Source organism: Pedobacter sp. AC379 (assembly GCF_979258145.1).
Genome location: NZ_OZ409839.1, coordinates 3,229,606 through 3,460,291, shown reverse-complemented (window position 1 = coordinate 3,460,291; position 230,686 = coordinate 3,229,606). Strand labels below are relative to the sequence as shown.

The window sequence follows — 230,686 nt, the reverse complement described above, 5'->3', positions numbered from 1 at the left end:
TTTACTAAAAAGAGGTTCGTTAAGGGCTGATAAATTGAGAATTTCTGTTGGCCAATAATTCATTTCCAGATTTATATTGGTGGTATATTTACTCCCCCATGGTGGTGTTAAAAGATCATTCCAGATTCCTTGCAGGTTTGCGGCTTGTGTACCGGGCCTTGAGCTCGATATTAGCAAATACCGCCCATATTGCATGTACAAAGCAGCAAAAGCAGCATCGCTAGTTGTTCCAAACTTTGCTAATCTTTCGTCAGTTGGTAAACTTTCATTCTCCGAACGACCAAAATTAACGCTAAAGGTGTTGTAGTAGTTTTGGTATTCTTTAATATGGTTTTGCTTAATCAAAGAATAAGGTTTACCTTTTAAGCCGGTTAAGGCTTTAGTATTCGCAGTTGCGGGATTTCCGGAAACATTTTGAGCATTGATAAAGTTAGTTCCAGCAGTTAAATAAAGTGTTACTTCATCTGCCTGATTGATGCTTATTTTTCCATTTATGACTTTAACCGATCCATTTTTAATCACCACAGTCAATCTGCTTTCTCCCATTAAAGCACCATCTTTTACCTTAACCGATAGCGCAATTACATTATTCCCCAACGTTTTAACCGACGATTTTCGATGAACGCTGGAGAATTCTGCATCAAAACTGATGGCCGATTTTTTATCAGCAGTCAGGTGAATAACAATAGATTGATTTGGCTGACTCGCGAAATACTCCCGTTGGTAGTTTACACCATTTAAAGTATAAGTAGTTTTAGCCACAGCTGTACTGATATCCAATGACCGTTTATAATTTGTAACAATCGATTTTGTTTGTTTAAAGTATAAGTTTAAATCGCCAAAAGGCTGATAACTTCCCTGATATTGCGGTACAGCAGGTGGATTTTCATCCTGAATTAAATATTTCCATTCCTTTACAAGCGAAATACCCTGATCTATGCCAGTTCCTACAGGGTAAATCCCTATTTTTTTTGAGGTGTCTTTATAACCGACCAAACCACCTTTATCGAAATAATTTAAAACCTGGATAGCAATTGTATTTTTGCCTTTTTTAATCAGTTTTGCAGGAATGGTATATTTTCTTGGCTCTGTATTGTCTGTATTACCAACCAGTTCCCCATTGATGTAAGTAAAATCCTGATCGCGAATGCGGTTAAGGTCGAGTACGAGGTCTTTTCCAAGCCATGTTTCAGGTACATCAAATGTTGTTCTGAACCAAACTGCACCATCTAAATTGGCTAAACCTATAGTTTCCCAACCTTCATAAGCTGGTACTTTAATGTTTTTCCAAAGTTTGTCGTCGAAGTTTGCAAGTGAAGGATTTCCTTTGATGCCTTTCCTTGCTTTCATATCGTTTACCCAAACTTTTCGATCTCCCGAACTACTTTGCAAGCCCATAAAATGTTCCTGAGCTAAAGCTTCAGCGGCAGCCTGTTTTCCTTCAGCAAGTAGTTTTCTAATTTCCGGCAGGTATTGGTAGGCACCTTCTCGGTTATAATCTCTTGGCGCACCTGTCCACAATGTTTCTTCATTAAATTGAATGTGATCAACAGCAGTGCCGGCAAAAATCATCGCCCCTAACCTGCCATTGCCTATGGGTAAGGCATCCGTCCACTTTTCGGCAGTTCTATTGTACCATAGAGTATGGTTATTTTCTTGCCCATAGCTGCCAAAGTGAGCTGTTAATATTAAAAATGATGTACTTAATAAAAGTTTAAACCTCATATTATTGTCCTTTATCGCCTGAAATGATTTCGATGCTACCGTTTACTTCCTTCTCCTTTTTAACGGCCTCTTTCATTCGCCTAAAATTATTGTTTCCTAAGAAAATGTTTTTTGTCTCAGTGCCGCTTAATTTCAAATAAGTAACCGTTTCTTTCGTCGGGAAAGCATTGTACAGGAACAGATCAGACACATTTGTGAGATCAATTACAGCAGCATTGGCATTTGGTTTATTACTTTTTAAAGCGTCTACAATTAAATTATTCGTTTTTAGCACTTTTAACGATGCACCCAACTCCGTATTTACAGTTACATTATGAAACTCAATATTACTTGAATTTTGGATAGAAAAGCCAGTTTTGGCATCCATATTAATGTCGTTGAAAGTAATATTATCGATAGGCATTTCTTCTAAACCATTTAAATAAGCGGCTTGGTTCACCTCACCAGTAATGTTGCTAAAATGAATGTTCCTGAAAACCGGTGTACGCTCAGAAACAGCTTCGACATTTGTTTTGGCGTATTGCATATCGAGTACAATTGCCTGATCTTTAATGTTTTTCATAATAATATTGCTCACACGAATTTCTTCTACTACACCACCTCTTCCGCGAGCAGTTTTAATGCGGATACCACGATCAGTTCCATCGAAAATGCAGTTGGAAATCGCTATTTTGCGTACATCACCAGACATTTCGCTGCCGATAACCACACCGCCATGACCAGACAGCATAGTACAATTGGTAATTACATAATTTTCTGCCGGAACTGCCATTTTTCTTCCAGGTGCATCTTTGCCCGATTTAATGGTAATGCAGTCATCGCCAACACTGATGTGGCAATCTGAAATGTGTACATTTTTGCAAGATTCAGGGTTAATTCCATCTGTATTGGGCGAATGTGGGTTATTAATGGTAACTGCATGGACCTTAACATTTTCGCAAAACTCTGGATTTATAGTCCAGAAAGGCGAGTTGCGGATCGTAATGCCATCGATCAACACATTTTTGCAGAACATAGGTTGTATAAACGGCGGCCGAAGAAAGCCACGTTTCATCTGCTTAGGATCATCTGGCAAAATAATATCTTTATTCAAACCGTCAAAAGTAGTTTGCCATTTAGAACGTGCTTGTCCTTCTTTATAACCTTCTACAAAATCCCACCATTTTTTGCCATGCCCGTCAATAATTCCACGCCCGATAATGGAGATGTTTTCTACTTTATAGGCATAAAACAAAGGCGAAAAACTGGTAACATCTACGCCTTCATAACGGCTTTTTACCATAGGCAAATAATCGTTGAAATTATCGCTAAAATGCAATTCAGCACCGGCATCAATCAATATAGTTATGTTACTTTTTAAATGGATAGCGCCGGTCAGGTATTTTCCAGCAGGAAAATAAACTGTTCCACCACCAGCTTTTGATGCCGCTTCTATCGCATTTTTAATTGCAGTTGTGGCCAGTTTGCTACTGTCGTTTTTTGCACCGTATTTAATTACATTATAATAAGATTGGCCGCTGGCAGTTAAGCAAGTGCTCATTGCAATTAAAAAAAATGAGGTTTTGATTATATGGATGTAATGTTTCATTTGGTTATATTTTATCGCTTTTTCGTCATGTCCACCGTAGTGGAGAAATCTTTGAACGTTACTAAAAAAAGTTTAAAGATTTCTCCGTTTCGCTTCGCTCCAGTCGAAATGACGACCGATTTAATTCATTTTCACCATTCATCGTCCCCGTTTGTAACGAGGATGTTCGAAAACAGCGATTTTATCGCTTCTTACTCAATGGATATCCGGTATGTGAGGACACAGACCAAGGACTTTCCTTTTAATTCATCTGCACTTTTAAAGGCTTCAAATCTTTGCCTTTATAAATTTCTTTACCATCAATAAACACCAATAAGCCCTTACCCTTATTATATTTTTTTCCGGTTTTATCCCACAAAATAGTCAGGGTTTTATGGTGATACGAAACTTGATCTAACATAAACCAATCCCACTGGTTCTTAGGAATTAATGGTGAAATTTCAAGTACATTATCCTCACGTGGTTTTATGCCAATCAGGTCATTGATCATTAAATCATTAAAGGTGGAGTGATTGTAAAAACTGCTCCGCGGGTTATCGCCTTTTAACCATTCCCCGGTTTTTTCATCCTGGTACTCACCAATGTAAGGTTTACCATTTTTTACATGAGATGCAGCATACTGATGTAGTTCTTTATAAAAAACTTCGGCAGTCATTTTACCATGTTTTTTATAGTTGGTGAGCAGATTTGCCAAACCTTTTAGCGTTTGAGTGCTTGCAAAAGGCCAAAGTGCACCATCCCATTCGCAGCTATGCCCTGTACCTCTTGTTCTAAAAGTTGGGTTTCTTCTTTCAGCGGTGGTTAATCCCCATGGTGCTTTAAATCCAGCAGTATCAAGCAACTGATCCCAGGCTTTTGCATATTTAGACTGGTCATCAGGCAGGTTAAACTCCCAAGGGGTAAAACCGATGGCTTCTCGCACCTCTGATGAGCCACCTTTGGCTTTTCTGGTTTCAAAAAATGAGGCAGAAACATTCCACAAACTGTCCTGAACCAACTTTTTGAGCACCATTGCTTTATTTCTATATTTATTAGCCAAGGTTTCATCACCTAAAAGTTTGGCAATTTTAGCTAAAGCCATGGCATTACCGTACATGTAACTGTTTATAGTTGGCCGCTGGTTTTGATCTTTCCTCGATCCGCTGATTGATTCTTCCATGCCATCTTTAACATCATGCTGCCAGAATAAACCATTTTTAAGTTGCCTTTCGGCTTCCCATTTGCCGTAATCTTTATCCAATGCGGGCAAAATTTCCTTTAAAAAGCTTTGATCAGGTTGTACAAGGAAATTCTGAAAAACAGCATCATCCACCCAACTGCTAAATTGATGGAAACGCTGTTTGGTTTGACCAACATCGGCATGGTAGAGCCAGAATTTGATATAATCTTTTAAATAACTGTTGTCTTTTAACCACCTGCCCTCATAAATATGATGGCCTAATGCACAACTAATGGAATTGTATTTGCCGGCATGTTTAACCGGTTCGATAAACTCCGTAAAAATAAAACCCTCAGGCGTTTTAACAAGATGCTTGCGGTATGTCCACCAGCGGTAGTAATAATTTTGCTCCAATACCGTATCAGGGCATTCAAATAAAGGTGCCTGTTCAGCAATCCATGTAAAAGCTTCGGCATTGGGAATATAATTTTTTACAGCTTCTGTATCGATAGAATTGAAATAGGTAATATATTTCTTTAATTTATCAGTTCCCAGGATTGATTTCTGCTGTGCAAATCCCGCTATAGTCAATACCGACAATGAAGCTGTTGCAATAAAATTTCTTGTATTCATCATTATTCAAATAACCAGTCTATATCTTTTCCTCTACCATCCAAACCTGCATTAAAAATCCGCAATTCTTGTTTATCATCAATAAAACCCAAAACCAGACAAGTGCCTTTACCCAAATTTAAAGTATGTGTTCCTGGCGCGAAAGAATAAGCATGAACATTTACCGGCGGAAAACCATTGGCTACCAGTGCATTCGATATCTTAATTTCAGACTGACCATAATTATTGGCACTTGCATCAGTTTCCAGTTGTGGTGGAGCAAGAAATTGAGGATCTTTCTGGTTAAAAAAGCCAACTAACAATTTTACAGGTGTTTTTGTCGTAAATTTGATTTCGGTACCAATTTTAATTTGCTTTTCTTTAGAAAGTTTAATTCCTTTTAAACCCAGCAATTGTGCGGCAACTTCTTTAATTTTAATGGCTGTATCGGCAAAAAGCTGTGCATCTTTTGCAATCACATAGCTTTCAGTTTCATTTAAGATTTTAACATCAGCATTTTTATAAGGAACAATTGCTGTAACTGTGCCTTGTTTTATCGATTTAAGTGAATCGATGCTATGTTTAAAATGTTCGAGTTCTTTACTAAAAACAGGCAGCATTTCTTTCCAATGGATAAATGTTTTATCTACACCACGCATCGGGATTTTGCGTTGCTTGGTTTGCATACTGTTGGCATACAGGTAACTGTGTTCAGTTAATTTAACCAGTTTAGCATAGTGGTCTACACTTTTTTGTAAAAATGGTAATGCCTGTTCTAAATCGGCTACCTGATTGGAATTTTTATACCGCAGTATCCATAAAGCTGCCTTAACTTTTTCAGCATAAAAATTGGCCATTTCATCATAGCAATCAATATCGTTTTTAAGTCGCTTAAATTCCGCAGTATCTTTTGTTACAGTTGGTGCAGCTTCGTTAATAGATTCTATTGCTTTTTTGCCATGCGCTACCACTTCACGTGCTACCTGTACTGGTGTTTCGCCAATATGGCCTTGTTTCTTCCACTCCTTCTCAGCGTATTCAATAATCATTTCGCCTTCAGGCGCTTCCGATTCGTACATTAAAGTGAATAAACCATAACGGAAAGGGTTGATCAACTGAGTCATTAACATGCCAAGGGTTAACGTTTGGCGGTTTCCATCTGTAATGCCATATCTGCGCAAAAGCTTTGGCGATATTTCTCCAGATTCTTCGTAAGCATTCAGAATGGCTTTACCTGCGGTTAAATGAACACCATACTTATTGGCCAGTTCATTTCCCCAATAGTTAATTTCCTGACTACGGTCTCTTTGCGAATTCCACGAGTACCTTGCCCATTCCTTATACCAAATCCAATCGCGGTCTACCTCTAACAATCTTCCTTTTACATCATCTGCAGAATATGGCCAATCCCAATAACTCGCTTGCGGATATAAATGCAATCCTTTTGCGCCATAAATCTTATTCATTGCCTGAACTGATTTTTGGATAAAATCTGCAGAACCATAACGAAAAGGTTCCAAGTTTGCTAAAATATGCACGTTAGAAATGTTAACTGTACCAATAGCAGCTAATTTTCTATTTAAATCGGCCCAAGCTCCACGCGGTGTGTAAGTTGTTAAAGCTTCGCCGTTAAACTTATTTTCAGTGTACAGGTTTTTATATAAGGGAAGCGCGGCTTTCATTACACTTGGAGCATCGGTATCATGGGCGCGTAGTACAATCGGAGGCTCTTCCTTAATGCCTGCGGCTTTTAATCCATCTTTAACTCCTGGAATTATTGTTTTGGTAAACCAATCTATATCATCCTGGCCAACACCCTCCATTGCTTCGCCTAAGGCCACCATTAAACCCACATTCGGATATTTTTCTACAAAAGAAGCAATAGATTTTCGGGTATAATCGGCAATTAACGGTATAATCGGACGGTTTCGATCCTGCGTTTTTAAGCCATGTTTATCGGCAAATGGTTTTGGAATAATAATATTGTAAAACATCTGAATCACCCATATACCGCGTTTATCAGCTTCTGTGGTTAAGAAACTGAAAATTTCCTCATTCTTTTTTAAAGTGGCATCATCAACCTCCACTGCATATGGATAATCTTTTAACCTCAATAACGACGAAAAAGGATGTCCGTTCCACAAATAAAGCGAATTATACCGGTTTTCGACCATCATATCCAGGTACTTGATCCATAAAGCTTTATCATATAACCAGGGGAATGTTTCTGGCGTGTAAGGATATTCGTAAACATCATGGCCAGGTAGGTAATCGGGTTTTTGCAAGCCGATACATGTGCCTCTCAATACCATTTCAGGCTGGTCGGACAGGGATATCTGCGTTGGCAGTTTTCCAGTGCTGGCAATCTGGTCGGCCAATTCAATACAGCCATATAAAGCACCCGATGCATCGTTGCCAATTACATAAAGCACCCCATTTTTTCCATTATAAATATGAAATCCCTCTTTTTTAGTAACTGAGATTTTATTCTTAATCTCCAACGGAAGGTTACTGGCAAATAGTTTGTCGGAAAATACACCAACCGCAATAACGTTCTCCGTTTTGCCAAGCTTATCTCTTTGTTCAATTGTAAATGAATATTTTAATTTGGCTAATGCTTTTGATAGCTTTTCGGCACCAAAACGCACACGCACATGCTTTTCTGTAGAAATTACAATCGTTTTTTGTGTACGGCTTGAAGCATAAACAAATGATAGGGATAAAAAATAGCAGGAAATAAAAATTAGAAAATTTCTCATTCAATTGGCTCTGTAACAACACCTGTATCAGGCAAGTTGGTGCAATATCTGGTTAAATATTATCTTTAAATATAAAGACAATATTCAAATATAAGTAATTTTTGCGATTGCCTTTGTAAAATTTATGCAAGGTAAAGCGGTTTATATGTTCAAAACAGGTTATGACAATATCTGTTAATATTTAGGCAAGAAGATAAAATTTTTAATCAACATTATTTATTTTATTTGTATCCTATTCTAATCAATTATAATTTTATAAGCATATACATGTTTTCACTAAAAAACAAAAAAGCCGTTGTTACCGGTGGCGGCAGCGGCATTGGAAAAGCCATAGCAACCATTTTAGCCAAACAAGGTGCTGAGGTTCACATTATAGAGCTGGGTACTGAACATGCGCAGGCTACCATCGATGAAATTAAAACAAATGGTGGCGAAGGCTTTAGTTACGGTTGTGATGTTGCTGATCACAATGCTGTACATGAAGTTTTTAAACAAATTGGCCAGATTAATATCCTGATTAACAATGCAGGTATTGCGCATATTGGCAAGGCAGATACTACTGATGAAGCCGATTTTGACCGTGTAATGCGTGTTAATGTAAAAGGCGTTTACAATTGCCTGCATGCAGCCATTCCGCAGATCCGTTTAGCTGGTGGAGGTGTAATTATTAATATGGCATCAATCGCTGCGTTAATTGGCCTGCCGGATCGTTTTGTTTATAGTGCTGCAAAAGGTGCGGTAAAAGCAATTACGATGAGTGTGGCAAAAGATTATATTGGCGAAAACATCAGGTGTAACTCCATTTCACCAGCGCGGGTTCATACGCCTTTTGTGGATGGATTTTTACAGAAAAACTATCCGGATAATATCCCCGAAATGTTCGAAAAACTTTCTAAAACACAACCTATTGGCAGAATGGCAAAACCAGAAGAAGTTGGTGCCCTTGCTTTATACCTATGCAGCGATGAAGCCTCTTTTATTACTGGTTGCGATTACCCGATTGACGGTGGATTTACTACCTTAAACAATTAATAATATTTTCAAATACAATAAAGCATTTTATAATGAAATTAATACGATTTGGCGAAGCCGGAGCTGAAAAACCTGGAGTAATTATTAATGATAACTATTTTGATGTTTCTGCTTTGGTTAATGATTATAACGAAGAATTTTTTGGTGGTGATGGCTTGGAAAAATTAAAGACCGCTATTCAAACCGCTGATTTACCTCAGGTTGATAAAGGTGTGCGCCTTGGTCCGGCTTTGGCCCGTCCTTCAAAAATTATTTGTGTGGGCTTAAACTATAAAGATCACGCAGCAGAAACCAATGCTCCTATCCCATCAGAACCAATTTTGTTCTTTAAAGCTACTTCAGCTATTGTTGGGCCAAATGATGAATTAATTATCCCAAAAAATAGTAAAAAAACCGACTGGGAAGTAGAATTGGCAATTGTAATTGGCAAAAAAGCGAGTTATGTTGCTGAAGAAAATGCTTTAGATCATATTGCGGGTTATGTTTTGCATAATGATTATAGCGAGCGCGAGTTCCAGATTGAAAGGAACGGACAATGGGTTAAAGGAAAAAGCTGCGATACATTTGCTCCTATCGGACCATTTATTGCTACCCAGGATGAAATTGCCGACGTACACAATCTTCGCCTTTGGTTAACCGTAAATGGCAATACTTTGCAGGATGGCAATACCTCGAACCTGATTTTCAATGTGCCATTTATGATTTCTTACATCAGTCAGTTTATGACGCTTTTACCTGGCGATGTTATTACCACAGGAACACCGGCTGGTGTAGGTTTAGGTCAAAAACCCGAGCCATGGTATTTAAAAGCTGGTGATGTGGTTGAATTGGGTATAGACGGTTTAGGCTCTAGTAAGCAAAACGTTAAAGCTTATAGTGAAAACTAAAATGGAAAGATACTGCTTAACACTCGATCTTGTAAATGATGAAAAGCTTATAGAAGAGTATAAGCAGTATCATAAAGCGGTTTGGCCTGAAATTAAAGAAAGCATCAGCTCATCGGGGATTGAAAAATTAGAAATATATCTGCTTGGCAATCGGCTGTTTATGATTATGGAGGTGAATGAAAGCTTTTCTTTTGAACAGAAATCGAAAGCAGACTTGGCTAACCCAAAAGTGCAGGAATGGGAAAATTTAATGTGGAAATACCAGCAGGCATTACCTGGTTCGAAGCCTGGAGAAAAATGGATTTTAATGGATCAGATATTTAAACTTTAACCTCTTTATATATGATTGATACACACGTACATTTCTGGAATTTTGATCCCGTTAAAGACAGCTGGATAAGCGAGGAAATGATGGCCATCCGCAAAGATTTTTCTCCAAAAAACCTATTGAGGGCGTTTAACGAACTTCAAATTACTGGTTGTATTGCTGTGCAGGCCAATCAATCCGAAGAAGAAAATCAGTTTTTACTCCGACTGGCTGATCAAAATGAAATTATAAAGGGTATTGTGGGCTGGATAGATCTGCTTAATCCTGATTTGGAAGAACGTTTAACTTATTGGGGTAATTTTAAAACCATTAAAGGCTGGCGACATGTTCTGCAAGCTGAAAACAGTGATTTTATTCTGAACAAAAAGTTCATTGCAGGAATTAATTTGCTGAAAAAATACAATTACACCTACGATTTATTGTGTTACCACGATCAATTGACAGATATTATTAAAATGGTTGATCAAATTCCTGATCAGCCATTTGTACTGGATCACTGCGGTAAACCCGATGTTAAAAATCAGGATTTACAAGCCTGGTCGGCAAATATTAAAACCTTGGCTTCAAACCCAAATGTAAGCTGCAAAGTTTCTGGCTTACTGGCAGAAGCAGACTGGAAAAATTGGAAAGAAAAAGAACTTTTTAATTGTTTCGACTCAATTTTTGAGCATTTCGGTGTTGAAAGAGTAATGTATGGCAGCGATTGGCCGGTAATGTTAATCAGTCGCCCATATGAAGATTGGTTTAATTTAGTTACTAAATACGCAACGCAATTTTCTGCAGCTGAAAGGAAATTAATTTTCACTGATAATGCTAAAGCTTTTTATCAGGTTTAATACGCTATCGTATTTTACGGTTTGTAAGCACAATTATTCCAAGCGAGGGTAAGCAAATGATTAATGATAGCCAACATAAAACGATAATTGCAAAATAGCAGATAGAGCAGGATGGAAAACATAATATAAAACATTAGTTTTCGCTTTTTAAAATAGAATCTGACCAATACAATATTTAAATATGAGTAAAAAGATTACATTCCCTTACAATCCTCAGTTTCCTTCTGTAGCCGACTTAAGAAGCAAAGCAAAATCGAGAATTCCAAAATTTGCTTTTGATTACCTGGAGGGCGGTTGTAATGAGGGACTTAATTTATCGCGGAACGAGAGCGATTTCGACAATATTTACCTTAAACCGAATTACTTACGCGTTGGTGGAGATATTGATATGTCGGTCGAGTTGTTTGGCCGCCGTTACAGTGCTCCGTTTGGGATATCTCCTATCGGCTTGCAGGGTTTGATGTGGCCTAATGCACCCGAAATTTTAGCCAAAGCTGCTGCTAAAGCCGACGTTCCCTATACTTTAAGCACGGTATCTACCAGTAGTATCGAACGAATTGCCGAAGTATCCGAAGGGAAAGCATGGTTTCAGTTGTACCATCCTACTGAAAATAGTTTGAGAGATGATATTTTAAATCGCTTAAAAGCTGTTGAATGCCCTGTATTAGTTGTTCTGGTAGATGTACCTGCATTTGGTTTGCGGTATAAAGAAATTAAAAGTGGTTTATCTATTCCACCAAAAATGTCAATCAATAATATTTTGCAGGCTTTTGCCCGCCCGCTGTGGGGCATTAAAACCCTGCAACATGGAATTCCATCATTTGCAACCTTAAAGCCTTATATGGAAAAAGGCCTTGACATGTCGCAACTTGGGCAGTTTATGAACAAAACATTTACCGGCAAGGTTGATATTGAGAAAGTTGCAGCCATTCGTGATCTCTGGAAAGGGCCACTAGTACTGAAAGGAATCACAACTGACGAAGATATGCAGGCTGCTATCCAGATCGGTGCGGATGGTGTAATTGTTTCCAATCATGGTGGCAGGCAAATTGATGCAGGTGAATCTTCAATCAATTCACTGATTAAATTGGCAAACAATCCACTTTATAAATCAAAATTAAAGATCATGTTAGATGGTGGTATCCGTTCGGGTGTTGATTTAGCAAGAGCGCATGCCGTTGGATCTGAATTTAACTTTATGGGCCGGCCTTTTATGTATGGAGTTGGTGCGCTGGGTAACGAGGGTGGCGAGCATACCATTAATATGTTTAAAACTCACCTATACCAAATTATGCAACAATTAACCATTGAGAGAACTACTCAGTTTCCTGATCGGTTATTAACCCCTTAAAATTGAATTTTAAAACAAAAAAAGCAAGACCAAAAGTCTTGCTTTTTTTGTAGTAATACGGATATTCAACTTATTTAATTGATGCTTTAGAAAACTTATAAGTTGTACTTGTTTTATAAGTTTCGCCTGGTTTAAGCACTGTAGATGCAAAATTTGGATGATTTGGTGCATCAGGAAAATGCTGTGTTTCTAAACAGAAAGCTGAACGATGAGGATATGCTTTTTTACCTTTACCATCCTTATCTGCACCGGTTAAAAAGTTTCCGCTGTAAAACTGTAAACCCGGTTCTACCGTGTAAACCTCAAGGATAATACCCGTAACCGGGCTTTTTACGGTAGCTACAGGTGTTTTGCCATCGTGATGGGTTAATACAAAATTATGATCGTAGCCTTTGCCAAATTTTAACTGCTGATCATTTTCTTCGATGGATTTTCCGATCGTTTTAGCTTTGTTAAAATCAAATGCTGTTCCAGCTACAGGTGTTAATTTCCCGGTTGGGATTAAAGTAGAATCTACAGGTGTATAAGCATTGGCATCAATAGTTAATTCATGATCAAGGATTGTGCTGTTTCCTTCTCCATTTAGGTTAAAATATGCATGGTTGGTTAAATTTACAACGGTTGTTTTATCAGTTGTTGCTAAATAATCAATCTGCAAAGCATTATCATCAGTTAGGGTATAGGTTACCTTTACATCAAGTTTTCCAGGGTAACCCGCTTCGCCATCATTAGAAACGTAATTTAGTTCCAGTTTTTGACTATCCACCTGTTTGGCTTCCCAAACTTTCGAGAAAAAGCCATCAGTACCGCCATGTAAGGTATTTACTCCATCGTTGAGTTGCAAAGTATATTCTTTTCCTTCCAAAGTAAATTTGCCTTTGCCAATTCGGTTTCCATATCTCCCGATTAATGCACCAAAAAACGGCTCTCCTTTTTTGCGGTAAGCACCTATGCTATCGTACCCTAAAACAACATCAGTTAACTTATTATCTTTATCAGGCACTAAAAGTGATACTACCCTCCCACCATAATTGGTGATGGAAACGGAAGCCCCTTGTTTGTTTTTTAAGGTGTATAGCTTTACACTTTTTCCATCAACGGTTGTGCTGTATTTTAACGTATCGGTTTGCGCAGTGGTTTGTGCTTCCTTATCAGATTTAGGATTACAGGAAGAAAAAGCAATGGCTAAACATAATGTAGCGAAAGGCAAGGCCTTGAAGAATATTTTTTTCATGGATTAAAATTTGAGGAAGCAAACCTGAACCTGCATTCATTTACAGGGTACACGCGACTTCATATTGATTTATTTTTGGTTAAAGCTAAAGTAGCAAAAAATTATTAACGTCAAAGTAACGATTATAACTATTATTCTTATATTATTAATGATGATTCTAAACAGTAAAAAAAATCACATATTTTAGCAGTAATATGCATCATTTTAATTTTAAGCCTAAAGCCTTTCTTTTTGATTTAAATGGCACCATGATTAATGATATGGAGTACCATACTATGGCCTGGTACGGTATTATGACGGAAGATTTGGGTGCCAAGCTCGATTACGAAAGTGTAAAAAAAGAAATGTATGGTAAAAACCATGAGGTTTTGGAACGCGTTTTTGGGAAAAATAAATTTACCGCCGAAGAGATAGTACGGCTTTCTACCGATAAGGAAAAACGTTATCAGCAAGGTTATATGCCTCACCTGGCACTTATTAATGGCTTAGACCTGTTTCTGGAGCGTTCGAAAAATGCCAATATTAAGATGGCAATCGGCTCTGCGGCCATACCTTTTAACATCGATTTTGTAATAGATGGACTCAATATCCGCCACTATATGAATGCCATCGTAAGTGCGGATGATGTTGAAACCAGTAAACCTGACCCTGAAACATTTTTGAAGGCAGCGGCGGCTTTAAATATTGAACCCGCAGACTGTTTGGTGTTTGAAGATGCACCTAAGGGTGTAGAATCGGCCTTAAACGCAGGCATGCAATGCATTGTTTTAACAACTACGCACACCATCGAAGAATTTGATGGTTATCCAAATATCTTAGGTTACATTACAGATTATACTGACGCTAAATTAAATACGCTTTTTTAACATGGGAAAATATTTAAATCAAAAACCTGTTCTTGTTGCAGTAGACTGCATTATTTTTGGCTACGACGGTGAACAGCTGAAACTTTTGGTGATTAAAAGGGCCATTGAGCCAATTAAAGATCAATGGAGTTTAATGGGTGGTTTTATTGGCGAGCAGGAAGACCTCGACGGTGCTGCAAAAAGAATTTTATTGGAATTGACAGGTTTACATGATGTTTATCTGGAACAACTTCATGCCTATGGTCGCCCAGACCGTGACCCTATTGAACGTACGGTTTCAGTGGTTTATTTTGCCTTGATTGATATTAACAAATACAGCAAACAAATTAACGATCAATACCATGCGGAGTGGTTTAAGCTGAAAGAAGTTCCAGAATTAATTTTTGACCATAACATAATGGTGAAAGCGGCAATGGATAAAATCCGTTATCAGGCTGCCCTCCACCCTGTTTTATTCGAACTTTTACCTAAACGCTTCACAATACCACAACTTCAGGCTTTATATGAGCAGGTTTACGACTCACCAATAGATAACCGGAATTTTATACGCAAGATTACCGCAAGTGGATTATTGATTAAACAGACTGAAAAGGATAAATCAAGTTCGAGAAGAGGAGCCTTTTACTTTAAACTTGATAAGAATAAACACAAAGCTCAGTTTCAGTCTTTCCTTAATTTTATCCCTAAAGCTAGCAAATAGCGCTCATTTATATGAATTTTATAGGTTAAGAAAAAATATTTTAAAATTAATTAATGGCCTATAAATTTTAAAATCAGCAAGTTATAAGTAAGTATTTTAACCACAGCAAAAAACAGCTCAAACATTTTAAAAAATTATTTGCAAGAAAAAGATAAATATCTATATTTGCACCTCCTTAAACAAAGGGAAATGATTCCGTAGCTCAGCTGGTAGAGCATTACACTTTTAATGTAGTGGTCCTGGGTTCGAATCCCAGCGGGATCACCAGAACGAAACTAAGCCTCTGTAAGTCAATAACTTACAGAGGCTTTTATTTATTACAGTCAATATTACAGTCAATAATTTGTTGGTATCTTTTTTAACTGGTACTTTAGTAAATAATTTATTATTGACTCTCAACAAATGTTTTCTATCTCCCCTACAGATAAAAATTGGTTTTATTTTTTGAAAAGCCAAGAACTCAACTCCTTTATTAATTTTTGGACTCCCACGCCTTGGAATTTAAGAAAACCAAAGCAAGGGGAAAAATTTTACTTCTTACTTAAATCGCCTATAAGGCGAATTGGGGATCAAGCGGAAAAGTTGGGGGGAGTTAAACTTTAGGCATATATTTTCGATAATCTGAATAAGAAGAACTTAATATCCCTTACACCTCTCGATGTTGCTCTAAAGGCTTTGATCTTGGCATTGAAAGATTCTGCAGAAGCATTTGTAGCCCTGTTAATAAAGAAGTTAAGGATATACAGGTAATGCGATTGAATTGATCTGGCAACAGTCCTAAAGGAATCAATTCCGCATGCTTCGACCTCATTATACCAGATTGCCAATCTTTTAAAGGCCTGTTCCTTACTTTTGCACAATCTGAATATATCTCCCAATTTTTGGGCAATATTATATGCATTCTTTAATTTGGGATACCTTTCGAAAAGTAGCTCTGCTCTAAGTTCTTGATTCCGTGTCCATTTTGAGGGATGTTTAAACAAAAGATACCTGCTCCGCGCCAGCAATTGCTTTAAAGTATCTCCATTAGCCAACACTTCTGGATGGTAAGCAGTTTTGTTCTTTTTTGCCGTTGCGATGTCCTCATTTTCTGCATCGATAGCCTCCCAACGATACTTTATCCTAACTTCCTGAACTGCATCATAAGCCAATTTCTGAACATGGAAACGATCAATTACCCGATGCGCGTTTACAAAACATCGTTTTATGGCCAATTGCATGTTGGCAGCCATATCCATGGTTACTTCCCGCACCCGTTTTCTCAGTCTTTCCGGAATCTTTTTCAGTATAGATATAATGTTTTCGGCCACCGTACCCTTGATCATCGCTACAATAGCACCCTTTCTACCTTTGGCTTCCTTATTGGTTACAATAGTATAAAGCTCTCCATTGGATAAAGCTGTTTCATCAATACTGAGCCTGGGGCTCACATTCTTTACAAAAAGCATCCAATCATCCGCATGCCCTTTCTGATCCCAACTACTATAATCACTGATGTGCTCTTTATATTGCTCCTGGAGTTGTTTGCCGTCTATTTGGAAATAATGCCCTAAATGATAGCAGCTAATGGGGTGGTTATCCAAATATTCCTTTTAAAAAAAGACCGAATTCCGTAGTCATCCGAGTCCCTTTTCTTACTAAATCCCAATCTCTACCAATGATATCCCCAGTCTTTTTTACCGTCCATCTACGTCTCTTGATACGTAAGGCAACTTTTTGCCCACGAATAGGAAAATCCTGAATGGAAACTTCTGGAAGAAAGCCCTTTGATTCGAGCTCAGTTATCCCGTAACCAGAGGGAGCTATATTCTTCTCTTCAAGAAAGATCTGAAGCTCTTTCGACTCTTTTTCGACTTTGAGTATTTCGAAATAATCCAGAATGCCTTCTGGTAATAAAAAACTGATAAGGGTTTGTTCGGCTGGATTCAAGGGAATTTGTAATTACTATTAACTACAAAAGAAACAAATTATTCGATTACCCCCAACTTTTCCGCTTGATCCCGAATTGGTGGGTTCGCTGAATATCTGGAATATAAAAATTTGACAGCAGAGCAAGCATGGAATGAATATGGTATACGTAACGGAAGGAGTACAAAAGAGCTCTTCTTGAATAGCATAAAATCTTATTTAGATAAAAATAGCAAAAAATATAGAGGCAAAAACATTACTCCTGAAAACCACATCATTGGATGTATCATACTAAAAAATTGTATTTTTTTTGATGATGAAGGATTTCTAAATACCGAAGATTACGGCTTAAAATTCCCTACCCAAATAGTTAAAATTAAGTATGTCAATTCTGTAGATCCTTTTTTTTCAATTAACAACGATAAAAAATTATTTACTCCCATAAATGATGAAAAAATTAAAAACTATGTCCTGACAAACACTCGAATTGGTCAGGGACTTTTTAGCGGCATAATTAAAAAAGCATATAACAATCAATGCTGTGTTAGTGGCGAAAAAATTCCCGAACTTTTAAACGCTGCTCATATTCAAGCCTATATCAATAAAGATTCGCATCATGTACAAAATGGATTGTTGATGAGGGTTGATATACATGCGCTTTATGATGCGGGGCTAATTAGCATTGATGAAAATTACACTATTTTGGTTAGCCAACAATTGAACTTTACCGATTATTACAAATACAAGTCTAAAAAGATAACATTACCAGTAAAACGTTCTGATTTTCCATCAAAAGCCGCACTTAAACTTAAACTAAAAGGCTTCAGATTATAAAATGCCGAACATCAACGTCAAAAACTATTTTGCATCAAAAATAAATGAACCAAGCAACTAAAAAAACCTCTCTTAAAGAAACTGTCATGTCTGCAATAGGCGAATTTCTTTATGAAGAGAAATTCGCCAGCTCTGGAGAGCTCAAGGAGGGAGTTCTAGAATTGATAAATTCAATTTCTGATTATTATGAAGAGGGACAGCACCTTTTTCCAGAGGTGATAATTGTTAATGATATAGATTTTTTCAAAACAATTTCTGATCGAAAAATAATTATAAAAAAAGTTCCTCTGAAGAAAGCAGAGTTTTCAAATATCTTAAAACTTTGCGCACCCCTTGCAGTAGGTAGTTGGAATATTTTCATCGAAGTAAAAGACGAAATAACTTTTGGGCTTATTGATGCAGAAATTACAGAGACAAGTCCATCGTTATATGAGCAAGCAGTTGGCAAATTGGCTGTCAAACCTGATAATATTTCTGTTGCATATATCCAAAATATTGGCATCAAAACTGTTAAATTAATTGGCCTAGAAAGAAAGCTAATAGTTTCATTATCTTTAAACGATATTGAATATGATGAAGACAATGCCACATCTTCGATTTCAAAAGATATCACCGAAAATTGTCCCGAAGAGCATAAAATAAATATCACAACATTGTTAAATAAAACTATTAGTGAGGCTTTAAGGATTGGGCATGGTAATCTGATTGGGCTTATTGATGATTCGCCAGATTCAATTGAACAAATAAAAGCTGAGTTTTCCGACTGTATATATTTACAAGAATCAATAGACCTAGCCGAATTCGTTAGGTATGCTGAAAGTGAGAAATCTGGGGAAGCTTCGGTAAATTTAATTTCTTACACGAAAATATTAATATCCATGCTAAATCATGATGGAATAACAATTTTAACAACTACCGGAAAAATTATTGGCTATCATATGTTTATACCACCTATTGTTAGCGAAGACAATCCGGTAATAATTGGGGGAGCTCGAACACGGGCTTACCAATCAATGGTAAACTCGGGAAAATTTAGTTCTTGTTTTTATAAATCTCAAGATGGTAAAACACAATATTGGAAAAAACAATGACAGACTTACAACTTTGGAAAGGACCAGATGGAGCCCTTATCCCAACTGATATTAGTGAAGCTCAAGATTTAGTAAAGTATGCAGAAAGTTTAACTGATCGTCAAAGATTGCAAATTGTTGCAGCTTTCGAAATTAAGGCATACGATATGGCTGCTGAATTCACTTGGAAAAAAGCAATTGTAAAACTTAAAGAAACGTTAAGTACCCTTGGCATGAAATTCATAGGCGAAATGCTAAATCGTGAAGATATTGACGAATATGCAACGCTAGATCAAGTGCTTACTGATTACACTACGATTAATTTAGCAGAGCAGCTCGGCGTTGTGAGTAGTACCGCTGCTTTGAAGCTCAAACATGCTAACGAGCTAATTACTCACTATTTTTCTAATAAAGCATCTGAAGACTTAGATAAGGTTTCAGCAATACAAATTGTGAAATCAAGTGTTCAGTATGTTCTGGCAGAGTCAGATATATCAATTGCGATTGAATTTTCTCAATTTAGAAACAGGCTGTTAAGTGAGTATCTTTCTTTGACTGATATCGAACTAGACCAGCTGATTCACGCATCGCTGTTTTATTTGCGAACAGTTGTTACTATTCTAACTTCTGCAATTAAAAATGATACTGGGGCAAAACTAGAAAATGCTTTGGCTAATTTTAATTTAATTCTTCCGCACATTTGGTCTACTCTTGGCGAAAATGATAAATGGAATATAGGTACAGCATATAGGGATGTCACGGCATCGGGTAATGTAAGTGCATCTTCGGGTCTTAAAAATGCTCTATTAAAAGTTAGAGGATTCGATTATGTTCCCGAAAACTTGAGGTCAAATACATTTAAAAAAGCAGCGAGTAATTTACTGGAGGTTCATTTTGGACAAAACAACTTCTATAATGAACCAGCTGCAATTAAAAGATTAGCTAACTTGGGTTCTACTATTCCAAGTGCTGCTTTCTTGGAATGTTTACAAGCATACATAGCCATATACATCGGCAATTACTTTAATTATTCGTGGGCAGCCGCGGAAATTGCTGAGCGGAAATTGTCTGAGATTTCAAATGATAGATGGCGTTATTATTTCGAAAAAGGTATCAATACTGATGAGATAATTCTGTCAAAGTTAACTGACCTAAAACCTTTCTCAAGATTTAGAACAATTCTGCAAAGATTCAATTCTGAAGAATTTGATGATTTGCCAAAAGCTAACAGGGAATTACTAAAAGCAGTTCTGGCAAATAATTATACACGAACCAAAAATATTGCAGAAGCAATGTTAAGAGCTATAAAACCAAAGCAAGATTAATCTTTAATTAATTCTCGGGTAAATTTACCCGAGAATTATGATTTTATATAATAAAATGTTATTTTTGAGGGTAAATATACCCTAGATGCAAGATAAAAAAATAAACATAAACAGTCTTTTAAAAGCATCATTAGATTCTGACGAGCCGAAAATTGACCTTTATCAATTGTTCGAAGCTCGAACTACCCAGCTCGGAATCACTATGACCCAAGCAAGTGAACTGTTAAGTATAGAAAGAAAGTCATTATTAGCTTTATTGACTGGAGAATCTAAACAGCCAAACATGCTTAATGTTCTCAAAATTGCTGAATTTCTTGAAATTTCATTGAATAACGTATTAAAGTCAATCCTTTCGAAGCAAAGCCCCGAAAATATTGCCAGCCTTCAGTCTGCAAATAAAATGACATTTCTAGCAAAAAACTTCGATATTGATAAACTCTATAAAGAGAAATTTATCACAACCAAGAATGATACTGACAGTATAATAAATAGAGTCATTTCTTATTACGGGTTTCGTGAAATGCAAGAATATGAAGATTATGAGAAAAATTTAAGTGCGATACTCTTCAGTCAACCAAAGCGAAATTTTACCGATAGAATGAGAGACTTTGCGATCAAATCGGCTTATAGGCTTTTCGAGCTGATAGATAACCCTAACACATATAATAGAGAAATATTAAAGGATTTAATACCAAAAATAAAACCCTATTCACGGGATGTTGAGAATGGATTATATATAGTTTGCAAAGCTCTTTATAATCATGGAATTACGGTGATTTTCCAAAAACACTTGACCACTTCTCAATACAGGGGAGCTACGTTTATAGTTAATAACAAACCTTGCATTGTATTAACCGACTTAAATAAAAGCTATCCTACTGTGTGGTTTGCACTGCTTCATGAGCTATATCACGTCCTATTTGATTACGAAATAATTGCAACATGGGGTTATCATCTCACTGGTGAGCCAAGTTTGATTCTCATCAATGAAGAACAAGCAGATGATTTTGCGCAAAACTTTTTCTTCGGTATTGATATGTTCAATTATATCAAGCCGCATATAAATAATAAAATTATGGTTGATAGATATGCTAAACAAAATAGTATTGACCCATCCTTCGTTTATAGAGGTTTTCAATTTTTCTCTAAACTTTATGACAAGAAGGATTATTGGAAAGCTTTTCACCAATTCATGCCAGAACTAAGTAGTGCTACTAAAAAATTAAATCCAATGTCTTGGAAAGATGATGTTACACTGCCGAATATTGCAATACAATTAAAACAAATTTTCGAAATAAATTAATATGAAGGATAAAAATCAGAATTTATCAGAAGCAAACGTTGATGATAAGCACCACTTAGAAAAATTAGAAATTTTACAAAAGTCAAAGGAAATTGTAGGAAAGCAACTTTTTATTGATGGTTCAGACGGCTCTTTGAAAGTAGTTGATGAATTGAAGGAACTCGTAAATAGGCAAATCGAAGATCCATCGGAAAAATATGATCTATACTATAACAAAGTCAAGAATTTACTACGTCGGTATCTTCCTAAAGGCAAAGGGTTTGAAAGTGAGCGCAAAATAATTTATGAAGAGCAAAACATCTTTTTAACTAGAGGAAAAGCTAAAAATAAGTCTGGAAAAAGAGGTGCAGATAGCCGCATGAGCTATAATGATGATATGGGTGAAATGGCTGTTATTGTGACGGAATGGATTTTGACAAATATGGATCCAGTTGACCTCTATATTTCACTTTATCAATTGAACAAAAAATATGGTTACGGTCACCAGCAGTATGACGAAACTAGCATCTCTTTCCAAAATAGCATGGATGGGTTGTAGTATAAAGTTATTATCTAACTTGATTGATAGAAAATCATTATTTTTTGAACACGTTGGAATTCGCCTATAACATACTCCAACGTGTCCCAACTATGAGACTAACTTTACCAAATTCTACTTGCTTTGCTTTACTTCCTCTGTAAACTTCAATATGGCGTTTATATAAATTTGCACTTTCATTTTAAAGCGTTTTAAGCAACTTTACCATTTTAAACATGTTATTGGCGTTTAAATAGCAAATCGTTGCTCTAGCGATTTAATAAGCTTATTTAAAGAATATGATACCAAATCAATTATGCACTATCCTGTTCAGGCGCGCTTTACAACCAATAATGTTGCAATAGCACCAAGCAACACCACCATTTCGCAAGGCGATATTAATTATGTGAAAACGTATTATCCTGGAAGAGGATAAAAATATTGAAAAAAGATAGTTTACTTAAGAGATGCTAAATTTTATTTAGCATCTCTTTGCATATTGATCCAATAATAAATTGAGTAAAGAAACGTGAAAAATGCTTCGTGCCTAACAATGTAGACCGCTCCAACGTAGCCGAGAAATTAACATAATAGATCTCTCCATTTCACTGCGTTCCAGTCGAAATGACGACGCTTTTTATTAGAATCTGTCAATGGTAGCGTAGTCGAAGGCCCTTAGCCAAATCGTCATTCTAGAAGCCTTTTCAGCTTAGAAAGTTATCTCTAAAACAATGACTAGCATGAAAAATTGCTTCATCGTCCTCCTGGCAATGATAATCGCTCAATTTTACTTCACTTCCTCAAACTTCAGCACTACACTGGTCCTATCCGTGTTTAAAATTGGGTTAAAACCTACATTCATTAAGAAATCTCCTGTATAAGTTTTACTGCCATCAATTGGCGATTTCGTGCCCGGAAAAAGATTAATTTCATTAATCTGATATTTTTTATTGGCATCCAAACCGTTTAATTTAACCGGATACTTGCTGCTTTCACCATAACGGTAATTTACTTGGTAATTAAAAATTACACCTTCGGTTTTCTCTTCGTTAACATACAACATTGATGCTACACTCCCGGAACGTGGATCGGCTAAACGGTACTGATCGCCCTGCCAGATGATTGCTTTCACATCGTTGTAATTTTTAATGGCTTCCTGACAAAACTGAAGTTCTTTTTCGGGTAATTTACTCACCACAATATCGAAACCCAGCTTTCCCATCATGGCTACATCTGTTCGGAACTTGATAGATTGTTTGCCCCAATCGGTAACATGGTTTGAACTGCTCACGGCAGGATAGAAATAAGAATATTCCCATTGCATAAAAATCCTTTCTAAGGGATCGGTATTATCGCTCGGCCAAAATTCTGTAAAATACTGTAAAGCACCATAATCTACCCGGCCGCCACCACCAGAACACAACATCATTGGTACGGTTGGGTATTTTGCACGAATGCGTTGTAATACACTATATAATCCCCTTACATAATCGATATAAAAATGCGACTGGTTTTTTAAATGTGAAGAATAGGCATTATAAATTACCGCATTACAATCCCATTTTATATAAGCCAACTCAGGATTTTTGGTAAACAGACCATCAACCACGCTAAAAACAAAATCTTGTACTTTGGGGTTCGAAAGATCAAGTTCCAATTGGTTTCTGAAATAATGTTCTGGTCGGTTAGGTTGTTTTACTACCCAATCTGGATGCTTCTCATACAGTTCGCTTTTTGGGCTTACCATTTCAGGTTCAATCCAGATACCGAATTTAGTACCAACATTATCGGCTTCCTTTACCAGTGAAGAGATGCCGTTTGGCAATTTCTTTTTGTTTTCCTGCCAGTCGCCCAAAGCCGCATGGTCGTCGTTTCTTGGATATTTATTTCCAAACCATCCGTCGTCGAGCAAAAATAAATCAACACCTAATTTTTTAGTATTCTTTAATAAATCAGCGAGTTTCTGTTCGTTAAAGTCGAAATAAGTAGCTTCCCAATTGTTCAGGAGTGTTAATCTACTGCCATTACCCTCAAGTATTTTATAGTTACGTGCCCAGTTTTGTAATTTTCTACTGGCATCTCCTTTACCCTGGTTGGAAAAAGTGTATAAAAATGCTGGTGTAGTAAATAATTCACCAGGTTTTAAGCCATAAGGTGAAGCATAATTGTTCATTCCGGCAATAATGCGCAGGTTATTTTGATAATCAAGCTCCAGGTCGATTTTAAAATTTCCGCTCCATTCCAAAGCGCCATACAACACATTACCCTCATTTTCTTCTGCAGGTTTATCAAGCGAAATCATAAAAGCCGATGGCTGGAAAAGATTGGCCCTTGTACCAAGTTTACTATCCAATGTTTTAATGCCGTGTGTAAGTTCACTTTGTTCAGGCTGCATTTCCTTTGCCCAATCACCATGGTACTGGTTAAGCCAAAAATGTGGCGATTTAAGGTGCAAATTGGCTGATGCATACTTATTTAATGTCACTATGCCTTTTTCGCTGTGTTTAATTTCTGTCCACTGTTCAATTACATCCTGCTTGTAAAAAGATTTATAAAATAATGTTACCTCAAAATTATATGCAGGATCTTTCAACCTTATTTTTAACAGGCTTACGTTATCATCAATGGCAGTAACAGTATGATCAACGTAACTTAAATCGAGCGAATTGTTGCCATCGGCATGTGTAACACTTATGGCAGGCTCCACCAGGTTTCTCGATCCCGAAGGAGTGTAGGCAGCATTAAGTTGTTCACTATAATCGTCTGTCTGCTTATATTGACCGCTAACCTGGATATATTCTTCTTTATTGGCTAGTTTTTTACCAAAGAAAATAGTTTTAAGATCTTTTTTTGCATCTGCCTGTAAAACCAACGCATTATGAGCGGTTTCAATAGGAATTATGGTTTGCGCATTAACAGTTGCGAGGGTAAAAAGTGAAACGGCGATTGCCACTGCGCCATGCTTAAAATAACTGGTAAGTTGATGTAATCTGTTCATTTCTTTCAATAGTAATTCAATAATGTTTTATAGATATTTGGTTGATTTTAGGGCTTAAGTTTTATTTTAAAAATAACAGCATCTTTGGCTTTTAGGTTAATTACCTGGTTATTTTTAAGGGGATTAGTTTCTTTGATTAAAAGGTTTTCTGAAAGGTAAACTTCTGTTGCGTTTAAGCCTATTCTCGAAAAATCGATTTTGTAACCTTTCGCTTCATTTTCGTAATTAAAAATAGCGAGGTATTTTACACCGCTAATATCTTTTATAAAAAGTTGCGAAGCAGATTTACCGCTATTACCTTCAACGGGAACAAATGCCTTTCCATCTTTCAAAACATTTAAAATTTCGCTGTTGTTCAGCAAATGCTGTGCGGTGTTGGTCCATTTACCCTTGCGCGAAAAATCATCGCCGGTAATGCAGGTTCCGGTAACAATGGCCGATAAAAACCTTGCTGTATTTTCACCTTCAGATTGATCGCCAAAAACCACATGGTCGGCATCAATATAATCGTAAAGGTAAGTTTGCCACCAGCCGTTACTTACGCTATTTAGAGTATATTCGGTATCTTTTATTGATTTAAATGCATCACAGGCAATTCTGCGTACATGTACATAACGTCCTGAAGCCAAACTTGGCGATATGGCTGCGTACACCAGCATTTTACCATCCAGCTGTTTGAGCAGAAATTCCATACCTGCTTTGTAAGCCTGCATACCTGTTTTAATTTTGGGATCGTAAAAACGGTCTGATTCTATTGCTGCATGACCTAAAAAATCAATCTTGATCATTTCGAAACCACATTCCTTAAACTTATTAATTACGGTTTTAATGCGCTGTTGGGTACCAGGATGTGTGGGATCCAATGCCCGGGCACCATCAAGATCGTGGTATGCGCCGCCAACTTTTGTCCACATGCCCTCAAAAGTATAAAAACTGCCATCTGCTACACGTTTTCCACCCGCAGCAAAGCCCCAATCAACAAAAGGCGCCCAGTATATACCGGGTTTCAATCCTTTAGCCTTTGCATGGTCGGCAAAGGCTTTAAGTTTTGAGTAATCGCCATGTAAACCTCCATTTAAAAGATTGTCCCAATACGAATCCAGGTCGATATATGCCACATCACCAATTCTGAAGGCCTTCAAACTATCGGTAAAAAAATCTGTAACCTGGTTCGCCTTTTCTAGGGTTATCTTTTCTTGCATGGCACCCCAGCTGTTCCAGCCTACAGGTGTGGCCGCTTTCCATTTAAAAACAATTGGTGGTTCAGCTATACGGTTTGCTTTCGCATAAGTTTCCATTCCCTCGCGCCAGTCAACAAAAACACCAAAAAACACCTTTGGCGAACTAATGGCATCTCCTTTTAAATAACCATGTTCAATTTTATCGCGGGTAATTTTTTCATCGGTAAACCCGGAAATGGCTTGCAGACTTATATTTTTATCCTTATCCATAGCCGTAATGATGCCAGTTTTCCAATTCTGATGTTCTACTGAGCCAATTACAATACCTTTTCTAGATAAATCATGGTATAAAACTGTAACTTCTGCACTTTGGTTGGTTGTATTACTTTTCAGCGGGCTGGCATTGTACGAAATAAAGGTATCGTTATCAAAGGGAACAAATAAACTTGTGGGTGTATCCAAAGTGTCGTCATCAATCAGCGATCCACTTAAAGGTACCATGTGGTTACTCGATAAATCAGCTCCTTTTAATGTAATTTCGATCAAAAAATAATCAGCATTGCTATAAGTATAAAATATTTGAAGCATATCGGGTAAACCTTTCTGCTTTAAATGAAAACTATATTTAAAACCTTTTCCAAATCCATCTTTAATTGAAGATTTGGTATAGCTAATTTGTTTGTATTCTTTCGAGCTCACTATCTTTTGATTGATATTTGCCTGAGAAAAACCGTTTAGCAACAGGTTATTGCTTCCATTGTACACATTAAAAGTACCGGTTTGCAGGTTATAATCTATTTTTCCGGCTTTGCCATAATTTATAACCGTAGCAAAAGCCGGATTGATTAGAAAGAGCAATATGCTTGATATTAAAAGCGACTTATGCCTGAATAAAAATTTAAAAATCATGTTCAGTTTTAAAGTTTAACCGATGTGATGGTGGTCAGTTTTCCGTTTATTTTAACTTTTACCTTTTGGGGTAATGCCGAAGCTATTTTATAAGAAGTGATTTTACCATTTTTCCAGTTCATATCCACTGTAAAATTGCCTCTGGCTTTTAATCCCTTTATTTCGCCAAATGTTTTCCAAGCATCAGGAACGGCAGGTAGCAATTCGATAAAACCATCATGACTCTGGATCAGCATTTCGGCAATGGCCGCAGTGGCACCGAAGTTTCCGTCAATCTGAAATGGTGGTCCGGCTGATAACATGTTCGGATAAACACCGCCACCGGCTCCATAATTGATATCGGTGCGTAAAGTAGGTTTTAAAATCTCCCTAAAAAGTTTAAATGCACGGTTACCATCCTGTAATCTTGCCCAAAATATCTGTTTATAGGCAATAGACCAACTTGGGCCGTCATCTCCTCTTACTTCAAGTGTTTTTTTAGCGGCTTCGGCCAATTCCGGCGTTGATGTTGGTGTAATTAATCCGGCCGGATAAACGCCATATAAGTGTGAAATGTGGCGGTGCTGTGGATCGGTTTCCTTATAATCTTCCAACCACTCCTGTATACGGCCATCTTTACTAATTACCCCCACAGGTGGAATAGATTTTAGTTTTTCTTGTAACGATGCACTGAATGCTGCATCTACCTTAAGCAGTTTTGCTGCGGTAATAACGTTATTAAAAAGCTCCCTCACAATTTGGTTATCAATGGTTGGTCCCATTGAAATGCTTGCTGTTTTCCCGTTTGGTAAATAGAAGCTATTTTCGGGCGATACCGATGGAGAGGTAACCAACCAGCCCGTTTTCGGATCTTTAACCAATGCACTCTGGTAAAATGCTGCCGATCCTTTTAAAATTGGGTAAATGCTTTTCAGGTATTTTAAATCGCGACTGTAAGCAAAATGATCCCAAAGGTTGCTGCATAACCAACCCGAACCTGCATTTGAAGCACCCCATGATGCACTTTCTCCGGGCTCTGTAAATCCCCAAACATTTGTAATTACATGTGCAATCCACCCATCAGCATTGTAATAAGCTTTTGCTGTTTTTGCACCATTTGCAGTTAAATTTCGTACTAATTCTGCCAGTGGAAGATTAAGTTCAGAAAGATTAGCAGGCTCAATAGCGAAGTGGTTCATCTGTACGTTAACATCCAGGTGGTAATCTCCATTCCATGGTGTGTTGATCTGATTTGCCCATAAACCCTGAAGATTTGGAGGTAAAAGCCCAACCCGGGTGCTACTGATGCTTAAATACCGGCCAAACTGGAAAAATAATGCGCTAAGTGATACATCGTTTTTGTAATCTTTATAAAAGCGTTCTAACCTAACATCTGTAGGCAGTTTTGCTGCATCACCTTCACCCAAATTAATTTTTAAGCGGTTAAATAACTTACCGAAGTTTGCACGATGATTGGCCAGTTCAGTTGCAAAAGCTTTCTTCTTTGCTGCCTGAAGTATATTTTTTACGTTTGATTCGAAATCAGAATGAATAAAATCAGTTTCAGCGGCAACATAAATGATAACTTCGGTTGCATCTTTAATTTTAAGTATGTTGCCCTGGCTCGTAACCTCGCCATCTTTATGTGTTGTGCTCACCCGGCTCATGTACTTCATGCCTTTTCCATCGGTTCCGTTATCTAACTGACCGAACATCAACAATTCATTGCCCTGGCTGGCAAGTGTTGCCTTTTCGGGTCTGTTAATGGAAATGTTGCAATTTAGTTTTTTAGGCTGATCGGATGTTATGCGGATAATAGCAACATCATCATCAAAACTGCAAAAATATTCCCGCTTATATTTCACACCGTTGAGCGTAAATTCAGTAACAGCTACTGCCTGATCGAGTGATAAAGTCCTTTTATAGGCTTCGGGGTTTGTTTCCTTAACTCCAGGATATTCGTACTCAAGCTGTAAATTGCCCAAAGTTTGATATTTACCCCAGTTTCCCCCTCCTGAGCCCTGCCCTTTGCATACAAAATTGCTGTTAACCAATTCTTGCGCTTCATCATTTTTGCCTTCAAGAATGAGTTGTCTGATTTTTGGCAAACTCTTATAGGCTTCATAATTATTGGCATCCTGTTTTCCTCCACTCCACAAAGTAATGTTGTTAAGTACTATGTTTTCTTTATCGACGCCTCCATCAGGCGTCATACCGAGTTTACCGTTGCCTAAAGGAAGGGTTTCTTCCCATATTTTGGCAGGTTTATCGTACCAAAGCAATAGCGGCTTTTGTTGCGCCATTGCATAGTTAGCCGTTAAAAAGAAGAATAGTGAAGTAATGATCAGTAACTTTCGATGCATATTTGAATTTGTGTGTTATTGTAATTTGTAATGGATTTAAGTTAATAAAAATCCTCTTGCTGAATTCATTTCAGCATCTATTATATATCGTACACCCTTTAATAAATTCAAGGTAACGACAATTAATTAATCCCTTTCTACTAAGGCAATCGTCATTTCGACAGTAGTGAAACGAGGAAGAGAAATTTATTAAGACAGCTCTCTCCTATCTTAACATCCGGCTGCGTTACAGTCGAAATGACGACGCTTGTGTTGTTACTGTTTGTTCCAGAACCTGATTTCACTCATATTGCTATAATTTCCATCTCCAGTTGTTACATGTTTAATCCTAATGCGAATATAACGAATCGGTTTACCTGCATTATCTAACTCAGCAGTAAAAGCATTTTTCCCGTCATCCGTTCTGGTTACATCTTTTAATAAAGTCCATCCTTTGCTTATTGCTTGTGCAGGCCAGCCATTATCACTTGCCGATAATGTTGTGGTGGCGTTGCTTAAATCGGCTGTGCCCCAAACTTCGAAGCGATCGGGATTATTACAGCAATCTCTTCCGGTTTCTTCTATACGCGATAAATTAGTATAAATTTTACCTAAATCGAAGGTAATTACATGTGGCATACCGCTGTTACCTGCACTGTGAAAAATATTAGGATAACTCTGCGGACCAACACTTCCATCCCAAAGCTTGCTGATGCTTGTGCCAGACTCATAAGTTTGTGCATCGCCAGGCAAACGTACTTCTGCAAAAAGCGAACGGTCGCAAAGTACATAAGTAAAAATTTGAGGAAAGGTAGAAAAATCGCTTACGGCAAACACATCTAATGATCCCTTACCTGGAATATAAGATGATTTGTACAATATACTTGTTCCTGCTTTATAATCGGTTAGCGTAAGAGCTGTATCTGCGGGCAAAAGTGTTTTATCTATGGTAGCACCCGTGGTATTGGTATAGCGAACAATGGTATTTACATTAATGGTATCTGGCGTTTTAAAATTTAACTGTACAGATCCGTTTCCATTTAGAACATAGGGATTTGTTGCGTTATAAGGCCTGTTTAATAGTCCTGATTGATATAAAGGGCCATATACCCTAACGTTTCTGGCTTCAATCGGGATCGATTTATGGCCTTGTGCGTCGTAAGAATATACGGTAAAAGTATATGTATATTCTTTTAAGTTGGGAATGGTTACTTTAATGGTATCTAAAGGATTGTGGCTACCAGAATTCACCACTACTGAATCGACATTGTTGTTCCAGTAAACCACATATTTACTAATGCTTGGATCCGGACTTGGGTTCCACCATAAAGCTGTTCTTAAATTACCTGGTTTGGTTACAATATTGGCTACGCGACCAGGATAAACAATCTCACCATCTTTTAAATAGTCTTTAAAGGCAAGGTCATCTTTTGTGCAGCTGATGATTATTGTTATCAGTAACAATAGCAACCCACTAATTTTATATATATTTTTCATAACTGAAATTTATCTTTTGTATTCATTATTACCGTGGATCGCCATAAAATGCCATTTCCATTGCGTGAGCAAAAGTACCGTTAGACCATGTTGTGCTTACAGACAAACGGATATAACGCGCTTTAGGGGCGGTAAGCGGAAAATTGAAGCTTACACCTGCTTTTACAAAATCATTATCTGCGGTGGTGTGTGCTACAGGGGCTAAGCCCGAAGGTGGATTTGGAAAATTATAATTGCCCATGTTAACCCAATCTCCGATTACCGTACCAACTGGTGCTGATAATGGCAGTTGCGCATCTCGTGGGTTGGATAAATCAGATCCCCAAATTGAAAATACTTTTGGGTTTCCATGTCCGTAGGCATATTTATCTCCACCATCTGGTCGCTCCCATAAAATAAATCGGCTTAATTTTGCACTGATGCCTAAGCCAAAGGTGGCTATTGCAGGCATTGCACCACCTGGCGCGGTGTGCCATCCGTTCGAGTTGCCATCTGTTTTACCATCCCATAAATAAGGAAGATCCCAGCCATATGCAATCTCACCATCCGAAGGAAGTTTGTATTGAAAGAACCTATTCCGATCAAGTATGGTTTCAAAAAATGGTGTGATCGTTTTGTACGTTGTATCGGAGATATTTCCAAAATTATCAGTAACATAATAGCCGATTTTCTTTGGAATTGGTGCATAACCTCTTACTGAATAGGATATAGTATCGGTTTTACCATAGTGCTGATCAATCACATCAGATACATTGGCATCATTTACACCTAAAACAATAACACCTAGATTGTTTTTTAATGGATTAAAGCCGGTAATTTTTATCCCGCCAAAATCTGCCTCAGCGTTAATGGTTGGTTTGGCTAACAAATATGGTGGTGTATCAGGATTTACCTTTACCACTACAGGATCTGATTTAACCTCTGCCCTGCTTACCGCATACAAAGTAACCTCGTAACCTTGCTTTTTCGCGAAACCATCTACCATAATCGAATCAGAGTAATAACTCGATTTTGTTTCTCTGGTGGTTACGCCATTTATTTTGTAACTGGCCAGTACATACAATAGATTTTTTGAATTTGGCAATGCATAGGTAATGTATGCGCCACCGTTAAAATTTTCAACTTTAATATTGGATACTACACCTGGTTTCGTCATATCTGAAGAAGCAGGATCGTTATAGGTTTCCATCTTTTTGCAGGCAGCAATGCTCAATGCCATGGAAATTATAAGGACTAAGTAAATACTATTTTTAATATTCTTCATGTCTTTAAATATTTTAAACTACCAGTAAGGGTTTTGAACTAAATTTGGGTTAACCACCAAATCGTAGCTTTTAATTGGCCACAAATAATCTTTTAAGCCAAAAACCGGAATAAACTGCGTTGTTGGACGATAATAGTTAATTGCTTCGGCATTATTAATGCTCCAACCTTGGATAGGGTTGTTCAATACCGCCTGAAGCTCTTTCCATCTTCTTAAATCCCAGCCACTCTGGCCTTCAAAGCACAATTCAATCCGTCTTTCCTGGTGAATAATCTGCCTTAAACCATCTTTGGTGCTAAATTTATTGGGGTTTCTTGAAAAGTTGGTCCATGAGGCCTGTACACCTTGTAAACCAGCCCTTTGTCTAACCTTATCAATATAAGTGAATACTTCTGCTGTTGGTCCGTTTACTTCATTTAACGCTTCAGCGTAAAGGAGATATAATCCCGCTAATCTAATCAATGGCAAACGGAAGGCAGAAGGCTGAAAACCATCATCATAAACTGAAGCATAGCTTACCAATTTTTTAGGCCAGTAACCTGTAATGTTTAATCTGATGTTATCACTCGGTGCAGCAAAACCGTTACCTCTTGCTGATACATAGTATAAAGGATTTGAAGGATCATCCTGATTGTTTCGTCCGTTTCCGAACCAAATTCCACCATCGAAAGCAACATCTGCGTAAAAACGGGTTTCTCTTGCAAAATGACCTTTTATCGTTTCATATCCTTGTTGTATATAGTATCTACTGGCATTATCGCCAGCTTTTATAGTATTTCTACCTGCATAATCCCATGTTTTATCTTCAGTAATTGGCACACCATTTACGGTATAAAACAGCTCTTGCGTACTTATTGGAGCAGAAAATGTTGAAGGATTTGAAAAATTATTTACTGCTGATTTAGCAGTTAACCTCGGAGTTGCAAATCCCTGGTAATTAAACTCAGGGTTTGATGCCCAGATGATTTCTGAGTTTAACTCCCATCTTTCTGCTACAGCATTTTGTACATCAAGCTGTCTTTTTATTGAATCAGATAATTTGCCAACGGTTGATGGTGAAGTGAAAGTATATAACTTAATTCCCTGTGCTTCTGCTGCAGTAATGGCAACTTTGGCAGCATCAGCAGCTTTCTTCCATTTTTGTGCATCATAAGCGGACGGAAAAAGACTTATTCCTTCTTTATCTTTAAAGCTTATATAATCAGGATTACCGTTAAAAAGTGGACTAGCTGCTGTTGCCAACACATCTGCCTTTACCGAAAGTGCAATTACGCTGGTTACTCTCCCCAACTCTGTAGCCTGGCTGGTAATTACTGCTGGTAAATCAGGAATTGCTTCGTCTAAAAGCGATACGATATAATCAACCGATTCATCAACTGTAGCACGTTTGATTCTTACCTCGTCAGTAGCACTATTTATAGCTAAATTGTTTTTAATCAGCGGTATTGGGCCATACATTTTAAACAAAACATAATGATAATAGGCTTTTAAAAACTTAGTTTCGGCGGTCCAGCGCTTTTTTTCTGTTGCACCTAAATCAATTGGCTTGTCAATATTTTCCAGCATGATATTACAAATCCTGATGGAGCGCCAAAGGCTATAGCTTCCTTCTTCACCATCCCAAGTATTTAAACCTGGTTTTGCAGCTGTCTGAGTTCCGCGCAGCAAATTAAAGCCGGTTCTGTTAAATCCTTGGAAATTATCAAGAGTATTGGAATATATCAATTCTGAGGATGTAGTAAAACTTGGATTTGAAGCTACATCGTTCATCCTTTGTAAATAGGCATAACATGAGTAAAGGTAATTTTCTGCTTCATTTCTATTCCTAAAAGCATAGTCAAGCGTACCAATATCATCAGGGGTTACATCCAGGTATTTTTTACAGGATACAGTGCTGCAAAGGATTAAAACAATGCAGCTGTATTTGAAATATTTTTTTATCGTTTTCATTATAACGTTACGTTAAGACCAACATTGAATACCTTTTGTATCGGATAGGCAAAGCCGTTTCCACCTTGTTCGGGATCCCACATTTTAAACGGACTCCAGGTTAGGAGATTCAGTCCATTGAAGTAAATCCGGCAGGAATTAAGCTTAATTTTTGATGAAATTCGCTGAGGGAGGGTATAGCCAAACTCCACTGATTTTAACCTCATCAACCGCCCGTTTCTCATCCACCAAGTACTGGTTTGTGCATTGTTTTCTAAATCGGCACTGTTTACAGCCAATCTTGGATAAAGGGCATAAAGATTCTGGTTTTCTGGCGACCAGTGATTATCGGCAAAATCTTTAAGCAATTGGGTATTTCCTATAATGTATTGCTGGTTACTGGGAACAAATGGACTTACCCGTGTTGGATCGATAAAGAAAGTCATTCTATCCTGACCAGTAAAAAAGGCAGAAAGATCGAAACCTTTGTATGATGAACTAAATCCAAAACCATATACTACTTCCGGAGATTGAGGAAAACCTATATAAGCCTTATCCGCCTCGTCAATTCTACCATCATTATTTAAATCTCGGTATTTAATATCGCCGGCACGGGGAGCCTTACCATTTGCAGAAAAGATTTGTGTGGGTGAATTTTGTACTTCTTTATCATCAACAAACAAACGTTCGGCAATGTAACCATAGTTCCTGCTAATGGGCTGCCCTGTAGTATATCTATAAGATTCTGCCCATTGCGGTTCTTCATAATTAATGTACTTATTTTTAGCAAAAGTTAAGTTAGAGCGTACAGCAAACGAAAATGCATTTACATTAAACTTGTAATCTAATGATAAATCAATACCTCGCGATCTAGCCTCACCAACATTTGCTCCCACACTGGCTTCTAAACCAAGTGTAGTTGGCAGATTTGCACGGCTCATGTAAATATCATAACGATAGTTATTGTATACCTCTGCAATTAAATTCAGGTTTTTGAACAGTGTAGCTTCCAAAGCTAAATTGGTTTGTTGTGATGTTTCCCAGGTAACATCTTTATTTTCATAATTTTTAATAAATACCCCACTGCGGTTAGAGCCACCATTGAAACCAAACTGAGCATAATTTCCGCCACCGTTTAAATTCACATCAGAGATATAAAAGAAACGTTGTGCTCCAATAGCATCGTTACCCACAATACCATAACTACCTCTTAATTTTAAGCGATTAACTACATTGGAAATTCCACCCTTCCAGAATTCTTCATTAGAAAGCACCCATCCTGCACCAATGGTTGGAAAAAAACCAAACCGATGATCTTCCGAAAACCTTTCAGATCCGTTATAGCCAAAATTGGTTTCAACAAAATAACGGCTCTTGTACGAATAAGTTAAGCGTCCGGCTAAACCCAGGTTTCTGTAGGGAAGCGAATTTTGTAATGAACTTGCATTACTAAACACAGTTTGTTGTGCGGTACCGATTACTGTGCCACTTACATTATGGTTGCCAAAAGCCTTATCATAATTTAATGATGCCTGTGCATACAGGAAAGTATTGATATTGGTATTGCCGGGGTTATAAGACAGGTATTCTTGTGCAATATTGGGTGCACCATCAGTTACAGATGAATTAAGCCAATTTAAAACATAGGTATTGCTTTGTTTATCATAGGAACCAATATTATAGTAAAAAGGTGAATAGGCTCTTTGCGAATCAAAATAAGAATACCGGTTTGTGCTAAAAATAGATTTGAATGAAAGACCTTCTGTAAAAAAATCTAATTTTTGATTAACTTCAAACTGGGCAGACATGCGCGATTCGGATGAATTCTTGTGGCCGCGTAACATAGCAGCATAGGGATTATTATCCAGAATACTGTTAACTCCCGCTCCACCTCTATTTCCGAATAAAATATGCTGAGCATTCTGATTGGCCGCATCAGCTGGATAAAATGCAGGAAATGAAACTGGACTTGTATGTACAGCGATATTGTATAAATCGGTAGAAAATCCGCCATCTGTAGCCAAAGGCCCGTTATACTCACTGAAATTACCGGATAAACGCACCACCATTTCTGTTGTTTTGCTTAAATCTATATTAATGTTAGACCTAAGTTGATAATTGCGGAACTTCACATTATTATCGTTGTTATTCCGCTCATCTTCTTTAAGTATGCCATTATCAAGGTTATAAGAGCCTGCAATATAATAACGGGCTACGCCACCGCCTCCGCTAATACCAAGATTAGCCCTTTGCGTACTCGTGCGTTTTTTAAACAGCATATCAAGCCAATCAACCGCTGGGTAAACATATTCGTTATAACCAGGGCTTTTATTAATGGTAGCCTGGGTATTTATAATCTGGTTAGGCGTAAACATAGGATCCATTCCTCTTCCAATAGTGGCTTCATTAAAAAGCCTCATGTAAGTAATTGGATCTGCAAGTTGTAAACTCTGAACTGACTGAGATGCAGAATTCTCCAAACGGAAACTAATTTTCGCCTTCCCTTCTTTACCTGATTTAGTTGCAACCAAAATTACGCCGTTTGCTCCCCTTGCGCCATATAATGCTGTAGCACTTGCATCTTTAAGGATAGAAAAACTTTCAATATCATCTACCTGAAGCCTTGCAAGGTCAGAACTTGTTAGTTCAACGTTATCAATTAAAATTAGCGGATCTTGTTTATAACCAAAAGTAGTTACCCCGCGGATAAAGAACTGCGAATTATCTTGTCCCGGCTGTCCGCTACGCTGGTAACCGATTACACCTGCAATCTGTCCCGAAAGTGCATTGGTTAAATTACTTGAAGGGATTTTAAGGTTACCTACTTTTACTGTAGTAACCGAGCCTACTAAAGCTTCTTTGCGTTGCTTTTGGCCAAGGGCGGTAATAACAACCTCTTCAGAAAGCATGTTTTCTTCTGCCAATTTAATGTTTAGTACGTTAGCTGTACCAACAGTGGCTCTTTGTTCGCGATAACCCACGTATGAAAACCGAAGGATTTCTCCCGGAGCTACGTCGAGTACATATTTACCATTATTATCGGTTTGGGTACCCACATTAACCTTGTTCACTACTGCCACGGTTACACCCGGAAGCCCTACTCCCAAAGTATCCGTAACTTTACCTGTAATGGTTTTCTTTCCCACCTGGGAATAACCTTTTACAGGCATAAAAATCAGGAAAAATACAAGTACCGAACCTGCCGATACCAATGCATTTTTTAGCCTGCCAGACACCGAAAGGTGCCTAAAAAACAAAAATAATTGCTTCATTTGCCAATTAGCTTTTAAATGATGAATTAAAAAATTGTAGATAGATGTGAATAGACAGGAATTAATCTCTTTTAAGATTTTGTAACTCTGTTCGCCATCTTTTTGCAATCGAAGCAAAGGTTTGCATTGCTGCACATGTAGTAAAATTTCTCATAATTTTGGATTATTTGGTTAATAGAAAATATGCTCAGGATTGAAGAACAGTTACTTAAACATCTTATTTGCCCTATGCCCTTTTTTTAAGGAGAAACAAAATGGTTAAAGAAAGATCACAAATTGTAATTTTTGACCTATCCTATCCTATCCTATTATTTTCTGATACAATGATAAACAAAATAATTAATAATCCAAGTTTCTTAAATAAAACGTTTAAGAATAATCAATCAGCTTAGGCCAGTATGTAGCTTGAAAAAATGAAAAAGACGAGTGCCATGAGCGAAATTAATACTGCATGGTAATAATGCCTGCTGCGCCATGGAATTATTTCTATTTTATTATCCAATACCAATGTGTAAGGACTTTGATTGGGATGCATTTTGGAAATAATGAGCATTAATGCGATGGTGATTAAGAAAATAATGGCAAGTGTGTGCAGGTAATGAAGGTGAATGGTAAATACCCATTCGCTTAATACGTAACAGGTGATAAAGAAAATCATTCCGATTTTAGCCGCTATGGGGGGCATTTTTTTGGTAATAAAACCTAAAAAAATGATTGTAAAAATTGGCAGACTAAATATTGCGCTTATTTTTTGGAGGTACTCGTAAAAACCATGTTTAGAGAAAATTATAAATGGCGCAAAAACCATTGCAAAAAGTGAAACCGCAATTTGAAACAACCGCCCTGTACGCAATAAACTTTTATCTGAAAGGGTTTGGCCTTGTTTTTCTTTAAAGGGTTTGTATAAATTTAAAAGAAATAAAGTACTCGAACTGTTTAACCCGGCATTAAAAGTGGTAATGGCAGCACCGAAAAGCACACAGGCCGATAAACCGGTTAATACCGGAGGCAACACATCTTTAATCAGCAGCGGAAATACCTGGTTGGTATTGCTCAAAATGGGGTACAAGTGTACAGCGATTAAACCCGGTATATTAATCAGTAACGGACATAGCAATTTGGCAAAACAGGTTAACGCAATTCCTTTCTGCCCCTCTTCCAAACTTTTGGCCGCCAGCACCTGCTGAATAATGTACTGCTCCATCCCCCAGTAATATAGATTAACAATCAGCATTCCTGTAAACAAGGTCGAAAATGGTACGGCATCACTGCTATTCCCAATTGAGTTTAAGTGTTCTTTTTTACTAGAAAGTACGGTAGAAAGTCCGCCAAAGAAATCGCCATTTCCCAAATAACGCAATCCATAATAAGGCAGGGCTATAATTAAAATGAGCATACCGGCACTCAGCACAGTATCAGAAATGGTAATTGCTTTAAAACCACCTAAAATGGTATAAACCGAACCGATTAAACCCATTACCCATACAAATATCCATATACTTTCCCAATACGACAGGTGAAAACCCGAAAGGTTAATCAGGTTACTAAAAGCAACGGCCCCACCATAAAGTACCGATGGAAGCAGGTTTATGATGTAACTAAAGAGAAATACGACCGATACGAGCGTTTTTGTTTGCTTGTCGTAACGTTTCTCTAAAAAATCGGGAATGGTGCGGATGCCAGTTTTGAAATAAATAGTAATAAAAAATTCGGATACAATGATCATGGCCAGAATAGAAGAGATTCCCCACCCTATTACCGACATGTTATTGATGTAAACCGATTCGTTTTCGCCGATAAACTGATTGGCGCTGATGTTGCTAAAAAAAAGCGAAGCCCCAATAATAATAAAACCGTTTGTTCGGTTGGCGAAGAAAAAGCCAGTGATGGTGGTGCGCTGTGTTTTCCTTGTTTTAAAATAGGATATTGCTGCGGCAAGTACCGTAAACAAAATAAAGCTGATGATTGCTGTAGTACCCACGCGATGGTGTTAAAGAGAATTTCTTCTGATAAGTTTATTTTCCATTACATGTTTTATAGGCTTCAGGTTGAGCACAAATTCGGCTGCTAAACGGCCCATTTCGGCAAAATCAATCGAAAATGTGGTAATTCCATCAAAAATGATCTCTTTTACGTTATCATCGTTATGAGAGAGAATGCCTAAATCTTTGCCCACTTTCAATCCCTTCACCTTGGTATCTTTAAGCATTTCCCAAAGTTCGAGGTTGTGAATGGTAAAATAAACCTTTCCGCGCTCAATGCTGCCCGGTTCATAACTGTTTTTAATTACCCCGTTAATTTTAAATTCTTTCACAAAACGTTTAAAAGAAAGCAGTACTTCATTCGGTTCGGCCGATGATGGTTTAAAGAAGAAAACAAACTGAGAAAATTCTTTGATCCTGGAGGCAAGTTGTAAAAAAGCGTTGTATGATGCTTTCTTAAATTCTTGAACGATGTACGAATATTCGCCTTTAAGTGCTATGTACCGATCTACGATGAGCAACTTTTCTTTAGGTAACTGTTCCAATACCGCTTTGGCAGCCTCACTTTCTATCGGGGCTACAACATACAGGCCGTACTGCCCTTTATTGCTGTTAATGATCGATTCGAATACACTAAAATTGTTGTGGTGGAAATATACATCAACCTGGATGTTTTCGCCTAAATGATCACGAAAATTCTGGTAAAAAGTCTCCTGGAAAGTATCAAATGCATAAATTAACAAACAAACTTTAAGGTGTTGCTCGGTATCATCAGTAGCTACAAAATAACCCATCCTGTTTTTCGACTCCAAAATACCTCTGCTAATCAGCTCCTTATAGGCCTTACCGATGGTTTCTTTAGCGAAACCGGTTTCTCTCATCATTTCGTTTACCGAAGGCAAAATATCGCCCTTGGCAATTAACTTATGGTTTAAGCCATTAATGATTCCCTGTACAAGCTGTTCGTGCTTCGAGAAAGAATTTATGATGCTCAACTCTTTGATTTCATTGAACAGCTTTTCCTTATTCATGCAGCAATATTTGGTTTAATCGATTTATAAGAGGTTAATTAGGCCGAAATATATAAATTTAATCATGATAATGTATGTAATATTTATCATGCAAGCCGATCTTGCAAGGCTGATCTATTAAATGATCATTAATTTTTAAATAGTAATTTACTATTTAATGCTGCTATAACCAACGCCATGGTATTTGCCGATTATTTTAAATGTAGCCTAGATAGTGTTATGCTTATGGCTATTAATTGCTAATAAGATAAAACTTTGTAACAACTAGGCTTCAAAATCATCTAAAACTTTTAGTGATTTTGAAATGTTAATTATAAAAAAAAGAAAAGAACATGGGAATTTTAAAAACAGCAATTATTGGCGCTGCAGTATATGCAGGCGTTAAATATATCACCAAGAAAGATCCAATCACAGGACAATCAATCGTAGATGAATTATTGGATAAAGCACCGCAATGGGCTGATAAGGCAAAAGGATATACTGAAGACTTAAAAAACAGGGCAAGCAATGCTGCTGAAGATTTAGCGAGATGAATACCTCGAAAAAAAGAGGAATCTCCAGATGTGAGGTATCTCTTTCTTTGAAGATTAAATAAAAAAAAGCGTTCCGATTTAATTTTGGAACGCTTTTTTTATTGGAATTCTACTTTTACCTTTCATTGATAAAATCTATCCATCAATCGTTATTTTATCCAAAGCAAAGCGGAGAAATCTTATAACAAACCCTTCAACACTATATTATTAGCTGTTTGCAGTGGTAAAGCTATCGCCATTGCGAGGAGAAATTTAGAAGCAATCATAAAACGATCGCTACTAGCCAGCGCATTAAGATTGCTTCGCTCCTCGTAATGACGTAAACCTATCTGTTTAAGATATTCATGTTACTCACCATTTAATTAAAAAGCATCAAACCAAAGTTTGGTGGTTAATAAATCTGGTCCTTGGTTGCTCACTGCATTTTTATAATTCTGACCGTTTAACGATTGCTCGGTACCCGGATAAATAAAACGTACCGGAATTTTACCGTTCAACACCGTATTTACAGAAGCCGTTAACTGCGGATAATCCAATCTTCTTTGTTCTGCCCAGGCTTCTAAACCCTGACCAAATAAAGCAATCCATTTTTGCTCACCGATAGATTTTTTGTAGTTACCAGCATCGTATTGTACTGCTGCTTGGTTAAGGTAAGCATCTACAGGGCTTCCTGTTATGCCATACTGGTTAAACGAAGCTATAATGGCCTGTTTGTATAAGTCTGCTGCATTTTCTGAAGTAAAACCTCGTGCTGCTGCTTCTGCCCTATCGAAAAGCACTTCGGAATAACTTATGATTACTGCTGGCGCAAGTGGATTTAAAAAATAAGCTCCGGGTTTTGAAGAGTTTGCCAAACCAATCGCACTCGCTTCAGAGTTGGTAGAGCCATTCGGTATACCAACATATCCTTGTGGCGCATTTTCCGTTTTACTGGCATAAACTGGCAATCGTGGATCATTTAAAGCAATAAGTTTATCAACAATAGTTTTACTGATCCTGTAATCATTACGGGTTTCGAATGATGCAGCCACCGGATTTTGTTGTGGCGAAGCCTGGTAAACAAGTTTTGCATTAAAAACATTACTATTGATATAGCTTCCTCCTTCGGCATTAATCTCGTCGATAACTGCTTTGGATTTTGCAGGTTCCTTATCTGCAATACGCAGTGCAATTCGTAAACGCAATGAGTTGGCAAATTCTTTCCAGTGTGTAATGTTTCCACCGTAAAGGATATCTCCAGAAATTTTTGGTGCGCCTGAAGTAGCGTTTAATACACTTTGTGCAGATTTCAAATCATTTAAGATATTGAAGTACACATCCTTTTGTTTATCATAAACAGGCGTAACAAACTGTTTAATTTTGCCGGCCTGGGTATAAGGGATATCGCCATAAGCATCAGTAAGCAATAAAAATACCCACGATCTAAGCACAAGTGCCACACCTTTATAATTCGGGTTCGCCTGTGCATCGCCCAGCTCAATTACTTTATTTAAACCTGCTATACTCTGCGCATATCCGGTAGCCCATAAGGCGGTAAAACTGCTGTTCGAATAGATAAACCGATCTTCTTCTGTATATTGAACTTTAGCCCAATGTTGTACGAAAAGCAAACTCGAATTAAGATTATTGGTAGTTCCCCAATAAGTATCTGACGTGTTTTTGATGGCTCCCGTTAATAAATAATCTGGTGATGGAATTTCCGGAGCATTCGGGTTGATATTTACTTCATCAAGCTCCTTATTGCAAGATGCAAATGCAATAGCTAAAATGGCCAGTATATATAGTTTTTTATTTTTCATGATCGAAATATTTAAAATTTAACATTTAAGTTGATGCCGTAACTGCGTGTGCTGGGATTAGATAAACTCTCTAAACCCTGACCGTTACCAGTATTAAAAGCCACTTCAGGATCGATATCTACTGTATTGCGGTGGATGATCCACAGGTTACGGCCAACAAGCGATACAGAAACGCCTTGTAAACTTAACGGACGAAGCCATTTGGCGGGCAGGTTATAACTTAACTTCACCTCACGAAGTTTAACATAAGAAGCATCGAATATGCTTGATTCATCAATATTTCTGAATGATTTATAATATTGTTGAGCTGGCAATATCTTTTCGTTGCGCTTACCATCAGCTGTTACGCCATCAAAAATAACCCCATCATCATAAACAGTAACCCCCGCTGGTGCAGTTCCATTTACCCTAACTGTTCCATTCTCTTTTTTGTTATCCGGATAATAATAAGATATACCACCATATTCTGCCGCCCTGCCAGGCAATGTAGAAGCCAATACACCGGTATAGGTACCAGTTGAGTAAGTACCATTGTAGATAGAACCACCAATGCTTGCATCAACCAAAACACCTAAACTTAAACCTTTATAAGTAAAAGTATTGTATACTCCACCAATCCAATCTGGTGTATATTTTCCAAGCACTTGTTTATTAGGATTGGTAGCGGGTGCTCCTGTAGCATTAACAATAATGTTTCCGTTTCCATCTCTTAAAAAGGCTGTTCCGAAAAGCGAACCATAAGGCTGCCCAACAGTGGCAATTACCTGCGCTGTGCTTGATGCCACAACATAGTTGGTTAATAATTTTTCGGCATCCAATTCTATTACCCTGCTTCTGTTTGCTGCAAAGTTGAAATCAATATCCCAGGTAAAAGCTTTTTTTATTGGTGTAATACCCAACTGTGCTTCGATCCCTTTATTGTTAATTTTTCCGGCATTAAGTAGTTTTGAACTGAAACCTGTACTCTGGCTTACATCGGCCGCCAAAATTTGATTGTAACTATTTGTATTATAAGCACTTAAATCGAAACGTAACCTTTTGTTAAAAAACACAGCTTCAACACCCAGTTCGGTAGAAGTTGTAGTTTCTGGTTTTAAATTGGGATTTAAATCTATCGATCCAGGGCTTAACTGAGGGTTAGCACTTACAATATCAGGGTATAACTTAAGTAATTCGGGATCGATATTAAATGGCGCACCAAATGCATAAGTATTAATCAATCGGTAAGGATCTGCATCTTTACCCACTTTAGACCAGCCTCCACGGATTTTTAAATAATTAAGGGCTTCACTTTTAATATCAAAAGCTTCGGTAGCTACAAAACTTCCGTTAAACGATGGGTAAAAGTAAGATCTGTTCTGTGCAGGTAAAGTAGATGACCAATCGTTACGGGCGGTGATGTTGGCAAAAAGGTAATTTCTAAATCCTATCTGCCCGGATGCATAAACACTATACGATTTTAAGCGCGATAAATTATTTGAAGAAATTAAAGGATCACGTGAGTTCTTAAGCGTGTACAATCCGGCAATGGCCAATTTAGGCGCACTCTGATCGTTTTGTTCAATAGATTGTTTACGGATGTTACCACCACCCAACAATTCCAGACTAAAATCTTCATTTAGCTGTTTGTTGAAGTTTAATGTTGCATCGGTATTGTTTTCATTCACCGCAAACGCACTTTCTGTATAGGAGCCGAATGGCGTTCCATTGGTACCATAAGCAATTCTTACTTTACGTCTGTCGGTATAATAATCGGTACCCGACCGGAAATTAAAATCAAGGCCATCGATAATTTTATAATTCAGTGCCAAGCTTCCAATAATCCGGTTACGGTTTTGCGAAACAGTATTCTCATAAGCCACCCAATATGGATTGCTATAGTAACTGTTATTCCAGTTAAACGTTTTTCCATTTTCGTCTAAATAGTTTTTCAACTGGTTAATATCAACCTGCCTGCCAAACCACGTAAACTGCAACATCGTACTTGTTGATCGTGAACCACCTGTGCCAGGTAAATTATCTGAATTGAGTTTGCTATAATTGGCATTAGCCGTTAACGTAAGCTTTGGTGTTATTTTTAGAGATGTATTTAATACAAATGAATTTTTGCCCTGACCTGAGTTTGGCACTATGCCTACCTGTTTAAGGTTATTGTACGAAATCCGGTAATCGTATTTTTCTCCTGCATCAGCAACAGATACACCATTATTTAATGAATATCCGGTTTGAAAAAAGTCGCGTACATTATCCGGGTGTGCAACAAATGGAACAGCAACTCCTTTAGAAAAGAATTGAGGAATTAATCTTCCATCCAATTTTGGACCCCAACTTTCATCTACCCCATCGTTAATGCCTTTACCCGCACCATCTACATAGCTGAATTTACCTTCCGATCCCTGACCAAATGCATTTTGATAAACAGGTAGTGTTAATAAGGTTTCTAACACAGCGTTTGAGTTAATGGCAATCCCTAATCCTTTTTTTGATTTTCCGGTTTTGGTTTTAATTAAAATCACCCCTGCAGCAGCCCTGGAGCCATATAAAGCAGCCGCATTTGGGCCCTTTAAAACACTGATCGATTCTATATCTTCCGGGTTAATATCCGAGATGGTATTGGCATAATCTCTTGCCCCGGCAGAATTTAACTGCGAATTATCTACAGGAATCCCATCCACCACGAATAAAGGTTGGTTGTTACCTGCAATTGAAGTTTCACCTCTGATTACCACCCGCGAAGAACCCATACTGCCCTGACTGTTGGTTACCCTTACACCGGCAATTTTACCTGCCAATGCATTCACCAGGTTAGATTCTTTCGCTTCAGCCAAATCCTGTCCTTTAAGTTCCTGAACGGCATAACCTAGAGATTTCTTTTGTCGCGAAATACCCAACGCAGTTACCACTACCTCATCAAGTGCATTATCGCTCGATTGCAATACAACCCAAATCGGTCCATTTTTGCTGATTTGTATTTCCTGGGTTTTAAAACCAATGTAAGAGAATACTAAAGTACCTTTATCGGGTGCATTTATAGAAAAAGCGCCCTTACCATCAGTAATTGATGTTTGCTTGGTCTCCTTTATAAGAATGGAAACACCGGGAAGTGTTTCTCCATCTGCCGATTTTACCGTACCGGAAACCGTTGCATTTTGAGCGGATAGCTGCTGTGCTATAAAGAGCAGCAGAATAAACGCTGTTGATTTAATAAATTTAAACATGTGTGTAGTTAATAATTAGTAAAAGGGATAATAATTGGGCAAAACGATTCCACCACGATTAAACCGTGTTAATTTTCATATTACTAAAGGATTGGTTAGCCTAGAAAAAGCCTGTTAACCTGGAGCAGTGCTAACAGGGCTTACACATTCGGATATATGTGCAAGGATTTAAATGATTTAATTTTTGCTCGTCTGTTTCTTCCATTTGGATGATTTTATTTATAACATTTTTACTAATCAAGAATGCAGCAGAGCAAAAAAAGCACCTCTTAAATCAGAAGTGCCCCATATATTTTGATAAGGATATGCAAACAACTGACTTAACTATCCCAGATTTATCCGGGATGGATTTAGCACCATTTCTAACAAATAGCTGGTTGCTAAGGCTTCATAGGGCCATTCCCTCCGCCTTTCTTGATAAGTATTTTAAAATAACTGCAGCAAAGGTATAACTAATTCCATTTATCCTATAGTTTTTGTAGATTTTTATTGAAATATTTTTTCTTTGCTCAATATACCCGTATATTTGTCGACTAATTTAGTCGATTAAAACAGTCCTAATGAATTCGAAAATTATTTTATCAGCCTTATTGGCCATATCAACATCAATTACATACGCTCAGGAAAATACCGCTTTAGCAAATAGCCAAAAGCTAAAAACCAGCGCAAAAGCAACTAAAGCCTTTGTAGCATTGGGTAACTGGCGCGGAATAGCGAAAGTAAAGGAAGGATTAGAAATTCCATTCAACTTTGAGATTAATGAAAAAGGCGGTCAGCAGAAATTATATTTTCGCAATGCTGAAGAAAGTTTCGAAGGTGGCGTAGTAACGCAAACTACAGATTCTCTTTTTGTTAAACTTGATCAATTTGATAACGAACTGGCCTTTGCGATTGATGGTGACCAGCTAAATGGTACATTACGGAAACAGGATAAAACAGGTAAACCTTTAACAATTGTTGCTGAACGCAAAAACTTCCGCTTTAATTCCAATAATAAACCTGCCACAGCAGATTATTCTGGCAGTTACGATGTGGTTTTTAAATCGCCTAATGGCAAAGAAGAAAAAACTGTAGGGCTATTTAAGCAAACAGGCAATAAACTTACAGGTACTTTTCTTCGTGTAACCGGCGATTCGCGATTTCTTGAAGGCGTAGTAGAAGGAAATGAATTTCAGCTATCCAGCTTTATTGGTTCTTCACCAGCTTATTACAAAGGAACTTTCCAACCTGATGGTACTTTAACAGGCGAGATTCTAGGTGCAAGAGGAAGTCAGCCATTTACAGGAACTAAAAATAAGGATGCTGCCCTACCCGATCCTTATAAACTTACTTATCTCAAAAAGGGTTATAAAACACTCGATTTTAGTTTCCCTGATGTAAATGGTAAAAAGATTTCACTCAAGGATGAAAAATACAAAAATAAGGTTGTGGTATTAACTATTACAGGGAGCTGGTGCCCTAACTGTGTAGATGAAGCTACTTTTATTGCACCATGGTATAAAGAAAACAAGAAACGGGGTGTTGAAATTATTGCCTTGCATTACGAGCGCTCTACCGAGCCTGAATATGCTAAAAAAGTAATGAACCGCTTCCGCGAACGCTTTGGTATTGAGTACGATCAGGTACTTGCCGGTACTGCGGATAAACAGGTGGTATCTGAATCTTTGCCAGCCCTCGATTCTTTTCTCTCTTTCCCAACCACAATCATTATTGATAAACAAGGTAATGTAGCACAGATACATACCGGTTTTAATGGCCCTGCAACAGGGAAATTTTATGATGAGTTTGTGAAAGAATTTAATACGGAGATTGATACGCTGTTGAAGAAATAACATTAATAAATGGTCGGTGAGACACCGACCATTAGAGAAAGTTTTCTTCCTATGGTCGAATTGACGAGTAAACGAATATTTTATCCCGGTCCGTCATCCTCGCGCAGGCGGGGATCTTACAACAAAAGCATTATAGGCATTAAGATTCCGAATCAAGTCAGGAATGACGATTAATTTTCAATCGTCATTTCGAGCGAAGCACAGCGTAGCCGAGAAATCTTTGAACTATGTCTAAAGATTTCACCACCACGGTCAAAATGATCAATAAACGAGTATTTTATCCCGTTCCGTCATCCTCGCGCAGGCGGGGATCTTACAACAAAAGCATTATAGGGAATTAAGATTCCCAATCTAGTTGGAAATGACAATTAATTTTCAATCGTCATTTCGAGCGAAGCACCGCGTAGCCGAGAAATCTTTGAACTATGTCTAAAGATTTCACCACCACGGTCAAATGATCAATAAACGAGTATTTTATCCCGTTCCTTCATCCTCGCGCAGGCGGGGATCTTACAACACAAGCATTATAGAGGATTAAGATTCCCAATCAAGTCAGGACGATTAATTTTCAATCGTCATTTCGAGCGAAGCATAGCGTAGCCGAGAAATCTTTGAACTATGTCTAAAGATTTCACCACTACGGTCAAAATGATCAATAAACGAGTATTTTATCCTGTTCCGTCATCCTTGCGCAGGCGGGGATCTTACGACACGAGCATTATAGCACATTAAAATTCCCAATCAGGTTCTGCGATCCTTCACAAAATCCCTATTGAACAACCTTCGCAATAAAATCAACAATTGTCTTTTTAGGCACCACAACTGTGGTTGTTCTGCTAAACCTCGCGATATTGATTCCATAAAAATTACCTTGCCAATCGAAAACCGGAGAACCACACTGGTTCGGTTTAATGGCTGCATCATGAGTAAAAATAGCATTAAATCCATCTCTTCTCACAGATTTACCGCCTTCAAATTTTTCTGCCGGGTGATTGAAAACCGATTGGCCCCGGCCATCCATCTTAACCGTTTTATGCATTTTACCTGTATCATTTTTCCACTCAAAAGCAACTTCATCATCTGCCCAAAATTTAGACATTTCAGGTGCAAATTCCTTTGCGGTAGTTACAATGTTTCCGTTAATGCTGATCAGTTCATCTCCAACTTTTATACCTGCTTTTTCTGCCGGACTTCCCTCTTTAATTAATGAGAATTGAGCTGGACTAGAATTGTACACCACCATTGCACCTAAATACGGCTGACTATTTATTTTTGGTAAATTAAAAAGCGAACTACCTAAAATACTTTGCATCAGCTTGCCATCATAGTTAATGGTAAAAAGGAATTTACCCATTTCTATTTTAACAGAATCAGCCAAGTTTAATTCGATACCACCAGCCACTTTTTGTTCCATTTCCAGTAAAACGAGGTCATTTTCCTGATCTTTCTCAATTGTTTTTAGTATCACAGCAACTCCGTTTATAAAAAAAAGCGGATTTTCACCAATTAAAGTGTTTTTAGCTAAAACAAATTGCTTTTTGGTTCCAGCCTTAGTTTTAACATTCAATAATGTGCCCGCTCCTTCCTGTTCAATCCCTTTTAATTTACTTTTTATTAAAAACGTACTATTAGTGATTTTGGGTGAATCGAAATCCGGGTGCAACGCTTTCTGTTTGGTATCTTTTTGAAGCACCTTTGCTAAAGGATCAACGGCAACAGTATCTTTTTTATCCGGAAATGCAGTGTAAAATACCTCTTGGTTTAAGGCTGTCCAATAACGGCGATAAAGATCAACAGGGATTTCAAAATTCATATCTTCTGAAACATCAATGGCACTGTGCAAACCAATTACCCGGCCATAATAATCAAATAACGGTCCGCCAGAATCGCCGGGTTCCATTTTACAGGTTGAGCGGATAAAGCCATATTCGTTTTTTACTTCGGCAACTTCCCCTAACCTTAAAGTTGGCTTAGTTTGATCTAAACTTTCAGGATATGAAATGCTGATACAAGGTTCATTTTTGACCAAGCTTGCCGAGTAACCCATTTCTGCAAAGGGATAAACACCCTTATCTATTATTTTCATCATGCCTACATCAGGTATACCAGGCATATTTTTATTGTCGATTTTACCTAAAGCCAGCGCAATGCATTCACGTCCATCAGGGAAAAACACTTTATAGTTTTTTCCAGGTAAAATGGTGTGTGCGGCTGTTAAAATATAGCCATCGGCACTTACCACCACGCCACTAAACTGGCCGCTGGTTCTTTGGTTCTGTTGCACATCAAAACCCCACATCCTCACACTTGCCGGGTACGCTTTTTTTAGGGCTTCGGTTATGGTATGCTCAAATTGAGCAACTTGTTTCTTCTGAGCGCTGGCATTGAAAGTAATCAATAGCAATACGCTTAATGCGATTGCCCTTATGTTGTTTTTCATTTTACTTATGATTTTTAGCCAAGCTGATCCTTTCAGAAATTTCTTTAAGTGCAGCGGCATCTGTTCCGGTAAAGCCGGTAAGTTTAAATACAATATTCCCTTGGCCATTTATTACAAATTTTGCGGGAATGGCATTAACGCCATAAGCTTCAACAGCAGTATTATGCCCCAAACCATCTTTAAGATCCATTAGCACCTGAAATTTAAAACCAGACGTTTCTATATACTTTTTTACATCTTCAAGCGGAGTTTTGGTTGTTTCCCAGGTATGGATAAACAGAAACCTCACTGAGGGATCATTTTTATAGGCATTAACAGCCAATTGCATGGCTGGAAAAGATTTTTTGCAGGGCACGCACCATGTAGACCAAAAATCGAGTACAACTACCTTACCTTTCAAATCTTTTAGTGATACGGCATTTCCATCCAGGTCTTTTAAAGTGAAACCAGGTGCTGGCTCTGCAATCATTTCTGATAAAAGCTTATTGCGTAAGGAATCGGATTTATTTACCGGGCTTTGTGCCAATGCTGAAAAACATACAAACAGGCACAGCGGGGCTAAAAAGCAAAGCTTTAATGAAAATTTCATATTTTATTAAGGAATTTAAAAACGGCAAGGCCATTTTACCGGCCATGCCGAGCGCATAGGTAGATTAAATAATTATTTCCAATATTTTTTCTTTCGGTGGATAACACTTGGTCTCATCACATACCTGGTAATACAAACCACATTTAATTTTAGTACCGGCTTTTGCCTTGCTGTAATCCACCATAATCCTAAAGTCTGCCTTTCCTTCAAAAATAAACATACCTTCATTACCAGGGTATGGCACAGCTGCTGTTGTTTTCCATTCGTGATCGGCTACTGCACCTTCAGGAAGCTCGAGTCTGGTTTCGGTAACTACAAAAGGATTATCTTTTGCTACATAAGCATAGATATGCCAGCCTTTTAAAATTTTAGCCTCGATAAGCAAACTATCCTTTTTATCGCCATTACCTGGAATAAACTTTGCAGAAACAGCTACAGGATCAGCCGTTGTGGGTTCTGCACTCAATATTTCTTTTGGTAAGTGATAACTTTGCAGCTGGTTTTGAGTAACATTTTTGCCGAATGTGTTTACCATAAATTTAAAGCCACCTGCTTCGGTATAAAACAGATTATTCCGGTTTAGATCAAGCCATTTTCGCCAATCTCCTGCCTTATTAAATTTTTCTACAGTATAACGTTCCAAAAGGCGTTGGGCCATTGCAACATCTGTATTGGATTCGAGCAGGCTTACGCATTTATCCAAAAGGGCAACTTTTCGGTTGGAAATCCCCAACTTTTGTGCATCGCGATCCAATTGCAAGCTGTACACACCCGAAGGATAAAAATATTCATAATTTTGGCGGTAATACTTGTGGTATTGATTGATATTGGTACCATAAATGTTGAATAAACTATCGCCAGCAAATCCTTTTACATAATCTTCGAACGATTGCGTATCGTTGGTGATCGGCATTTTTAAAAACATTTCGTTGCCATGGCCAATGTCTTCACCTTTTGCCTTTTTATCTTTTAATTCCTGTTGCATTTTCAGCATCCGAAGATTACCTTCCTTTCGGGATACTATAGCCTGATTGTAAAGGTCTTTGTTCAGGCGGTATACCAATTCATCAATCCCACTCCTGGTTTCAATCTGCACTTTTTTAACAATAGCTGATAAATGATCGAACTTTTTAATGTAACAGATGCTGTTTACAAAAACATCCTTCGCTTCATCCGTCATATAATCAGGCGAACCTGCAAAACCCCACATAAAATAATTTCCCTGGCGACCCAATGCCACGGCTTCAGCATTTTTAAGGCAAACCCCTCCCGAAATCGATTCAGCATCAGGAGAATCGTTAAAGCCTTCGCCATGCGAAACCATCCCGATTAAATAAGGCTCTTTGGATGAAAAACCCTGCTTTACGACCTGCCACATATCCATTTGCTTTGGCGTTGTGGCAGCCTGGTGCCCATTAAAAAAAGAACCGGGAGTTGTTTTTTTTACTAAAGTTAACTTAACTGCGTTTGGCGTATTAAAAATAGGGTGACTGGTTTTAATGTTCAACGCTTCATTATCCAGACACTGGCAATACCAATCAAATTTTAAACCTAAGGGCAAACCTACATTCGGTGCCATGGCATGCATCAAAACCATCGGACGGTTAAAATTTGCAGGCAGCGCAACCGGACCAGCATCCATTAAGGTAACATCAACCTCATCAGACATTTCTACCTTATAATCAGCCACATCCACCACGCTTACTTCAGTAAACCGCTGCTCAAGAAAAGCTTTAAAATCTGCCATTCTTGTTTTGTAAACTTTATCTACTATACCTGGTGTGGTAGAATAGTAAACCACATTTTCGGGCATAGGTTTATCGGGATTATACCCAACGTACAAAACCCTTAAAGCAATTTTATCATGACGTTTTCCGCTGGCAAATGTGAGCAGCGAAATTAACATGAGGCATACCGTTAGTATCTTTTTCATCTTTACTTGTTTGGCCTTGATTTAATTAAATATTTCTGCCAGTTTCTTGTTTAAAGGTTCGCCACGTAGGCCATTGCCAATAATTTTACCCTGGGCATCAACCAAAAAACTTGCAGGAACTGCACGTACACCATATAAACGGCCCACTTCATTGTTCCAGCCTTTTAAATCTGATACGTGGATCCAGTCTAAACCATCCTTTTCAATGGCTTCAAGCCAACGTTCTTTTACATTATCAAGTGAAACTGAAATAATTTCGAAGCCTTTATCCTTATAAGTCTGATATTGCTTAACCAGATTTGGGTTTTCTGCCCTGCATGGACTGCACCAGCTTGCCCAAAACTCTACCAATACTACTTTACCTTTTAAACTGGCTAATGAAACTGGTTTGCCTACAACATTATTTTGTGTAAAAAGTGGTGCAGCATTTCCAATTGCCGTAATGCCACTTGCGGCAATGCGCTGCGCCAGTTCTTTTCCCATGTCAGTTTCGCGATATTCTTTATTTAAGGCATTAAACAGCGGCTGAACTTTAGCTACATCAACCTTAGTTCCGGCAGCTTCTGATAGCGCTACTAATGAGAAAAATGAAGTTGGGTGTTCTTTTGCAAACAAAAACTGCTTATCGGTTCTGTTCTGAATGTTTTTTCTATAGCGCATATCCACTGCTTTCATGTATGCGGTATCTTTTTGCTGTTCAGGTGTGCCACGGTTAAAATCGATGTTTACAGCTTTGGTAAGTGCCATAATGGTACCTCCAATTGCTTTGTTGTAAGCATCATATTCCTGGTAAACTTTTGAACCTGTAAATACGGCATTATCCAGCGAATCTTTAGAAGTAATGGTCACCTGTTCTTTACCAAAATAAAAATAAATCACATCGCCTGTATAAACAGCCTTTCCTTTGCCACCACCAGTATGATCTAACGCCATACGCGCATAGGCATTGCCAGTAATATGGCCCGAAAATTTAAAATTGCCATTAACCAGTGCTACAGAATCTTCATGGCTTACGCCATTATCCATGTAATCGATATAGGCTTTGGCAGGGGCACTCAAAGTGCCTATTTTGCCTGTTAAGCTAAAATTAGGTGTTTGCGCCCATAGCAAAACCGGGAACAATAACGCCAATAGTGATAATTTTATAGTTTTCATCTAAATGTTTTTATAAGTTGAGTAAATTCATGCCTAAGGGTTAAGGTACTCAGGCATGAAATAATTATTTTCTGATTATAATATCTACAGGGGCACCTGGAATTCCGGTAATGGTTTGTGTGATAATCCCGTTCTTGCCTACACTAACATCAAGGGTGTAAATTGAACCGGTTGTGCCAACTGTAAGGGTGTTATCATCATTACTGATTTTTAACATTGATACTTTTTTCCCGCCAAAATCAGCATCCAGTGCACGTAATTCTTCGTTAAGTGGGTTATAACGATATATTTTATCATTGGAGGTAAAGTAAAAGACATTTAAACTATTACGTTGCCATTTAGTATCTACTGTTACAAGTGAAGCCCCTTTAAATACGCGTTTATATTCTGCTTTGATTTTTCTATTAACGGAATCGAACTGATAGGTGAAGCTTAATTCATAGATTGTACCATCTGTTGCTTTGAAATATGCATAATATGTACCTGCTGGACCAGTTTTCATGTAAAGCAAATCCATACCAATATTTTTAGGATCGAAACTGGTTCCGGCAGGATCCACAACATAATCCTTACCAAGATAACTTCCATCACCGGCAAAAGTTACAAACCCTTTAGTTTTGATGTCAAAGGCAAAATAGAATGCGCCAGTGAAAGTAAAATATTTAGATAAATTATAATCACCCGCCTGTTCATTTGCAAATTTGCCATAATCTGGTGCAAAAGGTGCGGTAGAAACCACTCCCACATACATTTTGCCGTTTATTACACCTGTTGGCACAGTTCCCTGGTAAGATTCTATATGTCCGGGAAAGATGGTAGCCGGGGGGGTAAAAAACTGATCATTGAGATAGCTTTTACGTAACAAAGTACTTGCATCCAAGAAGGGGCTTTTCTTATTTTGATCATTACATAATACCCAAAACTGTTGCTGTGTAATTGGTTGGTAAGGAAGTGGATCGGCAAAATAGAGCTCTACAGGGTTTGATGGTAAAGTTTCTTTATGAAAGGCGTTATATATATCCGCAATAACAGTCTTGTTATCTGGTTTCACAAATGAAAGTTTGGTGGTTCCGTTATCATCACTCAACACAATTTTTCCTTTGGTAAACTCGGTACTTCCCATAATGTTAAAAGGAATAACATACTTTAACCCATTGCGTTTATCGGTAATAATCAATTTTGAAGAGCGCAAACCTGGACCAAGATTGTAAACCAATTTTAATGGAAAACCAGTATATACCGCTTCTCTTGCTTCTTCCTGAACATTGATTTTCCACTCATATGACAAATCAGTTGATGGATCGGCATCTGCCAATATGATTTTCGGATTTAAGATCAATGAATCACCCAAAAGGGCTGAAAAAGTAGAATCCTTAAATTTATTAAGGGTAGGTTCTGAGGGCGGATGGTAATCATAATTACCAAGATCCTTTTTACAGGCCGTGTATAAACCGGCCAATATGGCCAGTAAAAAAAACAATTTGAATTTCATCTTCATTTCTTTTTAGCTGTTAGATAATAATCTGTTTGCCGTTTTCATCAATAAAAAAATAACCATTTACCAATGAAAAATATTTTACGGTATAACGTTTGCTCGGCGAGGCCGTATTGTAGAAATCGTAATCTTTGCTCCCATCAGTTTTTGGTGTAAATACGAAACCTTTATCAGGATTTTTTAAAATCCAGGCAGCTGGGTCTTTCAAGAAAACTCGAAAATTTTCGATGTAGTAAAGTGTACGGGGAATTTCTAAATAAGCATTGGGTTTAGACATATCAACCAGATCGACAGTACCTGACGAAATTAAAAACAATTGATGCTTTAACCTTCCATACTCGCCAAGTTGAGACTCCCAGTAAATCCACCAGCTTGGTTTCTCTAAACGGTTAGAAAAAAGCACCTTTTTACTGCGTAAATACAAAGGAAGATTTGCCTGAAAGTCACCTCCACCAATAGTACTGAAGCCTAATCGAACTGATTTATTAGCCAAAGCTTCATCAGTATTTTTCAGTATAATAGGAATCTTAAGGGTACCTGAATCTGCAGGTAATGTATAAAATGGCTTTAATGGCTCATAATGTGTACCCTTTATTGCAGTGGTAACTGAATCTACGATAGACAGTGAAAACTGGCGGCTGTGAGAAACCCTTGGACCAGTAACAATAATTGGTACCCAAATGGTATCTTGAGCCAAACCTGGCCGATAGGCAAAAGAATAACTGAGTGTGGTGGTATCCTGATTGCCATCTTTATCTAGATAATGCAAATAAACGTTGTCATTAGAAATATAAGGCAACATTTCGTTCTTTTTGCAGGCAAAGAAAGTCATGCTCAAAAGCAAAATATAAATAATATTATTTTTCATCTTTGTGTCTGTTAAATTAATTTCTGTAAGCCTGTTCATCAATGGGAAGTGGAAAAACGAAAAGCTTATCCGAAGGAGCATATATCAATCCTGAAGTAGTAACAATATTAAGGTTTAAGCGCTTATGCATGTAAAAGTTCTGACTCTCACCATAAAACTCCTTGCGGTATTCTCCTTCAAGTTCCTTTACAAAATCTGTTTTAGAAATACCTGCTGATAATCCTGTTCCGATACCGCGGTGAACCCTAAGTGTATTAAAATAGTCTAATGCTTTTATAGCATCTGTATCAAAACTTGCTTCTGCAGCAATAAGGTACATTTCGCTCAAACGCAAAGCAGGTAACACCATAGGGTGCAGGTTTTCTATCGGAGAAGAATTAACCACATATTTCTGAAGATAGAACCGATCGGAAACATTCGCTGCTTTTATTAATCTAAACCATTGTTTATAACGCCAATCGTCTGCACCAACAGTGCCCAAATTATATATGGTATTAATCTGGTCTGTTGTGGCCGAATAATCGGGATTATCTTTTGCAAATAATCCGTTAGCCTGATCTATCGATGCTTTAGATGCAAACCAGCCAAACAAAATCTCATTGTAAAATATCCGGTCGCGTTTGGCAACATCAGCCGCAAAGAAATCCTCTTTAACCGTCCATGGAAACTTTAAAGACTCTATTACTTCTTTTGCATTGCTTAAACTATTTGTCTGATCTCCTTTATACAGGTACACCCTTGCTAATTCTCCGGCTACAGCATAATAATTAATATGGTGCCTCCTATTTTGTAGAAAAAGAGAGCTATTTTTAAGTTCAGTTGCCTTTTCGCCTTTAGGATAGCCCACCACATAAGAAGCTGGAATAATTGGATCGCTGGTTTTAAGCAAAGCTTTTGCTTGTTGCAAATCATTAATAACCCGATTAATAACTTCACTTACAGTAGAATATGGTGTGGTTTTGGTCGAAACTGTAGTAACATAAGGGATTGCCTTAAAAGTTGGGTTGTTCTTATAGGATGGCCCGAACATACGCAACAGATCGAAGTGCATGTATGCTCGTAATGCCAGTGCCTCACCCTTAATAATATTATAATTACCATCCCTAAAAATGCCTTTTCGCTCATCTATAACCTCCAGGATCTGATTTACGTTACCAATTCCTTTATAAGAATTGTTCCAAATGATGCTGATTTTGCTCATCCATGCAGGAACGGTATAATCAAATGCAGCTACTTTTTGCAAAATTGCATCGTTAAACTGATAATTCTGTGCAATTATATCCAAATTGCTCACGGTTAAGTTGCCTCCATATAAATTTGGACTAGCAAAACCAACGTAAGCTCCGTTTAAAGCCTCCTTAAAACCCTCTTCAGATGTAAATAATTCTTCTTTAGATACATCGGATTCCGGCTGAATATCCAAAAATTTCTTACACGATGTGCAGGCAATGATGGCAAAGATGATTAACAAATATTTTTTCATTTTCTTAGTGTTTAGAATGAGGCCAGCAATGAAACAGTTAAACTTCTGGCAAATGGATAACTCGTTCCCCGCTCCATTTCTATGCTGGAGGTTCTGAAAATATCGTTCATAGTCAGAGCAGTACGGAGATTTTGGAAGCCAAACTTTTTGATCATTTCCCTTTTAAAATCATACGAAAGATAAATGGAACGTAATTCCATCAGATTATCTTTTTGAACAAATCTTGAGGATACATTTGTAATGGACAAATCAGCTATATTTTTAAAAAAAGTCTGGTCTCCAGGTTTAATCCATCGTTCGTTTAATACCCTGCTATCCACATTAAAACGTGGATCTGCATTCTCAATCCGGTCTACCAATGTTTGATTGTAGGTATATCCTCCGAAACGATAATAAAAGCTTAAGCTTAGCATAAAACTCTTGTAACCAATATTTGCAGAAACATTACCCTCGGCTTTAGGTGCCCCATCTGCAACAGGCATAATGTCTTTTACGTCCCAGTCATAGGTAATTGACCCATCTTTTTTCACAAAAATTTCTTTTCCGGTTTGAGGATCAATACCTAACGATCTAACTGCATATATAGAAGTGAGGGATTGGCCTTCATTATAGCGCAATAAAGGTGTAGATTGTGCTTTTTTATCAGGGTTCGTCTGATATTGGTCAATTTTATCATTTAAAGTTTTTAACGAATTGGAAAGTTTTACTAAAGTATTTACGTTATGTGCTAAATTTCCAGTAATGTTGATATTGAAATCCTGTGATCGATAAGCATTAGCAGTTAAATAAAGTTCATAGCCTTCGTTTGCCATATCGCCGAGGTTTTCCTTATATGTAGTAAACCCAGTTGATGGAGAAAGATCAATATCTGTAATTAAACCTTTGGTCAACTTATAATAGTAACGTGGAGATATTACAAATCGGTCCTTAAACAGGCCTAAATCGATGCCAACATCATAAGTTTTTGTTTTTTGCCACTGCAGGTTGCTGTTGCCGTAACCTAATACTTGCGCACCCAAACCGGTAGAATACCAGTTTGATGGATCATATTGATAAATTGAGCGTGATAAATAGGCCGGAAATGATACCGAACCTACAATACCTGTACTGGCCTTTAATCTCAGCTGACTGATTACTTTAGAATCTGCAAGAAAAGCCTCACGATGCATATTCCAACCTATACCTGTTGACCAAAAAGGCGCAAAGCGTTTATTTGAGCCAAAGGCTGATGAACCTTCATAACGGAAGGAAGCATCTAAAAGATATTTATTTTTAAAGGAGTAATTGCCTGAAAAGAAAGCACCAGCCAATCGATTTTCTGAAACGTTGCCCCCTGGTGCCGAATTTTCCTTATAAATACGTGCGAAACCAATATTTGTAAAACGATCGTTAGAGAAACCTTGAGCTTCAACCAATTTATCATCACTTCTTGAGGTTACCACATTTGTACCCAAAACCAGATTGAAGTATTGATCTCCCACCTGTTTATTGTATCCCAAAGTAGCTTTCCCATCAACAGCCAAACGATCACTTTCTACAAGAGTATAAGATCCTTTATTATTCAATTTGTCTGCTGCATACTCGAAAAACACATTACTTAAGGGCGAAACAAATTTATCACCAGTGGTTTTGCTCTTATTTAAACTGATCTGACTTTTGAAGGTTAAACTAGGACTCAATTTCCAATCCACAGAAAAGGCATCAATAATTTCCAAATTTGATGATTTATCAAAGCTGGCTAAGTTACCTTCGTAAAGTGGATTAAATACGTATCTCGGTTTAATCTGTGGCCCGTTGTTACCGTCGTGTGTATCCACTTGCCAGGTGGCAAGTTCCTGAATCATATCTCCGTTTGCATTTGTTTTAGGATAGTAAGGATTCATACGTACATAGGTAGAAAAGTCGCCATATGGAGAGTTGTTACCATCTACCTGTGTAATGGTAACCTCGTTCCGGAAAAGCAACTTTGATGTTGGATTGTAAGTAAAGTTCATTCCTCCGCTATATCGGTTACGATCTGATTTCAACATTACTCCAGGAGTAGTTTCATAACGAAGATCTACCCCATATCTGAATTTCTGATCCCCCCCCTGTACATAAAGGGAATGTTTTTGCCGATAGGCATTCCTTAGTGCCTGCGATAACCAATAAGTATCTACCCCACTCGCTACATTTTTTAACCTGGCAAAATATTCTGCATCCAATTGATCTTGATTATAGCCCGCATTATTACTGGCATCATATAAGCCTGCTAATTTTTCGTAGTTAAGTTTATCGCTGGCGTTTAAAACATGATAGTCGGTTAAATCAGGAGCATTTACAGTAAGTTCATAGTTATAGGAAAGCTGTAATTTTCCGGCTACGGGTGCTTTAGTCGTAATAACGATTACTCCATTAGCGGCCCTAGATCCATAAACTGCCGTTGCGGCAGCATCTTTTAATAACGTTACCGATTCTATTCTATTAATATCAAGATCAGTTACCTTTTGCAGCGTAACTTCAAAACCATCCAACATAAAGGCCGGAAGATTGTAATTACTGGAAAGATTATTCCGATCTAGTATGTTTTCCGTATCCTCTATAGATGGAAGCGCAGTTGCACCCCTCACGTTAATTTTTGGCAAAGCATTTGGATCTGAACCAAATAAATTATTATCCAAAACCTTGAATGATGGATCAAAACTCTGGATACTTTTCAATAAATTTTGTGGATTGTTTTTCTTTAAGTCTTCGCCTTTGATTGTAATCGCATTACCGGTGTAATTATCTTTTTTAATGGTTTGATAACCCGTAACCACCACATCGTTCATCTGTGTTAATTTAGGGCTAAGCTTAATGTTAAACGTTTTACCGCTTATGGCTTTTTCTTCTAATACATCGTAACCTACATAACTGAAAACCAAAATACTGCCTTCATCAACATTAACCTTAAACTCACCCTTATCGTTTGTTAGGCCAACACTTGCTCCATTTTTAACAGAAACATTTACACCAGGAATTGTTTCGCCGGTGGCTTTATCAGTAACTACCCCCTTTACTTCAACTTTTACGGCTGCACGTACTGCAACAGCTGGTATATTTTCCTTGCCGCTAATTACGATGGTTTTGTTTACGATATTGTAACTTAGGTTTTGATCCTTTAAAGTGGTATTAAGTGCTTCCACTAACGAAGCCTTAATTAACTCAACAGTAACATCAGGTTTATCTTCCAAAACCTGGCCTTTGTAGAAAAAGAAATAACCCGTTTGCTTTTTAATCTCTTTGAAAACCTTTTTTAACGAAGTTTTTCTCCGGGATATGGTAACGGTTTGAGAAAAAGTGGCTGCCGACACATGTAAGGCACCAACAAGTAATAAGATTGTAGTCAATTTCATGACCAATAAAAATTTAATCTTTACCCTCCGCACTTCGCATGCAGGGTTGTAAAGGGTAGTTAATTTCATACCTTTGTAATGAATGAGGTTAAAAAATAGCAGCTGGGTTCGAAGCAAGCTGCTTGTCCAAATTTCTACCGGAAGCGTTGTCGCGCTTTCGGTTTGTATTAAAGGTATAATGCTAAATTTCTGGTAGTTTTTTCATCATAAAGTTTAGTTAGTTTGTAAATTGGTTGGTTGATTTTCTTGGCTGTTTATAGAAAAGCCCTTCTTATTTAATTTCCTGATACCGTAAGTACTTTGCCCTTTACTTCAATATGCACGTGGTTAAGCTCCAATATTTTAAAAACCTCGGCCAGGTTGCTATTCCTTGGTATCTCTCCCACATATTTTTCAGGCGCAATTTTGCCCTGGTAAACCACATCTACATCATACCAGCGTGAAATCTGACGCATAACACTCTGTAAATCATCATTATCGAACGAAAAAATATTATTTTTCCATGCCATTTCCTTATCTGTATCCACTTGCGCATTAAGCGTTAACTTTGCGCTGCTTGGAAAAAATTGCGATTGCTCTCCAGGATGTAAATTTACCATACCTGTAGCCGCACTCACTTTTACCGCACCTTCTAATAAGGTAGTTTTTATGGTCGATTCATCCCCATAAGCGTTAATATTGAAATGTGTACCTAAAACTTCTACCGTTTGTGCATCTGTTTTAACCCTGAAAGGACGTGTATGATCTTTTGAAACCTCGAAATATGCTTCACCACTTAACGATACCAACCTTTCGTTTTTAGCAAAGGCATAAGGATATGTAAGTTTTGTGGCAGCATTAAGCCATACCTTTGTACCATCAGGCAAGGTTACCTCGTATTGCCCGCCACGAGGTGTGCTAATTGTATTTACCCCCGCAGTGGATGCGTTAGGATTTTCTTTAATAATGTATTCGAGCTGACCATTTTTAGCCTTACGGATAATGATGCCATTCTGATTGGCAATCTGACCATTTTTGGCATCGTCCAGATCAACAACAGTACCATCTGCCAGTGTTAACATAGCTTTTTGACCGCCAGGCTGAATATCTTTCAGTTCCGTTTTGGCCACTAAAGGCGCATCCTTATGCTGAATGAAATAAAAAGTTCCAATGGCAAAGCATAAAACAATACTTGCTGCAATGGCAACATTTTTAAACGTAATTAATTTTACTGCCTTAGGCCGTGGATTTAAACTATTCCAAACTTCTGCTTTATTGTTTTCGATGGTTGTATGTGCCGGAGCAACAGCTTCATTAGGCAGTTGGAGATACCAATCTTCTACCACAGCAATTTCTTCTGCTGTACAGTTGCCCGCAAGATATTTATCTAAAAGCTTTTTTGCGTTTTTCTCCATTAAAAAAGAAATCTAGTTTGGTTGATTATTGTATATACGGCGAAGCCATTACGCTGGGGGTAGACGAAAATCACTTTTATTTATAAAGAATCTGACTTTACTCTTTTTTATTGAAAAAACAGCACTATAATAAGGAAGTATTATAGCTATCGGTATGTTTTAAATAATAAAGCAACGTAAACAACCAGTCCTAGCCTTGTTTTAAGAATTCTCAGTGCATTTTTAACCTGAGTTTTAACAGTTAACTCCGAAAGCCCTAACTGAATGGCAATTTCTTTATGCGATTTATTCTCTTTTCTACTTAAAATAAATATTTCGCGCATTTTTGGCGGTAAAGCATCAATTTCTTTCTCGATTAATAAAGCCATTTGTTTTTCGCGAACAAGATAATCCGTCAAAACATGGTCCTGATCGATATAATCCTGTAAAGAATCGACATATTTATTTTCTACCTTTTGATGGGCAAACACATCTAAAACCCTATTGCGGACGGCAGTATATAAATAGGCGGATAAATTACCGTCGGGTGCTACCTGCATGCGTTTTACCCAAAGCGACTCAAATAACTGATGGAGCACATCCTTTGCTTCTTCTTCGTCGTTTAACCGTTTGCTGGCATGAATAAAAAGAAGCCCATAAAAGCGGTTGTAGATTTCGGTAAATGCAAGTTCATCACCTTGAGTTAACAAGAATGCCAATTCGCTGTCAGAATATGAACTGTAAATACGCATAGGGATAACACAAAGATAATATAAATACAATCGGTTTCATTGCGTTATTTGGGGCTTATCTTACTTATATCTTGATATTTGCAAATTTCAATAAGAAATATGTAGAATATCCTATGAAATAATTAAGCTCTACAGTTATTAGTGCTTTTGTAATTGGAATAAGTCTATAAATAACTAAACACAACATTAGTATGATAAAATTACAGCCTCCGTGTTACGTAATTCGTATTCAAATTATCCAAAAAATCAGGAATTAAAACTTTTAATGAAAAATCAAAGATATTAATGCAAAAGAAATATCCTCAAATGTTAAAGCAGCGTTTATTCTTCATAAAACCATAATGAAGCCGAGCGGCAAATACTCAAAGAATGAACCATTGGCTTTTCAATTTTTGCCAATATCCATATCTAAAAGGAGAGCATCAATTTAGATAGGAAAGCACATTAATTAGGTATTGATAGGTAGATGTTGAGCGAGCATTATTTATGTTAAGCTTAGCCGAACAGAGGTTTCGGTTAGATTATTTTGTTTATCTGTAAAAACCGAAAGCGAATATCGCTTGCCAAGAACATTTTAAGAAATTGGTTACACAGATCGGTATATTTTCGTTATAAATCGGTTAAAATACCAGTTAGTAACTTAATTTAGCACCACAATATTGGTAGCCTGACAGCCAATATTACCTCTTTTAAGGTTAAAACGCACTTTTGTACCTACCAATAATGATGGTTTAAAAATTCCTTTCAGCTGTTGATTGTCGGCATAAACCATCTCTGCACCACTTTCAAGCTCTATAAACCCGAAGCCGCGTATGGGGTTATACCATTTAATAATTCCTGTATATTTCATAAGACATTTTTTTACATTAATTTAGCCAGGAAAATGAAATTTTGAAACTAATGAGGATAAAACGTACTATTTTCGTTATGAAAAGGTGTAATTTCGTTATGGATGCAAAAGAACGATTAGGAGATGATTAAGTGTATAGCCATTGATGACCAGTTAAGTTCTATAGCGGGACTTGAAAAATACATTGAAGAAACGCCAAATATGAGACTTGTAGGAAGCTATACAAATCCATTAACTGCATTAAGAGAATTGCAAAAAATAGAAACTGTTGATGTGATTTTTATGGATGTGCAGATGCCTCAAATTTCTGGTTTGGAGCTGGCAAAAGCAGTGAGATCAAAAACCCGGAAGCTGATATTTACAACTTCGCACCAGGAATATGCTTTTGAAGCATTTGAAGCTGAAGGAGATGCCTACCTGCTTAAGCCTTATGGTTATGCCAAGTTTGTTCTAACGCTCAACAGGCTTTTTGGCGAAGAAATGGAAAATGCTGAAGAGGATACCTTTTTCCTGGTAAAAAATAAAGCAGAAGACCATAAGGCGATATTGGTGCGTTATGCGGACATTATCGCTTTCGAAAGTTTTCATAACTACATCAAAATCCACACAAAAGATAAAGTAATTATAGCTTACCTGAGTTTAAAAGATGTAAAAGAACAGCTTAGCATTAAAAAGGGATTTATACAATTACACAGGGCCTATATTATTGCAATTGAACACATTACACATATAGATGGAACAAGAATAACATTATCAAACCAGACTACATTTTCTGTAGGGGATATTTATCACAACGATTTTCGTGATTTTATGTCAGAAAAACTCATTATCAGCAGCCGTAAAAAATAGCGGCTGCTGATAGTAATATTATTTGTAATGCTTTAGATTATAAATACCAGTTAGTGAAGTTGTGGAGGTACCTGTAGGATCAGATGTAGTGGGATCTGATTTGATATCGAAATAAACATTTTTTTTAAATACAAATAGTGTTCTTTTAACAATCTTCTTAGCTCTCATATCATTTTTTTTATGAAAACTAGAAGTGTAGAGGCGCTGTAACGTTATTGATTACATATATAGTAAAGAAGTCTTTATGGATAGTTTAAACGCGAGTAAAAGCTCATTAGTAAACTGGCTAAGTAAATATAAAATACACCTGATTGCATGGTGTGTATTTATATTTTGGGAAACAATTATGGTTTTTGCTTTTGCTGGAGCTGTAGGAACGTTTAGTAATTACGTTATACATTATTCATTTAATATCTTTCTATTTTACGCACATACATGGTTGTTAGAAAAGGTAACAGCTTTCCCCAACAGTTCCTTATGGAAAATCCTACCTATTGTTGCACTTGAAATATGCATTTATATTGGATTGATTTTTGGAATTGACCACTTACTATATGTATATACTAATATATTAACAGGGACTCTTCCAACACTTACGGTTAGAATCTTTAAACTCCTTTATAGAAGTACATATTTTATGCTCTTTTCAACTGGTTACTTCTTCATAAAACGTTACTTAAACGAAAGAGTTGAAAAAGAACGTGTTGAAAAACAGCGTTTTAAAATGCTTATTGATAAAGAAAGAACCGATAAAGAACTTTTAATGTCTAAAAATGCTTTTTTAAAAGCACAGATCAATCCCCACCTTTTGTTTAACACATTAGAATTTATTCATCAAAAAATAAGACAATATGATCCTGAGGATGCCCAGGTTATGGTTTATTTATCGGATATGATGCGTTTTGCCGCCAATACAGAGCATAATGATGGTTATATAAAATTAAGTGATGAGATAGCACAATGCCAAAACCTGATAAAGCTTCATCAGCTCACCCAAGGTCAGGTTTTTATAGAAATGGCTTCCTCACCTGATGTACTGGATATAAAATTTATTCCATTGGTATTGTTAACGCTTCTGGAAAACATGTTTAAACATGGTAATTTGTTTAATAGCGATAATAAAGCCACTATCGATCTGTATATGGATAACGATACCTTAAAAATTGAAAGCAGGAATTTGCCTGCATCAGTAAAAAGCAAAGTGGGTTTTGGATCAGGTTTAGATAATATCAGAACAAGATTGAATTATACCTATGGTAACCATGCAGAAATGAATGCTTATGTTGATGAAGATGGTTTTTATACTTTAACAATAGCGATTAAAGAAAAAGCTTTACAGGAAGCATTCCCTACCAATATGGAAGCATTAACTTATTAATTCCTTTTAAAAATAATTATACAAACCTGTCAATTGCAGGGGCTTTGGTTACCTCATAAAAACTGGAATTATTGAATGAAGATACTTTGAAAACAATCTCTTCTTCCCTTCTGGCCAGCGCATGTATTCCTGGAATAAACCGTTGCTTAAAGCGTTTAATGCAAATATTTTCCTTGCAAATAACTTCATAGTTGTTTTTGCTTATAACGGTTACTTCCAAAACGTAATCCAGCCATTGTTTTTTAACTAGGCCGGGTAACCAACTAAACTGCTGCTTGCTGATTAAGTTACCCATACCGTTTATTGCCGCTTCAGAAACTTCGTTGCCCGCTACCTGCACCCAACAATCATCTATCCTATCAATAATACCAAGTACATTACTGCCGGAGAGCACCAACCATGGATCTTCCATGCTGGCACGGATTAACTGATATAATATATCTGCTAAACCTTCTTGTTTAAATACGTAATTAAGTTCGATCATAAGTTTTTGTATCAGTTCGATATCGGGAGATTGTTGATGCGTACAAGTGTTTCGATAGTGCTGGCGAAACGTTTCATAGATATTGGTTTGCCAAGATAACATTCGAAGCTAGAATCGAGCATTCTAACCTCATGCTCTAAGTTTGATGAAGCATAAATCATAAAACGTGCCTTATCCCTTAAATGTTTTGATAATTCGGTACCTGCCATTCCGTCCATATCAATATCCAGAAAAAGAAAATCGATCATTTCTCCTTTCCCTATTGTATTTAAAGCATCTAGCGGGTTATTAAATATACTGGTGACCTTTAAAAAGTCGATCTCTTTGATATAATCGTTCAAAGCCTCAATTGCATGCTGCTCATCATCAACTATAGAACAGTTGTAATACATATTTGTAAATTAAAATAGACTCTGCAAATCTTGCTAAAATCTATATCAATTACAATAGCTATGAAAAGAAAAGGTAATATTACGGTAATGGATGTCTTATTAAACCCAATAAAGTATTTGTGCAGATTTACTTTACGTATTTATACTTAAAATTTACTTTAAAAAGGTTGCATTTATTGTCAATTGGCTTTAAGTATTAAAATCCACTAACAGATCCTTCAGTTAAACCTATAAATTCTAATATTGCAGGTAATAGCAATCCCAATTTAGCCTTACTAAAAAGTTTTTTCAGTTTAAATGTAACCACCGTACCAAACAGGAAAGAAATTAATTGTAAAATGCCAACCATTGCGGCTAACAGTTCATTGATGGAAATTCTGTTTTTATGGGTGTTTAAGCCTTCGGCAATGTGTTCAATAAAGGGAAAAAGATTTTTATCTGCGGTGAAATATCCTGTTGGTGCTTCACTATCTTCTATCATGGTGCCGCTAAACACATCATCAATGCTGATAGAATATGCTCCACCGGAGCTTGTAACATCTATAATTGAAATTTGATCGTTTTTTTTATTGTGGATTTCGAATGTAAAACTACTCATAGCATCGGGATCATATAAACGGTTTAAAATACAGGTATAAATAAGTTATCCGCGTTGTGTATTGCAGTTTATAAAAAACAGCTATTAGCGCTTGAATACGATAAACATTGTTTGTTCGCATTTTTGGTAATTAGGACGGGATAATAGACTTTATCAGGTTGACCTGATTGATGACAAAAATAGTTATTCTATCGGATTTGCAGAAATATTATCATTTTCGGAAACTTTAGCAAAAAAATTAGAATTTCAGAAAAAAAATACATTTTTTATTGGTTTACTGCTATCAGGAATTCATTCAAATTCAATATTTAACATAAAAAAGACGAATTTTAACGGTAAAGTGATTTTTAATGAACTATTATCGTAATTAAAGCAAAGGGGATCTAACAAATTTAAAGTAACAATTTTGTTATAAACCGACTGATTTTTAATTTATCACAAAATTCAGGTTAAAAGTGAACATAATTAAGCCAAAAAAATAGCACATAAACTTGGGTTAGAAAGATTACTTATGATATAACCATTTTAAAACTGGTGTATATAAGTTATTCTAATTCAATACAATGCTGTTCATCCCGTTCAGCTGAAAATAATTTAAACTTCTTTAAAGGAATACTGTTCCCTAATAAGATCTACATTATTCGCTGCTAAAATTGTCCAATAGTTATGAATCTTAATCCTATTTATGATGTACTTAGCTCGCTATGTGTTGATCTTGTTTTTATTTCTGCTCAGTCGAAATATAAACGCACAAATAAATTCATCAGCGCCATCGCTTCTAAACCAAAAATCTGTTCAGCTTAATGTAGGTACGCAAGGTATAGGTGCCGAGTTTGCTTATGGTATTTTACCTGAACTTGCCCTCCGTGGTGGATTTAATTTCATTCCTTTTAAAGCAAACGACGTTTTTAAAGTTTCGGGATTCAATTCTACTTCTAATTTATCTGCCGATTTTTATAATGTGCATGCACTGGCAGATTATGTTCCCATCAAGAAAGCAACCTGGTTTAGATTGGTCGGTGGTTTTGGTTATTTCTTTAAAGCAAAAGGCGACCTTCGGATAATCCCTTCTGATGATTACAAATACGGTGATCTGGTACTTACGGACGATCAGATTGGTTACGTTGATTTAAATGTGAACTGGAAAGGCCTCGCCCCCTACCTTGGGTTAGCGTTTGTACACGCTTTCCCACAGAATAGGTTTAATGTTAATTTCGATCTGGGCACATACTACCTCAGTAAACCTAAAGCCGATATTACGGGTACAGGCTTGCTGGAAGGTAATTCATCTCAAACTCCTCAGTTTCAATCAAATATTAAAGATTACCGGTGGCTGCCCATCGTTCAGGTCAATTTCAGTTATAAACTATAAATGCTAAGGATCATGTTTACAATCAAAAAACTGCAAATGGGGTTAATTATGTTAACATTAGCTGCCTGCACCAAGCCTACAGAAAACATTAAAATCGTTGTCGATACCGACGTAATAAAATATACCGCATTGATAAATGTTACCGATGGAGAAAATGGTAATCCTGCTCCTGCCAACGCTACAATTACACTTTCGGGTGCTGCTGCGCAAGACATTTACGAACTTTCGGGCAAAAAAGAAATTAAACTCAGCTCGGGAATCGTAACTATTGGCCTTCGTCCTACCATTGCCCCTACGGCCGATCAACCCATTAATGTTAACGTAGAAATTAATGCACCAGGTTATAATAAAGAAACGCGGCAGGTTATTTTTAAAGCAGAAAACAAACAGCAGCTGGTAAATATTCAGCTTACAAAAATTGGCTCAACCACGCCTCCGGTTGTAACGCCACCGCCACCAGTGTATAATAATGTAGCACTCACTTTCACAGGCAGATGCCCAAACCGTACAGATTTGGAAATCAGACCGAGTGTTTATGTATACTTTAAAAAATCGGGGAGCAATGCTGCTTTTCAATACCTGGGCTATATGGATAAAGGAAAAATTAGCACAAATTTACTCGAACAGAACGGAACATATGAATTTCAGATTGTATATGGTGCTGAAACTTATAGAGTAACGCAGAAGATTGACCAGACAAATTATAATTTAACGATTGATATGCCTGCAGCCTGTAACTTTTAATAAGTTAAATTGAAACTGCAAAAAAAAGCCGTTCAGATTCGAAATCTGAACGGCTCTTTATTTATATCTTCAATCTTACAATGCAGCATGCGCATCTCTTAATGCTTTAATTGCATCATGACTGGCATTAATTCCTTCTTGTTGTTTCAACAATACAGATCTAATTGCTTCGCCAAGTTCATTCTCCTGAAGTGCATCACGGTAGGCTTTTTTAATGGCATCTTCACCACGTTCACATTCAGCTAAAATACTGTGTCTGTCGTCGCCACCAAAGCTTGCCTTAATGTCGATCCATGCACGGTGTAAGCTACCTAAGATGGTGTTGCCTGTATCAGGGTTTTCACCGTTTCTTCCTACCAAACCGGCAAGTTCGGTTACATTAGCTCTACTATCAGATGAAAATTTATCAAAAGTTGCTTTTAAATCAATATTTACATCTTTTAAATCTGCACTTGCTTTATCAAAGCCATCTGCTCTATCATTGTTAATTTGAATCAGGTCGTTAAGTACCTCTACTGTTTTTTCTTGATTTTCCATAATATATATTGTAGATAATTTAAAGTAACAACAGCAAATTGAACAGATAGTTTAAGTTATTTTACAACCAAATTTATTTTAAATTATTGAATGGAAATTCGCGGAGACATCGCAAAAAAAAAACGTGTAAAAAGAGAAAGCCCCATATTACTATGAGGCTATATAATTATGTTTTATAAGCATCCACCGATAAAACTAACCAAACAAACTATATACTAAACGCAACTGGTTTTAAATTGTTTTAAAAAATCAGACAAAATTTTTTATTTATTATAAAGGCAGCTTTCCAAGGATAATGATTCAATGTAGAACAGATATATCGGCGAGGTTGTAAGAAATATATAAGGCGCGAAAAAATTATAAAATATTAATTATCAATTATTTACATAAATTAACAACTACTTTTGTTTAAAACACCATGTTTGTTGATAAATCATTTAAAACATTTGCCTGTGTTATCAGATTGTATAAAGCATTAAACTATCAATATGAAAAACACGAATACTCAAATTAGTACAGACTTAGAAAAGTTTATCGAAAAATTCGAGCCTAATAAATTTAAGTTATTGGCGCGTGGAATTGAAATAAGAGGCAATAATGATGTACACCGCAGTATCACTTTTGCTAAAGAACTGATTGAACGCATGAAATTAAAGTTAACGGTTCATCATTCTGCAGAAATGGCCATGTATGGAGGTTTTGAAGTGGTAAACAGCTAAACGAGATTTTTTACGAGAAGTTGAGCATCTGGATTTATTAATTTGATTTTCATATCCACTGGATAACAATTTAATGTTATTCAGTGGATATAGAATAATGTTTAACCTGTGGAGTTATTTTCGGGGCAATTAAACAACCAACTATTCGCCATTTGCATCACCACTCAGTACACTGCTCATGTAATCAAAAAATGGCCTCATATCTTTAAATCCCTTTCCCATTTGGTGCACAAAATCATCTTTTAATACCGTTTCGTCATCAAATCTTTTAATCAGTAAAAATTGCTTAAAGCGTAAAAGATCGATAGCTGGATGTTCGGCTTCGAAACCTTTTGGTGTTGTTTTTAATTGCTCACCTGCTAAATTGCCGAAGGCAGCCATAAAACTTTTACTATTTAAAATATCGCGCAGCGGCTGATTATCAAAAGCAATGTCATCCCTTATTAACTTTAAGTCAGCCGGAGATGGCCCCCAGAATCCGCCACCAATAAAACTGTTTCCTTTTTCAATATGGAAGTAATAACCTCCACGCCTACTTTTACCTGCACGTTTAAAACTTCCGCTCCAATGTGTTTTGTAAGGTGTTTTATCTAAAGAAAATCTGGTATCGCGGTAAATGCGATACAAACTCTTTTTGCCCGAAGGCGTTTCAATTACATCGTGCAGATTGAGTGCTGCTAGTAATGCTGAAGCAAAATTTTCGATGTGGGCCTGTTCTTCCTGATATTCGGATTTATGCGCATTAAACCAATCGCGGTTATTGTTGCTTTTCAGTTTCTCCAAAAAACCGATACTTGAGGGATATATTTTTATAGGCGTTGCAGGCATTGATTTATTGTTGGCTTTACAGGATATTGAATTTCAAAGATAAGGTTTTCCATTCCTCAATTATTCACATTCAATTATTCAAAATCAATAATTTTTCCCTCGTATAAATACCCTATTTAAGCTTATTCGATAAAAAAACCAGTTATGGGTAAACCAAATTTAACTTGTTTTGTTGCTCCTTCAAGTGATCATATTGGAGTTAAAGTACAGTACACAATAGATCTGGCATACCAAATTGATAGTTAAGGTCTTAAACATTAAAAAACAATGAATCAAAATGAATTCAGCTTAGCGGCAAATTCTCATGCAACAGCACTTCATTCGCATGCCATGCAGTTTACAAAAGATCCCGACGAGGCTAAAGATCTGGTACAGGATACGTTGCTAAAAGGCATCCGTTTCTGTCATAATTTCGATCAGGGTACAAATATTAAAGGCTGGCTTTATGTAATTATGCGCAATACTTTTATCAATAACTACCGTTCGAATAAAAAACGCAGTGAAACGGTTACTACGGAAGAAGAAATTTCCAGTGCGCATTTGCTAAAAAGTTCTACCCGGAATGCTGCCGAATCCGGTTTTGTGATCAACGATATTCAACGGGCACTTAATAGCATAGTACCCGCGCTTAGTATTCCATTTCAAAGATATTTTGAAGGCTATAAATACCATGAAATTGCCGAAGAACTTGATTTGCCGTTGGGGACAGTAAAAACACGCATTCACCAGGCCCGACTGGAACTTAAGAAATACTTGAAAAATTACCGTGGAAACTATCAGCTTTAAGCAAACGGGATAGTTCTTAAAATTATCCATTACAACCCGTTTTACATTTATAGATTTTACATTTCTAAAAAGCTTAACAACTAGCCTGCATTAATTAATGTGGGCTATTTAAGTAATCAACAAGAGCATAGATATTACTCTCGCAAGAATTTTGCCCTCCAATTCAGCTTAAAAGATGGATATTGCAATTCGAGTATTATACCATAGTTAATATTTCATTCATTTTCAATCGAAAATCATATTTTTAGTGTTCTAAACACTCTGTTATGATGAAAAACTGGTTAAGCAATAATGCTATACATTTCCTTATTGTATTTTTACTTTTTGTTGTTTGCTTTCTCTTTTTCAGTCCATCTTTTATGGGTAAAACCTTAGGACAAAATGATGTAACCAGGGCACAATCTACCCAAACCGAAATTAACCACTACAAAGAAAAAGGAGAAACCATTTTATGGACGAATCAAATTCATGCGGGTATGCCCACCTTTCAGATATGGGCACCCTACCCGGCAAACATTACCACTTGGGTTGTTAAAGTAATTAGCTATGCCATGCCTGCCCCGACCGGAATTTTTATGGTATTGCTGCTCGGCACCTACTTGCTTTTCTGTGTGCTAAAAGTCAATCCATGGTTATCTTTCGCCGGAGCGCTTGCATTTGGCTTTTCATCTTACAACATTATACTTATCGGTGCCGGCCACTCCAGCCAAATCTTCGCCATCGCATTTTTTGCCCCCGTTTTAGCAGGCGTTATTCTAATTTTTAAACGATCGTACTTTAAGGGAGCAATTTTATTGAGCACCTTTCTCGCTATGGAAATTAGGGCAAACCATATCCAAATGACTTATTATCTGATGATGGCAATATTGCTGTTCGTATTGGTTGAATGTTACAAGGCCTTTACCGATAAAACGATTCCATTATTCCTAAAATCAGTGGGATTTTCAGCCGCGGCTACCCTGTTGGCCATATTGGTAAATACATCTTCTTTATGGAGCACTTATGAGTATGGAAAAGAAACCATCAGGGGTACTTCGGAGCTGAGTAGTACAAGCACTAAAAAAACAACCGGATTGCCCAGAGATTATGCATATGAATGGAGCCAGGGTATTGGCGAATGCATTACTTTCTTAATTCCAAATGCGTATGGCGGAAGTTCCCGACCGAATACAAATCCGGAGTCTAACCTTATTAAATCACTCAAAACCTTAGGAGCTGATGACAATCAGGCATTAGGCATTGCCCAAAGTATGCCGGCACTTTATTGGGGCGAAAAACCTTTTACTGAAGGCTCTTTTTATTTTGGTGCAATCATTGTTTTCTTCTTTGTACTTGGCCTTTTCATTGTTAAATCCAGTATTAAATGGTGGCTGTTATCAGTTGTTATTTTTACCATGCTACTTTCTTTTGGCAAAAATTGGCCATTTTTATCCGATCTGTTTTTTTACCATGTACCTTTATACAACAAATTCAGGGCGGTAGAATCTATCCTTGCTGTGGCTGGCCTATGTTTCCCGATGCTGGCCATATTAAGCCTGCAAGAAGTAATGAATACCAGCGATAAAAAAATATTGCTGAAGAAAATATTTCCGGCTTTATACATAACAGCTGGTTTTACATTATTGATTGCCCTAGTGCCCACCCTCTTTTTATCATTTAAGAGTGCCAACCATAATGAAATGCTTAATCAGATTGCTACTGCATTTAAAATTGGGCCACCCGAAGCCAATACAATCGGAAATGCACTAGTTGAAGACCGTAAATGGCTAGCACAAAGCGATGCCATTAGATCATTGGCTTACATTATAGCGGCTTTTGCATTGCTCTGGTTATACCTAAAAGATAAAATAAATCCTGTATTTTTTCCAATTGCTATAGCATTAATTGTGTTAACTGACCTTTACACGGTTGATAAGCGGTACGTAAATAAGGAAAGTTTTGTGGCAAAATCCATTACCAATACCCCTGAGCCTAGAACTGTTGATTTAGAAATATGGAAAGATAGCGACTTGAATTATAAGGTTATCGATTTAACAAAAGACATTTTAAGTGATGCGACCACACCGTATTTTCACAAATCGATAGGTGGTTATTCTGCAGCAAGGCTAAAAAAATTCAATGAAATTGTAGAAATACAATTTAAAAAAGGTGTTAATCTCAATATCCTGGGCATGTTGAATACCAAGTATATAATTACAGCCGATTCTGCACAACAGCTTAAGGTAATGGCCAATCCAAAAGCCTGCGGCAACGCTTGGTTTGTGAACCATATTACTTTTGTAAAAAACGCTGATGCAGAAATGGATGCACTAAGTACGCTAGTGCCACAAACAGATGTAATTATCAATAAAAAATACAAAAGCCTCATCATCCAGGAAACCCCTAACAATGAGCTGCCTGCCGGACAGATTAAAATGACCAGTTATTCGCCTGATACACTTGTTTATGAAAGCAATGCACCAAAGGCCAATACCGCTGTTTTTTCGGAAGTATACTATAATAAAGGTTGGAAAATGTTTATAGATGGTGTTGAAAAGCCTTACTTTAGCGTAAACTATATTTTAAGAGGTGCACAGATTGCCGCCGGAAAGCATAAAATCGAATTCATTTTCCATCCAAACGCTTACTACGTTGGAGAAAAAATCTCATTCGCAGCATCTTTTATACTTGTGTTGTTAATTGGCACCGGAATTTATCTTAACTTCAAAAAGCGATCCACATTGAGCTAAATCATTGCAACCTATTAAAGTAAGGGATTGCCCATCAATGCATTGTAAAACAAAAATGATATCAACAAAAAGTAAATCACCGAAAACAGCACAGCTGATCGGGCTGTTTTAACTTTTGTAAACCATACAAACAGCGGAACAACCTGTAAAGCATGCAGTCCCATAAAATGGGCAATGCGTAAATCGCCGGCAACCTTACTCCAGTTGAGCAGTGGTATCCCCACTCCTCCATCTGCTGCCCCAACGGTATGAGCCAGGCGGGAAGCCATAATACCACCTTCCATAGCGAAAATGGTAGTCATAATAATGCCTAAACGGATGCTCCACAGTAAAGCCGGATTCATGGCAACAGCCTTTACTTTAAAAAACATCAGGCCAATTAATAAGGCGAAAAGCGTTTGCAAAACAATTACAATACCCATGGTACCAAACACTAGAGCATTGTAAGTACTTGTAATGTTATAATGAGATAACTCTCCTCTTGCAGCCTGGGTAGCAATGGCAATCATTTCGAAAGACATGGCAAACACTATAAAGTTAGCGAAGTATTTTTTTAACCGTTCAAAAGGAAAATATTGTAAAAAGAGTGGCCAGGTTAGGCAATATATGGCGATAGAAATTGCAAATTTAATGGGTTTAATCCAGAGATTGATGCCCATTAACTGCCTGTGATCAAATAAGGCAATAAGCAACATCAGCAGAAATAAAATTAAATGACCTAAACCGCAATAATATAAAGCAGGACTACCAATCTTGATCCGCGTGAAAAGATTTTTCATGTTATGATTTTGTTTTTTTAATAATTTGATAAAGCAGGTAACCGCAGGGGCCAAACATGAAAGTGAGGAGTAAACAAGGAATGACCAGCCAATGGGAAATTTTTCTATCATTTGCCGATTTTATAATGGAAAAACCAATCAAGAGGTCGAAAGCGAGGTAATGTACCCAGCCTGCCAGTAAAAGTTGATCATTTGCAAAAAGTGTACGTACTTCCTTTAGAGAGCCAAATCCGCCACCTTCAATGTTAAAGAAGCCTATAATATAAATGCCATAAATTATAGCGAGCACTAAAGGTATAACTGCAAAACGAACGAGCCATACCGTTACCTTCCATTTTGGAGCAACGATTAATAACAACCATTGCAAGGCAGCAAGCGCACTGGCAATAGAGAAAACCTGTGGTGTATCCATATTATTTAAAAAGATTCAGATGTTTTAATAGCACAAAGCTGCCGATAATCATTTGGGTTAAAAATGATATTGCGTTAATAAACACAACGAAATCGTTAACATAGGTGAAGATTAAACCGCAATAATGTTTTACAGCAAGAACATTAAGGTATTGATCTGTGGGAAGCGTTTAAAGGAGGTAGTATAGCTTTAATTAACCAAATAAGTATGCATTTAGAAACCATTAACCAACTTAAAACTACTTTTTGGTCAATTTCGCCCTAATCCTGCTCAGGCTTTGTGGTTGAATGCCCAAATACGAAGCAATTAAATGTTGGGGCAATCTATCTAAAATATGCGGGTTAGTATCAATAAGGTTAAGATAACGGTTTTCAGCAGATTGCGCCATGAGGTTACGTTTGCTCTTTGCGGTTTCAATAAATAAATTTTCGGCTATAATCCGTCCAAAACGCTCAAAGCGCTGACTATGCAAATAAAGTGACTGCATATCAGCAAAGCTTAAAGTAAATATTTCACAATCTTCCAAGGCCTCAATAAAAAAATCGGAAGGTGTTTGAAGTAAAAAACTTTCATAATCGCCAATCCATTCCCCCTCAAAGGCAAAACCTAAGGTTTGGTCGCCTTTTTCATTACGTGTAAAAACCCGCATGCCGCCTTTGTAAACAATTACCATGCTTTTGCAAACCTGACCATCTTTTAGGTAGAAGCTGTGCTTCTTTAAACTTAAAGGTTTAAGGCGTTGCATAAATAAAAAAAGCTCTTCTTCGGTAAAATCGACCAGTTTACTTAACGATTGCGTAATAATTTCGTACATGCTGAAATGGGTATCGAAGGGCAAATTTAGTACAATATTTTTAAGGTTTACTGCAATATATCATGCTATCCCACAATAGGTAAAACAAATGATTGACAGCTCGCTAAAAAAATCATAGCCATTATTTTTTTTAGAAAAGTATCTTACAATTATTCCAGTGGGTTTAATTTCTAGTTTGTTTATATCTCATAATAGGTTTAATCTTACCCCGATCCAATATTTCAGCCTTCCAACTTCTTTTATTAAATTTGCATCAATGATTTTATACAAAACCAACGAAGAAGTAGAACTGATGCAAATCAGTGCACTACTTGTGAGCGATACACTAGCAGAAATAGCCAAAATATTAAAACCAGGCATTACCACTTTGGCGATTGACAAACTGGCCAATGAATATATACTTGATCATGGTGCAGTACCTTCCTTTTTTAATTTTAATGGTTTTCCTTTTCACATCATTACTTCCGTAAACGATGTTGTGGTGCATGGATTTCCGACAAAAGATGAGTTGAAAGACGGTGATATTATTTCTGTTGATGTAGGTACAATCAAAAATGGTTTTCATGGCGACCACGCTTATACATTCATAATTGGTGAGGTTTCTAAAGAGGTTTTAAATCTTGTTAAAACCACTAAAGAATCTTTGTTTTTAGGCATTAAAGAAGCCGTAGTTGGGAAACGCATTGGCGATATCGGTGCGGCAATCCAAATGCATAACGAAAAACAAGGTTATGGCATTGTTCGCGATTTGGTTGGACATGGCTTGGGTAAGGATATGCATGAAGATCCACAAGTGCCAAACTACGGTCGCAAAGGCAACGGCTTGTTGCTAAGAGAAAATTTAGTTCTGGCCATAGAACCCATGATTAATATGGGTAAAAAAGATGTTTTTCTGGATGAAGATGGCTGGACCATCAGAACGGCTGATGGAAGCCCATCAGTACATTTCGAACATGATGTTTGCGTTAAAAAAGGTGAAGCACTTATTCTATCAGATTATGCACCAATTGAGGCCGCAGAAAAGCAGAACAGCAATTTGAATACTTCATACTATTAATTGGATATAGCCACAATGCAAATTGTGGCTTTTTTTTGTCCATTTAGCAATAATAACGGAATAATAAGCAGAAATTCAATTATAATAGATCTATACACTACGCTTTGCTTCAGTGATGACGATTTTTTTGAAATTTGTCAGTCTGAGCGGAGTCGAAGACCCATATTAACTTATTTTCTACATAATTTATAATGAATCGTCATTGCGAGAAGGCTTTTTCAGCCGACGAAGCAATCTTTCATGCTAAAATCCTCGCAATTAAGTCCGCTTTACTAAAGCCTGTCGATGATAGCGGAGTCGAAGACCAATGTTAACTTATTTTCTATATAATTTATAATGAATCGTCATTGCGAGAAGGCTCTTTCAGCCGACGAAGCAATCTTTCCCGAATAGATCAATAACATGAAAGATTGCTTCGTCGTTCCTCCTCGCAATGACGATCGTTTTAAGCAAAGTGGCTAACAAATCTGAAATCATGGCGATCGCATCGAGATTGCTTCGTGCCTTACAATTGCGAGAAGGCTTTTTCAGCCGACGAAGCAATCTTTCCTAAATAGATCACTAACATGAAAGATTGCTTCGTCGTTCCTCCTAGCAATGACGATCGTTTTAAGCAAAGTGGCTAACAAGTCTGAAATCATGGCTATCGCATCGAGGTTGCTTCGTGGCTTACAATTGCGAGAAGGCTTTTTCAGCCGACGAAGCAATCTTTCCTATATAGAACACTAACATGAAAGATTGCTTCGTCGTTCCTCCTCGCAATGACGATCGTTTTAAGCAAAGCGGCTAACAAGTCTGAAATCATGGCGATCGCATCGAGATTGCTTCGTGCCTTACAATTGCGAGAAGGCTTTTTCAGCCGACGAAGCAATCTTTCCTATATAGATCACTAACATGAAAGATTGCTTCGTCGTTCCTCCTCGCAATGACGATCGTTTTAAGCAAAGTGGCTAACAAGTCTGAAATCATGGCGATCGCATCAAGATTGCTTCGTACCTTACAATTTCGAGAAGGCTTTTTCAGCGTAAGCAATCTTTCATGCTAAAATCCTCGCAATTAAGTCCGCTTTACTGAAGCCTGTCAATGGTAGCGGAGTCGAAGCCCCATATTAATATATTTTCTACCTAATTTATAGTGAATCTCCTTAATTCAGCAACAGACGCAATTCATTTTGCTCTTCAGGTTCCAGTTCAATCAATCCATTAAACATTTCCAACAATTGGCTATGTTGCCCCGAGCGCAGCAGCAGATCAATCAACCGTACCAATGTCTTTTTTTGGTCGGTATTTAAGCTACTGAACAGCTTTGGTTCTATTTCATATAATGCCTTTATTAAATTAACCAATGGTGCCTTATGTTGGGCTGTTTCCGTTAGAGATGAATAAGCTGGAAATATGCCATCCTGATCATAACTTTCAATCAAACGGTTGGCGTATTCTTTTAAGAATGGCTTTCTTTTAAGCTTCAGGTATTCGGTAAGCTCTTTAATCAGGAACCGATACTCAGGAGAAGATTTTGCAGCACCAAATATGGCCACCTGACCTTCATTTTCGAAACTCTTAAAATCAAAATCACGAAAGAAATCACTATCAATATAAATGCTGTGGAAATAATCATCGCTCTTTTTGTTAAGCGTGGTATAATCTTTATAGATCTCCTCGCCTCCCGCTAAAAAATAGTATTTGGATAATTCTCTGTGCAGGTTTTCTTTCCAATGAACGTACTTCACCTTAAATGTAACTGCAGAATCGGGATAAAAAAGATTAAATTCTTCTAAAATTTTAACGTTGCTGCTAAAATCCAATGCCTCGCCATTTACAATAATTGCGTATTTTTTGTGTTTGTTAAGCTCAATAAACCAACAAAATTCGTTGATCAGAAATGGAAGCACGGTTTCTTCAACATCTTGCACACTGATTTTCAGGTTACTAAAAGCAACAGTTGTACCTGTTTCGCCAATAGCATGAGGTGTCTCGGTAAAATCATGACTGTAACTGTTCAATCCACCAGTACTGATTTTTATTTGGCCCTGCTGGTAGCCCTGCTCTGTTTTGTAAGAGGTTCGCCAAACGGCATCATGCGCGAAAGTAAAAAAGGTAAGCCGGCCAACGCCATTACGTCCATGCATTTTTGAAGTATGCTTAGGCGCAACAATTTGAATCGATTTCTCAGATTCAAAAAAAGGATCGAACTTTTGTTGCAAGCGTTCGAAGTTAATTCCATAACCATTATCAGCAACACTAAGGCTTTCTAAAAGGCCAAGCGGATTGGCAATGTAATCTATCCTGATGGTATCTGCATTGGCATCAAAGCCATTCCAGATGTATTCAGCGATAGCCTGTTTTTCATTGTAGTTTTTAAGTACCTTTTGAATTCCTTTGGATGTAATGTTAACCTTTACCGACATGATGCTAATTTAATTAGCAAATATATCATATTATTTTTATCCTAAAAGTTAGCGTAGGAATAAGTTTTAAACATCCTCAAAGTAGAATTTATTGTTATAAATACTTAATTAGGTTAATTAAAATGTTGGCATACAATCAAAAATCCTAAAGCAACTAAAATATTAACCAAAAAGATCACTGCTTAAGTAACGGTCACCACGATCGCAGGCAATAAATACTATAGTCCCTTTATCCAGTTCGCCTGCAAGTTTTAATGCAGCGGCACATGCCCCACCCGAACTCATGCCTGCAAACAAGCCTTCTTCTTTAGCCATTCTTCTCGACATTGAAGTGGCTTCTTCCTGTGCAATATCCATCACACGATCTACCCGCTCTGGCTCAAATATTTTAGGTAAATATTCAACAGGCCATCTCCTTATTCCCGGTATAGATGAACCTTCGGTAGGTTGGCAGCCAACAATCTGTATATCTTTATTTTTTTCTTTTAAAAAACGTGAGCAGCCCATAATGGTTCCTGTAGTACCCATCGAGCTTACAAAATGAGTAATCGCTCCGTTGGTATCTTTCCAGATTTCCGGTCCTGTTGTTTTGTAGTGTGCAAGGTAATTATCTGAATTTGCAAACTGGTTGAGCAAAAAATACCCCTCGCTGCTTCCTTTTTCTTCCGCATAATCTCTACAATCTTCAATGCTATCCAATAAAGTTACCTGGGCACCAAATGCCTCCATGGTTACCTTACGTTCGCGTGTAGAGTTGGCAGGCATTACCAGTTCAATATCCAAACGGTATAAACTTGCAATCATCGCCAGCGCAATACCTGTATTACCACTTGTTGCTTCAACCAGTTTTGTACCCGGTTTTATTTCGCCACGTTCTATTGCGCTCCTGATCATATTTAGCGATGCCCTGTCTTTAACGCTTCCTCCCGGGTTATTGCCTTCTAATTTAGCAAATACCCGCACTGCGGGATTAATGTTCAGCTTTTGCAGCTCAGCCATTGGCGTATTTCCGATCAGATCGATTATTCCTGCCATATTATAATATGTTAAATGGTTTCTTTATGGTTTCTTATGGTAATGATTGGCGAATGGTACGCTGTAGAAAACGCCGGAATACTTTCTGTAAGCCAAACATTCCCTCCTATGATACTATCATGCCCGATAACGGTTTCGCCTCCTAAAATGGTTGCCCCAGAGTAAATTACTACCCTATCCTCTACCGTTGGATGGCGTTTGCTGCCTGCCAATGTTTTTTTTACACTCAATGCCCCTAAGGTTACGCCCTGGTAAAGTTTCACATAGCGCCCAATTGTACTGGTTTCGCCGATTACAATCCCTGTTCCATGATCGATGTGGAAATATTCGCCGATACTGGCCGCAGGGTGGATATCAATACCTGTTTTAGAATGCGCATATTCAGTAAGGATTCTGGGTACCAGCGGAATGCCGAATTGGTAGAGCATATGGGCAATCCGATAGAAACAGATGGCATAAAAACCAGGATAAGTTCTAACCACCTCAAACCTGCTCTGTGCCGCCGGATCGCCCTCGTATATCGCAACAATATCGGTATTTAATACCCGATAAAGTTCGGGCAACACTCCGAAAAACTGACCGGCTGCATTTTTGCATTCTGCATTTTTAAGCTTACAGCTACTCGATATAATATCATAAAGCTCTAGCTCCAAAACCGAAATATAAGCCTTTACTTCTTCTACAGTTGCAAATACCTTAGCCGAGTTTTCTGGAAAAAGCACCTGAATGAGTCGTTCCGCCCAAAGGGAGATGACTTCATTTGGTGGGATATTTGGTTGCTCTTGAGGGTTTTTAAATATTTGTTCAAAAAAATGGTCTTCCATAATCGGTGGTCATACCTGGTCAATCTGCTCATCGACTAGGTATATAGATTTAATCGCTAAATGTAAGTTTTGTTTTTTTAAACCAAAACAAATACTGCTGTTTTATCTTAAAAATTGCGCACCAATAACAATGAAATAAATTTAAAGGTGCTATTCCTGATGGTGCTGAACCGAACCAGCAGTATGTTTTCGTAATATTTTATAAAGTACTTTTAAATCAAAAGGTTTACTGATGTAATCGTCGAATCCATATAGCTTATAGTTCAGGTGGATATCAATGTTACAACTTAGCGCAAGTACCGGGAGGTATGGATATTTATTTTTAATGGATTGGCAAATGCAGGTTGCATCTTTCCCGTTGAGGCGAAAATCCAAAATAACAGTGTGAGGTTTGAAATTATCTACCAGTTCCATAAAACCTGGTTTAAAACCGATGGTTCCAAGGGTGATAAATCCTTCTTCTTCCAATGCAATTTTGAGTACCTCTAAAATTGATCCGTCAGTTTCCTCAATTAATATCCGATGCATTATATTGTATTTATAACAATTTATATTAAGATAGGAATTTTGAAGCTAAAACCTTAAGGAATAACCCTGAAATAAAAAAAAACAGGTATAAATACAAAATACTACTACACATATGAGGTTTATACGTATACATTGTGCAATAATATAAATATTTCTAAAACACTGTTCTGAAACTAGTGTTCTCTCTATATGTTTATTACCGATAAAACAACGGCAAAGGAACTGGATCGGGTTTATATCGGTGAAGAAATTACCTTTGAAGAGAAATCTGGCCTGGTATACCGTATTGCAGTATTCAAGTCGATAAGCCTAAACAGCTACGTATTTCAACTTGTGGATGGAGAACTGATTATCATCCGTAGAAATTGGAATAAGAATAATCAGATTTAATAAAGTATTCCGATCGGCAAACCCGACCGGAATTACGCATATAAATTTATTTTTTCTGTTCAGATAAAAAAGTAACTAAAGAAGCTAGTTCTTCGTACGACAACGAATTGGCCAAACCTTCAGGCATCATGGAGTTTTCCATTTCCTTTCTGGTTAAAATATCGCCTGCCTTTATGGTAAATACTTCCCCGGCAATGTTGCGCAATACAACTTTGGCAGCTGTTTCTTCGGTGATAAATCCCATATAGGTATGATCACCTTTGGCAGTAATTAATACCGATGCAAAGCCTTGCGAAATAGAAGCACTAGGTTTTAATATCGATTCTGCAATCTGCTCACGGTTCATGATGGAGCCAATCTGCCCCATAAACGGACCTTTCATTTTTTCACTTTTACTTAAGCTATGGCAAGCAATACAACCCTGGTTATTGAAAATGTTTCTTCCTTTTAGCGGATTTCCCTGTAATTTATTAATGGCCAACAATACATCTTCAATAGAAGATTTGCCTACCTGGCCTTTTTGATTTTTAATTTTTTCCAAATCAATTTTAGGTTCTTCTGCAGCTGCTACTTTTTCCTCTTCAGCAAATTCAGGAATATCCATCCTCTGGCGCGCATTTAAATCTACATAAAACTGTTTGCCCTGGGCACCTGCTTTTGCAGCCTCTGCCTTTAAAAACTTCTCAATTGCAGGAGAGCCTTCCCATGAAACAGCTTTAAAGTATGGGCCATGCGAATCAGGACGTGTACCCCACCACCAACTTGCATCGTAAGCAATTTCCTTTTTATACAAACGGCCCAACGTAACCAAAATCTGTTGCTTTAAATTTTCATCTTTCGATTGATTGTAATTTTCAATCAAGCCATTAACAGCTTTTTCGGTATGGATATAACGTAATGCCCAAAGTGCAAGTGTTGCATTTTCGGTTTTAACAGCAGCAAGTAAAGCATCTACAGCATTAAGATCAACCAAAGCACGAACCGCTAAGTGAGGTAAAATAATTGCAGAGTTTGGCGTAGCATGCGGCCCTTCTGTACCTTTGGCAGGTGCAGTAAACGAAGCCGGAACCTTAGTTTGTAAAAGTACATTGGCTACTTCTGCTCGCCCTAAACGGTTTAAACCAATTATGGAAGTGGCCTGAACGCGTAAAGAAGAATCTTTTAGCCCTGCCAAAAATGGTTCTACAGGAACCTTATCAATGTAAGTTTTACGGTCGGCAAGTGCCTTTAAAGCAAATTCACTTAAGGTTTTATCTTTGGTAAATTCAACTAAAGTAGCAATACCATTTTCTTTGGTGAGTTGTGCATAAGTAAAAATACCTGCCACACGCACATCAAGTGCTAAACTTTGGTCGGAAGCAATTTTTAATGCCGCATTAATGGCCTGTTTATCATTGCGTAACACCAATTCTTGCGAAGCCGTAAGCCTTGCCACTGCGCTATTTGATTTTAGTAATTCTGTTAGTTTTTTAACAGAAGCTTCTTTAACATCTGGAAAAGCTTTATAAGTCCAGTTGTTTGGCACTGCACGAACAATGTATCCTTTATCCGGACTACCAGAATAACCTGCACCATCCCATGCTGAAAGGTAGAGCCTTCCTGAGCCATCAACATCTAAATCGGTAATTTGAGGCAATTTGATAAACTCTTCATCCTTTTGTGTAAAGGTTGGTCCATCGGTTGATACACGGTGGATGTAAAGCATGCTTCTGCCCCAGTCGGCCATCATTGGCACATGGTTATATTGTTCAGGCCAGTTGGGTTCATCCATAAATAATGCACCTGTACCCGATCCTCCACCTAAATCTGCCAGCGCAGGAATAATTTCATCTGTAAAATTCTGAAATAAAACCGGATAGCCATATTCACCTGATTGGATGTGGTGAGAGAAACGCACATTCCAGCCCCCACCATCGTTGGTATTTTCGCGGGTAAAAACATTCATATAAGGATCAATCGCTACATCGTACACATTGCGGGTACCATGCGTAAATATTTCCATTTCGGTTCCATCGGGGCGCACGCGCAATATTCCACCGCCTAGCATGGTTAACTTTTTGCCTGAGCGATCTACCGCATCGTGAAATCCAAAATCTCCAACCGAAATATAAATCCATCCATCAATTCCCATTCTTATGCCATTGGTGGCGTGGTCGGTACCACGTTCGCGGATGTATTTTGCATTGCTAATGTGCTCAATAAGTGGCTTTTCTGGTCCATCTGCCTTTCCATCGCCGTCTTTGTCTTCAAATACGACTAAATTCATACCGGTAGCCTGCTTTGTTTCTTTAGAAAAAGTGGTGTGCAAAACAAATACCTGGTCTCCCTGCACAATAATCCCCCTTGGGTTATCTACCTCTGCAAAATCTACATGCTGGTCCATTTTGCCATCATTATCCTTATCAATTAATTTCAGGATATGTCCTTTACCTGGATCTTTTCCTAAAGAACCGATCATATCAACACCAACATAAACTTCGCCTGTTGGGGCAACGGCTAAACAAGCCGGACTTGGGGTAACATCAGGGCCTGCAAAATTGGTAATGGTTAATTCGGGCGGTAAGGCCTGTGATGCTTTTGGTTCATTGAATAAGCTTTTTAGTCCAAAAAAAACTAATGTAAACGAAATTAAGCTTAAAGAAAATTTAATCATTTGTGTGTGTTATTATTTTCTGGTTAGTTGTCGGGTAAACATACAAAAAAATCTAAATTCTATTATGCCACAATTTTGTGCTGTTTTATGCACTTATTAACCAATCGCGTGTTATTAAATTCTTTTTTTTTGAGTTCAGTTACAGCAGCTGAAGAAAATTTAAATATCTCCTTTAAATTTTAAAGTAAATTAACGCTTCATGCGTCTACCTATTAAAGACTGAGGTAAATCCTTCACAATAGTTACTAAAAAAATTAATTCCAATAAAATAACCCTAAAGCTTGATTTATTATTGCAGTAATGCCTTAAAAAACAAACAAATAGATGAAAAACATAATAAAATTGGAACAATTAAACAGTTTAACACATTTTAACAAATTATTTTTAATAATAGTTGGTTCGAAAAAGATATTTTATTATATTTACTAAATCCAACATTCATTAAATCAGTACGTTATGAAAAATATTCTTTATTTCTTCCTGACTGCCCTGATTTCCTCCATTGCGCTGTTAATCACAAAGGATGCTTCTGACCCTGAATTGGTTTACAGTACAGTGGTGTTAATATGGATTCTGTACATCTGGTACCATATTTATGCTGCTAATAAGAGGAACTACAGTGAGTAGTCTGCATTAATTTTTTTTCTACTTACCCGCATAATATAGCCCGGGCTTTTTGGTAATGCAATAAGTTTTACAAAAGCATTTTCGCCCATCATATTTTTTGTATTCTTCAAATCCCTTTAATCAAAAGCGGAATCACGGTTAAAATGGTAACATAATTTAACATTTAGCTCAGGTACATCAACAACTAAAGTTATTATCTTCGTAGAAAACTAAAACGTAGCAGTTTACGTTTATAACTTAGCCTGGCAAAAATACCAGCATACATATAAAACTTAATGAACTTGGAGTATCGACCTCGTACATGGGGTAGATAAGCGCACAAGATCATGAAATCAAAAGCAAAATTCCCCTGTTTAACGGGAAAATCTTTTTACGCCGAAGTTCGCCGTAGGGTAAATAAAGATTTTAAGGAAAACAACAGAAGTACAAATGCCAATAAGTTAATGTGGTTTAAAGCCTGTTTTTTCTTAACCGTATTCCTGGTACTTTATTTGGTGATATTACTTTTACCCATTAGCACAGCATTACTTTTAGGCTTAACTGTTTTACTTGGCGCAACTTGTGCTTTTATTGGCTTTAACATTTGCCATGATGCTATTCATGGCTCTTTTTCAAACTCTAAACGGATCAATTCATTTTTCAGTTTCCTTTTTCATATGGTGGGTGCTAACCCTTATGTTTGGAACATTACGCACAATGTGGTGCACCATACTTATACCAATATCCCCGGGCATGATGAAGATATTGAAGTGGCTCCAGGTTTAATCCGCATTTGTAATGAGGATGAATTAAAGCCCCACCAACGTTTCCAGCAATGGTATGCTTTTCCTTTATACAGTTTGGCTTCACTCTCGTGGGTATTCCGCAAAGATTATAAAAAATTCTTCCAGAAAAGCGTAGGGGCCTGTCAGCATACACATCCAAAAATTGAATATTTTAACCTCTTTTTCTATAAATTCCTTTATTATTTTGTGTTTATCGGTTTGCCCATTTTGGTAATGCCGCTTAGTTGGTGGCAGGTTGCCATTGGTTTTGTGGTATTGCATATGGCTCAGGGATTAACCATGGGACTTGTTTTTCAGTTGGCCCATGTAGTAGAGGGAACAACTTTCCCTGTAACCAACGCCGATGGTAACATGGAAGAAGCCTGGGCAGAGCACCAAATGCGCACTACAGCAAATTTTGCCACTGAATGCCGCATTTCAGCATTTTTTCTTGGCGGATTAAACAGACAAATTGAACACCATCTTTTCCCAAAAATATGCCATGTGCATTATGGAAGAATTGCAGGTATTGTAAAGCAAACGGCTTTAGACTTTAACCTGCCTTACCATGAAAATGCAACTTTCCTTCTCGCTTTGCGCTCTCATTACCGCATATTAAAGAAAATGGGCAGGCCTGAGCTGGCTGATTAATTTTTCGTGCTAGAAGTATAATCTTGTACAAAGTTAAGTTGATGATCAGTTTAACCACTTAAAAAATTAACGGGTCAACTTTATCAGTTATTGGCATATGAATACTTTTCTATTCACAAAAACTTAACATAAATCCATTTCTTCAAAGGGCAGAACTTTTTATCTTAGCAATATGTACTGGTACGAAGAAGAGGTTAAACAATTGGAGAAAAGGCATCGAATGGATCGCGAGCATCCGGGAATTATTTTCTACGGGAGTTCATCAATCCGCTTATGGAAGAATTTGGAAGATGATTTTGATTTCACTAAAGTTACCAACCTGGGTTTCGGCGGTTCTACCCTAGCTGCTTGTGTTTGGTTTTTCGAACGGATCATGACCGATTATAAACCCAAATCGTTAGTGGTTTATGCTGGCGATAACGACCTTGGAGATGGCCGGAACCCTGAAGAGATCTTTATTTTTTTTCAACAGTTAATGGTTAAGGTAAATTTAAGGTTTGGCCCCCTGCCCTGTTATTTTATTTCTTTAAAGCCAAGTTTAAACCGTTGGCATATGGCCGATCAGTTTAGGTATACCAATAACCTGATTGAAAGTGAAATCATTAAAATTAATGGCAACTGGAGATTTATTGATGTATTTAAAAAAATGCTAAATAAAGCGGGCAATCCTGATCCTGCATTATACGATCATGATGGCTTACACCTAAGCGAAGAAGGTTATCGTTTATGGGCCGAAATTGTTAAAGATAAAATAGGTTAATCATTACCTATAATTAATATCCCGATAACATCGAAGCACTACTTTTCCATAAAGAATTTTAAGCAAATGAACAGGGAATACCATAAATGGTTCAGCCATAACCTTCAAAGGGATATGGAATTATTAGTTTTCGGACAAAGCGGGCGGGCAGTTATCTTTTTCCCTACGCGGATGGCCCGGTTTTATGATTACGAAAACTGGGGAATTATCGCCTCATTGAGCGATCAGATTGAAAACGGCGAACTCCAGGTTTTTTGCGTGGATAGTATTGATGGCGAAAGTTTTTATAATGATGAAGTATTTCCTTCAGTGCGCATTGAACGTCATCTCCAGTATGAAAAATACTTATTGGAGGAAGTAATGCCACTTATTGATCTAAAAAACGGTGGCGGTTATGTAGAAACTGCAGGCTGCAGCATGGGCGCTTACCACGCCATCAATCTGGCCATGAAATACCCATGGTTATTTAAAAAAGCTGTTGGCATAAGCGGCCGTTATGATCTTACGGATAATATTGGTGATTTTAGAGATTTATTAAATGGTTTTCATAATGAAAAAGTGTATTACAACATGCCAGCCCAATACATTGCCAATCTTAATGATGATAAATTACTTTCGGAAGTGCGAAGTTTGGAAATCATCCTGGCAGTTGGCGAAACTGACCCATTTTTAAGTGGAAACCAGCACCTGAGCAGTCTTTTATGGGAAAAAGGAATACCCAATCAGTTTCATACCTGGCAAAGCAATGCGCACCGTCCTCATTACTGGCGAAAAATGGCACCAATGTACATCTAAGTGCCATGTAAATGAATGATTATTGTACAGCAGGAAAATAATATTGTTTAACGTGCACCGTGTCGAAAGGTGTTGTGGTTCCTTCAACAGCCAAAACGACATTAGATTCTACCAACCACTTTTCACCTTGAATACCAGTTTTGGTTACCCTTATACCTTTTACTGTCCCGCTTAAAGCTTTTAAAGATATTGATAAACATGATGGGCAATCACTTACATATTTTACCCTTCCCTCAGCTACGTCCTTATCATTAAGAACAAAATTATCGCCCATCATCGGAGCCAGGAAATAAAATGACCTCGCGCCATAACCTATGTTTTTTGACCAGAAAACGCGGTATTGTCCGGTGGTTAAGGTAATCTGGCGATCAAGCATTGTGGCATTGTTTACATATTGATAATAACAGGTTGTACCCACCGGGCAACCGGTTAAATCTTTATCGTCTACAATGATTTCAATAGGGTCTGCGGTTTTCTTTTTACAGGCGAGCAAAGTGCTTAGCGCGATTAAAAGAATGGCTGTAGGCTTGAAAGCGTTTTTCATGTGGATTTAGTTTTTGTAATCAATACGGGATCAAATGAATTTGCGCTACACCTGATACATTAAGTTTATGTTAAATTATTTTCAGCATCAATTAAACCCGGAATATATTGAACCAGAAAATTCTAAAAACTTTATATTAACATTGATTGAACAAGAAAATATTAAGTTTGCATACAAACAAATTAAATCTCGAAAAACATGAAACAAGGATTATTAATAGATATGGATGGGGTGATTTATAGCGGCGAAGAATTGATATTTGGTGCTGATAAATTTATTAAAAAATTAATCGACGAAGATATTCCTTTCGCTTTTATGACCAATAATAGCCAACGAACCGGTTTGGAAGTTGTGCGCAAGCTTAAAGGCCTTGGCATTAAGGTTGACGAAAGTCACGTTTATACCAGTGCAATGGCTACAGGTAAATTTCTTTCCGATCAAAGTCCGAATGGTACCGCATACGTACTGGGCGAAGGTGGTTTATTAAGCAGTTTACACGATCACGGAATTACGCTGGTAAATACCGACCCAGAATTTGTAGTGCTTGGAGAAGGAAGAAACTTTACGCTAGAAATGGTTCAGAGAGCCGTAGATATGATTCTTGCGGGCGCAAAATTCATCACGACGAACAGAGATCCATCGCCTAAAAAACCAGGATGGAACAACCTTGGGATTGCCGCAACCACAGCCATGATTGAAGAAGCTACAGGCAGAAAAGCGTTTGTAACAGGCAAACCTAGTCCGGTGATGATGCGTTCGGCCCGTAAATTCCTCGGACTCGAAACCAGCGAAACTACTGTTATTGGCGATACCATGGAAACCGATATTCAAGGCGGCGTACAGATGGGTTATAAAACAATTTTAGTTCTGTCGGGTATATCAAGCAAAGATACTTTAGGTCATTATGCTTTTAAACCTGATATGATTGCCAGTTCGGTTGATGAGATAAAGTTTCCTTTAACCTGGTGGGAAGGGAGGTAGTTTTGAGTTGGGAGTTTTGAGTTTGGAGTTGATGGTTTATGGTCAATGGTTCATAGTCAATGGTTCATAGTCAATGGTTCATAGTCAATGATTTATAGTCAATGGCTCATAGTCAATGGTTCATAGTCTATAGTTCATAATTCAGGGATTGGCATTACGAGAGTGCCACGCTTCAGATGAATCTTTTAAAGGAATTTGAAAAAACAAATACAAAGATTTCTCCACTACGGTCGAAATGACGCTAAACAAGTATTTACTCCATATACCGTATAACGGCAAAAGATTATTTACGTCACACCCGTCATCCTCGCGCAGGCGGGGATCTTAATGCGGTGTTTATTTTAGTCTTAAATAGTCCTCGTTTGTAACGAGGATTTTTGAGGTACGCATTTGCAATGCGAAAATTATTCCTTTAAGGAGTGATAAAATCGCTTTACTCGTACATCCTCGTTACAAACGAGGACGATGTAGGTATTTACTCCATACCGCATGACGGCAAAAGAATATTTAATTCGTACCGTCATCCTCGCGCAGGTGGGGATCTTAATGCAGCGTTTATTTTAGTCTTAAATAGTCCTCGTTTGTAACGAGGATTTTTGAGGTACGCATTTGCAATGCAAAAATAATTTCTTTAAGGAGCGATAAAATCGCTTTACTCGTACATCCTCGTTACAAACGAGGACAATGTAGATTATTTACGCCACACCGTCATCCTCGCGCAGGCGGGGATCTTAATGCGGTGTTTATTTTAGTCTTAAATAGTCCTCGTTTGTAACGAGGACTATTTAAGGTACGCATTTGCAATGCGAAAATAATTCCTTTAAGGAGCGATAAAATCACTTTCCTCGTACATCCTCGTTACAAACGAGGACGATGTAGATGTTCATCTTTGAATTCTCCGTGCCTTCCATGTCTCCGTGGCAAAAACTGATCTCTGTGTAAGTCTGTGGTTAAAATAATTAACCCTCAGAAATAAGTTATGTTCTATTTATAATATAAAGTAAGATCACTTAACGCATAACTAACTAGGCCTTTACCAGAAAATGTTCAGGCATTTCGGCTGCTTTAAGCATAAAATTATGGAGTTCGTAGTTTTTAACAAAAGGTTTTAACAGTTCCGATCCGGGGCCGAACATTGTAAGCTCAACATAATCCCCAGTGTGGTTCATACCCGCCCATTGCACATCTGTGTATTTACTTAAAATCTTGCCGTATTCGTAAAATGGAAGGTTTGCTTCGTTATATAACTGGTTAGGAACAATATCTTTAAAATGTGCAAGTAGCGATTTTACGTCGTCGGCTTTCATTTCGATACCCTGATTTTCTTTAATCATTTCCATGATTTTTTGTTCGCTGAAAGATTGGTTCAGTTGGGCAAGCAACCAGGTATTGCTGTGTTTAAAGTTTTGTAAGCTATCAAATTTTTTATTGGCTTCATCTGCATAAAAGAGGCCAGGGTTTGCATTGCCATGGTCTGTAGTAATAATTACCAATGTTTCTCCATCTTTTTCAGCAAACTCAATTACTTTTCCTACCGCTTCATCGAAGGCCAATTGATCGAATATTAATCCACCTAAATCATTGGAATGCGCTGCCCAATCTACCTTTCCGCCTTCAACCTGCAATGCGAAACCATCTTTATGATCTTTCATCAAATCAATGGCCTTAACAGTCATTTCGGCCAATGTTGGCACCGTTTTTTGCAATTCAGCATCGTGCATACGGTCTACCTCGTAAGGGAGTCCATCTTCAGCAAACAATCCCAATACCGGCTTGGATTGATCCAGGGCCAACATTTCATTTCTATTTTCTGCAACTTTATATCCCTGGGATAAAAATTTAGGTAAAAGGTTTCCTCCTGCTCTTTTTTCGCCGAAATATTTACTTCCGCCACCCATCATTACATCGAATTTTAGGCCTAAATAAATTTCAGCGATAATATCCTGGCCACCACGGTTATCCAGGTTAACGCAAAAACCTGCAGGGGTGGCATGGGTAATGGGTACGGTGGTTACACAACCAACTTTTTTTCCTTTTTCTTTAAATTTCTGAAGAATGGGTTGAGGTTTCTCCCCTTTCATTCCAACATTGAGCGAACCATTTCTTACACGTAACCCACCACCCCATGATGAGCTTGCTGCTGCAGAATCGGTAACCATCGAACTGGCAGAAGCGGTATCCATTAATGCTCGAACAGCTTTATTATCACGATATAAACCTAACCATTTACTGCTTTTACCGAAAGTGCGGCTGGCATACAAATCTGCCATATTTAAAGTGCCTATGCTCATCCCATCGCTCACCATCATGATAATGTTTTTTGCTTTTTTTATTCCTCCAACCTGGGCGGCTAATACATCTTTAAACCCAACTAATGGCGCACTTAAGCCGGCTAATAATCCGCCTTTTAACAATGATCTTCTATTCATATTTTTTTAAGGGTGTTGCCCTTTAACTATTTCGTAAATAATGGTTTAGACTGAGCGTAACTGCTGGATGGAAAATTATGGCGAACTGATGTAGGATGATTTGAACGCAGCATTTTCTGGTGAGATAAAGAATCGGTATCAGTAACAGACTCCATTTCATTGGAAGGTAACTTAATGTGGTTACCAGCTGGCGATTTTAGAGGTTGTGGTTCTTTATTCATGGTAAGCAGCGCAACTGCCGGGATAACCATTAACATGCCTATACATGAAATCAATCTCATATCAATTAAATTATTTACACCACGGGGTATTTTGATGCTGATTTTATTTACAAAGATGTGTGCCAGCCATTACCAATGTGGTGATATAGCATTATGAAATTGTTAAAAGTTTAGCACAGTTTTAATTGAATATTAAGGGAATGGCTAAAACTTATATTTGGTTAGCGTCATTTCAAAACTACGGTATTCGACTTTAAAGCCGTTGATTATAGGCATGCAAAAGCAATAGCATGATACAAGCAATTAATAATAACCACAGATTAACAGAATGCACACAGCTATAAGAATCCGTGTTTATCTGTGTCCATCTGTGGTTAATAAATAGAACGTTGCACAAATTCTGTTAATCCAAATCATTTGGAAAGCAGGTTCCAAAACGTTATGTTACGCGTTTGTTCCGGCTTTTCGATGCGATCTTTTTAGCCTATACAAAGGCCTTGCTTCAAAAAGAGATCTCCTCTGCAATCCGGTTTAAAAAAATAGTTTTGTGGTACTATTCAAGGTTGCATAATGCCTGGCATAACACAAATAATTAATAAAACCACAGATCAACATGATGAACACAGCTATAAGAATCCGTATTTATCTGTGTCCATTTGTGGTTAAGAAACAAAATGCAAGGTTGAATAATGCAAATAACCACAGATTAACAGGATGCACACAGCTATAAAATCAGTGTTCATCTGTGTTCATCTGTGGTTAAGAAATAGAGCGTTGGATAAATTTTGTCAATCCAAATCATTTGAAAAGCAGGTTCCAAAACCTTCTGTTAAGCGTTTGTTCCGGCTTTTCGATGCGATCTTTTTAGCCAGTACAAAGACCCTGCTTCAAAAAAGGATCTCCTCTGCAATCCGGTTTAAAAAAATAATTTTGTGGTACTATTCAGGGTTGCATAATGCCTGGCATAACACAAATAATTAATAAAAACCACAGATTAACAGGATGCACACAGCTGTAAAAAATCTGTGTTTATCTGTGTCCATTTGCAAACGCTCCAAACGCTTAGGTTCACCACCACTCATTCTTTTCTCCAATTCTAAAAACTCCTCGGGGCTTTGCCAGCGTTTAATTTCGGGGTCGTAGATCCAATGTTTAGCGGCTTTTGCTTTTTCGTAAATGGTAAAATAAGTTACCGTTGGTTTAGGCGGTTCTTCGTACTTAAAATTCTCCCATTTTTGGTAACGCTCGCTTTTGGTGATTAGTTCTTTGGGTTTCATTTTACAGATGATAAAATATGGTATTCTACTTTTTCTTGCGTGTTTTTGGTTTATCCGTAATTTGGTTTAAAGTTTCTGCTTCTTTTAATAAATAGCGTTTAATCAGTTCTATTAATTCTTTCATCATCATTTAGTTTAATGCATTCCAGCCGTTGGTATCTTAACTCAACAGCGTTAAATTAATACAAAAATACTAAAAATATTAGTAATTACTATCCCAGTTATCAACACTCTTTTGAGTTGTACAACTAAATATTCTAATAATCTCCCCTACTTTTTATAATGATGCCCCCGCTTTTTATAATCCTTTTCTTATTCTCAGGCAAGGAGCGTTAGCCATAAACCACTATACTTCGTTCCTAAACCCGGTAGCAACGAAAATCCTTTTTATTGCTTTAAAAAGAATATCTATTATGGTTGCAGCTGGTAGCATAGTATCTGCAATAAAAAGATTAAAGTGCATAACGGGAATGCAGAACCAATGGAAAGCTAAACGTTCATTTTCAAGCATTACAGCAATTGTATTAAAATGAATAAAACAAAAATTGCGCACCTGATCATTATCGAAAACAAAACATTTTTTCTACAACGAGCTACCTTAAACAGCATTAAAGACCCAAGGTGTAATTTAGATTGAAGCGCATACCTGATGTTATGGTTTTTGCTTAATGCCCAGGCCCAGAAATATGGTGATGCATTGAAATTACGCCCATATTAATAAATTATAAACTTCAATGCTTTATTGCCTATCTTTCAGCACTAACCAAACTTCAGAATTACTTCAGAATTGGAACCTACCTTCGCCATTTATCTACAATGGGCAGCATGCTAGTTTCAGTTTCGATTAATCATTAATTATGAGCATCAAATCAACAACCAATACTTTATTACATAATAGATTTGGACCCGTTTTTTTAGCTACCCTGTTATTATGTGGAATATCGCTCCTCACCAGGCTTGCTTTACTGCTATTTAGTGCCGCATTGGTTGATTGGTCGATACTTAACCTGCTCAAAATATTTGTTATCGGTTTATTTTACGATCTGGCTGCTGCATCTTTTGCGGTAATTCCGATTGTACTATACCTGTGGCTTATGCCTGCAAAATGGTATGGCCGTAAGTTTAACAGGGTATTGCTGTTTATCTATTTTTTCATTGTTGTTTTTACACTCATTTTTAATGCTGTATCCGAATGGTTTTTCTGGGAGGAATTTTCGGTGCGTTATAATTTTATAGCCGTCGATTATTTGGTATACACTACAGAAGTTATCGGTAATATCCGCCAGTCGTACCCCATTAACAGCATTATGGTTGGCCTGGTAATTATTACTGCGGTTGTTATATATCTTTTACGCAAAAAAATTACCTGCTCTACCAACCACAAAACCAGTTTTGGCCAGCGCACAAAAGTTGCGTTGGTGCTATTATGCCTGCCTGTTTTTACCTATTTCTGTATCAGCCATAAATTAAAATACCTAAGTAAAAACCAATATGTAAATGAGCTCTCGGGCAATGGCATGTATGATTTTGGCTTTGCCTTTTGGAACAATCAACTCGATTACAATACTTTTTATAAAACGATTCCGATTAAAAATGCCGAAACAATTTTAAGTCATTTATTGCAGCAGGATACGCTTGCTAAAAACGGAACGTTTAAAAATACATCCAGAAACATTAGCAATGCAGGCACCGAAAACAAAATGAACGTGGTGCTGATTAGTGTAGAAAGTTTAAGTGCCGAGTTTTTGGGCACCTTCGGCAATACGCAGCACATTACGCCCCAACTGGATTCGCTTGCTAAAGAAGGACTGCTTTTTAATAACCTATATGCATCCGGAACCCGCACCGTGCGTGGTTTGGAAGCACTTTCGCTCTGTATCCCTCCTACACCAGGACAATCGATTGTGAAACGGCCTGATAATAAGAATCTGTTTACATTAGGAAGTATATTCCGTGCAAAAGGCTACAACAGCAGGTTTATTTATGGTGGTTATGGTTATTTCGATAACATGAACGAGTTTTTTCGAACAATGGTTACCAGGTTACCGACAGAAGTGCCTTACAGGATTCGGAAATTCATTATTCCAATATCTGGGGCGTAGCCGATGAAGATCTGTTTACGCTTTCATTACGCGAACTGGATAAAGATTATAAAAATAACAAACCGTTTTTTGCACAAATTATGACGGTTTCCAACCACCGCCCATATACCTATCCCGATGGCAGAATTGATATACCATCACACACAGGCAGAGAGGGAGCAGTTAAATACACCGATTATGCCATTGGCAGGTTTATCCGCGAGGCAAGGCAGAAACCATGGTTTGCAAACACCTTATTTGTTATCGTAGCCGATCATTGTGCATCCAGTGCAGGCAAAGTGCAGTTACCGGTTGATAAATACCACATCCCGATGATTTTTTATAGTCCTGCCCACATTGCACCAGGTACATTTGATAAGTTAACTGCCCAGATTGATATTGGGCCTACTATTTTAGGCTACCTTAATTTTAGTTACAACAGTAAATTTTTCGGTCAGGATGTTTTTAAAATGAAAAACAGTGATGAACGTGCTTTTATTAGTACTTACCAGAGTTTGGGTTACATTAAAAACAACAAACTGGTTATACTCGATCCGAATAAAAAGGCTGCCACTTACAAACCCGATTTTAAAACGGGCAGTTCTGTAGCCATACCTGCCGATCAACAGCTGATTAATGAAGCAATTTCCAATTATCAAATGGCCTCTTACCTCTATCAAAATGGTTTATATGGTTTTGAAGCTCAAAAGAAATAATTACGATAACCTACAAGCATGAGCATAAACATTGGATTGGTGATTTGGAAAGAGATGAAAGCAAAATCTTTCAGCAGAGAACAACTGGCCGAAGCTGCAGGCATTAGCAAACACCGGGTGGGCACTTTACTTAAATCGACTACGATTGATACAGGTATTTTAACCAGGATTTCGATAGCACTCGAGGTTAATTTTTTCGAATATTACCGCAAGGATGAAGACCTGGCCAGGTTTGAAACCAACCTGAACACCCAAAGTAATGATGGCGTAAGCTCACTTAAAAACCTGATCAAAGAGAAAAACCGATTGCTCGAACTTTATAGTGAAACCATTAAAAGTCAGAAAAAAATTATTGCCTCGCTAGAGCATATGAAAGAATTGTAAGCAAGTTTTTTATTTGCTGATTTGGAGCTGATGATGCCATTCTTTAAGCATTTCAGCGTGATTTAATATTTCATTCTCATTTAAATCTTCTTCCAGCTCGCTCAACTTAAAATCGATTGTATCGGTTATGGTGCTACTGATATTTAGTAAATGATCTATTTCTTGGTCGAGCAGGTATTCCAGCAGTTCGAATACGGCACATGCCGTATTTAAGGCATAAGTACCCAATGGATCAGTAAATTCTTCAGTATCTGGTAATACCGCTTCCAGTTCGGCTAAAAGTTGCTTTACTTCGTGTTCATCTACAACATTAGGAATGGCATTTTTAGCACATTGAATTGATCTTTTCAATATATCAGGATTCCCCCAGTTAAACTGCGCATGAAAATCAATATAATCAGGTAGCAGTCTATCGCAGATGTTTATGCCAAAAGTAATACGCTGCTTTTTGGGCAAAATGGATAACTGATCGCTCAGCTGTTCGTAAAATTGTGTAGCATTCATTTAATTGCAGGTTAATTGCCCAATCTCGGTAAAAGCAAGGCATTAAGTTTTGCAAAGATATGCGTAATTTTTACAGCTACAATTTAGCAGCCTATTCATATTTCAAAGCCTCAACCGGATTTGCTTTTGCTGCCTTATAGGCCTGAAAACCTACTGTTAAAAAAGCCACCACAGCAGTACCAATAATGGCTATTAAGATCATAGAAAATGAAATAGTTGTTCTAAATTCAAAACCGGAAAGCCATTTATTCATAAAGTAATAGGCCAAAGGCACACCGATAAATGCCGCCACCAATACCATTTTCAAAAAAGATACCGAAAGCAATTGCATAATGCTACTTACCGAAGCCCCCAATACGCGGCGTACGCCAAACTCTTTGGTGCGCTGCTCGGCACTGTAAGCCACTAAACCGTATAAACCAAGGCACGAAATCAGTATTGCAATACCTCCGAACAGATTAGCCAGAATACCGAGTATTTTTTCAGATTGCAGTTTCCTGGTGAACAGATCGTTTACAAATTTAATTTCTACAGGGTACTGTGGATTGATCTGCTTGGCAATTGCCGAAATCATCTCCACATTTTTGCTCAAACTATAGTTGGGATTTAAGCGAAAATTAATGTTGCCATTTTCATTTTTACTAAAATTAATCACCATGGGCTTGCCCGGGCGGTAGGGAGAATCCCATAAGAAATCTTTAAAAACAGCAATCACTTTTAATTTATTACCAAAAAGCTCAACAGTTTTACCCACCGGATTTTTTAACTGCATTACCTTAACTGCATTGCTGCTCAACATAATGGTGGCTGTATCTGAAGCAAAATCTTTTGAAAAATCGCGCCCGTCCAACAGTTGTATTCCAGTGGTTTTAACCAGATCGTATTGGGTTTGAAGCCGGTTAAACACAATCTCTTTCCCTTTCTCTTCCATATCTGGCCACTTAAGTCCGTAAAACCAGTTGCCTACATGTGTCATGCTCTGGCTGCTTTGATTAACTGCTATGGCTGCACCGCTTTTAAGTACTTGTGCTTTAAACAATTCAAACTTAGCCGATAAGTTACCATCCTGAGCCATCTCTGCAAGCAGATTGCTGTTATAGCCTATCGGCCTGTTTTTGATATACTGCATCTGCTTGTAAATTACCAATGTGGAGATGATGAGCATAATGGCAAAACAAAATTGGCCAACCACAAGCACCTGCCTTAAATTAATCGGTATTAACCTGGCCCTTGCCGCCTTATTTTTTAAAGTTTGGATGGGGTTAAACGATGAGAGAAAAAATGCCGGATACATGCCCGATAAAAGGCCGGTAAACATTGCTACCCCTAAAATACCTACCCAATAGCCTACATTGGTATAACCGATTGTGATATCGATATCCAATAAGTTATTGAAAATGGGCAATGTAACCTCTACAATTACAACGGCAAACAATACTGCCACTACCACCAGCACCATGGCTTCGGTTAAAAACTGAATGATTAAAGATCCTCTTGTTGCCCCGATTGTTTTTTTAATGCCCACCTCCTTTGCACGCCGTTCTGATTTAGCGGTGGCCATGTTCATAAAATTGATGCAGGCTACCAGCAAAATACCAAACGCAAGGGCAACAAAAAGATAAATTCGATCAATATCGCCACCTATGCTTTTACCATTTTTAAATTCGCCATATAAATGTAAATTGGACAATGGATACAGGAAATTCTGATTTTTTTGCTCTTTATAGTTTTCATTAAAGAGTAATTTAACTTTTGCGTTAATGGGCGCAATAATTTTAGGATTGTTAACTTTTGCAATCGTAAGAAAACTAAAATCGCCCCAGCCTGGATTTTTAACATATGGGTTGATGCTTTGAAAAAAAGCCCACGACATTAAATAATCGTACCTCAGCGTGGTATTGGCCGGCAAATCTTTCATCACCCCGGTTACTTTTAAGTTAAAAGCATCTTTATAGCGCACAGTCTTATTTAATACCTCAGTAGTACCAAACAAAAGTTTTGCCATGCTTTCTGTTAATACTATCCCATCTGGTGCATTTAATGCCGTATTCGGATCACCGGCAATAAACCCGTAACTAAACACTTTAAGTATTTCCGGGTCGGCAAAAAGATCGGTCTTTTTAAAGCTTTTTTCTCCATTGGCAATTAGCGAATTATCTCCCCCACCGATGCGGGTAATGGCATCAACCTCTGGTATTTTATTTTTAATGGCCATCGCAATCCCATTGCCGGGTACACCTCCGGTACTGGTGATTTTCCCTGATGCATCCTGAAAATTGGTCATTACCTGATAAATCTTATCGGCATCTTTAAAATGACGGTCGAAATTTACTTCATAATTTACATATAGCAGCAATAAAAGGCACGCAGATAAACCAACAGCCAAACCAATAATGTTGATTACAGAAGAAACCTTATTTCTCCAAAGGTTGCGTAAAGCAATTTTTAAATTGAGACTGAACATGGCATTACTGGTTGATCTGTTAAACAAATATAACTTTGCAATGCACAACCAAGTGCGTGCCAAGAGGAAAAAAATGCATTATACGACTTAAATGACGGTATTTATGATTCGACCAATCAAATAGCGTTCGTTATCGAACAGCAAGTGTACACCCGCGGACAGTAAAAAACATATTTATCAAATATGGATAAATGCAAAAAGCCTCACATTTCTGTAAGGCTTTTGATGTGATCCTGCTGGGATGCAAAAAAATTTAATAAGGGTACAGTGTACGTTCCAGCTTCTCTCCTTTTGCAACACTGGAGTAGCCATATCCATAGGTAAGGTTATAGGTTGTTAAATTGTAAACAATAAAACCAAAGCTAACATTTGAAGGAACTTTAATTGATACGAATCCATTTGCATCAGTTACGCCTTTTAATACAGCATCGTTAATAAAAGGTTTAAAGTTACTCGCGCTGGGTAGCCCTGCATTAATTGGATAAGCTACCACTCCTAAATTTTTCATTGGTGTTCTATAATCCACATTCGATAACAGGGTGAGATTTAGTAAACCTGAAAATTCGGAAACTTTAATATTTCTTTTTTTATCAGTTCCTGCTACAACCTGAACAATATCATCCGTAAGGTACTTCACTTTGTTAACCGTTACGGAATCAGTAATTACCACATAATTTTTAGCGCGTAAACCCTGAAAGTTAGCTATACCGTTCGCATCTGTAAACACTGTAGCAACCAATGAATTCTGGTTTTGCACGCCAGCAGTGTAATAAGGTTGGGTATCGTAAAGCGAAACCTTAACTCCAGGCAAACCTTTCCCTGCATCATCGCTATACTGGTAGCTAAGATTGCCTGTGCTTGGCGAATCAATTAACTTTACATTTGTAACCTTTTCACAGCCGCTTATAAAAATGGAAAGCGCTAGTAAAAGCATGATTTGATATTTCATATTCTTATAAAACATAAGTAATTTGTGATCAAACCGTTACTGAAACAAATTAATAGAGAAGTTATTCGTTGCATCTTTTTGTACCGATACAGTGTATGTATTGTTATAAGTGGCATTGGTTACCGTATTATAAAAGTATACGTAATACTGCTTAGATGAAGGAATTTTAAATGAAATTGAGCCTGCATCATTCGTAACTCCCGAGAAATCTGCTACTTTTAAATTAGTGGCTGTAGATGAAGAATAACTGTATTTATTATACGGGATCATAATCACACCTATATTTTTCAGGAGTTGATTATTGTTGTAAGATCTAACCGTTGCCGTGAATGTGCCAGAAAAGTCTGTCACTTTTGTTTCTTTGTTTTTAACTGCACCCGTAATTACCTGAACATATTCCTGAACAAGATAAGCTACATTATTTACTTTAGCAGAATCTGCAACCAAAAGGTAATTATCGGGATTAAGATCGCCAAAATCGGTTAAACCATTGGCATCTGTAACACGCGTATCCAAAAGAATGTTATTACTTTGATAATAATCCTGACGGTTAAAAAGCGATACTTTCACATTTGGCAATCCTTTACCAGTATTATCAGTCAATTTGTAAGTTAGTTTTCCACTGGTAGAAAGTTGAACATCAACATTAGTGGTTTTTTTGCATGACATAAAAACTGCCATAAGCAGTATTAAGAGCGTAAAATTTGATTTCATATTATTTATTTTTTTAAAATTTGCGCAAATATATCATAATGAATAAGAGTTATGATATATTTTTTCAGAAGTACATGTAAATTGACAGCGATAATGACTGCAATCGAGTAAGAAGCAGGGAATTAGTTTCCCTGCTGTCTCCTCACACCACCGTACGTACCGTTCGGTATACGGCGGTTTGTTAGAATAACTTCGTTTGGTGTGTCGTTTTCCAATAGTAATAATTGGTAAATCCATCAAGTCCATGCCTCAAAAAGAACTTCTTGTCAAGGGTTGTAAGTAATATCGGGCTGTTTGCAGTCCTACAGTACCCCTTACGGGTATTGGCCAATTGATAGGCCCTTGATTTTACCAACCCCATCTTCATTAAATTCCGCGCTCTACCCGTTATACTCTTCCATTGCTTCCAAAGAACAATCCGCAGTCTGGTCCTCATCAACTCGTCCAGTCTGGTCATATGACTCTTTGCTTCTGCAATAGAGAAATAATTAACCCAACCATGAATGATTTCCTTAAGCGTTAATATTCTTTCTTGGAATGGAACTGGTTGGCTACGTTTAGTTTGCTCCCGGATTTTCTCCTTGATCGCTCTTAGAGATTTGGATGAAATTCGCATCTTCCATCCCTCTTTGCTACCATAGAATGAAAACCCGAGCAGACTACTTTGGCTTGGCCTGCTAACCTTACTTTTCTCCCTGTTAACCTTCAGTTTCAGGCAGTCTTCCAGATATACTGAAATACTTCTCATTACCCGGTGTCCTGATTTCCTGCTTCTTAGATAGATACTGCAATCATCAGCATATCGCACGAACCTGTGCCCACGCTCTTCGAGCTTAACATCGAGTTCGTGAAGGATAACATTTGATAGTAACGGACTTAATGGACTGCCTTGTGGCGTTCCTTCTTTTCTTGGGCTGACCAATCCATTCTCCATGATCCCCACACTCAAATAAAGACGAATAAGCTTCAATGTCCGCTTATCCTTTATCTTTACTGACAGCAGATGCATAAGTTTATCATGGTTTACCCGGTCAAAAAATTTGTCCAGGTCAAGTTCCACAATCCAGGTGTAACCTGTGTTAAGATATTCCTGAGCCTTTAACACTGCCTGATGGGCATTGCGATCTGGCCGGAAACCATAACTATCAGAGGAAAAGTCGCCCTCGTACTTGGGGCTCAGCCATTGAGAGATGGCCTGCTGGATCAACCGGTCAATGACCGTTGGGATGCCAAGCATCCTCTTACCACCACTGCCTTTGGGTATCTCTACCTTTCTTACAGCGTTCGGTCGGTAATGGCCTGATAAAATATCACTCCGTAATGCCTGCCAGTTAGCATTCAGGTAGTCGCGAAGTTCATCGGTCTGCATACCATCAATACCACCAGCACCCTTATTGGCAGTAACCTGCCTAAAGGCTCTTTGTACATTTCGGATGTCTAATATTTCTTCAAGCATAATACTAAAAAAAAACTCCTTCCCAGGCATTGTGTACATTGGTTGCACGGCTCGGCTCAGCTCCTCTTATAATTTACTCTCGGATTCCGTCCTACCCTCATATAAGCAGTTCTCTAATGTGGTTCCGCTGTAAACGCTCTGCCATAAACTTCCTGTTTCCTTTGCCATCCTAACATTTGGTCCTTTCTGCATCCGAAAAATGCAGTACTACGACCGCTGCTGACTTATGATTGAGGCATTTAACATCTCTGCCAAATGTTTCTTCTCCTGTAATCGCGCTTACAATTGACAGAACTCATTCAGATCTCCCGGGGTAAGACAATCTACTTCCTATGGATGTGGCCTCTGTATCTGCGTAATAGTCCCCGTGCAGTATTGGGCTTCTGTTTGTTTCGCAACATCACCCGGACTAAATCCGCCTCGTATACAGTTTCTGTTCGTAAGCCCCCATATTTGCCGCGGACTTCCTTCAGATTCGCAGTCACCCACGACACCCTTGTCTCGAGCTAACACTTCCTACTGCTAAGCGTGTTCGGGACTTGAACCCTATAGTCGATTGCCATGCCCGGCGCACAAAAGAAGAAACCTCTGTAAGTTTCTGACTTACAGAGGTTTTATTTTACTTTGGTGATCCCGCTGGGATTTGCACCTAGTGCAAAAATCAACGTTTAAATAGTATTTAATGCGGTTTTCGATTTTGACTCACCTAATCGCTCACCATTTTTTTAATACGTTTTAGCTGCAAATGCTATTGCTAAATATACGAAACAATAGTGAATGACACTATAGAAATCGATACGATTTCAAATTAGGCTATTTGGTCTGCTCATCTAACCTAGTTTTGCACATTCTTTAGTGGTTTGCTATTCAGATAGAATATCTGGAAAACATATTAATACCCCAAAGTTTCCATGGAAGTAAAATATTTTATAAATAAAGTGATAGCTCAATAAACATGAGAAAATGAAAAAGCTGGTAAAAGGCTCTAAAAATCTATTTACAACTAAAACCAATAGGGGTGGTAATACCCAGAAAGGCCATTGGAGAATAGTGCATGACCCTATTCTAACAGCAGTACTTAAAATATATTCTTAAAGAGAGAAAGGTTACTACCTCGTAATGAAGTAGTAACCTTAAAATACTGTTAATATCTAATGAACCTCCATATGCCGAACGGCATGGGCAGTGTGAGGGGACAGGTAATCACATAATGATTACCTTCGTACTCTTTTTTTATATTCTAATATATTAAATTATCGATCAATTCTTTAATGGAGGTGCATCTTCTAGTTTCACATTGGTTTTAGGATCAATCATAACTCCATTTCTGTATTTCATCTTTCCAAAAAAAGTACGACCCGACCAACGATAGTCCAGCCTATGATCTTTAATGTCGGAATATCTGTCTAAGTCCCTTGGATTTTCTTTTAAATTTTTCAGATTGGTTATCGATGATTCCTGGTAAAATGATAATATGTAAGAGTCATACCTAATTTGATTTTTATTGCCCAAATTCAAAGCAAAGCTGTCTATCTGTGTCTGAGTTTTTTTATTCTCTGAATAATTTTTTACTATAAAAATTGCAGAATAATATAGTTTGTTGTTTTTAAGTTCGCCGCTAATTTTTGAGCTTTCCAACAGGATAATTTTAATAGGTTGATGGGATGCGCATGAGTTGAAGGTGAAGATTATGCAAAACGTCCAAACTGTTTTAAATATAAATTTTGTCATAGCGTAATTTTAAGTGTTTTGCGTGATACTATTTTAGTATGAAAGGGCTTAAATCCCCTATTATGTTGAAGGACCCACCAAGATTGAAAGCCATGGTGATAAAAATCCTTACTTAATGCATCGTGTTTGTCTAATCCGAAATGATCCATGATCGTTACTTCAACAACAAGAATTATATTATTTCCTGATTTGGAATAACTTTCAAGTCTAACAGTTGTTTGTTCAGTGTCATTAATTAAAATCGTCAATCCATTACGCATATTATCTAATCCGCCAAAAATAGGTCTCCGTCTTCTTAAATCTATAGGAGTAATACTATTAAAATCGCCGTTTGTTCTCCTGAGTTCAGTCCTTAGTAATGCACCAAAATCTTTAAGAAATGAAGCAAACTCTACACTAACCTGAACCCTTTCGTTTAGGGTGGCGTTTGTAATTTCAGTCTGTGTCGTTGTATTGTTTTTAAAAGCATTAATGAAATCATATCCAACTTGCCTCAAGGGAGAACTAGATGGGCTTCCCCATTCGATCAAATCTTTCATTGAAAGCCAAAGCTCATCATTAGTACGACTTAAAATATTTTGCCCAATACCTGTAGCATCATGATTTGTTCCATAGGTTAAATCTTCAACGTTATTTCTATTATTGTTAAATCCAATAGTGGGGTATTGACCAGTTGTTGGATTTAGTGGGGCATCTTCTATTTCAATGCCATTATTGGGGTCTACAACTGCGACCAAACCGTATTTAATTCCAAACTCTTCAAAGGTGATATCGTTAGATGGATCTGCTAAATATTTAGCTGCCCATATTACAAACTGATTGGCTTCAACAGTATGCGCATGCTGATCTAACCAGATGGAAAGGGCTATTTGAATATCTAAATTAGTATATAAAAAATCTTGTAGAGCAGGATCGGTAATACCAAGCGTTCCAATAATATAATCATTTGGGTCCAGTTCAATAAATTCGCGTGTAGGATGGTATGGTGTATAACCACCGCCGCTGCTGCCGCCTAAATTCTCACCATTGGAATACCCTGCCGCGTAGGCTGAATATATCATAAGGCCGGCGCCTTGGTAACCGTTTGATTGAGCATTATTCCGGTCACCAGCTCCACTAGCAAAAACTGCATGCCAATCTACCTCAACTCGCCATCCGTCTAGCACCGTATTTCTATAATCACCTGATATACCCAATAAGCTACCCACCCAACCAGCGCCATCTGCCAGTAAGTCTGTAAACCAGTCCCAAAATCCACTAATCTGTTTATCCTTTAAACCACTAATTGATTGTAGTTTGTTAGCTTTCAGGTTGGTCACGATATTATTGCTTGGGCTATTTCCATACTTTAATAAATAACCAATTTTTAATATGTTTTTTTCAATTTCCTGCACAGCAACAGTATCCCCATTTAAATTCCATTCGTATAACTTTCCCGTCCAGATTCCTTCCTGACCAAAGTCTTCGCTTTCATTTTTGGGTACGAAATTTAATAGGTATGTTTTTAAGGGGGCATTATCATTTTCCTGAATGAAAAAGAGTTCAGGTGGGTGTGAGGTAAAATAGTTGGCGTTGACCCCCCACTTTAGGACGTGCCCCGCTGCTTCCTGGTGGCAGATTACTGGAAGCCAGCATATTTGGTTTTAAAGAAGAGTTGTTTTTTAATAGAGATAGCTTGTCCACATTTAAGGTGGGTACCCTTACCACATTTTTGCCATTTACAACCGCCTGCATGGCTTTGTTCCAGTTTAAAGAGAGGAGTTTAGCGGAAGGATTTGCTTTGATCCATTTAAGAATAGTTTCTTCTTTAATGTTTTGTACTGGTAGCCCATCTTTTTGAGGTAAAAGGTAACCGCGGTCTTTACTACAGCTAGAGACAAGAAGAATACAGGTTAGGATTAGGCAAGCCATCGCTTTGCCTTTGTTGAGCATTAATTTATTCATCGTTAATTTAAATTTATACAATTGAGAGGATGCTTCAGCAAACATACATTAACTGAATTATTACTTAAAATGGTGTGCCTGAAATTTACATCAAACCAGATAGATCGGCCGCTCGTGCCTAATGGGGATATTTTTTATTCCAAAAATTACATGAAAGCTAATAATTGGTTGTGGTGGATGAAAAAAAATGAGGTGTTCCTGATCTAGTTCCCTTACATTGGTACAGGAATGTTAAAATTTGAAATACACTTTCAGTCAGCTGTTTATGAGCATTTTATTATCAACAAAGAACGCATTGAAGAATTTTACTAGCGTCATTTGGCGTATTATCAGAAACCCATCCAGATAGACGTGAAGAGGTATTATTTAAAAACCTTTTGGAACTATTAGGATTTACCGTAAAAAAATCCTTTCTGTAGGGTATGTTTCTGGTATTTGATCCCAATCCTGCTTTATAAAATTTTGACAAGACCAATAAATAAAAAAACCTTCAAATACAAGGCATGAAGGTTTTCGTGATCCGCTGGGATTTGCACCTAGTGCTAAAATCAGCGTTTAAATAGTATAATTGCGGTTTTCGATTTTGACTCACCTAATCGCTCACCAATTTTTTTGATACGTTTTAGCTGCAATTGCTATAGTGTAAATATAATCATTCTCTTTTAAAATTGGAAGTAATTTAAGTTACTAATCACTGCGCGATTCGACTCCGGTACTTAGTACAATCGTTTGTACTACCGAAAGGAAGTACAAACGATTTTTTTGTAGTCACCTCTACAAATTTTACTTTAAATTCACTCGATTGATATCAGTTGAAAAAACCAATATAGTGACCCCACTTCGTCAAACCAAGAATCAATTGACAAGCAAGATTTTATAGCAAATTTATTTTCGGCGAGAGGGAGTATAGTTCATTATGTTTTATCCTGCTGTAATTAGATTGGTTTTTTCAGAAATGCTTAATAAAATAGCTATTTAAATGCTGAAAAAGTAGCGTTCTAGAAACCCCAATATTGGCAATGTGCGAAATTTAATAATGTGGAGAAAAATTGTCGCATTTAAATCTAAAAAAGAGCTAAATTGTATTATTGTTTAATTTAAATAAATAAAATTATGGGTATTAAACCAGGACCGAAAAGGATAGCTGAATCTACTGGGCAGCCTGACAAGCGCCAAAGAGATAACAAGGCAACTCCAGGCAACACGCCTACACTGAAACCTCATGATCATAAAAAAGGAAAATAATATAAACTTTTTAATTTATGATCTATTCCTTAAATTCTGCGAGGAGAAATGATTTAATCTTTGCAGTATTTTTTGCCTAAGTCCACCGAGTTTCCTATATCATTGTTGCTTATCTAATACACTCAACTCTTTGCGAAGGTGATATTTCTAATGAAAATAAAAGCCTAGACTCAAAATCACATTATATAATATACCTATAATCATAAGTTACTCTTTCACGCTTAGATAACAATTTTCCGCTACGTGCAATTTTATTTAAAGCTATTTTCAGTTGCGGGAAGTTGACTGTAAAGATCAAACGAATTCCAATTCATTTTCGTTAGACCAAATATCTCATTCGCAATCATGTTAATATTACTTGAACCAAGCTGTTTGATAACCATTAACGGTACTAGAATATATCTGCCACCTAAGTAATATTCATTAAACCCGAAAAAAGGCGGATACTGTTCAGCCCTGTTAAAGAAAAAAATTCAGAGGACCCAGTTCGGAAATATTAAGGTTTCGCCCATACTCATCCGCGTATTCAACCCCCAGAGAAAATGCATTCCACTAAGCACTTTTAAGCAAGGTTAGTATCCGAAAGCTCTTCATCCCTTTTGATCACCAGATTATATCTTTTCAATTTAAAATATTGATAATCGGCGTAATTTCTTTAGTCGTAAAAAAGTTTGCCCCAATATTCATCAAAGCAGTTATTTATACATGCAAAATCATAGCATTCAATAGCTGATTTAAGTACAGTTGGATTAGCACCGCAGATCATTTTAGAGGATTGCTTGATAATCAGCGCATTTATCATACACGTATCAGAAGAATCAAAAGAACGGATACGTTCAACATTTCGCAAATAAATTTTTGATTTTGATATAGGAATGATCGCGGGAACCCTATTCAAAGAGTAATGATCATAAGGTGGGAATAAAAATAAAAATGGCATATCTCCGATACAGATCTGATCAGTTTCAAAAGCAATAAGGTTTCCTGTAGTAATTTCTTGTGCTTCCATTTCGAGCGCATCACGTAATGCAGACTGGGTAAGGCTTAATCTGGTGAGTTGCTTAAAGCCGGGAATCGTTTTCAGATATTCTGTGTGCTCTTTGGAAAGCACTTTAGTTTTATCGAGCTTGACTGTAATTTTATAGTTTGAATATATATCTTCAAAAAGCTGATCAGAGTTAATATTTCGCCAAAAAAGATCGATGATCAGAATATTAATATGCGCCATCAGCTCAAGAAATATATCCGGGCTAATAAGTTTGGGATCAGCTCGGAGTAACTTTACTGCGGTGGGTAATAAATTGTCAATCGTTCCGTATGCATCTTCAAATAGTGATACAGGCCTCGAAAGCCCAAAGTCCGCACTGTTACGTCCAAGTTCGTAAAACACCCCACCTGGACTTTTCCGATGCTTTTGAATTGCACCCCGCTGCTTGTCATAAACATCCATCTGCCTATCAGCCGCTAAAAACCCTTCAGTAAAATACTGTGGAATGTAATGATGTTTTGAAGACGAAAGCCGTGCCGCTTCTTCTACATCATAATCGGCCTTAGTTTGCTTGCTATCTTCATCTTCGGTTATTGCACTTTTGAGCTTTGCCTGAAGTTTTAAATATGCTTTTAATGGATCGTATATAGTTGTCATTTCCCCTGAAGATAAAAGATTGTGTTTACAGCTAGTCGGTATATGTCGATCTTAGTACAAATCATTCCATTGCAAACAAGATACGTTTAGAGTTTCAAGTGTTTCAAATATTGAAACAGTATCGCTTTTTTAAAAACCGCAACAATCCATGCAGTCCTGTGATCAACGCAAAGCCGTTCAAAATGGCTTCAGCAATCAAGTTAAGGGAATCAATAAAATACATATTTAAACCTAATGATAAATTGTTATAAATCCTACTAAACAAAAAAGCCCTGCTCTTGGGCAGTTATTTGGCTGATTTATCAGAGTAAGGGGTTGGGGTGGTTTGAGGCTGAAATGTGGGTAAGTTGTTTTGTTATCTAAAAAGATTGTTGGCATCTTAGTGCTTATTCATTTATTTAACTGCATCTCATGGGATTGGAAGTCGTTCTGGCTGCTATAGCTAATTTTTTGCCTGCATCTTTAGCGGGATATTTTTTCGAAAAAGGATTAGACCATTTAATTGGTACCGGGCCAGAACTTCAGGATGAGTTACAAGAAGTCATTCAACAGACAATCACTGAATATGCGGAAGGGGATAACCGCAATTACGGTAGAAATCTTCCTTTCTATCATTCTGTAAAAATTGTGGGTGAATTTTTGAAATTCCGGGTGATGTCTCCGGAAGATTTTAAGTATCAGGACCTGATGCAGGCACTAAGTGCCGAACCCGAAGTTACTCCACCAACAGAACAGGAATTAAACAGTTTTTTCTCACTTTTCATTTCGAAAATCAATGCGTCTGAAGCTCTAAAGCAATTAGAAATCAAAGAAACCTATAGCCAGGAAATTTTTAATATCTCCCGGAAGATCAAAGAGCTCAGTTCCAGAATTGATAATCTAGCGTTAGCAAACACTGCTGATTTGCAGCTACAGTGGAAAGACCGCGTAGATGCATATGTGAAAACCCTGCAGGCATTTAAGCCAGCTACTGCGCTCAATCTGTTGGAAAGCCTGGAAAAGAGTTTGGCTTCAAGCTCGACTAAACCAACGATTCCATTTATGGCATTTTTAGCCCATCAGAAAGGCCAGTGTTTGGGATTGATAGGTAGGCGAAATGAAGCCTATCGCGAGAACCTGAGGGCTTTGAGTTTAGATAAAACCAACATAATGTACGGGCAATCAGCGGCGATCAGCCTTCATAGGATGAATGATGCGGCAGAATTGGATAAATTATTAAACGAGCTTGTCCTTTTAGACCAATACAATCCGGTTTATTGGGCTTTGGAAGTCCTTCACGACTTAAATGCGGGTACCAGCTTCGATTCGGCACTAGATAGAGTGCCGCTGTTTGTTAAAAAAGACTTCACTTTCCTGCGGGTATTATATAATGAATCTGATGCCACCGTTCATCAACAGATGCGTGAGCACGGGATGACGCCTGATTGCTTGCAATATGTGGAGCATCCGGTAACCATTGATGGCTATAACAAAGCAATTTTTTGGATCAATTCCACCCTAGAAGAAGTTTTTCAAACATACTTTCTTGATTATTATGTAAACAACCAGGAGCACCGAGAACAGATGAAAGCATTGAATGCCATGTTGGGGCAGTTCCTTTCAGCCGTACGTGGTTCTGAGATCAGTGACAACTTTGAAAAACTTGAATTTTTACATACCTACACCGCGTTCAGCCTTTCTAGCGCCCAAAGAGATGCCCTGCAATTAGAGGCTATCTATTTGCGTATGGTGAACAAAGATACATTGTTTGCCATACAGGCCGCAAACGCACTTCAGTTAACAGATCTGAAATCCAGAGCTGTAGCTTTGTTGGAAAGCGTTAACCAACTAACCAGTGAAGGCCTGCTGTTATTATTGTTCTGTTATCAAAAAATGGATGACATGGATGGTTACCGCACCGCTTCCAAAAGGTTTGTCCAGTCAATCACTGCTTTTGAAGACCGCTTTTTATTGATGTTTTTAAACCTGATAATTGAACTTAAATTATTGGGACAGCTCCAGTTTTTTACCCCGGAAGATTTTCTGTCAGGAAAAACCTTTGCAGATCCAGATCAGGAACAACTCATCAGGGCAGTTGTTTCATTGCTTTTTGAGGGAGCAAACCAGCAGCAATTAGACTACGTTGCTGAATTTGCGAATGAAACAGAGGACACCAGGCTAGTGGACATTTTAGGTTCTGCCTTTTTTGCAGCGGAGCAATACCAGCATGCCTTGGAAATTTTGGGCAAGAATTTGGAAGGAAAACAGGACGGTAGGGAACTTTATCAATATATACATGCCCAAAACAAAACCGGGAATGATTATAAAGAACTTTTAAACCTACTGGAAAACTGGAGAAACACCTCGACCTTTAACCCACAGTTTTTGCGGCTGGAAGCACAGCTCAGACAGGAACTGGTCGATTGGCCTGCTGTAGTTGAAATTTGCGAAAAGTATCTGGAACAACTGGCAGACGATTCTGCCATGTTTGCCCTTTACGTTCAGGCCTTGCACAAGCTCAATACACCTGAAGCAATAGAAAAGATTAAAGGGATTCCCGAACTGGCAAAAAGTGTAGATTTTCATAGGCCAGTACACGTGGTACCTATCAGCCAGATTCTTTCACTCCACGGCATGAACAAGCAGGCATTTGAACTGATCTATCCATTTGCGGCCGATCCTAAAGCAATAGATGTGCGGACTGCCTATACCGGATTGGTTTTCCGAGAAATAGATCTTATTGATGTACTGGCCGAGTACGAAGTGGTTGAGCCCGGACATTACGTTAGTTACATGCGTGATGGGAAAGTATCTTACGTAGAAATGGATGAGCGGGCACAGATCCACGTTGTATACAAGCAGTTCATCGGAAAAGCCAAAGGTGACAAGGTGATTATTCCAAGGAGGATGTCCAACTTGAGTGATGAATACACCATTAGACGGATCATGAATAAATACCTCTCGCTTTTCGACGAAATTTTAAACCAGGCAAAGGATGATCCACACTCAGGCCTTCCATTCGAAACAATCGATATTGATCCTGAACATCCAGGGGGAATATTGGGGATGTTTGAGAAAATGTTTGGCAAAAGGCACCGGGTGGAGGAAAAAACCAAAGACGCAGATTTTAACGCTTATTATGCAGGAACGATGTCTTTTTCGGAACTGGTATCCGCGCAATATGGACAGAAATATATTCAGGGATATTATGGTTTGATAAGATACCGGAACGGTATCAATACGATCCGGCGGATATTTTTTGCCCAACATATTCTAAACGAAAACTCACAAATCGTTTTAGACTTTACGACCCTGGCTCTGTTTTATCAAATGTGGTTATTTCATGGGCATGAGTTTAGGCACAAGTTTATCGTTTCAAAGTACCTTGTGGAACTTTTCAATAACGAACTCAGTGATCTGCAATACCGGACAGACCCTTTTAGCAACACGATGGCAGATCTGGGAAAGGTTGCTATCGATGATTCCCATTTTGATTTTATAAAGGATCAAAAAACATATCTAAGCAGACTTTTGGAATGGATCGGAAACAATTGTGATGTAAAATTATCGGATAATACCATCGACATGATTAAAAAAGCAGGCATAAAAATGGGAGAAAATGCAGTTATCGACGCAGCAATGAGTACTTTGTTGCTGGTAACCGATGATGCTAACCGCATATTGGTAAGTGATGATACTTTTTCGCTTAAAATGCAATTACTGCCTTTAGAGAAAGTGATGAGCACAGAGCATTACCTAAAAATAACGACAGCCCTAGATAATCCAGTTTTCGATGAATTGGTAAGCAACCGCTATATTAAATATTCGCCTACTGCTAAACAACTGGACGAAGAATATCTAAAGAAAATATCTGGACAGTATTCCAATTACGACTTGCTAATTGAAAACCTTTCCTTGGTAAATGATAGGGTCAATATCGATAACGCAATACTGCATTTAAAAGACATCGCATTAAAGCCACTGCTCAGCAGGGAGCAGTTACTAAAAGATCTAACTACTGCTTTAATTTCGATTCTAAAATGCTGTACGCAAGCTGTAATCGAACTTTTTGGCAGGAAAATAATCTTGGAGTTTAGATTGTTAGGAACCCGTCAGGATGACATTCTCTTTGCCTTCAGCGATGCTAAGATAATCATCAGTGAGCTCCAGGAGAGTGCAAAGGAATAACACCAATGAAAAATGATTTTTTGTAGACTGATACAAAGATATGCAGTTTTTAATGCTAAATTTATAACTCATTCTTTGAAATCAAGATATTCAAGATAGCCCTAACTGGGTTAGGAGTGGCAACCTGCAGTGTTTTGTGGCCAATCGCTCTACTGGTATTAACTTTAATAATAATTCAGTATTTATTAATAAGACTTAGAAAGGGGAACACGATTATGGAGACAAGTAATTTGAAAACAAAAGCAACAATGGGATTACAAGCAATAGCGGAAACCGGGTGGGCGATTGGGACATCCATTGCAGGGACCCAGGTCCTTTAATTCATTTTTGGCTCTTTAAGAGTTTTGGCCATGTTCTTTGCTTTTCCTTGTCCGATGTGGAAAAAACCAATCAAGTTGACCCATTTCGCCAAAATAATAACCAATTGACAAGTATGGGTTTATAGCAGATTTATTTCTGATGGGACAGGATCAATCATTCCGGTTTATCCATTTAGGCATCGACCAAAAGTTTTTAAAAGTCGGTTCGATAGTACTCTGGTTGACTTATTTTAAATCTTCCTTGGGAAGTCCTAATCGAGATAAAATCTTTAAATCTTCAATAAATCAGTTCGTTAACACTCCGGTTGAGGGTACTTGGCCCTAGTTAGATCTAATTTTAGATTTAACTAGGGCCTTTTTATTTTGTAACTTGTTGTTTATTTGGTAGATAAGGTGGAATGCAAGATTCATCGAAGCGGTTCGATCTATCTCACCGTCAAAAACGAACTTTTTTGGAAAGATCGAACCAATGATAAATTGCTTACCTCCATATCCGCGTTTTTGTATAGTCCAGCGATATTTTTTAAGTTTTCTATCGCTTTATCTACGATCCCGAATACGTCGAGGTCGTATGCTATTTTTTCATTAAGGTCTTTCAGCTTCGCTTCTAAATTTCCAATTTGTTAATTTGTTAGATTTGATAATCCTGAAAAATCAGGTTTTCGTTGAATAGATTATTTCCTGGTTTATGGTATTAAGTTTCTCTATTAGGGTGTGCTCGGTGATATTATTACCAAATATTACAGATTTGTATTCTACACCCTTAGGGTTATATTGTTTAAATATAAGCCAGAGTACTGCCCGATTTTTCAGAAGACCGTGAATAGATTCTGAATTGATATTTTCTTTTCTGATAGGAATCGCCCTGCTCTTTTCATGGCTACTGAAAAGTTCCTCTATACCAATCACGATCAACAACTTGTAAGGTGATTCGCGATGCTGATCCAACTTTTTTGATATTTTCTCGAGTAGCCGCTTATTTGCTTCTTCAATTTCTTCCCGGATTTGCACATCTGTTTCGATGTGATAATGATTGTTTCCGAATTGCCAGGTCATCGCAAAACTCACATGGGCATTAAATCCTTCCAGAATAGAAGGGTATCTTTTGTAGTTATCTGAATATGTTGATTCGAGTTCAGACTCGAATTTAGGAGTAACCTTTTTTGCCGGGACGCTGATGATACCTTGCCCCACTCTGAAACTTTTGATCAACTTCCCCACTTTCGATTCAAACTCTGCCTTGTTTAATTTAATAGCGGTCGCGTCTCTGCTATGAAATGCAAAATAACCACTTAGCATCTCATGAGGCTGCACCCGATATTTATCTCCGATTTTCCTCAGGATTAGGATTACATTTTGACCAAGATCGACTAGGGCTTCTTTATACCCATCATAATACTTGGTTACTTCGACATTGTAAAAGACATCTTTTACTTTGATCACCATATCTATTTCCTTATTATGCCCGGATGTTGATACATAATGGCGTCCTATCTCCGGAAGTAGCCCCACAGTTGATAGCAGGTAATTTACATAGAGCTCGAAAAGTTTTTCTTGTAGTTCTTTGAAGTTGATTTCACCTTTGTTATTCTTTAGCCTATAGCTCTCTGATCCGTCGAGAGTTTTAAAATACCTGATCAGCTCGGCAATTTCGTTCGCCACGCAGATCGAATTCAACTGTTTATTCCCAAGAATGTGCAGTAGCCAGTTATTCGGGTCAATTTTACCATTGACATCGAAATTTTTGGTGTCGAAAAAATTAGTCAGTTCAGAAAAAATCTGATCCAGGCCGATAAAGTATTTATTGTTATGGTAGCCTTTCTCGAACTTCAATAACCGCATGTGATCATACCACTGCTCAATGTAGTTTTCCTTTTCCATCAGATCCTGGCATTTTGGTTCCTTTTATGTAGTAGCGTTTTAGCTCTTGTACAAACTCCTGCCGCCGGCGAAATTATCACATTCCAGAGCGTTAAATCCATTTAACAAAATTAAATAATTTCTAAAATTGGCGATAAGGTATGTTCTGCAATAGCTTTTAACCATTTTTCTCTGGCAGCTTCGAATGCCTTTTTATTGCCCTGATCTTTTAACCGCTCCATCTCGGCTGGCCCGTCGATAGCGAACTGATGTGTTTTTTTTAGATGATTATGCATTTTAACTTCATCCTTTGCAAAGGCGTAAATCGCCAGGTTGATGATATGCCCGTTATATCCGCTATATTTAAGTAGCAATTTTAAGATTAGGTTATGCAGCTTTAAAGAGATCTCATTCAGCTCAAAAACAAATTTAGCATCTAAAGGAGAGTTACCATGCAGATAAGTATTACGCTCGTTAATTGTTTTAATTTCCTCTTTGGTCAGCGTTATGCCATACAGATCAAACGTTTTAACCAGTTTATCACGGTTAGTCGGCGTATTCAGGTTAACGAGTTTTGCTTCGAGGATTTTCATCCCTTCTGAGCTGATATCTGCGCTAAAGCCAGCCAAGACTGTTTTCAGCTCATCGCTAAGTTTTTTAAATATCTTCTTATCTGGTACCGGGTTCAGTTTATCTTCATTGATTTTACTCAAAAGGCCAGTTATCGTTTCCAAAGCGACCGAATACATGGCTCCTTGCTGAACGGGATTTGGGTTATTCATTGCACTGATGACCAACTCAACGGTTCGCAGGATCTCATCTTCTTTCACCAGTTTAAGGCATAAATTTTCAAATATTTCAACAGGCATCGTACCTCTATAGGAACTGCCTTGAGGTAGCCCTGCTTCAATCTCTTTGCCATGCTGGTCGTAGATGACCATATCTACTATTCTTCTTGAAGAAATCACAGTTGCATCTTCAAAAACGTACCAGAGGCCATCTATGCTTTTAAAATCCTGATCAACGGAAGTTAAGTAGTAAGCTTCATCATCATAGTATTTACCAGATAGAACAGCTAAGCTTTTTCTGATTGCGTTTGAATGTATCCTAAATAGTTCATGATCCTGGATTTGCATGCTGTCAATTACCAAGCAGGAATTTTTTAGTTCGTAAATGTGGTACCGATAGCCTTCAATTTGCATATCTATGTAGGAGATTCCCATACGAAATCTAGGACCCATTGTCGACTCATGAGAATTAAATGCCTCCTTATCGCAGACCAACTGGGCTGAAGATCGAACAATCGCCGCAGGACTAATAAAGTCGGTATCATCTACGGAGACCATTATCCGCTGAAAGCTGTTGTTATAATCGGAAACGGTCAATTTCTTTAAGTTGCCGAAATTCCCTTTGAGTACCTGTGGCTGGTAAGGGTAGCGAGTGGTAAAATTATTTGCGGAATTTTCAGCTACCTCGATTGTTGCTGACCGATTTTTTAAAAGCAGTTGTCTATGCAGACCATAAGACTCTTTGAACCTTACGCCACCAACCTCAGGTATGGCATCCATGACAATGTTAAAGGAAAAGCCTTTCCCTTCGGCATGTTTGATATAGGCAGTGTAGCTGCTCGATTTAACTTCTCCTGCCCTTGAAAAATAAGTTAGGGTAACCTCAAATTTACTACCTGCATTAAAATCATTTATTGCCGCTAGTGAAGGGAGGGTATACTTCAAGATAGCCCCATCTAATAGCTTTCCAGCTGCTATGGGCTTTGCAAGGATTGCAGCTGTGCCGTCATCTTTTTTTAAATGTTTTAACACCTGTTTCTTCCAATTGCGAAGGATTGCTTTCGCATTTGCCGGAAACAACCACAGCGGCAAAAAAGATAGCTGATGTGCAATAGTTCTTTTTCTAACGCATTCTGATGGATGGTTGCTACTACCGTCACTGTTTTTTTTTGACCATACTGGCGTATGCAAGTGAACTTTTGAGCGCATCACGGCAAAAATCATTGTTGGAGCGAAGAAAGGCCCAACCCATTTGTTATCATCATTTAAGTAAAAGTATTTCCCCACTGTTTTGTCGTTTAGTTTAATATTAATCACAAAGGTACTTTAATTCAGTCTAAGGGGGCTGTGATTCTCGATATGGCTAAGTAGCTATTTAGCTACCAGTGGCTGTACTTAACTGCGTGCCGGAGGGTCTACAAAACCAAAATTACGAACTATCATTATATATTCATCGCTGCTATAAAAACTCCAAAAACGGTCTATTAAATTTCTTTTTAGGTTCAGATGGAAATATTCTTCGTTTTTAATATGAAATCCAGCTAGAAATTGATTAAGAACGGATACTGACATAAACATCGGCAACTCCATTTTGTCAAATTTTTGGATGAGTGGTTTGCATTTTTCTTCGCTTAAATAGAGGCTGTCATTGTGGAGGCAGATCTTCAAATTAAACCTACGCGATATCAGCTCTTTTACAAGGTACTGGTCTTCCATTTCAAGTTTTTTTGATCTGATCAATTCGTCAGCACGATTTAGTTGCATTATGGCTTTATTTAAGGCTGCGGTAGATTTATTTGATTTTGTACTGATCACATATTTCGATTCAAAAAGAATGTAAGTGTCCTCTAGCAGCAAAATGAAATCTGTAAATTCAGTACCATTCGCATTTTTTGGGCCGATAAACAGTTCCTTTCCTATCTCGAAATAGGTTCCCAAAATGTGCTTAACAGAAAGCTCCTGGTTGTACCCGTGTTTGCCATTTTCAGAATAGTCACTGAAGTTATAGCCTCTTAAAGATATCTTATCTGCATTAAAGCCTTCAGTGAGGTTAAAGTTAACGTTCAATTTTTCCTGTTTGGAATGGTCATGATTTGCAATGGGTATAGAGAACCCTTTATACAATTCCTGGGTAGTTAATCCTGGACTCGGTTTTAGGAAAAGTAGAGTCGTTGAATCGTTATAATACGCGGCTATCCATTGTTCCCATTTCAGCAGGTCAAATTCCAGAGGTACCACCGCAAAATAGATAGGGATTCGCAATTCATTGTATAGACCTATCCTAATTTGCTGTTTGCCTATCAGGTTTATTGCATCTGGCGAAAAGTCAACATGAACATGATCTTTAGAAGCGTCCTCGACTCCATCAATCCAGGAAGGATATTTTTTATTGTCATAAATTACCAGAGAAAGACAACTAACCGTAAGCCTTGGATTATTAATCAACAATTCCATTGCGCAACCCTTAATTATGCTGTCCAGTATAGCCGCATCAAATTTCATTAACAATACCGGCATAGCTTCATCGTCAAACTCTAAAATAAATCCTTGTGGCGCTTCTTCCAAATGGCGGGATGCTTTATCCCCTGGGAAATAGAATTCTGGCATGAGCTAATTAATTTTACCCATAAATTTACATCTTTTTATCATGTATATTGTGATGCTATAAGAAGGAACTCTACCTGATGATTGGGTATTTCGAGTATATGGCGGATTTTAAATTGACTTTGCACATGATTGTTTACTTATATATTTTCATATGATATTTGATAATAAGGAAAGGCATGATAACAGGCCGATGCGTTATACGGAGGATAGTTTTAGTTTCTATGATCGCTGTGCCTGGCCTGCGATTGAGAACGTGCGTTGTTTGATTAACCGCTGGGCCGAGGCATACCCTGAGACTGAACAAACGGATTTGCTAACTAGGTTACAAACTGATTTTGACTCAACTTTCTTTGAGTTGTTTACTTATAGCTTTTTCTCAGGGCTTGGGTTTGAGTTGTCTTCACATCCAAAACTGGCACACACTTCCAAGAAATGTGATTTTGAGGTACGTGGTACAGGACAGTTATTTTATTTGGAATGTATCAGTACAAGTGGACTTTCTGACGCCGAAAAAGCGAGGAAGAATACAGAGAATTATTTTTATGATTTTTTCAATGAACTGGATCTGCCGGGATTTTATATTAGAATCGCAGAACTGGAATTCAAAGACGCCAGCTATCCGGCATTTAAAAAAATCCGGAATTATTTAAGTACCCAAATTAATGCCATTGATCCTGACTCGATTGAATTTCCTGCAATAAGAGAGTTCAGTGACCTGCCGGCAATTGTGCATGATGATCCTAAGTTTTTGCTCAAAATTGAGTTACTGCCTAAGGACAAAATCGCCAGGGGCAAGAGTGGCCGTGCGATTGGTGTTTTTACTACCAAATTTCATGTTGGCGGCTTTGGACATGTGATTTCGGATGCTATAAAAAGAAAAGCCACACGGTATGGCGAATTGGCACATCCGTATATGGTAGCCATCGATGTTAAAACGGAACTTCCAATTGATGAGTATGATATTGAAGATGCGCTGTTTGGCGAGATAGGACAACACCGAATTCCACTAATCTTAAAGGGGGAGGCTGAGATTCCCTTAACTGTTGAAGCTTCTTTTTTTGCCTTAGGATATCCAATTCACACACGGGTCAGTGCGATTATGGTGACTAATGTAAACCCGACAAATCTCGCTCACGCAAAGTATTGGATCTATTATCATCCCCTCGCAGCAAGGGAATTGGCGTTGGACAAGCAAAATTTAAATGGCTACCGTATTAGTAAGGATGGTATTGTCGTTATCAAAGGTCGTGAAATTAAAGATATACTCTCGATCCCAGATGATTGGCCGGGTGAAAAAAAACTGCCGCCGAGATAGAAGTTAAAAACAGAAAAGTATATTTTTAATTACCCTTTTAGGAGTACTGTATTGCTGAGGATGCTTCCGGCGTAATAATGATGTAATTTGAGTTTAATTAATATGTTCATCCAGCAGCCTTTCCAGGTTTCGCTTTTGATTGTCTATGATTTCATCATAGGTCATAAGGTAGATATCAGAAAAACTATGGTCGTTCAACTTTTGGTAAAGCAAATCCTGATTTGCGTAGAGGTTGTCCCGTCGTCCAACGACTAATGTTACCTTCGGAAATTTAGGATGAAAATTCAATACCTTTTCAATACTAGACTTGTTGTTGTCATCTTTAAAAAAATTCTTATAATTTTTCACCTGCTCTAGGCATTTGAGAAATTTAGAAGTAAATGTTGGATGGAAATTTGTTTTCTGCATGAAGTCCTGGATAGGTAGTTTCAAGTCCATGATCTCCCAGTTTTTACTCAGTTCTCGGTGAAGTTCCGGCTCCATAATAAAATCCGGTTTATAGGACCTATTGCTATTGGGGATATCTATTTTAGGCTGTGACCAGTAGTTGGCGAAGTTGTTTTGAAAGAGAAATTTTGGGTTCCGGTTAAAAAAATCCTGAAGCCGATCTTCCCATCGGGTTGCATCTAATTCTTTCCGACTAAAGTTCAGGTAATCGTTAACCAGGCAATCCAGTTCGTCTATGGAGCTTTCCAATTCGAAAAAATCTTTTTTGAGCCATAGATATGGAAGCCCCTGTTGCTTGATCAGGAATCCATTTGATAGTATCTTGGTATCTGATGATTTGACACGTACGGCGTATCCCATATCTATTTTATCAAACCGGTAATCTAAACCAAGACCTAGTATTTCGAAGTCCTTATAAATTTCTTTTCTCCAGTTCATCACAGTATCTTTTGCAGTCTGAAGAAAGTTTCCGTCCCGTTTTTTCTCGTCCAGATCTGAAATTCGTTCCACGTCGAGCTCATAACCGTCCTGGTCAGCTGCATTGGCACCAGCGACGACCATCATGGGCAGAGCAGATAATTTAAAATTGTTCTGTGAATAGGTTCGGCCATCTTCACGGAAATAGACCAACAAATCATTTGTTTGCCAGTCACGAATTTCCTGGGCGATAATTAATAGATCTACATGCATTTGGGCTGGAATCACAGCATTGTTGAAAAAGTCAATGCATTCCTGCCCGAGGTCAAATATTTGCAGATCATTTTTACTGGATATCGGTTCCAGGATATCGCGGTACTTTTCTGCGTCCGCTTGCTGAAAGCCGGTTAGAATGATATTCATTGTTCGCGTTTTGACGAATATACCATTTAGTGCAAAATTTTTGTACAGTATTCTTTTTCTTGGACTTACATCACGTATTTTTCTGGTATAGGTGAGATTTTTAAATCTACTTGGTTACCACCGTTGCCTTTGATGATTAGTTTCTCTAAGTTTTTCAAAGCGTTCAGGTCATCTTCTAATGGGTGGGGCAGGAATACTACATATTTAAAGTCATGGCCGTTCAGATGGAAATCCAGGTTTACGTAAAGTGCGTGATATGCAGTTGGGGTGGATACCATTCCTATTGGCTGGGTGTCAACCGGTGAATGCTCGGCAAGGAAAGGTATAGGGAATTCTTCTGTCATTTCTTCCTAACGAAGAAATTCCACTAATACGCCGTAGGTGTTTTTACGATAACCTTTGTCTGAAAATAGCAGGTGATAACCGATTTTACCAAATGCACTCAGATAGGCGCATTTTAAAAGTGTGCGTTATCAATCTGTTTTTTAACCTGCCAGATCACATTGAAACTTGTGCCGTCCCATAATTCAAACAATTTTCGATTTTCCAGAGCCTTGATATTATTTTTGGATGTGACGAACTGAAATCTTGGCTTTCCATCTAAGTCAATGGACAGTTCTGAGGTAATCCCATGGAACTGAAGTTCCGTAGAGGAAATTTTAGCTGGGACTGTTCCCTGATGGTATTCAAAGATCAGGCCTTTAAAAATAAAAATCGCTATGGAAAACATATTAAGACTTTTTTATTGGAAAAATTGCTCTGCTCTTTGCAAAATACATCTAAACCCGATACTTTAATAGTGTCAAATAAATTGGTAAGTTGCCAAATATAAAGCTAACGACACAATAATGACGCTCTTAGAAAAATTGTTTGATAGGGACTTTTTAGACAAAGCCTGGTATTTACTCAACAGAGATAACATTGATTCCTATGGCTTTTCCAGGCAAACCATTTCGGATTTTGAAGGAAATCTTGAACAAAATCTAACTAAGATTAGTCAGGAGTTGAAAAGTGGAAGCTATAAATTTTCAAAACTGAGAGCGGCGGTTATACCGAAGCCGAATGGGACGTATAGACCATTACAAATTTCTGAAATCAGGGATCGGGTTGTTCTTAAAGGAATGGCTGTTATTGTTGAAGAGGAGTTCGCGGAATTACTTGCTAAAAACAAACCGGTCAGTTTTGCCTATCAGAAAGGGCGAGGTGTTAAAGAGGCGGTATTACAAATGAAAGCCTTATTTCACAAGAATAAAGCAAGCTACGTACTTAAGGTCGATATTGTCAATTTTTTTGAGGAGGTTAATAAGGAAGTTCTAATTATAGAGAAATTGCTACCTAACCTAAAAGATAATTCAATTGACAGTTTGCTTAATTCTGCACTTGACCAAAAATTAGGTGGCGTTAAATGGCTCAAAAAAGAACTTTGGGATTTATTTAAAAATGCTGGAAAAGGTATACCACAGGGCAATCCTCTTTCTCCATTACTTTCAAATATATATCTATCAGAATTTGATGAGTTTTGTCAAAATAATGGATTTCACCTGGTTAGATATGCTGATGACATGGTCTTAGTGTGTCAATCCGAAAAGGAGGCTAATGAAACTTTTGAGCTTATCAATGAGTTTCTTGTCAAAAAATACGCATTGAAAATTCATCCGTTAGGAATTAATGGAGACAAAACACAAATCATTGCTCCCGCAGTAGGTAACGAACTGAATTTTCTGGGTGTAGATTTCGATGGCGTAAATCTGCGGCCGGATCAGAAATGTTTAGGAGGGCTACTTGGATCAATAAAATCGATTATTAAGCTAAATGATAATCACCAATCAGCTAAAGAAGAGATAACAATACTGTTGAACAGGTGGATTTCCGTATCTTCATATGCTGACATTGACATTTACTTCGATAAAATTGATAGGTTTATTGTTAAGTACTTTCTGAAAAAATATAACAAGCATTATCCTAAGAGCGCTCAATGTAAAAGGATGGCATTCTTGGTTAGAAATCGCCAGAAAGCGAAGGATAAAAATAGCATTTGGAACAACTTGGAATTCAAATTCCTTTTACCTGTGGTGAAGTGGATTAAAAAATGGAAAGCACCGAAGGTAGCATAATTATTTGCCAAGATAATTGTCTTATTTTACAACTCTTAAGCCTAGCCTTCATCCATCAAGAGTTAGTCTTTCCCGTTCCGTTGCCAGCAATGATTCCCGTTACGTTCACGATGTTTGCATGGCCATCCTTGGGCTTTGAGTCATTGAAAAAGCCTCCAATAAAAAGGTGGTTTCTGGTAATCTTCAGTTTTTTCTCTGCAGGAAAATAGTGGAATAGGTATTGCCCTCCGAAATTCAAGTTTTGCGTCGAAATTCCCTGAAAATCCTTAAAGTAGAGATAGAGTAGCTCCATTATTATTTTTAGCATTTATTTAAGGGAGGTCAAGATAGTAAAATAGGTTTTCTGTTTCAAACCTCCTAAGTCTAAATTTGGCACCTTGCCAATCTTTATTATGGTTCGGCATCATTTATAGCATGTCCGTTTCAAAAATCTTTCTTTATCACGACCACCACCTTGCATTTCTGCACCATAAAATTAACGCATTTGATCTTGCAACTACCTAATCCTATTTTTAACCCTCTCTGACAAGATAGTCCATTTTATACTGTCGGTTATTACGATTATTTTTTCTGTACTTCAGATGTAATCAACTAGCCTAACAAATCCATAAAATATAATTTATATAACTTAGTATTTGAACAACCACCTCTAAATATGAATGGCTTAATTAAGTTTTTAACCAAAATACAAACTTTCAACCTCCTTATTGTTACCACAGCTGAACTGAAGATTCCCATCAAAGAAGATGGAAATAAGCCAGCTTATAGCCTTGCCCATGAAACACATTACTATGATTCTTTTACTTTTAAGAGCGAAATCAGGGTATTAAAAGATATGGCCTTAATTGATCTGCTCTCACTTAATGACACCAGTCTAAAAAGAGAATTTGAACAGTTCAAAAAACTAAAGGAAAGGTTCAAATTAATATGGACAAATTTCCACCAACATTACGGTGAGCTTAGAGCTGAATACCCCAGCAACTTCATATTTTCGATCCAACTCAATTACTTGTTTATCGTTAACAACCTGCAATCAGACTACAAGGATATTTATATTGGTGATGAGTTTGTGGAAAGCCTGCACGATACTTTAAGGATCAGGGATAAGTTTCTAAGCGAGTTGGTTAACGAAGTTGATGAAATTCTAAACCCCCGTGAAACGTTCGAGGAATGGATGGCCAAGCAGAAAAGCCCCAAACAAATTGAAGATGCTACGGCAGAGCTACCACCAAAAATTCCATATAATCCCGATGCGGGTCGACCAAAATTCAATCATCAATATATAGATGATTTCTTGCAACTGATAAGGACTTATTTTTCAGAGGAACATTTCAACCAACTTACCGCACTGATAAAATTGGACGAACAACCTGCAAGCCAGTTCATCTTCAACGGAAACAGCAATAAACTGGCCGATGCTTTTAAGCAGCTCTATGAAGCTAACCTGATTGTGGGATGCAATAAAGCAGAACTTGAAAAATGGATTCTAAAACACTTCTTATATAGCAATGGAGATAAAGTAAACGAATATTCGGAGGGCTGGCTAAGTGCGATAATATCTTCCGATACTAAGGTTTGCAAATCACCGATTTTAGAGGTAAAGATAAAAGACAAAGTTCCTTTTCTGGTTCCAACAGTCCGAAACAAAAAAAACAGTAAATATTAGTAGGGAAACGGTAAGGATGCAGTTTAACGTGTTGTAACCCTACAAAACAAGCTGCTAACATTGCGGTATCAAAACAAAAGATACCGCTTATGAAGTACACATTTGAAGAACTACCGCAGGCCATTAGCGTACTGCACGAAAAGGTAGATTGTATTAAAGACCTGTTGCTGGAAAACAGGTTGCAAAATTCCCAACGTCCCCGAGACGATTTATTGACCATCAAACAGGCTGCCGAATTTCTCAGCCTGTCCGTATCCACCCTTTACACCAAAGTGAGCCGGAAGGAAATCCCCGTGAACAAGCGGGGCAAAAGACTTTATTTCTCCACGGTGGAACTGTCAGAATGGGTAAGATCCGGAAGAAAGAAAACCTCGGAAGAAATAAATTCCCCAACTAACGGTGTCATACCACCAACATAACTATATATCCATATAGTCAACTAGATATATCTGCATATAACAACATACACATATATCTACATAAAAAAGGTTTATGTGTAACAATAACCACTGGCACAGCATGATAATTCGGGACAGCCCAAAGGGTTCTGGCGCTTTCAGAGTGCGGTTATTGGCGGTAGAAAGGCGGTTCAGGCAGTCAGCCCCTTTTCGGGGGCTGAGCAAGCGGAAGTTGGGCAGTGGCCCTACTTGCTTGCCCTGAGCTATCGCTACAGGGGTTTCAAGTATCCTCCGGGGATACTTGTTGGCCTTTCAGGCCGATAGAAACAGTAAACGGTATACTTTGAGGTATACCGAATATTTGAATGTAAAAATATATGTATATGTGCATTGATGCATATATCAAAATGAAAGGAGCTAATTATGAAGATGGACATCATTACAATGGATGATCTGCAGCAGTTCAAGACAGAAATGCTGAATGAAATGAAAAATATATTAAAAACTAATAGTGGTGTCTCAAATAAATCATGGTTAAGGAGTGCTGAGGTAAGGAAAATGTTAAATATTTCGCCTGGTACATTACAGAATTTGCGTATCAATGGCAACTTGCCATTTCGTAAGGTTGGGGGAACTATGTTTTACAGTAGGGAAAAAATTGAAAAGATGATGGAGGGGAAATGAAATGACGAAAGATGAAAACTTGTACCACGAAGGATTGCGTAGATACTTCGCGCATGCGTCACAACAGCCACATTTTTTCCCAACGCATTTAAGCATATTAATTGCATTGGTTCAATGTTGTAATTATCAGGATCCAACACTGCCATTTAATGTAAGTAGAAAAACGCTTATGCGGTTTTCAAGGATAAAGTCTGTTTCAACATACCACAAAAATATCAGGGAGTTGAAGGAAGGCGGTTTTATTAAATATAAACCCTCATGGCATCCAAAGCTGGGTAGTGAAGTGGAACTTAATATTGGATTGGAGAAGAACTTTTAAGGATTTGGTAATGGAAGATATCAATGTTAAGTCTGTGCGATACCCGAAATCAACAGATGAAAAACTGGAAAAAATCTCGTTGAAACTGGGGAGACCGAAAAAATTGGTGGTTATACAGATGGTGAATTATTTTTATGGTACAAAAAAAGATCCGATCGATTTCAATGACGAGCTACTTAAGAAAGAGCTGGTAAACGGAGTAAACAGGATAATATCATTTTTCAAAAAACAGGAAAAGGATTTTCTGTTACCCATGTTTACTGACAGTAACGGACTCACTGTCATAGCTAAAGAGCATACAGAATATTTCAAAATAATCTGGCAGCATCTACAGAAAGAGGAAAAGAAAAGTGACGGAATTTCTAACCGCATGGGGCAACTGGAAAAAGAAATTTCCAGAACTCACCAGTATCACAATGAAAAAAGTAAACTGAAGTCCAGTTTTAGAGAGATACTCAATTATTATATCAATCAGAGGGAATCTTTGGGATGGCCAGTATCAGCTGCCAAAAAGGAGGAATTGCAAAGCCATGTCAGAAAATCCCTTGAAAATATTTAGCCTATGTACATCAACATCACAGCATCTGAGACGGGAAATAACAAAGGCAGTAGCGGAGCTTTGGTCAATTATCTGGAAAAGGAGAATAATTCAAAAACTGGAAAAAACTTAGAACAGCATCATGAAAACTGGTTTAACGGTGTTAGAAACAACGTTAAAAGACAGGAAGTCCGTGTAAAAATCGATAATAATATTGCAAAGCTTGGCCGTGATGACAGTAAGTTTTTCCTGATTAATATCAGTCCAAGCCAAAAGGAGCTGGAACATCTTTTTAAACAATATGGAGAGAGTGGTGCAAAAGAGAAACTCAAAGAATTTGCGGTGAATGTTATGGACGAATACGCTAAGAATTTTAAAAGACCAGGTATCCATACCAATACCGATCTTTTATGGTTTGGCAAGGTTGAAAACTATCGTTACTACAGGTACACAGACAAAGAGGTAAAAAATGGAATAAAGCAAAAGGGCGATCGAAAAGAAGGACGACAAATGCACGTTCAAGTGATTGTGAGTCGTAAAGATTTAAGTAATAAAGTTAAACTTAGTCCTCAAAATGCCTCAAAAGGTAAGAATGAAAAACATTCTGCAAAACTAGGGCAATTTAACCGCAGTGCATTTAAACAGTCTGGTGAGGAGGTATTTGATAATTTATTCAAATTCGAGAGAGGGCTCAAGGATAAGTTTTTATATGCAAATGTTATGGAGAACGGAACTCTTGAACAGAAAACCCAGATGCAGATGATCTCCGAACTCTCGACTGACATTTCAAGAGATATCAGTATAGATAGTTTGACGAAAGGAATTTCAGATGGAGTTTTTGCCAATGTTATCGATATGATGACTATTGCAAAGGATGCTGGCATTGGGCTTTTGGAAATCTTGATGGAACCTACCTACGAGCCTCCACATACAGATTCCGCTGAGGAAGCTGAGAAACGGAGGCGTAAAAAGTTGCAACAGTCACAGGGACTTAGCAGGTAGGTTCGGCAAAACAGTAAAACTTATAATTTCAATGATAACCATTCTCACTATTCCACCGTTTTCTGAGAATATACAACCTTGTTCCTGGACATTTCTTCAGGTTTCTCTTTTTTGCAAGCTACAAGAGTCCGCTTGATGATGTATAAAAGTTATATCTTAGAGAAAATATACATAAAACTCCCACAAGCGACCCAATTAAAGAATGTTTTAGGGGGGGATTGCACATATAAATAAGTTATAGGTAAGGTTTAGAAAGATGAATGATTCAAGTTTATATCCGAAAATTAGAACTTTAAGAGGAGTTGGAATCTTTTCTTGTAAAGAATTAAAGTTCGAGGCAGATTTTGAAGCAATTCATTTCCCTCAAAATACTATCATTACAACTGAAATTGAAGTTAATCAAAGCAATTCCCTTTCTTTTATAAAAAGCAACGGATATTGGACATTGGAAGGTTTGACCGACGAAAATTTAAACATTTACGCGGAAAGTTTAATTTTCACACACTTATCTGGCAACAGGTTGACACTAAACTCTTTTAAAGATTTTTCTATTAATAAATCCAAAGTAAGTAGTTTCAGATCTGCTCAATTTCCACTCGTCGGACTTTATGAAGGGAAATTTAATACAAAAATTGAAAATTGGGAAATTAGTATATTAGAGGACAAAGAAAAAATTGAAAAGATTCAGCAAAAAAGTAAAAATTGGAATGTACAATTAGAAGGACTTTGTTTAAAATTGGTTAAGCCGAACTCTTCGAAAGACACATTCCTTTCAAAAGCGAAAAATATAACTTCTTTACTTTCTCTTGCATTGGGAAATGATATAGTTTTTAACAGACAATTATATTATCAAGAAGATGAACTATTCCAAGAAGATTGGAGAAGAATGGTTGACCATAACTTTGGAGCAGGAGCATCTATCCCAAATTTTGACTTAGATGTTTTCTTAAAGAAGACATTGCAGATTTATGAAAATTGGAACGACGAAAAAAAGACGATTTTTTATTCAACTGTTACTGGGATTAACTCTTCCAGCAGAGGATTTTTAGAGGACAGAATTTTAAGAATTTGCATTGCTTGGGAAGGATTAGCTGGAAGTTGGTCAAAAAACAAGAAAAAGTCAAACCCAGAACTAGAGCCACTAAAGAAATTATTATTGGAAACTGTAGAAGGAAGCAATTTACCTACAAACATTGATAAAGAGTTTATTAAAACTAGAATTTCAGGGTCTTTGGAATGGGAAAGACTAATCAACTATTTGAGCAATTTCTCAAATCAGTATCTTTTAAACACAGACAAACTTAAACTAGACTTTAAATCTTTAGTAAAAGTTCGAGATAACATTGCTCATTCAGGTTTTTATGAAAAAAAATATACGACCAACTTTATACTAGATTTAATTTACAATCACAAACTAGCGCTACAAGTGATTCTTTTGAAAGAGTTGGGATATGATGGACTAGTGGTAACAAGTGAGAATAACTGGACAACATATACAAAAATGGAAGAGTTAATAAAACCCAGCCTATAACAACAAATTTGCTAAAAAATGGCTGACAGTTGTTTAAAGTTAATTCATTAGTTATTTACTTAATTTTGTGCGGTGCGATAATATTTCTGCAAGCAATGCCATTTCTGCACAAATTTTCAAACTGTTATACTTAGCAAATTTTTAAGCACACACTTCGCCAAAAGAACCAATTTTTTTCGTCTCCAAGGACTATCATTATTCCCTCGTCTAATAATAATTTAAATTGGAGAATACAAAAAGAGAACCCAACCACATAAAAACCTAGTTGACCTTTTTTTAATTATCATAAACCCATTTCATTAATTAAACTCACTTTTAAGTTTTTGATGATGAGTTTTTGATAATGAAGAATGGCCATTATTGGGTTAAAAATTAATGTGGAGATTTGCATAGTCAATCAAAAGCATTTCAAAAAATGAAGGGATTTTGATAGTGCATCCTATTTAAACTTTGACGCATATCCACTTGCGTTTAGGAACTTTCTAAAGTCTCTTATGTGAAGGATATCTGATATAGCTTTTTTCTTATCGGATGCCTTATTATAATAGGCTTCTGTAATTTTATATCCAATCCAATAACCTAGATCAGGGGGATATCCATTTTTTGGTTTGTAATTATACATCCAATCATGGCTATCCTCCCGATCGTCCATGATTTTCTTGAACTCCAACCATAATTTAGCTTCATTAGCATTGCCATAACTATGTGTCTGTTTATTTGGGCCTCCGCCAGAAATAAGTTCTCCTATGAAATCAGCACTACCTTCATTAATACAAGCAGCAAGTAGATCAAGGCTTTTCTTCGGAATACTATCTTGCTGATAGTGGATAAGTTCATGAGCAACCATATAGGGAACTGTTTCTGATTTAATCATTTCGGCTCCTATGATCAAGCCTTTTGGACTGGAGTGCCCTCCAGAATTAAACCTACCAATCACAAAATAAACATTAGGGTAGACTGCTTTAGGATAAAGATATTTTAACGCCATGAATGCCGCCCGGCATTGCTTCTCATTGTCCAAGATTCTTAGGCTATTAAGCCTAGCTTTTTCATACTCATTTTTCCTCTCTCGAACTGTGTTAAGGAGAGAAGTTGCATTTTCTATTCTGCCTTTCGTAAATGCTTGCACACCAGCGGAGCCTGGTTTTAGATAAATATTTTCAAAAGGGTTGGTCTGCTGCTCTGTATTTAGCTTATCAAACGCTTTCCAAAAGTTATTTATATCCCTCGTTACAAATAATGCCCTCAACGGATCAGAAACAGATTGTGCATAGGAAAAATCGACAAGAATGATAATGGTCAAAAATGTTAATAAAGCATTTTTCATATTAAGTAATTAAATCTAATCTAAGACGATATAAACATAAATAGGTTGCAATAGATCAAAAAACATACTGATATCGATACAAAGCCCGATTATCATTAAACAGTTGTTTTTTAATAACGGGAGTATTAGTAGCGGAATGTCGTCTAAGAAATTCAATATCCATTATCGGACTTCATTTATAATGTAGCCAACGAAGTGAGAGCTCAATATTGAGTCGTTAATAAGAAGGGGAATGCGTTCAATTACAACTTTCTCAGAAGCTCATTTTTTTCTTTTTCGCTTGCCAACAAACGTTCATACAATTCAACTATTTTTTCGATCGGATTGAAATTATTCTGAATTGAATTGTCATGAAAATTGTTGATGTTGTTAAAAATTGTCTCTTCTGTAAAATGCTTAACGCCTTCAGCAGTTACACCTAAGGCCTTTGCCACTTTATCAAGAGTAGATTCTTCAATTTCCTCACTTTGTTCCAGTTTACTAATTGCCTGTTGGCTTATCCCAAGTTCAGCCGCAAGTGCTTCCTGTTTCATTCCACGCAGTTCACGGATACGGCTTATTTTTCTACCAAGATGCATTCTGTTCGTTTTTTCTGAGGTTTCCATGTCCAAATATATTTAAAAAATTCCGACAGTTAAAAACAACCTTGTGCTTGTATTTAACAACCATTGTTGGTTCGGTACGCGCCTTTTCCAATCGAAATTGGTCTTCATAATAACGATGAAGATATGAAAAAGAAATCATTAAAGCCAGTAGAGGGCCGGCAAGAGCCGTTCTCCAATTTTGTTAAAGAGCTTGCAGAGCGGTTCACGCCCTTGCATATTCTTAAGTTCGGTGAAATAAATTCTATAAAGAATTCTTGCACTTCCTTTTCACCACAACAGACGAGCAGCAATTTTCACTATTACTTATTAATGGTAATAGAGGGCACCACAAGAATCGAGCATGGCGTTCAAGATTATGTAAATACGCATTTCAACCATGGCAAGATCACGATTCTGGTTCATAGTAAAGAGAGCGTCGATACAGCTATTGCAGGTAACAATAGATTTTTTATAACAGTGTTTAATACCGGCGTTCAGCTATACAGTCATGATGGTACGCTGAACCTGTTTCCTGAATATATTCTTGATAAAAAGATATCTCTTGAAAAAGCCCGTAAGCACCTATACCATAGGATTCCAATGGCGCAGGGATTTTTGGACGGAGCAGGGGAATGCTACAGTAATGAAAAATATAATGTGTGCGTATTTATGCTTCACCAGGTTGTTGAGCAATCCTGCATCGCAATGATCAGGGTTTTCATGGCTTACAGGTCGGATATTCATCATTTGGGAAGACTACTGGACATCTGCGCATGTTTCTCGGAAAGGCCTAGAGAGCTTTTACTTGGAATACCAGAAAACAGAAGGCTTTTTGAGAAGCTCATGAACAGTTATAGCCATGCCAGGTATAAGGACAATTTCAATGTCGAGATGGGCGATGCTGATAAACTATATAGCCTGGTTCATAATTTTTTAATTCTCGCCAAAGATCTTTGTGATAAAAAGATCGATCTTCTAACTGCCGAATGTGAAGAGGCGGAAGCATCGAAAGGAGAAACTGAAAATGGGTGATGAAATGATACTTGCTGGAAAACCTAAATCCCAGTTCTATAAACTTCCGTTTGATAAGAGTACCCGTATATTGAGGTTAAATGTTTTGGAGTCACACACAGAACTTCGAGCTGGGAACCGACAATATTATATGGTTGAGAGAAAGCCACTTTCATTTAAGAAAGGCGTCTTGACAATGAGGGTTAAGCTTGAAAATGAGCCGCCTGTAAAAGTTTACCTGAAGGTCGAGTATGATCATTTATTGGTAAGCTGCAATATTGATACGGATGAAAATTATCTAGGAAGATATGTCTACCGTACTTTGAGGGCGATGTTATGGAATGAATTTCATGACTTTGAGGAATATTATTGGCCGGAATGCTTCAATGAAGCAACCGGAAAATCCAAATATCTTCAAGTAATCTGTGATAGATATGGAGTGGACATCAGGTTAAAAAAAGAATTTAAGGGTTTTTTCAGGCCGGATGATTATTTCCTGGACATATCCGAACGCAAGGTATTGGAGAGACAACATGTGACTGATGGTTTCGCAACTTTAAACAATGAGTACCTTATTGGTTATTGCCTTGCAAATACCGATCCTGTCAGGTTTCATTCCAACCATTATCCATTTTTGATACCGTACAAATTTTCCCTAAATGCGGATAATAACACAGTAAAATCTTTCACTGGTTTTCTTTTCGAAGAAGACGATAGTTTTGAACAATCTGAACTGTCCGCAAATCAAACTGAGCTGAACAGCATCTGCTACGAAATGAAGAAAATGGCAAGGATTCAGTTTAGGGAATATGGAGACAATAATGAACGTTCTGACGAAATAGACGATCTCAATTTCAGCAATAAGAGGAAGATTTTCGAACTATTCACTAAAGCACTCCCAATGCTATCCAGGGAGCCGTTTACACATTACCTGTTTACCTATGGGCTGAGAAATATTCAGAAGAAACCTATGAAAAAGGATATGCAGGTTGCCAGATTCTCAGGTGATGTACCGAGTTTAAATTTTTTACTTAGTGATAAGGGTGATTATTACGAGCTTAAATTGAGGTTCAAAGTAAAAGGAAAGATTTTTCTTTTTTGCGAAGATAGGATTGCTATGTTTTTCATCTGTTCGTCTTCAAACCTCACTGTTTGGTATCTACTGGAATGCGAAACGGATTCTAGGGTAGTTCTGTTTTTTAGTCGTAAAAATTTTAAGATTCAAATCCCTAAGGGTTATTATAAGGAGCGTTTCGAACCGTATGTAGATGAAATCAAAAAACAGTATGAGCTTGAAATCAAATAGAAATAGCGACATGGAAGAAATTAAAAAACGACTCGATTATCAACCTTCAGGGCTTTCTGATGAAGAAATTGAAAATGCGGATTCTGAAATGGAATACTTTTTCGTCAACTTCCCATTGCATGAGGCAAGGGCAAATTTATGGGAACTTTACAAGGGTTGGGTTCATTTAGAAGCTGAATCTCCGGAAGGTGAAGAAATGACTAACATGCTTTTCTTTTGTAACCAGATGATCAGCTTCATGAACTTTTCTTTTATAGTAACAAGGCAGAAACAAAATAGATGAATAAATAACAGAAAGCAAGAGCATTAGGTGGAGTTGCTTTCTGTTATCATTAAGTTTTTTTTAATCCGTTATTGCATGAGCCGGCCCTCCCGCATTTTCGGCCTGTGAAAACCCACTTCACCACCCCGGGGTTTTCACTATGGTATATACGGAAATGCAATTCCGCCTCTATGTACTACAGTTCATCCGGTCTGAACCCGATCCTATTTCGTTTGGGAATTGGCTTTTCCTTAAGCGATAATAGCTCATCAAGGTATTGAAAAACAATTTCCATGTTCTTATCTTGGTTTTCCAGCTTGTTTTTTATCTTTTCTATCTCCAGACGAATTTGGGTATTATCAGCTACCATATTCCTAAATCTGGCAAATATCCGGATGACTTGAATGTTGACATTAATGGCACGTTCACTATTAAGGATACTGGATAACATGGCTACACCCTGTTCAGTGAATACGAAAGGGGTCGCCGGACTGAATTTTGCCGACTTGGGGAGGTTATCACAAATTGTGATAACCTGCTGCCATTCCTCTTTTGTCAACTGGAACATGAAATCGTCTGGAAAACGCTGAATGTTGCGTTTGACTGCTTGTTTGAGTGCACGAGTCTCAACTTCGTAGAGTACAGCAAGGTCAAGATCTAGCATTACTTTTTGATCCCGGATATGATATATCTTTTCCAGAACAACCTGTTCCTGAATCAGAATATTTGTTATGGTCTTATTCATAATTTTTCGAATTTGCCAGCACCAAAACGTGCTGGCATAATGAGTTTATTAATTTATAGAGAATCGGTTTTGCAGGATCGCCATATCTGCGCCTACCTTTATATCAAGAACCTTTGCATAAATCTGGGTAGTCCTGATATTGGTATGCCCCAGCATTTTGGATACGCTTTCCATGGGAACGCCATTGAGTAGGGTTATGGTTGTTGCAAAGGTATGTCTGGCAATGTGCGAGCTTAAAGGTTTGTCAATTTCACAAACTGCGGCAATTTCCTTGAGGTATTCGTTTAGCTTTTGATTGCTCGAAACTGGTAATGCCCTGTCTTTTGTGATGCAATATGGATGGTCGCTATATCTTTCCAATATTGCGATTGCCGGTGGTAATAGGGGAATAGCAGATCGGGTTCCTGTTTTGGTTCTGTTTGTGAAAACCCATTTTTTGCCATCTACACCTGTTTTAATATTCGATAGGCTCAGTTTTTCTATGTCGGAATACGCAAGTCCGGTAAAACAGCAGAAAATAAAAACATCCCGTACCTGACTTAGCCGCTCGGTTAAGAACTGCTTTTCTGAAATTTTAGTTAATTCATCCTCTGTAAGAAATGAACGCTCTACATTTTTACTCTTTAGTTTGTATCCAAACATTGGATCGCTGTCAATCCATTTTAAGCTCAATGAAATGCGAAGAATTTTACCAAGGCTTTTCAGATACCTTACTGTGGTATTGTTGGCACAACCGTTTACTGACCTCAGGAAAAAATCAAAATCGCGTATAAACGCATGGTTAATATTTTTGATGTTGATGTCTGTTATCTTGTATTTTTCATTCATGAAAGCGACAAGATGCCTTTCCAAAACTTGAAAGCGCTTCAAGGTACCAATGGCATATTCCTTTCCTACCAAAGCCTCCATTTTTTCGTTATGAACTTTGATGCCTTCCATCAAGGTATGCGTCCGGACTTCCCGCCCGATAAATCTGCACTTAATGCCTTCGGCTGAAATAACTTCGCCGGCATCAAAAAGATCCCTGTAAACCTGGTTGATCATTGACTGGAGATTGTCCAGATGAGCATTAAAGCTTCTGACATCTTCCTTTTTTCCATCCTGTCTGCCTGATTTGGTATTCCACTTTTCAGGATCGCACTCAAGCCCGCTGGTCATTTCTGCCCTTTTTCCGCCAACAGTTATTCGTAAATAAACTGGCACATGGCCGCCACGATAGTTTTTCTGCTTTTTAAGATAAAAAAGCAGGCTAAAATTAGTTTTCATATAAACTGAATTAAGGTTAACAAAATTAGCCCTGCAGTCTGAAAACATCAAGATGTTCGATGGCCGAACGACTTGTTAAACAAGTGATTATAAATAATTCGGTGAGTTCTTTTAGTACCTAAATTACTCACCGAATTACACACTTTTAATATGAGAATCGGTGAGTATTTTAGATTTTTCACTAAAACAAAAAAGCTTGCAATCATTTGATTTGCAAGCTTTTACGTATTTTTGATACTATTTTCTGTGATCCCGCTGGGATTCGAACCCAGGACCACTACATTAAAAGTGTAATGCTCTACCAGCTGAGCTACGGAATCATTATGTCCCTTTCGGGGCTGCAAAGATAGAAAATAAATTGATTCACACAAAAGTTAAAGTAAATAAATTTAACAGAAGCTTAACAATAAATAAAAATTACACAGTTAAATATTTATGGATCACGTTGTTAATCGGAGAAAATAAATTACATTATAATCAGTTATTTTTGTCCCTATTCACCTCATACTATAGTAAACTGTAATTATGCAACCCAAATTATTATAATATGCTTAAACCAAATGATTGCCTACGGCATTGGTAAAAGGATTTACATTCTTAATAGTTGTAAAACCTGCATTAATTTTTTATTTTTCAGTTTTATTTTGATTTTTACATATACATTCGCTTTTCCCTAATGAATATTGAAAATATCTACGGTGAAGAGAAGTGGAAAGCCTTTGGTGGCTTCTCTCCTCTTATTGCTGTCTTTAAATCTTACCATCCGCTTAACCCCGAAATTGAAAACGTGATTAACGAATGGACCTTCCCTATCCATTTCGCAAAAAATAAACACATTGCATCGCCCTTAAAACGCAACCGTTACATTTACCTCATTTTAGAAGGTGCTGTACATGGTTACCTAAAAATGGGAAATAAAAAAATAACTACCTGGATTGCTGCCGAAAATGAATTGGCCGGCACCATCCGCAATTTATGGGAAAGTGAGGTTTCTGATGAATACATTGAAACCATCGACCCTGTATTTGCGATTGCGATTCCGCATGAAATGTCGAAACTACTTTATGAAAATTTCCCGATCGCCAATTATGTTGGTCGTAAAATGACGGAGATCTATTTTCAGGGGGCAACTGAGCGTGCATACATTAGCAGGCTCCCGTCGGCATTAAAACGCTACAAACGTTTCCTCGTTTCTTATCCATACCTAATTAACCGGGTTCCGCTCAAATACATTGCATCATTTATTGGCATGCGCCTTGAAACGCTCAGCAGGATTAGGAAACTTGCATCATTAGAAAAATAACAGCTCAATGCTGTAAATCAACCTGTATTAATTCCAACAGGGCAATCTCTTCATTCAGTTCTGAATGTGAAAATTTAGTTCCTGTAACAGGGTATAAATAGCAAAACGGCGCACTGCAATATGTTGGTGCCCCACCAAAGCGCCTATAAACAAAGCAAGCAGGTAAATCTCATTACCTAAAAAAGACGATTAAACAATGTTTTACCTCGCCATATCACTGCTTTACCCTGTACATACAACGCACAATAGAAAAAAAATTACAGGTTGCATCAGTCAATAATACAAAAGAGACTGTAAAACCATTACCTAAGGCTATCATCTCTTTTTAATTAATGCTAAATAAACATGACTACGGTTATTTAAACAATATAAATATGTAAAAGGTAAATTTTTGGATCAAGAGAGCGAAAATGATGAGAATGGAAAAAGATACACTTTGTAGCACACAGCTCATATCTGCAGCCTTCATCCTATTGTGGGTTTACACCGCCGGAAGTAAACTCGTTAATTTTGCCACCTATAAACTCGAAATGGAGCACCAGGTTTTTAGTCTGTTCTTTTCTCACCTGTTAATTATCCTTATTCCAGCCGCAGAATTATTCACAGCATTGCTCTTGTTATTTAGCAAAACCAATAAGCTGGGCTTAATCTTTTCCTTATTGCTGATCTTCAGTTTTACCGTTTATATCGCAATGATCCTGGTTAATTACTTCCCGAAAATACCTTGTAGTTGTGGTGGAGTGATCGGAACCCTTGGGTGGAAAGCACACCTGGTTTTGAACCTTATCTTTTAGCGGCAGCTATACTAGCCTTATTTAATAAACCAAAGCGGGAGGTATGTGACAAAGAGTGAGTAGATAAAAGGAGAATGGCCAGCTCACAAACAAAGAACCACATCGTTTGAAAGGCCAAAAGTAAAAACAAGATGGGCCAGTTGCCTGAGGCCCAACTATCAGGCAAAAAATTAAACTTAAAATATGTCAAAAAAAATTAATTTAGGCTTCGCAGCCCTTTTAGGAGGGTTCGGTCTTATCGCAACACAAAGTGCTTTTACTGCAAAAACACTTTCTTATTACCATTACAAAACAACATACCTTTCAGGCAAAGACAATCAGGCCGTTATGGATTCTCCAGAATTAATCTCTTCAAGAGAACAATAATCGAGTAAGAAGCAGGGAATTAGTTTCCCTGCTGTCTCCTCACACCACCGTACGTACCGTTCGGTATACGGCGGTTTGTTAGAATAACTTCGTTTGGTGTGTCGTTTTCCAATAGTAATAATTGGTAAATCCATCATGTCCATGCCTCAAAAAGAACTTCTTGTCAAGGGTTGTAAGTAATATCGGGCTGTTTGCAGTCCTACAGTACCCCTTACGGGTATTGGCCAATTGATAGGCCCTTGATTTTACCAACCCCATCTTCATTAAATTCCGCGCTCTACCCGTTATACTCTTCCATTGCTTCCAAAGAACAATCCGCAGTCTGGTCCTCATCAACTCGTCCAGTCTGGTCATATGACTCTTTGCTTCTGCAATAGAGAAATAATTAACCCAACCATGAATGATTTCCTTAAGCGTTAATATTCTTTCTTGGAATGGAACTGGTTGGCTACGTTTAGTTTGCTCCCGGATTTTCTCCTTGATCGCTCTTAGAGATTTGGATGAAATTCGCATCTTCCATCCCTCTTTGCTACCATAGAATGAAAACCCGAGCAGACTACTTTGGCTTGGCCTGCTAACCTTACTTTTCTCCCTGTTAACCTTCAGTTTCAGGCAGTCTTCCAGATATACTGAAATACTTCTCATTACCCGGTGTCCTGATTTCCTGCTTCTTAGATAGATACTGCAATCATCAGCATATCGCACGAACCTGTGCCCACGCTCTTCGAGCTTAACATCGAGTTCGTGAAGGATAACATTTGATAGTAACGGACTTAATGGACTGCCTTGTGGCGTTCCTTCTTTTCTTGGGCTGACCAATCCATTCTCCATGATCCCCACACTCAAATAAAGACGAATAAGCTTCAATGTCCGCTTATCCTTTATCTTTACTGACAGCAGATGCATAAGTTTATCATGGTTTACCCGGTCAAAAAATTTGTCCAGGTCAAGTTCCACAATCCAGGTGTAACCTGTGTTAAGATATTCCTGAGCCTTTAACACTGCCTGATGGGCATTGCGATCTGGCCGGAAACCATAACTATCAGAGGAAAAGTCGCCCTCGTACTTGGGGCTCAGCCATTGAGAGATGGCCTGCTGGATCAACCGGTCAATGACCGTTGGGATGCCAAGCATCCTCTTACCACCACTGCCTTTGGGAATCTCTACCTTTCTTACAGCGTTCGGTCGGTAATGGCCTGATAAAATATCACTCCGTAATGCCTGCCAGTTAGCATTCAGGTAGTCGCGAAGTTCATCGGTCTGCATACCATCAATACCACCAGCACCCTTATTGGCAGTAACCTGCCTAAAGGCTCTTTGTACATTTCGGATGTCTAATATTTCTTCAAGCATAATACTAAAAAAAAAACTCCTTCCCAGGCATTGTGTACATTGGTTGCACGGCTCGGCTCAGCTCCTCTTATAATTTACTCTCGGATTCCGTCCTACCCTCATATAAGCAGTTCTCTAATGTGGTTCCGCTGTAAACGCTCTGCCATAAACTTCCTGTTTCCTTTGCCATCCTAACATTTGGTCCTTTCTGCATCCGAAAAATGCAGTACTACGACCGCTGCTGACTTCTGATTGAGGCATTTAACATCTCTGCCAAATGTTTCTTCTCCTGTAATCGCGCTTACAATTGACAGAACTCATTCAGATCTCCCGGGGTAAGACAATCTACTTCCTATGGATGTGGCCTCTGTATCTGCGTAATAGTCCCCGTGCAGTATTGGGCTTCTGTTTGTTTCGCAACATCACCCGGACTAAATCCGCCTCGTATACAGTTTCTGTTCGTAAGCCCCCATATTTGCCGCGGACTTCCTTCAGATTCGCAGTCACCCACGACACCCTTGTCTCGAGCTAACACTTCCTACTGCTAAGCGTGTTCGGGACTTGAACCCTATAGTCGATTGCCATGCCCGGCGCACGAAAAACAATGGTGCAGAATAAATCTGCACCATTGAATTATGGATTTTGTGGTAGATTGGCCAACTCAACTACCCGCTCAGGGATGGGAAGCGTAAAACCTGTACTGTTGGCCAGGAGATTGTAAACTATACCTTTTGAAGTCCTTGTAAATGAAATGCCTGCACCCTCTTTATTTAGCCTTTTAACATCTATCCACCTTAGCCCACGCAAAAGCAATTCTTTCCTTCTTTCAAGCAGGATCTGTTCCAGCACCGCATTTCGATCATTTCCTGTTCTTTCGATAAATCATATATTATTAATACTGATTTTGTAAATGAGATCAGCGGGCATAAAATATCGTTGGGCAAATATGAAGTGCTGATGACTCCACAATACAAAACTGCATTCATGGAATATGTAAGTCGTGGCATCCTGGTATCCAAGCGGCTCCAGTAAATATAATCCTTTTAAACCTACTGTTAGCAGAATAATTTAGGAACAGTGGAATTAATTATTCCCGACAGATTTAGCGTCAAACCTATCTTCATTTAGAAACAAATGTGTGGTTACCGTAGTTACCGCCGTTATTGTTGTCGATGTTGGATCGCCTGTATTCATGATATCATTACGTTGTGAACGAAAAATAGATACCGTTTTCCTTCCTGTTTTTATATTGCTAATTCTTTTCATGGAAGAAAATTAGCTTTCCAAAATGCTTAATAACATCAACTTATGTAATGCAGCATTCTACCGTTGCCAAACCCTATTTTACCTTAATAAAAATGAATAACTGGTTACTTACCTATCGTTGGCACATCATCGCCTGGACTATTTTTATCTTATATGAATACCTTTTTGTTGTTTTGATTCTTCAGGTATGCAGTCCGATACTAACAAACATAATCCATTATGCAATTAATATCTGCTTATTTTATATTCATTCAGATCTTTTATTGGCTAGGAACCTGGAACGTAAAAAACCTGCATATTTAAAACTCATTGTCATTATTATTTTATAGCTGATCAGCTATACGTTTATCGCCCACCTGGCGGATGAGATAAGAATCCGAATTCCTTTAAAACGCAATTTCGAAAAGCGCAATGATTAATTGGAGATTTATATCTTCTACACTTTGGAGGGGAATTTATTTCATGTTATTTGCAACGGCGTATTATTTCTAAAAGCGTTATATGGCTAAAAAGCAACGAACAGCTAAATTGGAAAGGGAAGCTATAGAAAAAAAATTAAAACAAAAAAAGACGGATATTAAATTAGCCAATGCAAAAAATGCTTATCTAAAAGCGCAGATTAATCCGCATTTCCTCCTTAATACGCTTACCTATATATCTAACAATACCCATAAAACAGAGCCCAGAGAAGCTGAAGCGGTATGGTATCTATCGAAACTGATGCGCTATGCAATGGAATGTGAGCATGGCCCTGAAATTATGCCATTGGAAAAAGAGATCAGGCAGGTTGAAAACCTTATGCAATTAAGCCGAATCAGGCAACCTGCTATTTTTATCGAATTTAGTTACGACAGTGATATTGAACAAATACATACCATTCCTTTGCTGCTGCTCAGTCTTACCGAAAACATGATTAAACATGGAAACTTAAGTCAACCAAGCGATCCGGGGAGAATTTCGTTGAAACTAAAGCAGAATATATTGACCATGGAATCATCCAATTTGATTAACACCGGATTAAATGACACGGGTTTTCATACGGGATTGGCAAACATTAGGCAACGGTTACTGCATGCCTATGGAACACACGCCGAAATTATTACTGAAGTAAACGGGCAGTATTTTAAAGTTTTGATCAATATCTAAATGGAAAATATTTTAACTGAAATAAAATCAACTGATCACTAAAATTTAGACCCTTCGCATTAAAACTTTGGTTTATTTACACCACATTTTCACTATAAATTAAATCTACCTTTTTTCCCATCTTTTTCTGGATAACTTCAAAATGATCTAATTCATCAGGACTAACCAGCGAGATGGCTTCTCCAATTTGCTCTGCTCGTCCGGTTCTACCAATTCTGTGTAAATAATCTTTTGGCGATCGTGGCAATTCATAATTAATCACAAATGGAAGCCTATCGATATCAATCCCTCTTCCTATTAAATCAGTGGCAACCAAGATCTTAAGTTTACCCGATTTAAAAAGGTACAAAGCTTCAGTTCGGGCTCCCTGACTTTTTTTACTATGGATCGCTTTTGCATCGAAATTATTTTTACGGAGTTTATTAACCACCGCATCAGCCGCATGAACGGAGGAAGTAAATATCAACACTTGTTGCATTTCGCGACTACTGATCAATTTACGTAAAAAAGGCCCTTTATTTTCATTTGACACAATGTAAGCAACCTGCTGAATCTGCTCAATCGAATCTTCCTGCTCTTCGATTTTTATTACCAGCGGATCGTGTAATATTACCTGGTGAATCAGTTGAATATCTGCATTTAAGGTGGCTGAAAAAAATATATTCTGGCGTTTTTGCGGCAAAAGTGAAATGATTTTATCTACTTCTTCCTTAAAACCCAGGTTCAGCATTTTATCGGCTTCATCTAAAACAAGCGTTTCTATATCCGATAAAGATACTGCGTTGGAAGCCACCAATTCCAATAATCTTCCAGGAGTAGCAATAACTATGTTTGTTCCCTGAAGAGCCGTCATTTGAGGGTTGATGGAAACACCTCCATATACTGCAACTGCCTTTACAGGGACATTGAGCCCTTTGTTAAATATTTTGAAAACATCTTTCACTTGCTCGGCAAGTTCGCGTGTAGGTACCAACACCAATGCATTAACGTGCCTGTTTTTAAGCTTCGGTGCCTCTTTAAGATTCATTAAAAGTGGCAGTACATAGCTAACGGTTTTACCAGAACCTGTTTTAGCAATTCCAAAAACATCTTTTTTGTTCAATATTGCTGGTATAGCTGCTTGCTGGATCGGCGTAGCTAAAGTAAAATGCTGATCTGATAATACTTTTAATAAATCTGGAGACAAACCCAGAGACGTGAATGACATAAATTCGTTTTCGTCAAAATTAAACAAAAATAGCCATTAAATATTACCTCACAAAGTAGAACTGATGTTAATGCCAGCAACAATTTTATTAATAGTTTAAATTAAAAGATGCAAAGGTTGCATACGCAGCCTTTGCAAGATTTATTCATCCCAAAATAAATCCACAGATATTTGCTTTATGATTCAACGTGCATTAAAAAAAACAAATTAAAATTAGGTTTGATTGTATTCGTTTAATCAAATCCTAAAAAGCCAATCAATATTGCTCAGCTTAATAATTTAGGGTGTTTGTTCCCTTTTAGGTTTTTCATCATACTTACTGATGCCTGATAATACATAACCAATCATAGCACCTAGCAGCGTTGCTACAGTTTCGCTTTTGAGCATACATTCTAAAGATAAAATTATAATACATGGGAGAAAAAATGCACAGCAAAGAAACTGTACAGTTCTGGCTCCTATTGATTTGTCTTTAACTATTGCGCGGACAACAAGGCCGATAATGGTGATCAACATGATCAAAACCATTCCAAATTCTATTATTTCTTTAAAATCTTTGGTGTTGAACATAAGCGATTGGGGGTTAAGAAAGTGAAAAACCGATGAATAATATCTAAAGCAATAAGATTGGGTATCGATGGGAAAAACACATAATAATAAGCCCATTAGCGTATCTCAGATTCGCGAGTTCACGGCTTAATCAATTTAAAAATTCTTTCTGATAAAGCAAAAGCCGAATTCACCTGCTAAAACCACGGCAAGTGTTCCATAAAAATCTAAGCTGCACAAAGCATTAGGATTCTGAGGATCAAAGTTGTATTCTGTACCTAGCTTATAATAATACATATTGGCATCTGGCGTATGATCACATCCATTATTACATTTTATTTACATCTGTGAGCTTTATGAAACAGCCTCTACCCGTTGCCTGTAAACATTTAATATCTCTAAAAGTAGACTGGTTACCTGTTCTGCTTTAAAGCGGACCTCCTTTAAAAACACCAATATTTGAGTAAAAGATATTGAACCCGTCTGCTTCAAATGATTTACAGCCAGTTTCGGTTGAGGCTTCTGCAGTAAATACCATAAAAATGAAAGAGATTGCAGCAATGCAGCTTCTATATCCTTTCCACAACTTAGCCATCAGACAAAGGCTTAAGTTCCGCAACACTTTCATGAATAATAAATTAGATAGACAAACAGTGTTGAGTTTCTTCAGGAACGTGTTGATCTTTTTGAGCAGATTTATGCTTATCTGCAACAGGGTTATAGCGCAGAGAACCTTACATACATAAATCTTTTGCTTATGCAGTATCTTTCAACATTTATTTATGCTGAGCGGTTAAAAATTAAATCGCCACAAGATAGCCGCGATGAGATCGAAAAATCAATTCTTTTTATGCAGGAGCATTTAAACGAAACTTTATCTCATTCTAAACTAGCCTCATCTGTAAATTTATCAAATAGTCATTACTCCGCTATCTTCAAAAGAAAGACAGGCTTTCCGCCAATTGAATATTTCAATCACCTCAAAATCCAAAAAGCTTGTAGTTATTTGCAATTTACAAAATTAAGGATCAAGGAAATTGCTTTTAAGCTTGGAATTGATGATGCTTTTTATTTTTCGATGTTTTTTTGATCCCAATTTAAGGCTTGATCGGATCAACTTAGCAATTCCACCTTAAACAAGAAACCCCTTGAATGATTAATTCAAGGGATTTATAGGATTTAAATCCTTTTTTTGTCGGGATGGCGGGAAGCGAAACAATCTTATAACCACCTGTAATACAAATACTTAAAACACTCAATTTTATAATGGTTACGATTTGGGTAAGCTATTTTCTTACTGCTTTTCACACCAAATTTAACTACAAACATTGTAATCTAGAACTTGAAACTCTGTTTTTATTAATGCAATTTAATAAAAAAAGGGGAAATTCAGCCTTTTGCAATAACAAAACTATGTAAATTCCTCCATCTTGCCATCCTTGAGCCACCAGATATCGCAATAATCATATTTTATCCATTTTCCATCGCTTTCCTTTAATTCAATTTCCCTCACTGCAAGAACGAACTCATCCTCAGCAACCAGCCTTTACATTGAATTTCCATACCTAACGACAATAGGGGTAGGAACTTTATCTGAGTACACAATTACAATTGGTTTGTTTATTACTATTACTCCATCGAAAATACTTCCCAGCCGCTAATAGTTGCCCTGTTACATTTCATTACCGACTGTCCATCTTCAGAAGAAATATACTTGCCGTTATTCCCCTTAAATGAGACTTTTCCATTGGCGTTAACCACCCAATCAAACTTTTCCCAATCGCTGATCGTTGTCCGGTTGCAGGTTATCCCGGTTGTAGCCCCATTTTCGGATGATACAAATTTGTTCATGCTTCGCAAAGCAACTTTTCCTCCACCTGCGTCTATAATGGTAAAGGTTTCCCAGTCAGAAGCACTCGCACGGTTACATTTCATGGGTGCTTCCCCATTTTCGCCAGATACAAATAGGTTGTTCGATCCTTTTAATTTTAACGTTTGACCAATGGGCGCTTCAGCTTGTACCTCCAAGCTACCGAGTTCAAGCCATCCATTTTTAAAGGTGCCGGTTACAGCAAGTGCAATACCCGGCTTATTCAAATTTGTTTTATCGATGATGGCTACCCCCCATTTGTAATTACCAGGAGGCAAATTGATTGCCGTTGTGGTAAAATCGTAAGTCATGGGATTATCTTTAAGCCATTTAGAAGGATCACCGTTTTCATCAATAAAAAGTTTTTTTACCGCACCGGCAGTATCCAGAATAGCAAAGGCAACTTTGTACTTATAGTTCCACTGAGGAATATTGTTAGGGCAATACCCCCAGCCCATGTTTTTCCAGCGATGGCTTAAAGTAGCCGTGGCACCATTGGCAATTGCGTTTGGTAACGATAACTCATCAGGATATAACCGATAGCCTCCTTCGGCATTAAAACGTTGTACCAGCGGAAAGCTGGTCTGAAACCAGGAGGTTGTTTCTCCAACCCTAAAATCCATCATGTTTACCGCAGCTTCGGCCGACCTGTTAAATTCGCCCAGCCTTACATCCTCAGGGTGCCCTTCGCGATATTGTCCGCTTGAGTCGATCCAGTAACGATGGGTACCACTTACAATCCATCCGCCCTCCATAATAATCGGACGTTTATGTTTCCAGGTTGCAGCAAAATTTTTCTCCCAGCTTTGGTAGTAATCGGTCATTCCAAATGCGTCATGCCTTAAGCTATACCCTTGATTGATCGCTTTTACCAGTAACCTGTCACTATTGGCGTTTGCTGCCCCCCAACTTGTAGGGTGGCCTATTAACCTGTGGTAATTGATCACCAGCGGTACTTTAGTAAATGTCCTGTTGTATAATGCCATTATCCAGTCTAAAGTCTCTTCTTTAGCCGTTTCTGTTTGCGCAGCAGTTAAAGTACCCGGTTCTGCATACACAACATTGTGTGCTTCTCCCCATTTGCCCAAACCATAGGCATCGATAAAAGAGGTACGAACAGGATCATTGAAGTCTTTTGCCAGTTCTTCAATGAAGGTAGTATAATACTGCCTGAATATCGGATCCTGAGGGTAAGGGGTTTTCTGTGTAGGCGCAGCGGGATTTGACAACCAATATCCAGCTCCTGCGCTGAACACAAAAGCAGGCGTATTTTCTCCCTGATCACGCCCGTCTACAACAATCCGGAACGCGATGGGCAAACCCCTGGTTTTAACGCCATTAATTAATTTACCGATCTGCGAACTCAAGTCTCTCCAGGCATAAACGCCGGGGCTGGGATTAAGGGATCTCCAACTTGTACGGATGTAGCAGGCTGACGCATAATCTATAGCCTTTACGTTTCTCCCCAATTCTGGTACATAAAACTGACTATCCCAGTAGGTATCCAGCGCATCGCGCTTCCCATACATCACCCAGCCATTTAAAGGATTGCGCAATACAGCTGTACTATTATATACAGGCCTGATCAGTACGTTATTGGCGGCACCAACAACAGCCATTTTTTGCGCTCCGTTGCTAAAGGTTTCTAAAAGATCTTCGTCTTTGTTTTTAGTACACGAAAGCATTTGTAAGCATAATACTGCCAGCAAAGCGACCTTTCCGGTCTTTTCTAAATTTAGTTTTTTCATGGTAATAAACATTAAATTATTGGATTAAAAATTCTTTAAGTTTGAATACAGCAAGCTTCTGAAAGCTTAGGACAATTTTTGCCTTTCGCTAAAATTACATGCGCACCAGTTGCTACCTAAATAAGGGATTGACGTAAAGAGACCTATAAATCGAAGCGCGATTGTCGACAGATCGCTATTTCGAATCACAATAATGGGGCTTAAAAAATCGGTGATCAGTGTAAGATGTTACACTGGTTAGGAAAGGCAAAGGAGATCTTTAATGCATCCAATCTGGACTCATTTAATTACACTTAGCCCCCATTTCACCTTGCTCCCGGTTAATGGAACTTAAGATATTGGCTCATAAGAATATAATTTGGTTGTGATAAAAATACACGGCCAGAGTGTGCTGAAGGGTTCGTTTTTGTACGGAAATGGTTCAATTTTGTACAAGAAGAAAAAAAATGCCCTGAAGGATATTAAAACCGAGATTCACCTTCAAAAAATATGGATAAATCATTGCGTATCACCGGATCGAGTAAGAAGCAGGGAATTAGTTTCCCTGCTGTCTCCTCACACCACCGTACGTACCGTTCGGTATACGGCGGTTTGTTAGAATAACTTCGTTTGGTGTGTCGTTTTCCAATAGTAATAATTGGTAAATCCATCAAGTCCATGCCTCAAAAAGAACTTCTTGTCAAGGGTTGTAAGTAATATCGGGCTGTTTGCAGTCCTACAGTACCCCTTACGGGTATTGGCCAATTGATAGGCCCTTGGTTTTACCAACCCCATCTTCATTAAATTCCGCGCTCTACCCGTTATACTCTTCCATTGCTTCCAAAGAACAATCCGCAGTCTGGTCCTCATCAACTCGTCCAGTCTGGTCATATGACTCTTTGCTTCTGCAATAGAGAAATAATTAACCCAACCATGAATGATTTCCTTAAGCGTTAATATTCTTTCTTGGAATGGAACTGGTTGGCTACGTTTAGTTTGCTCCCGGATTTTCTCCTTGATCGCTCTTAGAGATTTGGATGAAATTCGCATCTTCCATCCCTCTTTGCTACCATAGAATGAAAACCCGAGCAGACTACTTTGGCTTGGCCTGCTAACCTTACTTTTTTCCCTGTTAACCTTCAGTTTCAGGCAGTCTTCCAGATATACTGAAATACTTCTCATTACCCGGTGTCCTGATTTCCTGCTTCTTAGATAGATACTGCAATCATCAGCATATCGCACGAACCTGTGCCCACGCTCTTCGAGCTTAACATCGAGTTCGTGAAGGATAACATTTGATAGTAACGGACTTAATGGACTGCCTTGTGGCGTTCCTTCTTTTCTTGGGCTGACCAATCCATTCTCCATGATCCCCACACTCAAATAAAGACGAATAAGCTTCAATGTCCGCTTATCCTTTATCTTTACTGACAGCAGATGCATAAGTTTATCATGGTTTACCCGGTCAAAAAATTTGTCCAGGTCAAGTTCCACAATCCAGGTGTAACCTGTGTTAAGATATTCCTGAGCCTTTAACACTGCCTGATGGGCATTGCGATCTGGCCGGAAACCATAACTATCAGAGGAAAAGTCGCCCTCGTACTTGGGGCTCAGCCATTGAGAGATGGCCTGCTGGATCAACCGGTCAATGACCGTTGGGATGCCAAGCATCCTCTTACCACCACTGCCTTTGGGTATCTCTACCTTTCTTACAGCGTTCGGTCGGTAATGGCCTGATAAAATATCACTCCGTAATGCCTGCCAGTTAGCATTCAGGTAGTCGCGAAGTTCATCGGTCTGCATACCATCAATACCACCAGCACCCTTATTGGCAGTAACCTGCCTAAAGGCTCTTTGTACATTTCGGATGTCTAATATTTCTTCAAGCATAATACTAAAAAAAAACTCCTTCCCAGGCATTGTGTACATTGGTTGCACGGCTCGGCTCAGCTCCTCTTATAATTTACTCTCGGATTCCGTCCTACCCTCATATAAGCAGTTCTCTAATGTGGTTCCGCTGTAAACGCTCTGCCATAAACTTCCTGTTTCCTTTGCCATCCTAACATTTGGTCCTTTCTGCATCCGAAAAATGCAGTACTACGACCGCTGCTGACTTCTGATTGAGGCATTTAACATCTCTGCCAAATGTTTCTTCTCCTGTAATCGCGCTTACAATTGACAGAACTCATTCAGATCTCCCGGGGTAAGACAATCTACTTCCTATGGATGTGGCCTCTGTATCTGCGTAATAGTCCCCGTGCAGTATTGGGCTTCTGTTTGTTTCGCAACATCACCCGGACTAAATCCGCCTCGTATACAGTTTCTGTTCGTAAGCCCCCATATTTGCCGCGGACTTCCTTCAGATTCGCAGTCACCCACGACACCCTTGTCTCGAGCTAACACTTCCTACTGCTAAGCGTGTTCGGGACTTGAACCCTATAGTCGATTGCCATGCCCGGCGCACGAAACAAAAAACGGAGGCGCTTTGCAGCGTTCCTCCGTTAACTAAAACTAACCAATCTTATCTTTTTAGACTATGCCAGCACAACATATTGTAAAATAGCGACTTGCCACAGCATCCATCCACTAGCATAACTAAAAATGGAGTTTGGCAAAGCGGATAAAATTTGTCCAATCATAAACGTTGAGGTCGTGTTTCCCTTCCCTGAAATGGTAACCCATAGCCGAATTAATTATGGGACTGTTCACGGCGGGCATATCTTTAGGAAGGTTAACTTTCTTACCATAGAGATCGTAAACAGGCTTGGCATTCACTAATGACAAAAACGAGCCGTAAGGGTCTGCCCATCGATCTTCCGTAGCATTGGTGGTATACACTGGCCGTGGAGCAATGAGACCAATGAGCATATGCTGATCAACAGGCAGGCTGTTTACATCATTGCTATATTTCTTGTAATTATTGTTAAACCAATAACCAAACTGTTTATTGATCAGGCTTATTGTTTCGCCATATTTACGCCTTGCAAGCGATGCACCTGTACTGCCTGAGCAACTGCTAAACACCATTGCAAAACGTTGATCCTGGGCGGCGGCCCATAAAGCTGTTTTACCACCCCGCGAATGCCCAACGAGTGCAACTTTGTTAAAATCGATTTCTTTATCGGTTTTGAAGTAGTCCATTACCCTGCTTGCGGCCCAGGCCCAAACGCCGATTGCTTTCATTCCGTTATCTTTTTCGAGTTCTGCCGGAAACAAATGTGCCAGTACACCATTCTGATAGCTATCCTTACGGTCAGGAGCTACATCTCCATGATGAAAAGCAGCAATAGCATAACCGCTGTCGATCAACAGCTCTGCAGGCCAAAAGGTACTCTTTTCTACTCTTGTTGGATCCGTATTTCTGCTGCTCCGGTTGTTGATCAGTAAAAATACCGGAGCTGGTTTGTTCCGCTTGTTTGGAATAAAGAGCACTACAGGAAAGGATATCGAATTCCCTTTATTCCAGGAAGTAATCTTTATCTCCTTCAAATGGGCCTTTCCCTGCATGGCATCAGCTTTTTCATTAGTTACCATAAATTTCAAACTATCAAAACTACCGGGTGTTTTTCCATAAACATGTTCCTCAAAAAGGGCTAAAAGCTCAGGTCTTCGTTTCTTCCAAATCGAGGTGTTTTTCACCCTTTCTCCCTTTGTGGTGAGCAGTATTTCAGGTAAGGTGTAGGCAGGAACAGTGCTTTCATCGTAATTGACAATTTCTCCCATAAACTTATCCGTTTTCTGTGCATATAAACTACCTGAAAACAGGATTAGCGCAAGCAAAAAAATCAGTATTTTTCTTACCGGATTGTTTATTAAAAATCTGCCTAGATGGGGAGAAAGTTTTATTCTATACATCATACTCAATACCCTGGATTTTGAATCAGTTTATTTGCTTTATTGATTTCAGACTGCTGAAAAGGATACCAATAATTTTTACTGGTGAAGGTCCTGTTTTCAATTACAAAAGGGCTATAAGTTAATGTAGTACCCACCTTGGTAATTTTTATACCTTTAACGGGTCCGTTAAAATTACTTTCCCCATCTTTCCATCGCCTCACATCAAAAAACCGCTGTTCTTCGAAACATAATTCTACACGGCGCTCATTTTTAATCCGATCGCGCATTTGAGATTGTGTTAAGCCAGATAGTACAGGCATTCCTGCTCGGGTGCGCACAGCGTTTATGGCATTATAAACTTCTGCATTCGGACCTCCAAATTCATTTAAAGCTTCTGCATAGATCAATAAGATTTCAGCATACCTAAACAATACCCAGGGCCTTCTTACGCTTGTGGTACCTGTGATGTTGTAAGTTGCATTACCACTTAGAAATTTACGCAGGTAATAACCTGATTTTGTACTGTTTACATTGGAAGGAACATTATCACGGCCGCCCTCATAAGTTTCTACTGCACGGGTTAAACTTCCCGTTTTAAAATTTGCTCCATTATATACAATAAACTGGTTTAAACGTGGGTCTCTGTTGGTATACGGATTTTGCGGGTCATAACCTGATGCAGGATCTGTTATGGCTTTACCATTGGCCATTTCAAAGGCGTCGACCAGGTTCTGTGTAGGGTTTGTTCTTCCCAACCCTCCGGTGAAACTAATGGGTGCGTTATTCGACTCTATTGTATTGGTATTGCTTGCTGGTGTGGCGAAAATAACCTCGTTGTTGTAAGAAGTAGCGGTGGTGGTATAGTCCCATAAGCTCGGGAATAACGCCGTGCTCAACAAGCTGTGCTTGTTTAAATCGATTAAATCTTTTGCACTTTTTGCAGCATTCTGCCACCGCTGCAGGTCGTTACCCGGGTTATAAAGCGGACTTGCATAAACCAACAGCGCCTTGGCCTTTAGTGCCATTCCTGCAGCCTTTGTAGCACGGCCGTAATTGGCCGCATCCCAATCTTTGGTAGAAGCTGCAGGAATCTGGCTGATTGCCGAATCGCAATCTTTAACAATCTGTTTTACCACATCATCAACAGTATTTCTTGGAAGGTTCAGATCTTCTATCGGCGAAAAGGATCTGGTGGCGAGCACAATTCCGCCATACCGCTTAAATAACTCATAATGGAATAAAGCCCTTAGAAAAAAAGCCTCTCCCCTTAGTGCGGGCAGATCGCTTGCCGGAAAGATAACCGCCGTGGGTGATCGCTCCAGAAATGTATTTACCACCCATAATCCGGTATAAAGATTGGTATACTGTTCATCGAAGGTCCTTAAACTGCTCCAGTTACCATTATTGAAAACGTTTACATTGCTGTTTAAATTTGAATTTACAGCTTCATCACTTCCGCTGGCCATTAATGCGCCCGAACCGTCAACATTGTATCTGGCCAGCATGTAATTGTATCCGTTGTTCAAATACTCCCGCACACGCCTGTCTGTATTCCAGATTGCTTCTTCACTTACGGGGCCTTCACTGTACGAAGGCTCAAAAAATTCATCCTTACAAGCGCCAAGGCCCGTTAGCAAAACTGCCAGAAGGATATACATACCATATAGTTTCTTTTTCATCTTCATTTTGAATTAAAATTTGACATTTATACCCACGGCAAAGGTTTTTACGTAGGGATAAGAGGAAAAACGACCTGCATTCGGTGTTTCGGGATCAATATCCAGCTCATTGAGTTTGGAAATGGTAAAAATATTATTGCCGCTTACAAAAATCCTGGCACCTTTAAAACGTAAGCGCTGGTTGAATTTATTTGAAGTGCTATAACCAATTTCAGCGGATCTAAGCTTCAAAAAATCACCTGAATACAACCAAAAAGTAGAATTTGCGGTATTATTCCCATTATCTGAGATTCCAACGCGTGGATATTTTGCTGTAGCCGCAGTGGCAGGTGTCCAGCTATCTAAGTTCAACTGGTTCAATCCATTAGGACCAGCATACATAATATCAGAAAGATCAATTGTTCGCCCTTCTACGCCTTGAAACTGTGCGCCGAGATCAAACTGTTTATACCTGATGTTAAAACCAAAGCCGTAATATATTTTCGGAATATCGGTATAGTCGCTTGATACAGCATCATTTGCATCTATGAGATTGTCGTTGTTAACGTCTTTATATTTAAGATCGCCAGGTACCACCAGGCTCGACAAGGTTTGCTTTGGACTTGCATTAATTTCGGCCTGGTTTTGAAAAATACCTTCAGCAACGTAATAATTTCCGCCATTTACATAGCGCCCTATTGTAGATTGATTGGGCAATACATTTTCGGTCCTTTCTAGAATCACGTTTTTGGCATAGGTAAAGTTAGCGTTGGTACTGATCAGTACTTCTCCGATTCTTTTATTAAAAGCACCGCTGGCATCAAATCCTTTACTGCTCACCTTGCCAGAGTTTACCTGTGCAATGGCTATCCCAACGATACCTGGTAAATTTGCAGGGCCTAAAATGTCTGTTCGTTTTTCATCAAAATAATCAAAAGAGAAAGAAAGCGCCCCTTTAAAAAAATCTACATCTGTACCCAGGTTTAATCGGTCAACCTTTTCCCAGGTGGTTAACGGGTTACCGGCAGGACTTACCAATCTTGCTGTTGTTGAGGTGGAAAAAGTAGAACCGAGGAATGGCCCTGCATCTCTGGTAAACAGCGTACGGTAAGGCAATCTGACGATATTCCCGCTGGCATCATAAGTTGGCCCGATATTACCCGAACGCCCGTAAGATCCTCTCAATTTAAGGTAGCTGATTGCTGAGGCATCTTTAAGAAAATCTTCTTTGGAGATAAGCCATCCGGCCGATACTGCCGGAAAAAACCCGAAACGTCTTCCTGGAGCGTAATTTTCTGATCCTGAATAACTTGCTATGAAACCCAGCATATAGCGCTGTTTGAAACTGTAATCGGCACGGCCAACAAGCATACGCGAGCGATATTCTAACCGATCTACCGCTGCACTTATATATTGCTGCCCACGCACATTGGCTTTTATTTGATGATCTGCACCAATAGTCCTGTTATAATCGAAGCCAAACCAAAGCTCATTATTTTTGGTATTGGTTTGGAATGCCGCAGTTCTATAAGCAATAACCGCAGGTGTACGATAGGTTTGTATAGGTGTTACTGTTTGATTGAAAACAGCATAATTTTCAGATAGTCCGTCGCCATAATTACCATAGCCATCATAAGAGAAGAATAAGTTGGCAGAAAGGCCTTTCGTTATAAAATCCAGTTTTTGATCGGCCATGATACTGGCCAGTAAAATATTTGTGGTGGTACGCGAAAATCCTGTGCCCTGTAACTGGCCGAGGGGATTATTCTGAAAGAGTGAAGTTCCACCATAAGATCCATCCGCATTTAAAATAGGAAACGCATTTGGTGGCAAATTATACAAGTTGTTAAATACAGTTGCAGTACCATCTCCGACATCGTTCCGTACTTCACTTCTAACCCCTGCCAATAAGGTTAGCGTAAGCATTTTGGTCACATCGTAGTCCAGATTGATCCTGAAGTTATAGCGTTTATAACCGTAATTAGAATCGTAATTGGGCGTTTCTGTTTCTTTAAAAAGTCCTTGCTGGTTAAAGTAACTAACAGAGCTAAAATAACGCACCTTGTTGCTCCCGCCACTAAAAGTAAGTGCATACCTTTGGGTAGCAGCCCGTTTGTTTAGAAAACGATCTAAATAATTGTTATCAGGATACAAATAGGGATCTGTATGATTTTTGTACCCTTCAAGGGCTGCCTCACTGTAAGCTGGTGTTTGCCCGATATTGGTTAAGCCACGATTGTACAGGGTGGCAAAATCGTAGGCATTTAAGGGCTTGATCAGGTTGCTGGCCGACTGAAAACCACCCTGGGCATCGAAAGAGATCAGGTTTTCTCCAACTTTTCCCCTTTTGGTTGTCACCAGAATGGCGCCGTTGCCTCCATTTAGCCCATACCAGTTTAAAGCAGCAGCATCTTTTAATACGGTTACGCTTTCAATTTCGCTGATATCCATGTCTTCGAAATCACGTTCAATTCCATCTACCAGGAAAGCTGGTGTTGAGCCCTGCGCATAAGATGACCTTCCACGGATCTGGTAGGACACGTTGCCACCACCAGGTTGATTACCTGTCCATCGGAACAAAAAGCCACTCAATCTTCCGGCGAGTAAACCAGACAGGTTACTGATGGGCACTTTTGTGAGCTGGTTATACCGAAGCGAACTCTGGGCAAAATTAAGTTCTTCCCTACTGCGTGTACCGAAGGGGATTTCAATCAATTTATTAGTTGAATCTATCTGTCCATCGTTTTCCTTTGTGATAGACACCTTCTGATTTGTATTTTGTGCTAAAGCTGTGCAGGTAAACAGATAGCATATGATGCCCAAAATTATGCCTGAACATTTAGTATATCTTGTCATTTCTTATCTTTTAAATTATATATAACTGAATGGTTACCAGCCTGGATTCTGTTTTAAAGCGCCGCTGGTTTTATTCATTTCTGCTCTCGGGATCGGGTATAAATACATGTTATTGTTGAATACCTTTTTAAATGCAGGCAATTCTATCACACTGTAGCTAAATGATCCATTGGCATTTTTAATCACCTTCATGGCTTTCATTGACTGTGCCACGATTTCCGGTCCTTTTTTCCAGCGGAGTATATCCCACCAGCGCATGTCTTCGAAAGCAAATTCTATGGCACGTTCATTTCTGATGCGTTCGCGCATTTCAGCTTGGCTGAGGCCAGCTGGCAAAGCAGGCATTTTAGCCCGCAAACGAATGGCGTTCACCGCGTTATACACTTCGGCAGTTGGACCGGCTTCTTCATTTAAAGCCTCAGCATAATTAATCAGTACTTCCGCATACCTGTAGAAAACATAATTCAGAAGCGCCGATGCAGTAGAGCCCGAACGCGAAGCTTCAGGCCATAGCCTTTTGAGGTAATAGCTGGTTTTAGTAATGGAGGTAGCAGTGCTGATATCAGTTCCATAGGTGATTATACCATGCGCATTAGGCTCTGATTGCCAGGTTTGTACCGCACGCCCCTGCCAGGTAACATTATTATAAAGGATGTTGACATAAAACCGTGGATCTCGATTGAGATAAGGATTTTGCGGATTGTAGCCTGATGTCACATCGGTAATCGGTTTGCCGTTCGCCATTTCATACAGATCAACATGATTCTGAACGGGCGAAAGATTAGATTGTGCTCCTCCATAACTTGTAGGAATCAAAAAATCGCTGAGGTAGGTACCAATAAATCCACGGCCTCCGCGCGGCCAGATCCGGATGTACTCATTAGAGTTTGCCACAGTGAGTACGTTGGCATAGTTGGCCTCGAGTGAAAATTTATTTAGGTCTATAATTGCTTTCGATGCCTCTGCGGCTTTCTTCCACTTGGCTAAATCATTGTTGGGATTATTTAACGGACTGGCATCGAATAGCAAGGCTCTTGCTTTAAGCGCCATCACTGCAGCTCCTGTAGCCCTGTTAGACTGTGCAGCAGGATTTGGCCAATCGGCATTGGTTAATGGCAATAGTGTGGTGGCCTGCTCCAGATCACTCAAAATAAGCGCCAATGTTTCCGCATAACTCGCACGCGGAAGGTCTGTTGAGGCTTCAGTAAAATCCTGAGGTTGGGTTAATATAACCACCCCGCCAAAGCGCCTTAAAAGCTCAAAATAAAAATACGCCCGGAGATAAAGTTGCTCGCCTTTAATATAATTAGGATTGTAAAGATCTGTCCATGGGGTTTTATCCATGTTGGCCAGCATCAGGTTTGCGTTCCGGATTCCTCTGTACATTTGTGCATAAATACCTGTTACATCTGAAGCCCCGGGGTCTAAAAACTGGCCGCTATTCATCGCTGCTACCTCAATCTGACCGTTATTAACAATAGATTCATCTGTAAATTGCGAAGTCATTCCTTTATAACCGCTCAGGCGGCCATAATCTGAAATGGAAAACGTATAAGTAAAATCGCCGAAACGGGAAGTCAGCAAGGGGTCTTTAAAAACCTCTTCAAGATCGCTCTGGATCCCCACATCGCGTTGTAGAAAATCCTTTTTGCAGGAAAAACCAATTAACGAGGCAACTAAAAACAAGAGATATATGATTTTTTTCATGATTCTACCTTTAATTAAAGTGATAAATTAAGACCGAAATTGAAGACCTTGGTGGTTGGAATGGTGGCAACGGATGAAGCATAAGCATTTCCCGACAAACTATTTTCAGGATCTATACCATAGAAATTAGTCCAGGTTTTTAAATTCTGCCCACTAACAAATACCGTAAGGCTACTTAACCGAAGTCCAGTTATCCATTTTTTAGGCAAACTGTAGCTGAGTTGCACATTTCGCAGTTTGATGTAAGAAGCATCCTGCAGTGTAAAATCGTTCAAACTTTCGTTAGGGTTTGCATTCAGGCCCGGACGGATTACCGGCCAGCTGGCATTGGTATTGCCAGGCGTCCATCTTTCGAGCATCGGTGCATAATACTGGTTAAGGCCACCACTTTGGAACACCACGTTAGAACTCACATTGGTTACCGCATTAAACAATGCCGATAACTGAAATCCCTTATAACCGAACTGCATATTTAAGCTGGCATTGTATTCAGGGATGTTTGGATGCCCAACGGCCACTACATCCTGGTTATTGATTATTCCATCTTCGTTTACATCCTGGTATTTAAAATCGCCTGGTATGGATGGATATGCCGTTATTTTGTTTAGCGGACTGCTGTCTATATCTTTTTGGTCTGCATAAAAGCCAAGCACATGGTATCCGAAATAAGTACCGATAGGCTTGCCAGATACCCGCAGGTTCTCTGCAAGGCCGGGTGCCTCGTCTAGTACCCTGCGCTGGTTACGTGCATAACTCAGGCTTCCGGTGAAGGAATAGTTAAATTCATTAATCTTATCACGATAAGTTACTGAAAGTTCATATCCATGGTTATAATTGATGCCATAATTGGTACTCGGAACCGTAGCCCCATAGGTGGCAAAACTGGTTGCCGATCGGGTAGTTAAAATATCCGAACGCTCATCATCAAAAAGATCTGCCGTGATATTCAGTTTATCTTTAAATAAAGAGAGATCAAGCCCTATATTTCTTTTTAACGAAATCTCAAAGGTGATAAATGGATTACCATATTGCAATTGGGTATAGGTTGGCGCACTGAAGTTGCTGTTTGGGTTTCCAAATACGACGTTTGCCCCTGCTCCAAACCTATTCTGATAATAGAACCGGCTTGTACCTGGACTAGGAATCCCTACCCTACCAATCGAACCACGTATTTTGAGCATACTGATCCAGGTAAACTTTTTCATCCAATCTTCATTGGCCAAATTATAACCTACAGTTGCAGCTGGAAAAAAGCCATAGCGATAACCTTTGGCATAGTTCTCTGAGCCATTGTAAGTAGCACTGGCTGTTAAAAAGTATTTATTGCCATAGTTATAGGTTGCTTCCGAAATAATACCTTGATTGGCATATGGGGCAGCTGCCGCTGCTGAGCCCTGAAGCTCGCGCTGACCGATTAAATTAGCACTCAAGTTATGCTTACCGAATGATCTGCCATAGGTTAAAAACAGTTGTAAGTTCGTTTTTGTGAACCCACTTCTTGAATAAGCTGGTGCGCCAAAAAAATCATTATAAGTTCCACCAACTGGTGTAAGTGCCAATGTTGACCGGTTTAGTTCGAGGTATCCTGTACTTCCCCTTTGCAACTTTCCGGATAACTGCGTAGCATCGTAACCGAACTGCGCTTTTAAGCTCAGCCCTTTTGTTATAAAATCAAGTTTTTGGCGTACCGTAAAAATCGATTCGGCAATATTGTTATCGGTAAAAGCATATCCCCCGTAAGTTAACAAAGCATAAGGATTGAAAGCATTTACCCCACCCAGTCCATAATTTACGATGTGGTTATAGTTTCCATCCAATGCAATTACTTTAGGATCATCTGAGTTGGTGTATTCTTTAAAAAATGGGGCTGCCCACGATGGCATTTTCAAGGCCCTGCCTACAAGCCCTTCTATACCATTGCTCACCACACCAGCAGGGTCGTTGTATTCGCTCATACCTGCCGGGCTGTAGCGGTGCTCGTTCCTGCCAGCAAGGTTAACTTCAAAATTTGTAGTCTTCGTAAGATCTATTCCAACCCTGGCCCTGAAGTTGTAACGGCTATAGCTCGGCGAGGTAGAATAATCTAAAGGTGTTTTAAATTCCTTGAAATTTCCATCTTCGCGCAGGTGGCTAAAAGAAGTAAAATATTTTACTTTTTCGCTACCGCCTGATATGGTTAGGTTCTGCTGGTTCTGCATCCAATGGTCTTTAACCAATTCATCGTACCACATCACATTTGGATAAAGCAACGGATTACCGTTTCCGGCCTTAAATGTGGCTAAATCTTCATCGGTAAATGTGCGGGCTTCACCAACATTAAGCTGGCCTTCGGTAAGCAACATCGCGCTTTCGTAGGCGCCCAGAATCTCAGGACGGGATGTGGCACTAACAATGCCCACGTTACCCGAAAGGGTTACCCTTGCCGGCCCCTCTACTCCCCTTTTCGTGGTGATTACAAATACGCCGTTGGCGCCTTTTAAACCATATAAAGCCGTAGATGATGCGTCTTTTAATATATTGATACTTTCAATCTCATTTGGATCGATATCGCCGAAAGAAGTCCGTTCAACACCATCCACAATAATAAGTGCCGTTGCTAAGGGAGAAACCTGTCCACGGATATATAAAGCTGCGCCGTTAATCCCCGGCCGTCCGGAGGTTTGCTGTACAACCAAACCAGGTACCCGCCCGGCCAAAGCGTTATTAACATTGGTTACTGGTGCTTTTAATAAATCGGCACCTGAAACGGTACTGATGGCAGCGGTAACGGCCGATCTTCTTTGTGTAGAATACCCATTTACCACCACTTCATTAAGCGAATTACTTGAAGATGTTAAGGTTACATTAATTACACTGGAAGCACCTATCGTTACTTCCTTGCTTTCAAAACCAATGGTAGAAAAAACAAGTACCTGACCTCGGTTAACGTTGATTTTATATTTTCCATCCAGATCGGTTTGAACGCCGATGGTGGTTCCTTTTATTTTGATTGTTGCACCCGGAATCGGTTGATTTTTCTCATCCTTAACGGTTCCGGTTATTTCCTGAAACAATAATTTGGGAGATGTAGTAACAGCGCTGGTCGTTATTTTTATAGGTTCGGCAGCAAGTGTATGTGCCTGACACCAAACTGCAATAACCACGAAAAACCAGCTTTTGGGCCTGAGGTTTAATTTTTTTATCATCTATTTGATATATGGTTAGAATTATTTTTTTCGAAAAGGATAAGCCTTCTTTATCTGATTTTAAAGTTGCATCCTCATTTTATTTACACTTATGCTTCAGGCAAAATCAATTGAATTAAATGATCACACTTTTTATCACGCATAATTAACCTTCAGGATACCATACAAGCGTCCTCATAAATCCCAAAAAAGGGTAGATTTATTAGCTGAATTTTAAGAAAAGAGATATGAAAGCATTACAATAGCAATTATTTGATTTTGCCGTTTGGTTTAAACCTTATGCCGTGAAACATCAGTTAAATACCTGTGCCATTCTATTTTACTGACTTGTAGTTTAGACTTTGTGTTTTCCTCGTCGGCAATGGCCGGGATGTTTGAGAAATGGGTTATCATACTTAGTTGGGTTTATTATTTGGTTAACACAAATCTATAGTACTTAGCCCTTACATAGGGTTCACTTTTGTACGGAAATGGTTTGGTTTTGTACAGTTAGCGCATTATTTAGATTAAATTTGCCCTCAGACTGATACTGAGGGCAAAAACTTACGAAAATCATTTGTTGATAGACACCATATTCTTATTGTCCATCATGCGCTTTCCTCACAACTTTGCTAGCCACCTTTTTCAGGTAAGCTGCAAAATCATCAGATACCCGTTGGGGCTTGAAAGAGATGTTTTTCAAATCATCATTAAACAATATGCTATACCAGATTAATCCACCTAAATATTTCCCTGCATCATTGGCGTGGTTAGGGTCGAAGCTTAATTGATCCTTGTTCCAGAAGTACCCGATATTTAGCGAATTGGTCTGATCCGGCAAATTTGGCGCAACTGGATGATCATAATTAAATGAAACATCGGGCTTGAAAGCATATTTTTTATCGGTAGCCACCATTTCGAAAGCATCACCAACTGGTAAAATATGTGCATTGATCCTTTTTGCAAGGAGATGATAAGCTGCACGGGATTTTTGCCACATTTCTTCCTGATTCTTCGCGGTTATGCCTTCACTTATACGCCCAAACTTCTTTGCATCAGAACGGTAAGCCCAGGTTTGATGGATTACGATACGGGCCTGAGGCTGTAGTGTTCTTACATAGGCAACCAGTTTGTTGGCATAGGGATAATAGCTCGAGGAATCGCCCGAGAGGAAAGAATATTGCTGTATAGTAACAATATCCCAATTCCCTTGCCCCAATAACATTTTTAATGATTTACCATTATAAGGTTTGCTCTTGAGATCGCCTACATTGGCCTCTGCTTTTTCTACATAACCCCAGTGTTGTTCGAGTGAATGCCCACCGAGTTCGGCACGCCCGATAATAAGGGTTTTCCCCTTCTCTTTGGCCAGTTGAGGCAAAAAGGCCGAAGCGTTTTGTGAAAAGCTATTTCCTATGATAAATAAGCGTAAGGTATCCTGCCGGTTTTGAGCAAAAAGATCAGTAACCAGGCAGATCAGCAGCAGAAAAAGAGCTGTGGGTTTAGCTAAAGGAGATCGCTCTATTTTGATGTCAATCTTCATTCTTTTTAATTTTTAGGGGCCTTCTCCTGCGATTTTACATATTCATACAATTGAGTTCCTGCCAACAAAAACGCACCCACACCGTAAACCTCTGTACTGTTTGCATTTACAGCATCCGGACTTGCGCCAATAGGTTGCACATAACCCAGCATGCCATCATCATGAACAGCAGATACCAGAGCTTTCCATGATTTTTCTACCACAGGAAGATATTGCTTCTTTTCCAAAAGCCCATGGTTTAAGCCCCAGGCAATTGCATAGCTAAAAAAACCTGTACCGCTCATCTCCTTAACCGGGAAACTCGCGGGATCCAATAATGATGCATGCCAGCTACCATCTGGCTGCTGTAAGCTGGCAACTTTACCCACCATATCTTTATAGAGTTGTACCAATTTAGCCCTGTCGGGATGGTTTTTCGGCGTATTTTCGAGTACCCTTACCAAACCAGCCAACACCCATCCATTGCCCCTCGACCAAAATATTTTCTGACCGTTTTTTTCTCTTTTGTTAAAGAAACTTTCATCTCTAAAAAACAGCTTCTCTGTTGGGTCGTAGAGGAATTCGGTGGTTTTCCACCACAATTTTACTGCAGTATTTAAGTACTTTTCATCTTTGGTAGCAGTGCTCAGATAAGCTAAAGCAGGAGGACCCATAAAAAGGGCATCGCACCAGGCCCATTCTCTGTTTTGGATTTTATTTTTCCAGTTTAAAGGCTCGTTATGTGGTTGATTTACAATGCTGTCTGCCTGCAAAATAAATGGAGCAATCATCTTTTTCTTTTTAAATTTACTATAAAGCTGAGCATAAGTTTGCCCCACACAATAGTCGTCCGCATGAAAACGTAAATGTCCGGTATTCCAAGCCAGCTCATCGCCAATATCTACCAGCGTTTTAAGATAATGTTCATTACCTTTAATGTTGCCAAAAGCGAAAATACCAGTATAACAGGCCCCATTTGTCCAATCGGCTTTTCGATGGTTAAAACCTTTATTTTTCCAGGTATCCAATTGCCAGTCTGCCACCCGTTGCATCATTTTAAAAATGTTTGTCTTTTGCAGAACCGAATCTCTTTTAGCATGCGTTGGCGCAGAAAAAGCGCTGTATCCGCAGCAGCCAGTAAGTATTAATATTAAAAGCAAGTGTCTAAAATTCATGTGTTTCATATTTTTATTTTATTATTTATTATTTTGGTAAACCCTTACATAATCTACTTCGAACCTGGCCGGAAAGGATGTTTTTGAAGGATCTCCACCTTGTTTTCCACCTATTGCCAAATCGAGCAACATATAATGCGGTTGTTTGAAAGGATTAATATTGGTACCATTCTGGTTCACCAGCTTATCTAAAAGCACCTTGTTTAAGAGCTGGTTATCTACATAAAGTGCAATGCTGTTCTCGTCCCAGTCCATTCGCCAAATGTGAAATTGATCCGCCCAGGCCTGACCGCCCAGGGAATCGATATTTTTCTCCGTGCTAAACCAGGCATCTTTTCGATCGGCTCCCATAAAGGCAATATTGGCGAGCAGTTTTTTCCGGTAATATTCCATCATATCAATTTCGCCCGTTGCAGGCCACGATCCTTTTATTCCCAATGTCCACCAGGCTGGCCAAATGCCATCGCGGATATCAATTTTACCACGCATCACAAACCTGCCGTAAAGCCAGCTTTGCAGTCCTTGTGTTTTGATACTGGCGGAAGTATAATCGGCTTCTTTGCGGTTTTTCTTCCAATCGTTGCTTCCTTCCTTAAAATTGGGATTTGTCTTTTTCTCCCTTTTTGCTTCGAGGATTAATTTTCCGTTTTCACATCTGGCATTTTCTGGTTGATACCATTGAAATTCTTCATTGCGTTCAAATCCAAGTTCGTAGGTCCAGTTAGCCGGATCGGGCGCACCATTGCCATTAAATTCTTCGGCCCATACCAGTTTGAAACCATTGGCGGTGAGTGCTGGCGGCATAGGCTGTTTTTGCTGTTGTGCTACTGCAGATAATCCAGCGAAGAGTGTACAGGCTATTAAAAAGGGGGTTCTTAAATATTTTTTCATGGGATTGATTTATTGGTATCCGTTTAAACGTAAAGGCATCAGTGTTGGAAATGTCCAGGCATAATCGTGTTTAGGATACATGATCGGGCGATATGGCGCCAGGTATTTCTCATATTCCGCGTCGGAATAAATGCCGTTCATGGCCTCCAGAAGATTGGCTGGCTAGAAGCCCGTTTCTGTATACACCGCTCCCGTTGCAGGATTTTTGAAGAATTTCCATTCTTCAGGATGCTGGTTATAGTAGTGCAAATAATCAAGCGATTTCTTAAATGATGCCTCGTTTTTTGTTGCGGCAAAAAGATTTTCACCGGTTTGGTTATAGATCACCCAACTCGAAGCCGTTAGCGGAGCCAGCGAAAAATAGGTATACCAGATTCCTTTGCCCTGTCTTTTTACTTCTTCAACCATGTGACCATCTGGTGAAATCTTATCGAAAAGATCATTTTTAATCAGCGCAATATTTTTCTGTAAATCTTCCTGATCATCGAGATAGGTATCAGCCAGTATGGAAGCCAGCCGGGACCAATCGCCTGAGTTATTGTTGCGGAAACGAATGCTATTTGCTGCTTCCCGGAAAACGTTTTTAGTCCACAATTTAAATTGCACAACATCTTGCGGCTTCCATTTTTTATAGTTTTTAAGCAAGTCTGCACTGATCATTAGGGTGGTACCAGAGTAAGACATTACCAGCGAACCATCTAATTGTGAATATTTTTTGTTAATGGATGCCCATGCATTGAGAAAATAAATCGCTTTATCGGCATATTTGGTTTTCCCGCTCAGTTGATAGGCCAGGGCACAACTATAAGCCGAAAAACCATCTACCTGAAGAGCCAGTGAGGTTTTCCGGTGGCCATCCTTGTCCTGGTAAAATCCGGGAATGCTGAAATCTGCTACTGCATGCTGCTCTACCAGCAAGGCAGAATCTGCTTTGCTGATCAGTGCTTTATAAGCTGAGCTATAAGGTTCTTTTTTGGCTTTGAGCTGCCTTTTAACAAAATCAATCTGTTGTTGTGGGTGCATGCCCTTAAGTTGGTTTTGCGCAAGCACCTCCTGTCTTTGCAGCGTACTTAAAAGGAATGTTGTGAGAAAAGTGAAAAGAAAAAACTTTAAATGGTTCATGGTATTTATTTGGTTAAAATGGGATGCTGAAATATGCAACTGCTCCCTTTATTTATGATATTAAATCTTTTTTGCTATGTCCGATTAGGTAGCTTATATGTCCAACGCCTATTATGTTACACTGTATTGCTTTCAGCGCTATAACGTTTTTTATATTCAGACGGACTGGTTTCGAATTGTTTTTTAAAACAAACACTAAAATATTTTGCGTTGTTAAACCCGGTTTGATAAGCAACTTCTGCCACGGTTAAATCTGCATGTTCGAGCAAATAGGCACTTCTTTTCAATCTGATATTTAAAATAAATTCTTTGATAGACATGCCAACAATATCATTGATTTTTTGATAAAGAATTGTTCTTCCTGTGTTCATATCCGACACAAAACCGTCGACCGAATAATTGGGATTGGCCATATTCTGCTCAATAAATTTCATGGCCTTAATCAGCAGTTCCTCATCCATTGAGGTAATGGTAACATTAGATGGATCGACCACCAGGCGCTTGCTGTACATTTCGCGCATTTCTTGCTGGTTTTTCAAAATGGTATCAATCTGCTGAATGAGGTATTCTACTTCAAAAGGTTTGTCGATAAAAACCGTGGCTCCATGTTCAAGCGCTTTGGTCTTGTTCTGGTGCACATCGCCCATACCAGATATCATTACGATAGGGATATGGCTGGTTTTAAAATTCTGCCGCAAATGGCTGCAAACCTCAAATCCATTGGTATTAGGCATCACCAGATCGGTAATAATCAGTTGCGGATAGATCTTTTCGGCCTTAATAATGCCTTCCATTCCATCGCTGCCCATATATACATTGTATTTTTCAGACAGTCGCCGTTCCAGATAATTCCGAAGATTAGGGTCATCATCAATCAGTAAGATGCTGGTGGCTTTTCTGGCATTTTTCAGTGTATGATCGGGTTCTTCAGCTTCTAACAGGATATCGTCTATCTCTGAGATGGTATAATCATATACGCTTGACTGCATATCGCCGGAGCCCGCTTCTTTTTTGAGTGGGAGCATCATGGTAAAAGAAACTTTATTGGTTTTATTCACCATCCAGATTTTCCCCTCAATGGCATCCACAAGTTCCTTGACAATAGCAAGGCCAAGCCCTGAACTTTCTTCAAAAGTTGGCCGGTAAGACGACAAACGATTAAAAGAGGTAAATAAGGTAGCAATCTGCGCTTCAGAAAACCCGATACTGGTGTTCAATACCTCCACAGAAATATATTCCCGGTCCTGATGATCTGGCATAACATCCAGACGCAGTTTTTCTTCCGCTGTAGATTGACAAATCCGTACGCCAACATAACCCTTGTTCGAGGTATATTTTAAGGCATTGGAGAAAAGATTGGTCAAAATCTTTTCGATAATATCGTAATCAAAGGCAACATATAAATGATCTTCATGTGCCGTTATGTTGGTTTCAATCTCTTTTTTATTCGCGTAAAGTTCAAAAAGGCCAAAAACATCGTGTACGAAGCTGATAAAATCTCCAACCTGAGGGTTTAACGTCACTTTCTGGCTTTCGATTTCCCTGAAGCGTAACAATTGACTGATTGTACGCTGGATACGGGCCACATTTTTCTCAATTAACTGCATATAACCAGTGGCATGATCATTTTTTTGCACAGTTTCTTTTAACTGTTTAAGGGGTTCGAGTACCAGGGTAAGCGGTGTCTTCAGATCATGTGAAATATTCGTAAAAAAATCTGTCCTCGCCTGGTTTAAATCCCGCATATTCTGTTCCTTCATCGCTTCTAAAGCCAGCCGTTCCTTAAAAACCTTTTTATTGGTAAAGTAACGCATAATGAAAAACAGGAGCCCCAGTACAATTAATGTATAAATGGAGTAAGCCCACCACGACAGGAAAAACGGTGGATTTACATGAAAATAAAGTTTCGAAACCTCGCTGCCCCAAAGCCCATCATTATTAGAGGCCTTTATTTCAAAAGTATAATCGCCACTGGGTAAATTAAAAAACTGTACAGCATGTTGACTGGTATTGATCTTGAGCCACTTATCGCTCAGGCCGACCATGCGATAAGAAAATTGATTTTTATCGGCCGATAGATAGCTGTTTGAGGAAAACCGGATTTCGATGTTTGACTGATTACTGGAGAGTGAAATCCTTCCGTTTTCCTGATTGCTTAAAGTAGAAATATCTTTCACCAATGGCGAATCTTTGGAAATGTTGCTCACCTGTTGGTTGTTGATGAGCAGGCCAGTGAAAAATACCTTCGGCTTTTGTAGGTTTTTGTTCAGGTATTGCGGATCGAAGAGTAAAAAGCCATTTGTTCCCCCAAACAACATCTCTCCGTTTTTGGTTTTATAGGCCGATCTTAGATAAAAAGAGCCGCAACTGTTTGCCTTATAAAACCTGGCTTTTTCAAATTTTTGATTTTTTTGATCGAAAAAATACAGTCCATCATTGGTACTGAACCAAATATTTCCAGAAGCATCATCTTCAAGAATGCCGAAAACGATCTTTGGAGGGAAGCCATTTGCACCATTGAAATTAAGGTATCGGCCATCTTTCTTTAAAATGTTGACTCCTCTTCCGGAAGTGCCGAGCCAAAGATCGCCATTTGATGCTTCATAATAGCTACAAAGGTGATTAACCGCATATGGGCCATTTTTGATGACATAATGCCGCAGCACTTTTAGGGTTTTGGGATCTGCAATGTACAATCCCTGATGGCTAACAACCCGTAAATGCTGTTGCTGATCAAGCGAAATGGCCTCAATTTCTACATCTATCGGTTGACCGTTTAAACCAATAAGATTCACGATTTCAGTTGCTGACGCTGGCTGGTTTTTCTTCCGGTGAAAGAAGGTTTTATCAGGATCTGTCATCCACCAGGTACCTTCGGCATCACGTACAAAATCATACACGGCTAAGGGCTGTTTACTTTCTGGCGAGCGTATATCCAGGTTGCTAAAGCGCCCGGTCGCCATTTCATAGGCAGAAATGCCACCATTAAAAGAAGATACAAACAGGTGTTTTCGCTCAGGATCAAATTCTAAGCGCTTTACCATGTTGGAATTGATGGAGTTAACTTCGCCTTTGGTGAAATGACGGAAAGTATCCTCCTTTCTGTTCCAATAGTTAAGCCCGCCTCCCTCGGTTGCAATCCAAACATTGCCCAGGTCGTCTTCCTGGAAACCGCTAACTATTGGATGGTTAAGCCCCCCAGGGCTCGGTGTAAAATAGCGCACATATGCATCATAGAGTGAACAATAAGCAATTTTGCCACCATAAGTTCCGATCCAGGCACCCTGATCTGGATCGCTATAAATGGTCCAGATCGAATTATTTGGCAGGGAAAAAGCATCGTTCAGGTTCATTTTGAGCAGTTTGCTTGTTTCTGTCCTCGGATCGTAAAGCAAAAGTCCCGACTGTGTAGCTACCCACAGCATTCCAACCTGATCGATGAAAATCTTTTTAGCCATAGTTGCCTGGTTCCCTCCGGTCACTATTGGAATATTTTTTTTAATGGTTCCCTTCGCATCGGTAATGAATATACCACTGTATTGTGTGAGGAAATAGTAATCGCCATGATAGGCCAGTGCATCGTTAACTACATTTGAGGTTTTGCCCAAATCGACAAAAATGTTAAAGCGCGATGCTTTGATATCAAACCTATACAACAAATTTTCCTGCGAAAGATAAATATTACCCTTCAGGCTAATTACGCTATTGAAATATTTGCTGGTAGGCAGTTTAATTTTTTTGACCGCCTTGTTTTGCTGGTTATACTTTAACAGGCTATCGCCCGAAAGCATATAGACACTACCATCATCATGCAGACAGATTGAGCGGATTTTCCCTGGAAGAATTAAATCAAAATTAAACCGTTCGAAATTAAACCTTAACAAACCGTGGTTGGTTGCCAAAAACAATCCGCCCTTTTTATCGGTTACAAGCGAGCCATAAGCCCACTTTACCTTCGGATTACTCAATGAGGCCAGTTCGTTTAACTGATAAAAGCTGTTGCCGTCGTACATAAAAACAGCATCAGGACCGGTATACCAGATTCGCCCCAGGCTGTCCTTAGTGATGCTCTGAATGCCTCCGTAATAGAATGTTTCGGGCATCACGTGAAAACGATACCTGGAAATATCAATCGCAAATGCACTCTTTAACAGAAATGCATTAAAACAAAATAGCAAACAAATGATTTTCCGGATATCCATAAAGTTGAAGCAGAAGCAGGTAAAGTATTGGATTTTGAAATTACCACTAAAATTTTTATCTATAAATTTATTTCGATTTCTATTCTCTTTTATATTGACGATGTTACACGCCTGGAAGGGAAATCACTAAATGATGGTGTCAATCATTTCTAAATCGAAGTGCTCTTTTACCCAGCAGCAAACAAGCGCTTCGATAAGACCTTCTTATTGAACAGCTACATCTATCAGCTTGAGCCACCCGGTGGAAGTTAAATCGCCATTTACAGCAATTTTTATCCCCGGTTGATTTTCTTTTGTCGTATCAACAATGGCTACTGCCCAGGTATAATTTCCTGCAGGAACACCTGCGCTTAGCTTAAATTCGTATGTAGCAGGGTTATTTTTCAACCAGGTTGATGGTTCGGCTTTGCTATCAACAAAAACTTTCTTCACGTTGTTATTACCATCAAGGAGTGCAAAAGCCACCTTATATTTGAAGTTCCATTGCTTAATGTTGTTTGGAAAGTAACCCCAGCCCATGTTTCTCCAACGGTGTGTAATGGTGGTTTCCCTTCCACTGGCCAATTTTTCGGGCAGATACACCTGATCCGGATATAAACGGTAGCCACCTTCAGAAACAAAGCGTTGTGTTAAGTTGAATGCCTTGGTAAACCAGCTTTCAATTTCTCCAACACGGAAATCCATCATGTTCACTGCTGCGTCTGCTGAGGCATCAAATTCGCCCTGGCGTACATCTTCAGGATGATCTTCCCTATATTTACCATTCGGATCGGTCCAGTAGCGGTGAGTGCCTGTGGTAATCCAGCCTCCTTCCATAATAACCGGACATTTAAAACTCCATGTTTTGGCAAAGTTTTTTTCCCAGCTTTGGTAGTAATCGCTCATGCCGAAAGCATCCTGCCTTAAAATGTAACCTTTGTTAATTGATTTCACTAAAAGTTTATCGCTATTTACATTGGCTGCGCCCCAACTTGCCGGGTGACCTATTAAGCGGTGATAGTTGATTACCATCGGCACTTTATCGAAATTCTTTGTATAGAGGTTGGTTACCCAGTCAAAAACCTGTTCCTTAAGCGCTTCGGTATTTGCATCAGTTGAGGTATTGGGATCTTCATAGATTACATTGTGTGCCTCGCCCCATTTACCCAAGCCATAGGCATCGATAAAAGAAGTACGAACCGGGTCGTTGAAATCCTTGGCCAGTTCTTCAATAAATTTCGTATAATATTGCTGAAAAACTGGATCCTGAGGATAAGGCGTACGGCGGCTAGGGAATTTACTGTCTTCCAGGTAATACTTCGCTCTGGCATCGAATACAAACTGCGGGGTATTTAAACCCTGGTCGCGACCATCCACAACGATCCTGAAAGCAATTGGCAAACCTCTGCTTTCTGCACCTTTAATCATTTTATAAAGTGCTGAACCTGGATTTCGCCATGCATAAACGCCGTTTGAGGGATTAAACGTTGCCCAGCTGGTTCGGATATAACAGGCAGAAGCATAATCTATCGCCTTAACTCTTTTTCCTAAATCGGGGACATAATATTCGGTATCCCAATAGGATTCGTTACCCGAACCCGAGCCGTACATTACCCAACCGTTAAGCGGGTTGCGAAATACAGCACTCCTGTTGTACTTAGGTTTAACCAAAGTACCTTCAGCCTTAGCCGTTTCTTCATCGACATTTTTTTTACAGGCAAAGCCCATAACACCCATCAGGGCTAATAATGCTTGTGAAATCAGTATTTTATAGTTCATTTTTTTCATCTTTTCATTTTTATGAGGTCCCATCAATTGTGGCTAAGGGAAACAACCTGTCATTTATTTTATCGTTTTTCTGCCAGTATGGTCATGTTACGCAGGTCGAATACAATCACATTTGTACCAGATGGAATAGTATAATAAGAATTGCGCTGTGCACTGGTGGACCCTCCAAATAGTGATGCAACAGTGCCCTGCAGGATGGTAAGTTCTTGTGCAGTACCTGTAGCGGTAAGCGGGCAGCTGAATGCGTAGGCCAGGTTTTTATTGTTATCATTACCTCCGTAAACAATAAACTTGGTTTTACCCACCCTGCCTCCGGTGTATACCAAAATCTGCGGATCGGCCAGACTCACCTTACAGTCCATTTTTATCGGGGTTCCAAAACTATTAACAGCTCCGTGCATCCATAACTCAGCGATGGTGGTTGTTTGGGCAATTCCGCCATCTCCGCTCCAGGTTACAACCTTTGGTGCCAAAGCCTGGGCCGGAGAATAGATGATTGCGGTGGCCTTTTGCATGTTTACCACAACGCGGTATTTCCCGGCCGTCTCAATTTTCCATGAAAAGGCAGTTTCACGCATTTTTATGCCAATAGCGGTCCCGTCTTTTACCGTCGTAGCCGCATCAGCAGAGGCGATATAATTTGTTGCGCCATTATATTCGACAGGAATTTGTAGCTCACCAGGCTGTAGGTCGATCAGGTAGGCATACTGATTCAAATTCTCTAAAGTTTTAGGCATTTCAACCTTACTCAATCCCGGAACAGCGCTTCCACCCAAAAATATTTTATCGGCATCAAAAACAACTGTTCGGATAGGCGTTACGTTAACCTGTACTGTTCTCACTTCAGGCGATTCAAAAGTGGCGCCACCCTCCCATTGAGCAACAACCCTGAACTCCAGTGTAAAGGACTTGTTAGTAGGAATGCCCCATTTCTGATTTGCCCAGTTTTGTAACTGTTCAGAAGTGAAACTTCTGCTAAATGTTCCATCATCTTCATAATTCATAATAGCGGTAGCCGATCCGAAGTTGTTCCCAACCAGATCCAATTTGGTGATGTAAGAAACCAAGTGATCATCTGATTGCGGTCTCGCCGGATGCCAGGTGAAGGTGACAATTTCTTTGCTGAGGTTATTTTCATCAAGTGTTATATTCGCCGAAGATAGCTGCAGTGCCAATTGTTCTTCAACTTTTTCAATGTCGCTGACTCCCTTTTTGCAGGCTGTAAAACCGATCAATAAAAACAGTAAAGGCCATGTTTTATATAAAAATCTATTTTTTTTCATCTGATAATAGCATAAGTATTCATTTTAAATTATTCTATTTTAGCACACTTAGCACTACTTACCGTAACCCGGGTTTTGAGGAAATACTGCATCACGGTTTGCATCAATAATTGACTGTGGAATTGGCCATAAGGCATGAAAGTCCATCACCTTATCTTTAATTGCCGTATTATAAAGTTTCACCCGATCTACCAGCTTGTTGGTACGTACTAATGTAAAACGGCGGCTTTCCTCTCCCACCAGCTCCCTGATCCGTTCATCGAGGAGAAAATCCATGGTCATCTGGCCTGCGCCTACTACCGAGGCACCAGCACGTTTACGCACCTCATTTACGGCATCAGCGGCTTTCGCCGGGTTTCCTTGTCCTAAGTAAGCTTCTGCAAGCAGCAGATAGGTTTCTGCCAGTCTAAATTTCACCCGGTCTTTATAACTTCCGGTTAGGCCAAGGTTCTCTGCCCGCCCGTAAAAAAACTTGGTGATTGCGGGAAATAAACTTTTGGTAGAAAACCAGGTTTGTTCGGTAATATTTGCTTTTTTGCCATATAGAGCGGTTTCGCCAGGGTTATTATAGTACCAGTTGCGTTTGATGTTATAGTTGGAATTACGGATATCCGTTGCCTCAAAAATCCCCGGAACATTACCTGTAGCATTTGTACCTGCGGTTCCAACCCACCACTTCATCGGTGTGAGCTGTGCAAGTCCCCTTCCACCTAAGGTATCTGCTAAAACGAAACCCGTCATGGTAGAATAATTTGGACTCCAGGCCCTGCGGCTCCAATCGTCTGAATTGGTACCACCACCTACAGTATTAAATTCGAACTGTAAAACCCAGATACTTTCCCGGTTTGCGTTTTTTAACCTGTTCTGGTTATTCTCCAGAAACAGATCACTGAAAACATCTCCAGCCTTGTCTTTATTTACGCCAAATCGTGTTTTCATTAAGCCATAATAGCCACTGTTGATTACCGCGAGTGCAGCTTGCTCAGCAGGTACATAGGCTTTGTTCAGCAGGTGCATTTCGCTCAGTAGATGGTAAGCAGCCCATTTGGTAAGCTTCCCATCTTTTACCTGATCTGGATTTGCAGGTAAGTGCTGGCTGGCAAAAGTCAAATCGTCAATAATATGTCCCAAAACCTCTGCTTTTGGTGTGCGGGTAAAATTGAGTTTAAAATCGTATAAAATGGTTTCTACATAAGGTACGTCTCCATATAAATATACCAAGGTGCGATAAGCATATGCGCGGAAAAATCTGGCCTCTGCCTGAAAACGTTCTTTATCGGAAGGGGAATCCCAGTTGGTATTTTTTTCCGAATAAATGAGCATTAAATTAGCCGACGAGATAATGCTGTATGCCCAGTTCCAGTACGTGCCAACAAACCTTTCTGATGAGTTTAAGGTGAGATTGGCGAAAGGCAGCAGTGATGCATCGCTGTTGATTACATCAGCAATATCTGTTGCCGCTTGTAAAGCCTCGTAAGGGCATGCCCCATTATGGATATAAGCACCGCCTTCGCCAAAAGTGTTGTATTCTGAGCGGGTAAGGGCGTATAAGCCTGCACTTCCTACTTCGAACCCATAAGTACTGGTATAAGTATTGGTTGGTGCCAATTCTGTTTTCAAATCTTCTACCAGAAATTTTTTACACCCCATTGCCGAAAACAATATGATGAGTGCCAATCCTGTTTTTATAATTTTTTTCATGTGATAAAAAGCGTTAGAAATTTACGTTTAAACCGAACATATAAGACCGGGCGGTTGGATACGAGGCCATCCAGGTATTATCATAATTGAGCACCTGCCTGATGTTCGAAATTGTATTTAGATTGTTAACACTCACGTTAACATCAATACCATTTACACCCAGCTTTTTGGCCAGCTGTTGTGCTATTCGATACCCAAGGGTGATATTTTTTACCTGTACATAAGAAACTTTTTTATAGTAGCCATGCCCGAAGTTGTTGGTATATCCCGGCGAAACAATTGTTGCTTCCGGATTTTCTGGCGTCCAGTAATTGGCATTGTGCACGTAGTTGGTTATTCCGAAAGTCCACGAACCGATATTGGCCATATTATCATCGCGCCAAACGCCAAATACCCCCGTTACCAATGCCGACAGGTAAAAGTTTTTGTAGCTTAATCGGTTGCTTAATGAGGCGGTATACCTTGGCATCTTAGAGCCAATTACTTTGCGGTCTTTAGAATCGATGAGCCCATTACCATCCACATCTTCTAATTTGGCAGCGCCTGCTGCCGCACCTTGTTGAACGGTATAGTTTTCGCCTTTTTGCCAAATGCCGACCATGTTATAATCGTAAAAAACCCGTAGCGGTTTACCAATAAACCAACTGTTATTTACGTCGTCCAGTCCATCGCCCCTGAGTTCTACAATCTTATCGCGGTCTAAGGAGAAAACAGCTGTCGAATTCCATTTAAACTTTTTTGCATCAATATTGAGCGAGTTTAAGGTAATCTCGAATCCTTTATTTTGGGTTTGGCCGATATTATCCCAGATTCTACTGTAACCGTTCATGATCGGAACGGTACGGGTCATCAATAAATCTTTCGTTCTCGACAGATAGGCATCAATTGTACCGCTTAAACGGTTTTTAAACAACTGAAAATCCAGACCAACGTTAGTGGTATAAGTTGTTTCCCATTTCAGATTGGGATTACCAACACCATCGCCAGCAAGGTAAGCGGTATTTACGGCCGTTCCGCCATCGCCCCAGATGTATTTTACGCTCGAGTAAAGGCGATCTAGTGTTCGGTAAGCCGTCATGGCCTGGTTACCATTAGCACCATAGGAAACCCTTATTTTGAGTAAATCGATCCAGTTTAGCTTATCTTTAATAAAACTTTCCTCACCGATATTCCATGCCAGGGCAGCTGATGGAAAAAAAGCATATTTATTGTTTTCGCCAAATACGGAAGCACCATCCGAGCGGCCCGTAAAGGTTACGATGTATTTCCCTTTATAGCCATAATTGATCCGCCCCATATAAGATAAAAGTGCTGTTTCTGATAAATTTGATGACATGGTGAGGTTGCGTGCCGCTGTACTCATCATGTAATAACTGGTGTTATCGGTTACAAAACCCTCACCGCTCTGCGATGAACCAACACTTTTGGTTTGTTGCATACTAAATAAGCCTGTAGCATCAAAACGGTGATCGCCGAGGGTGCGCTCATACTTCAGAACGTTTTCCCAGGTATAATCATTATAATGCCCATTATTGATAGATGCCCTGCCACCAACTAAACCGGCCTGCTCGCGTCCATCAAAGGTATTTCTTCCATAGTAAGTGCCTGTAAAGCTGCTCCTGTAGTTGTAACCGAAATTTGATCGTGCAGAAAGTCCTTTCAATGGTAATTTAATATCTGCATAACCACTGAGAAAAAAGCTACGGTTTATTCTATCCTGGTCTGCATTCACATTACGCATGGGGTTAACAATCAGCGACGATTCCATCGGCTCGGGAACATAATAACCCGCAGCATCTATGTATTTACCATAAGGGCTCATTTTGATGGCATGTTCAATGTTCGGCGTAATGCCTCCATCATTTCTTTGCGAAAACTGGGTACCAAGGCCAACAGTTAACCAATTATTAAAGGTCTGGTCGATATTAGCAGTGACATTCAGTCTCGAAAGCTTCGAATTATAAACCACACCTTCCTGACTGAGCGAAGAAGCTGCCGCCATGTACTTGGTGTTTTGCGTGCCACCAGAGATACTTAACTGATGGTCCATCGTTATTCCCCTTTTAAAGATATAATCTTGCCAGTTATGGGTAATGCCATTTTTATAGTTTTCACGCTCGGTTACACTCATGATGTTTCCGGCAATAGGATCGAGCTGATCGCCGGTATACCCTGATTTTAAACGACCGATATCCTGTTTCAAGCGGATAAATTCGTTTGGTCCCATTACATCAATCCGTTGCATTGGCTCAGCAAAGCCTAATTGCCCGCGATAGGCAACCTGTGCTTTACCCAACATCCCTCTTTTTGTCTGGATCAGGATGACACCATTAGATCCTCGGGCACCATAAATGGCCACCGCCGATGCATCTTTTAAAATGGTCAGGTTTTCAATATTATTGGGGTCAAGGTCTACCAATGATCCGCTGTAAGGTATCCCGTCTAAAACAATTAGCGGTGAGTTATTGGCCGATAATGAGTTCTCTCCACGGATCAGTAAAGCCTGGTCCTGGCCGGGTGCAGCATTTCCTGTTGTGATATTAAAACCTGCTACCTGCCCAACCAAACGATCCATGAGGTTCGGCGTAGAAACCATATTGATCTGCTCCTTTCCTACTACAGCCAAACCTCCGGTCAAGTCTTTTTTCTTGGCGGTACCATAGCCCACAACTACTACCTCATCCAGCTGTTTATCGCTAGCCATTTTTACATTAACTATCCCTGAGGCATTTACGCTTGCTTCCTGGTTGCTAAAACCAACATAAGAAAATACCAGAATAGCAGCAGGTGCCGCCTGCAAGGTATAATTTCCGTCTTTATCAGTAGAAGTACCCGTATTGCTTCCTTTAACCCTTACGGAAACCCCAACGAGCACCTCGCCCTTCTCATCGGTAACTTTACCGGTAACTTTTTTCAGATCCTGCGCATAACCGATGTTTATCATCAATAAAAGCAGCACAAGCACTATAATGTGGCCCTGGAGCCTGATTCGTATTTTTTTTATCATGTAGAATTATATATGGTTAGTATTCGAATTATTATTTTTTCTGCTGCCCGGGCAGGCATGAGCTTAAAGAGATTGGAAGTCTATCATGGGCCTGATGGTTTGCTGGTAACTGTGATGTTTTGCTCAGACTTGGCGCAAATGACAGCTGCCCGAAAATCAATGATCTGTTGAATGCTCATATTATTTGGTTGTGATATCTGGTTAGTACAAAACTACCGCTAAAGCCTATTCCAAAGGGTTCGTTTTTGTACGGAAATGGTTTGTTTTTGTACAAAGGAGGCACTAAAGGGTTATTGTTATAGAAATTTTAGCGAAATAAGGGTTACTTACTCGGGCGCATATTTTTCTGTTTTAAGTAGTTCTGAAGACTTAAAAAATATCCCTCATATAAATGTTTACTTAATGTTTTTGTAATAATCTGCTACGATATACCAGGCTTTTTTGCGGAATCCCTGGTCTGACACAAGGCCCTTTCTATTCCAGCCATCCTGATAAGTTGGATGGAAACGGAAAGGTGATCGAAAATCGAACAATACCCAGGGAGAAATTCCTCGCAGGTTTGGAATGTGTTTAAACATCTCCAGATTGTCTTTATACAGCTGAGCCTGATAATCTTCACTCCATGAGCTCGCTACATCAGCATCTCCGGTTTTTCCGTACAAGGCTTCTGCGCCAAATTCAGAAATAATTAAAGGCTGATTTCTGGCCACATCCCAAATGGCCTTATCAGGTGTAACCGGCCATGGATGATACCAGCCCATGTATTTATTAATGACTACCACATCTAATTCCTTAATGAAAGGGTCGTCCATAACAAAACATTGCCTGTTGCGGTCAAACTTTACTAAATCGAATGCGGCTGTGATTAACCGGGTACTATCAATCTCCTTTGAACATTTGATCAGGTATTTCAAAAACTCATTTCTGGCTTTTGAAGGCTGTGTTTCATTTGCCATGCCCCAAAATGAGAGCGCACACCGGTTTTTATCCCGCATCACCATTTCCTTTATCATGGCTCCGGCCTTTTTTCTGGTTTCCTGATTTTCAAAATCAATTCCCTGCCAGATTGGTGTCTCTTCCCATAACAAAAAGCCCATTTTTTCGGCCGCACGTACCGTATATTCATTTTGAGGATAATGTGCCAAACGGATCATGTTACAACCCAATGCCTTCGCTTCAGACAAAAGCATCACGGCATCGGCCTCAGAAAAAGCGCGACCTTTACGCTGTGGAATCTCTTCGTGAAAGCTGATGGATTTTAAAAAAACCGGCTTATCATTGAGGTAAATCTCCGTTCCTTTTACAGCCAGGTTTCTAAAACCGATCATTTCATTTACCACATCTTCGGCAGTAGATACGCGTACGCTATAAAGCTTGGGCGATTCTGGCGACCAGCGCTGCAGCTGTTTTATATTGTTGATTGTAGCCCTGGCGATTCCCTGTTGATCTGTAATCAGCTTCTCTTTAATTTTCAACTCAGGAATTTCGACAGTTAGCGCTACATTTGCCTGGCTATCAGAAACTTTAACTGTTGCATTGATTTGATTGTTACGGTGTTTATCCAGCTGAATAAAATAATCTTGGATATAAACTTTGGGTGTTGATACCAGCATCACATCACGCGTAATGCCTCCATAATTCCACCAATCGAACGATTTTGCAGGAATGGCATCAGTGGTCCGGGTATTGTTTACCTCCAGGACTAAAAAGTTATCTGTATTCTTGACCAAGTCTGTTACCTCAACCTGAAAGGGCGTAAAACCACCTTCATGCGCAGCAATTTCTTTTCCATTGAGGTAAACCTTACAGCGATAACTTACCGCTGCGAAATAAATAAACAAGCGTCCATTCTGCTCTTTAGGTACATCAAAATGTTTGGCATACCAAACAGTGCCTTCATAGTACTTCAGTTCCGGCAACTGGCTGTTCCAATCAGATGGTACATTTAGTTTTAAGCCGCCATCAAAGGAATATTCATAAAAATCTGTTTTACTTACAGGTTTTTGTTCAGGTAAATCTTGTTCTTTCTCCCCTGATCATATTGATCTACAATGGCATCCCATTTCCCATTAAGAGATTGCGTTTTTCTTCCATATACATTGATCAGAATGTCTTGTGCAAAAATGTTCGACAGCAAGCAGCACAGCAGTATCAGCAAAGAAAAAATGGTTTTGCTTAGCTTCATAAAATTATTGGTTTACTTTTTAACGATTTTCATTGCGAAGCCACCGCCCTGCGCCATAGTAATGGGTAGTTTGCGATTGGCAGGAATACTGATCCGCTCTTTTCTGTAATCGGATGCGATTTTATCGGCGTTTACGCCATCGTGGTAAATCTCTGCAACATAATCTCCTGTACCGAGGAAGCTGAGATCAAGATCCAGCTTGCGGGCATCCCAGTTGGTTAACGAGCCCAAATACCAGGTATCGCCCTTTTTGCGTGCGGTGGTAATATATTGTCCAATCTCACCATTAAGGACGATGGTGTTGTCCCATACTGTGGAGATAGCGCTGATGAAGTCAGTACATTCCTGCTCCCTTTCATAATTATCGGGGCTATCACAAAGCATATTTAAAGGCGATTCAAATACCACATATTCGGCCAGCTGCCTGCAGCGGGTTCCCTGGCTCATCGGTTCATCATTTATTCCCCTATGGCTACGCCTAGTTGCGTTGCGCATGGCTCCCTGGGTATAATCAACAGGCCCTGCAACCATCCTGATAAAGGGCATGGTAACATCATAGGTAACCATATCCATTTCAGGCCCCGTCCATTTCATTTGCTCAAGGCCGTTCACCGCTTCGTAATTGATTACATTCGGGAAAGTGCGGTTCAGGCCTGTAGGTTTATAAGTTCCGTGAAAATCAACAAGCAGTTTATATTTAGCAGCTGTTTCTGCCGCCCGGTAATGAAAATCGACCATCTCCTGGTCATCACGATCCATAAAATCGATCTTGAAACCTTTTATTCCCAGTTGCGAATAATGTTTACACACTTTTTCCAGATCCCGCTCAAAAGCGTAGTATCCAGCCCAAAGGATCAGGTCTACATTTTTAGATTTTCCATAGGCAACAAGCTCCTTCAGGTTAATTTCGGGTACAACCTCGAATAAGCTGGCTTTGAGGTTTACCGCCCAACCTTCGTCGAGAATGACATATTCAATTCCGTTTTTGGATGCAAAATCGATATAGGCTTTATAGGTTTGATTATTTACACCAGTAATAAAGTCTACTTTACTGATGCCCCAATTGTTCCACCATTCCCAGGCTACTTTTCCTGGTTTTATCCATGAAACATCTGTTAACCTACTGGGTTCGGCCAGTTTATAAACCATATCATTGTCAGCCAATGCTTTATCAGTTGTGGTTACAATAGCAATACGCCAGGGAAACTTAGTTTGAGCCTTGCTCTTAGCCAGATAAGGCTGGCGGGAGGTCACCATCTGTTGCAGCTGGTTATGGCCACCCTGTTTTGTAGATTTGGGATAAGGTGCAAAATTTGCTTCCAGGGTGGTGTTGCCGCCAGGATTATAAAGATACATACCAGGATAGCTTTGCAGATCTGCCTCGGCTAAACATACTTTCTTCCCGCCGTCAAGTTCTACCACCAGTGGTGAGAAAGCCAGTTTATCCCTGTTCATTTCACTCAGAAGACTGTAGTCATATGTGTTTTCAAATGAGTTGAAATATTGTCCTTCAAGTGTCTTCTCTTTAGTTTTCACATATGGAATGTAGGCTTTGTGATCTTTAGGAAATCGGAACGATGCCAGTTCTTCATTTACGATGAATTCCTTTTTACCATTGGATACGAAACGATAGGCCATTCCCTCATTATAAACCCTAAAAATCAATTTGAAATCTTCTTTGAAATCAAGTGTTGATTCCGAATATTCATCATTTATCCGGTTTCTTTTGTAAAAGTGCGCGTCAATTTTTTCTTTAACAAGCATGGTTTTGGCCTGCTTCAATTGGGATTTGATCCCAAAGGCGTTTCCATCACCCAGTTTCATAGCGATGGCGTTAGCACTCAGTATCAGTTTGCCATCGTAAAGCAGCTGATAGCCAATAGTATCAGTAAGCAGAATACCCACTTGCAACCGCCCATCAGGCGAACTAACACTAACCTTCTTCTGGGCGATGGCAGGGATTGTTAGGAACATTAAAAGGAATAGGCGTAATATTTTTTGTTTCATCTTTGTTTACCTCTTTTTTGAATGGTTGATTTCTCCTGACCGGGCAGTGGTTTAATTGTATGCTGACATTCCTTCAGTCAGAGTTCTGGTATTTCTATAATGTTTGTGGTATCGGAGAATTTCCAACAGTGTGCGAAAATGTTCCTATCGATCATCTCATAATAATTTGTAGTTTTCGTATTTGGTGAGTCCAAAACTAGCTACCAGTACCTATCTGAAGGGTTCGGTTTTGTACGGAAATGGTTCAGTTTTGTACAGAAAACATGATTATCCCAGATATCAATTCAAAATGAGGATATAACTGAACATTTTGGCAAAAAGGCCTACCACAGAACGACCTTTAGCCAGTAGCAAAACTTACATCCATAAGCAGGAAGGATCGAGCTATCTCAGCTTGATCACTGATGTCACTCCACGAAAATTGTAAGCCGTGAGAGTACTTCCCGCAAAATCCGGTAAAATTGTTGATCATTCGAATCCGCTGTCAGCTGTCAGTTGTACAGAATTTACTTATCGTTAAGAACAAAAACACTGCCCTTAATTAGCGATATACATATTCGATAGGTATCGAAAAGTAGCTGAATAAATTAGAGACAAGAAACTTAAAAGCCTATCCTGTCACCGACGGGATAGGCTCTTTTTTATCTCAATTATTCGCTGGCAGGAGCTAGTCAATATATATGCCGTTAATGGCATTTTCCATGGCACTTTCCTTTATCCCAGGAACTTTTAGCCCTTCAGCGCGGAATACCGTCACATCGGTCATGCCCAAAAAACCAAGGAAAGCCTGTAGATAAGGAGCTACGAAATAATTAGCCCTACCCGGTCCTTCGGAATAGATACCTCCGGAAGACATTGCAATATAAACTTTTTTTCCTGCGACCTTGCCAACCGGTCCGGTTTCGCCGTATCCGAAAGTGATCCCCGCCCTTGTTACGTGGTCGATCCATGCTTTTAATGCTGAATGAATGGTGAAATTGATCAATGGCGCTCCAATAACAATAATGTCTGCGGATAATAGTTGTTTAACCAATCTGTCGGAGAGACTGATAGCAACTTTGTCTTCTGTTGAGAGCTGATCGTCTGGAACGAAGAACGTACGGAGAACATTGGGATTTAGATGTGGCATTTCCGGTTCTACTAGGTTTAGTTCTTCCAGTACGCTGCCAGGATATTTTTCATGGATTCGTTCGACAATAGCATTGCCCAGCTTAATGCTGTATGAATCTTTACCTTGTATACTGGACTTTAGATGCAGAATGCGCTTCATAATTCTTTTTGTTTAATATGTTTAACTTTAACTCTTGAGAGGTCGGTACTGAGATATGCACATCATCTTAGTCCGACCGAAATCATCAGGGCAAAGGTAGAGGACAGTATTGGAAAAAAGCCCGTACTTACTCCAAGGAAAGTACTTACTTCCAGGAAAGTGCTTATCTTTGTTTAATGATAGATCTCATTAAAACATCCCTTCCAAACCGAGACGAGTGTGCAAGCTCACTTAGAAATGTTCTTGATGCCCTTTATGTGCTAAATGGTAAATGGAAACTGGCTCTGATTCTGTCACTGATCCAGTCTTCCAGGCGTTTTGGCGAGATACAGCGAGATCTCGATGGTATATCGCCGAAGGCACTAAATAACGAGCTTAAAGACCTGGAATTGAATGGCTTTATCAGAAGACATGTATATGAAACAACGCCTGTTAGTATAATATATGAGGCAACTGATTACAGCAGAACATTGAAGGGAGTAATAAGTGAATTGAGTAGCTGGGGTGAACAACACAGAAACAGAATCAAAGAAAGCATGAGAAAACAGGCATAAGATAAGAGCCACTTCTCTTTACCATGTATGATCCTCCAAAACCTTTGTGTTATTTTTTTCAAAAATTTTCCAGCCCTCGTTTGGTTGCGTAATACCCCAATTTGGTTTTTTCCTTGCCTGATGACGCAACATTCTATCAACAAAAACCAGAAAAATGAAGATCGTATCAATAGGTTCCCTAGGGAATATAAGTAAACCGCTCACAAAATATTAATCGAAAAAGGACACACAGTTACTGTCATCAGCATAATGCCGGACGTAAAGCAGAAATCGAACGCCTTTCACCCCATTTCGCTTTAAAGTGACCACCTGTTTCGGGGCAAACTGGCCGTTCTGATCTTTCATTCAGCTTTTTTCGCAACTGGCTTTCGGGAATAATTTTTCAATTTCTGCACAAAATAAAGGCTCCTGGGAGCATATCTACTATTCGGGATGGACTACGGTCACTTCGCTGTTTTGAAGGGGGTATGGCGTTTTTTTACGCGTTCCAGTACCTGCGAATGGATTTTGATCGCTAGAAAGGTCTGAATTGAGGATAAATCCGGCAGTAAGATGGATTAAACAGAAAAGTCCTGAGGAAAATGGATTTGGATCCGAAGTGTATATTTGTTCAGAGGGAAAGGAACTTAGATGTGCATCATCCGGTAATCAATTTGGTGGCCAGTTTGGCCCGAAACAGAGGGGTCACTTTCACCGAAATACACAGGCTAGGCCCGTATAACAACTAAATATAAACATATCCCTGATTACTTCTTGAATAGGGTCGGCAAGCGGCAGATTTTTGAGAATATCCAATTCATTATCATCAAGCACCTCCCGGTCTTTGGAAACTATATTTCTTTTAAAATAAATAAATGGGTCTCTCACAATCCAACCAAATTTCAAAGCTAGTCCCATCATCTTTTGGAATCTTTCCATATGCTTCATTACGGTATTGTTGGAACAGACCCTTTGTCCTTTATCAGGTGTTTTGGTACGGAGATAAATGCTGAAATCTGTTAAAAACTTAAAATCTATTTTAATTAGCATAATATCTTTTAATTTTTTCTTTTTTAGAAATTCTAAAATAAAACGCTCAGTCGAATAGTAATTTTTCAAAGTTCCTGTTGCTAGAAGTTTTCCTGGTTCTGAAAAATGATACCTTACGAGCTCTGTTAAAGTTCTGCCATCCTCCTCTCCTTCGATCTTTTCCCTAATCTTTGCGGCTGTTACTTCCTGCTTCTGATACCGCAACTCATCGTACGCCGCGCCGATTTCGTTTGTGAGTTGCCTCATTCTATCCCGAATAGCATTGCTCTCTTGATCAGTACCTCTTAAACGTTGGGATTTTTGATCCCATTTTGATACTTCAACAGTTTTTTTTGTTGCAAAAAAAACAGCCCTTCCATCAACGGTAATTCTAACTGATAACGGAGCCTTCCCAAAGGCCTCCCTGTCCCTTCTAACGAAGAAAGTGACGCTAAAACTGTGGCTAGATTTCATAAAATCTTCTCCTATTTTTTAACCCAAATCTGCACCCAAAAAACAGCTAAAACGGCAACGATCTGGTCTGTTGTCCAAAAATTAATAATTGTAATAAATTTCAGTTTTCGTTGAAAAGACAATGTTAAGAAGAAAATTTGGGTGCAGATTTGGGTTAAAAAAGGTTGATATTCATGGATCAAGCGGAAAAGTTGGGGGTAATCGAATAATTTGTTTCTTTTGTAGTTAATAGTAATTACAAATTCCCTTGAATCCAGCCGAACACACCCTTATCAGTTTTTTATTACCAGAAGGCATTCTGGATTATTTCAAAATACTCAAAGTCGAAAAAGAGTCGAAAGAGCTTCAGATCTTTCTTGAAGAGAAGAATGTAGCTCCCTCTGGTTACGGGATAACTGAGCTCGAATCAAAGGGCTTTCTTCCAGAAGTTTCCATTCAGGATTTTCCTATTCGTGGGCAAAAAGTTGCCTTACGTATCAAGAGACGTAGATGGACGGTAAAAAAGACTGGGTATATCATTAGTAGAGATTGGGATTTAGTAAGAAAAGGGACTCGGATGACTACGGAATTCGGTCTTTTTTTAAAAGGAATATTTGGATAACCACCCCATTAGCTGCTATCATTTAGGGCATTATTTCCAAATAGACGGCAAACAACTCCAGGAGCAATATAAAGAGCATATCAGTGATTATAATAGTTGGGATCAGAAAGGGCATGCGAATGATTGGATGCTTTTTGTAAAGAATGTGAGCCCCAGGCTCAGTATTGATGAAACAGCTTTATCCAATGGAGAGCTTTATACTATTGTAACCAATAAGGAAGCCAAAGGTAGAAAGAGTGCTATTGTAGCGATGATCAAGGGTACGGTGGCCGAAAACATTATATCTGTACTGAAAAAGATTCCGGAAAGACTGAGAAAACGGGTGCGGGAAGTAACCATGGATATGGCTGCCAACATGCAATTGGCCATAAAACGATGTTTTGTAAACGCGCATCGGGTAATTGATCGTTTCCATGTTCAGAAATTGGCTTATGATGCAGTTCAGGAAGTTAGGATAAAGTATCGTTGGGAGGCTATCGATGCAGAAAATGAGGATATCGCAACGGCAAAAAAGAACAAAACTGCTTACCATCCAGAAGTGTTGGCTAATGGAGATACTTTAAAGCAATTGCTGGCGCGGAGCAGGTATCTTTTGTTTAAACATCCCTCAAAATGGACACGGAATCAAGAACTTAGAGCAGAGCTACTTTTCATAAGGTATCCCAAATTAAAGAATGCATATAATATTGCCCAAAAATTGGGAGATATATTCAGGTTGTGCAAAAGTAAGGAACAGGCCTTTAAAAGATTGGCAATCTGGTATAATGAGGTCGAAGCATGCGGAATTGATTCCTTTAGGACTGTTGCCAGATCAATTCAATCGCATTACCTGTATATCCTTAACTTCTTTATTAACAGGGCTACAAATGCTTCTGCAGAATCTTGGATCAAGCGGAAAAGTTGGGGGTAATCGAATAATTTGTTTCTTTTGTAGTTAATAGTAATTACAAATTCCCTTGAATCCAGCCGAACAAACCCTTATCAGTTTTTTATTACCAGAAGGCATTCTGGATTATTTCGAAATACTCAAAGTCGAAAAAGAGTCGAAAGAGCTTCAGATCTTTCTTGAAGAGAAGAATATAGCTCCCTCTGGTTACGGGATAACTGAGCTCGAATCAAAGGGCTTTCTTCCAGAAGTTTCCATTCAGGATTTTCCTATTCGTGGGCAAAAAGTTGCCTTACGTATCAAGAGACGTAGATGGACGGTAAAAAAGACTGGGGATATCATTAGTAGAGATTGGGATTTAGTAAGAAAAGGGACTCGGATGACTACGGAATTCGGTCTTTTTTTAAAAGGAATATTTGGATAACCACCCCATTAGCTGCTATCATTTAGGGCATTATTTCCAAATAGACGGCAAACAACTCCAGGAGCAATATAAAGAGCACATCAGTGATTATAGTAGTTGGGATCAGAAAGGGCATGCGGATGATTGGATGCTTTTTGTAAACAATGTGAGCCCCAGGCTCAGTATTGATGAAACAGCTTTATCCAATGGAGAGCTTTATACTATTGTAACCAATAAGGAAGCCAAAGGTAGAAAGGGTGCTATTGTAGCGATGATCAAGGGTACGGTGGCCGAAAACATTATATCTGTACTGAAAAAGATTCCGGAAAGACTGAGAAAACGGGTGCGGGAAGTAACCATGGATATGGCTGCCAACATGCAATTGGCCATAAAACGATGTTTTGTAAACGCGCATCGGGTAATTGATCGTTTCCATGTTCAGAAATTGGCTTATGATGCAGTTCAGGAAGTTAGGATAAAGTATCGTTGGGAGGCTATCGATGCAGAAAATGAGGACATCGCAACGGCAAAAAAGAACAAAACTGCTTACCATCCAGAAGTGTTGGCTAATGGAGATACTTTAAAGCAATTGCTGGCGCGGAGCAGGTATCTTTTGTTTAAACATCCCTCAAAATGGACACGGAATCAAGAACTTAGAGCAGAGCTACTTTTCGAAAGGTATCCCAAATTAAAGAATGCATATAATATTGCCCAAAAATTGGGAGATATATTCAGATTGTGCAAAAGTAAGGAACAGGCCTTTAAAAGATTGGCAATCTGGTATAATGAGGTCGAAGCATGCGGAATTGATTCCTTTAGGACTGTTGCCAGATCAATTCAATCGCATTACCTGTATATCCTTAACTTCTTTATTAACAGGGCTACAAATGCTTCTGCAGAATCTTTCAATGCCAAGATCAAAGCCTTTAGAGCAACATCGAGAGGTGTAAGGGATATTAAGTTCTTCTTATTCAGATTATCGAAAATATATGCCTAAAGTTTAACTCCCCCCAACTTTTCCGCTTGATCCAGAATCTTTCAATGCCAAGATCAAAGCCTTTAGAGCAACATCGAGAGGTGTAAGGGATATTAAGTTTTTCTTATTCAGATTATCGAAAATATATGCCTAGAGTTTAACTCCCCCCCAACTTTTCCGCTTGATCCATATTCATTACCCCATTATAAACCCAATAAAAAAACAAAACCCCCTAAATGAACCATTTAGAGGGTTTTTGATACAGTTTGTATCTGTTTTTGTCGGGATGGCAGGATTCGAACCTACGACCTCCTGCTCCCAAAGCAGGCGCGATACCGGGCTACGCTACATCCCGAACTTGGTATCGATCTTTTTTTTATCCTGTTTTAAAAGTGGATAAACTTTTTGTCGGGATGGCAGGATTCGAACCTACGACCTCCTGCTCCCAAAGCAGGCGCGATACCGGGCTACGCTACATCCCGAACTTGGTATCTTCTCTTTTTTATCCTGTTTTAAAAGTGGATAAACTTTTTGTCGGGATGGCAGGATTCGAACCTACGACCTCCTGCTCCCAAAGCAGGCGCGATACCGGGCTACGCTACATCCCGAACTTGGTATCTTCTTTTCCCCTCTTTCGGAGGGATTGCAAATTGACGGTTTTAAATTGATAATACCACTTTTATTTGCAATTATTTTTGTTTCTGCGGAGAGGGCGGGATTCGAACCCGCGGTACCGTTACCAGTACGACAGTTTAGCAAACTGTTCCTTTCGGCCACTCAGGCACCTCTCCTTTCACCTTCAAAATTTTGTCCTACCGACCTTGTTTTGAGGTCTGCAAATATAGTAAAACAAGTTATCCAACAAAAAAAAATTACAAAATTTGTTGATAATCTATTCGCACATGATAGATACTCATAAGCATTGTCTTGAATATCAATTTGATAGTCTCGATATCTTTTAACGTTAAATCGCAGTCATCTAACTGATTTTGCTCCAATTTATAGTTAATTATCCTTTCAACGATGTCATTTATGTTCTGAGCATCGGGATTTTTCAGGCTTCTTGAGGCAGCTTCTACCGAATCTGCCAACATTAACACACCAGTTTCTTTACTAAAAGGGATCGGTCCGGGATAGCGGAAAATGTTTTCGTCGACAAATTTTTCGGGAGTATTTTTTAAAAACGATTGATAAAAATAATCAACACGGGTATTTCCATGGTGCGTTCTGATAAAATCAATAATCGCTTCAGGTATTTGATTTTTTCTCAATATTTCAATCCCTTTGTGCACATGCTGAATAATAATTTGCGCACTTTGCTCATATGGCAATTTATCGTGCGGACTTACAGCAGTATTCTGGTTTTCGATAAAATATTGCGGATTATCCACCTTACCAATATCATGGTATAATGCACCAGCCCTTACCAGCACCGAGTTACCCCCTATTTTAAATATGGCAGCCTCAGCAAGGTTTGCCACCTGTAATGAATGCTGAAACGTTCCAGGAGCTTTAAAAGCTAGTTCTCGCAAAAGTTTATTATTGGTATTGGTCAGCTCGATTAAGGCCACATCAGATGTGATGCCGAAAATACGTTCGAAAAGATAGATTAGAGGATAAGCCAGTAGTGATAACAGTACGCTAAACACAAAAGGAATAAAATTGATCCACTCTATTTCACGGAAAGAACCTTCGCGCAATAGCGCAATCCCAACAAATGAAACAAAGTAAGCCATAAGTATAAACAAGGCCGAAACCAGAAACCTTTCGCGCTTAACAAAGTTTTTAATGCTGAATATAGCCACCATCCCGGCCGTAACCTGATAAAACACAAATTCGAAGCTGTTGGCCACAAAAAAACCTGCAATTAAAATCACCAGCATATGCAGGTAAAGTGCCAAACGTGTATCGAAGAGGATCCTGATTATAATAGGCACCACGCAAAACGGAATGTAATATAAACTGGGAATTTCCATTTTAATGGCCCAGGTTAAAGCAAGCAACATCCCCGTGGTTACAATCAGGATTAATGATAACTGGCGGTTATCGGCAAAAATGTCCTTCCTGAAAAGGAAAAGGAACGACATTAAAATGGTTAATACAAAACCCACCAAAACCACCTGCCCTAAATAAACGAGTGCCCTGCTGCCTATGGTTTTGGTTTGCGCATCATAAGTGGCTTTATAAGATTCTAATTTTTGATAAATTTCTTCATCAATCACATCATTTTTGGCCACAATAAGTTCACCTTTTTGTACCATTCCTCTTGTGGTAGAGATGTTGTTAATGGTATTATCCTGTATGGTTTGGGTTAGGCGTTCATCAAAAACAATGTTTGGTGTAATGTGATCTATGGCCAGGTTTGCCACCAGATCGTCCATAACCTGGTTAGATGCTTTAAAGTTTTCTTTGAAGAAATTCAATGCAGTTTCTGCGGTAAAAACATCCTGCGTATTTTTCTCTTGTGCTACATTATTCTCCATTAACGAAAAATCGTAGTTTTTACCACCGGTTTGGTGTTTTACATTTAAGCTGATAATGCCTCTCTGGTAAATATTCTGCAGCAACTTATAAGCGTTGCTTTTATATACATCTTTATCTTTTTCGTTAAGTTGCTTGGTTTTCCACTTTACATCAAACTCATTGGCAAATTCTTCCAAAGCATTGGCGGTAATGCTCCTATCAAGTTGATAAACAGGTAATATATCTTTTAAAGCATTTTTTTTATCGGCACTAACCTGAGGATTGGTTTTTAAGATGGCAAAGCTGAAAGGCGAAATCAGGTCCTTATTTTTCCATACCGCATTTTTTTCAAATTCGTACCTAAACCTGGGTTGCTTGGGCAGAAAGAGCGTGATAATGAAAACAGTAAATATCATCATCACATATTTTAGGTTTGATGAATATTTACGATAAAGGATTTTATGTGAGTTTCTCTTGATTTTAGCCAAAACGATGTATTTATTGTACTGTCAAAAATAACATTTTTATCTAATATACATTTTAGAGATTTTGTTTGCAATTACCAGATTTTATATTTTACTTTATGATATCAAATTAATATCAATTATGTATCAAGAAAAAATTATCAGCCCTCCATCCGGGTATTTAACATTTGCACTATCCATCGCACTATTGGGTGCATCAATTTTCTGTTTTATATCGGAAATTTTTCTCTGGGGCGGGATTTTGCTCGCGGTAGATTTATTTTTAATATTCCCCGGCTTTTTAATTATCAATCCCAATCAATCCATGGTGCTCACCCTGTTTGGTAAATATCTGGGTACCGTTAAACAAGATGGTTTTTTCTGGGTAAATCCGTTAACCACTAAAAGACGCCTTTCGCTTAAAGCCAATAACCTGAACGGGCAACAATTAAAAGTGAATGATAAGCTTGGAAATCCCATTGAGATTGCTGCTGTAGTGGTTTGGAAAGTAAATGAAACGGCAAAAGCTGTTTTTTCTGTAGAAAATTACATGCAATATGTAAACATCCAAAGTGAAGCTGCAGTTAGGCACCTGGCCAATATTTTCCCTTACGACCATGCTGAGGGCGAGGAAACCAGCATTACCTTAAAAGATGGCGCCGAAAAAGTAAGTGAATTATTGGAAAATGAACTGAACGAACGTTTATCAAGAGCAGGCATTGAAGTTTTGGAAGCCAGAATTTCTCACTTAGCCTATGCGCCCGAAATTGCCAGTGCCATGTTACAGCGCCAGCAAGCTACCGCCGTTATTGCAGCCCGTAAATTAATTGTAGAAGGTGCTGTGGGCATGGTAGAAATGGCATTGGAAAAATTATCACAAAAAGGAATAGTTGATCTTGATGAAGAACGCAAAGCTGCTATGGTGAGCAATTTATTGGTTGTTTTATGTGGCGATCGCCATGTGCAACCCGTGGTAAATACAGGAACCTTATACAATTAGGTAAAATGGAATTCGAGGAAAAACAAGGTTTAAAACTTTGGTGGCTTTATGTTTTACTGGCAATCGATGCTGTTATGGTGCTGAGTATTGTGCTTTTTGATAAAGGCGGAATGAGTTTCGAAACTTTAAAATCCACTTACTTTGCTCCATTTTGGGCGGTAATGCTTCCTTTTGCGATCATTTTTATGCTTCAAAAAAACAAATTGACTGTGCAAATCGGGAGCCAAGGCATTTCCTATAAATATTTTCCGTTTCAGAGAAAATTTAAATTGTTAAACTGGATCAACATGGAAAAGGTTTACATCAATAAATATGATGCTTTAGGTGATTATGGTGGATTTGGTGTGCGGAACAGGCTTTGGTTTAAATTTAATGATAAAGCCTATATTTTTAACGATAAAAACAAAGGTTTACAGATTGAATTTAAAAACGGAAAAAAATTATTGTTCAGTTCCAATAAAATAGAAGACCTTGAAATTTTCCTGATTAATTTGAAAAAGAGATATAATATACAAGCAATACAATAAGAATGGCGGAGAAAGATAAAAAGGCTTTTGTATTAAGAATTAGTGCTGCTTTATTAAAAGAAGTAGAAACCTGGGCTGCCGATGAGTTTAGGAGTACCAACGGGCAGATTGAGTTTTTACTTACCCAGGCGTTGAAATCGCGAAAGAAAGGGAAAACGAAAGAAGAATAAATTGCGAATTGTTATTTGTTCACTGAAAACTGGGCAAGTGATAACTGGCAACTGGCAACTGTAAACTGATTATTATCAACTGCAAACTGGTAACTGATTATTATCAACTGTAAACTGATTTGGGCGTTACCCCATACCGATGAAAAATCGATATGGGGTCGGGCTTTTCAGGGCTGCGCTATGCTTTGGTACCGATGAAGGATCGGTACTGAACCCTTACAATCCCTAACGCAAAACCCATCGTTTTAAATAAATTTAATTTCTGCACCTGGCAACCACGTCAAAAGCCCATTTTTTTATCGGTTGAGGAATTGAAAGGATTACAGGACTAAATATTGCCATTTATAACTGGCAATTATTAACTGCAAACTGATTAAGGCTTTTCAGGGCTGCGCTACGCTTCGGTACCGATGAAGGATCGGTACTGAACCCTTACAATCCCTAACGCAAAACCCACCGTTTTAAATATATTCAATTTTTGCACCTGGCAACCAGGCCTAAAGCACACTGTATCAGGTAATTTAAACCTGATAGAACGGAAAGCCCGCAACCCGATTTTTCATCGGGTGAGGACTTGAAGGGATAGCAGGACCGCAGACAGCCATTTATACGGAACCAATCCTTTTCAAAAAAAACAACTAACCAAGCACATTTAACTTTCTTGATTTAACTAATAAAAATGCAATATCAATGTGCTAAATGAATTTCTAATACGTTATTTATAAGCCTTACAGGCTTTGGAAACCTGCAGGGTTTAACTAACTTAGCGGCCTAACCAAAAATTCATAAAAATTTGCACATGAAAGAAGTTGTAATTGTATCAGCTGTAAGAACACCTATTGGCAGTTTTGGAGGCTCATTAGCTCAGTTTTCTGCCCCTCAACTTGGTGGTTTTGCTATAAAAGCAGCCATCGAAAAAGCTGGTTTAAAGCCAGATCAAATTCAGGAGGTTTATATGGGCAACGTATTATCTGCTAATTTGGGTCAGGCACCAGCCACACAAGCTGCAAAATTTGCGGGCTTACCAGATTTACCTGCAACCACCATAAATAAAGTATGCGCATCGGGTACAAAAGCCATCATGCTTGCCGCACAAAGTATTGCCAACGGTGATAACGACATAATTGTTGCAGGCGGAATGGAAAGCATGAGCAATGTGCCATATTACCTTGATAAAGCAAGGAACGGTTACAGGTTAGGCCACGGACAGCTAACTGATGGGCTTGTAAAAGATGGTTTATGGGATGTTTATAATGATTACCATATGGGCAATGCTGCCGAACTTTGTGCAACAGAATGTAATATCAGTCGCGAAGCGCAGGATAATTTTGCCATCACATCATATAAAAGAGCACAAGCTGCACAAACATCTGGCAAATTTGCCGGCGAAATTATAGCGGTAGAGGTAAAAGATCGTAAAGGTGATATTACTGTGGTTGATACGGATGATGAGCCTACAGCGGTTAAATTTGACAAAATACCTTCGCTGAAACCTGTTTTCAAAAAAGATGGAACAGTAACGGCAGCAAATGCATCTACACTTAATGATGGTGCTGCTGCTTTGGTTTTAATGAGTGCAGATAAAGCAAAAGAACTGGATTTAACACCTTTGGCTAAAATTTTAGGCTATGCAGATGCACAGCAGGCCCCAGAATGGTTTACAACGGCCCCATCAAAAGCCATTCCGCTGGCTTTGCATAAAGCAAATGTTGATATTAAAAATGTTGATTATTTTGAAATTAACGAGGCTTTTTCTGTAGTTTCTTTGGCTAACAATCAATTATTGAACTTAAACGAAGATCAGGTTAATGTAAACGGTGGCGCAGTATCGTTAGGGCATCCGCTTGGTGCTTCCGGAGCCAGAATTGTAGTTACTTTACTTTCGGTATTGGCACAAAATGAAGGAAAAATAGGCGTTGCAGGAATTTGTAACGGGGGTGGCGGCGCAAGCGCATTAGTTATCGAAAAGTTATAATTTTGGGTCGGCTAATTATTATGGGCCGTTAATTGCATATGAAACATTACAGCTTTTATATCCTTTTCATTACCGCATTGCTCAGCTTTAACTTAAAAGCACAGCAAAGCCCAAATAAATTGGTTATTTTTCAGGATACGCTGATTAAAATTTCTGCAAATGTTGTTGCAGCGCAAAGTGATGACCAGAAATTAGCAATAAATGGCAAATTTGTAAAAACTTTGGTTGAAGCTTTAAAAGCACCTAATTCTTTTGCATTCGCCTTTGATTCACTCAAAAATGTATCGGTAATTAAATCTCCAGACCAGGCTTTCAGGATATTAAGCTGGTATGTACTATTGGAAAATGGCAACTATCGTTATTATGGTGCCATACAACTGAATACCAAAAGCGGCCCGTTAAAACTTTACCCACTAATCGATCAGACTGAAAATCTGAACGATCCAAATATCATTACCAACAACCAGAAATGGTTTGGCGCGAGGTATTACGAAATTGTTCCGGTAACGAGTGGCAACCGAATGCCTTATTACGTACTTTTAGGCTGGAAAGGAAACACACAGGCAACTACTAAAAAGGTAATTGAGGTGCTTTCTTTTGATAAGGACAACCTTACTTTTGGTGCTCCGGTTTTTGACGGAAAAGAACTGAAAGGAAAGAACAGGATGATATTTGAATATGCAAAATCGAATGCCATGACTTTGAAAACGGATTTAAAAGCGGGCATGATTGTATTTGATCACCTGGCCTCTTTTGATCCTGAAATAAAAGACAAATTCGAATATTATGGATCGGATGGTACTTTTGATGGTTTTAAAATTATTGGCGGAAAATTAAAACTGCAAGAAGACCTGACACTTAACAACGATCCTGATGCGAGCGACGAACTTTATGCCGACCCAAAGAAAAATGTAAAACCCATCCGAAAGTTCTGATTTTTAACACAGCTTAACTAAATCATTACCTTACACATTACTTAAAAATTTGTGAGTTTGCCAATCGCTGACTATATTGCGCCCTGCTAAACTAGCTTAAACAACACACAAATTCTGAATTCATAAACTAAAACCAACAAATGTTTTATGCAAACATCTAATGAAACCATTAGTATTGACCATGATAAGGAACTAGACCTCCATTTAAACAGTCAAGGCGTTTCACCCGAAAAATTATTTAGCCATCCGGTTGGCCTTTTTGTACTCTTTTTTACCGAAATGTGGGAAAGATTTAGTTACTATGGAATGCGTGCCATTCTGGTTTTATTCCTGATTAGTGATTTAAGCAAAAACGGTTGGGGCTGGCCACGGCCAGAAGCCTTACAGCTTTATGCTATTTATACAGGTTTAGTATACTTTACACCAATACTTGGTGGTTTAATTGCCGATAGATTTACAGGTTATAGAAAAGCTGTTATCATCGGCGCTTTTATTATGACGTTAGGCCATGCTGCAATGGCAATGGAAGGCATCAGCACCAACTTCTTTTATATTGGTTTACTATTGTTAATTATCGGTAACGGATTTTTTAAACCAAATATTTCCTCAATTGTAGGTAAACTATATCCACCAATCAGTGATAAAAAAGATAGTGCTTACGCTATTTTTTACATGGGTATTAACTCCGGAGCATTTATCGGCATGTTAATGTGTGGTTATATCGGCGAAAAAGTAGGCTGGCATTATGGTTTCGGCCTTGCTGGTATTTTTATGCTTTTTGGTATGCTACAGTTTTATTTCGCTCAGAAAATTTTTGGAGTAATCGGCTCTGCTGTTGATAAAACCAAAGCAGTCGAAAAGGCAGATCCTACTGTTGAAGAAATTCCTGCAAAGGTTAGAAGTCAACGTTTATGGGTGATTGCTATTTTATCTATTTTTACCATTTTCTTCTGGATGGTATTCGAACAGGCAGGTGGTTCAATGACCATTTTTGCTAAAGATTATACGCTCAGAAACTTAACCGGCGGAGCAGCAACTACCTTTAAATGGGTTGATGCGATTTTAACCATATTTCCATTGGTAGCTGTAACTTTCGTACTGCTTTCGTTAGCTGGAAAAATTTTCAAAAAATATCCTGCAACCATTTTATTTACACTATTGAGTTTTGCCATCATCTGGGTGTTGGCAATCTGGAAGGTAAGCAGAGAAATGGGATCGGTAAGTACCGAAGTTCCTGCTTCATGGTTCAGTGTATTAAACTCTTTCTTTATTGTATCCTTGGCCCCTATTGTTTCAAAAATCTGGGAAACCAAATTTAATCCTAGCGGACCTGTAAAATTCGGTTTTGGATTGATTTTCGTTGGTATCGGTTTTGCAGGTTTAGCTTATGGCGGCTCATCAATTCCACAAGGAGCTACCTCCGCTGAAGTAAGTTTATTCTGGTTAATTTTTGCATATTTCTTCCACACTGTTGGCGAGTTGTGCATCTCTCCTGTCGGATTATCTTATGTGAGTAAGCTTGCACCTTCAAACCTTGTTGGTTTAATGTTTGGTGTATTTTTTACCTGTACCGCTATTGGTAATTATTTAGCTGGTGCAACCGGATCTTTGATTGACAAAATAAGTTCTGCTTATTCAATTTCTACATTCTTCTTAATATTCACCATAATACCAATTGTTGCGGGTTTAATTATGTTTGCTATAAGCCCTATTTTGCGCAAATGGATGCATGGTGTTCACTAATCAAAAATATATTTTTACCAAAAAGCCCGATCTACAATCGGGCTTTTAATTTTTAAACCAATTTAATGGAAAAAACAGTTTCAATAGAAGATATTCAAAATTTTGAGGGTAAATATCCAAAACAGCTCTGGCATTTATCGCTGGTAGAAATGTGGGAGCGTTTCTGTTTTTATGGCATGCGCGGGGTATTGGCTTTCTTCATGGTTGAACAATTGGGCCTGAGCGATCAAAAATCAAATTTACAATACGGTGCCATACAAGCTTTTGTGTATGCTTTTACCTTTATAGGTGGTATTTTTGCCGATAAGATTTTGGGCTTCAGGAAATCGTTATTCTGGGGTGGTTCTTTAATGATTATTGGCAACCTGGTTCTGGCTTTTTCTCCGCACGATCTTTTTTATGTAGGCATTACTTTATCTATTATCGGAACAGGTTTTTTTAAACCCAATGTTTCCTCAATGGTAGGCGAATTGTACCATGAAAAGGATAACCGCAGAGATGCTGGCTATGGTCTTTTTTATGCCGGAATAAATGTTGGTGGTTTGCTGGGCGGCGCAATGTGCATTTACCTGGGCAAATATTATAACTGGCATTTGTGTTTCTTATCGGCTGCATTGGTGATGATGTTTGGCTTGGGCACCTTCATTTTTACTAAAAAACATTTAGGGCCTATCGGAAATTCTCCGTTATTGCACCTAAAAAAATCAAGACAACAGTTTTCAGAAATTGCCGTTTACGCAGGGTCGATATTGTGCATCCCGTTGATTTACATTATGGTAAAAAATACCGCTTTTACCGATTATTTCATGTACACGATTGGCGCTGTGGCTTTAATTTATTTCTTGTTCGAAACCTTTAAAATTAAAGACAAAAAGGCTCAATACAAGCTGTTGGCTGCTTTCGTTTTTATATTCTGTTACTTTATTTTCATGGCTATATCCGAGCAAAGCGGTGGTTCCCTGTCTTTGTTTGCGAAGGATAACCTTGATCATAAAATATTATTCTTTAATATCGACCCCAATGTGGTAAACAATAGTGTTAACTCATTATTTGTAATTGTTTTTAGTCCGATTGTAGGTATTTTATGGTTGGGATTGTATAAACGCAAAATTGAACCGAACACTGTTGTAAAATTCGGGATCGGTTTCCTGCTACTGGCGGTAAGTTTTTATGTGTTTTATGCCACAAGATTCTTCGCAAATGCACAAGGCATAACTTCTTTAAACGTTTTTACCCTCGCCTATTTATTGTTAACCCTCGGCGAACTTTGTTTGGGGCCGATTGGCATGTCGATAATTACGAAACTTTCTCCAAAGAAAATGTTTGGAATGATGATGGGACTTTGGTTTTTATCTAGTGCTTTTGGCCAGTTGGCTGCCGGAAAGTTAGGCGCAGAGATGTCGAGTATTGATCATGCTTCATTGTCTACAAAGTTAATGGCCTATACTGAAGGTTATAAATCTTTGGCCATATATTCTTTAATTGCAGGTTTGGCGCTGATTATTTTTTCACAACTGGTTAAAAGGTTGATGCAGGAAGTGCGGTAGAAAATAAAGTGTTATCCTTAGCGCAGTTGAAGGATAATCTTTTCTATCACTCAGAGAGAAAAATCTTAGCCTTTGCTTAGATCGAGTATTGTTAGAAGAGGTGGGCATTTTGGAAACGAGGGAACAGTAGTTCTTGGAGGCCTGCTATCCCGCCATTCGCTATAGTCCATACGAAAAGTCGGGAGCTGCCGCTGCTGTCGGGTTTAGGAACAAAGGTTTGTACCTAGAAAAATGAAGGTTAAAGCTCGAAGGGATTTAAATAACAATCCGGATTACAAACCCACACCAATGAGAAGCTGAAAAACTTAGTTGAACACGCTAATCATTCCGAATTAATGAATTTTCATAAAGGTTTCACTTTTAATATTTACTTTCGCAGTTTAAAAGCAAAATATAATTCAATTATATACATTCAAAGCTTAATTATTAAATAACCACAAGCAACGTGTCAGATAGTTTAGTCATCATACCTACTTATAACGAGAAGGAAAATATTGAAAAGATCATTAGAAAGGTTTTTTCTTTAACACAACCTTTTCATGTTTTAATTATTGATGACGGTTCTCCGGATGGAACTGCTGAAATCGTTAAATCGTTACAGGCTGAGTACGAGGGGCATTTATTTATCGAAGAACGTGCAGGCAAACAAGGTTTAGGTACAGCATATATATATGGCTTTAATTGGGCTTTGCAAAGAGATTATGCTTACATTTTTGAAATGGACGCAGATTTTTCACATAATCCGGATGATTTGGCCCGCTTGCGAGAGGCTTGCGTAAATGGTGCAGATGTGGCCATAGGCTCGCGTTATGTTAAGGGTGTAAATGTAGTAAACTGGCCTATGGGAAGGGTTTTAATGTCGTACTTTGCTTCGATGTATGTGCGTTTTATTACCCGGATCAACATTCAGGATGCAACTGCAGGTTTTAAATGTTACCGTAGAATTGTATTGGAAACCATTCCGTTAAATAAAATTAAATTTGTGGGTTATGCCTTTCAAATCGAAATGAAGTTTACCGCCATTAAATTTGGTTTTAAAGTGGTAGAAGTTCCCATCATTTTTACCGACCGCACCGAAGGTACATCCAAAATGAGCACCCGTATTTTTAGGGAAGCCTTTTTAGGTGTAATACAAATGAAAGTTTGGAGTTGGTTTAGGAATTATAAAAGGGAATCTTAAGTTTGGAGCCTGGAGTTTAGAGTTCCTAAATGCAGAAAATTTAAATTTGGGACTGGAAAACAGGAGTTGGATTTCTAAGTACCTAGTTGTTTGCTCTTTGCGAGACTCCTAACTAAAAACTCCAAACTCACAACTTACTTTCCCGAGTCTTAAGTTTGGAGCTGGGAGCCGTTCCTAAATGCTGAATAATTTAAATTTGGGACTCGAAAACAGGAGTTGGATTCTAAGTACCTAGCTGTTTGCTCTTTGCGAGACTCCGAACTAAAAACTCCAAACTCACAACTCACTTTCCAGAATCTTAAGTTTGGAGCTGGGAGCCTAGAGTTTAGAGTTCCTAAATGCCGAATAATTTAAATTTGGGACTGGAAAGCAGAAGCTGGGAGTTCTAAGTACATAGCTGTTTGCTCTTTGCGAGACTCCGAACTCCAAACTCACAACTTACTTTCCCGAGTCTTAAGTTTGGAGCTGGGAGCCTGGAGTTTAGCGTTCCTAAATGCCGAATAATTTAGTTTGGGACTGGAAAACAGGAGCTGGGATTTCTAAGTACCTAGCTGTTTGCTCTTTGCGAGACTCCGAACTAAAAACTCCAAACTCATAACTTACTTTCCGCAGTCTTAAGTTTGGAGCTGGGAGCCTGGAGTTTAGAGTTCCTAAATACCGAATAATTTAAATTTGGGACTGGAAAACAGGAGTTGGATTTCTAAGCACATAGCTGTTTGCTCTTTGCGAGACTCCGAACTAAAAACTCACAACTCACTTTCCGGAGTCTTAAGTTTGGAGCTGGGAGCCTAGAGTTCCTAAATGCTGAATAATTTAAATTTGGGACTGGAAAACAGGAGTTGGGATTTCTAAGTACCTAGTTGTTTGCTCTTTGCGAGACTCCGAACTAAAAACTTCAAACTCACAACTTACTTTCCCGAGTCTTATGTTTGGAGCTGGGAGCATGGAGTTTAGAGTTCCTAAATGCTGAATAATTTAAATTTGGGACTGGAAAACATGAGTTGGGATTTCTAAGTACCTAGTTGTTTGCTCTTTGCGAGACTCCGAACTAAAAACTCCAAACTCACAACTTACTTTCCCTTATCATTGTACCAAAATCCTGTCCTTTATCCATCGCTTTAACCGTCATCACAATTCTTTTGGTGCGTGTAGGTTCTGTTTTGGCTTGATTAATCCAGTTGATGTAATAGTTCTGGTGCGACTTAGGCTGTTTTAAAAAGTTATGCATTAAATGTTCTTCTTCTGATAGACAGATGTCGAGATCTTCGGGCATTTCGACCTTGAAATCTTTATCTTCTTCTAAATAAAGCTCAACAACAGCACCAGATTCCTTTTTTAGTTTTTTACGGACTTCGCTTTTTAAAGCTATTATAAAATCACCCTCACCCATGGGAGTGGTTGCCATTCCGGCAACTTCAAGTTGATCTATCTTACCCTTTACCCTAAAACTTTTTTTGCAACCAGGCTTAATTTCGTTTGCCAATGCCGCCGGAACAAACACATAACTCCAGCCAGTTTTTTCACCCATGCTCTCAAAACGTTCTATCTCTGCTTTAAAGTGGATCATGGTTTAAAGATAAATATTATGTTTTAATTTGTAAATGAATAATACTTTAGCAATAGTAGATTACTTTATAAAAAGATTATTAATAACACAGCGTCATCTCGACTGAAGCGCAGCGGAATGGAGAGATCTATTGATATTGGGGTTTCATTACTGCGATGTTTCCGATCGAAAGCATTCTCTAAATGATCATTCATTACAATTTATCACCGCAAAAACCTTGGTTTATATATTTATCACGTTGAGCTTGTCAGAAACGCTTTGAGGGAATTTAAGCAAACCCTTCCACAAGCTTAGGATGACACTTTTGTTTAAGATATGTACTGAATTAATATAAAAAGGTCTGTGGAGACACAGACCTTGGAGTTAGGAAAGATATTATCGACTGAAGTGCAGCGGAATGGAGAGATCTATTGATATTGGGGTTTCATTACGGCGATGTTCCGATCGAAAGCTTTCTTTAAATGATCATTCATTACAATTTATCACCGCAAAAACCTTGGTTTATATATTTGTCACGTTGATTTTTTCGAAACGCTTTGAGGGGAATTTAAGCAAGCCCTTCCACAAGCTCAGGATAACACTTTTGTTTAAGATTTATACTGAATTAATATAAAAGGTCTGTGGAGACACAGACCTTGGAGTTAGGAAAGATATTATCGACTGAAGAGGAGCGGAATGGAGAGATCTCACGATAAAATATCTGAGGCAGATTTCTCGGCTACGCTCGAAATGACGACTTAATTGTTATTTATATTTTCTGAAAAATTAAAAGAAAATTAATTCAACCGCATAACAGAATTCATAAAATTATTAATCGGCTCAAAAACAACCCAATTTATGAGCCGATTAGCAGGATTAATCGGCTCATTATCTTCGAATCAGGTTTTAAAACTACTTAACAGTGTACTTTTTGTTTTAATTAATTAAGGAATTTAGGACTAATTCTGTGAAGGGAAGAATTTTTAAGGGTTACACTTAAGGGGGCTTTTATTTGATTTTATAGCGCATGTTGTAGCGACCGTATAAGATTGCTTCGTCGGCTGAAAAAGCCTTCTCGCAATGACGATACCCATAGGATATTCATTTCTTTAAAACCATGTCACTTATATTTTTATAAATAAATTATCCCTCAGGATGACACCATTGTTTAAAATAGGTAGTGAATAAATATAAAAAGGGTTGTGGAGACACAGACCTTGGAGTTATAAAACAAGCAGATTTCTCGGCTACACCCGTAATGACGACTCAATTCTAAGCTTATTTCCCCTAATGATGCTTAATCAATCGCTACAGGGTTCATCCGGATATCCAGCTTGGCAAATTTTAGAACTTCGATACTTTGAAAGCCAAAATCTTCTACTACCTTTCCTAAAATAAGGTAACAGCCTTTTCCCTTAAAAGGATACATAGGTGTGGAATTGGGAAAGTGGGTGGTATCAAAAAAGTCGCCATTGGTATCTAAAAAAGTACCGAACCACATTTTGGTATTCTTAATGGTATGTACTGTTTTTTCGCATACATAATTACCAACCATCCTTACTGTTTTACCCAAATGTTTATGCATATCTGCGGCCATGGTATCGCCCCTGTAAGGTGTTTTCAGAAAATCGAACATGTTATAATTAAGCGGATAACCCAATAATTCCAATTCCGTGTAGGCATTTTCCAGTTCGGAATCTGCCAGTTCGGGAAGCTGGTAAGTTTTGTAACTTAGTTTAAAAAGTTCGGCATGGTTTACTTTCTTCTGCTTAAAGCCTAAGTAATTGTGCACATCCCAAAGCAGGGTTTTACGGTCTTTGCCTGTAAAACGCAGCGCGCCCAAACGGATTAAAATAATGGCTTGTTCAAGGGAAATGCAGGTGCGTTTCACAAAATCTTCGAGATCGAGATATTTTCCGTTTGCCTTCCGTTCTTGCGGAATGGTCTGAATGTATTTTCCTTCTAAACCCTGGATACCAATAAAACCCAGATAGGCATCTTCGCCATTGATGTTTACCACTTCATCACTACGGTTAACACAGGGTAAATGTACTTTCGCACCAGTTTTCTGCAATTCGTGCACGTACACCCATCTGCTGTAAAAGCCACCATAATTATTAAGCACGGCTACCATAAACTCCATTGGATGATAGGTTTTGAGGTATAAACTCTGATAACTTTCTACCGCAAAAGATGCAGAATGGGCTTTAGAAAAGCTATATCCTGCAAAAGAGGAGATTTGCCGCCATACTTCTGTAATGAGCTCTTCGGAGTGGCCTTCTTTCCGGGCGGAGGCAAAAAACTTTTTTACCAGTTCCTCGAAAGCAAGTTTTGAACGGTATTTACCACTCATGGCTTTACGAAGAATATCAGCATCAGACAGATCCAAACCTGCAAAATAATGGCAAACTTTAATCACATCTTCCTGGTATACCATTACGCCATAGGTTTCGCTAAGCCGCTCTTTCATCACTTCGCAAAGGTATATCACCTTATCGGGTGCATGGTAGCGTTCTATATACGATTTCATCATACCCGAGCTGGCCACACCTGGCCGGATAATTGAACTGGCGGCCACAAGGGTGAGGTAATTTTCGCATTTTAGCTTTTTGAGCAATTGCCTCATTGCTGGCGATTCGATGTAAAAACACCCTATGGGCTGACCTTCTTTAAGGATAGCATTTAATTTCCGGTCTGTTTTAAACGTTTTAAAATCGTGTATATCAATATTCAGGTCTTTATTTTTCTTAATCAGTTGTACGGCCTCGCGAATGTGCCCAATACCGCGCTGACTTAAAATATCGAATTTCTCATAACCAATGGCTTCAGCTTCATACATATCCCATTGAACGGTTGGAAAACCTTTTGCGGGCATATCCAAAGCGGTATAATAGGTAATCGGTTCTTCGGAAATCAAAATCCCCCCGGCATGGATAGATCGCTGGTTGGGCATTCCTTTCATGTATTGGTATACAGCCAGCAGCTTCTTGTAAGTAGCATTCAGCAAGTTTTCGCGCTCTTTTGTAGGATCGGTAAAACCATCAATTTCTCCCTTGGGCAAACCCAACACTTTACCGATTTCCCTGATGATTGCCCGATCTTTAAAAGTGCTCATGGTACCCAAAAAAGCAACATGCCATTTAGGATAGCGGCTAAAAATATAACGCTGTATTACTTCGCGTTCATCCCATGAAAAATCGATATCAAAATCTGGCGGACTGGTTCTTTTTTCGTGGAGAAAACGTTCGAAGTACAAATCAAGATCAATCGGATCTACATCTGTAATGCGCAAGCAATAGGCTACAATACTGTTTGCGCCTGAGCCACGGCCAACATGATAGAAACCACAGGTATTCATGGCATAGTTTACAATGTCGTGAGTGATCAGAAAATAAGCACAAAAGTTTTTAAGTTCAATAATCCGCAATTCTTTTTCCAAACGCTTAACGGCTTCCGGATTGTTTTCGCCATAGCGGTATTTTAACCCTTCTTCGGCCAGCTCGCGAAGCATTTTTTTATCTCCGGCCAAGCCTTCGCTGGTGTAGAAAAGCTTATTTTTAGATTTAGGCACCGCACTATCTTCAAAATAGGCACTTAAATCGCAACTGTTTATCAGTTTTTGTGTGTTTTGAACAATAAAAGGGTATTGTTCAAATTTCTGCGTGAGAACTGCTTCTGGAATGAGGCATTCGTCTGCATCGCATTTTTGTTCTTCGGGTACTTTACTTAAAAGCGTATTGAGCTCAATGGCTCTAAAATACTGGTGCAAACGGTGGGTAATTTTATCATTTACAGTAACGGGATGCCACACCAGCAATTTTTCTTTTTGCTTTAAAAGCGGGTGCTGATACAAAAGGTTAAGCTGTTTGGCGCGGATTCCTACAAATTCATTTTCCTTTAGTGTTTTATTTAAAGTTTTTTGAAAGGGATATACAATGTATACGTTTTCCATTTCGGGCGGAATTTGGGGCAAGGGGATGTGGTTGATGTTGTGGTGACTCAAAAATTCATTTAATTCGCGCATGCCCTCCCTGTTTCTGGCAATACCCACATACAACAACCTGTTGTTGAGCCTGAATTCGATACCTGCTACCGGCTTAAGCTGATATGGAATGTTCCCTTTATGTATTTCATCAGCCTCTTTGGCAATCCCCTGCCTGTAGCATTCACGTATAAATTCTACTGCACCGGTTGAATTGTTGATATCGGTTAATACCATCTGGTGAATGCCAAGCGATCGCGCAGTAGCAATCAACTGCTCAACACTCAGCGTGCCATATTTCAGGCTATATGAAGAATGCACATTTAAAAACATCGCTAATCATATGATTTTGTACCCTTTGTACCTTTTTCGCTCATAAAACTCCTGATTTTGGATCGTTTTCTTACTTCCAAATCTTCTTTCGGCTCTCCTTCTTCCGTATTCCCAATCAGCACTTTCTTTTTTCGGGGATTGTATTTTATCACTTTTCCTTTTTCATCGCGGGGTGGCTGCGTAACTATGCAGGCTTTTACCACTGCTTCGGCACCGTAGTGATTGCGCACCTTATCCATAGCCTGGTAAAGACTGTATTCTTCTTCGGCAATATTATATAAACCAATCTGCTCGTAACCGCTTACCAAATGCGAAAGCTTTACCCCCACCAAACGCAGCAACATCCGTTTTGAATATAATTTTTCGAACAGGTTATGTGCCTTGCTGATCAAAAACGAATCGAGTGAGGTGTATGGAATTCTTTCCTGCTGGGTAACTGTTTCAAAATTGGTATAACGTACGGTTACGGTAATGCAGGCGGTTAGTTTTTTTTGGTTGCGCAACTGAAAAGTTAATCCGGTAACCATACCGGTAATAATGGCTTTCAGTTTGGCCATATCCATCGTATCGCTTTCGAAAGTGGCTTGTGTACCTATTGATTTTCTTTCGCGGTAAGGCACAACCGGCGAAAGGTCGATCCCGTTGGCTTTTTGCCATAAACTTAATCCCTGCTGACCCAATATTTTAAACATTAACTGTTGCGGAATCTGTGTGAGGGTAAGGATTTCGCGCACTCCCATTTCGCTCAGTTTTTTATAGGTGGCATGGCCGATACCCGGAATTTTATGAATGGCCAGCGGATCGAGAAATGGCCGCAGTTCGGGATAGGTAACCTGCAATTCGCCATCCGGTTTTGATTCGTTTGTAGCAATTTTGGCTACGGTTTTGTTGATGGATAAGCCAAAGGAAATGGGCAGGCCCATCTCTCTGATAATTGTTTGCCTGAGTTCGGATGCAAACTTCATGCAACCAAAAAAGCGGTCCATACCCGTCATATCAATATAGTGCTCATCAATGCTGGCTTTCTCGAAAAGCGGAACTTTATCGGCAATAATTTCGGTGATCTCGTGCGAGGCCTTTGAATACTCTTCCATATCGCCTTTTAAAAATATTGCCCCCGGACAAAGTAGTTTGGCCGTACGCCCGGGCATTGCCGAGTGTACCCCGTATTTGCGCGCCTCGTAACTGCAGGATGCGACTACGCCCCTATCACCGCCGCCCCCAATAATAACCGGTTTCCCAATTAAATTGGAATTCTTTCTAATTTCTACCGACACAAAAAATGCATCCTGATCCATATGAATAATCTGCCTTTCTTTTTCCATTTCTGTACAATTGGGATGATTGAGATCAAAAATACTAATATAATTAGTTTTATTAATGATATCAACCTTTAACTTATGAACATAATACTAACAATTTTAGTTTTAATGTTTGTTATCAAAAAGGGTTTTGCAACGGAAATATGGGAAGACAGAAATAGCATTTGTACCTTACCTCCTACATAGATCGAAAAAAAATCAGTATCGATTGCGAGACGTTCACTGTGCTTTGCAAACCTTCCAGTATCAATTGCGCAAGCTTCAGTATCGATTGCGAGGCGTTCACTGTGCTTTGCGAACCTTCCAGTATCAATTGCGCAAGCTTCAGTATCGATTGCGAGGCGTTCAATGTCCTTTGCGAACCTTCCAGTATCGATTGCGCAAGCTTCAGTATCGATTGCGAGACGTTCACTGTGCTTTGCGAACCTTCCAGTATCAATTGCGAGACGTTCATAGTGTCGAAGGACTTTAACCACAGATTAACATGGTTCATTTTTGCCACGGAAACACAGAAAGCACGGAGAATCCATAGATTCTAATCCTATGGTCGTGTCATCCTGCGTCATTGCGAGAAGGCTTTTTTAGCCGACGAATCAATCTTTATGGCAAAGATCACTAGCATATAGTCGAAGGGCTTTAACCACAGATTTACACAGAGATCATTTTTTGCCACGGAAACACAGAAAGCAGAGAGAATTCATAGATTGTAATTCCATGGTCGTGTCATCCTGCGTCATTGCGAGAAGGCTTTTTCAGCCGACGAAGCAATCTTTATGGCGAGGCTTACTAGCATGTAGTCGAAGGACTTTAACCACAGATTTACACCGTTCAGTTTTTGCCACGGAAACACAGAAAGCACGGAGAATTCATAGATTGTAATCCTGTGTCATTTTGCGTCATTGCGAGAAGGCTTTTTCAGCCGACGAAGCAATCTTTATGGAAAGGCTCACTAGCGTGAAAGATTGCTTCGTACCTCAGCAATAACGACCGCTTTACTGCTTTACGATTTTAAACTCCGTACGCCTGTTCAACTGATGATCTGTTTCGCTACACGCTACCCCATTGGCACATTTGTTAAGCAGTTGGGTTTCGCCATAACCTTTGGCGGTGATGCGGTTTTTATCAATGCCTTTTGAGATAATGTACTGAACTGCCGATTCTGCTCTTTTTTGCGATAGGTTCAGGTTGTAGCCATCTTTACCCCTGCTGTCGGTGTGCGAACCCAGTTCGATCCAGATCGTCGGGTTATCGGTCATGATCTTAACCAGTTTGTCGAGTTCAACCGCTGCATCTGCACGGATGTTCCATTTATCAAAATCGTAATAAATGTTTTCAATCCTGATGCCCTTATCAATTACAATAGCTTCCAGATACAAATCCTGGTTGAGCACACTAGAAGTGGTTAAACCAATGGTAGCCAGGTTTTCCACATCAGATCGGTAACCGGTTTTCTCTGCCGAAACATTGTATTCTGTTTCTTTGGCCAGGTTGAATCTGTAGCTGCCGTTTTCATCGGTTTCTGTTTTCAGGATCGAGCCGTTTACTTTCGCCAGGCTCACTAAAGCGCCTGCAATAGGCTGGTTGCTGTTCTTGTCGAAAACCCTTCCCTCCAAGTTAAATGCCAGGATCATTTTCTGATCGATGGTGTAAATATCATCACTGCCCATGCCGCCCTCGCGGTTGGAAGACAGGTAAACAATGCCTCCCTTTTCATTCAGGCTGAAACCGAAATCATCCTGCGGGGAGTTTAAAGGATAGCCTAGGTTTTCAATCCGGCCAATGCTGCCACCTTCCCTCAGGGCCATGAAAACATCAAGTCCACCCATCCCGGTCCGGCCGTCGCTGGAGAAATAAAAGTTATCTTTTTCATCAAATACCGGACTTCTGTCGTTCCCCTCCGTATTCACCTCTTTCAGGTTGATGGGTTTGCCCCATGCGCCTGCATCGGTTTTAAGGCATACATAAATATCTGTAGCACCAACTCCACCGGGCATATTCGAAGCAAAGTAAAGGCTGTTGCCATCTTTGGTAATGAAGGGATCGCCCACAGAATAACCGTTCACATCATTGTATGCAAAAGAAACAGGTTCGCCCCAAATGCCATCCGTACCCTTGGTGCTGCTGTAAATTTCCACATTTACGGTTGTAGGTTTGTTCTTTACTTTTTCCAGTTCGCTGGAGATCCGTGTTAAGGTAAAATACATGGTTTTGCCGTCGCCCGTAAAACTTGCCGAACCTACATGGTACCTTGTGCCCGCTTTTAGAGGGAACAACTGTAAACTGTCGGTTGGTGAAGGTTTTACATACAGTTTCAGGTATCCGTTGCCCGTCCATCCGTAAACCTGTTTGTCCGGTTCCTTCGGTCCGTCGAAACGTAAAAAAGGTTTGTTTTCCTGTTCAGATGTTAGACCTTTGATAGATCTATCAGAAGTAAAAACCACCCCGCCCTGATAGTCAACCGCACCCCAGTCAGACTGTGCACTGTTCAACGCCACCTGGTTCACCAGCTCAATTTTCTTCGGGTTCCTGATCCATTTCAAAGCCGAATCGCAGGAAGAGACCCAAACGGCCTGCTGCTTTTCCGGTACGTCTTTCTTTTTATCGATGTAATTCAGATACTGAACTTTCGCCTCACTGTATTTCGAATTGCTCTGCAATGCCCTGGCATAGCCCAAAATATTTTCCGGTCTGCTGCCCGGCATCTGAGAGGCGATGGCATACCAGCTTTCGGCCTGTTTATAGTTGTAAACCATGGCATAGGCACTGGCCAGACGCTCTGCCGCATGCAGGGATTTTTTCTTTTGATAGGCCTGTTCGTAAAGATCAACCGCTTTGCTGTAGTTGAACAGTCCGTAAGCTTTGTCGGCATCTTTTATTACATACTGCGCCCTGGCCGGAAAACCGGTTGCAAACAGAAAATATGCAGAAAGGCAGGCTCCTATTAAAATTCTTTTCATTGTGATCAGATTACTGGATGTTGTTGTTTAAAATACCCTTGGGGTTGCCATTCTCACGTTCGGTTTGATGAACGAATAAGATAGTGAGATCTCATGCGTTCCGCCGCTGTAACCTTGCAAAGGGCCAACGGAAAAGTCGTAACCGTAACCGATCCTGATCTTTTCCGATGGGAAGATCTGGATCGCGGCCACAGCGGAGTTCCTTGGCGTAAGGTCTTTCTGCAGGTAGCTTTTATCATAAAGTTTAACCCCGGTACGGTAAGAACCGCCCACCCATAAAAAATCCTTGATCAGCAGGAAGGCGTTCACATCCAGACTGGTAGGGCCGCCCCGGTCATCCTTTATCAGAAAGGAAGGCTTGATCTGGAAATCCTCAGATAGCGGGAACAAAGCACCGGCGGTCAGATAATAATGCGGTTTTGGCTGTGGGATAAAGGCATAGCGGTCGATGTTGATGTAGGTGGCGATCAGGTTGTCAACCGAAAAGCCTGCATAATACCTGTCGTTTGCAAAATAAACCCCTGCCCTTGCATCGGGCACAATAGTACTCTGCATGCCCACGGGCTGGTTGGGCTCCGGGTTGTTCGGGTTCAGCATTGAGCCGTCAATCCCCAACTGTACCATGCCAATACCGAGGCCTAAAGCCAATCTTGAGCTTCCGTCGTCGTTCATCCTGATGCGGTAAGCATAGTTGCCGTAAATGCTCAGGTTGTTCTGCGCACCAAGTTTATCGCTGGCCACCTGAAGGGCCAAACCCACGTTGCCGCTGTTGGCAATGGCATCAACCGCGAGCGACATGCTCCTCGGTGCCCCGGTAATGCCCGTCCACTGGCTCCGGTAAAAACTGTGCACATTCAGCACTTCCTTATATCCTGCGTAAGCCGGGTTGATATAAATCCCGTTGAACATATACTGGCTGTACTGGGCATCCTGTTGTGCAGATGCCGGCCGCGAAAGCAACAAAAACGAACCTGCTATTAACAATATTAATTTCTTCATCATCGTAATATCTTAAAGCGCAACCAGGTTGAAACTCCTGGCTGCACTAAGTCTTATCTTATTTTTTAAACGCCCTGATCAATGTGATGTAGCCTTTAAACACTTCATACTGATCGCTTCCTGCTTTTTTAACACGCAGCAGGTAGTAATAAGTACCTTCATTCAACCCCTCGCCCGTCCAGTTGTTCTGGTAACCTTTGGCATGGAACACTTCATTGCCCCATCTGTTCACAATCTGCAGTTCATTAACCTGGTACTGGTTAAGGCCGATGATCTCGAAGGCATCGTTGATACCGTCGCCGTTAGGGGTAAACAGGTTAGGGACGGTAATGCCTGTAAAGTTGGCGGTTAAAGTTACCGTTGCCACATTGGTATAATATCCATAAGCATCTTTTACGCGGTAGGTAAACACATCATCGCCCACATAACCAGGATCAGGGGTATAAGTTACCGTACCATCTGCATTTACTTTTATGGTACCATGTTTAGGCGCATTTACAACCTCAACAGTCAATTTATCGAGGGTAGAATTACCTGGATCATCATTGTTGAGCACGCTGATCACCACTGGCGCATTGGCCACCGTTTGTGCCTTATCATCAACCGCTGTCGGCGATTTAGGGAATGTGGTAACCGTTGGCGTATTGTTTGTTTCTGCTGTTCCTGAAACATCTGTTACGCTGGCTCCGGTAAGTGTTTTGGCATTTACGGTTGCGGTGTTGGTTACCGTACCTAAATCCTTGTCGGCCTGAGTTAAGGTGTACACTTCAACATCAGTTGTGGTTGCACCAGGTGCAAGTCCGCCAGCTACCGTGATCACTTTATTGTTCAGTCCGAGTTTGGCATCTGTTAAAGTAATGGTGTTTAAAGTAATGGTTCCTGTATTCTTGATGGTGAATGTATAGGTTACTTTATTTCCATTAAATACTGATGTTTTAACGAGCGCGACTGATCCGTTGTTCGGAATCAAGGTTACCGTTGGGTTATTGTTGTTTTCTGCCGTACCGGAAATATCGCTCACCGCAACATTTGCCGGGGTCTGGCCGGTAATGCTTGCCGTGTTGGTTACACTTCCTGCATCTTTATCGGCCTGGGTCAACTGGTAAACATAGCTATCGGTTACCGTTGCACCAGGGGCCAGTGTACCAGGGATCACCCTGTTCAATCCAAGTTTGGCATCCACAAGGGTAATGATGTGAAGCGTTACGTTTCCGGTGTTTTTAACACTGAAGCTATAGGTAATGCTGTTTCCATCAGTGCTCACCGTTCCGGTTTTAACCAGGGTGATCATCGAGGCAGGAGCAATTACCGTTACTGTTGCATCATCAACCGCAATTGTGTTCGGATCGTCTGATTTAGGTTTGTTCAAAATACTTCCGCCCGGGGTCTGTGCCGTTGCAGAAGCCTGGTTGCTGAACGTGCCTGCGTTTACCTCGGTTAAGGTAACGGTGTGCCTTGCGGTTACCGTTACACTGCTGCCAGGTAACAGGCTTGCTATGCCCGCAGGGGTAAGTGATCCTGCATCTGCTCCTGCATCGGTTACCGCAACATTTGTTAAAGTTACGTTACCGGTGTTGGTTACAATGATGTTGTAATTGATCACATCGCCCACTTTGCTTACCGTGTTGGTAGCCGTTTTGGTCAGGCTCATGGCAGGTGCAGCTACCAGGGTTACGGTAACCGGAACGGTTACTGTAACGGTGCCACCTTTGCCATCGCTTATCGTTATGGTGAAGGTATCGTTACCTGAGTAACCGGCTGTTGGTGTATAAGTGTAAGTACCGTTCGCATTCACCACAACCGTTCCATGCGCTGGCTGTGCAGTTACCGTAAAGGTAAGTGCATCACCGTCCACATCACTGGCAGTAATGGCTCCGTTAACCGGCGTATTCTGAGGAGTGGTTACCGCAGTTGCCGTAGCAACCGGAGCATCGTTCACCGGAGTGATGATAACATTGATTGTTACCGTAGTTGTACCACCTTTTCCATCGCTTACTGTTACCGTAAAGGTATCGGTACCGTTGTAATTTGGTGCAGGAGTATACGTATAGGTTCCATCAGGGTTTACCACAACTGTTCCGTGTGCCGGAGGTGTAGCCACTGTGAAAGTAAGCGGATCACCATCTGCATCAGTAGCGGTAATGGTTCCGCTTATTGGCGAATCCTCATTGCCTTTAACCGCAGGTGCAGTAACCACTGGTGCAACATTGGTCGGGTTAACCGTAACGTTGATGGTTACCGTGGCTGTGCCACCTTTGCCATCGCTTACTGTTACCGTGAACACATCGCTGCCACTGTAGTTGTTGGCTGGGGTGTAGGTATAAGTTCCGTCGGCATTAACCACAACCGTACCATGTGCAGGTGGCGTGCTTACCGTGAAAGTAAGTGCATCGCCATCTACATCACTTGCGGTAATGGTTCCGTTAACCGGGATGTTTTTATTGGTTACAATCGCTGGCGATGTGGCAACCGGAGCATCGTTCACCGGAGTGATGATAACATTGATTGTTACCGTTGTTGTTCCACCTTTGCCATCGCTTACTGTTACCGTAAAGCTATCGGTACCGTTGTAGTTAGGTGCAGGAGTATACGTATAGGTTCCATCAGGGTTTACCACAACAGTTCCGTTTGCCGGAGGCGTAGCCACTGTGAAAGTAAGTGGATCGCCGTCTGCATCAGTAGCGGTAATGGTGCCGCTTATTGGCGAATCCTCATTACCTGTAACTGCCGGAGCAGTAACCACTGGTGCAACATTGGTCGGGTTGATTGTAACGTTGATGGTTACCGTGATTGTGCCACCTTTGCCATCGCTTACCGTTACCGTGAACACATCGCTGCCGCTGTAGTTGTTGGCCGGAGTGTAGGTGTAAGTTCCGTCGGCATTAACAGTTACCGTTCCATGTGCAGGTGGAATGCTTACTATGAAAGTAAGTGCATCGCCATCCACATCGCTTGCGGTAATGGTTCCATTAACCGGGATGTTCTTGTTGGTTACAATCACAGGAGCCGTGGCAACAGGAGCATCGTTCACCGGAGTAACAGTTACGTTGATGGTTACCGTGGTTGTACCACCTTTGCCATCACTTACTGTTACCGTAAAGGTATCGGTACCGTTGTAATTTGGTGCCGGTGTATACGTATAGGTTCCATCAGGATTTACCACAACAGTTCCGTGTGCAGGAGGTGTAGCAACCGTAAAGGTCAGCGGATCGCCGTCTGCATCGGTAGCAGTAATGGTGCCGTTGATTGGCGAATCCTCATTACCAGTAACCGCTGGTGCAGTAACCACTGGTGCAACATTGGTAGGGTTGATTGTAACGTTGATGGTTACCGTTGTGGTACCACCTTTGCCATCGCTAACCATTACCGTGAACACATCGCTGCCGCTGTAGTTGTTGGCTGGGGTGTAGGTGTAAGTTCCGTCGGCATTAACCACAACCGTTCCATGTGCAGGTGGAGTGCTTACTGTGAAAGTAAGGGCATCGCCATCCACATCACTTGCGGTAATGGTTCCATTAACCGGGATGTTTTTATTGGTTACAATGGCTGGAGCCGTGGCAACCGGAGCATCGTTAACCGGAGTTACGGTTACGTTGATGGTTACCGTTGTGGTACCACCTTTTTCATCGCTTACTGTTACCGTAAAGGTATCGGTACCGTTGTAATTTGGTGCCGGAGTGTAGGTATAGGTTCCATCAGGATTTATTACCACTGTTCCGTTTGCAGGAGGCGTAGCCACTGTGAAAGTAAGTGGATCGCCGTCTGCATCGGTGGCGGTAATGGTGCCGTTGATTGGCGAATCCTCATTGCCTGTAACCGCCGGAGCAGTAACCACTGGTGCAACATTGGTCGGGTTGATTGTAACGTTGATGGTTACCGTTGTTGTACCACCTTTGCCATCGCTAACTGTTACCGTGAACACATCGCTACCACTGTAGTTGTTGGCTGGGGTATAGGTGTAAGTTCCGTCGGCATTAACTACAACCGTTCCATGTGCAGGAGGAGTGCTTACTGTGAAAGTAAGTGCATCGCCATCCACATCACTTGCGGTAATGGTTCCGTTAACCGGGATGTTCTTATTGGTTATAATCGCTGGCGATGTAGCAACCGGAGCATCGTTAACCGGAGTTACGGTTACGTTGATGGTTACCGTTGTAGTTCCACCTTTGCCATCGCTTACTGTTACCGTAAAGCTATCGGTACCGTTGTAATTTGGTGCTGGAGTATACGTATAGGTTCCATCAGGGTTTACCACAACAGTTCCGTTTGCCGGAGGCGTAGCCACTGTGAAAGTAAGTGGATCGCCGTCTGCATCAGTAGCGGTAATGGTGCCGCTTATTGGCGAATCCTCATTACCTGTAACTGCCGGAGCAGTAACTACTGGTGCAACATTGGTCGGGTTGATTGTAACGTTGATGGTTACCGTGATTGTGCCACCTTTGCCATCGCTTACCGTTACCGTGAACACATCGCTGCCGCTGTAGTTGTTGGCCGGAGTGTAGGTGTAAGTTCCGTCGGCATTAACAGTTACCGTTCCATGTGCAGGTGGAATGCTTACTATGAAAGTAAGTGCATCGCCATCCACATCGCTTGCGGTAATGGTTCCATTAACCGGGATGTTCTTGTTGGTTACAACCGCTGGCGATGTAGCAACCGGAGCATCGTTAACCGGAATGATGATAACATTGATTGTTACCGTTGTGGTTCCACCTTTGCCATCGCTTACTGTTACCGTAAAGGTATCGGTACCGTTGTAATTTGGTGCCGGTGTATATGTGTAAGTGCCATCAGGGTTTACCACAACAGTTCCGTTTGCCGGAGGCGTAGCCACTGTGAAAGTAAGTGGATCGCCGTCTGCATCGGTAGCGGTAATGGTTCCGCTTATTGGCGAATCCTCATTACCTGTAACCGCCGGAGCAGAAACCACTGGCGCAACATTGGTCGGGTTGACGGTTACGTTGATGGTTACCGTGGTTGTACCACCTTTGCCATCGCTAACCATTACCGTGAACACATCGCTGCCGCTGTAGTTGTTGGCTGGGGTGTAGGTGTAAGTTCCGTCGGCATTAACCACAACCGTTCCATGTGCAGGTGGAGTGCTTACTGTGAAAGTAAGGGCATCGCCATCCACATCACTTGCGGTAATGGTTCCATTAACCGGGATGTTTTTATTGGTTACAATGGCTGGAGCCGTGGCAACCGGAGCATCGTTAACCGGAGTTACGGTTACGTTGATGGTTACCGTTGTGGTACCACCTTTTCCATCGCTTACCGTTACCGTAAAGCTATCGGTACCGTTGTAATTTGGTGCCGGTGTATACGTATAAGTACCGTCAGGGTTTACAACAACTGTTCCGTTTGCCGGAGGCGTAGCCACTGTGAAAGTAAGTGGATCACCGTCTGCATCGGTAGCGGTAATGGTGCCGTTAACAGGGTTATCCTCGCTGGTGGTAATGGCCGGAGCGGTTGCCACTGGCGAACGGTTATCCCTAATATTAACTGTAGCAGGCGTTGTACTTGCGGTAATCAATGCATTATTTGTTGCTGCATTCATTGTAAGTATCACCGTTTCGTTTCCTTCGTTAATGTTATCATCAAGTACCGGCACCGAAACTATTCCTGTTTTTTGTCCCGCTGGGATGGTTACAGTAGTACCAATTGTTGTATAATCTGCACCGCTGGTTGCTGTTCCTGTTACCGTATAAGTAATCTTCGTATCAGTTGTTGATACATTGCTTAAAGTAAAGGTAAACTGACCAGGAGTTGCTGGCTCAGCACCATCAGCAGTTGCCATTACAGTAACAGTTGCATTTGTTCCATCCAGGATATTGATGCTCGCAGGAATACTGCTCACACTTACCACAGGATTATCGGAAACGGTTAGCGTTGCAATTACAGTTTCTGTACCTTCTACAAGTGCATCACTCAATACCGGAATGGTAACTATTGCAGTGGTTTGACCAGCGGGGATGGTAACTGTTTTGGTTACGATCGCGCTATAGTCGCTGCCTTCAGTTGCACTACCTGCCAGTACATAAGTAAGCTTGGTATCAGTTGCAGATGGCTTGCTCAGCGTAATGGTGAAAGTTCCATTTGCCGGGCCATTTTCGTTACCATCTGTTCCTGCTGTAATGGTTGCTACCGAAGTATCATTGTCAATAATCGTAGTTGTTGCCGAGTTTGTGGCAATGGTTACCAAATTACCTGTTACGTTACTAATGGTTGCATTAAATGTTTCGCTGGTTTCAACGGTGTTGTCATCATTAATCGGAACAGTAAATGTTAAGGTTGCACCGGCAGCAGCACCTGCAGGGAAAGTTAATGTTCCGCTGGTTGCTGTATAATCCTGTCCGGCTGTTGCCGTTCCATTGCTTGTTGCATAATCAACGCTGAATGCATTTTGAACTGCTGCACTTAATGTTACGGTAAAGGTAGCTGTTCCTGCCGATTCGTTAACCGTTGGAGCTGTTGCAATGCTCACCGTTGCATCATTATTATCTGCAATGTTAATGCTTGCTGAAACATTACTTACTGTTACTGCCGGATTTGCAGAAGCAGTTAAAGTAGCTACAACCGTCTCATTACCTTCTAACACTGCATCGGTTAATACCGGAATAGTAATTGTTCCTGTGGTTTGCCCTGCCAGGATAGTAATGGTTTTGGTAACGATTGTTGAGTAATCACTACCTTCTGTTGCTGTACCACCTAAAGTATAAGTGATTTGCGTATCAGTTGATGACGGATTGCTTAATGTTACGGTAAAGGTTCCGTTATCCGGTCCGTTTTCGTTACCATCAACTCCAGCGGTAATGGTAGCTACCGATGTGTCGTTATCAATAATGGTAGTGGTTGCTGTAGCTGTGGCAATGCTGATCAGGTTACTGCTTACATTACTAATTGTTGCACCGAAAGTTTCGTTCGTTTCAACAATGTTATCATCATTTACCGGAACGGTAAAGCTTAACGTTGCACCAGCAGCTGATCCGGCAGGGAATGTTAATGTTCCGCTGGTAGTGGTGTAATCCAAACCTGCTTTGGCCGTGCCATCAGTAGTGGTATATGCTACACTAAATGCATTCTGTACGGCCGCACTTAAAGTTACCGTAAATGTAGCTGTTCCTGCTGCTTCGTTAACAGTTGCTGCTGTAGCAATACTTACCGTGGCAGTATTGTTATCGGCAATGGTAATGGTTGCCGGAACATTACTCACAGTAATTTGAGGATTGCTCGAAGTTACCAATGTTGCAATAACTGTTTCTGTACCCTCTACCAAGGCATCAGTCAATACCGGGATGGTTATGGTTCCGGTGGTTTGACCTGCAGGGATGGTGATGGTTTTGGTTACAATTGTGCTGTAATCTGCACCTTCAGTAGCTGTACCGGTAAAGGTATAACTAAGCTGTGTATCGGTAGCCGACGGATTGTTTAGCGTAACTGTGAATGTTCCGTTTACCGGACCGTTTTCGTTACCATTTGTTACGGCAGTTATTGTAGCAATTGACGAACCGTTATCGGTAATATTCACCGTAGCAGGTGTAGTGCTGGCAATGATCGAACCATTATTTGTGGTGGCGTTCATGGTTAAGATAACCGTTTCAGTGCCTTCTACAATATTATCGTTCAATACCGGTACCGATACTGTTGCCGTGGTTTGGCCAGCCGGAATGGTTACCGTATTTCCAATTGCAGTAAAGTCAGTTCCGCTGGTTGCTGCTCCGCTTACTGTATAAGTAATCTGTGTATCTGTTGTAGCTACCTGGCTCAACGTAAAGGTAAACCTTCCAGGGGTAGCAGGTTCTGCACCATCTGCTGTTGCCGCTACTGTTACAATTGCTTCGGTATTATCGGCAATGGTAATGGTTGCAGGTGTATTGCTCAGGCTTACCAATGGATTACCAGATGTTACCAATGTAGCAATAACAGTTTCTGTTCCTTCTACTATGGCATCAGGCAATACCGGAATCATGATTGTTCCGGTGGTTTGGCCTGCCGGGATGGTAATGGTTTTGGTTACAATTGTGGTGTAATCACTACCCTCAATCGCAGTACCTGCTAAAGTATAAGCAAGCTGGGTATCTGTTGAAGCCGGGTTGCTTAGCGTTACGGTAAATGTTCCGTTTACTGGTCCGTTTTCACTTCCGTTTGTTCTGGCAGTTATGGTAGCTACCGATGAATCGTTGTCGGTAATGGTTACCGGAGCGGTACCATTTGCAATGGTTACTAAACCGCCGGTTACGTTACTGATGATACCGTTAAAGATTTCATCACCCTCAACAATATTATCATCGATAATCGGAACGGTAAAGGTTAAACTTGCACCAGCTGCAGAATTTGCAGGGAAGGTTAATGTTCCGCTGGTGGCCAGGTAATCAAGTCCTGCTTCTGCAGTTCCATCAGCTGTGGTATAATCTACACTGAAAGAATCTTGCACCGCACCACTTAAGGTTACGGTAAAGGTTGCTGTTCCGGCAGCTTCGTTTACACTGGTTTGTATTACTGATATACTTGCCGTTACCGAATTGTTATCAAGAATGTTGATTGTTGCTGGTGTATTGTTTACGGTTACCAGAGGATTATTGGTATTGGTTAATGTAACAATAACAGTTTCGTTTCCTTCTACAATGTTATCGCTAATTACCGGGATAGCAATCGTACCAGTGGTTTGACCTGCCGGGATGGTAATGGTTTTGGTAATCGTGGTATAATCGCCGCCTTCAGTTGCAGTGCCACCAACCGTAAAGGTAATTTGTGTATCTGTTGATGAAGGATTACTTAAGGTAACATTATATGTTCCGTTTACCGGACCACTTTCGTTTCCGTTTGTACCCACAGTAATGCTGGCTACCGAGGTATCGTTATCGGTAATGGTTACGGTTGCTGGCGATGTACCAATGGTAACCACCCCTCCTGTTACACCACTTAATGATGCACTAAAAGTTTCAGCTGGTTCTACCAAATTATCATCGTTAATCGGAACAGTAAACGTTAAGGTAGATCCTGCCGCAGCATTTGCAGGGAAAGTTAATGTTCCTGTTGTTGCGGTATAATCCAATCCTGAATTTGCAGTACCATTGGCTGTAGCATAATTTACACTAAAGCTATTTTGAACAGCATTATTTAAGGTTACGGTAAACGTAGCCGTGCCTGCATTTTCATTAATTACCGGTGTGGTAGAAATGTTTACGGTTGCAGCATCTGCATCAATCACATTGATTGTTGCCGGTGTATTGTTAATGGTAATTACCGGATTGCTTGATGCGGTTAACGTTGCAATTACTGTTTCAGTACCTTCGGCCAATGCATCTGCCATCACCGGAATGGTAATGGTACCTGTGGTTGCTCCCGCAGGAATAATGATGGTTTTGGTAACTGCACTGTAATCGGCACTTTCTGTTGCAGTTCCGGTTAAGGTAAATGTTAATGTAGTTGGTGTAGCCGATGGGTTGCTCAATGTTACATTAAACACACCATTAACCAAGCCATTCTCATTTGCATTGGTACCTGCTGTAATGGTAGCAACAGCGCTATCATTATCGGCAATGGTTACTGTAGCCGGACTTGCGCCAATGGCTACATCAGCGCCTACAACATTACTTAATCCAACATTAAATGTTTCTGAACTTTCTATCAGGTTATCGTCTGTAATTGGAATAACTACATTAAGCACGGTACCTGCAGGTGAGTTTGCAGGGAATGTTAAAGTTCCGCTAGTTGCTGTATAATCCAATCCTGATAGGGCTGTGCCGTTTGCTGTTGCATAATCAACTGTAAAGCCGTTCTGAACTGCAATATTTAACGATACGGATAACGTAACCGTACCAACTGATTCAGGAATGCTTGCCGCATTGATTGAGATACTTACGTTGGCCGTGTTGGCATCAAGGATGTTGATGCTTGCAGGTGTTGCATTTACTGTAACCGCTGGATTGTTTGTTGTACCCAAGGTAGCTACAACAGTTTCGATACTTTCTGCTACTGCATCTACAATAACAGGGATGGTAATCGTTCCGGTAGTTTGACCTGCAGGAATGGTAATTGTTTTGGTTACAATAGTTGTGTAATCGCTACCCTCGGTTGCTGTACCACCTAATATATAAGTAATCTGCGTATCGGTAGCCGATGGATTACTTAAGGTTACAATAAATGTTCCGTTAACCGGACCACTTTCATTACCGTTAGAACCCATTGCAATACTGGCTACAGCGGTATCATTATCGGTGATGGTAACATTTGCTGTTGGCGTTGCAATGCTTATCAAGGTACTGCTTAAGTTGCTCAAGGTAGCACCAAAAGTTTCTGATCCTTCAACAATATTATCATCGTTAATTGGCACAGTGAATGTTAATGTTGCTCCAGTTGGTGAATTTGCAGGGAAGGTTAAAGTTCCGGTTGCATTGGTATAATCCAAACCTGCTGTTGCTGTACCATCTGTTGTTTTATAATCAACACTGAACGCGTTCTGTACCGCTGCACTTAGGGTAACGGTAAAGGTTGCTGTTCCTGCGTTTTCATTTATCACCGGAGTGGTAGAAATGCTTACAGATGCTGTGCTGTTATCAAGAATATTGATACTGGCAGCCGTAGTGTTTACATTAATCAACGGATTATTTGTACCTGCCAATGTAATGGCTACGTTTTCTGTTCCCTCTACCACGGCATCAGTTAATACCGGAATGGTTATGGTTCCGGTAGTTTGACCGGCCAAAATGGTAATGGTTTTTACAATTGGCGTGTAATCACTTCCCTCGGTTGCTGTTCCGCCAACAGTATACGTAATCTGTGTATCGGTTGATGATGGATTACTTAAGGTTACTGTAAATGTTCCGTTAACAGGGCCGTTTTCATTACCGGTTATTCCTGGTGTAATGGTCGCAATTGCGGTATCATTATCAGTAATGTTAACTGTAGCTGGTGTTGTATTTGTGGTAATAGAAGCATTGCCTGTTGTTGCTGCCATGGTTAATATTACCGTTTCAGTTCCTTCTACCAGGTTATCGTTCAATACCGGCACGCTTACGGTGGCCGTTGTTTGGCCTGCCGGGATGGTTACGGTAGTACCAATTGAAGTATAATCCAATCCGCTGGTGGCTGTTCCGGTTACCGAGTACGTAATCTGCGTATCTGTTGTAGATACATTACTCAAGGTAAAAGTAAACTGACCAGGTGTGCCTGGCTCTGCCCCATTTGCGGTTGCTGCAACGTTAACTGTTGCGGTAGTATTATCTGTAATGTTAATGCTAGCCGGGCTATTGCTTACCGTTACCAGTGGGTTTGTAGAAGCAGTTAATGTAGCCATAACTGTTTCTGTTCCTTCTACCAAATTATCGGTTAATACCGGGATGGTAATGGTAGCAGTGGTTTGTCCGGCAGGGATGGTAACGGTTTTGGTTACTATGCCAGCATAATCACTTCCCTCAGTTGCCGTTCCTGTTAAAGTATACGTAATGGTGGTAGGCTGCGCTGAAGGATTACTTAACGTTACCACAAATGTTCCGTTTGCAGGGCCATTTTCATTACCGTTTGTTCCTGCGGCTATTGTGGCCACAGCGGTATCGTTATCGGTAATGTTAACTGTAGCTGGTGTTGTACTTGCCGTTATTGCGCCATTGCTGGTAGTGGCAATCATGGTTAAGATAACCGTTTCTGTACCTTCGGCAATGTTATCATCAAGTACCGGCACACTCACAGTAGCAGTGGTTTGTCCGGCAGGGATAGTTACCGTAGTACCAATCGCCGTAAAATCTGTTCCACTTGTTGCTGTACCGGTTACGCCATAAGTAATCTGTGTATCGGTTGTAGATACGTTGCTTAGCGTAAAGGTAAACAAGCCTGGTGTTGCAGGTTCTGCGCCATTGGTTGTTGCAGCTACCGTTACAGTTGCTATGGTATTGTCATCAATATTAATGGTTGCAGGTGTATTGCTTACGTTTACCAACGGATTGCCTGAAGTAATTAAAGTAGCAACAACCGTTTCGGTTCCTTCTACCAAATTATCGGCTAATACCGGAATGGTAATCGTTACAACGGTTTGCCCGGCTGGTATGGTGAATGTTTTGGTAACAATGGTTGAGTAATCGCTGCCCTCAACCGCTGTTCCGCTTAACGTATACGTTATAGTTGTTGGCTGTGATGATGGGTTGCTTAGCGTTACAGTAAATGTACCGTTTGCAGGTCCGTTTTCGTTACCAGGTGTGCCTGGGGTAATGGTGGCAACTGAGGTATCGTTATCCGTAATGTTAACCGTTGCAGGGCTGTTGCTTGCCGTAATTGACGCATTGTTTGTTGCAGCAGTCATGGTTAAAATAACCGTTTCTGTACCTTCAGCAATGTTATCGTTCAGTACCGGTACACTTACCGTTGCGGTGGTTTGTCCGGCCGGGATGGTTACTGTGGTACCAATTGCAGTATAATCTAAGCCGATGGTTGCTGTTCCGGTTACGGTATAAGTAATCTGCGTATCAGTAGTTGATACATTACTTAAAGTAAAAGTAAACAAACCTGGTGTGCCTGGCTCCGCCCCATCTGTGGTGGCTGCTACAGTTACCGTTGCTGTTGTATTATCGGCAATGTTAATGGTAGCAGGTGTATTGCTTATGCTTACCAGTGGATTACCTGATGTAGTTAAGGTTGCAATAACAGTTTCTGTACCTTCTACCAAATTATCGGTTAATACAGGAATGGTTATCGTTCCGGTGGTTTGTCCGGCAGGAATAATGATTGTTTTGGTAACAATAGTCGAGTAATCACTACCCTCGGTTGCTGTTCCGCCTAAAGTATAGGTAAGCTGTGTATCAGTTGATGATGGTTTGCTTAATGTTACGGTAAAGGTTCCATTTGAAGGTCCGTTTTCATTTCCTGGGGTACCAGCTGTAATGGTAGCTACTGAGGCATCGTTATCTACAATAGTGGCCGTTGCTGTGGCATTGCTAATTAGTACCACTCCACCAGTAATACCGCTTAATGTTGCGGTAAAGGTTTCTGATGGCTCGGCAATGTTATCGTCGTTAATCGGAACAGTGAATGTTAAAGTTGTTCCGGCTGCTGCATTTGCAGGAAAATTTAATGTTCCGGTTGTAGCAGTATAATCTATTCCTGCAAGGGCAGTACCATTTGCAGTGGTATAATTAACGCTAAATGCATCCTGAACTGCATTATTCAAGGTTACTGTAAATGTTGCTGTACCGGCACCTTCATCTACTGTAGGTGTGGTAGCTATACTTACACTTGCCGTATTGGCATCAAGAATATTGATTGTTGCAGGTGTTGCGCTAAACGTTACCAATGGGTTGCCCGAAGCGGTGAGCGTAGCAATTACCGTTTCAATACTTTCCGTAAAGACATCAGTTAATACCGGAATGGTAATTGTTCCGGTGGTTTGACCTGCCGGGATGGTAATGGTTTTCGTAACAATGTTTGAGTAATCGCTGCCTTCAGTTGCCGTTCCACCTAAAGTATAGGTAATCTGCGTATCTGTAGAAGATGGATTGCTTAAGGTTACGGTAAATGTTCCATTAACGGGGCCAGTTTCATTTCCGTTTATACCGGCAGTAATGGTTGCAACCGAAGTATCGTTATCGGTAATGCTTACAGTAGCCGAACTTGTTGCAATGGTTACCAAACCGCCAGTTGGGTTGCTTAATGTAGCAGTTAATGTTTCGCTTGGCTCAACCAGGTTATCATCGTTCACAGGAACGTTAAATGTTAAGGTTGTTCCGGCGGCAGATCCCGCTGGGAATGTTAAGGTTCCGTTTGTTGCAGTATAATCCAATCCCGCACCAGCAGTTGCAGTTCCGTTAGCTGTAGCATAATCTACTGTAAATGCATTTTGAACTGCTGCACTTAAAGTTACGGTAAAGGTTGCCATTCCAGCTGCCTCGTTAATACTTGTTGGGGTAGCAGAAATACTCACCGTTGCCGTATTGTTATCAAGAATATTGATACTTGCCGGCGTATTGCTCACTGTTACCAATGGATTGCCAGTGGTAGCCAATGTTGCAATTACGGTTTCTGTACCTTCTACTATTGCATCGGTTAACACCGGAATGGTAATCGTTCCGGTGGTTTGGCCTGCCGGAATGGTAATGGTTTTGGTTACGATGGTTGAGTAATCACTTCCTTCAGTCGCTGTGCCACCTAAAGTATAGGTAACTTGCGTATCTGTTGATGATGGTTTACTTAACGTAACGGTAAATGTTCCGTTTACAGGTCCATTTTCATTACCAGGAGTGCCAGGCGTAATGGTGGCAATAGAAGTATCATTATCGGTAATGTTAACAGTTGCCGGATTAGTACTTGCAGTAACCGATGGATTACTTGTTGCCGCGTTCATGGTTATAACTACGGTTTCGTTCCCCTCTACAATGTTATCTTCCAATACCTGAACGTTAACTGTTGCAGTGGTTTGTCCGGCAGGGATAGTTACCGTTGTGCCGATTGAAGTATAATCCAGTCCGCTGGTAGCACTGCCACTTACAGCATAAGTAATTTGAGTATCTGTTGTAGATACATTGCTTAAGGTAAAGGTAAATCTGCCTGGTACAGTTGGTTCAGCACCATCTGCAGTTGCCGCAACCGATACAGTGGCAGTGGTATTGTCGTTAATGTTAATGGTTGCAGGGCTATTGCTCACCGTTACCGCCGTATTATTTGTGGCAGTTAATGTAGCAATCACAGTTTCTGTACCTTCTACAATATTATCGGTTAATACCGGAATGGTAATCGTTCCGGTAGTTTGCCCTGCCGGGATGATAATGGTTTTGGTTACAATGCTTGAGTAATCGCTTCCTTCCGTAGCCGTTCCGCCTAAAGTATAGGTTATTTGCGTATCGGTTGATGATGGATTACTTAAGGTTACTGTAAATGTACCGTTTACAGGTCCATTTTCATTACCTGCTGTGCCTGGTGTAATGGTGGCCACCGCAGTATCGTTATCGGTAATGGTTACGCTTGCAGTAGCGGTTGCAATGCTTACCAAATTACCAGATACATTACTTATTGTAGCGTTAAATGTTTCGTTTAACTCTACTATATTATCGTTTATAATCGGAACGGTAAAGGTTAGGGTTGTGCCAGCGGCCGATCCGGCAGGGAAGTTTAATGTTCCGCTTGTTGCCGTATAATCGCTGCCTGATGTAGCTGTTCCGTTCGATGTGGCATAATTTACGCTAAAACCAGCCTGAACAGCGTTGCTTAAAGTTACTGTAAATGTTGCAGTACCATTTGCCTCATTAACGCTTGTTGGCGTAGCAGAAATACTAACTGTTGCTGCATCATTATCATTTATGGTACCAATTCCTTCAGCTTGCGTTATGGTAACCGGAGCAGTTGCATTGCTTAAAGTTACTTTAAAGCTTTCAGGACTTTCGGTAATGTTATCATCCGTAACCGGGATCACTATGGTTTGTGTAGCACCAGAAACAGATCCGTCAGGGAAAGTAACCACACCAGTTTTAGCGGTGTAGTCTGCTCCTGCTATTGCAGTGTTATCGGTAGTGGTATAATTAATCGAAACTGCATTTTGTACATTTCCCGTTAAAGTTACTGTAAAAGTCATGTTACCATCACTTTCTAAAGCAGAAACACTGTTAATGGCTACACTTGCAGCATCATCATCAGTAATGGTTGCCGTTCCTGTTGCGCCTGCCACAGGTATTGTTACCACCGAACCTGCACGTACACTGTTTAATGTTACCGTGAAAGTTTCTGCGAGTTCGGCAATGTTATCATTCGCAACCGGAATGCTGAAAGTTTGTGTTGCCCCACTTATCGATCCGGCAGGGAAGGTTACACTACCAGTTGTTGCGGTATAATCGGTACCTGCGAGGGCTGTTCCGTTGGCTGTTGTATAATTTACTGTAAATGCATTTTGTACGTTACCAGTTAAGGTTACTGTAAATATTGCATTGCCTGCATTTTCTACTACGGTTACATTATTAACGGCAACTGTTGCATTGTCGTTATCGCTAATGTTTACAGTTGCAGGAGTGGTGCTTGCGGTAATAGCCGAATTATTGGTCGCAGCTGCTAATGTTAAAATCACCGTTTCTGTCGACTCTGCAAAAGTATCATCCTGTACCAAAACAGGTACGGTTACAGTGGTTTGTCCGGCCGGGATGGTTACTGTTGTACCTATCGAGGTATAATCTGTTCCGCTTGTAGCTGTTCCGGTTACGGTATAAGTAAGCTGTGTATCAGTTGTAGATGCGTTACTTAATGTAAAGGTAAATAAACCTTGTGTATTCGGTTCCGCTCCATTGGTGGTAGCCACTACGGTTACTGTAGCAGTGGTATTATCGGCAATGTTAATTGTTGCCGTTTTATTAGCAGGTGTTGGTGTTACTGTTACCAATGCGCTGTTTGTAGCTACCAGGGTGGCTACTACGGTTTCTGTTCCTTCTACCAGGTTATCGGTTAATACTGGGATGGTTATCGTTCCGGTAGTTTGCCCTGCTGGGATGGTAATGGTTTTCGTAACAATAGTTGAGTAATCGCTACCCTCAGTTGCGCTACCACCTAATGTATAGGTAATTTGCGTATCTGTTGATGATGGATTACTTAAAGTTAGAGTGAACGTACCGTTTACAGGTCCGTTTTCGTTACCAGCTGTACCTGCCGAAATAGAAACTGTTGCAGCATCGTTATCTACAATGGTTGCAGTAGCGGTAGCATTGCTGATTACCACTACCCCACCTGTAATACCGCTTAATGTAGCAGTAAAGGTTTCATTTGCTTCGGCAATATTATCATTGTTTATCGGAACAGTAAAAGTTAAGGTACTTCCTGCTGCAGCGTTTGCAGGGAAGTTTAACGTTCCGGTTGTAGCCGTATAATCCAATCCTGCTGTTGCAGTACCATCAGCTGTGCTATAATTTACACTGAAAGCATTTTGAACAGCATTATTTAAGGTTACAGTAAAAGTTGCTGTACCATTTGACTCGTTTACTGTAGGCGTGGTAGAAATACTTATGCTCGAGGTATTCGCATCAATAATATTGATACTGGCAGGAGCCGTATTTACTGTTACTGCATTATTTGAGGTGCCTAAAGTTGCAATTACCGTTTCTGTATTTTCGGTTAGTGCATCTGCTAAAACATCAATGGTTATTGTTCCGGTGGTTTGACCAGCTGGAATGGTAATGGTTTTGGTTGTGATAGTGGTATAATCACTTCCTTCAGTGGCCGATCCACTTAACACATAAGTAAGCTGTGTATCGGTAGATGCCGGGTTGCTCAATGTTACGGTAAATGTTCCTTTTATCGGCCCAGTTTCATTGCCATTAATACCTGCGGTAATTGTAGCTACCGATGTATCGTTATCGGTT

Annotated in this window: 160 protein-coding genes, 6 tRNA genes and 1 riboswitch (2 of these 167 running past the window's edge); of the genes, 62 read left to right on the top strand and 104 right to left on the bottom strand. The window is 39.2% G+C overall.

Annotation, left to right across the window (positions count from 1 at the left end; all coding sequences use genetic code 11):
• From ACZZZW_RS15220 to ACZZZW_RS15205, 4 genes are all read right to left on the bottom strand, one after another.
• A protein-coding gene (locus ACZZZW_RS15220; RefSeq protein WP_463494619.1) for a glycoside hydrolase family 95 protein crosses the window boundary here: on the bottom strand, window positions 1-1,725 show its 5' portion. It extends 1,092 nt beyond the left edge of the window; the window shows 1,725 of its 2,817 coding nt (coding positions 1-1,725); the start codon lies at window positions 1,723-1,725; the stop codon falls past the left edge of the window.
• 1 nt (window position 1,726) lies between these two features.
• Window positions 1,727-3,313, bottom strand: a complete 1,587-nt coding sequence (locus ACZZZW_RS15215; RefSeq protein WP_463494617.1) for a glycoside hydrolase family 28 protein — start codon at window positions 3,311-3,313, stop codon at window positions 1,727-1,729.
• Window positions 3,314-3,554: 241 nt separating this feature from the next.
• A complete protein-coding gene (locus ACZZZW_RS15210; protein WP_463494615.1) occupies window positions 3,555-5,108 on the bottom strand; it encodes an MGH1-like glycoside hydrolase domain-containing protein in 1,554 nt (517 codons plus the stop codon).
• Window positions 5,108-7,843 carry an alpha-d-galacturonidase gene (locus ACZZZW_RS15205; RefSeq protein WP_463494613.1) on the bottom strand — a complete coding sequence of 912 codons (2,736 nt, stop codon included), beginning with the start codon at window positions 7,841-7,843 and terminating at the stop codon, window positions 5,108-5,110. Before ACZZZW_RS15205 ends, ACZZZW_RS15210 begins: the two co-directional genes overlap by 1 nt.
• Window positions 7,844-8,110: 267 nt before the next feature.
• Between ACZZZW_RS15205 and ACZZZW_RS15200 the strand changes: the two genes are divergently transcribed.
• The 5 genes from ACZZZW_RS15200 (at window position 8,111) to ACZZZW_RS15180 (ending at window position 12,277) form a co-directional block, all read left to right on the top strand.
• Window positions 8,111-8,875 carry an SDR family NAD(P)-dependent oxidoreductase gene (locus ACZZZW_RS15200; RefSeq protein ID WP_463494612.1) on the top strand — a complete coding sequence of 255 codons (765 nt, stop codon included), beginning with the start codon at window positions 8,111-8,113 and terminating at the stop codon, window positions 8,873-8,875.
• 32 nt (window positions 8,876-8,907) lie between these two features.
• The gene (locus tag ACZZZW_RS15195; RefSeq protein ID WP_463494610.1) at window positions 8,908-9,762 is read left to right on the top strand and encodes a fumarylacetoacetate hydrolase family protein; all 855 of its coding nucleotides are present in this window, start codon (window positions 8,908-8,910) and stop codon (window positions 9,760-9,762) included.
• A gap of 1 nt (window position 9,763) precedes the next feature.
• On the top strand, window positions 9,764-10,093 hold the full coding sequence (locus ACZZZW_RS15190) for an L-rhamnose mutarotase (RefSeq protein WP_463494608.1): 330 nt from the start codon (window positions 9,764-9,766) through the stop codon (window positions 10,091-10,093).
• Window positions 10,094-10,104: 11 nt separating this feature from the next.
• On the top strand, window positions 10,105-10,926 hold the full coding sequence (locus ACZZZW_RS15185; RefSeq protein ID WP_463494606.1) for an amidohydrolase family protein: 822 nt from the start codon (window positions 10,105-10,107) through the stop codon (window positions 10,924-10,926).
• 181 nt (window positions 10,927-11,107) lie between these two features.
• Window positions 11,108-12,277 carry an alpha-hydroxy acid oxidase gene (locus tag ACZZZW_RS15180; RefSeq protein ID WP_463494604.1) on the top strand — a complete coding sequence of 390 codons (1,170 nt, stop codon included), beginning with the start codon at window positions 11,108-11,110 and terminating at the stop codon, window positions 12,275-12,277.
• A 70-nt stretch (window positions 12,278-12,347) separates the two neighbouring features.
• On the opposite strand, the gene ACZZZW_RS15175 is transcribed toward ACZZZW_RS15180, so the two are convergent.
• Window positions 12,348-13,511 carry an aldose epimerase family protein gene (locus ACZZZW_RS15175; protein WP_463494602.1) on the bottom strand — a complete coding sequence of 388 codons (1,164 nt, stop codon included), beginning with the start codon at window positions 13,509-13,511 and terminating at the stop codon, window positions 12,348-12,350.
• 194 nt (window positions 13,512-13,705) lie between these two features.
• Here ACZZZW_RS15175 and ACZZZW_RS15170 point away from each other — a divergent pair, with 194 nt between their 5' ends.
• The 3 genes from ACZZZW_RS15170 to ACZZZW_RS15160 all read left to right on the top strand — a co-directional run bounded on the left by ACZZZW_RS15170 (window position 13,706) and on the right by ACZZZW_RS15160 (window position 15,344).
• A complete protein-coding gene (locus ACZZZW_RS15170) occupies window positions 13,706-14,377 on the top strand; it encodes an HAD family hydrolase (protein ID WP_463494600.1) in 672 nt (223 codons plus the stop codon).
• 1 nt (window position 14,378) lies between these two features.
• The gene (locus ACZZZW_RS15165) at window positions 14,379-15,077 is read left to right on the top strand and encodes an NUDIX hydrolase (protein ID WP_055906887.1); all 699 of its coding nucleotides are present in this window, start codon (window positions 14,379-14,381) and stop codon (window positions 15,075-15,077) included.
• Window positions 15,078-15,268: 191 nt separating this feature from the next.
• Window positions 15,269-15,344, top strand: a tRNA-Lys gene (locus tag ACZZZW_RS15160).
• Between the two features lie 332 nt (window positions 15,345-15,676).
• Here the strand turns inward: ACZZZW_RS15160 and ACZZZW_RS15155 are convergent.
• Both ACZZZW_RS15155 and ACZZZW_RS15150 read right to left on the bottom strand, forming a co-directional pair.
• The gene (locus ACZZZW_RS15155; protein ID WP_463494598.1) at window positions 15,677-16,660 is read right to left on the bottom strand and encodes an ISAon1 family transposase; all 984 of its coding nucleotides are present in this window, start codon (window positions 16,658-16,660) and stop codon (window positions 15,677-15,679) included.
• Entirely contained in the window at window positions 16,653-17,006 is a 354-nt protein-coding gene (locus tag ACZZZW_RS15150) for an ISAon1 family transposase N-terminal region protein (protein ID WP_463493063.1), read from the bottom strand. Before ACZZZW_RS15150 ends, ACZZZW_RS15155 begins: the two co-directional genes overlap by 8 nt.
• Before the next feature lie 111 nt (window positions 17,007-17,117).
• On the opposite strand from ACZZZW_RS15150, the gene ACZZZW_RS15145 reads away from it, so the two are divergent.
• The 5 genes from ACZZZW_RS15145 (at window position 17,118) to ACZZZW_RS15125 (ending at window position 22,055) form a co-directional block, all read left to right on the top strand.
• Window positions 17,118-17,819: an HNH endonuclease gene (locus ACZZZW_RS15145; protein ID WP_463494596.1), complete on the top strand. Its 702-nt coding sequence runs from the start codon at window positions 17,118-17,120 to the stop codon at window positions 17,817-17,819.
• Between the two features lie 44 nt (window positions 17,820-17,863).
• Window positions 17,864-18,910 carry a hypothetical protein gene (locus ACZZZW_RS15140; protein ID WP_463494594.1) on the top strand — a complete coding sequence of 349 codons (1,047 nt, stop codon included), beginning with the start codon at window positions 17,864-17,866 and terminating at the stop codon, window positions 18,908-18,910.
• Window positions 18,907-20,214: a hypothetical protein gene (locus tag ACZZZW_RS15135; protein WP_463494592.1), complete on the top strand. Its 1,308-nt coding sequence runs from the start codon at window positions 18,907-18,909 to the stop codon at window positions 20,212-20,214. Before ACZZZW_RS15140 ends, ACZZZW_RS15135 begins: the two co-directional genes overlap by 4 nt.
• A gap of 85 nt (window positions 20,215-20,299) precedes the next feature.
• Window positions 20,300-21,517 carry an ImmA/IrrE family metallo-endopeptidase gene (locus ACZZZW_RS15130; RefSeq protein ID WP_463494590.1) on the top strand — a complete coding sequence of 406 codons (1,218 nt, stop codon included), beginning with the start codon at window positions 20,300-20,302 and terminating at the stop codon, window positions 21,515-21,517.
• Between the two features lies 1 nt (window position 21,518).
• Window positions 21,519-22,055, top strand: coding sequence for a hypothetical protein (locus ACZZZW_RS15125; RefSeq protein WP_463494588.1), 537 nt, complete (start codon window positions 21,519-21,521; stop codon window positions 22,053-22,055).
• Window positions 22,056-22,821: 766 nt separating this feature from the next.
• Here ACZZZW_RS15125 and ACZZZW_RS15120 read toward each other — a convergent pair.
• From ACZZZW_RS15120 to ACZZZW_RS15080, 9 genes are all read right to left on the bottom strand, one after another.
• Window positions 22,822-25,032: an alpha-galactosidase gene (locus ACZZZW_RS15120; RefSeq protein ID WP_463494586.1), complete on the bottom strand. Its 2,211-nt coding sequence runs from the start codon at window positions 25,030-25,032 to the stop codon at window positions 22,822-22,824.
• A 47-nt stretch (window positions 25,033-25,079) separates the two neighbouring features.
• Window positions 25,080-27,122, bottom strand: a complete 2,043-nt coding sequence (locus tag ACZZZW_RS15115; protein ID WP_463494584.1) for an alpha-amylase family protein — start codon at window positions 27,120-27,122, stop codon at window positions 25,080-25,082.
• 8 nt (window positions 27,123-27,130) lie between these two features.
• On the bottom strand, window positions 27,131-29,464 hold the full coding sequence (locus ACZZZW_RS15110) for a glycoside hydrolase family 95 protein (protein WP_463494582.1): 2,334 nt from the start codon (window positions 29,462-29,464) through the stop codon (window positions 27,131-27,133).
• Between the two features lie 255 nt (window positions 29,465-29,719).
• Window positions 29,720-30,940 carry a DUF4998 domain-containing protein gene (locus ACZZZW_RS15105; RefSeq protein ID WP_463494580.1) on the bottom strand — a complete coding sequence of 407 codons (1,221 nt, stop codon included), beginning with the start codon at window positions 30,938-30,940 and terminating at the stop codon, window positions 29,720-29,722.
• Between the two features lie 28 nt (window positions 30,941-30,968).
• A complete protein-coding gene (locus ACZZZW_RS15100; protein WP_463494578.1) occupies window positions 30,969-32,204 on the bottom strand; it encodes a DUF5000 domain-containing lipoprotein in 1,236 nt (411 codons plus the stop codon).
• Window positions 32,205-32,222: 18 nt separating this feature from the next.
• Window positions 32,223-34,154 carry a RagB/SusD family nutrient uptake outer membrane protein gene (locus tag ACZZZW_RS15095; RefSeq protein ID WP_463494576.1) on the bottom strand — a complete coding sequence of 644 codons (1,932 nt, stop codon included), beginning with the start codon at window positions 34,152-34,154 and terminating at the stop codon, window positions 32,223-32,225.
• Window positions 34,154-37,405, bottom strand: coding sequence for a SusC/RagA family TonB-linked outer membrane protein (locus ACZZZW_RS15090; protein ID WP_463494574.1), 3,252 nt, complete (start codon window positions 37,403-37,405; stop codon window positions 34,154-34,156). The genes ACZZZW_RS15095 and ACZZZW_RS15090 overlap by 1 nt, the downstream gene beginning before the upstream one ends.
• 388 nt (window positions 37,406-37,793) lie before the next feature.
• On the bottom strand, window positions 37,794-39,386 hold the full coding sequence (locus tag ACZZZW_RS15085) for a solute:sodium symporter family transporter (RefSeq protein ID WP_463494572.1): 1,593 nt from the start codon (window positions 39,384-39,386) through the stop codon (window positions 37,794-37,796).
• Window positions 39,387-39,395: 9 nt separating this feature from the next.
• The gene (locus ACZZZW_RS15080) at window positions 39,396-40,418 is read right to left on the bottom strand and encodes a GntR family transcriptional regulator (RefSeq protein WP_463494570.1); all 1,023 of its coding nucleotides are present in this window, start codon (window positions 40,416-40,418) and stop codon (window positions 39,396-39,398) included.
• Between the two features lie 332 nt (window positions 40,419-40,750).
• Here ACZZZW_RS15080 and ACZZZW_RS15075 point away from each other — a divergent pair, with 332 nt between their 5' ends.
• On the top strand, window positions 40,751-40,951 hold the full coding sequence (locus ACZZZW_RS15075) for a hypothetical protein (RefSeq protein ID WP_055909822.1): 201 nt from the start codon (window positions 40,751-40,753) through the stop codon (window positions 40,949-40,951).
• Between the two features lie 362 nt (window positions 40,952-41,313).
• Here the strand turns inward: ACZZZW_RS15075 and ACZZZW_RS15070 are convergent, their stop codons facing one another.
• Window positions 41,314-42,750 carry a SusD/RagB family nutrient-binding outer membrane lipoprotein gene (locus ACZZZW_RS15070; RefSeq protein ID WP_463494567.1) on the bottom strand — a complete coding sequence of 479 codons (1,437 nt, stop codon included), beginning with the start codon at window positions 42,748-42,750 and terminating at the stop codon, window positions 41,314-41,316.
• 11 nt (window positions 42,751-42,761) lie between these two features.
• On the bottom strand, window positions 42,762-45,968 hold the full coding sequence (locus tag ACZZZW_RS15065) for a SusC/RagA family TonB-linked outer membrane protein (protein WP_463494565.1): 3,207 nt from the start codon (window positions 45,966-45,968) through the stop codon (window positions 42,762-42,764).
• Between the two features lie 317 nt (window positions 45,969-46,285).
• Window positions 46,286-46,392, bottom strand: a riboswitch (SAM riboswitch).
• Between the two features lie 136 nt (window positions 46,393-46,528).
• Here ACZZZW_RS15065 and ACZZZW_RS15060 point away from each other — a divergent pair.
• Complete coding sequence (locus ACZZZW_RS15060; protein WP_463494563.1) at window positions 46,529-47,800, top strand: peroxiredoxin family protein; 1,272 nt, start codon at window positions 46,529-46,531, stop codon at window positions 47,798-47,800.
• Window positions 47,801-48,569: 769 nt separating this feature from the next.
• On the opposite strand, the gene ACZZZW_RS15055 is transcribed toward ACZZZW_RS15060, so the two are convergent.
• From ACZZZW_RS15055 to ACZZZW_RS15005, 11 genes are all read right to left on the bottom strand, one after another.
• Window positions 48,570-50,240, bottom strand: a complete 1,671-nt coding sequence (locus ACZZZW_RS15055) for a trypsin-like peptidase domain-containing protein (protein WP_463494561.1) — start codon at window positions 50,238-50,240, stop codon at window positions 48,570-48,572.
• A 1-nt stretch (window position 50,241) separates the two neighbouring features.
• A complete protein-coding gene (locus tag ACZZZW_RS15050) occupies window positions 50,242-50,829 on the bottom strand; it encodes a TlpA family protein disulfide reductase (protein ID WP_463494559.1) in 588 nt (195 codons plus the stop codon).
• 64 nt (window positions 50,830-50,893) lie between these two features.
• The gene (locus ACZZZW_RS15045) at window positions 50,894-52,762 is read right to left on the bottom strand and encodes a protein-disulfide reductase DsbD domain-containing protein (RefSeq protein ID WP_463494557.1); all 1,869 of its coding nucleotides are present in this window, start codon (window positions 52,760-52,762) and stop codon (window positions 50,894-50,896) included.
• A 21-nt stretch (window positions 52,763-52,783) separates the two neighbouring features.
• Window positions 52,784-53,917 (bottom strand): redoxin domain-containing protein, encoded by a 1,134-nt coding sequence (locus ACZZZW_RS15040; RefSeq protein WP_463494555.1) that lies wholly within the window; start codon window positions 53,915-53,917, stop codon window positions 52,784-52,786.
• A gap of 64 nt (window positions 53,918-53,981) precedes the next feature.
• Window positions 53,982-55,409 (bottom strand): PKD-like family lipoprotein, encoded by a 1,428-nt coding sequence (locus tag ACZZZW_RS15035; protein WP_463494553.1) that lies wholly within the window; start codon window positions 55,407-55,409, stop codon window positions 53,982-53,984.
• Window positions 55,410-55,428: 19 nt separating this feature from the next.
• Complete coding sequence (locus tag ACZZZW_RS15030; RefSeq protein ID WP_463494551.1) at window positions 55,429-56,280, bottom strand: DUF4843 domain-containing protein; 852 nt, start codon at window positions 56,278-56,280, stop codon at window positions 55,429-55,431.
• Between the two features lie 16 nt (window positions 56,281-56,296).
• The gene (locus ACZZZW_RS15025; RefSeq protein ID WP_463494549.1) at window positions 56,297-57,763 is read right to left on the bottom strand and encodes a RagB/SusD family nutrient uptake outer membrane protein; all 1,467 of its coding nucleotides are present in this window, start codon (window positions 57,761-57,763) and stop codon (window positions 56,297-56,299) included.
• A gap of 11 nt (window positions 57,764-57,774) precedes the next feature.
• Window positions 57,775-61,137: a SusC/RagA family TonB-linked outer membrane protein gene (locus tag ACZZZW_RS15020; protein ID WP_463494547.1), complete on the bottom strand. Its 3,363-nt coding sequence runs from the start codon at window positions 61,135-61,137 to the stop codon at window positions 57,775-57,777.
• A 275-nt stretch (window positions 61,138-61,412) separates the two neighbouring features.
• Complete coding sequence (locus ACZZZW_RS15015) at window positions 61,413-62,531, bottom strand: FecR family protein (RefSeq protein ID WP_463494545.1); 1,119 nt, start codon at window positions 62,529-62,531, stop codon at window positions 61,413-61,415.
• A gap of 146 nt (window positions 62,532-62,677) precedes the next feature.
• The gene (locus tag ACZZZW_RS15010; RefSeq protein WP_055909864.1) at window positions 62,678-63,262 is read right to left on the bottom strand and encodes an RNA polymerase sigma-70 factor; all 585 of its coding nucleotides are present in this window, start codon (window positions 63,260-63,262) and stop codon (window positions 62,678-62,680) included.
• Between the two features lie 640 nt (window positions 63,263-63,902).
• Window positions 63,903-64,112, bottom strand: coding sequence for a cold-shock protein (locus tag ACZZZW_RS15005; RefSeq protein WP_463494542.1), 210 nt, complete (start codon window positions 64,110-64,112; stop codon window positions 63,903-63,905).
• 123 nt (window positions 64,113-64,235) lie between these two features.
• Here ACZZZW_RS15005 and ACZZZW_RS15000 point away from each other — a divergent pair, with 123 nt between their 5' ends.
• The gene (locus tag ACZZZW_RS15000; protein ID WP_463494540.1) at window positions 64,236-64,961 is read left to right on the top strand and encodes a LytR/AlgR family response regulator transcription factor; all 726 of its coding nucleotides are present in this window, start codon (window positions 64,236-64,238) and stop codon (window positions 64,959-64,961) included.
• Between the two features lie 18 nt (window positions 64,962-64,979).
• Here ACZZZW_RS15000 and ACZZZW_RS14995 read toward each other — a convergent pair whose 3' ends face one another.
• Window positions 64,980-65,129: a hypothetical protein gene (locus ACZZZW_RS14995; protein WP_463494538.1), complete on the bottom strand. Its 150-nt coding sequence runs from the start codon at window positions 65,127-65,129 to the stop codon at window positions 64,980-64,982.
• A gap of 76 nt (window positions 65,130-65,205) precedes the next feature.
• Here ACZZZW_RS14995 and ACZZZW_RS14990 point away from each other — a divergent pair, with 76 nt between their 5' ends.
• Window positions 65,206-66,339: a sensor histidine kinase gene (locus ACZZZW_RS14990; protein ID WP_463494536.1), complete on the top strand. Its 1,134-nt coding sequence runs from the start codon at window positions 65,206-65,208 to the stop codon at window positions 66,337-66,339.
• Between the two features lie 16 nt (window positions 66,340-66,355).
• On the opposite strand, the gene ACZZZW_RS14985 is transcribed toward ACZZZW_RS14990, so the two are convergent.
• The 3 genes from ACZZZW_RS14985 to ACZZZW_RS14975 form a co-directional block, all read right to left on the bottom strand.
• Window positions 66,356-66,823 (bottom strand): hypothetical protein, encoded by a 468-nt coding sequence (locus tag ACZZZW_RS14985; protein WP_463494534.1) that lies wholly within the window; start codon window positions 66,821-66,823, stop codon window positions 66,356-66,358.
• A gap of 11 nt (window positions 66,824-66,834) precedes the next feature.
• A complete protein-coding gene (locus ACZZZW_RS14980; protein WP_463494532.1) occupies window positions 66,835-67,215 on the bottom strand; it encodes a LytR/AlgR family response regulator transcription factor in 381 nt (126 codons plus the stop codon).
• A 196-nt stretch (window positions 67,216-67,411) separates the two neighbouring features.
• Entirely contained in the window at window positions 67,412-67,813 is a 402-nt protein-coding gene (locus ACZZZW_RS14975; protein ID WP_463494531.1) for a hypothetical protein, read from the bottom strand.
• 685 nt (window positions 67,814-68,498) lie between these two features.
• Here ACZZZW_RS14975 and ACZZZW_RS14970 point away from each other — a divergent pair.
• Both ACZZZW_RS14970 and ACZZZW_RS14965 read left to right on the top strand, forming a co-directional pair.
• Window positions 68,499-69,185 carry a hypothetical protein gene (locus ACZZZW_RS14970; RefSeq protein WP_463494529.1) on the top strand — a complete coding sequence of 229 codons (687 nt, stop codon included), beginning with the start codon at window positions 68,499-68,501 and terminating at the stop codon, window positions 69,183-69,185.
• Between the two features lie 12 nt (window positions 69,186-69,197).
• The gene (locus tag ACZZZW_RS14965) at window positions 69,198-69,929 is read left to right on the top strand and encodes a hypothetical protein (protein ID WP_463494527.1); all 732 of its coding nucleotides are present in this window, start codon (window positions 69,198-69,200) and stop codon (window positions 69,927-69,929) included.
• 75 nt (window positions 69,930-70,004) lie between these two features.
• Here the strand turns inward: ACZZZW_RS14965 and ACZZZW_RS14960 are convergent, their stop codons facing one another.
• Window positions 70,005-70,466, bottom strand: coding sequence for a PA2169 family four-helix-bundle protein (locus ACZZZW_RS14960; RefSeq protein ID WP_463494525.1), 462 nt, complete (start codon window positions 70,464-70,466; stop codon window positions 70,005-70,007).
• Between the two features lie 488 nt (window positions 70,467-70,954).
• Between ACZZZW_RS14960 and ACZZZW_RS14955 the strand changes: the two genes are divergently transcribed.
• Complete coding sequence (locus ACZZZW_RS14955; RefSeq protein ID WP_055909890.1) at window positions 70,955-71,185, top strand: hypothetical protein; 231 nt, start codon at window positions 70,955-70,957, stop codon at window positions 71,183-71,185.
• A 141-nt stretch (window positions 71,186-71,326) separates the two neighbouring features.
• On the opposite strand, the gene ACZZZW_RS14950 is transcribed toward ACZZZW_RS14955, so the two are convergent.
• A complete protein-coding gene (locus tag ACZZZW_RS14950; RefSeq protein ID WP_463494523.1) occupies window positions 71,327-72,013 on the bottom strand; it encodes a DUF2461 domain-containing protein in 687 nt (228 codons plus the stop codon).
• A 267-nt stretch (window positions 72,014-72,280) separates the two neighbouring features.
• Here ACZZZW_RS14950 and ACZZZW_RS14945 point away from each other — a divergent pair, with 267 nt between their 5' ends.
• Together ACZZZW_RS14945 and ACZZZW_RS14940 are read left to right on the top strand one after the other, a co-directional pair.
• Window positions 72,281-72,799 (top strand): RNA polymerase sigma factor, encoded by a 519-nt coding sequence (locus ACZZZW_RS14945; RefSeq protein ID WP_463494522.1) that lies wholly within the window; start codon window positions 72,281-72,283, stop codon window positions 72,797-72,799.
• A 266-nt stretch (window positions 72,800-73,065) separates the two neighbouring features.
• Window positions 73,066-75,528 (top strand): YfhO family protein, encoded by a 2,463-nt coding sequence (locus tag ACZZZW_RS14940; RefSeq protein WP_463494521.1) that lies wholly within the window; start codon window positions 73,066-73,068, stop codon window positions 75,526-75,528.
• Window positions 75,529-75,542: 14 nt separating this feature from the next.
• On the opposite strand, the gene ACZZZW_RS14935 is transcribed toward ACZZZW_RS14940, so the two are convergent.
• The 3 genes from ACZZZW_RS14935 to ACZZZW_RS14925 form a co-directional block, all read right to left on the bottom strand.
• Window positions 75,543-76,307, bottom strand: coding sequence for a hypothetical protein (locus ACZZZW_RS14935; RefSeq protein WP_463494519.1), 765 nt, complete (start codon window positions 76,305-76,307; stop codon window positions 75,543-75,545).
• A gap of 1 nt (window position 76,308) precedes the next feature.
• The gene (locus ACZZZW_RS14930; RefSeq protein WP_463494517.1) at window positions 76,309-76,719 is read right to left on the bottom strand and encodes an ABA4-like family protein; all 411 of its coding nucleotides are present in this window, start codon (window positions 76,717-76,719) and stop codon (window positions 76,309-76,311) included.
• 238 nt (window positions 76,720-76,957) lie between these two features.
• Window positions 76,958-77,533: a Crp/Fnr family transcriptional regulator gene (locus ACZZZW_RS14925; protein ID WP_463494515.1), complete on the bottom strand. Its 576-nt coding sequence runs from the start codon at window positions 77,531-77,533 to the stop codon at window positions 76,958-76,960.
• 256 nt (window positions 77,534-77,789) lie between these two features.
• On the opposite strand from ACZZZW_RS14925, the gene map reads away from it, so the two are divergent.
• On the top strand, window positions 77,790-78,590 hold the full coding sequence (gene map / locus ACZZZW_RS14920; protein WP_463494513.1) for a type I methionyl aminopeptidase: 801 nt from the start codon (window positions 77,790-77,792) through the stop codon (window positions 78,588-78,590).
• A 1,144-nt stretch (window positions 78,591-79,734) separates the two neighbouring features.
• Here map and ACZZZW_RS14915 read toward each other — a convergent pair.
• From ACZZZW_RS14915 to ACZZZW_RS14900, 4 genes are all read right to left on the bottom strand, one after another.
• Entirely contained in the window at window positions 79,735-80,997 is a 1,263-nt protein-coding gene (locus ACZZZW_RS14915) for an ATP-binding protein (RefSeq protein ID WP_463494512.1), read from the bottom strand.
• A gap of 162 nt (window positions 80,998-81,159) precedes the next feature.
• Entirely contained in the window at window positions 81,160-82,032 is an 873-nt protein-coding gene (gene cysM / locus ACZZZW_RS14910) for a cysteine synthase CysM (RefSeq protein ID WP_463494510.1), read from the bottom strand.
• Window positions 82,033-82,043: 11 nt separating this feature from the next.
• Window positions 82,044-82,856 carry a serine O-acetyltransferase EpsC gene (gene epsC, locus ACZZZW_RS14905; protein ID WP_463494508.1) on the bottom strand — a complete coding sequence of 271 codons (813 nt, stop codon included), beginning with the start codon at window positions 82,854-82,856 and terminating at the stop codon, window positions 82,044-82,046.
• Between the two features lie 150 nt (window positions 82,857-83,006).
• Window positions 83,007-83,384: a response regulator gene (locus ACZZZW_RS14900; protein ID WP_463494506.1), complete on the bottom strand. Its 378-nt coding sequence runs from the start codon at window positions 83,382-83,384 to the stop codon at window positions 83,007-83,009.
• Between the two features lie 189 nt (window positions 83,385-83,573).
• On the opposite strand from ACZZZW_RS14900, the gene ACZZZW_RS14895 reads away from it, so the two are divergent.
• Window positions 83,574-83,774 (top strand): hypothetical protein, encoded by a 201-nt coding sequence (locus tag ACZZZW_RS14895; protein ID WP_055909924.1) that lies wholly within the window; start codon window positions 83,574-83,576, stop codon window positions 83,772-83,774.
• 46 nt (window positions 83,775-83,820) lie between these two features.
• Here ACZZZW_RS14895 and ACZZZW_RS14890 read toward each other — a convergent pair whose 3' ends face one another.
• Window positions 83,821-86,427, bottom strand: a complete 2,607-nt coding sequence (locus tag ACZZZW_RS14890) for a DUF7133 domain-containing protein (protein ID WP_463494503.1) — start codon at window positions 86,425-86,427, stop codon at window positions 83,821-83,823.
• A 456-nt stretch (window positions 86,428-86,883) separates the two neighbouring features.
• Between ACZZZW_RS14890 and ACZZZW_RS14885 the strand changes: the two genes are divergently transcribed.
• The 4 genes from ACZZZW_RS14885 to ACZZZW_RS14870 all read left to right on the top strand — a co-directional run bounded on the left by ACZZZW_RS14885 (window position 86,884) and on the right by ACZZZW_RS14870 (window position 90,024).
• Window positions 86,884-87,054 carry a hypothetical protein gene (locus ACZZZW_RS14885; RefSeq protein WP_463494501.1) on the top strand — a complete coding sequence of 57 codons (171 nt, stop codon included), beginning with the start codon at window positions 86,884-86,886 and terminating at the stop codon, window positions 87,052-87,054.
• Window positions 87,055-87,380: 326 nt separating this feature from the next.
• The gene (locus ACZZZW_RS14880) at window positions 87,381-88,469 is read left to right on the top strand and encodes a fatty acid desaturase family protein (protein ID WP_463494499.1); all 1,089 of its coding nucleotides are present in this window, start codon (window positions 87,381-87,383) and stop codon (window positions 88,467-88,469) included.
• Between the two features lie 172 nt (window positions 88,470-88,641).
• A complete protein-coding gene (locus tag ACZZZW_RS14875) occupies window positions 88,642-89,229 on the top strand; it encodes a GDSL-type esterase/lipase family protein (protein ID WP_463494497.1) in 588 nt (195 codons plus the stop codon).
• Between the two features lie 114 nt (window positions 89,230-89,343).
• Window positions 89,344-90,024 carry an esterase family protein gene (locus ACZZZW_RS14870; protein WP_463494495.1) on the top strand — a complete coding sequence of 227 codons (681 nt, stop codon included), beginning with the start codon at window positions 89,344-89,346 and terminating at the stop codon, window positions 90,022-90,024.
• A gap of 19 nt (window positions 90,025-90,043) precedes the next feature.
• On the opposite strand, the gene ACZZZW_RS14865 is transcribed toward ACZZZW_RS14870, so the two are convergent.
• On the bottom strand, window positions 90,044-90,568 hold the full coding sequence (locus ACZZZW_RS14865) for a hypothetical protein (protein ID WP_463494493.1): 525 nt from the start codon (window positions 90,566-90,568) through the stop codon (window positions 90,044-90,046).
• A 198-nt stretch (window positions 90,569-90,766) separates the two neighbouring features.
• On the opposite strand from ACZZZW_RS14865, the gene ACZZZW_RS14860 reads away from it, so the two are divergent.
• Window positions 90,767-91,549: an HAD-IIA family hydrolase gene (locus tag ACZZZW_RS14860; protein WP_463494491.1), complete on the top strand. Its 783-nt coding sequence runs from the start codon at window positions 90,767-90,769 to the stop codon at window positions 91,547-91,549.
• 1,025 nt (window positions 91,550-92,574) lie between these two features.
• Here the strand turns inward: ACZZZW_RS14860 and ACZZZW_RS14855 are convergent.
• From ACZZZW_RS14855 to ACZZZW_RS14845, 3 genes are all read right to left on the bottom strand, one after another.
• Complete coding sequence (locus tag ACZZZW_RS14855) at window positions 92,575-93,978, bottom strand: alkaline phosphatase (RefSeq protein ID WP_463494489.1); 1,404 nt, start codon at window positions 93,976-93,978, stop codon at window positions 92,575-92,577.
• 26 nt (window positions 93,979-94,004) lie between these two features.
• Window positions 94,005-94,259 (bottom strand): hypothetical protein, encoded by a 255-nt coding sequence (locus ACZZZW_RS14850; protein WP_463494487.1) that lies wholly within the window; start codon window positions 94,257-94,259, stop codon window positions 94,005-94,007.
• 917 nt (window positions 94,260-95,176) lie between these two features.
• Window positions 95,177-95,476: a hypothetical protein gene (locus ACZZZW_RS14845; RefSeq protein WP_463494485.1), complete on the bottom strand. Its 300-nt coding sequence runs from the start codon at window positions 95,474-95,476 to the stop codon at window positions 95,177-95,179.
• 857 nt (window positions 95,477-96,333) lie between these two features.
• On the opposite strand from ACZZZW_RS14845, the gene ACZZZW_RS14840 reads away from it, so the two are divergent.
• The 3 genes from ACZZZW_RS14840 to ACZZZW_RS14830 are packed head-to-tail and all read left to right on the top strand — an operon-like array spanning window position 96,334 to window position 98,657.
• Window positions 96,334-97,578 (top strand): LTA synthase family protein, encoded by a 1,245-nt coding sequence (locus tag ACZZZW_RS14840; RefSeq protein WP_463494483.1) that lies wholly within the window; start codon window positions 96,334-96,336, stop codon window positions 97,576-97,578.
• Complete coding sequence (locus ACZZZW_RS14835) at window positions 97,551-98,273, top strand: LTA synthase family protein (RefSeq protein WP_463497756.1); 723 nt, start codon at window positions 97,551-97,553, stop codon at window positions 98,271-98,273. The genes ACZZZW_RS14840 and ACZZZW_RS14835 overlap by 28 nt, the downstream gene beginning before the upstream one ends.
• 18 nt (window positions 98,274-98,291) lie before the next feature.
• Entirely contained in the window at window positions 98,292-98,657 is a 366-nt protein-coding gene (locus tag ACZZZW_RS14830; RefSeq protein ID WP_463494481.1) for a helix-turn-helix domain-containing protein, read from the top strand.
• A gap of 9 nt (window positions 98,658-98,666) precedes the next feature.
• Here the strand turns inward: ACZZZW_RS14830 and ACZZZW_RS14825 are convergent, their stop codons facing one another.
• From ACZZZW_RS14825 to ACZZZW_RS14785, 9 genes are all read right to left on the bottom strand, one after another.
• Window positions 98,667-99,161 carry a DUF416 family protein gene (locus ACZZZW_RS14825; RefSeq protein WP_463494479.1) on the bottom strand — a complete coding sequence of 165 codons (495 nt, stop codon included), beginning with the start codon at window positions 99,159-99,161 and terminating at the stop codon, window positions 98,667-98,669.
• 91 nt (window positions 99,162-99,252) lie between these two features.
• Window positions 99,253-101,625, bottom strand: coding sequence for an ABC transporter permease (locus ACZZZW_RS14820; RefSeq protein ID WP_463494477.1), 2,373 nt, complete (start codon window positions 101,623-101,625; stop codon window positions 99,253-99,255).
• 253 nt (window positions 101,626-101,878) lie between these two features.
• Window positions 101,879-102,574 carry a SpaA isopeptide-forming pilin-related protein gene (locus tag ACZZZW_RS14815; protein WP_463494475.1) on the bottom strand — a complete coding sequence of 232 codons (696 nt, stop codon included), beginning with the start codon at window positions 102,572-102,574 and terminating at the stop codon, window positions 101,879-101,881.
• Window positions 102,575-102,610: 36 nt separating this feature from the next.
• Window positions 102,611-103,288, bottom strand: coding sequence for a hypothetical protein (locus ACZZZW_RS14810; RefSeq protein ID WP_463494473.1), 678 nt, complete (start codon window positions 103,286-103,288; stop codon window positions 102,611-102,613).
• Between the two features lie 181 nt (window positions 103,289-103,469).
• Window positions 103,470-104,744, bottom strand: coding sequence for a group II intron reverse transcriptase/maturase (gene ltrA / locus ACZZZW_RS14805; protein WP_463492318.1), 1,275 nt, complete (start codon window positions 104,742-104,744; stop codon window positions 103,470-103,472).
• 1,260 nt (window positions 104,745-106,004) lie between these two features.
• Window positions 106,005-106,382, bottom strand: a complete 378-nt coding sequence (locus ACZZZW_RS14800) for a hypothetical protein (RefSeq protein WP_463494471.1) — start codon at window positions 106,380-106,382, stop codon at window positions 106,005-106,007.
• 89 nt (window positions 106,383-106,471) lie between these two features.
• Entirely contained in the window at window positions 106,472-107,869 is a 1,398-nt protein-coding gene (locus ACZZZW_RS14795) for a DUF3289 family protein (protein WP_463494469.1), read from the bottom strand.
• 148 nt (window positions 107,870-108,017) lie between these two features.
• The gene (locus tag ACZZZW_RS14790; RefSeq protein WP_463494467.1) at window positions 108,018-108,419 is read right to left on the bottom strand and encodes a hypothetical protein; all 402 of its coding nucleotides are present in this window, start codon (window positions 108,417-108,419) and stop codon (window positions 108,018-108,020) included.
• 1,900 nt (window positions 108,420-110,319) lie between these two features.
• Window positions 110,320-111,309 carry a DUF4238 domain-containing protein gene (locus tag ACZZZW_RS14785; protein WP_463494465.1) on the bottom strand — a complete coding sequence of 330 codons (990 nt, stop codon included), beginning with the start codon at window positions 111,307-111,309 and terminating at the stop codon, window positions 110,320-110,322.
• A 411-nt stretch (window positions 111,310-111,720) separates the two neighbouring features.
• Between ACZZZW_RS14785 and ACZZZW_RS14780 the strand changes: the two genes are divergently transcribed.
• Window positions 111,721-115,476, top strand: a complete 3,756-nt coding sequence (locus ACZZZW_RS14780) for a hypothetical protein (protein WP_463494463.1) — start codon at window positions 111,721-111,723, stop codon at window positions 115,474-115,476.
• Window positions 115,477-116,450: 974 nt separating this feature from the next.
• Here the strand turns inward: ACZZZW_RS14780 and ACZZZW_RS14775 are convergent.
• The 3 genes from ACZZZW_RS14775 to ACZZZW_RS14765 form a co-directional block, all read right to left on the bottom strand.
• Complete coding sequence (locus ACZZZW_RS14775) at window positions 116,451-117,677, bottom strand: hypothetical protein (protein WP_463494462.1); 1,227 nt, start codon at window positions 117,675-117,677, stop codon at window positions 116,451-116,453.
• 110 nt (window positions 117,678-117,787) lie between these two features.
• Entirely contained in the window at window positions 117,788-119,761 is a 1,974-nt protein-coding gene (locus ACZZZW_RS14770) for a hypothetical protein (RefSeq protein WP_463494460.1), read from the bottom strand.
• 78 nt (window positions 119,762-119,839) lie between these two features.
• Window positions 119,840-121,051, bottom strand: a complete 1,212-nt coding sequence (locus tag ACZZZW_RS14765; protein ID WP_463494458.1) for a hypothetical protein — start codon at window positions 121,049-121,051, stop codon at window positions 119,840-119,842.
• A gap of 151 nt (window positions 121,052-121,202) precedes the next feature.
• Here ACZZZW_RS14765 and ACZZZW_RS14760 point away from each other — a divergent pair, with 151 nt between their 5' ends.
• Entirely contained in the window at window positions 121,203-122,366 is a 1,164-nt protein-coding gene (locus ACZZZW_RS14760; protein WP_463494457.1) for a hypothetical protein, read from the top strand.
• Window positions 122,367-122,459: 93 nt separating this feature from the next.
• Here the strand turns inward: ACZZZW_RS14760 and ACZZZW_RS14755 are convergent, their stop codons facing one another.
• Both ACZZZW_RS14755 and ACZZZW_RS14750 read right to left on the bottom strand, forming a co-directional pair.
• The gene (locus ACZZZW_RS14755; RefSeq protein WP_463494455.1) at window positions 122,460-123,653 is read right to left on the bottom strand and encodes a Shedu anti-phage system protein SduA domain-containing protein; all 1,194 of its coding nucleotides are present in this window, start codon (window positions 123,651-123,653) and stop codon (window positions 122,460-122,462) included.
• Window positions 123,654-123,718: 65 nt separating this feature from the next.
• Window positions 123,719-123,997, bottom strand: coding sequence for a hypothetical protein (locus ACZZZW_RS14750; RefSeq protein ID WP_463494453.1), 279 nt, complete (start codon window positions 123,995-123,997; stop codon window positions 123,719-123,721).
• Between the two features lie 504 nt (window positions 123,998-124,501).
• On the opposite strand from ACZZZW_RS14750, the gene ACZZZW_RS14745 reads away from it, so the two are divergent.
• The 7 genes from ACZZZW_RS14745 to ACZZZW_RS14715 all read left to right on the top strand — a co-directional run bounded on the left by ACZZZW_RS14745 (window position 124,502) and on the right by ACZZZW_RS14715 (window position 131,905).
• On the top strand, window positions 124,502-125,767 hold the full coding sequence (locus ACZZZW_RS14745; RefSeq protein WP_463494451.1) for a reverse transcriptase domain-containing protein: 1,266 nt from the start codon (window positions 124,502-124,504) through the stop codon (window positions 125,765-125,767).
• Window positions 125,768-126,422: 655 nt separating this feature from the next.
• On the top strand, window positions 126,423-127,433 hold the full coding sequence (locus tag ACZZZW_RS14740; protein WP_463494450.1) for a hypothetical protein: 1,011 nt from the start codon (window positions 126,423-126,425) through the stop codon (window positions 127,431-127,433).
• Window positions 127,434-127,522: 89 nt separating this feature from the next.
• Window positions 127,523-127,852: a helix-turn-helix domain-containing protein gene (locus tag ACZZZW_RS14735; RefSeq protein WP_463494449.1), complete on the top strand. Its 330-nt coding sequence runs from the start codon at window positions 127,523-127,525 to the stop codon at window positions 127,850-127,852.
• Window positions 127,853-128,254: 402 nt separating this feature from the next.
• Window positions 128,255-128,515: a helix-turn-helix domain-containing protein gene (locus tag ACZZZW_RS14730; RefSeq protein WP_231491874.1), complete on the top strand. Its 261-nt coding sequence runs from the start codon at window positions 128,255-128,257 to the stop codon at window positions 128,513-128,515.
• 329 nt (window positions 128,516-128,844) lie between these two features.
• Window positions 128,845-129,393 (top strand): BfmA/BtgA family mobilization protein, encoded by a 549-nt coding sequence (locus ACZZZW_RS14725; protein WP_463494447.1) that lies wholly within the window; start codon window positions 128,845-128,847, stop codon window positions 129,391-129,393.
• 3 nt (window positions 129,394-129,396) lie between these two features.
• Window positions 129,397-130,374, top strand: coding sequence for a DUF5712 family protein (locus tag ACZZZW_RS14720; RefSeq protein WP_463494445.1), 978 nt, complete (start codon window positions 129,397-129,399; stop codon window positions 130,372-130,374).
• Window positions 130,375-130,630: 256 nt separating this feature from the next.
• Window positions 130,631-131,905, top strand: coding sequence for a hypothetical protein (locus ACZZZW_RS14715; protein WP_463494443.1), 1,275 nt, complete (start codon window positions 130,631-130,633; stop codon window positions 131,903-131,905).
• 439 nt (window positions 131,906-132,344) lie between these two features.
• On the opposite strand, the gene ACZZZW_RS14710 is transcribed toward ACZZZW_RS14715, so the two are convergent.
• Together ACZZZW_RS14710 and ACZZZW_RS14705 are read right to left on the bottom strand one after the other, a co-directional pair.
• A complete protein-coding gene (locus tag ACZZZW_RS14710) occupies window positions 132,345-133,232 on the bottom strand; it encodes a DUF2268 domain-containing putative Zn-dependent protease (RefSeq protein ID WP_463494441.1) in 888 nt (295 codons plus the stop codon).
• A 242-nt stretch (window positions 133,233-133,474) separates the two neighbouring features.
• Window positions 133,475-133,837, bottom strand: coding sequence for a helix-turn-helix domain-containing protein (locus ACZZZW_RS14705; RefSeq protein WP_463494439.1), 363 nt, complete (start codon window positions 133,835-133,837; stop codon window positions 133,475-133,477).
• 123 nt (window positions 133,838-133,960) lie between these two features.
• Here ACZZZW_RS14705 and ACZZZW_RS14700 point away from each other — a divergent pair, with 123 nt between their 5' ends.
• Genes ACZZZW_RS14700 through ACZZZW_RS14690 form a run of 3 tightly spaced genes read left to right on the top strand, consistent with a single transcriptional unit; the run spans window position 133,961 to window position 136,416 of the window.
• Window positions 133,961-134,848, top strand: a complete 888-nt coding sequence (locus ACZZZW_RS14700; protein ID WP_463494437.1) for a HEPN domain-containing protein — start codon at window positions 133,961-133,963, stop codon at window positions 134,846-134,848.
• On the top strand, window positions 134,841-136,133 hold the full coding sequence (locus tag ACZZZW_RS14695; protein WP_463494435.1) for a hypothetical protein: 1,293 nt from the start codon (window positions 134,841-134,843) through the stop codon (window positions 136,131-136,133). Before ACZZZW_RS14700 ends, ACZZZW_RS14695 begins: the two co-directional genes overlap by 8 nt.
• A gap of 10 nt (window positions 136,134-136,143) precedes the next feature.
• Window positions 136,144-136,416 carry a hypothetical protein gene (locus ACZZZW_RS14690; protein ID WP_463494433.1) on the top strand — a complete coding sequence of 91 codons (273 nt, stop codon included), beginning with the start codon at window positions 136,144-136,146 and terminating at the stop codon, window positions 136,414-136,416.
• A 175-nt stretch (window positions 136,417-136,591) separates the two neighbouring features.
• Here ACZZZW_RS14690 and ACZZZW_RS14685 read toward each other — a convergent pair whose 3' ends face one another.
• The 3 genes from ACZZZW_RS14685 to ACZZZW_RS14675 form a co-directional block, all read right to left on the bottom strand.
• Complete coding sequence (locus ACZZZW_RS14685) at window positions 136,592-137,140, bottom strand: ORF6N domain-containing protein (RefSeq protein ID WP_463494431.1); 549 nt, start codon at window positions 137,138-137,140, stop codon at window positions 136,592-136,594.
• A 48-nt stretch (window positions 137,141-137,188) separates the two neighbouring features.
• Window positions 137,189-138,406, bottom strand: coding sequence for a site-specific integrase (locus tag ACZZZW_RS14680; RefSeq protein WP_463494429.1), 1,218 nt, complete (start codon window positions 138,404-138,406; stop codon window positions 137,189-137,191).
• Between the two features lie 247 nt (window positions 138,407-138,653).
• Window positions 138,654-138,726, bottom strand: a tRNA-Lys gene (locus ACZZZW_RS14675).
• A gap of 356 nt (window positions 138,727-139,082) precedes the next feature.
• Here ACZZZW_RS14675 and ACZZZW_RS14670 point away from each other — a divergent pair.
• The 3 genes from ACZZZW_RS14670 to ACZZZW_RS14660 all read left to right on the top strand — a co-directional run bounded on the left by ACZZZW_RS14670 (window position 139,083) and on the right by ACZZZW_RS14660 (window position 140,869).
• On the top strand, window positions 139,083-139,709 hold the full coding sequence (locus ACZZZW_RS14670; protein WP_055912200.1) for a Crp/Fnr family transcriptional regulator: 627 nt from the start codon (window positions 139,083-139,085) through the stop codon (window positions 139,707-139,709).
• A gap of 419 nt (window positions 139,710-140,128) precedes the next feature.
• The gene (locus ACZZZW_RS14665) at window positions 140,129-140,503 is read left to right on the top strand and encodes a MauE/DoxX family redox-associated membrane protein (RefSeq protein WP_463494427.1); all 375 of its coding nucleotides are present in this window, start codon (window positions 140,129-140,131) and stop codon (window positions 140,501-140,503) included.
• A gap of 183 nt (window positions 140,504-140,686) precedes the next feature.
• Entirely contained in the window at window positions 140,687-140,869 is a 183-nt protein-coding gene (locus ACZZZW_RS14660) for a hypothetical protein (protein WP_463494425.1), read from the top strand.
• Between the two features lie 78 nt (window positions 140,870-140,947).
• On the opposite strand, the gene ltrA (ACZZZW_RS14655) is transcribed toward ACZZZW_RS14660, so the two are convergent.
• Together ltrA (ACZZZW_RS14655) and ACZZZW_RS14650 are read right to left on the bottom strand one after the other, a co-directional pair.
• Window positions 140,948-142,222, bottom strand: a complete 1,275-nt coding sequence (gene ltrA, locus ACZZZW_RS14655) for a group II intron reverse transcriptase/maturase (protein WP_463494423.1) — start codon at window positions 142,220-142,222, stop codon at window positions 140,948-140,950.
• A gap of 612 nt (window positions 142,223-142,834) precedes the next feature.
• The gene (locus ACZZZW_RS14650) at window positions 142,835-143,050 is read right to left on the bottom strand and encodes a hypothetical protein (protein WP_463494421.1); all 216 of its coding nucleotides are present in this window, start codon (window positions 143,048-143,050) and stop codon (window positions 142,835-142,837) included.
• A gap of 918 nt (window positions 143,051-143,968) precedes the next feature.
• Between ACZZZW_RS14650 and ACZZZW_RS14645 the strand changes: the two genes are divergently transcribed.
• Complete coding sequence (locus ACZZZW_RS14645) at window positions 143,969-144,613, top strand: sensor histidine kinase (RefSeq protein WP_463494420.1); 645 nt, start codon at window positions 143,969-143,971, stop codon at window positions 144,611-144,613.
• A gap of 76 nt (window positions 144,614-144,689) precedes the next feature.
• Here the strand turns inward: ACZZZW_RS14645 and ACZZZW_RS14640 are convergent, their stop codons facing one another.
• From ACZZZW_RS14640 to ACZZZW_RS14630, 3 genes are all read right to left on the bottom strand, one after another.
• Entirely contained in the window at window positions 144,690-145,820 is a 1,131-nt protein-coding gene (locus tag ACZZZW_RS14640; protein WP_463494418.1) for a DEAD/DEAH box helicase, read from the bottom strand.
• Between the two features lie 279 nt (window positions 145,821-146,099).
• Window positions 146,100-146,390, bottom strand: a complete 291-nt coding sequence (locus ACZZZW_RS14635) for a hypothetical protein (RefSeq protein ID WP_463494416.1) — start codon at window positions 146,388-146,390, stop codon at window positions 146,100-146,102.
• A gap of 406 nt (window positions 146,391-146,796) precedes the next feature.
• Window positions 146,797-146,964, bottom strand: a complete 168-nt coding sequence (locus tag ACZZZW_RS14630) for a hypothetical protein (protein WP_463494414.1) — start codon at window positions 146,962-146,964, stop codon at window positions 146,797-146,799.
• Window positions 146,965-147,126: 162 nt separating this feature from the next.
• On the opposite strand from ACZZZW_RS14630, the gene ACZZZW_RS14625 reads away from it, so the two are divergent.
• Window positions 147,127-147,459, top strand: coding sequence for a helix-turn-helix domain-containing protein (locus ACZZZW_RS14625; protein ID WP_463494413.1), 333 nt, complete (start codon window positions 147,127-147,129; stop codon window positions 147,457-147,459).
• Window positions 147,460-147,998: 539 nt separating this feature from the next.
• Here the strand turns inward: ACZZZW_RS14625 and ACZZZW_RS14620 are convergent.
• The 21 genes from ACZZZW_RS14620 to ACZZZW_RS14520 all read right to left on the bottom strand — a co-directional run bounded on the left by ACZZZW_RS14620 (window position 147,999) and on the right by ACZZZW_RS14520 (window position 185,320).
• A complete protein-coding gene (locus ACZZZW_RS14620; RefSeq protein WP_463494411.1) occupies window positions 147,999-149,987 on the bottom strand; it encodes a DUF4832 domain-containing protein in 1,989 nt (662 codons plus the stop codon).
• A gap of 594 nt (window positions 149,988-150,581) precedes the next feature.
• Window positions 150,582-151,856, bottom strand: a complete 1,275-nt coding sequence (gene ltrA / locus ACZZZW_RS14615) for a group II intron reverse transcriptase/maturase (protein WP_463494048.1) — start codon at window positions 151,854-151,856, stop codon at window positions 150,582-150,584.
• A gap of 705 nt (window positions 151,857-152,561) precedes the next feature.
• Window positions 152,562-153,824: a glucuronyl esterase domain-containing protein gene (locus tag ACZZZW_RS14610; RefSeq protein WP_463494409.1), complete on the bottom strand. Its 1,263-nt coding sequence runs from the start codon at window positions 153,822-153,824 to the stop codon at window positions 152,562-152,564.
• A gap of 2 nt (window positions 153,825-153,826) precedes the next feature.
• Window positions 153,827-155,482, bottom strand: coding sequence for a RagB/SusD family nutrient uptake outer membrane protein (locus ACZZZW_RS14605; RefSeq protein ID WP_463494407.1), 1,656 nt, complete (start codon window positions 155,480-155,482; stop codon window positions 153,827-153,829).
• Between the two features lie 12 nt (window positions 155,483-155,494).
• Window positions 155,495-158,317 carry a SusC/RagA family TonB-linked outer membrane protein gene (locus ACZZZW_RS14600; protein WP_463494405.1) on the bottom strand — a complete coding sequence of 941 codons (2,823 nt, stop codon included), beginning with the start codon at window positions 158,315-158,317 and terminating at the stop codon, window positions 155,495-155,497.
• Between the two features lie 33 nt (window positions 158,318-158,350).
• Window positions 158,351-160,024 (bottom strand): RagB/SusD family nutrient uptake outer membrane protein, encoded by a 1,674-nt coding sequence (locus ACZZZW_RS14595; protein ID WP_463494403.1) that lies wholly within the window; start codon window positions 160,022-160,024, stop codon window positions 158,351-158,353.
• Window positions 160,025-160,038: 14 nt separating this feature from the next.
• Window positions 160,039-163,209 (bottom strand): SusC/RagA family TonB-linked outer membrane protein, encoded by a 3,171-nt coding sequence (locus ACZZZW_RS14590; protein WP_463494401.1) that lies wholly within the window; start codon window positions 163,207-163,209, stop codon window positions 160,039-160,041.
• Between the two features lie 577 nt (window positions 163,210-163,786).
• Complete coding sequence (locus ACZZZW_RS14585) at window positions 163,787-164,731, bottom strand: DUF4886 domain-containing protein (protein WP_463494399.1); 945 nt, start codon at window positions 164,729-164,731, stop codon at window positions 163,787-163,789.
• Between the two features lie 5 nt (window positions 164,732-164,736).
• The gene (locus tag ACZZZW_RS14580) at window positions 164,737-165,885 is read right to left on the bottom strand and encodes a glycoside hydrolase family 88/105 protein (protein WP_463494397.1); all 1,149 of its coding nucleotides are present in this window, start codon (window positions 165,883-165,885) and stop codon (window positions 164,737-164,739) included.
• Between the two features lie 21 nt (window positions 165,886-165,906).
• Window positions 165,907-166,776: a glycoside hydrolase family 16 protein gene (locus tag ACZZZW_RS14575; protein ID WP_463494395.1), complete on the bottom strand. Its 870-nt coding sequence runs from the start codon at window positions 166,774-166,776 to the stop codon at window positions 165,907-165,909.
• Between the two features lie 9 nt (window positions 166,777-166,785).
• Complete coding sequence (locus ACZZZW_RS14570) at window positions 166,786-166,917, bottom strand: hypothetical protein (RefSeq protein WP_463494393.1); 132 nt, start codon at window positions 166,915-166,917, stop codon at window positions 166,786-166,788.
• A gap of 21 nt (window positions 166,918-166,938) precedes the next feature.
• A complete protein-coding gene (locus tag ACZZZW_RS14565; protein ID WP_463494391.1) occupies window positions 166,939-167,898 on the bottom strand; it encodes an alginate lyase family protein in 960 nt (319 codons plus the stop codon).
• 116 nt (window positions 167,899-168,014) lie between these two features.
• Window positions 168,015-172,100 carry a hybrid sensor histidine kinase/response regulator transcription factor gene (locus tag ACZZZW_RS14560; RefSeq protein WP_463494389.1) on the bottom strand — a complete coding sequence of 1,362 codons (4,086 nt, stop codon included), beginning with the start codon at window positions 172,098-172,100 and terminating at the stop codon, window positions 168,015-168,017.
• 204 nt (window positions 172,101-172,304) lie between these two features.
• Complete coding sequence (locus ACZZZW_RS14555; protein WP_463494387.1) at window positions 172,305-173,867, bottom strand: DUF4832 domain-containing protein; 1,563 nt, start codon at window positions 173,865-173,867, stop codon at window positions 172,305-172,307.
• A 59-nt stretch (window positions 173,868-173,926) separates the two neighbouring features.
• Complete coding sequence (locus ACZZZW_RS14550; protein ID WP_463494385.1) at window positions 173,927-175,150, bottom strand: SusE domain-containing protein; 1,224 nt, start codon at window positions 175,148-175,150, stop codon at window positions 173,927-173,929.
• Between the two features lie 54 nt (window positions 175,151-175,204).
• Window positions 175,205-176,851, bottom strand: coding sequence for a RagB/SusD family nutrient uptake outer membrane protein (locus ACZZZW_RS14545; protein WP_463494383.1), 1,647 nt, complete (start codon window positions 176,849-176,851; stop codon window positions 175,205-175,207).
• Between the two features lie 13 nt (window positions 176,852-176,864).
• Window positions 176,865-179,858 (bottom strand): SusC/RagA family TonB-linked outer membrane protein, encoded by a 2,994-nt coding sequence (locus ACZZZW_RS14540; RefSeq protein WP_463494381.1) that lies wholly within the window; start codon window positions 179,856-179,858, stop codon window positions 176,865-176,867.
• 395 nt (window positions 179,859-180,253) lie between these two features.
• Window positions 180,254-181,777, bottom strand: a complete 1,524-nt coding sequence (locus ACZZZW_RS14535; RefSeq protein ID WP_463494379.1) for a glycoside hydrolase family 2 protein — start codon at window positions 181,775-181,777, stop codon at window positions 180,254-180,256.
• A 74-nt stretch (window positions 181,778-181,851) separates the two neighbouring features.
• Window positions 181,852-182,043, bottom strand: a complete 192-nt coding sequence (locus tag ACZZZW_RS14530; protein ID WP_463494377.1) for a hypothetical protein — start codon at window positions 182,041-182,043, stop codon at window positions 181,852-181,854.
• Between the two features lie 12 nt (window positions 182,044-182,055).
• The gene (locus ACZZZW_RS14525) at window positions 182,056-184,050 is read right to left on the bottom strand and encodes a glycoside hydrolase family 97 protein (RefSeq protein ID WP_463494375.1); all 1,995 of its coding nucleotides are present in this window, start codon (window positions 184,048-184,050) and stop codon (window positions 182,056-182,058) included.
• A gap of 667 nt (window positions 184,051-184,717) precedes the next feature.
• Window positions 184,718-185,320, bottom strand: coding sequence for an FMN-dependent NADH-azoreductase (locus ACZZZW_RS14520; protein WP_463494373.1), 603 nt, complete (start codon window positions 185,318-185,320; stop codon window positions 184,718-184,720).
• Window positions 185,321-185,496: 176 nt separating this feature from the next.
• On the opposite strand from ACZZZW_RS14520, the gene ACZZZW_RS14515 reads away from it, so the two are divergent.
• Complete coding sequence (locus tag ACZZZW_RS14515) at window positions 185,497-185,874, top strand: winged helix-turn-helix transcriptional regulator (RefSeq protein ID WP_463494371.1); 378 nt, start codon at window positions 185,497-185,499, stop codon at window positions 185,872-185,874.
• A 690-nt stretch (window positions 185,875-186,564) separates the two neighbouring features.
• Here the strand turns inward: ACZZZW_RS14515 and ACZZZW_RS14510 are convergent.
• Complete coding sequence (locus ACZZZW_RS14510; RefSeq protein ID WP_463494369.1) at window positions 186,565-187,356, bottom strand: phage integrase SAM-like domain and Arm DNA-binding domain-containing protein; 792 nt, start codon at window positions 187,354-187,356, stop codon at window positions 186,565-186,567.
• A 247-nt stretch (window positions 187,357-187,603) separates the two neighbouring features.
• Here ACZZZW_RS14510 and ACZZZW_RS14505 point away from each other — a divergent pair, with 247 nt between their 5' ends.
• From ACZZZW_RS14505 to ACZZZW_RS14490, 4 genes are read left to right on the top strand one after another with little or no spacing between them, the layout of a single operon-like run.
• On the top strand, window positions 187,604-187,957 hold the full coding sequence (locus tag ACZZZW_RS14505) for an ISAon1 family transposase N-terminal region protein (protein WP_463494367.1): 354 nt from the start codon (window positions 187,604-187,606) through the stop codon (window positions 187,955-187,957).
• A complete protein-coding gene (locus ACZZZW_RS14500; RefSeq protein WP_463494365.1) occupies window positions 187,950-188,867 on the top strand; it encodes an ISAon1 family transposase in 918 nt (305 codons plus the stop codon). Before ACZZZW_RS14505 ends, ACZZZW_RS14500 begins: the two co-directional genes overlap by 8 nt.
• 46 nt (window positions 188,868-188,913) lie before the next feature.
• The gene (locus ACZZZW_RS14495; protein WP_463494363.1) at window positions 188,914-189,267 is read left to right on the top strand and encodes an ISAon1 family transposase N-terminal region protein; all 354 of its coding nucleotides are present in this window, start codon (window positions 188,914-188,916) and stop codon (window positions 189,265-189,267) included.
• Window positions 189,260-190,243 (top strand): ISAon1 family transposase, encoded by a 984-nt coding sequence (locus ACZZZW_RS14490; protein WP_463494361.1) that lies wholly within the window; start codon window positions 189,260-189,262, stop codon window positions 190,241-190,243. The genes ACZZZW_RS14495 and ACZZZW_RS14490 overlap by 8 nt, the downstream gene beginning before the upstream one ends.
• Before the next feature lie 260 nt (window positions 190,244-190,503).
• Here ACZZZW_RS14490 and ACZZZW_RS14485 read toward each other — a convergent pair.
• The 5 genes from ACZZZW_RS14485 to ACZZZW_RS14465 all read right to left on the bottom strand — a co-directional run bounded on the left by ACZZZW_RS14485 (window position 190,504) and on the right by ACZZZW_RS14465 (window position 193,101).
• Window positions 190,504-190,577, bottom strand: a tRNA-Pro gene (locus ACZZZW_RS14485).
• A 53-nt stretch (window positions 190,578-190,630) separates the two neighbouring features.
• A tRNA-Pro gene (locus tag ACZZZW_RS14480) sits at window positions 190,631-190,704 on the bottom strand.
• 52 nt (window positions 190,705-190,756) lie between these two features.
• A tRNA-Pro gene (locus ACZZZW_RS14475) sits at window positions 190,757-190,830 on the bottom strand.
• A gap of 96 nt (window positions 190,831-190,926) precedes the next feature.
• Window positions 190,927-191,013, bottom strand: a tRNA-Ser gene (locus ACZZZW_RS14470).
• A gap of 81 nt (window positions 191,014-191,094) precedes the next feature.
• Window positions 191,095-193,101, bottom strand: a complete 2,007-nt coding sequence (locus ACZZZW_RS14465; RefSeq protein WP_157255471.1) for an HD family phosphohydrolase — start codon at window positions 193,099-193,101, stop codon at window positions 191,095-191,097.
• A gap of 190 nt (window positions 193,102-193,291) precedes the next feature.
• On the opposite strand from ACZZZW_RS14465, the gene ACZZZW_RS14460 reads away from it, so the two are divergent.
• The 8 genes from ACZZZW_RS14460 (at window position 193,292) to ACZZZW_RS14425 (ending at window position 202,226) form a co-directional block, all read left to right on the top strand.
• A complete protein-coding gene (locus ACZZZW_RS14460; RefSeq protein ID WP_055912012.1) occupies window positions 193,292-194,149 on the top strand; it encodes an SPFH domain-containing protein in 858 nt (285 codons plus the stop codon).
• Between the two features lie 5 nt (window positions 194,150-194,154).
• Complete coding sequence (locus ACZZZW_RS14455; RefSeq protein ID WP_463494359.1) at window positions 194,155-194,676, top strand: hypothetical protein; 522 nt, start codon at window positions 194,155-194,157, stop codon at window positions 194,674-194,676.
• A 2-nt stretch (window positions 194,677-194,678) separates the two neighbouring features.
• Window positions 194,679-194,846: a type II toxin-antitoxin system antitoxin gene (locus tag ACZZZW_RS14450; protein WP_082458824.1), complete on the top strand. Its 168-nt coding sequence runs from the start codon at window positions 194,679-194,681 to the stop codon at window positions 194,844-194,846.
• A 799-nt stretch (window positions 194,847-195,645) separates the two neighbouring features.
• A complete protein-coding gene (locus tag ACZZZW_RS14445; protein WP_463494357.1) occupies window positions 195,646-196,821 on the top strand; it encodes an acetyl-CoA C-acyltransferase in 1,176 nt (391 codons plus the stop codon).
• Between the two features lie 38 nt (window positions 196,822-196,859).
• Window positions 196,860-197,756, top strand: coding sequence for a hypothetical protein (locus ACZZZW_RS14440; protein ID WP_463494355.1), 897 nt, complete (start codon window positions 196,860-196,862; stop codon window positions 197,754-197,756).
• A 147-nt stretch (window positions 197,757-197,903) separates the two neighbouring features.
• Entirely contained in the window at window positions 197,904-199,499 is a 1,596-nt protein-coding gene (locus ACZZZW_RS14435; RefSeq protein ID WP_463494353.1) for a peptide MFS transporter, read from the top strand.
• A 65-nt stretch (window positions 199,500-199,564) separates the two neighbouring features.
• Entirely contained in the window at window positions 199,565-201,046 is a 1,482-nt protein-coding gene (locus tag ACZZZW_RS14430; RefSeq protein WP_463494351.1) for a peptide MFS transporter, read from the top strand.
• A 445-nt stretch (window positions 201,047-201,491) separates the two neighbouring features.
• Window positions 201,492-202,226, top strand: coding sequence for a polyprenol monophosphomannose synthase (locus ACZZZW_RS14425; protein WP_463494349.1), 735 nt, complete (start codon window positions 201,492-201,494; stop codon window positions 202,224-202,226).
• Window positions 202,227-203,289: 1,063 nt separating this feature from the next.
• Here ACZZZW_RS14425 and ACZZZW_RS14420 read toward each other — a convergent pair.
• The 6 genes from ACZZZW_RS14420 to ACZZZW_RS14395 form a co-directional block, all read right to left on the bottom strand.
• A complete protein-coding gene (locus ACZZZW_RS14420) occupies window positions 203,290-203,793 on the bottom strand; it encodes a YdeI/OmpD-associated family protein (protein ID WP_463494347.1) in 504 nt (167 codons plus the stop codon).
• A 1,276-nt stretch (window positions 203,794-205,069) separates the two neighbouring features.
• Entirely contained in the window at window positions 205,070-208,075 is a 3,006-nt protein-coding gene (dnaE, locus tag ACZZZW_RS14415; protein WP_463494345.1) for a DNA polymerase III subunit alpha, read from the bottom strand.
• Window positions 208,076-208,089: 14 nt separating this feature from the next.
• Window positions 208,090-209,412, bottom strand: coding sequence for a DNA polymerase IV (dinB, locus tag ACZZZW_RS14410; protein WP_463494343.1), 1,323 nt, complete (start codon window positions 209,410-209,412; stop codon window positions 208,090-208,092).
• 989 nt (window positions 209,413-210,401) lie between these two features.
• Window positions 210,402-212,366, bottom strand: coding sequence for an OmpA family protein (locus ACZZZW_RS14405; RefSeq protein ID WP_463494341.1), 1,965 nt, complete (start codon window positions 212,364-212,366; stop codon window positions 210,402-210,404).
• A 27-nt stretch (window positions 212,367-212,393) separates the two neighbouring features.
• Window positions 212,394-213,368, bottom strand: coding sequence for a PorP/SprF family type IX secretion system membrane protein (locus tag ACZZZW_RS14400; protein WP_235526140.1), 975 nt, complete (start codon window positions 213,366-213,368; stop codon window positions 212,394-212,396).
• Between the two features lie 55 nt (window positions 213,369-213,423).
• On the bottom strand, window positions 213,424-230,686 hold the 3' portion of the coding sequence (locus ACZZZW_RS14395) for a Calx-beta domain-containing protein (RefSeq protein ID WP_463494339.1). Its footprint extends 8,711 nt past the window's final position; only the last 17,263 of its 25,974 coding nucleotides appear in the window; its start codon lies off the right edge, out of view; the stop codon is at window positions 213,424-213,426.

What these genes read in the sequence shown, in the direction of transcription:
- ACZZZW_RS15215 (WP_463494617.1), bottom strand. Translation starts at nt 3,313, where the DNA reads ATGAAACATTACATCCATATAATCAAAACCTCATTTTTTTTAATTGCA.
- ACZZZW_RS15210 (WP_463494615.1), bottom strand. Translation starts at nt 5,108, where the DNA reads ATGATGAATACAAGAAATTTTATTGCAACAGCTTCATTGTCGGTATTG.
- ACZZZW_RS15205 (WP_463494613.1), bottom strand. Translation starts at nt 7,843, where the DNA reads ATGAGAAATTTTCTAATTTTTATTTCCTGCTATTTTTTATCCCTATCA.
- ACZZZW_RS15200 (WP_463494612.1), top strand. Translation starts at nt 8,111, where the DNA reads ATGTTTTCACTAAAAAACAAAAAAGCCGTTGTTACCGGTGGCGGCAGC.
- ACZZZW_RS15195 (WP_463494610.1), top strand. Translation starts at nt 8,908, where the DNA reads ATGAAATTAATACGATTTGGCGAAGCCGGAGCTGAAAAACCTGGAGTA.
- ACZZZW_RS15190 (WP_463494608.1), top strand. Translation starts at nt 9,764, where the DNA reads ATGGAAAGATACTGCTTAACACTCGATCTTGTAAATGATGAAAAGCTT.
- ACZZZW_RS15185 (WP_463494606.1), top strand. Translation starts at nt 10,105, where the DNA reads ATGATTGATACACACGTACATTTCTGGAATTTTGATCCCGTTAAAGAC.
- ACZZZW_RS15180 (WP_463494604.1), top strand. Translation starts at nt 11,108, where the DNA reads ATGAGTAAAAAGATTACATTCCCTTACAATCCTCAGTTTCCTTCTGTA.
- ACZZZW_RS15175 (WP_463494602.1), bottom strand. Translation starts at nt 13,511, where the DNA reads ATGAAAAAAATATTCTTCAAGGCCTTGCCTTTCGCTACATTATGTTTA.
- ACZZZW_RS15170 (WP_463494600.1), top strand. Translation starts at nt 13,706, where the DNA reads ATGCATCATTTTAATTTTAAGCCTAAAGCCTTTCTTTTTGATTTAAAT.
- ACZZZW_RS15165 (WP_055906887.1), top strand. Translation starts at nt 14,379, where the DNA reads ATGGGAAAATATTTAAATCAAAAACCTGTTCTTGTTGCAGTAGACTGC.
- ACZZZW_RS15140 (WP_463494594.1), top strand. Translation starts at nt 17,864, where the DNA reads ATGAACCAAGCAACTAAAAAAACCTCTCTTAAAGAAACTGTCATGTCT.
- ACZZZW_RS15135 (WP_463494592.1), top strand. Translation starts at nt 18,907, where the DNA reads ATGACAGACTTACAACTTTGGAAAGGACCAGATGGAGCCCTTATCCCA.
- ACZZZW_RS15130 (WP_463494590.1), top strand. Translation starts at nt 20,300, where the DNA reads ATGCAAGATAAAAAAATAAACATAAACAGTCTTTTAAAAGCATCATTA.
- ACZZZW_RS15125 (WP_463494588.1), top strand. Translation starts at nt 21,519, where the DNA reads ATGAAGGATAAAAATCAGAATTTATCAGAAGCAAACGTTGATGATAAG.
- ACZZZW_RS15120 (WP_463494586.1), bottom strand. Translation starts at nt 25,032, where the DNA reads ATGAACAGATTACATCAACTTACCAGTTATTTTAAGCATGGCGCAGTG.
- ACZZZW_RS15115 (WP_463494584.1), bottom strand. Translation starts at nt 27,122, where the DNA reads ATGATTTTTAAATTTTTATTCAGGCATAAGTCGCTTTTAATATCAAGC.
- ACZZZW_RS15110 (WP_463494582.1), bottom strand. Translation starts at nt 29,464, where the DNA reads ATGCATCGAAAGTTACTGATCATTACTTCACTATTCTTCTTTTTAACG.
- ACZZZW_RS15105 (WP_463494580.1), bottom strand. Translation starts at nt 30,940, where the DNA reads ATGAAAAATATATATAAAATTAGTGGGTTGCTATTGTTACTGATAACA.
- ACZZZW_RS15100 (WP_463494578.1), bottom strand. Translation starts at nt 32,204, where the DNA reads ATGAAGAATATTAAAAATAGTATTTACTTAGTCCTTATAATTTCCATG.
- ACZZZW_RS15095 (WP_463494576.1), bottom strand. Translation starts at nt 34,154, where the DNA reads ATGAAAACGATAAAAAAATATTTCAAATACAGCTGCATTGTTTTAATC.
- ACZZZW_RS15090 (WP_463494574.1), bottom strand. Translation starts at nt 37,405, where the DNA reads ATGAAGCAATTATTTTTGTTTTTTAGGCACCTTTCGGTGTCTGGCAGG.
- ACZZZW_RS15080 (WP_463494570.1), bottom strand. Translation starts at nt 40,418, where the DNA reads ATGAATAAGGAAAAGCTGTTCAATGAAATCAAAGAGTTGAGCATCATA.
- ACZZZW_RS15075 (WP_055909822.1), top strand. Translation starts at nt 40,751, where the DNA reads ATGGGAATTTTAAAAACAGCAATTATTGGCGCTGCAGTATATGCAGGC.
- ACZZZW_RS15070 (WP_463494567.1), bottom strand. Translation starts at nt 42,750, where the DNA reads ATGAAAAATAAAAAACTATATATACTGGCCATTTTAGCTATTGCATTT.
- ACZZZW_RS15065 (WP_463494565.1), bottom strand. Translation starts at nt 45,968, where the DNA reads ATGTTTAAATTTATTAAATCAACAGCGTTTATTCTGCTGCTCTTTATA.
- ACZZZW_RS15060 (WP_463494563.1), top strand. Translation starts at nt 46,529, where the DNA reads ATGAATTCGAAAATTATTTTATCAGCCTTATTGGCCATATCAACATCA.
- ACZZZW_RS15055 (WP_463494561.1), bottom strand. Translation starts at nt 50,240, where the DNA reads ATGAAAAACAACATAAGGGCAATCGCATTAAGCGTATTGCTATTGATT.
- ACZZZW_RS15050 (WP_463494559.1), bottom strand. Translation starts at nt 50,829, where the DNA reads ATGAAATTTTCATTAAAGCTTTGCTTTTTAGCCCCGCTGTGCCTGTTT.
- ACZZZW_RS15045 (WP_463494557.1), bottom strand. Translation starts at nt 52,762, where the DNA reads ATGAAAAAGATACTAACGGTATGCCTCATGTTAATTTCGCTGCTCACA.
- ACZZZW_RS15040 (WP_463494555.1), bottom strand. Translation starts at nt 53,917, where the DNA reads ATGAAAACTATAAAATTATCACTATTGGCGTTATTGTTCCCGGTTTTG.
- ACZZZW_RS15035 (WP_463494553.1), bottom strand. Translation starts at nt 55,409, where the DNA reads ATGAAATTCAAATTGTTTTTTTTACTGGCCATATTGGCCGGTTTATAC.
- ACZZZW_RS15030 (WP_463494551.1), bottom strand. Translation starts at nt 56,280, where the DNA reads ATGAAAAATAATATTATTTATATTTTGCTTTTGAGCATGACTTTCTTT.
- ACZZZW_RS15025 (WP_463494549.1), bottom strand. Translation starts at nt 57,763, where the DNA reads ATGAAAAAATATTTGTTAATCATCTTTGCCATCATTGCCTGCACATCG.
- ACZZZW_RS15020 (WP_463494547.1), bottom strand. Translation starts at nt 61,137, where the DNA reads ATGAAATTGACTACAATCTTATTACTTGTTGGTGCCTTACATGTGTCG.
- ACZZZW_RS15015 (WP_463494545.1), bottom strand. Translation starts at nt 62,531, where the DNA reads ATGGAGAAAAACGCAAAAAAGCTTTTAGATAAATATCTTGCGGGCAAC.
- ACZZZW_RS15010 (WP_055909864.1), bottom strand. Translation starts at nt 63,262, where the DNA reads ATGCGTATTTACAGTTCATATTCTGACAGCGAATTGGCATTCTTGTTA.
- ACZZZW_RS15005 (WP_463494542.1), bottom strand. Translation starts at nt 64,112, where the DNA reads ATGAAATATACAGGAATTATTAAATGGTATAACCCCATACGCGGCTTC.
- ACZZZW_RS15000 (WP_463494540.1), top strand. Translation starts at nt 64,236, where the DNA reads ATGATTAAGTGTATAGCCATTGATGACCAGTTAAGTTCTATAGCGGGA.
- ACZZZW_RS14995 (WP_463494538.1), bottom strand. Translation starts at nt 65,129, where the DNA reads ATGAGAGCTAAGAAGATTGTTAAAAGAACACTATTTGTATTTAAAAAA.
- ACZZZW_RS14990 (WP_463494536.1), top strand. Translation starts at nt 65,206, where the DNA reads ATGGATAGTTTAAACGCGAGTAAAAGCTCATTAGTAAACTGGCTAAGT.
- ACZZZW_RS14985 (WP_463494534.1), bottom strand. Translation starts at nt 66,823, where the DNA reads ATGATCGAACTTAATTACGTATTTAAACAAGAAGGTTTAGCAGATATA.
- ACZZZW_RS14980 (WP_463494532.1), bottom strand. Translation starts at nt 67,215, where the DNA reads ATGTATTACAACTGTTCTATAGTTGATGATGAGCAGCATGCAATTGAG.
- ACZZZW_RS14975 (WP_463494531.1), bottom strand. Translation starts at nt 67,813, where the DNA reads ATGAGTAGTTTTACATTCGAAATCCACAATAAAAAAAACGATCAAATT.
- ACZZZW_RS14970 (WP_463494529.1), top strand. Translation starts at nt 68,499, where the DNA reads ATGATGTACTTAGCTCGCTATGTGTTGATCTTGTTTTTATTTCTGCTC.
- ACZZZW_RS14965 (WP_463494527.1), top strand. Translation starts at nt 69,198, where the DNA reads ATGTTTACAATCAAAAAACTGCAAATGGGGTTAATTATGTTAACATTA.
- ACZZZW_RS14960 (WP_463494525.1), bottom strand. Translation starts at nt 70,466, where the DNA reads ATGGAAAATCAAGAAAAAACAGTAGAGGTACTTAACGACCTGATTCAA.
- ACZZZW_RS14955 (WP_055909890.1), top strand. Translation starts at nt 70,955, where the DNA reads ATGAAAAACACGAATACTCAAATTAGTACAGACTTAGAAAAGTTTATC.
- ACZZZW_RS14950 (WP_463494523.1), bottom strand. Translation starts at nt 72,013, where the DNA reads ATGCCTGCAACGCCTATAAAAATATATCCCTCAAGTATCGGTTTTTTG.
- ACZZZW_RS14945 (WP_463494522.1), top strand. Translation starts at nt 72,281, where the DNA reads ATGAATCAAAATGAATTCAGCTTAGCGGCAAATTCTCATGCAACAGCA.
- ACZZZW_RS14940 (WP_463494521.1), top strand. Translation starts at nt 73,066, where the DNA reads ATGATGAAAAACTGGTTAAGCAATAATGCTATACATTTCCTTATTGTA.
- ACZZZW_RS14935 (WP_463494519.1), bottom strand. Translation starts at nt 76,307, where the DNA reads ATGAAAAATCTTTTCACGCGGATCAAGATTGGTAGTCCTGCTTTATAT.
- ACZZZW_RS14930 (WP_463494517.1), bottom strand. Translation starts at nt 76,719, where the DNA reads ATGGATACACCACAGGTTTTCTCTATTGCCAGTGCGCTTGCTGCCTTG.
- ACZZZW_RS14925 (WP_463494515.1), bottom strand. Translation starts at nt 77,533, where the DNA reads ATGTACGAAATTATTACGCAATCGTTAAGTAAACTGGTCGATTTTACC.
- map (WP_463494513.1), top strand. Translation starts at nt 77,790, where the DNA reads ATGATTTTATACAAAACCAACGAAGAAGTAGAACTGATGCAAATCAGT.
- ACZZZW_RS14915 (WP_463494512.1), bottom strand. Translation starts at nt 80,997, where the DNA reads ATGTCGGTAAAGGTTAACATTACATCCAAAGGAATTCAAAAGGTACTT.
- cysM (WP_463494510.1), bottom strand. Translation starts at nt 82,032, where the DNA reads ATGGCAGGAATAATCGATCTGATCGGAAATACGCCAATGGCTGAGCTG.
- epsC (WP_463494508.1), bottom strand. Translation starts at nt 82,856, where the DNA reads ATGGAAGACCATTTTTTTGAACAAATATTTAAAAACCCTCAAGAGCAA.
- ACZZZW_RS14900 (WP_463494506.1), bottom strand. Translation starts at nt 83,384, where the DNA reads ATGCATCGGATATTAATTGAGGAAACTGACGGATCAATTTTAGAGGTA.
- ACZZZW_RS14895 (WP_055909924.1), top strand. Translation starts at nt 83,574, where the DNA reads ATGTTTATTACCGATAAAACAACGGCAAAGGAACTGGATCGGGTTTAT.
- ACZZZW_RS14890 (WP_463494503.1), bottom strand. Translation starts at nt 86,427, where the DNA reads ATGATTAAATTTTCTTTAAGCTTAATTTCGTTTACATTAGTTTTTTTT.
- ACZZZW_RS14885 (WP_463494501.1), top strand. Translation starts at nt 86,884, where the DNA reads ATGAAAAATATTCTTTATTTCTTCCTGACTGCCCTGATTTCCTCCATT.
- ACZZZW_RS14880 (WP_463494499.1), top strand. Translation starts at nt 87,381, where the DNA reads ATGAAATCAAAAGCAAAATTCCCCTGTTTAACGGGAAAATCTTTTTAC.
- ACZZZW_RS14875 (WP_463494497.1), top strand. Translation starts at nt 88,642, where the DNA reads ATGTACTGGTACGAAGAAGAGGTTAAACAATTGGAGAAAAGGCATCGA.
- ACZZZW_RS14870 (WP_463494495.1), top strand. Translation starts at nt 89,344, where the DNA reads ATGGAATTATTAGTTTTCGGACAAAGCGGGCGGGCAGTTATCTTTTTC.
- ACZZZW_RS14865 (WP_463494493.1), bottom strand. Translation starts at nt 90,568, where the DNA reads ATGAAAAACGCTTTCAAGCCTACAGCCATTCTTTTAATCGCGCTAAGC.
- ACZZZW_RS14860 (WP_463494491.1), top strand. Translation starts at nt 90,767, where the DNA reads ATGAAACAAGGATTATTAATAGATATGGATGGGGTGATTTATAGCGGC.
- ACZZZW_RS14855 (WP_463494489.1), bottom strand. Translation starts at nt 93,978, where the DNA reads ATGAATAGAAGATCATTGTTAAAAGGCGGATTATTAGCCGGCTTAAGT.
- ACZZZW_RS14850 (WP_463494487.1), bottom strand. Translation starts at nt 94,259, where the DNA reads ATGAGATTGATTTCATGTATAGGCATGTTAATGGTTATCCCGGCAGTT.
- ACZZZW_RS14845 (WP_463494485.1), bottom strand. Translation starts at nt 95,476, where the DNA reads ATGAAACCCAAAGAACTAATCACCAAAAGCGAGCGTTACCAAAAATGG.
- ACZZZW_RS14840 (WP_463494483.1), top strand. Translation starts at nt 96,334, where the DNA reads ATGAGCATCAAATCAACAACCAATACTTTATTACATAATAGATTTGGA.
- ACZZZW_RS14830 (WP_463494481.1), top strand. Translation starts at nt 98,292, where the DNA reads ATGAGCATAAACATTGGATTGGTGATTTGGAAAGAGATGAAAGCAAAA.
- ACZZZW_RS14825 (WP_463494479.1), bottom strand. Translation starts at nt 99,161, where the DNA reads ATGAATGCTACACAATTTTACGAACAGCTGAGCGATCAGTTATCCATT.
- ACZZZW_RS14820 (WP_463494477.1), bottom strand. Translation starts at nt 101,625, where the DNA reads ATGTTCAGTCTCAATTTAAAAATTGCTTTACGCAACCTTTGGAGAAAT.
- ACZZZW_RS14815 (WP_463494475.1), bottom strand. Translation starts at nt 102,574, where the DNA reads ATGAAATATCAAATCATGCTTTTACTAGCGCTTTCCATTTTTATAAGC.
- ACZZZW_RS14810 (WP_463494473.1), bottom strand. Translation starts at nt 103,288, where the DNA reads ATGAAATCAAATTTTACGCTCTTAATACTGCTTATGGCAGTTTTTATG.
- ltrA (WP_463492318.1), bottom strand. Translation starts at nt 104,744, where the DNA reads ATGCTTGAAGAAATATTAGACATCCGAAATGTACAAAGAGCCTTTAGG.
- ACZZZW_RS14790 (WP_463494467.1), bottom strand. Translation starts at nt 108,419, where the DNA reads ATGAATAAATTAATGCTCAACAAAGGCAAAGCGATGGCTTGCCTAATC.
- ACZZZW_RS14785 (WP_463494465.1), bottom strand. Translation starts at nt 111,309, where the DNA reads ATGACAACTATATACGATCCATTAAAAGCATATTTAAAACTTCAGGCA.
- ACZZZW_RS14780 (WP_463494463.1), top strand. Translation starts at nt 111,721, where the DNA reads ATGGGATTGGAAGTCGTTCTGGCTGCTATAGCTAATTTTTTGCCTGCA.
- ACZZZW_RS14775 (WP_463494462.1), bottom strand. Translation starts at nt 117,677, where the DNA reads ATGGAAAAGGAAAACTACATTGAGCAGTGGTATGATCACATGCGGTTA.
- ACZZZW_RS14765 (WP_463494458.1), bottom strand. Translation starts at nt 121,051, where the DNA reads ATGCCAGAATTCTATTTCCCAGGGGATAAAGCATCCCGCCATTTGGAA.
- ACZZZW_RS14760 (WP_463494457.1), top strand. Translation starts at nt 121,203, where the DNA reads ATGATATTTGATAATAAGGAAAGGCATGATAACAGGCCGATGCGTTAT.
- ACZZZW_RS14755 (WP_463494455.1), bottom strand. Translation starts at nt 123,653, where the DNA reads ATGAATATCATTCTAACCGGCTTTCAGCAAGCGGACGCAGAAAAGTAC.
- ACZZZW_RS14750 (WP_463494453.1), bottom strand. Translation starts at nt 123,997, where the DNA reads ATGACAGAAGAATTCCCTATACCTTTCCTTGCCGAGCATTCACCGGTT.
- ACZZZW_RS14745 (WP_463494451.1), top strand. Translation starts at nt 124,502, where the DNA reads ATGACGCTCTTAGAAAAATTGTTTGATAGGGACTTTTTAGACAAAGCC.
- ACZZZW_RS14740 (WP_463494450.1), top strand. Translation starts at nt 126,423, where the DNA reads ATGAATGGCTTAATTAAGTTTTTAACCAAAATACAAACTTTCAACCTC.
- ACZZZW_RS14735 (WP_463494449.1), top strand. Translation starts at nt 127,523, where the DNA reads ATGAAGTACACATTTGAAGAACTACCGCAGGCCATTAGCGTACTGCAC.
- ACZZZW_RS14730 (WP_231491874.1), top strand. Translation starts at nt 128,255, where the DNA reads ATGAAGATGGACATCATTACAATGGATGATCTGCAGCAGTTCAAGACA.
- ACZZZW_RS14725 (WP_463494447.1), top strand. Translation starts at nt 128,845, where the DNA reads ATGGAAGATATCAATGTTAAGTCTGTGCGATACCCGAAATCAACAGAT.
- ACZZZW_RS14720 (WP_463494445.1), top strand. Translation starts at nt 129,397, where the DNA reads ATGTACATCAACATCACAGCATCTGAGACGGGAAATAACAAAGGCAGT.
- ACZZZW_RS14715 (WP_463494443.1), top strand. Translation starts at nt 130,631, where the DNA reads ATGAATGATTCAAGTTTATATCCGAAAATTAGAACTTTAAGAGGAGTT.
- ACZZZW_RS14710 (WP_463494441.1), bottom strand. Translation starts at nt 133,232, where the DNA reads ATGAAAAATGCTTTATTAACATTTTTGACCATTATCATTCTTGTCGAT.
- ACZZZW_RS14705 (WP_463494439.1), bottom strand. Translation starts at nt 133,837, where the DNA reads ATGGAAACCTCAGAAAAAACGAACAGAATGCATCTTGGTAGAAAAATA.
- ACZZZW_RS14700 (WP_463494437.1), top strand. Translation starts at nt 133,961, where the DNA reads ATGAAAAAGAAATCATTAAAGCCAGTAGAGGGCCGGCAAGAGCCGTTC.
- ACZZZW_RS14695 (WP_463494435.1), top strand. Translation starts at nt 134,841, where the DNA reads ATGGGTGATGAAATGATACTTGCTGGAAAACCTAAATCCCAGTTCTAT.
- ACZZZW_RS14690 (WP_463494433.1), top strand. Translation starts at nt 136,144, where the DNA reads ATGGAAGAAATTAAAAAACGACTCGATTATCAACCTTCAGGGCTTTCT.
- ACZZZW_RS14685 (WP_463494431.1), bottom strand. Translation starts at nt 137,140, where the DNA reads ATGAATAAGACCATAACAAATATTCTGATTCAGGAACAGGTTGTTCTG.
- ACZZZW_RS14680 (WP_463494429.1), bottom strand. Translation starts at nt 138,406, where the DNA reads ATGAAAACTAATTTTAGCCTGCTTTTTTATCTTAAAAAGCAGAAAAAC.
- ACZZZW_RS14670 (WP_055912200.1), top strand. Translation starts at nt 139,083, where the DNA reads ATGAATATTGAAAATATCTACGGTGAAGAGAAGTGGAAAGCCTTTGGT.
- ACZZZW_RS14665 (WP_463494427.1), top strand. Translation starts at nt 140,129, where the DNA reads ATGGAAAAAGATACACTTTGTAGCACACAGCTCATATCTGCAGCCTTC.
- ACZZZW_RS14660 (WP_463494425.1), top strand. Translation starts at nt 140,687, where the DNA reads ATGTCAAAAAAAATTAATTTAGGCTTCGCAGCCCTTTTAGGAGGGTTC.
- ltrA (WP_463494423.1), bottom strand. Translation starts at nt 142,222, where the DNA reads ATGCTTGAAGAAATATTAGACATCCGAAATGTACAAAGAGCCTTTAGG.
- ACZZZW_RS14645 (WP_463494420.1), top strand. Translation starts at nt 143,969, where the DNA reads ATGGCTAAAAAGCAACGAACAGCTAAATTGGAAAGGGAAGCTATAGAA.
- ACZZZW_RS14640 (WP_463494418.1), bottom strand. Translation starts at nt 145,820, where the DNA reads ATGTCATTCACGTCTCTGGGTTTGTCTCCAGATTTATTAAAAGTATTA.
- ACZZZW_RS14635 (WP_463494416.1), bottom strand. Translation starts at nt 146,390, where the DNA reads ATGTTCAACACCAAAGATTTTAAAGAAATAATAGAATTTGGAATGGTT.
- ACZZZW_RS14630 (WP_463494414.1), bottom strand. Translation starts at nt 146,964, where the DNA reads ATGGCTAAGTTGTGGAAAGGATATAGAAGCTGCATTGCTGCAATCTCT.
- ACZZZW_RS14625 (WP_463494413.1), top strand. Translation starts at nt 147,127, where the DNA reads ATGCAGTATCTTTCAACATTTATTTATGCTGAGCGGTTAAAAATTAAA.
- ACZZZW_RS14620 (WP_463494411.1), bottom strand. Translation starts at nt 149,987, where the DNA reads ATGAAAAAACTAAATTTAGAAAAGACCGGAAAGGTCGCTTTGCTGGCA.
- ltrA (WP_463494048.1), bottom strand. Translation starts at nt 151,856, where the DNA reads ATGCTTGAAGAAATATTAGACATCCGAAATGTACAAAGAGCCTTTAGG.
- ACZZZW_RS14610 (WP_463494409.1), bottom strand. Translation starts at nt 153,824, where the DNA reads ATGATGTATAGAATAAAACTTTCTCCCCATCTAGGCAGATTTTTAATA.
- ACZZZW_RS14605 (WP_463494407.1), bottom strand. Translation starts at nt 155,482, where the DNA reads ATGAAAAAGAAACTATATGGTATGTATATCCTTCTGGCAGTTTTGCTA.
- ACZZZW_RS14600 (WP_463494405.1), bottom strand. Translation starts at nt 158,317, where the DNA reads ATGACAAGATATACTAAATGTTCAGGCATAATTTTGGGCATCATATGC.
- ACZZZW_RS14595 (WP_463494403.1), bottom strand. Translation starts at nt 160,024, where the DNA reads ATGAAAAAAATCATATATCTCTTGTTTTTAGTTGCCTCGTTAATTGGT.
- ACZZZW_RS14590 (WP_463494401.1), bottom strand. Translation starts at nt 163,209, where the DNA reads ATGATAAAAAAATTAAACCTCAGGCCCAAAAGCTGGTTTTTCGTGGTT.
- ACZZZW_RS14585 (WP_463494399.1), bottom strand. Translation starts at nt 164,731, where the DNA reads ATGAAGATTGACATCAAAATAGAGCGATCTCCTTTAGCTAAACCCACA.
- ACZZZW_RS14580 (WP_463494397.1), bottom strand. Translation starts at nt 165,885, where the DNA reads ATGAATTTTAGACACTTGCTTTTAATATTAATACTTACTGGCTGCTGC.
- ACZZZW_RS14575 (WP_463494395.1), bottom strand. Translation starts at nt 166,776, where the DNA reads ATGAAAAAATATTTAAGAACCCCCTTTTTAATAGCCTGTACACTCTTC.
- ACZZZW_RS14570 (WP_463494393.1), bottom strand. Translation starts at nt 166,917, where the DNA reads ATGAACGGCATTTATTCCGACGCGGAATATGAGAAATACCTGGCGCCA.
- ACZZZW_RS14565 (WP_463494391.1), bottom strand. Translation starts at nt 167,898, where the DNA reads ATGAACCATTTAAAGTTTTTTCTTTTCACTTTTCTCACAACATTCCTT.
- ACZZZW_RS14560 (WP_463494389.1), bottom strand. Translation starts at nt 172,100, where the DNA reads ATGGATATCCGGAAAATCATTTGTTTGCTATTTTGTTTTAATGCATTT.
- ACZZZW_RS14555 (WP_463494387.1), bottom strand. Translation starts at nt 173,867, where the DNA reads ATGAAAAAAATGAACTATAAAATACTGATTTCACAAGCATTATTAGCC.
- ACZZZW_RS14550 (WP_463494385.1), bottom strand. Translation starts at nt 175,150, where the DNA reads ATGAAAAAAAATAGATTTTTATATAAAACATGGCCTTTACTGTTTTTA.
- ACZZZW_RS14545 (WP_463494383.1), bottom strand. Translation starts at nt 176,851, where the DNA reads ATGAAAAAAATTATAAAAACAGGATTGGCACTCATCATATTGTTTTCG.
- ACZZZW_RS14540 (WP_463494381.1), bottom strand. Translation starts at nt 179,858, where the DNA reads ATGATAAAAAAAATACGAATCAGGCTCCAGGGCCACATTATAGTGCTT.
- ACZZZW_RS14530 (WP_463494377.1), bottom strand. Translation starts at nt 182,043, where the DNA reads ATGAAGCTAAGCAAAACCATTTTTTCTTTGCTGATACTGCTGTGCTGC.
- ACZZZW_RS14525 (WP_463494375.1), bottom strand. Translation starts at nt 184,050, where the DNA reads ATGAAACAAAAAATATTACGCCTATTCCTTTTAATGTTCCTAACAATC.
- ACZZZW_RS14520 (WP_463494373.1), bottom strand. Translation starts at nt 185,320, where the DNA reads ATGAAGCGCATTCTGCATCTAAAGTCCAGTATACAAGGTAAAGATTCA.
- ACZZZW_RS14515 (WP_463494371.1), top strand. Translation starts at nt 185,497, where the DNA reads ATGATAGATCTCATTAAAACATCCCTTCCAAACCGAGACGAGTGTGCA.
- ACZZZW_RS14510 (WP_463494369.1), bottom strand. Translation starts at nt 187,356, where the DNA reads ATGAAATCTAGCCACAGTTTTAGCGTCACTTTCTTCGTTAGAAGGGAC.
- ACZZZW_RS14465 (WP_157255471.1), bottom strand. Translation starts at nt 193,101, where the DNA reads ATGATATTTACTGTTTTCATTATCACGCTCTTTCTGCCCAAGCAACCC.
- ACZZZW_RS14460 (WP_055912012.1), top strand. Translation starts at nt 193,292, where the DNA reads ATGTATCAAGAAAAAATTATCAGCCCTCCATCCGGGTATTTAACATTT.
- ACZZZW_RS14455 (WP_463494359.1), top strand. Translation starts at nt 194,155, where the DNA reads ATGGAATTCGAGGAAAAACAAGGTTTAAAACTTTGGTGGCTTTATGTT.
- ACZZZW_RS14450 (WP_082458824.1), top strand. Translation starts at nt 194,679, where the DNA reads ATGGCGGAGAAAGATAAAAAGGCTTTTGTATTAAGAATTAGTGCTGCT.
- ACZZZW_RS14445 (WP_463494357.1), top strand. Translation starts at nt 195,646, where the DNA reads ATGAAAGAAGTTGTAATTGTATCAGCTGTAAGAACACCTATTGGCAGT.
- ACZZZW_RS14440 (WP_463494355.1), top strand. Translation starts at nt 196,860, where the DNA reads ATGAAACATTACAGCTTTTATATCCTTTTCATTACCGCATTGCTCAGC.
- ACZZZW_RS14435 (WP_463494353.1), top strand. Translation starts at nt 197,904, where the DNA reads ATGCAAACATCTAATGAAACCATTAGTATTGACCATGATAAGGAACTA.
- ACZZZW_RS14430 (WP_463494351.1), top strand. Translation starts at nt 199,565, where the DNA reads ATGGAAAAAACAGTTTCAATAGAAGATATTCAAAATTTTGAGGGTAAA.
- ACZZZW_RS14420 (WP_463494347.1), bottom strand. Translation starts at nt 203,793, where the DNA reads ATGATCCACTTTAAAGCAGAGATAGAACGTTTTGAGAGCATGGGTGAA.
- dinB (WP_463494343.1), bottom strand. Translation starts at nt 209,412, where the DNA reads ATGGAAAAAGAAAGGCAGATTATTCATATGGATCAGGATGCATTTTTT.
- ACZZZW_RS14405 (WP_463494341.1), bottom strand. Translation starts at nt 212,366, where the DNA reads ATGAAAAGAATTTTAATAGGAGCCTGCCTTTCTGCATATTTTCTGTTT.
- ACZZZW_RS14400 (WP_235526140.1), bottom strand. Translation starts at nt 213,368, where the DNA reads ATGATGAAGAAATTAATATTGTTAATAGCAGGTTCGTTTTTGTTGCTT.